General features: G+C 64.2%; 227 protein-coding genes, 4 tRNA genes and 2 riboswitches (2 of these 233 running past the window's edge). Of the genes, 118 read left to right on the plus strand and 113 right to left on the minus strand.

Annotation, left to right across the window (positions count from 1 at the left end; translation table 11 throughout):
- The 13 genes from rimM to ACEWPL_RS06565 form a co-directional block, all read left to right on the plus strand.
- Positions 1 to 455 carry the 3' portion of a ribosome maturation factor RimM gene (gene rimM, locus ACEWPL_RS06505; protein ID WP_393932677.1) on the plus strand. 67 nt of this gene lie to the left of the window's left edge, so only the last 455 of its 522 coding nucleotides appear in the window; the start codon falls outside the window, past its left edge; the stop codon is at positions 453 to 455.
- An 83-nt stretch (positions 456 to 538) separates the two neighbouring features.
- Positions 539 to 700: a DUF1328 family protein gene (locus ACEWPL_RS06510; RefSeq protein WP_393932679.1), complete on the plus strand. Its 162-nt coding sequence runs from the start codon at positions 539 to 541 to the stop codon at positions 698 to 700.
- Positions 701 to 802: 102 nt separating this feature from the next.
- Entirely contained in the window at positions 803 to 1,600 is a 798-nt protein-coding gene (trmD, locus tag ACEWPL_RS06515) for a tRNA (guanosine(37)-N1)-methyltransferase TrmD (protein WP_393932681.1), read from the plus strand.
- Positions 1,601 to 1,882: 282 nt separating this feature from the next.
- Positions 1,883 to 2,257: a 50S ribosomal protein L19 gene (gene rplS, locus ACEWPL_RS06520; RefSeq protein ID WP_393932683.1), complete on the plus strand. Its 375-nt coding sequence runs from the start codon at positions 1,883 to 1,885 to the stop codon at positions 2,255 to 2,257.
- A gap of 11 nt (positions 2,258 to 2,268) precedes the next feature.
- The gene (rpmE, locus tag ACEWPL_RS06525) at positions 2,269 to 2,490 is read left to right on the plus strand and encodes a 50S ribosomal protein L31 (protein WP_393932685.1); all 222 of its coding nucleotides are present in this window, start codon (positions 2,269 to 2,271) and stop codon (positions 2,488 to 2,490) included.
- A gap of 175 nt (positions 2,491 to 2,665) precedes the next feature.
- Complete coding sequence (locus ACEWPL_RS06530) at positions 2,666 to 3,550, plus strand: fatty acid desaturase (protein WP_393932687.1); 885 nt, start codon at positions 2,666 to 2,668, stop codon at positions 3,548 to 3,550.
- A gap of 60 nt (positions 3,551 to 3,610) precedes the next feature.
- Positions 3,611 to 4,684, plus strand: a complete 1,074-nt coding sequence (pheS, locus tag ACEWPL_RS06535; protein WP_393933341.1) for a phenylalanine--tRNA ligase subunit alpha — start codon at positions 3,611 to 3,613, stop codon at positions 4,682 to 4,684.
- On the plus strand, positions 4,681 to 5,400 hold the full coding sequence (locus ACEWPL_RS06540) for a hypothetical protein (RefSeq protein WP_393932689.1): 720 nt from the start codon (positions 4,681 to 4,683) through the stop codon (positions 5,398 to 5,400). The genes pheS and ACEWPL_RS06540 overlap by 4 nt, the downstream gene beginning before the upstream one ends.
- A 276-nt stretch (positions 5,401 to 5,676) precedes the next feature.
- On the plus strand, positions 5,677 to 5,958 hold the full coding sequence (locus ACEWPL_RS06545) for a YrhK family protein (protein ID WP_393932691.1): 282 nt from the start codon (positions 5,677 to 5,679) through the stop codon (positions 5,956 to 5,958).
- Between the two features lie 71 nt (positions 5,959 to 6,029).
- A complete protein-coding gene (pheT, locus tag ACEWPL_RS06550; RefSeq protein WP_393932693.1) occupies positions 6,030 to 8,429 on the plus strand; it encodes a phenylalanine--tRNA ligase subunit beta in 2,400 nt (799 codons plus the stop codon).
- A 16-nt stretch (positions 8,430 to 8,445) separates the two neighbouring features.
- On the plus strand, positions 8,446 to 8,892 hold the full coding sequence (locus tag ACEWPL_RS06555) for a YtoQ family protein (RefSeq protein WP_393932695.1): 447 nt from the start codon (positions 8,446 to 8,448) through the stop codon (positions 8,890 to 8,892).
- Positions 8,893 to 8,984: 92 nt separating this feature from the next.
- Positions 8,985 to 9,416 carry a large conductance mechanosensitive channel protein MscL gene (mscL, locus tag ACEWPL_RS06560; protein WP_393932697.1) on the plus strand — a complete coding sequence of 144 codons (432 nt, stop codon included), beginning with the start codon at positions 8,985 to 8,987 and terminating at the stop codon, positions 9,414 to 9,416.
- Between the two features lie 117 nt (positions 9,417 to 9,533).
- The gene (locus ACEWPL_RS06565) at positions 9,534 to 10,343 is read left to right on the plus strand and encodes a mechanosensitive ion channel family protein (protein WP_393932699.1); all 810 of its coding nucleotides are present in this window, start codon (positions 9,534 to 9,536) and stop codon (positions 10,341 to 10,343) included.
- A gap of 67 nt (positions 10,344 to 10,410) precedes the next feature.
- Here ACEWPL_RS06565 and ACEWPL_RS06570 read toward each other — a convergent pair whose 3' ends face one another.
- Positions 10,411 to 11,013, minus strand: a complete 603-nt coding sequence (locus ACEWPL_RS06570) for an alpha-ketoglutarate-dependent dioxygenase AlkB family protein (protein WP_393932701.1) — start codon at positions 11,011 to 11,013, stop codon at positions 10,411 to 10,413.
- A 199-nt stretch (positions 11,014 to 11,212) separates the two neighbouring features.
- Here ACEWPL_RS06570 and dnaK point away from each other — a divergent pair, with 199 nt between their 5' ends.
- From dnaK to ACEWPL_RS06585, 3 genes are all read left to right on the plus strand, one after another.
- On the plus strand, positions 11,213 to 13,126 hold the full coding sequence (dnaK, locus tag ACEWPL_RS06575; RefSeq protein ID WP_393932703.1) for a molecular chaperone DnaK: 1,914 nt from the start codon (positions 11,213 to 11,215) through the stop codon (positions 13,124 to 13,126).
- 72 nt (positions 13,127 to 13,198) lie between these two features.
- A complete protein-coding gene (gene dnaJ / locus ACEWPL_RS06580) occupies positions 13,199 to 14,347 on the plus strand; it encodes a molecular chaperone DnaJ (RefSeq protein ID WP_393932705.1) in 1,149 nt (382 codons plus the stop codon).
- A gap of 244 nt (positions 14,348 to 14,591) precedes the next feature.
- Positions 14,592 to 15,401 carry a division plane positioning ATPase MipZ gene (locus tag ACEWPL_RS06585; RefSeq protein WP_393932707.1) on the plus strand — a complete coding sequence of 270 codons (810 nt, stop codon included), beginning with the start codon at positions 14,592 to 14,594 and terminating at the stop codon, positions 15,399 to 15,401.
- On the opposite strand, the gene ACEWPL_RS06590 is transcribed toward ACEWPL_RS06585, so the two are convergent.
- Positions 15,361 to 16,257, minus strand: a complete 897-nt coding sequence (locus tag ACEWPL_RS06590) for a DMT family transporter (protein WP_393932709.1) — start codon at positions 16,255 to 16,257, stop codon at positions 15,361 to 15,363. The two genes, ACEWPL_RS06585 and ACEWPL_RS06590, sit on opposite strands and share 41 nt — an antisense overlap.
- 115 nt (positions 16,258 to 16,372) lie before the next feature.
- Here ACEWPL_RS06590 and ACEWPL_RS06595 point away from each other — a divergent pair, with 115 nt between their 5' ends.
- From ACEWPL_RS06595 to pdeM, 4 genes are all read left to right on the plus strand, one after another.
- Complete coding sequence (locus ACEWPL_RS06595) at positions 16,373 to 16,624, plus strand: hypothetical protein (RefSeq protein ID WP_393932711.1); 252 nt, start codon at positions 16,373 to 16,375, stop codon at positions 16,622 to 16,624.
- A gap of 84 nt (positions 16,625 to 16,708) precedes the next feature.
- A complete protein-coding gene (locus ACEWPL_RS06600) occupies positions 16,709 to 18,664 on the plus strand; it encodes a DNA gyrase/topoisomerase IV subunit B (protein WP_393932713.1) in 1,956 nt (651 codons plus the stop codon).
- 21 nt (positions 18,665 to 18,685) lie between these two features.
- A complete protein-coding gene (locus ACEWPL_RS06605) occupies positions 18,686 to 19,606 on the plus strand; it encodes a restriction endonuclease (protein ID WP_393932715.1) in 921 nt (306 codons plus the stop codon).
- Between the two features lie 16 nt (positions 19,607 to 19,622).
- Positions 19,623 to 20,288: a ligase-associated DNA damage response endonuclease PdeM gene (gene pdeM / locus ACEWPL_RS06610; protein WP_393932717.1), complete on the plus strand. Its 666-nt coding sequence runs from the start codon at positions 19,623 to 19,625 to the stop codon at positions 20,286 to 20,288.
- 59 nt (positions 20,289 to 20,347) lie between these two features.
- Here the strand turns inward: pdeM and folD are convergent, their stop codons facing one another.
- From folD to ACEWPL_RS06680, 14 genes are all read right to left on the minus strand, one after another.
- Complete coding sequence (gene folD, locus ACEWPL_RS06615; RefSeq protein WP_393932719.1) at positions 20,348 to 21,241, minus strand: bifunctional methylenetetrahydrofolate dehydrogenase/methenyltetrahydrofolate cyclohydrolase FolD; 894 nt, start codon at positions 21,239 to 21,241, stop codon at positions 20,348 to 20,350.
- 131 nt (positions 21,242 to 21,372) lie between these two features.
- Positions 21,373 to 23,049: a formate--tetrahydrofolate ligase gene (locus ACEWPL_RS06620; RefSeq protein ID WP_393932721.1), complete on the minus strand. Its 1,677-nt coding sequence runs from the start codon at positions 23,047 to 23,049 to the stop codon at positions 21,373 to 21,375.
- 25 nt (positions 23,050 to 23,074) lie between these two features.
- On the minus strand, positions 23,075 to 25,855 hold the full coding sequence (gene fdhF / locus ACEWPL_RS06625) for a formate dehydrogenase subunit alpha (protein WP_393932723.1): 2,781 nt from the start codon (positions 25,853 to 25,855) through the stop codon (positions 23,075 to 23,077).
- Entirely contained in the window at positions 25,855 to 27,540 is a 1,686-nt protein-coding gene (locus tag ACEWPL_RS06630) for an NAD(P)H-dependent oxidoreductase subunit E (protein WP_393932725.1), read from the minus strand. Before ACEWPL_RS06630 ends, fdhF begins: the two co-directional genes overlap by 1 nt.
- Positions 27,541 to 27,689: 149 nt before the next feature.
- Positions 27,690 to 28,469: a succinate dehydrogenase iron-sulfur subunit gene (locus ACEWPL_RS06635; protein ID WP_393932727.1), complete on the minus strand. Its 780-nt coding sequence runs from the start codon at positions 28,467 to 28,469 to the stop codon at positions 27,690 to 27,692.
- A 14-nt stretch (positions 28,470 to 28,483) separates the two neighbouring features.
- Complete coding sequence (locus ACEWPL_RS06640) at positions 28,484 to 28,804, minus strand: succinate dehydrogenase (protein ID WP_393932729.1); 321 nt, start codon at positions 28,802 to 28,804, stop codon at positions 28,484 to 28,486.
- On the minus strand, positions 28,804 to 30,609 hold the full coding sequence (gene sdhA / locus ACEWPL_RS06645; protein ID WP_393932731.1) for a succinate dehydrogenase flavoprotein subunit: 1,806 nt from the start codon (positions 30,607 to 30,609) through the stop codon (positions 28,804 to 28,806). The genes ACEWPL_RS06640 and sdhA overlap by 1 nt, the downstream gene beginning before the upstream one ends.
- Before the next feature lie 12 nt (positions 30,610 to 30,621).
- Positions 30,622 to 30,993, minus strand: coding sequence for a succinate dehydrogenase, hydrophobic membrane anchor protein (sdhD, locus tag ACEWPL_RS06650; RefSeq protein ID WP_393932733.1), 372 nt, complete (start codon positions 30,991 to 30,993; stop codon positions 30,622 to 30,624).
- 12 nt (positions 30,994 to 31,005) lie between these two features.
- Positions 31,006 to 31,389 carry a succinate dehydrogenase, cytochrome b556 subunit gene (gene sdhC, locus ACEWPL_RS06655; RefSeq protein WP_393932735.1) on the minus strand — a complete coding sequence of 128 codons (384 nt, stop codon included), beginning with the start codon at positions 31,387 to 31,389 and terminating at the stop codon, positions 31,006 to 31,008.
- A 244-nt stretch (positions 31,390 to 31,633) separates the two neighbouring features.
- On the minus strand, positions 31,634 to 31,867 hold the full coding sequence (locus ACEWPL_RS06660) for a TM2 domain-containing protein (RefSeq protein WP_393932737.1): 234 nt from the start codon (positions 31,865 to 31,867) through the stop codon (positions 31,634 to 31,636).
- A gap of 37 nt (positions 31,868 to 31,904) precedes the next feature.
- Positions 31,905 to 32,198: a hypothetical protein gene (locus tag ACEWPL_RS06665; RefSeq protein ID WP_393932739.1), complete on the minus strand. Its 294-nt coding sequence runs from the start codon at positions 32,196 to 32,198 to the stop codon at positions 31,905 to 31,907.
- A 77-nt stretch (positions 32,199 to 32,275) separates the two neighbouring features.
- A complete protein-coding gene (gene coaBC / locus ACEWPL_RS06670) occupies positions 32,276 to 33,472 on the minus strand; it encodes a bifunctional phosphopantothenoylcysteine decarboxylase/phosphopantothenate--cysteine ligase CoaBC (protein ID WP_393932741.1) in 1,197 nt (398 codons plus the stop codon).
- A gap of 57 nt (positions 33,473 to 33,529) precedes the next feature.
- Positions 33,530 to 34,288, minus strand: coding sequence for a ChaN family lipoprotein (locus ACEWPL_RS06675; protein ID WP_393933343.1), 759 nt, complete (start codon positions 34,286 to 34,288; stop codon positions 33,530 to 33,532).
- A complete protein-coding gene (locus ACEWPL_RS06680) occupies positions 34,288 to 35,166 on the minus strand; it encodes an RNA polymerase factor sigma-32 (protein WP_393932743.1) in 879 nt (292 codons plus the stop codon). The genes ACEWPL_RS06675 and ACEWPL_RS06680 overlap by 1 nt, the downstream gene beginning before the upstream one ends.
- A 108-nt stretch (positions 35,167 to 35,274) precedes the next feature.
- On the opposite strand from ACEWPL_RS06680, the gene cobU reads away from it, so the two are divergent.
- The 4 genes from cobU (at position 35,275) to ACEWPL_RS06700 (ending at position 38,901) form a co-directional block, all read left to right on the plus strand.
- Positions 35,275 to 35,799 carry a bifunctional adenosylcobinamide kinase/adenosylcobinamide-phosphate guanylyltransferase gene (gene cobU / locus ACEWPL_RS06685; RefSeq protein WP_393932745.1) on the plus strand — a complete coding sequence of 175 codons (525 nt, stop codon included), beginning with the start codon at positions 35,275 to 35,277 and terminating at the stop codon, positions 35,797 to 35,799.
- A complete protein-coding gene (locus ACEWPL_RS06690) occupies positions 35,796 to 36,368 on the plus strand; it encodes a histidine phosphatase family protein (RefSeq protein WP_393932747.1) in 573 nt (190 codons plus the stop codon). The genes cobU and ACEWPL_RS06690 overlap by 4 nt, the downstream gene beginning before the upstream one ends.
- A 58-nt stretch (positions 36,369 to 36,426) precedes the next feature.
- Entirely contained in the window at positions 36,427 to 37,293 is an 867-nt protein-coding gene (locus ACEWPL_RS06695; RefSeq protein WP_393932749.1) for a glutathione S-transferase, read from the plus strand.
- Between the two features lie 93 nt (positions 37,294 to 37,386).
- The gene (locus ACEWPL_RS06700) at positions 37,387 to 38,901 is read left to right on the plus strand and encodes a YifB family Mg chelatase-like AAA ATPase (protein WP_393932751.1); all 1,515 of its coding nucleotides are present in this window, start codon (positions 37,387 to 37,389) and stop codon (positions 38,899 to 38,901) included.
- Here ACEWPL_RS06700 and ACEWPL_RS06705 read toward each other — a convergent pair.
- Genes ACEWPL_RS06705 through rsmI form a run of 4 tightly spaced genes read right to left on the minus strand, consistent with a single transcriptional unit; the run spans position 38,879 to position 42,061 of the window.
- Positions 38,879 to 39,817 carry an alpha/beta hydrolase gene (locus ACEWPL_RS06705; RefSeq protein WP_393932753.1) on the minus strand — a complete coding sequence of 313 codons (939 nt, stop codon included), beginning with the start codon at positions 39,815 to 39,817 and terminating at the stop codon, positions 38,879 to 38,881. The two genes, ACEWPL_RS06700 and ACEWPL_RS06705, sit on opposite strands and share 23 nt — an antisense overlap.
- Positions 39,775 to 40,722: a glutathione synthase gene (gene gshB, locus ACEWPL_RS06710; RefSeq protein WP_393932755.1), complete on the minus strand. Its 948-nt coding sequence runs from the start codon at positions 40,720 to 40,722 to the stop codon at positions 39,775 to 39,777. The genes ACEWPL_RS06705 and gshB overlap by 43 nt, the downstream gene beginning before the upstream one ends.
- 59 nt (positions 40,723 to 40,781) lie before the next feature.
- Positions 40,782 to 41,189, minus strand: a complete 408-nt coding sequence (locus ACEWPL_RS06715) for a YraN family protein (protein ID WP_393932757.1) — start codon at positions 41,187 to 41,189, stop codon at positions 40,782 to 40,784.
- Complete coding sequence (rsmI, locus tag ACEWPL_RS06720; protein ID WP_393932759.1) at positions 41,186 to 42,061, minus strand: 16S rRNA (cytidine(1402)-2'-O)-methyltransferase; 876 nt, start codon at positions 42,059 to 42,061, stop codon at positions 41,186 to 41,188. The genes ACEWPL_RS06715 and rsmI overlap by 4 nt, the downstream gene beginning before the upstream one ends.
- Positions 42,062 to 42,141: 80 nt before the next feature.
- Between rsmI and ACEWPL_RS06725 the strand changes: the two genes are divergently transcribed.
- From ACEWPL_RS06725 to murJ, 3 genes are read left to right on the plus strand one after another with little or no spacing between them, the layout of a single operon-like run.
- Positions 42,142 to 43,332: a penicillin-binding protein activator gene (locus ACEWPL_RS06725; RefSeq protein ID WP_393932761.1), complete on the plus strand. Its 1,191-nt coding sequence runs from the start codon at positions 42,142 to 42,144 to the stop codon at positions 43,330 to 43,332.
- Positions 43,333 to 43,352: 20 nt separating this feature from the next.
- Positions 43,353 to 46,139: a [protein-PII] uridylyltransferase gene (locus ACEWPL_RS06730; protein WP_393932763.1), complete on the plus strand. Its 2,787-nt coding sequence runs from the start codon at positions 43,353 to 43,355 to the stop codon at positions 46,137 to 46,139.
- Positions 46,140 to 46,153: 14 nt separating this feature from the next.
- Positions 46,154 to 47,698 (plus strand): murein biosynthesis integral membrane protein MurJ, encoded by a 1,545-nt coding sequence (murJ, locus tag ACEWPL_RS06735; protein ID WP_393933345.1) that lies wholly within the window; start codon positions 46,154 to 46,156, stop codon positions 47,696 to 47,698.
- On the opposite strand, the gene ACEWPL_RS06740 is transcribed toward murJ, so the two are convergent.
- The gene (locus ACEWPL_RS06740; protein ID WP_393932765.1) at positions 47,689 to 48,375 is read right to left on the minus strand and encodes a rhomboid family intramembrane serine protease; all 687 of its coding nucleotides are present in this window, start codon (positions 48,373 to 48,375) and stop codon (positions 47,689 to 47,691) included. The two genes, murJ and ACEWPL_RS06740, sit on opposite strands and share 10 nt — an antisense overlap.
- Before the next feature lie 84 nt (positions 48,376 to 48,459).
- Between ACEWPL_RS06740 and trpS the strand changes: the two genes are divergently transcribed.
- The 8 genes from trpS (at position 48,460) to ACEWPL_RS06780 (ending at position 57,147) form a co-directional block, all read left to right on the plus strand.
- Positions 48,460 to 49,485 carry a tryptophan--tRNA ligase gene (trpS, locus tag ACEWPL_RS06745; protein WP_393932767.1) on the plus strand — a complete coding sequence of 342 codons (1,026 nt, stop codon included), beginning with the start codon at positions 48,460 to 48,462 and terminating at the stop codon, positions 49,483 to 49,485.
- A gap of 104 nt (positions 49,486 to 49,589) precedes the next feature.
- The gene (locus tag ACEWPL_RS06750) at positions 49,590 to 50,675 is read left to right on the plus strand and encodes a CDP-glycerol glycerophosphotransferase family protein (protein WP_393932769.1); all 1,086 of its coding nucleotides are present in this window, start codon (positions 49,590 to 49,592) and stop codon (positions 50,673 to 50,675) included.
- Complete coding sequence (locus ACEWPL_RS06755) at positions 50,645 to 51,190, plus strand: adenylyl-sulfate kinase (RefSeq protein WP_420744333.1); 546 nt, start codon at positions 50,645 to 50,647, stop codon at positions 51,188 to 51,190. Before ACEWPL_RS06750 ends, ACEWPL_RS06755 begins: the two co-directional genes overlap by 31 nt.
- Entirely contained in the window at positions 51,187 to 52,497 is a 1,311-nt protein-coding gene (locus ACEWPL_RS06760) for a formyltransferase family protein (RefSeq protein ID WP_393932773.1), read from the plus strand. The genes ACEWPL_RS06755 and ACEWPL_RS06760 overlap by 4 nt, the downstream gene beginning before the upstream one ends.
- 2 nt (positions 52,498 to 52,499) lie before the next feature.
- Positions 52,500 to 54,890 carry a PEP/pyruvate-binding domain-containing protein gene (locus ACEWPL_RS06765; protein ID WP_393932775.1) on the plus strand — a complete coding sequence of 797 codons (2,391 nt, stop codon included), beginning with the start codon at positions 52,500 to 52,502 and terminating at the stop codon, positions 54,888 to 54,890.
- Positions 54,883 to 55,485, plus strand: coding sequence for a gamma-glutamyl-gamma-aminobutyrate hydrolase family protein (locus ACEWPL_RS06770; RefSeq protein ID WP_393932777.1), 603 nt, complete (start codon positions 54,883 to 54,885; stop codon positions 55,483 to 55,485). The genes ACEWPL_RS06765 and ACEWPL_RS06770 overlap by 8 nt, the downstream gene beginning before the upstream one ends.
- A complete protein-coding gene (locus tag ACEWPL_RS06775) occupies positions 55,482 to 56,195 on the plus strand; it encodes a phosphocholine cytidylyltransferase family protein (RefSeq protein ID WP_393932779.1) in 714 nt (237 codons plus the stop codon). The genes ACEWPL_RS06770 and ACEWPL_RS06775 overlap by 4 nt, the downstream gene beginning before the upstream one ends.
- A gap of 85 nt (positions 56,196 to 56,280) precedes the next feature.
- Positions 56,281 to 57,147: a branched-chain amino acid aminotransferase gene (locus ACEWPL_RS06780; protein ID WP_393932781.1), complete on the plus strand. Its 867-nt coding sequence runs from the start codon at positions 56,281 to 56,283 to the stop codon at positions 57,145 to 57,147.
- Positions 57,148 to 57,207: 60 nt separating this feature from the next.
- Here ACEWPL_RS06780 and ACEWPL_RS06785 read toward each other — a convergent pair whose 3' ends face one another.
- The 5 genes from ACEWPL_RS06785 to ACEWPL_RS06805 form a co-directional block, all read right to left on the minus strand.
- Positions 57,208 to 59,298: a TRAP transporter permease gene (locus ACEWPL_RS06785; protein ID WP_393932783.1), complete on the minus strand. Its 2,091-nt coding sequence runs from the start codon at positions 59,296 to 59,298 to the stop codon at positions 57,208 to 57,210.
- Positions 59,299 to 59,414: 116 nt separating this feature from the next.
- Positions 59,415 to 60,407, minus strand: coding sequence for a TAXI family TRAP transporter solute-binding subunit (locus tag ACEWPL_RS06790; protein ID WP_393933347.1), 993 nt, complete (start codon positions 60,405 to 60,407; stop codon positions 59,415 to 59,417).
- A 285-nt stretch (positions 60,408 to 60,692) separates the two neighbouring features.
- Positions 60,693 to 61,979, minus strand: coding sequence for a crotonyl-CoA carboxylase/reductase (gene ccrA, locus ACEWPL_RS06795; protein ID WP_393932785.1), 1,287 nt, complete (start codon positions 61,977 to 61,979; stop codon positions 60,693 to 60,695).
- A 110-nt stretch (positions 61,980 to 62,089) separates the two neighbouring features.
- Complete coding sequence (locus ACEWPL_RS06800) at positions 62,090 to 63,502, minus strand: 1-acyl-sn-glycerol-3-phosphate acyltransferase (RefSeq protein ID WP_393932787.1); 1,413 nt, start codon at positions 63,500 to 63,502, stop codon at positions 62,090 to 62,092.
- A 57-nt stretch (positions 63,503 to 63,559) separates the two neighbouring features.
- Complete coding sequence (locus tag ACEWPL_RS06805) at positions 63,560 to 64,354, minus strand: bestrophin-like domain (RefSeq protein ID WP_393932789.1); 795 nt, start codon at positions 64,352 to 64,354, stop codon at positions 63,560 to 63,562.
- 246 nt (positions 64,355 to 64,600) lie between these two features.
- Here ACEWPL_RS06805 and ACEWPL_RS06810 point away from each other — a divergent pair, with 246 nt between their 5' ends.
- From ACEWPL_RS06810 to ACEWPL_RS06820, 3 genes are all read left to right on the plus strand, one after another.
- The gene (locus tag ACEWPL_RS06810) at positions 64,601 to 66,568 is read left to right on the plus strand and encodes a methylmalonyl-CoA mutase family protein (RefSeq protein ID WP_393932791.1); all 1,968 of its coding nucleotides are present in this window, start codon (positions 64,601 to 64,603) and stop codon (positions 66,566 to 66,568) included.
- A gap of 78 nt (positions 66,569 to 66,646) precedes the next feature.
- A complete protein-coding gene (locus tag ACEWPL_RS06815; RefSeq protein ID WP_393932793.1) occupies positions 66,647 to 67,093 on the plus strand; it encodes a GNAT family N-acetyltransferase in 447 nt (148 codons plus the stop codon).
- Positions 67,094 to 67,234: 141 nt separating this feature from the next.
- The gene (locus ACEWPL_RS06820) at positions 67,235 to 67,681 is read left to right on the plus strand and encodes a DUF2244 domain-containing protein (RefSeq protein WP_393932795.1); all 447 of its coding nucleotides are present in this window, start codon (positions 67,235 to 67,237) and stop codon (positions 67,679 to 67,681) included.
- Between the two features lie 94 nt (positions 67,682 to 67,775).
- Here ACEWPL_RS06820 and ACEWPL_RS06825 read toward each other — a convergent pair whose 3' ends face one another.
- The gene (locus tag ACEWPL_RS06825) at positions 67,776 to 68,243 is read right to left on the minus strand and encodes a GatB/YqeY domain-containing protein (protein WP_393932797.1); all 468 of its coding nucleotides are present in this window, start codon (positions 68,241 to 68,243) and stop codon (positions 67,776 to 67,778) included.
- Between the two features lie 228 nt (positions 68,244 to 68,471).
- Here ACEWPL_RS06825 and carA point away from each other — a divergent pair, with 228 nt between their 5' ends.
- Both carA and ACEWPL_RS06835 read left to right on the plus strand, forming a co-directional pair.
- Positions 68,472 to 69,635, plus strand: coding sequence for a glutamine-hydrolyzing carbamoyl-phosphate synthase small subunit (carA, locus tag ACEWPL_RS06830; protein WP_393932798.1), 1,164 nt, complete (start codon positions 68,472 to 68,474; stop codon positions 69,633 to 69,635).
- Between the two features lie 81 nt (positions 69,636 to 69,716).
- Positions 69,717 to 71,621 carry a glycosyltransferase gene (locus ACEWPL_RS06835; protein ID WP_393932800.1) on the plus strand — a complete coding sequence of 635 codons (1,905 nt, stop codon included), beginning with the start codon at positions 69,717 to 69,719 and terminating at the stop codon, positions 71,619 to 71,621.
- Positions 71,622 to 71,625: 4 nt separating this feature from the next.
- On the opposite strand, the gene ACEWPL_RS06840 is transcribed toward ACEWPL_RS06835, so the two are convergent.
- A complete protein-coding gene (locus ACEWPL_RS06840; RefSeq protein ID WP_393932802.1) occupies positions 71,626 to 72,276 on the minus strand; it encodes a GntR family transcriptional regulator in 651 nt (216 codons plus the stop codon).
- A 104-nt stretch (positions 72,277 to 72,380) separates the two neighbouring features.
- On the opposite strand from ACEWPL_RS06840, the gene ACEWPL_RS06845 reads away from it, so the two are divergent.
- Both ACEWPL_RS06845 and ACEWPL_RS06850 read left to right on the plus strand, forming a co-directional pair.
- On the plus strand, positions 72,381 to 73,025 hold the full coding sequence (locus tag ACEWPL_RS06845; protein WP_393932805.1) for a pyrimidine 5'-nucleotidase: 645 nt from the start codon (positions 72,381 to 72,383) through the stop codon (positions 73,023 to 73,025).
- Positions 73,026 to 73,101: 76 nt separating this feature from the next.
- Entirely contained in the window at positions 73,102 to 74,298 is a 1,197-nt protein-coding gene (locus ACEWPL_RS06850; RefSeq protein WP_393932807.1) for a UbiH/UbiF family hydroxylase, read from the plus strand.
- On the opposite strand, the gene ACEWPL_RS06855 is transcribed toward ACEWPL_RS06850, so the two are convergent.
- The 3 genes from ACEWPL_RS06855 to ACEWPL_RS06865 form a co-directional block, all read right to left on the minus strand.
- A complete protein-coding gene (locus tag ACEWPL_RS06855; protein WP_393932809.1) occupies positions 74,299 to 75,426 on the minus strand; it encodes an aminotransferase class V-fold PLP-dependent enzyme in 1,128 nt (375 codons plus the stop codon).
- Between the two features lie 72 nt (positions 75,427 to 75,498).
- Entirely contained in the window at positions 75,499 to 75,954 is a 456-nt protein-coding gene (locus ACEWPL_RS06860) for an Lrp/AsnC family transcriptional regulator (protein WP_393932811.1), read from the minus strand.
- The gene (locus tag ACEWPL_RS06865) at positions 75,951 to 76,406 is read right to left on the minus strand and encodes an Lrp/AsnC family transcriptional regulator (protein ID WP_393932813.1); all 456 of its coding nucleotides are present in this window, start codon (positions 76,404 to 76,406) and stop codon (positions 75,951 to 75,953) included. The genes ACEWPL_RS06860 and ACEWPL_RS06865 overlap by 4 nt, the downstream gene beginning before the upstream one ends.
- Before the next feature lie 133 nt (positions 76,407 to 76,539).
- Between ACEWPL_RS06865 and ilvC the strand changes: the two genes are divergently transcribed.
- A complete protein-coding gene (gene ilvC / locus ACEWPL_RS06870; protein WP_393932815.1) occupies positions 76,540 to 77,562 on the plus strand; it encodes a ketol-acid reductoisomerase in 1,023 nt (340 codons plus the stop codon).
- An 86-nt stretch (positions 77,563 to 77,648) separates the two neighbouring features.
- Positions 77,649 to 78,599, plus strand: a complete 951-nt coding sequence (locus tag ACEWPL_RS06875; RefSeq protein WP_393932817.1) for a DMT family transporter — start codon at positions 77,649 to 77,651, stop codon at positions 78,597 to 78,599.
- On the opposite strand, the gene folP is transcribed toward ACEWPL_RS06875, so the two are convergent.
- The 8 genes from folP to ACEWPL_RS06915 form a co-directional block, all read right to left on the minus strand.
- A complete protein-coding gene (gene folP, locus ACEWPL_RS06880) occupies positions 78,567 to 79,574 on the minus strand; it encodes a dihydropteroate synthase (RefSeq protein WP_393932819.1) in 1,008 nt (335 codons plus the stop codon). The genes ACEWPL_RS06875 and folP overlap by 33 nt on opposite strands.
- 1 nt (position 79,575) lies before the next feature.
- Positions 79,576 to 80,508: a dihydroneopterin aldolase gene (locus tag ACEWPL_RS06885; RefSeq protein WP_393932821.1), complete on the minus strand. Its 933-nt coding sequence runs from the start codon at positions 80,506 to 80,508 to the stop codon at positions 79,576 to 79,578.
- Between the two features lie 96 nt (positions 80,509 to 80,604).
- Positions 80,605 to 81,231: a cell wall hydrolase gene (locus ACEWPL_RS06890; RefSeq protein ID WP_393932823.1), complete on the minus strand. Its 627-nt coding sequence runs from the start codon at positions 81,229 to 81,231 to the stop codon at positions 80,605 to 80,607.
- 172 nt (positions 81,232 to 81,403) lie between these two features.
- Positions 81,404 to 83,980 carry a putative PEP-binding protein gene (locus tag ACEWPL_RS06895; protein WP_393932825.1) on the minus strand — a complete coding sequence of 859 codons (2,577 nt, stop codon included), beginning with the start codon at positions 83,978 to 83,980 and terminating at the stop codon, positions 81,404 to 81,406.
- A 66-nt stretch (positions 83,981 to 84,046) separates the two neighbouring features.
- Positions 84,047 to 86,191: a glycine--tRNA ligase subunit beta gene (glyS, locus tag ACEWPL_RS06900; protein WP_393932827.1), complete on the minus strand. Its 2,145-nt coding sequence runs from the start codon at positions 86,189 to 86,191 to the stop codon at positions 84,047 to 84,049.
- A 100-nt stretch (positions 86,192 to 86,291) separates the two neighbouring features.
- The gene (locus ACEWPL_RS06905) at positions 86,292 to 87,143 is read right to left on the minus strand and encodes a DUF1206 domain-containing protein (protein ID WP_393932829.1); all 852 of its coding nucleotides are present in this window, start codon (positions 87,141 to 87,143) and stop codon (positions 86,292 to 86,294) included.
- A gap of 74 nt (positions 87,144 to 87,217) precedes the next feature.
- Complete coding sequence (locus tag ACEWPL_RS06910) at positions 87,218 to 87,742, minus strand: DUF6446 family protein (protein ID WP_393932831.1); 525 nt, start codon at positions 87,740 to 87,742, stop codon at positions 87,218 to 87,220.
- Positions 87,743 to 87,744: 2 nt separating this feature from the next.
- The gene (locus ACEWPL_RS06915; protein WP_393932833.1) at positions 87,745 to 88,674 is read right to left on the minus strand and encodes a glycine--tRNA ligase subunit alpha; all 930 of its coding nucleotides are present in this window, start codon (positions 88,672 to 88,674) and stop codon (positions 87,745 to 87,747) included.
- A 225-nt stretch (positions 88,675 to 88,899) separates the two neighbouring features.
- Between ACEWPL_RS06915 and ACEWPL_RS06920 the strand changes: the two genes are divergently transcribed.
- The 6 genes from ACEWPL_RS06920 (at position 88,900) to lpxK (ending at position 95,624) form a co-directional block, all read left to right on the plus strand.
- Complete coding sequence (locus ACEWPL_RS06920; RefSeq protein ID WP_393932835.1) at positions 88,900 to 90,708, plus strand: trypsin-like peptidase domain-containing protein; 1,809 nt, start codon at positions 88,900 to 88,902, stop codon at positions 90,706 to 90,708.
- 93 nt (positions 90,709 to 90,801) lie between these two features.
- Entirely contained in the window at positions 90,802 to 92,574 is a 1,773-nt protein-coding gene (locus ACEWPL_RS06925) for an ABC transporter ATP-binding protein (RefSeq protein ID WP_393932837.1), read from the plus strand.
- A gap of 92 nt (positions 92,575 to 92,666) precedes the next feature.
- A complete protein-coding gene (locus ACEWPL_RS06930) occupies positions 92,667 to 93,011 on the plus strand; it encodes a hypothetical protein (protein ID WP_393932839.1) in 345 nt (114 codons plus the stop codon).
- A gap of 118 nt (positions 93,012 to 93,129) precedes the next feature.
- Positions 93,130 to 93,372 carry a DUF4170 domain-containing protein gene (locus ACEWPL_RS06935; protein WP_393932841.1) on the plus strand — a complete coding sequence of 81 codons (243 nt, stop codon included), beginning with the start codon at positions 93,130 to 93,132 and terminating at the stop codon, positions 93,370 to 93,372.
- A 9-nt stretch (positions 93,373 to 93,381) separates the two neighbouring features.
- Entirely contained in the window at positions 93,382 to 94,632 is a 1,251-nt protein-coding gene (locus ACEWPL_RS06940; RefSeq protein WP_393932843.1) for a 3-deoxy-D-manno-octulosonic acid transferase, read from the plus strand.
- On the plus strand, positions 94,632 to 95,624 hold the full coding sequence (lpxK, locus tag ACEWPL_RS06945; RefSeq protein WP_393932845.1) for a tetraacyldisaccharide 4'-kinase: 993 nt from the start codon (positions 94,632 to 94,634) through the stop codon (positions 95,622 to 95,624). Before ACEWPL_RS06940 ends, lpxK begins: the two co-directional genes overlap by 1 nt.
- 18 nt (positions 95,625 to 95,642) lie before the next feature.
- Here lpxK and ACEWPL_RS06950 read toward each other — a convergent pair whose 3' ends face one another.
- The 3 genes from ACEWPL_RS06950 to ACEWPL_RS06960 are packed head-to-tail and all read right to left on the minus strand — an operon-like array spanning position 95,643 to position 97,948.
- Positions 95,643 to 96,755, minus strand: coding sequence for a CaiB/BaiF CoA transferase family protein (locus ACEWPL_RS06950; RefSeq protein ID WP_393932847.1), 1,113 nt, complete (start codon positions 96,753 to 96,755; stop codon positions 95,643 to 95,645).
- Positions 96,752 to 97,420, minus strand: a complete 669-nt coding sequence (locus ACEWPL_RS06955; protein ID WP_393932849.1) for a DsbA family protein — start codon at positions 97,418 to 97,420, stop codon at positions 96,752 to 96,754. The genes ACEWPL_RS06950 and ACEWPL_RS06955 overlap by 4 nt, the downstream gene beginning before the upstream one ends.
- Before the next feature lie 18 nt (positions 97,421 to 97,438).
- Complete coding sequence (locus tag ACEWPL_RS06960; RefSeq protein ID WP_393932851.1) at positions 97,439 to 97,948, minus strand: DUF721 domain-containing protein; 510 nt, start codon at positions 97,946 to 97,948, stop codon at positions 97,439 to 97,441.
- A 93-nt stretch (positions 97,949 to 98,041) separates the two neighbouring features.
- Here ACEWPL_RS06960 and mutY point away from each other — a divergent pair, with 93 nt between their 5' ends.
- Genes mutY through ACEWPL_RS06975 form a run of 3 tightly spaced genes read left to right on the plus strand, consistent with a single transcriptional unit; the run spans position 98,042 to position 102,300 of the window.
- Complete coding sequence (gene mutY, locus ACEWPL_RS06965) at positions 98,042 to 99,127, plus strand: A/G-specific adenine glycosylase (RefSeq protein WP_393932853.1); 1,086 nt, start codon at positions 98,042 to 98,044, stop codon at positions 99,125 to 99,127.
- 31 nt (positions 99,128 to 99,158) lie between these two features.
- Entirely contained in the window at positions 99,159 to 100,280 is a 1,122-nt protein-coding gene (locus ACEWPL_RS06970) for an alkane 1-monooxygenase (RefSeq protein ID WP_393932855.1), read from the plus strand.
- A 52-nt stretch (positions 100,281 to 100,332) separates the two neighbouring features.
- The gene (locus ACEWPL_RS06975) at positions 100,333 to 102,300 is read left to right on the plus strand and encodes an oxidoreductase (RefSeq protein WP_393932857.1); all 1,968 of its coding nucleotides are present in this window, start codon (positions 100,333 to 100,335) and stop codon (positions 102,298 to 102,300) included.
- Between the two features lie 211 nt (positions 102,301 to 102,511).
- On the opposite strand, the gene ACEWPL_RS06980 is transcribed toward ACEWPL_RS06975, so the two are convergent.
- The 3 genes from ACEWPL_RS06980 to ACEWPL_RS06990 all read right to left on the minus strand — a co-directional run bounded on the left by ACEWPL_RS06980 (position 102,512) and on the right by ACEWPL_RS06990 (position 104,941).
- Positions 102,512 to 103,627 (minus strand): site-specific DNA-methyltransferase, encoded by a 1,116-nt coding sequence (locus tag ACEWPL_RS06980; protein WP_393932859.1) that lies wholly within the window; start codon positions 103,625 to 103,627, stop codon positions 102,512 to 102,514.
- A gap of 103 nt (positions 103,628 to 103,730) precedes the next feature.
- Positions 103,731 to 104,351, minus strand: coding sequence for a ribonuclease HII (locus ACEWPL_RS06985; protein WP_393932861.1), 621 nt, complete (start codon positions 104,349 to 104,351; stop codon positions 103,731 to 103,733).
- Between the two features lie 197 nt (positions 104,352 to 104,548).
- Positions 104,549 to 104,941, minus strand: coding sequence for a hypothetical protein (locus ACEWPL_RS06990; RefSeq protein WP_393932863.1), 393 nt, complete (start codon positions 104,939 to 104,941; stop codon positions 104,549 to 104,551).
- 154 nt (positions 104,942 to 105,095) lie between these two features.
- Between ACEWPL_RS06990 and ACEWPL_RS06995 the strand changes: the two genes are divergently transcribed.
- A complete protein-coding gene (locus tag ACEWPL_RS06995) occupies positions 105,096 to 105,326 on the plus strand; it encodes a hypothetical protein (RefSeq protein WP_393932865.1) in 231 nt (76 codons plus the stop codon).
- Positions 105,323 to 106,027 (plus strand): hypothetical protein, encoded by a 705-nt coding sequence (locus ACEWPL_RS07000; RefSeq protein WP_393932866.1) that lies wholly within the window; start codon positions 105,323 to 105,325, stop codon positions 106,025 to 106,027. Before ACEWPL_RS06995 ends, ACEWPL_RS07000 begins: the two co-directional genes overlap by 4 nt.
- Positions 106,028 to 106,078: 51 nt before the next feature.
- On the opposite strand, the gene ACEWPL_RS07005 is transcribed toward ACEWPL_RS07000, so the two are convergent.
- The gene (locus ACEWPL_RS07005) at positions 106,079 to 107,005 is read right to left on the minus strand and encodes a LysR family transcriptional regulator (protein WP_393932868.1); all 927 of its coding nucleotides are present in this window, start codon (positions 107,003 to 107,005) and stop codon (positions 106,079 to 106,081) included.
- A 100-nt stretch (positions 107,006 to 107,105) separates the two neighbouring features.
- Here ACEWPL_RS07005 and ACEWPL_RS07010 point away from each other — a divergent pair, with 100 nt between their 5' ends.
- Genes ACEWPL_RS07010 through ACEWPL_RS07035 form a run of 6 tightly spaced genes read left to right on the plus strand, consistent with a single transcriptional unit; the run spans position 107,106 to position 112,756 of the window.
- The gene (locus ACEWPL_RS07010; protein WP_393932870.1) at positions 107,106 to 107,576 is read left to right on the plus strand and encodes a TRAP transporter small permease; all 471 of its coding nucleotides are present in this window, start codon (positions 107,106 to 107,108) and stop codon (positions 107,574 to 107,576) included.
- A complete protein-coding gene (locus tag ACEWPL_RS07015; RefSeq protein ID WP_393932872.1) occupies positions 107,573 to 108,871 on the plus strand; it encodes a TRAP transporter large permease in 1,299 nt (432 codons plus the stop codon). Before ACEWPL_RS07010 ends, ACEWPL_RS07015 begins: the two co-directional genes overlap by 4 nt.
- A gap of 44 nt (positions 108,872 to 108,915) precedes the next feature.
- Positions 108,916 to 109,911, plus strand: coding sequence for a TRAP transporter substrate-binding protein DctP (gene dctP, locus ACEWPL_RS07020; RefSeq protein ID WP_393932874.1), 996 nt, complete (start codon positions 108,916 to 108,918; stop codon positions 109,909 to 109,911).
- Between the two features lie 59 nt (positions 109,912 to 109,970).
- Positions 109,971 to 111,071 (plus strand): NAD(P)/FAD-dependent oxidoreductase, encoded by a 1,101-nt coding sequence (locus ACEWPL_RS07025; protein ID WP_393932876.1) that lies wholly within the window; start codon positions 109,971 to 109,973, stop codon positions 111,069 to 111,071.
- Positions 111,046 to 111,351: a (2Fe-2S)-binding protein gene (locus tag ACEWPL_RS07030; RefSeq protein ID WP_393932878.1), complete on the plus strand. Its 306-nt coding sequence runs from the start codon at positions 111,046 to 111,048 to the stop codon at positions 111,349 to 111,351. Before ACEWPL_RS07025 ends, ACEWPL_RS07030 begins: the two co-directional genes overlap by 26 nt.
- Positions 111,344 to 112,756, plus strand: coding sequence for an FAD/NAD(P)-dependent oxidoreductase (locus ACEWPL_RS07035; RefSeq protein WP_393932880.1), 1,413 nt, complete (start codon positions 111,344 to 111,346; stop codon positions 112,754 to 112,756). Before ACEWPL_RS07030 ends, ACEWPL_RS07035 begins: the two co-directional genes overlap by 8 nt.
- 35 nt (positions 112,757 to 112,791) lie before the next feature.
- On the opposite strand, the gene ACEWPL_RS07040 is transcribed toward ACEWPL_RS07035, so the two are convergent.
- On the minus strand, positions 112,792 to 113,169 hold the full coding sequence (locus ACEWPL_RS07040) for a SnoaL-like domain-containing protein (RefSeq protein WP_393932882.1): 378 nt from the start codon (positions 113,167 to 113,169) through the stop codon (positions 112,792 to 112,794).
- Between the two features lie 126 nt (positions 113,170 to 113,295).
- Complete coding sequence (locus ACEWPL_RS07045) at positions 113,296 to 114,426, minus strand: pyridoxal phosphate-dependent aminotransferase (RefSeq protein WP_393932884.1); 1,131 nt, start codon at positions 114,424 to 114,426, stop codon at positions 113,296 to 113,298.
- A gap of 108 nt (positions 114,427 to 114,534) precedes the next feature.
- Here ACEWPL_RS07045 and ACEWPL_RS07050 point away from each other — a divergent pair, with 108 nt between their 5' ends.
- Positions 114,535 to 114,897 carry a dihydrodipicolinate reductase gene (locus tag ACEWPL_RS07050; RefSeq protein WP_393932886.1) on the plus strand — a complete coding sequence of 121 codons (363 nt, stop codon included), beginning with the start codon at positions 114,535 to 114,537 and terminating at the stop codon, positions 114,895 to 114,897.
- A 3-nt stretch (positions 114,898 to 114,900) separates the two neighbouring features.
- On the opposite strand, the gene thiD is transcribed toward ACEWPL_RS07050, so the two are convergent.
- The 4 genes from thiD to ACEWPL_RS07070 all read right to left on the minus strand — a co-directional run bounded on the left by thiD (position 114,901) and on the right by ACEWPL_RS07070 (position 117,486).
- Positions 114,901 to 115,698 (minus strand): bifunctional hydroxymethylpyrimidine kinase/phosphomethylpyrimidine kinase, encoded by a 798-nt coding sequence (thiD, locus tag ACEWPL_RS07055; RefSeq protein ID WP_393932888.1) that lies wholly within the window; start codon positions 115,696 to 115,698, stop codon positions 114,901 to 114,903.
- Positions 115,695 to 116,327 (minus strand): thiamine phosphate synthase, encoded by a 633-nt coding sequence (thiE, locus tag ACEWPL_RS07060; RefSeq protein ID WP_393932890.1) that lies wholly within the window; start codon positions 116,325 to 116,327, stop codon positions 115,695 to 115,697. Before thiE ends, thiD begins: the two co-directional genes overlap by 4 nt.
- Positions 116,324 to 117,112 (minus strand): hydroxyethylthiazole kinase, encoded by a 789-nt coding sequence (gene thiM, locus ACEWPL_RS07065; RefSeq protein ID WP_393932892.1) that lies wholly within the window; start codon positions 117,110 to 117,112, stop codon positions 116,324 to 116,326. Before thiM ends, thiE begins: the two co-directional genes overlap by 4 nt.
- A 54-nt stretch (positions 117,113 to 117,166) precedes the next feature.
- Positions 117,167 to 117,262: riboswitch (TPP riboswitch) on the minus strand.
- 35 nt (positions 117,263 to 117,297) lie between these two features.
- Positions 117,298 to 117,486, minus strand: coding sequence for a DUF1674 domain-containing protein (locus ACEWPL_RS07070; RefSeq protein WP_393932894.1), 189 nt, complete (start codon positions 117,484 to 117,486; stop codon positions 117,298 to 117,300).
- A gap of 66 nt (positions 117,487 to 117,552) precedes the next feature.
- Here ACEWPL_RS07070 and ACEWPL_RS07075 point away from each other — a divergent pair, with 66 nt between their 5' ends.
- The 7 genes from ACEWPL_RS07075 to ACEWPL_RS07105 all read left to right on the plus strand — a co-directional run bounded on the left by ACEWPL_RS07075 (position 117,553) and on the right by ACEWPL_RS07105 (position 126,306).
- A complete protein-coding gene (locus ACEWPL_RS07075; RefSeq protein ID WP_393932896.1) occupies positions 117,553 to 118,824 on the plus strand; it encodes an RsmB/NOP family class I SAM-dependent RNA methyltransferase in 1,272 nt (423 codons plus the stop codon).
- Positions 118,825 to 118,930: 106 nt separating this feature from the next.
- The gene (locus ACEWPL_RS07080) at positions 118,931 to 120,685 is read left to right on the plus strand and encodes a heparinase II/III family protein (RefSeq protein ID WP_393932898.1); all 1,755 of its coding nucleotides are present in this window, start codon (positions 118,931 to 118,933) and stop codon (positions 120,683 to 120,685) included.
- A 24-nt stretch (positions 120,686 to 120,709) separates the two neighbouring features.
- Positions 120,710 to 122,299 (plus strand): bifunctional phosphoribosylaminoimidazolecarboxamide formyltransferase/IMP cyclohydrolase, encoded by a 1,590-nt coding sequence (purH, locus tag ACEWPL_RS07085; protein ID WP_393932900.1) that lies wholly within the window; start codon positions 120,710 to 120,712, stop codon positions 122,297 to 122,299.
- A gap of 30 nt (positions 122,300 to 122,329) precedes the next feature.
- Positions 122,330 to 122,800, plus strand: coding sequence for a signal peptidase II (gene lspA / locus ACEWPL_RS07090; protein WP_393932902.1), 471 nt, complete (start codon positions 122,330 to 122,332; stop codon positions 122,798 to 122,800).
- 59 nt (positions 122,801 to 122,859) lie between these two features.
- A complete protein-coding gene (locus ACEWPL_RS07095) occupies positions 122,860 to 123,378 on the plus strand; it encodes a DUF3035 domain-containing protein (RefSeq protein ID WP_393932904.1) in 519 nt (172 codons plus the stop codon).
- Positions 123,379 to 123,547: 169 nt separating this feature from the next.
- Positions 123,548 to 124,969: a M16 family metallopeptidase gene (locus tag ACEWPL_RS07100; RefSeq protein ID WP_393932906.1), complete on the plus strand. Its 1,422-nt coding sequence runs from the start codon at positions 123,548 to 123,550 to the stop codon at positions 124,967 to 124,969.
- Complete coding sequence (locus ACEWPL_RS07105; protein WP_393932908.1) at positions 124,966 to 126,306, plus strand: M16 family metallopeptidase; 1,341 nt, start codon at positions 124,966 to 124,968, stop codon at positions 126,304 to 126,306. The genes ACEWPL_RS07100 and ACEWPL_RS07105 overlap by 4 nt, the downstream gene beginning before the upstream one ends.
- 59 nt (positions 126,307 to 126,365) lie before the next feature.
- Here ACEWPL_RS07105 and ACEWPL_RS07110 read toward each other — a convergent pair whose 3' ends face one another.
- The 11 genes from ACEWPL_RS07110 to ACEWPL_RS07160 form a co-directional block, all read right to left on the minus strand.
- Positions 126,366 to 127,061 carry an ABC transporter ATP-binding protein gene (locus tag ACEWPL_RS07110; protein ID WP_393933349.1) on the minus strand — a complete coding sequence of 232 codons (696 nt, stop codon included), beginning with the start codon at positions 127,059 to 127,061 and terminating at the stop codon, positions 126,366 to 126,368.
- The gene (locus ACEWPL_RS07115; RefSeq protein WP_393932910.1) at positions 127,061 to 127,768 is read right to left on the minus strand and encodes an ABC transporter ATP-binding protein; all 708 of its coding nucleotides are present in this window, start codon (positions 127,766 to 127,768) and stop codon (positions 127,061 to 127,063) included. The genes ACEWPL_RS07110 and ACEWPL_RS07115 overlap by 1 nt, the downstream gene beginning before the upstream one ends.
- Complete coding sequence (locus ACEWPL_RS07120; protein WP_393932912.1) at positions 127,765 to 128,709, minus strand: branched-chain amino acid ABC transporter permease; 945 nt, start codon at positions 128,707 to 128,709, stop codon at positions 127,765 to 127,767. Before ACEWPL_RS07120 ends, ACEWPL_RS07115 begins: the two co-directional genes overlap by 4 nt.
- Positions 128,706 to 129,632, minus strand: a complete 927-nt coding sequence (locus ACEWPL_RS07125) for a branched-chain amino acid ABC transporter permease (protein WP_393932914.1) — start codon at positions 129,630 to 129,632, stop codon at positions 128,706 to 128,708. Before ACEWPL_RS07125 ends, ACEWPL_RS07120 begins: the two co-directional genes overlap by 4 nt.
- A 6-nt stretch (positions 129,633 to 129,638) precedes the next feature.
- On the minus strand, positions 129,639 to 130,355 hold the full coding sequence (locus tag ACEWPL_RS07130) for a haloacid dehalogenase type II (RefSeq protein WP_393932916.1): 717 nt from the start codon (positions 130,353 to 130,355) through the stop codon (positions 129,639 to 129,641).
- Between the two features lie 80 nt (positions 130,356 to 130,435).
- Entirely contained in the window at positions 130,436 to 131,713 is a 1,278-nt protein-coding gene (locus tag ACEWPL_RS07135) for an ABC transporter substrate-binding protein (protein ID WP_393932918.1), read from the minus strand.
- 168 nt (positions 131,714 to 131,881) lie between these two features.
- On the minus strand, positions 131,882 to 132,619 hold the full coding sequence (locus ACEWPL_RS07140; protein ID WP_393932920.1) for an SDR family NAD(P)-dependent oxidoreductase: 738 nt from the start codon (positions 132,617 to 132,619) through the stop codon (positions 131,882 to 131,884).
- Entirely contained in the window at positions 132,616 to 133,179 is a 564-nt protein-coding gene (locus ACEWPL_RS07145; protein ID WP_393932922.1) for a DUF3833 family protein, read from the minus strand. The genes ACEWPL_RS07140 and ACEWPL_RS07145 overlap by 4 nt, the downstream gene beginning before the upstream one ends.
- A complete protein-coding gene (locus tag ACEWPL_RS07150; protein WP_393932924.1) occupies positions 133,176 to 134,396 on the minus strand; it encodes an MFS transporter in 1,221 nt (406 codons plus the stop codon). The genes ACEWPL_RS07145 and ACEWPL_RS07150 overlap by 4 nt, the downstream gene beginning before the upstream one ends.
- On the minus strand, positions 134,393 to 135,148 hold the full coding sequence (locus ACEWPL_RS07155) for a DUF1365 domain-containing protein (RefSeq protein WP_393932926.1): 756 nt from the start codon (positions 135,146 to 135,148) through the stop codon (positions 134,393 to 134,395). The genes ACEWPL_RS07150 and ACEWPL_RS07155 overlap by 4 nt, the downstream gene beginning before the upstream one ends.
- Positions 135,145 to 136,434, minus strand: coding sequence for an NAD(P)/FAD-dependent oxidoreductase (locus ACEWPL_RS07160; RefSeq protein ID WP_393932928.1), 1,290 nt, complete (start codon positions 136,432 to 136,434; stop codon positions 135,145 to 135,147). The genes ACEWPL_RS07155 and ACEWPL_RS07160 overlap by 4 nt, the downstream gene beginning before the upstream one ends.
- A gap of 295 nt (positions 136,435 to 136,729) precedes the next feature.
- Between ACEWPL_RS07160 and ACEWPL_RS07165 the strand changes: the two genes are divergently transcribed.
- Positions 136,730 to 137,263: a sigma-70 family RNA polymerase sigma factor gene (locus ACEWPL_RS07165; protein ID WP_393933351.1), complete on the plus strand. Its 534-nt coding sequence runs from the start codon at positions 136,730 to 136,732 to the stop codon at positions 137,261 to 137,263.
- Between the two features lie 8 nt (positions 137,264 to 137,271).
- A complete protein-coding gene (locus ACEWPL_RS07170) occupies positions 137,272 to 137,919 on the plus strand; it encodes a ChrR family anti-sigma-E factor (protein WP_393932930.1) in 648 nt (215 codons plus the stop codon).
- Positions 137,920 to 137,931: 12 nt separating this feature from the next.
- Here ACEWPL_RS07170 and ACEWPL_RS07175 read toward each other — a convergent pair whose 3' ends face one another.
- The gene (locus tag ACEWPL_RS07175) at positions 137,932 to 138,324 is read right to left on the minus strand and encodes a hypothetical protein (protein WP_393932932.1); all 393 of its coding nucleotides are present in this window, start codon (positions 138,322 to 138,324) and stop codon (positions 137,932 to 137,934) included.
- Positions 138,325 to 138,331: 7 nt separating this feature from the next.
- Complete coding sequence (locus tag ACEWPL_RS07180) at positions 138,332 to 139,423, minus strand: alkane 1-monooxygenase (protein WP_393932934.1); 1,092 nt, start codon at positions 139,421 to 139,423, stop codon at positions 138,332 to 138,334.
- Positions 139,424 to 139,580: 157 nt separating this feature from the next.
- On the opposite strand from ACEWPL_RS07180, the gene ftsY reads away from it, so the two are divergent.
- Positions 139,581 to 140,768 carry a signal recognition particle-docking protein FtsY gene (gene ftsY, locus ACEWPL_RS07185; RefSeq protein WP_393932936.1) on the plus strand — a complete coding sequence of 396 codons (1,188 nt, stop codon included), beginning with the start codon at positions 139,581 to 139,583 and terminating at the stop codon, positions 140,766 to 140,768.
- Here ftsY and ACEWPL_RS07190 read toward each other — a convergent pair whose 3' ends face one another.
- A complete protein-coding gene (locus tag ACEWPL_RS07190; protein ID WP_393932938.1) occupies positions 140,769 to 141,257 on the minus strand; it encodes an MgtC/SapB family protein in 489 nt (162 codons plus the stop codon). It abuts the gene before it with no gap.
- 63 nt (positions 141,258 to 141,320) lie between these two features.
- Here ACEWPL_RS07190 and ACEWPL_RS07195 point away from each other — a divergent pair, with 63 nt between their 5' ends.
- From ACEWPL_RS07195 to ACEWPL_RS07210, 4 genes are all read left to right on the plus strand, one after another.
- Positions 141,321 to 142,223 carry an EamA family transporter gene (locus tag ACEWPL_RS07195; protein WP_393932940.1) on the plus strand — a complete coding sequence of 301 codons (903 nt, stop codon included), beginning with the start codon at positions 141,321 to 141,323 and terminating at the stop codon, positions 142,221 to 142,223.
- 16 nt (positions 142,224 to 142,239) lie between these two features.
- Positions 142,240 to 142,839: an inner membrane-spanning protein YciB gene (locus ACEWPL_RS07200; RefSeq protein WP_393932942.1), complete on the plus strand. Its 600-nt coding sequence runs from the start codon at positions 142,240 to 142,242 to the stop codon at positions 142,837 to 142,839.
- Positions 142,840 to 142,911: 72 nt separating this feature from the next.
- Positions 142,912 to 142,988: riboswitch (SAM riboswitch) on the plus strand.
- Between the two features lie 56 nt (positions 142,989 to 143,044).
- The gene (gene metZ, locus ACEWPL_RS07205) at positions 143,045 to 144,223 is read left to right on the plus strand and encodes an O-succinylhomoserine sulfhydrylase (protein ID WP_393932944.1); all 1,179 of its coding nucleotides are present in this window, start codon (positions 143,045 to 143,047) and stop codon (positions 144,221 to 144,223) included.
- A 20-nt stretch (positions 144,224 to 144,243) separates the two neighbouring features.
- Positions 144,244 to 145,155, plus strand: coding sequence for a dihydrodipicolinate synthase family protein (locus tag ACEWPL_RS07210; RefSeq protein WP_393932946.1), 912 nt, complete (start codon positions 144,244 to 144,246; stop codon positions 145,153 to 145,155).
- 6 nt (positions 145,156 to 145,161) lie between these two features.
- Here the strand turns inward: ACEWPL_RS07210 and ACEWPL_RS07215 are convergent, their stop codons facing one another.
- The 5 genes from ACEWPL_RS07215 to ahcY form a co-directional block, all read right to left on the minus strand.
- On the minus strand, positions 145,162 to 145,401 hold the full coding sequence (locus ACEWPL_RS07215) for a hypothetical protein (protein WP_393932947.1): 240 nt from the start codon (positions 145,399 to 145,401) through the stop codon (positions 145,162 to 145,164).
- Between the two features lie 140 nt (positions 145,402 to 145,541).
- The gene (gene folE2, locus ACEWPL_RS07220; RefSeq protein WP_393932949.1) at positions 145,542 to 146,642 is read right to left on the minus strand and encodes a GTP cyclohydrolase FolE2; all 1,101 of its coding nucleotides are present in this window, start codon (positions 146,640 to 146,642) and stop codon (positions 145,542 to 145,544) included.
- 164 nt (positions 146,643 to 146,806) lie between these two features.
- On the minus strand, positions 146,807 to 147,148 hold the full coding sequence (locus ACEWPL_RS07225; protein WP_393932951.1) for a DUF2853 family protein: 342 nt from the start codon (positions 147,146 to 147,148) through the stop codon (positions 146,807 to 146,809).
- A 192-nt stretch (positions 147,149 to 147,340) separates the two neighbouring features.
- On the minus strand, positions 147,341 to 148,195 hold the full coding sequence (locus ACEWPL_RS07230) for a hypothetical protein (RefSeq protein ID WP_393932953.1): 855 nt from the start codon (positions 148,193 to 148,195) through the stop codon (positions 147,341 to 147,343).
- 161 nt (positions 148,196 to 148,356) lie between these two features.
- Positions 148,357 to 149,748, minus strand: coding sequence for an adenosylhomocysteinase (ahcY, locus tag ACEWPL_RS07235; RefSeq protein ID WP_393932955.1), 1,392 nt, complete (start codon positions 149,746 to 149,748; stop codon positions 148,357 to 148,359).
- 124 nt (positions 149,749 to 149,872) lie between these two features.
- Between ahcY and ACEWPL_RS07240 the strand changes: the two genes are divergently transcribed.
- From ACEWPL_RS07240 to msrA, 3 genes are all read left to right on the plus strand, one after another.
- On the plus strand, positions 149,873 to 150,496 hold the full coding sequence (locus ACEWPL_RS07240) for an HD domain-containing protein (protein ID WP_420744334.1): 624 nt from the start codon (positions 149,873 to 149,875) through the stop codon (positions 150,494 to 150,496).
- Complete coding sequence (locus ACEWPL_RS07245; protein ID WP_393932959.1) at positions 150,493 to 150,978, plus strand: GNAT family N-acetyltransferase; 486 nt, start codon at positions 150,493 to 150,495, stop codon at positions 150,976 to 150,978. The genes ACEWPL_RS07240 and ACEWPL_RS07245 overlap by 4 nt, the downstream gene beginning before the upstream one ends.
- Positions 150,979 to 151,084: 106 nt before the next feature.
- Complete coding sequence (gene msrA, locus ACEWPL_RS07250; protein ID WP_393932961.1) at positions 151,085 to 151,747, plus strand: peptide-methionine (S)-S-oxide reductase MsrA; 663 nt, start codon at positions 151,085 to 151,087, stop codon at positions 151,745 to 151,747.
- A 112-nt stretch (positions 151,748 to 151,859) separates the two neighbouring features.
- Here the strand turns inward: msrA and ACEWPL_RS07255 are convergent, their stop codons facing one another.
- Together ACEWPL_RS07255 and ACEWPL_RS07260 are read right to left on the minus strand one after the other, a co-directional pair.
- Positions 151,860 to 152,582, minus strand: a complete 723-nt coding sequence (locus tag ACEWPL_RS07255; RefSeq protein WP_393932963.1) for a 2-dehydro-3-deoxygalactonokinase — start codon at positions 152,580 to 152,582, stop codon at positions 151,860 to 151,862.
- On the minus strand, positions 152,582 to 153,001 hold the full coding sequence (locus ACEWPL_RS07260; protein WP_393932965.1) for a protein tyrosine phosphatase family protein: 420 nt from the start codon (positions 152,999 to 153,001) through the stop codon (positions 152,582 to 152,584). The genes ACEWPL_RS07255 and ACEWPL_RS07260 overlap by 1 nt, the downstream gene beginning before the upstream one ends.
- A 148-nt stretch (positions 153,002 to 153,149) precedes the next feature.
- Here ACEWPL_RS07260 and radC point away from each other — a divergent pair, with 148 nt between their 5' ends.
- Complete coding sequence (gene radC, locus ACEWPL_RS07265; RefSeq protein ID WP_393932967.1) at positions 153,150 to 153,914, plus strand: RadC family protein; 765 nt, start codon at positions 153,150 to 153,152, stop codon at positions 153,912 to 153,914.
- 5 nt (positions 153,915 to 153,919) lie between these two features.
- Here radC and ACEWPL_RS07270 read toward each other — a convergent pair.
- Positions 153,920 to 153,996 (minus strand) — tRNA-Arg (locus ACEWPL_RS07270).
- 132 nt (positions 153,997 to 154,128) lie between these two features.
- Between ACEWPL_RS07270 and ACEWPL_RS07275 the strand changes: the two genes are divergently transcribed.
- Positions 154,129 to 155,154: a LacI family DNA-binding transcriptional regulator gene (locus ACEWPL_RS07275; RefSeq protein WP_393932969.1), complete on the plus strand. Its 1,026-nt coding sequence runs from the start codon at positions 154,129 to 154,131 to the stop codon at positions 155,152 to 155,154.
- A 96-nt stretch (positions 155,155 to 155,250) separates the two neighbouring features.
- Here ACEWPL_RS07275 and ACEWPL_RS07280 read toward each other — a convergent pair whose 3' ends face one another.
- The 3 genes from ACEWPL_RS07280 to petA are packed head-to-tail and all read right to left on the minus strand — an operon-like array spanning position 155,251 to position 158,061.
- Complete coding sequence (locus tag ACEWPL_RS07280; protein ID WP_393932971.1) at positions 155,251 to 156,102, minus strand: cytochrome c1; 852 nt, start codon at positions 156,100 to 156,102, stop codon at positions 155,251 to 155,253.
- 20 nt (positions 156,103 to 156,122) lie between these two features.
- Positions 156,123 to 157,466 (minus strand): cytochrome b, encoded by a 1,344-nt coding sequence (gene petB, locus ACEWPL_RS07285; RefSeq protein ID WP_393932973.1) that lies wholly within the window; start codon positions 157,464 to 157,466, stop codon positions 156,123 to 156,125.
- 10 nt (positions 157,467 to 157,476) lie between these two features.
- On the minus strand, positions 157,477 to 158,061 hold the full coding sequence (gene petA, locus ACEWPL_RS07290) for a ubiquinol-cytochrome c reductase iron-sulfur subunit (protein WP_393933353.1): 585 nt from the start codon (positions 158,059 to 158,061) through the stop codon (positions 157,477 to 157,479).
- A gap of 225 nt (positions 158,062 to 158,286) precedes the next feature.
- Between petA and ACEWPL_RS07295 the strand changes: the two genes are divergently transcribed.
- Positions 158,287 to 158,979, plus strand: coding sequence for an outer membrane protein (locus tag ACEWPL_RS07295; protein WP_393932975.1), 693 nt, complete (start codon positions 158,287 to 158,289; stop codon positions 158,977 to 158,979).
- Positions 158,980 to 159,041: 62 nt separating this feature from the next.
- Here the strand turns inward: ACEWPL_RS07295 and ACEWPL_RS07300 are convergent, their stop codons facing one another.
- From ACEWPL_RS07300 to dapF, 4 genes are read right to left on the minus strand one after another with little or no spacing between them, the layout of a single operon-like run.
- Positions 159,042 to 159,644 (minus strand): glutathione S-transferase, encoded by a 603-nt coding sequence (locus ACEWPL_RS07300; RefSeq protein WP_393932977.1) that lies wholly within the window; start codon positions 159,642 to 159,644, stop codon positions 159,042 to 159,044.
- A 53-nt stretch (positions 159,645 to 159,697) separates the two neighbouring features.
- A complete protein-coding gene (locus ACEWPL_RS07305) occupies positions 159,698 to 160,309 on the minus strand; it encodes an FMN-binding negative transcriptional regulator (RefSeq protein WP_393932979.1) in 612 nt (203 codons plus the stop codon).
- 1 nt (position 160,310) lies between these two features.
- Positions 160,311 to 161,561 (minus strand): tRNA (N(6)-L-threonylcarbamoyladenosine(37)-C(2))-methylthiotransferase MtaB, encoded by a 1,251-nt coding sequence (gene mtaB / locus ACEWPL_RS07310; protein WP_393932981.1) that lies wholly within the window; start codon positions 161,559 to 161,561, stop codon positions 160,311 to 160,313.
- Positions 161,558 to 162,391, minus strand: coding sequence for a diaminopimelate epimerase (gene dapF, locus ACEWPL_RS07315; RefSeq protein WP_393932983.1), 834 nt, complete (start codon positions 162,389 to 162,391; stop codon positions 161,558 to 161,560). The genes mtaB and dapF overlap by 4 nt, the downstream gene beginning before the upstream one ends.
- Positions 162,392 to 162,498: 107 nt before the next feature.
- Between dapF and ACEWPL_RS07320 the strand changes: the two genes are divergently transcribed.
- Positions 162,499 to 162,574: transfer RNA gene (locus ACEWPL_RS07320), tRNA-Lys, on the plus strand.
- 42 nt (positions 162,575 to 162,616) lie between these two features.
- Here ACEWPL_RS07320 and ACEWPL_RS07325 read toward each other — a convergent pair.
- Together ACEWPL_RS07325 and ACEWPL_RS07330 are read right to left on the minus strand one after the other, a co-directional pair.
- Entirely contained in the window at positions 162,617 to 163,462 is an 846-nt protein-coding gene (locus ACEWPL_RS07325) for an EamA family transporter (RefSeq protein WP_393932985.1), read from the minus strand.
- Positions 163,463 to 163,504: 42 nt separating this feature from the next.
- Entirely contained in the window at positions 163,505 to 165,043 is a 1,539-nt protein-coding gene (locus ACEWPL_RS07330) for a trimethylamine methyltransferase family protein (protein WP_393932987.1), read from the minus strand.
- A 351-nt stretch (positions 165,044 to 165,394) separates the two neighbouring features.
- Here ACEWPL_RS07330 and cysS point away from each other — a divergent pair, with 351 nt between their 5' ends.
- The 5 genes from cysS (at position 165,395) to ACEWPL_RS07355 (ending at position 171,771) form a co-directional block, all read left to right on the plus strand.
- Positions 165,395 to 166,834 (plus strand): cysteine--tRNA ligase, encoded by a 1,440-nt coding sequence (gene cysS / locus ACEWPL_RS07335; protein WP_393932989.1) that lies wholly within the window; start codon positions 165,395 to 165,397, stop codon positions 166,832 to 166,834.
- Between the two features lie 223 nt (positions 166,835 to 167,057).
- Positions 167,058 to 168,665: a citramalate synthase gene (cimA, locus tag ACEWPL_RS07340; RefSeq protein ID WP_393932991.1), complete on the plus strand. Its 1,608-nt coding sequence runs from the start codon at positions 167,058 to 167,060 to the stop codon at positions 168,663 to 168,665.
- On the plus strand, positions 168,658 to 169,437 hold the full coding sequence (locus ACEWPL_RS07345) for a squalene/phytoene synthase family protein (protein ID WP_393932993.1): 780 nt from the start codon (positions 168,658 to 168,660) through the stop codon (positions 169,435 to 169,437). Before cimA ends, ACEWPL_RS07345 begins: the two co-directional genes overlap by 8 nt.
- 214 nt (positions 169,438 to 169,651) lie before the next feature.
- Complete coding sequence (gene cobA / locus ACEWPL_RS07350; RefSeq protein ID WP_393932995.1) at positions 169,652 to 170,503, plus strand: uroporphyrinogen-III C-methyltransferase; 852 nt, start codon at positions 169,652 to 169,654, stop codon at positions 170,501 to 170,503.
- A 44-nt stretch (positions 170,504 to 170,547) separates the two neighbouring features.
- Positions 170,548 to 171,771 carry an MFS transporter gene (locus ACEWPL_RS07355; protein WP_393932997.1) on the plus strand — a complete coding sequence of 408 codons (1,224 nt, stop codon included), beginning with the start codon at positions 170,548 to 170,550 and terminating at the stop codon, positions 171,769 to 171,771.
- Here the strand turns inward: ACEWPL_RS07355 and ACEWPL_RS07360 are convergent.
- From ACEWPL_RS07360 to ACEWPL_RS07370, 3 genes are read right to left on the minus strand one after another with little or no spacing between them, the layout of a single operon-like run.
- Positions 171,768 to 172,436: an alpha/beta hydrolase gene (locus tag ACEWPL_RS07360; RefSeq protein WP_393932999.1), complete on the minus strand. Its 669-nt coding sequence runs from the start codon at positions 172,434 to 172,436 to the stop codon at positions 171,768 to 171,770. The two genes, ACEWPL_RS07355 and ACEWPL_RS07360, sit on opposite strands and share 4 nt — an antisense overlap.
- Entirely contained in the window at positions 172,433 to 173,077 is a 645-nt protein-coding gene (locus ACEWPL_RS07365) for a DNA-3-methyladenine glycosylase family protein (protein ID WP_393933001.1), read from the minus strand. Before ACEWPL_RS07365 ends, ACEWPL_RS07360 begins: the two co-directional genes overlap by 4 nt.
- Positions 173,059 to 173,772 (minus strand): precorrin-6A/cobalt-precorrin-6A reductase, encoded by a 714-nt coding sequence (locus ACEWPL_RS07370; protein WP_393933003.1) that lies wholly within the window; start codon positions 173,770 to 173,772, stop codon positions 173,059 to 173,061. The genes ACEWPL_RS07365 and ACEWPL_RS07370 overlap by 19 nt, the downstream gene beginning before the upstream one ends.
- Positions 173,773 to 173,960: 188 nt before the next feature.
- On the opposite strand from ACEWPL_RS07370, the gene ACEWPL_RS07375 reads away from it, so the two are divergent.
- The gene (locus ACEWPL_RS07375) at positions 173,961 to 174,221 is read left to right on the plus strand and encodes a TFIIB-type zinc ribbon-containing protein (RefSeq protein WP_393933005.1); all 261 of its coding nucleotides are present in this window, start codon (positions 173,961 to 173,963) and stop codon (positions 174,219 to 174,221) included.
- A gap of 75 nt (positions 174,222 to 174,296) precedes the next feature.
- Here ACEWPL_RS07375 and ACEWPL_RS07380 read toward each other — a convergent pair whose 3' ends face one another.
- Together ACEWPL_RS07380 and uvrB are read right to left on the minus strand one after the other, a co-directional pair.
- Complete coding sequence (locus tag ACEWPL_RS07380) at positions 174,297 to 174,482, minus strand: PLDc N-terminal domain-containing protein (RefSeq protein ID WP_393933007.1); 186 nt, start codon at positions 174,480 to 174,482, stop codon at positions 174,297 to 174,299.
- 70 nt (positions 174,483 to 174,552) lie between these two features.
- Positions 174,553 to 176,751, minus strand: coding sequence for an excinuclease ABC subunit UvrB (gene uvrB / locus ACEWPL_RS07385; RefSeq protein ID WP_393933009.1), 2,199 nt, complete (start codon positions 176,749 to 176,751; stop codon positions 174,553 to 174,555).
- A 166-nt stretch (positions 176,752 to 176,917) separates the two neighbouring features.
- Between uvrB and ACEWPL_RS07390 the strand changes: the two genes are divergently transcribed.
- Entirely contained in the window at positions 176,918 to 177,793 is an 876-nt protein-coding gene (locus ACEWPL_RS07390) for a hypothetical protein (protein WP_393933011.1), read from the plus strand.
- A gap of 56 nt (positions 177,794 to 177,849) precedes the next feature.
- A tRNA-Thr gene (locus ACEWPL_RS07395) sits at positions 177,850 to 177,925 on the plus strand.
- Between the two features lie 52 nt (positions 177,926 to 177,977).
- Here ACEWPL_RS07395 and ACEWPL_RS07400 read toward each other — a convergent pair.
- From ACEWPL_RS07400 to ACEWPL_RS07410, 3 genes are all read right to left on the minus strand, one after another.
- On the minus strand, positions 177,978 to 178,721 hold the full coding sequence (locus tag ACEWPL_RS07400) for a formylglycine-generating enzyme family protein (RefSeq protein ID WP_393933013.1): 744 nt from the start codon (positions 178,719 to 178,721) through the stop codon (positions 177,978 to 177,980).
- 28 nt (positions 178,722 to 178,749) lie between these two features.
- Positions 178,750 to 179,967, minus strand: a complete 1,218-nt coding sequence (gene nirK / locus ACEWPL_RS07405; RefSeq protein ID WP_393933015.1) for a copper-containing nitrite reductase — start codon at positions 179,965 to 179,967, stop codon at positions 178,750 to 178,752.
- A gap of 74 nt (positions 179,968 to 180,041) precedes the next feature.
- Positions 180,042 to 180,473 (minus strand): pseudoazurin, encoded by a 432-nt coding sequence (locus ACEWPL_RS07410; RefSeq protein ID WP_393933017.1) that lies wholly within the window; start codon positions 180,471 to 180,473, stop codon positions 180,042 to 180,044.
- 169 nt (positions 180,474 to 180,642) lie between these two features.
- Here ACEWPL_RS07410 and ACEWPL_RS07415 point away from each other — a divergent pair, with 169 nt between their 5' ends.
- Positions 180,643 to 181,335 carry a Crp/Fnr family transcriptional regulator gene (locus ACEWPL_RS07415; RefSeq protein WP_393933355.1) on the plus strand — a complete coding sequence of 231 codons (693 nt, stop codon included), beginning with the start codon at positions 180,643 to 180,645 and terminating at the stop codon, positions 181,333 to 181,335.
- A gap of 13 nt (positions 181,336 to 181,348) precedes the next feature.
- Here the strand turns inward: ACEWPL_RS07415 and ACEWPL_RS07420 are convergent, their stop codons facing one another.
- Positions 181,349 to 181,555, minus strand: a complete 207-nt coding sequence (locus ACEWPL_RS07420; protein ID WP_393933019.1) for a DUF1858 domain-containing protein — start codon at positions 181,553 to 181,555, stop codon at positions 181,349 to 181,351.
- Positions 181,556 to 181,676: 121 nt separating this feature from the next.
- Here ACEWPL_RS07420 and ACEWPL_RS07425 point away from each other — a divergent pair, with 121 nt between their 5' ends.
- The 9 genes from ACEWPL_RS07425 to ACEWPL_RS07465 are packed head-to-tail and all read left to right on the plus strand — an operon-like array spanning position 181,677 to position 188,696.
- Positions 181,677 to 182,129 (plus strand): c-type cytochrome, encoded by a 453-nt coding sequence (locus ACEWPL_RS07425; protein WP_393933021.1) that lies wholly within the window; start codon positions 181,677 to 181,679, stop codon positions 182,127 to 182,129.
- Positions 182,130 to 182,141: 12 nt separating this feature from the next.
- Complete coding sequence (locus ACEWPL_RS07430) at positions 182,142 to 183,491, plus strand: cbb3-type cytochrome c oxidase subunit I (RefSeq protein ID WP_393933023.1); 1,350 nt, start codon at positions 182,142 to 182,144, stop codon at positions 183,489 to 183,491.
- Positions 183,492 to 183,494: 3 nt separating this feature from the next.
- Positions 183,495 to 184,289 carry a CbbQ/NirQ/NorQ/GpvN family protein gene (locus tag ACEWPL_RS07435; protein ID WP_393933025.1) on the plus strand — a complete coding sequence of 265 codons (795 nt, stop codon included), beginning with the start codon at positions 183,495 to 183,497 and terminating at the stop codon, positions 184,287 to 184,289.
- Positions 184,290 to 184,294: 5 nt separating this feature from the next.
- On the plus strand, positions 184,295 to 186,181 hold the full coding sequence (locus tag ACEWPL_RS07440) for a nitric oxide reductase activation protein NorD (protein ID WP_393933027.1): 1,887 nt from the start codon (positions 184,295 to 184,297) through the stop codon (positions 186,179 to 186,181).
- A gap of 1 nt (position 186,182) precedes the next feature.
- Positions 186,183 to 186,359: a protein NnrT gene (locus ACEWPL_RS07445; protein WP_393933029.1), complete on the plus strand. Its 177-nt coding sequence runs from the start codon at positions 186,183 to 186,185 to the stop codon at positions 186,357 to 186,359.
- A complete protein-coding gene (locus ACEWPL_RS07450) occupies positions 186,356 to 186,583 on the plus strand; it encodes an NnrT protein (RefSeq protein WP_393933031.1) in 228 nt (75 codons plus the stop codon). Before ACEWPL_RS07445 ends, ACEWPL_RS07450 begins: the two co-directional genes overlap by 4 nt.
- Positions 186,580 to 186,837 (plus strand): DUF6522 family protein, encoded by a 258-nt coding sequence (locus tag ACEWPL_RS07455; protein ID WP_393933033.1) that lies wholly within the window; start codon positions 186,580 to 186,582, stop codon positions 186,835 to 186,837. The genes ACEWPL_RS07450 and ACEWPL_RS07455 overlap by 4 nt, the downstream gene beginning before the upstream one ends.
- Positions 186,834 to 188,024, plus strand: a complete 1,191-nt coding sequence (locus ACEWPL_RS07460; protein ID WP_393933035.1) for an NnrS family protein — start codon at positions 186,834 to 186,836, stop codon at positions 188,022 to 188,024. The genes ACEWPL_RS07455 and ACEWPL_RS07460 overlap by 4 nt, the downstream gene beginning before the upstream one ends.
- Before the next feature lie 3 nt (positions 188,025 to 188,027).
- Complete coding sequence (locus ACEWPL_RS07465; protein ID WP_393933037.1) at positions 188,028 to 188,696, plus strand: NnrU family protein; 669 nt, start codon at positions 188,028 to 188,030, stop codon at positions 188,694 to 188,696.
- An 18-nt stretch (positions 188,697 to 188,714) separates the two neighbouring features.
- On the opposite strand, the gene ACEWPL_RS07470 is transcribed toward ACEWPL_RS07465, so the two are convergent.
- The gene (locus ACEWPL_RS07470; RefSeq protein ID WP_393933039.1) at positions 188,715 to 189,440 is read right to left on the minus strand and encodes an anti-sigma factor; all 726 of its coding nucleotides are present in this window, start codon (positions 189,438 to 189,440) and stop codon (positions 188,715 to 188,717) included.
- Entirely contained in the window at positions 189,437 to 190,006 is a 570-nt protein-coding gene (locus tag ACEWPL_RS07475; RefSeq protein WP_393933041.1) for a sigma-70 family RNA polymerase sigma factor, read from the minus strand. Before ACEWPL_RS07475 ends, ACEWPL_RS07470 begins: the two co-directional genes overlap by 4 nt.
- Positions 190,007 to 190,265: 259 nt before the next feature.
- On the opposite strand from ACEWPL_RS07475, the gene ACEWPL_RS07480 reads away from it, so the two are divergent.
- The 3 genes from ACEWPL_RS07480 (at position 190,266) to ACEWPL_RS07490 (ending at position 192,354) form a co-directional block, all read left to right on the plus strand.
- Positions 190,266 to 191,048, plus strand: a complete 783-nt coding sequence (locus ACEWPL_RS07480) for a DUF4394 domain-containing protein (protein WP_393933043.1) — start codon at positions 190,266 to 190,268, stop codon at positions 191,046 to 191,048.
- A gap of 128 nt (positions 191,049 to 191,176) precedes the next feature.
- On the plus strand, positions 191,177 to 191,542 hold the full coding sequence (locus ACEWPL_RS07485) for a DoxX family protein (protein WP_393933045.1): 366 nt from the start codon (positions 191,177 to 191,179) through the stop codon (positions 191,540 to 191,542).
- A 113-nt stretch (positions 191,543 to 191,655) separates the two neighbouring features.
- A complete protein-coding gene (locus ACEWPL_RS07490; RefSeq protein WP_393933047.1) occupies positions 191,656 to 192,354 on the plus strand; it encodes a DUF1045 domain-containing protein in 699 nt (232 codons plus the stop codon).
- 35 nt (positions 192,355 to 192,389) lie between these two features.
- Here ACEWPL_RS07490 and ACEWPL_RS07495 read toward each other — a convergent pair whose 3' ends face one another.
- The 9 genes from ACEWPL_RS07495 to ACEWPL_RS07535 all read right to left on the minus strand — a co-directional run bounded on the left by ACEWPL_RS07495 (position 192,390) and on the right by ACEWPL_RS07535 (position 200,890).
- Positions 192,390 to 193,046, minus strand: a complete 657-nt coding sequence (locus ACEWPL_RS07495) for a CDP-alcohol phosphatidyltransferase family protein (protein ID WP_393933049.1) — start codon at positions 193,044 to 193,046, stop codon at positions 192,390 to 192,392.
- Positions 193,039 to 193,434, minus strand: coding sequence for a hypothetical protein (locus ACEWPL_RS07500; protein ID WP_393933051.1), 396 nt, complete (start codon positions 193,432 to 193,434; stop codon positions 193,039 to 193,041). Before ACEWPL_RS07500 ends, ACEWPL_RS07495 begins: the two co-directional genes overlap by 8 nt.
- Complete coding sequence (locus tag ACEWPL_RS07505) at positions 193,431 to 194,366, minus strand: phosphatidate cytidylyltransferase (RefSeq protein WP_393933053.1); 936 nt, start codon at positions 194,364 to 194,366, stop codon at positions 193,431 to 193,433. Before ACEWPL_RS07505 ends, ACEWPL_RS07500 begins: the two co-directional genes overlap by 4 nt.
- 1 nt (position 194,367) lies before the next feature.
- A complete protein-coding gene (locus ACEWPL_RS07510; protein WP_476454018.1) occupies positions 194,368 to 195,000 on the minus strand; it encodes a 1-acyl-sn-glycerol-3-phosphate acyltransferase in 633 nt (210 codons plus the stop codon).
- A gap of 66 nt (positions 195,001 to 195,066) precedes the next feature.
- Positions 195,067 to 196,689 (minus strand): ABC transporter ATP-binding protein, encoded by a 1,623-nt coding sequence (locus ACEWPL_RS07515; protein ID WP_393933055.1) that lies wholly within the window; start codon positions 196,687 to 196,689, stop codon positions 195,067 to 195,069.
- The gene (locus ACEWPL_RS07520; protein WP_393933057.1) at positions 196,686 to 197,525 is read right to left on the minus strand and encodes an ABC transporter permease; all 840 of its coding nucleotides are present in this window, start codon (positions 197,523 to 197,525) and stop codon (positions 196,686 to 196,688) included. The genes ACEWPL_RS07515 and ACEWPL_RS07520 overlap by 4 nt, the downstream gene beginning before the upstream one ends.
- Complete coding sequence (locus ACEWPL_RS07525) at positions 197,522 to 198,493, minus strand: ABC transporter permease (protein WP_393933059.1); 972 nt, start codon at positions 198,491 to 198,493, stop codon at positions 197,522 to 197,524. Before ACEWPL_RS07525 ends, ACEWPL_RS07520 begins: the two co-directional genes overlap by 4 nt.
- 78 nt (positions 198,494 to 198,571) lie before the next feature.
- Positions 198,572 to 200,137, minus strand: coding sequence for an ABC transporter substrate-binding protein (locus ACEWPL_RS07530; protein ID WP_393933061.1), 1,566 nt, complete (start codon positions 200,135 to 200,137; stop codon positions 198,572 to 198,574).
- A 69-nt stretch (positions 200,138 to 200,206) separates the two neighbouring features.
- A complete protein-coding gene (locus tag ACEWPL_RS07535; protein WP_393933063.1) occupies positions 200,207 to 200,890 on the minus strand; it encodes a GntR family transcriptional regulator in 684 nt (227 codons plus the stop codon).
- 62 nt (positions 200,891 to 200,952) lie between these two features.
- On the opposite strand from ACEWPL_RS07535, the gene ACEWPL_RS07540 reads away from it, so the two are divergent.
- From ACEWPL_RS07540 to ACEWPL_RS07560, 5 genes are read left to right on the plus strand one after another with little or no spacing between them, the layout of a single operon-like run.
- The gene (locus ACEWPL_RS07540; protein ID WP_393933065.1) at positions 200,953 to 202,077 is read left to right on the plus strand and encodes a histone deacetylase family protein; all 1,125 of its coding nucleotides are present in this window, start codon (positions 200,953 to 200,955) and stop codon (positions 202,075 to 202,077) included.
- Positions 202,074 to 203,636, plus strand: a complete 1,563-nt coding sequence (locus ACEWPL_RS07545; protein WP_393933067.1) for an acetolactate synthase large subunit — start codon at positions 202,074 to 202,076, stop codon at positions 203,634 to 203,636. Before ACEWPL_RS07540 ends, ACEWPL_RS07545 begins: the two co-directional genes overlap by 4 nt.
- 18 nt (positions 203,637 to 203,654) lie before the next feature.
- Complete coding sequence (locus ACEWPL_RS07550; protein WP_393933069.1) at positions 203,655 to 204,944, plus strand: ArgE/DapE family deacylase; 1,290 nt, start codon at positions 203,655 to 203,657, stop codon at positions 204,942 to 204,944.
- Positions 204,944 to 206,044, plus strand: coding sequence for a phosphotransferase (locus ACEWPL_RS07555; protein WP_393933071.1), 1,101 nt, complete (start codon positions 204,944 to 204,946; stop codon positions 206,042 to 206,044). Before ACEWPL_RS07550 ends, ACEWPL_RS07555 begins: the two co-directional genes overlap by 1 nt.
- Positions 206,041 to 207,357 carry an aspartate aminotransferase family protein gene (locus ACEWPL_RS07560; protein ID WP_393933073.1) on the plus strand — a complete coding sequence of 439 codons (1,317 nt, stop codon included), beginning with the start codon at positions 206,041 to 206,043 and terminating at the stop codon, positions 207,355 to 207,357. The genes ACEWPL_RS07555 and ACEWPL_RS07560 overlap by 4 nt, the downstream gene beginning before the upstream one ends.
- Before the next feature lie 50 nt (positions 207,358 to 207,407).
- Here the strand turns inward: ACEWPL_RS07560 and ACEWPL_RS07565 are convergent, their stop codons facing one another.
- From ACEWPL_RS07565 to ACEWPL_RS07575, 3 genes are all read right to left on the minus strand, one after another.
- Positions 207,408 to 207,956, minus strand: coding sequence for a GNAT family N-acetyltransferase (locus ACEWPL_RS07565; RefSeq protein WP_393933075.1), 549 nt, complete (start codon positions 207,954 to 207,956; stop codon positions 207,408 to 207,410).
- Positions 207,957 to 208,298: 342 nt separating this feature from the next.
- Positions 208,299 to 208,374, minus strand: a tRNA-Ala gene (locus ACEWPL_RS07570).
- 86 nt (positions 208,375 to 208,460) lie between these two features.
- Complete coding sequence (locus tag ACEWPL_RS07575; RefSeq protein ID WP_393933077.1) at positions 208,461 to 208,784, minus strand: TIGR02300 family protein; 324 nt, start codon at positions 208,782 to 208,784, stop codon at positions 208,461 to 208,463.
- A 110-nt stretch (positions 208,785 to 208,894) separates the two neighbouring features.
- Here ACEWPL_RS07575 and ACEWPL_RS07580 point away from each other — a divergent pair, with 110 nt between their 5' ends.
- Both ACEWPL_RS07580 and ACEWPL_RS07585 read left to right on the plus strand, forming a co-directional pair.
- The gene (locus ACEWPL_RS07580; protein ID WP_393933079.1) at positions 208,895 to 209,575 is read left to right on the plus strand and encodes a M48 family metallopeptidase; all 681 of its coding nucleotides are present in this window, start codon (positions 208,895 to 208,897) and stop codon (positions 209,573 to 209,575) included.
- A 31-nt stretch (positions 209,576 to 209,606) separates the two neighbouring features.
- Complete coding sequence (locus ACEWPL_RS07585) at positions 209,607 to 210,254, plus strand: GntR family transcriptional regulator (RefSeq protein WP_393933081.1); 648 nt, start codon at positions 209,607 to 209,609, stop codon at positions 210,252 to 210,254.
- Here the strand turns inward: ACEWPL_RS07585 and ACEWPL_RS07590 are convergent.
- The 3 genes from ACEWPL_RS07590 to ACEWPL_RS07600 are packed head-to-tail and all read right to left on the minus strand — an operon-like array spanning position 210,251 to position 212,515.
- A complete protein-coding gene (locus tag ACEWPL_RS07590) occupies positions 210,251 to 211,213 on the minus strand; it encodes an acetyl-CoA carboxylase carboxyltransferase subunit alpha (RefSeq protein ID WP_393933083.1) in 963 nt (320 codons plus the stop codon). The genes ACEWPL_RS07585 and ACEWPL_RS07590 overlap by 4 nt on opposite strands.
- Positions 211,214 to 211,268: 55 nt before the next feature.
- A complete protein-coding gene (locus ACEWPL_RS07595; protein ID WP_393933085.1) occupies positions 211,269 to 211,901 on the minus strand; it encodes a hypothetical protein in 633 nt (210 codons plus the stop codon).
- An 11-nt stretch (positions 211,902 to 211,912) separates the two neighbouring features.
- Positions 211,913 to 212,515 carry a LysE family translocator gene (locus ACEWPL_RS07600; protein ID WP_393933087.1) on the minus strand — a complete coding sequence of 201 codons (603 nt, stop codon included), beginning with the start codon at positions 212,513 to 212,515 and terminating at the stop codon, positions 211,913 to 211,915.
- An 82-nt stretch (positions 212,516 to 212,597) separates the two neighbouring features.
- Here ACEWPL_RS07600 and ACEWPL_RS07605 point away from each other — a divergent pair, with 82 nt between their 5' ends.
- The 6 genes from ACEWPL_RS07605 (at position 212,598) to hemF (ending at position 217,354) form a co-directional block, all read left to right on the plus strand.
- Positions 212,598 to 213,041 carry an Lrp/AsnC family transcriptional regulator gene (locus tag ACEWPL_RS07605; protein WP_393933089.1) on the plus strand — a complete coding sequence of 148 codons (444 nt, stop codon included), beginning with the start codon at positions 212,598 to 212,600 and terminating at the stop codon, positions 213,039 to 213,041.
- A gap of 40 nt (positions 213,042 to 213,081) precedes the next feature.
- The gene (gene zapE, locus ACEWPL_RS07610; protein ID WP_393933091.1) at positions 213,082 to 214,140 is read left to right on the plus strand and encodes a cell division protein ZapE; all 1,059 of its coding nucleotides are present in this window, start codon (positions 213,082 to 213,084) and stop codon (positions 214,138 to 214,140) included.
- A gap of 136 nt (positions 214,141 to 214,276) precedes the next feature.
- On the plus strand, positions 214,277 to 214,612 hold the full coding sequence (clpS, locus tag ACEWPL_RS07615; RefSeq protein ID WP_393933359.1) for an ATP-dependent Clp protease adapter ClpS: 336 nt from the start codon (positions 214,277 to 214,279) through the stop codon (positions 214,610 to 214,612).
- A 5-nt stretch (positions 214,613 to 214,617) separates the two neighbouring features.
- A complete protein-coding gene (locus ACEWPL_RS07620; RefSeq protein ID WP_393933093.1) occupies positions 214,618 to 215,613 on the plus strand; it encodes a class I SAM-dependent methyltransferase in 996 nt (331 codons plus the stop codon).
- Between the two features lie 30 nt (positions 215,614 to 215,643).
- Positions 215,644 to 216,444, plus strand: coding sequence for an SDR family NAD(P)-dependent oxidoreductase (locus ACEWPL_RS07625; protein ID WP_393933095.1), 801 nt, complete (start codon positions 215,644 to 215,646; stop codon positions 216,442 to 216,444).
- Between the two features lie 19 nt (positions 216,445 to 216,463).
- The gene (gene hemF / locus ACEWPL_RS07630; protein WP_393933097.1) at positions 216,464 to 217,354 is read left to right on the plus strand and encodes an oxygen-dependent coproporphyrinogen oxidase; all 891 of its coding nucleotides are present in this window, start codon (positions 216,464 to 216,466) and stop codon (positions 217,352 to 217,354) included.
- On the opposite strand, the gene ACEWPL_RS07635 is transcribed toward hemF, so the two are convergent.
- The 3 genes from ACEWPL_RS07635 to leuD all read right to left on the minus strand — a co-directional run bounded on the left by ACEWPL_RS07635 (position 217,351) and on the right by leuD (position 220,144).
- Positions 217,351 to 218,328 carry an endonuclease/exonuclease/phosphatase family protein gene (locus tag ACEWPL_RS07635; protein WP_393933099.1) on the minus strand — a complete coding sequence of 326 codons (978 nt, stop codon included), beginning with the start codon at positions 218,326 to 218,328 and terminating at the stop codon, positions 217,351 to 217,353. The genes hemF and ACEWPL_RS07635 overlap by 4 nt on opposite strands.
- A 59-nt stretch (positions 218,329 to 218,387) precedes the next feature.
- Positions 218,388 to 219,224, minus strand: a complete 837-nt coding sequence (locus ACEWPL_RS07640; RefSeq protein WP_393933101.1) for a hypothetical protein — start codon at positions 219,222 to 219,224, stop codon at positions 218,388 to 218,390.
- Positions 219,225 to 219,538: 314 nt separating this feature from the next.
- Complete coding sequence (gene leuD, locus ACEWPL_RS07645) at positions 219,539 to 220,144, minus strand: 3-isopropylmalate dehydratase small subunit (protein ID WP_393933103.1); 606 nt, start codon at positions 220,142 to 220,144, stop codon at positions 219,539 to 219,541.
- An 87-nt stretch (positions 220,145 to 220,231) separates the two neighbouring features.
- On the opposite strand from leuD, the gene ACEWPL_RS07650 reads away from it, so the two are divergent.
- A complete protein-coding gene (locus ACEWPL_RS07650) occupies positions 220,232 to 220,444 on the plus strand; it encodes a hypervirulence associated TUDOR domain-containing protein (protein ID WP_393933105.1) in 213 nt (70 codons plus the stop codon).
- A 17-nt stretch (positions 220,445 to 220,461) separates the two neighbouring features.
- Here ACEWPL_RS07650 and leuC read toward each other — a convergent pair whose 3' ends face one another.
- A protein-coding gene (gene leuC / locus ACEWPL_RS07655; protein ID WP_393933107.1) for a 3-isopropylmalate dehydratase large subunit crosses the window boundary here: on the minus strand, positions 220,462 to 221,021 show its 3' portion. It continues 844 nt past the right edge of the window; 560 of the gene's 1,404 nt are visible here — the last part of the coding sequence; the start codon falls outside the window, past its right edge; it ends in the stop codon at positions 220,462 to 220,464.

Below are 221,021 nucleotides of genomic sequence, written 5' to 3' on the forward strand. Positions count from 1 at the left end.
TGCGCTTGAAAAGCTTCGCGGCGGTCCCCGATGATATCGCCGCCTATGGCCCGCTGACGCCCGAAGGCGGCGGCGCGGCGCACACGGTCACCCTGACCGGGCAGACCAAGGGCGGCTTTACCGCACGCCTGTCGGGCATCACCACCAAAGAGGCCGCCGATGCGCTGCGCGGCGTGCGCCTGATGGTCGCCAGATCGAAACTGCCCAGCCTTCCTGATGACGAGTATTATCACGCCGATCTGGTCGGCCTTGCGGTGCACGACACCGGCGGCACGCTCTTGGGCGAGGTCAAGACGGTGCTGAACCATGGCGCGTCCGACCTTCTGGAGATCGCCCTGCCCGGCACGCCCGAGACGGTGCTGCTACCCTTCACGCAGGCCTCCGTCCCAACCGTCGACTTGGCCGGCCGCCGCATCGTGGCCGATCCGCCCGAGGGGCTTTTCCCGGACGCGTGACGCGCGCGGAACCTTGCGCCGGCCTGGCGGGTTAGCGCGCTACGGGCCTGAAAGTAATGGCCCCCAAGCGAAAGGTATTTCCAATGCTCGAATGGATTCTCATACTGCTGGCCATCGCGGCCATCGCCGCGCTTCTGGGCTTCAACAGCCTGTCGGGACTTGCGCTGTCGGGCGCCAAGCTCTTGATCATCGTGGCACTGGTGCTGTTCCTTCTGGTGCTCTTCGGGGTCATCGCACTGGCCTAGCGTCCATCGCCCGGCACGTGTGATCGCGCACAAAAGGCAGCGCTGTGCCACGGCTGGGCATGGCGCTTGCCAAGGCTGCGCGCGACGCGTTATGGCCAGCGCATGTCGAACCCATCTTCGCCTCCCGAGCGGTCCTATGGCCGCAAATCCGTGACGCTCAGCGCCGCGCCACGCGATCTGTTGGACGGCCCTCAGCGGCTGGCGCGGGCGTGGCGCGTGCAGGTGATCACCCTGATGCCGCAGGCATTTCCGGGTATCCTGGGCGAGAGCCTGACTGGCCGCGCGCTCAAGGACGGTTTATGGGAGCTGGAGGCGCATGATCTGCGCCAATATGGCGTCGGCAAGCACCGCAATGTCGACGATACCCCCGCCGGGGGCGGCGCCGGCATGGTGCTGCGCGCCGATGTGATGGGCGCCGCGATCGAGGCGGCTCAGGCCAGCGCCGCAGCGGGCAGTCCGCTGATCTATCTCAGCCCGCGAGGCCGACGGTTTGACCAGCAGATGGCGCGCGATCTGGCCGCTGGGCCGGGCATGACCCTGATCTGCGGACGGTTCGAGGGCTTGGATGAGCGGGTGATCGAACATTACAGCGCCCTCGAGGTGTCGCTGGGAGATTTCGTGCTGACCGGCGGCGATATCGCGGCGCAAGCGATGATCGACGCGGCCCTTCGCCTGCGCCCCGGCATACTGGGCAACGAGGCCAGCGCCGTGGAGGAAAGCCATTCCAGCGGCCTTCTGGAGCATCCGCACTACACCCGCCCGGCCGAATGGCAGGGCCGCACGATCCCCGAGGTCCTAACCTCGGGCAATCATGGGGCCATCGCCAAGTGGCGACAGGACGAGGCCGAGCGCATCACGCAGCAAAGGCGGCCCGATATGTGGGATCGCTACGCAAAATAGCCCCCGAAATACCCCCTCTCGGCTTGCATCGCACGCCCATCTGTCCTAAAGCCCGCGCACCCTGTCTCGGCTCTGCCCGAGTCGGGTGCCGCGTGGCGTGCATCTTTGCCGGATGATCTTTGCATCCGGGCCGGGCATGCCGGGGGCGATAGGTAGATAATGACGATCCGATCTGGGGCGGACTTCTGACATCGGTCAGGGGGATCCGGACAAGGGCCACCAGCTCTCGGGGCGCGAAACACTTTGCGGATGTTAACCGCAAGCAAACCCAGGAGTTCAGCGATGAACATTATCGCTCAGATCGAAGCGGAACAGATTGCCGAGCTTGGCAAGACCATTCCCGATTTCAAGGCCGGCGACACCGTTCGCGTCGGTTACAAGGTGACCGAAGGCACGCGCACCCGCGTTCAGGCATTCGAGGGCGTCTGCATCAGCCGCAAGAACGGCGAAGGCATTGCCGGCTCGTTCACCGTGCGCAAGATTTCGTTCGGCGAAGGCGTGGAGCGTATGTTCCCCCTCTATGCGACGAATATCGACAGCATCGAGGTGGTGCGCCGTGGCCGCGTCCGCCGCGCCAAGCTGTACTACCTGCGCTCGCGCCGCGGTAAATCCGCGCGTATCGCAGAAGACACCACCTACAAGCCCAAGAAAGCGTAAGGACCGGTACGATGAAAAAAGACATCCACCCCGATTACCACGAGATCGACGTCAAGATGACCGACGGCACGATCCTGAAAATGCGCTCGACCTATGGCAAGGAAGGCGACCAGCTGTCGCTGGACATCGACCCCACCGTGCACCCTGCATGGACCGGCGGCTCGTCCCGCCTCATGGACGCTGGCGGCCGCGTGTCGAAGTTCAAGAAGAAATACGAAGGCCTCGGCTTCTGAGCCATTCGCCTTCTTGGTATGTGAAACGCCGCTCCTCTCGGGGCGGCGTTTTTCGTTGGAGCTGCCCCTCCGGAGTCAAGCCGAAGGCGCCGGAGGAGCGCCATCCCACGGGCAGGCGCTCCTCCGGCTACTGCCGCACTGGATCAAAGCGGGCTAGAACGCTACATCCGCGCCCATGGACCACAAAGCCTTCATCGCCCAGCTGCCGCCCGAGACGCTGGCCACGCTCAACACCCCGGAAAACGCCGCTGGCTTGCGCCATCTGGCGGGCCATGCCGCGCTGATCGCCGCCCTCGCGCTCTGGATCGCGCAGGGCTGGCCGCTCTGGCAGGTGGCCCTCGTGCTGCAGGGCATCGCGATCTGTTTCCTCTTCACGCTCGAACATGAGGCGACGCACAAGACGCCCTTCGCCTCGCTCAGCCTCAACGAATGGGTGGGCCGTATCTGCGGCGTGCTCATGCTGCTCCCGTTCGAGTGGTTTCGCTACTTCCACCTCGCCCATCACCGCCACACCAACATTCCCGGCAAGGATCCCGAACTGGAGGGCGGCAAGCCGGAGACGCGCTGGCACTACATCCGCCATGTCTCGGGCCTGCCCTACTGGGCCGCCATGGCGCGCATCACGCTCAACTGCGCGCGGGGCCGCATGGACGCGGCCTACATCCCCACCCGCGCCCGCCCCCGCATCATCCGCGAGGCGCGCGTGATGCTGGCGATCTATGCGGGCGCCCTGCTCAGCCTCGTCTTCACGCCCCTCCTCTTCTGGATCTGGCTTCTGCCCGTCCTCTTCGGCCAACCCTTCCTGCGGCTCTACCTTCTGGCCGAGCATGGGCGCTGCCCGATGGTGGCCGACATGCTGCAGAACACGCGCACGACGCATACGAACCGCATCATCCGCTTCCTCGCGTGGAACATGCCCTACCATACCGAGCATCACGCCCTGCCGAACGTGCCCTTCCACAAGCTGCCCGTGCTCCACGCCCATATGCAGGGCCATCACGGCACGCTGCAAAGCGGCTATGCCGCCTTCACGGCGGACTACGCCCGCAATCTGCAGTGAGGCTTGCACGCAAGGGGGATGCGCGGTAACTCGCCACGAGGACTGACCGAGGATACCCCGATGGACGATCTGCGCGACAAATATATCAGCCTAATTGCGAATGCCCCCGATGAGGCCGCGCTGGAGGATCTGCGCGTGCAGGCCGTTGGCAAGAAAGGCGAGATCAGCCTTGCCATGCGAAGCCTCGGCAAGATGAGCGCCGAAGAGCGCCAGACCGCCGGGCCCAAGCTGAACGCGCTGAAAGACGAGATCACCTCGGCCCTCGCCGCCAAGAAAGAGGCGCTGGGCGATGCGGCGCTGGACGAGCGTCTGCGCGGCGAGTGGCTGGACGTCACGCTGCCCGCGCGCACGCGGCGCCAAGGCACGATCCATCCGATCAGCCAGGTGACCGAGGAAGTGACCGCGATCTTCGCCGATATGGGCTTTGCCGTGGCCGAAGGCCCGCAGATCGAGAGCGATTGGTATAATTTCGACGCTTTGAACATTCCGGGCCACCACCCCGCGCGGGCCGAGATGGACACGTTCTACACCCATCGCGGCGAGGGGGACGCGCGCCCGCCCCATGTGCTGCGCACGCATACCTCGCCCGTGCAGATCCGCACGATGCAGGCGCAGGGCGCGCCGCTGCGCGTGATCGCCCCCGGCCGGGTTTACCGCGCCGATTACGACATGACGCACACGCCCATGTTCCACCAGATCGAGGGGCTGGCCATCGACAAGGACATCTCGATGGCGAACCTGAAATGGGTGCTGGAGGAGTTCGTGAAGGCGTTCTTCGAGGTGGACGATGTCGAGCTGCGCTTCCGCGCGTCGCATTTCCCCTTCACCGAGCCCTCGGCCGAGGTCGACATCCGCTGCTCATGGGAGGGCGGCACTTTGAAAGTGGGCGAGGGCGACGACTGGCTCGAGATCCTCGGGAGCGGCATGGTGCATCCGAAAGTGCTGGAGGCCGGGAATATCGACCCGAACGAATGGCAGGGCTTTGCCTTCGGCATGGGAATCGACCGGATCGCGATGCTGAAATATGGCATCCCGGATCTGCGGGCGTTCTTTGATTCAGATCTGCGGTGGCTGCGGCATTATGGGTTCGCGGCGCTGGATGTGCCGACGTTGCGAGGTGGGTTGAGTAGGTGACTAGCCTAGAAATCCCGTCACTGGTAGCTGGAGGATTGTTAGCAGCAGTTGCTGCAATAATTGGCAGACTCATTTGGCGAGGCGTAGAGCGACACCTAAATGGCACGGCTGACATTATCTGGACCATCACTCATGATGTGCGCTATACGCCTGTTAAGGAGATTGAAGAACAATTTTTTGATCTATGGAGCAACGCCTCCAAACAAAATCCTTCTTGGGACAATTTTGATCGGTTCACTCAATTAAAGAATGACATTGAGAGGTCATATGAAACGCTTGCGATTGCCATCATTAATGTGGGGAATGCAAAATCAGATACGATTAGAATTCTATTGAATAAAGAGCCGCTAAAAATTGCAGTTCGCCCAGATGTGTCAGTTCATAAGAAAACCACTGCGGATGAAAAAGTTGAGCTGCAACTTGATGGCATAGAGCCTAGCGAGCAGTTCCGATTGATATTTTTTGGCCTCAGCAGCTTCGATGTAATGCGCGTTGTTCATGCTCAATCTAAATCCAAACAATATACTTCTGATGAGGTATTGCCTCTTGATTATATCGACGAAAACAAACGAAAAGCGAAAAGTAGATTTATCAGCGTATTTCTTCTCCTTGCTGCTCTTGCCTCTATTTCTCTGGCAGCCTACGGTGCACTTACCCAGATCCAAGAAGACAATCCGTCAGGCGGCGTTGCTAGTGATGGCCTAAGGCCGAACTAGCTTTTACCTCACTCATTCGCAACAAACTGGCTGCGGCTACAACAGGGCAGAGAAGACGCCTGCCCAAGCCGGGCGCGCGCCTGCCCGTGGGGTGGCGCTGCACTCTCTAATCGGCGCGCTTTATGCCTGCCACGTCCTTCCACCATCCGAACGACAGCACGACTTTGCAAAAGCGCCAGCCCGCCGGGACGGGCAGGCGCTCGTCCGGCGCCTTCGGCTTGATTCCGGACGAAAGGGGCGCTTTGAATTAAGATCAAAGCCACAAGGAGCCTGCCCATGCGCCTCTTCCAGCATCGCAACCGCCAGAACACAGCCGAAAGCAGGCGCCTCTATGCAATGTTCGAGCTGGCCTACACCATTGTCGATTTCGCCGCCGCCATCTCTTTCCTCATCGGCTCGATCCTCTTCTTCTGGGCCGAGTATGAGACGCAGGCGATCTGGCTTTTCGTCATCGGCTCGGTCTGCTTCTGCCTCAAGCCCACGATCCGCCTTATCCGCGAGATCAAGCTCCTGGAGATTGGCGATACCGAGGATCTGGCCGAGCGCTACGAGCGTTGAGTGGCCTTTCCCCGCCGCCCCTTCTGCGCTATGCGAGGCGCGACAGATAACGACCCGATGGATGACGGCACATGAAATTCACGATCTCCTGGCTCAAGGACCATCTCGACACATCGGCCACGGTCGATGAGATCGCCTATGCGCTGACCGATCTGGGCCTCGAGGTGGAGGGCATCACGAACCCCGCCGCGCGGCTCGCGGATTTCACGCTGGGCCACGTCACCCATGCCGAGCCGCACCCCGATGCCGACCGCCTGCGCGTCTGCAAGGTGGCGACCGGCGAGGGCGAATTGCAGATCATCTGCGGCGCACCCAATGCGCGGCAGGGCATCACCGTGGTCGTCGCCAAACCGGGCGTCTATGTGCCCGGCATCGACACCACCATTGGCGTGGGCAAGATCCGCGGCATCGAGAGCTACGGCATGATGTGTTCCGAGCGCGAGATGGAGCTCTCGGAGGAACATGACGGCATCATCGAGTTGCCCTCGGGCGAGGTGGGCGAGCGCTATATCGACTGGCTGGCGCAGCACGATCCGGCCAAGGTCGACCCGGTGATCGAGATCGCCATCACCCCCAACCGCCCCGACGCGCTGGGCGTGCGCGGCATCGCCCGCGATCTGGCGGCGCGCGGTCTGGGCAAGCTCAAGGACGCGCCGACGGCGCATGTCGAGGGCGAATTCCCCTGCCCGATCAACGTGACCATCGACGAGGATACGGCGACGAACGGCTGCGAGGTCTTTGCTGGCCGCCTCATTCGCGGCGTCACCAACGGCCCCAGCCCCCAGTGGCTGCAGGACCGGCTTCGCGCCATCGGGCTACGCCCCCGCTCGGCGCTTGTCGATATCACCAACTTCTTCACCTTCGACCGCAACCGGCCCTTGCATGTCTTTGACGCAGGCAAGGTCACCGGCGATCTGCGCGTGCACCGTGCAAAGGGCGGCGAGACGCTGATCGGCCTTGACGAGAAGGAATACACGTTCTCGGAGGGCCAGGTCGTGATTTCCGACGACAACGGCATCGAGAGCATCGGCGGCATCATGGGCGGGCTGGCAACGGGCTGCACCAGCGAGACGACCGACGTCTTCCTCGAAGCCGCCGTCTGGGACAACGTCCAGATCGCCAGCACGGGCCGCGCGCTGAAAATCAACTCGGACGCGCGCTATCGCAACGAGCGTGGGATCGATCCGGCCTTCAACATGGAGGCAGTCGATCTGGCCGCGCAGATGATCATGGATCTCTGCGGCGGCACGCCCTCGAACCTCGTCAAGGCGGGCCGTGTTCCGGACGTGCGCCGCGCCTTTAAACTGGTGCCTGCGCGCGTGCAATCGCTGGTCGGGATGGAGATCCCGGAATCCGAGCAGCGCCAGACGCTGACGGCGCTCGGCTTCCGCCTCGATGGCGATCTGGCAAGCGTTCCCAGCTGGCGCCCCGATGTGCTGGGCGAGGCCGATCTGGTCGAGGAGGTCGCGCGCGTGGCGTCCCTGACCAAGCTTAAGGGCCGCCCCCTGCCCCGCGCGCAGGCAGGCGTGCCCGCGCCGATCCTGTCGCCCGCGCAAAAGCGCGAGCAGATCGCGCGGCGCACGGCGGCGAGCCTCGGCTATAACGAATGCGTGACATACAGCTTCATCGACCACGCGAGCGCGACGCTTTTCGGCGGCGGCGATGATGCGACGATGCTCGCAAACCCGATCAGCAGCGAGATGAGCCATATGCGCCCAGCGTTGCTGCCCGGCCTCTTGCAGGCTGCGGCGCGCAACCAGTCGCGCGGCATTTCCGACATGAGCCTCTTCGAGGTCGGCCACGCTTTTCAAGGCGGCGAGCCGGGCGAGCAGCATCTGCAGGTCGCTGGTATTTTGCTCGGCCGCACCGGACCCAAGGATGTGCATGGCAGTAGCCGCGCGCTTGACCTCTATGACGTGAAGGCAGACGCCGAGGCGATCCTGTCGGCCATCGGTGCGCCGGCCAAGGTACAGATCCTGCGCGGCGCGGATGCCTGGTGGCATCCCGGCCGTCACGGCATGATCTGCCTTGGGCCCAAGAAGGTGCTGGGCGTATTTGGCGAGCTGCACCCCAAGACGCTGCGCGCGATGGGCATCAAAGGCAGCGCCATGGCCTTCACCCTCTGGCCCGCCGAGATCCCCCTGCCGCGCAATGCCACCGCCAACCGGGGCGCGGCGCAAATGCACGGGCTGCAGGCGGTCGAGCGCGACTTTGCCTTCGTCGTCGATGCCGAAGTCGAGGCGCTGACTCTGGTCAACGCGGCGGCAGGCGCCGACAAGGCGCTGATCGAGGATGTGCGTGTCTTTGACGAATTCATCGGTGGCGCGCTGGGTGAGGGCAAGAAATCCCTCGCCGTCACGGTGCGCCTGCAACCCACCGAGGCCACGCTGAAGGATGCCGATATCGAGGCCGTCTCGGCCAAGATCGTCGAAAAGGTCGCCAAGGCGACCGGCGGCACCCTGCGCGGCTGATCCTAGGAGAATGACCATGCTGAACGTTTATCTCAGTGGCGAAATTCACACCGACTGGCGCGACCAGATCGAAACGGGCGCAGAGGGTCTGAACGTCCATTTCAGCGCCCCTGTGACCGATCATGGCGCCAGCGACGATTGCGGTGTGGCGATCCTCGGGGTCGAGGATGACAAGTTCTGGCATGATCACAAGGGTGCCAAGCTAAACGCGATCCGCACCCGCATGGGGATTGAGGAGGCGGATATCGTCGTCGTGCGCTTCGGCGACAAGTACAAGCAGTGGAACGCGGCCTTTGACGCGGGCTATGCGGCCGCGCTTGGCAAGTCGCTGATCATCCTGCAGCCCGAAGAGCATGACCACGCCCTGAAAGAGGTCGATGCCGCCGCGCTGGCCGTTGCGCGCACACCTCAGCAGGTCGTCCAGATACTGCGCTATGTCCTCGATGGCACGCTGTCTGCGTAACAGCAATTCTTGGGGCCGCCCGACCGGAATTGTGCTAGGCTCTTTGCGCAGGCGCGCAAACGTGCCGCATCATCTGGGATAGTGGGACATTTATGCTTAATGAATTTAAGGACTTCATTGCCAAGGGCAATGTCATGGACATGGCCGTCGGCATCATCATTGGCGCCGCATTCACAGCCATCGTTACGTCGATGGTGGGCGATCTGATCAACCCGATCATCGGCCTCTTCACCGGCGGCGTCGATTTCACCAATAATTACGCCGTTCTGGCAGGCGACGTGCCCGCGGGCGCCTCGCTTGAGGCCGCGCGCGAGACGGGGGCGTCCATCTTTGCCTATGGTGCCTTCCTGATGGCCGTCATCAACTTCCTGATCATCGCGTTTGTCGTCTTCATGCTGGTCAAATATGTGAACAAGGTGAAGTCGCTGGCCGACAAGCCCGACGAGGTTGCGCCCGAAGTGCCGACCGCCCCTTCGGAAAAGGACATCCTGATCGAGATCCGTGACGCGCTGAAAACGCGCTGAACTCTCGGTGACGCCTGACCAAGGCCCCGGAACCTCCGGGGCCTTTCGTCGTTGGGCCGGGAACGTTATAGCGGCATTCAATCAATTATTTACGGTTTGAAGGGGATTATCAGTCTTATGGAAGGTTTCTCGGATCAATTGGGCGGCTACGCGCCGCTAATCATCAACGCGGTCAAGGCGCTGGTCGTCCTGATCGTCGGCTGGATCGTGGCGGGCCTCGTTGGCAGTTTCGTGCGCCGGCAAGTGCGCAAGCATCAGCGCATCGACCAGACGCTGGGCAATTTCGCTGCCACCGTCGCCACCTGGGCCATCCGTATCATGGTGCTGCTGGCGGTTCTGAACCTGTTCGGCATCGAGGCGACCAGCGTCGTCGCGGTCCTCGGTGCGGCCACCTTGGCCATCGGCCTTGCTCTGCAGGGTACACTGGCCGATCTGGCCGCAGGCATCATGCTGGTCATCTTCCGCCCCTACAAGCTGGGCCAGTATGTCGATATCGGCGGCACCAGCGGCACAGTCTCGGAAATTGCGCTATTTTTCACCGAGCTGACGACGCCGCAGAACGTGCAGATCATCGTGCCAAACGGGCAGGCATGGGGCTCGATCATCACCAACTACTCGGCCCATGACACGCGACGCCTCGATCTGACATTCGGCATCGATTATGCTGACAGCGCCGATACGGCCATGCAGATCATCCTTGAAAACGCCCGCACGGACGAGCGCGTGATGCAGGACCCCGAGCCCTGGGCGCGGGTAACGAACCTCGGCGACAGCTCGGTCGACATCACCGCGCGGCTCTGGACCTCCACCGCCGATTTCTGGAACGTCAAGTTCGAGCTGACCAAGGCGATCAAGGAGGATTTCGACGCCAAGGGCATCTCGATCCCCTTCCCCCACCAGGTGAATGTCGAGCCGAAAAAGGCATAGCCCCTCGGCTTCATCTTGGTAAAAATACTCAAATTCCGCCGCCAGCAAGGCAATGCAGGCGGCGGGATCAGTTCACCACTCGGCAGGTAAGGTTGATCCTACCACCGCCACTGAGCAGCGAGGACGATCCGAACCTGATCCGGTCGACACCGTGGTATGTCAGCCGCGCATCTCCGCCCATGACCACCACATCGCCCGAGCGCAGCCAATGCGACACCGTACTGCCACCGCGCGCCGTATTGCCGATCCGCAAGAGCCCGTCATCGCCCAGTGAGATCGAGAGCACCGGCCAGCTGAAGTCAGCCTCGTCCCGGTCCTGATGCAGTCCCATGCGCGCGCCCTCGCCGTAGTAATTGATCAAACAGCAATCGGGATCGCGGGTATCGCTGACCAGATCGCGCCAGACCTGCAGAACCGCCGCCGGGATCGGGGGCCATGCCTGCCCGTCCGGATGCGCCGCGGCATAGCGATAGCCCGAGCGGTCAGACACCCAGCCATAGCGCCCGGCCGAGGTCATGCGCACGCTCATCTGGCGGCCCATCGGCGTCATGGGGCGCATCAACGGCGCCGCCGCCACAACATCGCGCAGCGCCGCCACCAGCGCCGCCTGCACCTCGGACCCCAGATACCCCGGTAAAATGCGAAAACCGCGCAGGTCAAGTTCGGTCATATCGCATCCCCGCTGCATCTTTTGCGGGAAAACTGCAAATCGCCTGACGCTCCACCGCTTGCAGGGCCTTCCCGCCCTCCCTATATACGCCCGGAAGCGTTGACCCGCAAACATGGGTCAAGCCTTACCAAACCGGGGCACGGATGCCGTAACGGGTCTGACCCCGCCTATATCGCCTGAAGAGAAAGGGATGAAATCCATGTCCAAAGTTATTGGTATCGACCTCGGAACCACGAATAGCTGCGTTGCCATCATGGATGGCCAAACGCCCCGCGTGATCGAAAACTCGGAAGGGGCGCGCACGACCCCCTCGATCGTCGCCTTCACCGAGAATGAGCGCCTCGTTGGTCAGCCGGCCAAGCGTCAGGCCGTCACCAACCCCGAAAACACCGTCTTTGGCGTCAAGCGCCTGATCGGCCGCCGCGCCGACGATGCCGACTTGGCCAAGGACAAGAAAAACATGCCCTTCACCGTCATCGACGGCGGCAATGGCGACGCATGGGTCGAGGCGCGCGGCGAGAAATACTCGCCCAGCCAGATCAGCGCGTTCATCCTGGGCAAGATGAAAGAAACTGCCGAGAGCTATCTGGGCGAGGAAGTGACGCAGGCCGTCATCACCGTTCCTGCCTATTTCAACGACCAGCAGCGCCAGGCCACCAAGGACGCGGGCAAGATTGCCGGCCTCGAAGTCCTGCGCATCGTGAACGAGCCGACGGCTGCCGCACTGGCCTATGGCCTCGACAAGAAGGACGAGCAGACGATCGCGGTCTATGACCTCGGCGGCGGCACGTTCGACGTGACCATTCTGGAGATGGCCGAAGGCTTCTTCGAGGTGAAGGCCACCAATGGCGACACGTTCCTTGGCGGTGAAGACTTTGACATGCGCATCGTCAATTACCTCGCCGAAGAGTTCAAGAAAGAGCACCAGGTCGACCTGACGCAGGACAAGATGGCCCTGCAGCGCCTGAAAGAGGCCGCCGAGAAGGCCAAGATCGAGCTCTCGAGCTCGAGCCAGACCGAAATCAACCAGCCGTTCATCTCGATGTCCTCGAACGGCCAGCCGCTGCACATGGTCATGAAACTGACCCGTGCCAAGCTGGAGAGCCTGGTCAGCGATCTGATCAAGTCGTCGCTCAAGCCGTGCCAGGCCGCGCTCAAGGATGCGGGCCTCACGGCCAGTGATATCGACGAGGTCGTTCTGGTCGGCGGTATGACCCGCATGCCCAAGGTGATCGAAGAGGTGACCAAGCTCTTTGGCAAGGAGCCGAACAAGGGTGTGAACCCCGATGAGGTTGTCGCGATGGGCGCCGCCATTCAGGCTGCCGTCCTGCAGGGCGATATCAAGGACGTCGTCCTTCTGGACGTCACGCCCCTGTCGCTCGGTATCGAGACGCTGGGCGGTGTCTTCACCCGTCTGATCGACCGCAACACGACGATCCCGACGAACAAGAGCCAAGTCTTCTCGACCGCCGAGGACAACCAGAACGCCGTGACGATCCGGGTGTTCCAAGGCGAGCGTGAGATGGCGGCCGACAACAAGATGCTGGGCCAGTTCAATCTGGAGAATATCCCGCCCGCACCGCGCGGCATGCCCCAGATCGAGGTGACGTTCGACATCGACACCAACGGCATCGTCTCGGTTTCGGCCAAGGACAAGGGCACGAACAAGGAGCACAAGATCACGATCCAGGCTTCGGGCGGTTTGTCCGAGGAAGACATCGAAAAGATGGTCAAGGACGCCGAGGAGAATGCCGAGGCCGACAAGGGCCGCCGCGAGCTGGTCGAGGCCCGCAACCAGGCCGAAAGCCTGATTGACTCGACCGAGAAGTCGATGGAAGAGCATTCGGACAAGGTGGATCCCACCACGATCGAAGCCATCGAACTGGCCATCTCGGCGCTCAAGGAAGACCTCGAGAACGACGACGCAGCCAAGATCAAGTCTGGCATCCAGAATGTCTCGGAGGCCGCGATGAAGCTGGGCGAGGCCATCTACAAGGCCAGCCAGTCGGAAGACGATGGCAGCCCCTCCGCTGCGGATGAGGCTGGCAACGGCGGCGATGACGATATCGTCGATGCCGATTTCGAGGACCTCGACGACAACAAGCGCGCGTGATGCGCCGCTGAGAAACTTTCGGGCCGGTCTGCAAGGCCGGCCCGTTTCGTTTCAGGTTAAGGAGGTCCCAGAATGGCCAAACGCGATTATTACGAGGTTCTGGGCGTCGCGCGCGGGGCTTCGGCAGACGAGGTGAAAAAGGCGTATCGCCAAAAGGCGCGCGCCCTGCACCCCGACAGCAACAAGGACAATCCCAACGCCGAGTCCCAGTTCAAGGAAGTGGGCGAGGCCTATGACGTTCTGAAGGACGCCGAGAAGAAAGCAGCCTATGACCGGTTCGGCCATGCCGCCTTCGAGGGTGGAATGGGCGGCGGTGGTGGACGCCCCGGCGGACCGCAGGGCCACGGCGATTTCGCCAGCGCCTTTTCTGACGTGTTCGACGATCTCTTTGGCGATTTCATGGGCGCGCGCGGTGGCGGCGGGCGGCAACGGGCCGCGCGCGGCTCGGATCTGCGCTACAACATGCGCGTCACACTGGAAGAGGCCTATAAGGGCCTGCAAAAGACGATCAACGTGCCCACCTCTGTCCAGTGCAACTCCTGCGACGGGTCGGGCGCCGAGGGCGGCGCAGAGCCGACGACCTGCCCCACCTGCTCGGGCATGGGCAAGGTGCGCGCGCAGCAAGGCTTTTTCACGGTCGAGCGGACCTGCCCGACCTGTTCGGGTATGGGCCAGATCGTCCAGAACCCATGCAAGGCCTGCGGCGGCCAAGGCCGCGTCGAAAAGGACCGTGCGCTGAGCGTGAACATCCCCGCGGGCGTCGAGACCGGCACGCGCATTCGCCTCTCGGGCGAGGGTGAGGCCGGCATGCGCGGCGGGCCTCCCGGCGATCTCTATATCTTCATTGAGGTCACCAAGCATCCGCTCTTCGAGCGTGAAGAGACGAACCTTTACTGCAACGTGCCCGTCTCGATGATCAGCGCTGCGATCGGCGGCGATATCGAGGTGCCTACCATCGACGGTGGCCGCAGCAAGGTAAAGATCCCTGCCGGCAGCCAGTCTGGTCGCCAGATGCGCCTGCGCGGCAAGGGCATGCCCGCCCTGCGTGGCGGCAGCGCGGGGGACATGTTCATCGAATTGGCGGTCGAGACGCCGGTGAACCTGACGTCCAAGCAAAAGGAACTCCTGCGCGAATTCGAGGCGCTGTCCGAGGACAACAACCCCGAGAGCAAGACGTTCTTCAAGTCCGTCAAGTCGTTCTGGGACAGCATGAAGGGCTGAAGCTCGCGCCCTAATGGTCGCAAGGCCCCACCCTGACAGGCGGGGCCTTTTTCATGTGCCTCCAAAGCCGCATGGACGATTGCTCGCAATTGGCCGCGCGGCACTGTTTCAAACCTGCATCGGTCGCGGAAACAACGGCATTTCACGCGTCAACTTCGGGCCGCTGCCCTTTCCTATTGTCCATGCGCGATATAATGTGCCGCAAACGCCCCAAGCCGAGGGCGTGGGCAAGGGATCTTGGGACATGGCGCATATCATCGTCGTCGGAAACGAAAAGGGCGGCGCAGGAAAATCTACGGTGTCGATGCATGTCGCCACCGCTTTGGCGCGACTGGGCAACACCGTCAGCGCGCTGGATCTGGACCTGCGCCAAAAGACGTTCGGCCGCTACGCCGAGAACCGCAAGGCCTATATGGCCAAGTCGGGCCTGTCTTTGCCCAGCCCTTTCTATCACGACCTGCCCGAGGTCGATCAGGCGGCCCTCGGCCCCGGTGAGAATATGTATGACCGGCGCCTCTCCGAGGCGGTTGCGTCGCTGGAGCCGGACAGCGATTTCATCGTGATCGACTGCCCCGGCTCGCACACGCGCCTCAGCCAAGTGGCTCATAGCCTTGCCGATACGCTGATCACGCCGCTCAATGACAGCTTTGTCGATTTCGATCTGCTGGCCCATGTGGATGCCGACGGGACCAAGATCCTGCGGCCCTCGGTCTATTCCGAGATGGTCTGGAATGCGCGCCAGCTGCGCGCGCAGGCGGGGCTCAAGCCGATCGACTGGATCGTCGTGCGCAACCGCGTGGGCGCTCAGGCGATGGTGAACAAGGAAAAGATGGGCGCCGCGCTGGACAACCTGGCCAAGCGCATCGGGTTTCGCACGGCCCCCGGCTTTAACGAGCGCGTGATTTTCCGCGAGCTTTTTCCACGCGGCCTGACCCTGCTGGACCTCAAGGATGTGGGCGTGAAGCAGCTGAACATCTCGAACATCGCCGCCCGTCAGGAGCTGCGCGATCTCATCACGGCGCTGAAACTTCCGGGGATCGAGGCGAAGTTCTGACCCGCCTGCGCCTGAGCGCGACCGCGTTCGAGACAAGCAGCGCCCCGATGATCAGCGCCCCGCCGGCAAGCGCCCATGGCCCGGGATCTTCACCGATCACCGCCCACACTAGGATCGGCGCCAGCACAGATTCCAGCAAGATCAGCAGCGACACCTCGGCCGAGGCCAGGTAGCGCGGGCCCAGCGTCAAAAGGCATGTCGACAGCGCGATGAATGTGCCATGCGCCGCGACCAGGGGCCATTGCGACGGCACAGCCTGCCCGGGAGTGGCCCAGATCAGCATGATCAGCGCCGAGAGCAGATAGGACACCGGAATCGCCGGGATCATCGATGTGGCGCGCACCTTGCGCACCGTTGTCAGCGCCCCTGCAAAGCTGGCCGAGACCGCCAGCGCAATCACGTCCCCCTGCCAACTGGCGGTCGCGTTCTCGCCGCTGCCATAGGCGATGATACCTAGGCCGGGCAGAACGGCCGCCATGGTCAGAACCATGCGGCGGCTGAAGGGCTCGCCCAGAAAGATGCGGCTGAAAAGGGCGGCAAAGACCGGGATAGAGGCAAAGATGAAGACGACATTCGCCACACTGGTCAACGATATCGCCATGACGAATCCGGGCGCCGTCGTCGACATCAGCAGCGTGTAGAGAAGGCCCGCTCGCCCCGTGCGCAGCACCGCCCGAAACCCGGCAAGCCCTTGAAACAAAAGGCATCCAATCAGGATTAGGCTGCCCGAGACCACCGCCCGCCAGAACGTTGTCGTGGCCGGATCCGCCTGGATCAGGCGCACGAAAAGGGAATCGGGGACCAGCATCATCACCCCCAGCGCGGTGATCAGCAGCCCCTTCAGATGATCGCTCATTAGGAATTTGTTGATGGGAATCGGCGCAATGTAAAGCGATAGCGCGGATCTGCCGTCCGCATCTGACAAGGGGGCTAGTGCCAACATTTTACCGCAGAACCCGGCCGGGCAGACCATGATGCCGCTTGTTCAGGTGATCTGGCTCAGCCTCTCGGCCGGTATCTTTTCCATCTGGGCCTGCATGCTCTGCGCGTTCCTCCCGGCGCTGAGGCGCAGCACGTCCGATGTCGGCGTCCCCAGCGGTCCCCGCCTGCTGAAATTGGCCTGCTCCAGTCCAATGAGCGCGCAGATCCTCGGCAGGCTGGCCGCGCTGACGGCGGTTCTTCTGATGCTGATCGGCCTAGGCCTGCTGATATGGCCTCCGTGACGGGTCAGGACGACGCGGTTCTTCCAACCGGCGCGCGGCTCTGTCATACTCGCACAAACTCAAAATGAGCGAGCAGCGCACCCCATGTCCGACCTTCTGACCGCCGCCACCTCCTCAGGCGACTATGATGCCTCTTCGATCCAGGTCCTTGAGGATATGGAGCATGTGCGCCTGCGCCCCGGCATGTATATCGGCGGCAAGGATGACCGCGCCCTGCACCACATGGTGGCCGAGATCATCGACAACTCGATGGACGAGGCCGTGGCCGGTCACGCCACCTGGATCGAGGTCGAACTGCACGAGAACGGGCATGTCTCGGTGCGTGACAACGGGCGGGGCATCCCCACAGGGCCGCACCCCAAGGACCCGACGAAATCCGCGCTTGAGATCATCTTCTGCACGCTGAATGCTGGAGGCAAATTCTCAGGCGACAGCTATCAGACATCGGGCGGTCTACATGGCGTCGGCTCTTCGGTGGTCAACGCGCTCTCGGATCACCTCCGCGTCGAGGTGGCCCGGAACAAGGAGCTCTTCGCGATGGAGTTCTCGCGCGGCCTGCCCGTCGCGCCATTGGAGAAGATCGGCGCCGCCCCCAACCGGCGCGGCACCGCCGTCACCTTTCATCCCGACGCCGAGATCTTCGGGTCGCTCAAGCTGAAACCGGCACGTCTTTTCAAGATGGCGCGCTCCAAGGCGTATCTTTTCTCGGGCGTCGAGATCCGCTGGAAGACCGGCATCGACGATGGCGAGACGCCGCGCGAAGCCAAGTTTCATTTCCCTGGCGGCCTCTCGGACTACCTGACCGAGGCGATGGGCGGCGCGACCACCTATGCCGACACGCCCTTCGCCGGTTCGGTCAGCTTCGAGAAATTCAAGGTCCCCGGCAAGGTCGAATGGGCGATCAACTGGACGCCCGCACGCGATGGCTTCATCCAGTCCTATTGCAACACGGTCCCCACCCCGGAAGGCGGCACACATGAGGCGGGCTTCTGGGCCGCGATCCTCAAGGGTATCAAGGCGTACGGCGAGCTTGTGAACAACAAGAAGGCCGCCACGATCACCCGCGAGGACCTCATAACCGGCGCGGGCGCGCTGGTCAGCTGTTTCATCCGCGAGCCGGAATTCGTCGGCCAGACAAAGGACCGCCTCGCCACGGTCGATGCACAGCGGATGGTCGAGAACTCGGTGCGCGACCATTTCGACAACTGGCTGGCCGCCGATACGAAATCGGCGGGCGCGATTCTCGATTTCCTTGTTCTGCGCGCCGAGGAACGCCTGCGCCGCCGCCAGGAAAAGGAAACCCAGCGCAAGACCGCGACCAAGAAACTGCGCCTGCCCGGCAAACTGGTCGATTGCTCGTCCAACACCCGCGATGGGACCGAGCTTTTCATCGTCGAGGGGGACTCAGCCGGCGGCTCGGCCAAGATGGCACGTGATCGCAAGACGCAGGCCCTCTTGCCTCTGCGCGGCAAGATCCTGAACGTGCTCGGCGCCGCCAGCTCGAAACTGGGCAGCAACCAAGAAATCAGCGACCTGACACAGGCTCTTGGGGTCGGGCTGGGCTCGAAATTCAACCTCGACGATCTGCGCTATGACAAGATCATCATCATGACCGACGCCGATGTCGATGGCGCCCATATCGCGTCGCTGTTGATGACCTTCTTCTTTACCCAGATGCGCCCGATGATCGACGCGGGTCACCTCTACCTTGCCTGCCCGCCGCTCTACCGCCTTAGCCAGGGCGCGCGCCGCGTCTATTGCCTAGACCAGTCCGAGCGTGATGCGTGGATGGAGAAGGGCCTGGGCGGGAAGGGCAAGATCGACGTCAGCCGCTTCAAGGGTCTGGGCGAGATGGACGCCAAGGACCTCAAGGAAACGACGATGGATGCCAAGTCCCGCAAGTTGATCCGCGTCACCATCGACGAGGACGAACCGGGCGAGACCGGCGATCTGGTCGAGCGCCTGATGGGCAAGAAGCCCGAGTTGCGGTTCCAGTATATTCAGGAAAACGCACGCTTTGTCGAAGAGTTGGATGTTTGAGGGTTGAAAGAATCTAGGGTCATGCCTGTACCGGATTATCAAACGCTGATGCTGCCCGTTCTGAAATTGTTCGGGTCTGGCAAGACGAGTGTCGCTGAATGTATCGAAGATCTGAAAATCGAGTTTGAGATCAGCGATGAGGACGCGGCAGAACTGTTGCCGAGCGGAAAGATGACCCGCCTTTACAACCGTGCTCATTGGGCGCGCACGTATTTGGGCAAGGCCGGTTTGCTCACCTCGCCGAAGCGTGGGCATCACGAGATCACGGCGTTGGGCAAGGCGGTTTTGGCGAAAGACCCGGATCGGATCGGAAACGCAGACTTGAGTCAGTTCGACGGATTTTCCGACTGGAAGGACCAACCGGCAACAAAGGATGGCCTTGGGGAAGACTGCTCAGCGGATCGGAAGGTGATTGATCAGACACCTGAGGATGCCATGATGACTGCCAGTCGCGTCATTGAGGCCGCTTTGAGAGAAGAGTTGATAGGCGCGGTGATGCAGGTGTCACCCACACGTTTCGAAAGACTGATACTGGACCTGCTTTCAGCCATGAATTTCGGGCGGGGTGATCTCGATAACAGCCGGATGACGCCAGGCAGCGGGGATGGTGGCATTGACGGGATCATAAACGAGGACGCGCTGGGCCTCGATGCCGTCTATATTCAGGCCAAGCGATACGCACCAGACAACAAAGTCGGCCGGCCTGATATTCAGCGCTTTGTTGGCTCACTGACAGGCGAAAGTGCCACCAAAGGAGTCTTTGTCACTACCTCCTCGTTTTCAAAAGAAGCACGCGATTACATCAGCCGTGTTCAGCAGCGCATCGTGTTGATTGACGGTGACAAGCTGGCGCAACTCATGATTGCTCATGATGTTGGTGTGCGAAAGCGCTCCACGTATTATGTCAGAAGTCTCGACGAAGACTATTTCTCGGACATCTGATCGCCAATTCGCACCCATGACCACCCACCACTCCTTCACCCTCGCCGGCGCCACGCTCATCGCCCTGCCTTCCGGCGCGCTCTACTGGCCGGATCAAAACCTGCTCTGCGTGTCGGACCTGCATCTTGGCAAGTCCGAGCGGCGGGCAAGGCTGGGCACGGCCTCCCTCCCTCCTTACGAGACGCAGGACACGCTGGCGCGGCTTGACACCGACCTGAACGCCACCAATGCCAAGACGGTCGTCTGTCTCGGCGACAGTTTTGACGACAGTGCGGCGGTGGATGCGTTGCCGGACGCGGCCAAGCTCTGGATCACCACGATGCAATCCGGCCGCCGCTGGGTCTGGATCGAGGGCAACCATGATCCCGGCCCGGTCGATCTGGGCGGCACGCATCTGGCCGAGCTGCCGCTCCCCCCGCTTACCTTCAGGCATATCGCGCGCCCCGGCGCCAGTGGCGAGCTTTCGGGCCATTACCACCCCAAGGCGCTGGTAAGGGCACGCGGGCGCAGCCTTAGCCGCCCCGCTTTCCTGGTCGACACTGACCGCGTGATCCTGCCAGCATATGGAACCTATACCGGCGGTCTGCGCAGCGACAGCGCAGCTCTCTCCGGGCTCATGCGGGCCGAGGCGGTGGCCGTCCTGACGGGCACGGCCGCGCGCGCCATTCCCATGCCGCGCTGAACGCAAAAAGGCCGCGCCCTGTCGCAAGGCGCGGCCCCAAAACTTGGCTCACTTGTAGCTCAGGCCGTCAGCCCCTCAGGCTCCTCCAGCCCGTTGGCCCGGCAGGCCGCCGTCAAGGTGTTGGCCAAGAGGCAGGCGATCGTCATCGGCCCGACGCCGCCCGGCACCGGCGTAATGGCGCCCGCGCGCTCTGCGCAGCTGGCGTAATCCACGTCGCCGACCAGCTTGGTCTTACCATCGCCTTTGTCGATCCGGTTGATGCCCACGTCGATCACGGTGGCGCCTTCCTTGATCCAGTCGCCGGGTACCATTTCGGGGCGGCCCACGGCGGCCACCACAATATCGGCCCGGCGCACCACGTCCGCCAGATCCTTGGTCCGGGAATGCGCAATCGTGACGGTGCAGCTATCGCCCAGCAAAAGCTGCGCCATCGGCTTGCCCACGATATTGCTACGCCCTATCACGACCGCGTCCATACCTGAAAGCGAGCCATGATGATCGCGCAGCATCATCAGGCAGCCCAGCGGCGTGCAGGGCACCATGCTCTTCTGCCCGGTGCCCAACAGGCCCACATTCGAGATATGAAACCCGTCCACATCCTTGGCCGGATCAATGGAATTGATCACCAGATCCTCATTCAGATGCTTGGGCAAAGGCAGCTGCACAAGGATACCGTGGATACTCTCATCCTTGTTCAGCTGATCGATCAGCGCCAGCAGATCGGCCTCCGATGTGTCCGCATCCAGCTTGTGCTCGACGCTCTTCATGCCGACCTCGGTCGTCATCTTGCCCTTCGAGCGGACATAGACCTGACTCGCCGGATCCTCGCCCACAAGCACCACGGCGAGGCCCGGGACCAGATCGTGCTTCTCCTTCAAACGCTTCACATGCTCGGCCACCTTGCCGCGCACTTCGGCCGCAAAGGCCTTGCCGTCAATCACCTGAGCCGTCATCGCGCTCTCCTTGCCACAAGGGCACCGCCCCCGCTTCTTCTTGCTGAAAACATCCCCGCCGGAGGCAGGAGCCGCCCGAAGGGCGGCGACCGGCTTGCAGGAGGCTCGATGCCCCCTGCAAGCCGGGCTCTTTAGAACAAACCTTCGATCTCACCGCTATCGTTGAGACGGATCGACGTCGCCGCAGGCACGCGCGGCAGGCCGGGCATCGTCATGATCTCGCCGCAGACGACGACAACAAAACCGGCACCGGCGCTCAGGCGCACTTCGCGGACCGGCACCGAGTGGCCGGTGGGCGCACCGCGGCGGCTGGGATCGGTGGTAAAGCTGTATTGCGTCTTGGCCATGCAGATCGGCAGATTGCCATAACCCGCCTCTTCCCACTGCTTCAGCTGATCGCGGATCTTGCCATCGGCCACGACACCATCAGCGTGATAGATGTTCTTGGCGATCGTCTCGATCTTTTTGAAGAGGGGCATGTCGTCGGGATAGATCGGCTTGAAATCCGACACGCCGCTTTCCGCGATTTCCGCAACGCGGGTGGCTAGGTCGGCGCTGCCTTCGCTGCCCAGCTCCCAGTGGCGCGACAGGATCGCCTCGCTGCCCTGGCTCTTGACGTATTCCTTGACCGCCTCGACCTCAGCATCGGTGTCGTTGACGAAATGGTTGATGGCAACGACCACCGGCACGCCAAAGCTCTTGAGGTTGCCGATGTGACGCCCAAGGTTGGCGCAGCCGTCCTTGACGGCATCGACATTTTCGTCCCCCAAGTCGGCCTTGGCGACGCCGCCATTCATCTTCATCGCGCGCACAGTGGCGACAAGGACCACGCAGTCAGGCGCGAGGCCCGCCTTGCGGCACTTGATGTTCATGAATTTCTCGGCGCCCAGATCGGCGCCGAAGCCCGCCTCGGTCACGACGAAATCCGCGATTTTCAGCGCCGTGGTCGTCGCGGTGACCGAGTTGCAGCCATGCGCGATGTTGGCAAAGGGGCCGCCATGCACGAAGGCCGGGTTGTTCTCCAGCGTCTGCACCAGGTTCGGCTGCATCGCATCCTTCAGCAGAACGGTCATCGCGCCCTGAGCCTCGATATCGCGGCAATAGACAGGGCTGCGGTCGCGGCGATAGGCCACGATCATGCTGCCCAGACGCTCTTCGAGGTCCTTGAGGTTCTTGGCAAGGCAGAGGATCGCCATGACTTCGGAGGCCACGGTGATGTCAAAGCCGGTCTCGTTGGGGAAACCATTGGCCACACCGCCCAGCGATGCCGTGATCTGGCGCAGCGCGCGATCGTTCATGTCGACGACCCGGCGCCAGACGACGCGGCGGATGTCGATCTCCAGTTCGTTGCCCCAATAGATATGGTTGTCGATCATGGCCGACAGCAGCGAATGCGCGCTGGTGATCGCGTGGAAATCGCCCGTGAAATGCAGGTTCATGTCCTCCATCGGCACGACCTGGGCATAACCGCCGCCCGCAGCGCCACCCTTCATGCCGAAGTTCGGACCCAGCGAGGCCTCGCGGATACAGACCATCGCCTTCTTGCCGATGCGGTTCAGGCCATCACCCAGACCGACGGTGGTGGTCGTCTTGCCTTCGCCCGCCGGGGTGGGGTTGATCGCGGTGACGAGGATCAGTTTGCCGTTCTTGTTGCCCTGCACGCTGTCGATATAGGCCTGAGACACCTTGGCCTTGTCATGCCCGTAGGGCAGCAGGTGCTCGGTCGGGATGCCCAGCTTGTCACCGATCTCCTGGATCGGCTTCTTCTGTGCGGCGCGCGCAATTTCGATATCGCTTTTGTAGGCCATTAGGATCAGTCCCTCGTTGGTTGCGTCACTGTGCAGCGACGGAAGATTGGGTGTCGGCTTCTACCTTGACGGCAGAAAACTTGAATTCCGGGATCTTGCCGTAGGGGTCGATCGCGGGATTTGTCAGGATGTTCGCCGCCGCTTCGACATAGGCGAAGGGCAGGAAGACCATGTCGGGGGCAATGGCGCGGTCGGCCCGTGCCATGATGCTGATGCTGCCACGCTTGGTGGTCAGGCGCACATGCTCCCCCGGCTCCACACCCAGCTTGCGAAGGGTGCTGGGATGAAGCGAGCAGTTCGCCTCTGGCTCGACCGAGTCCAGAACGCGCGAACGGCGCGTCATCGAGCCGGTATGCCAATGTTCCAGCTGGCGGCCTGTGGTCAGGATCATCGGGTATTCCTCGTCCGGCACATCATCGGGCGCGATGACGCTGGCGGGGGTGAACCGCGCACGCCCCTGCGGACGCGGGAAGCCGTCGCCAAAGACGATGGCCTGCCCCGGATCGGTGGGGCTGAGTGACGGATAGGTCACGGCGCCCTCGTTCTCCAGACGCTCCCACGTAATGTTGTTGAGCGAGGCCATGTTCAGCTTCATCTCGGCAAAGATATCGGCGGGGCTGTCATACTCCCAGTTCAGGCCAAGGCGGTTGGCCAGCTGCATGGTAATGCGCCAATCCTCGCGCGCGTCGCCGATGGGCGGCACGGCGGGGCGCGCCAGTTGCACCTGCCGGTTGGTGTTGGTGACCGTCCCGGATTTCTCGGCAAAGGCCGAGGCGGGCAGGATGATATCGGCATAATTCGCGGTTTCGGTCAGGAAGATGTCCTGAACCACCAGCGTGTCCAGCTTGGCCAGCGCGTCGCGGGCGTGGTCTACATCGGGGTCCGACATGGCCGGGTTCTCACCCAGTATATACATCGCCTTGATGTCGCCATCATGGACCGCATCCATGATCTCGGTCACGGTCAGGCCCTTTTCGCCGCTGAAATCCTCGGACTTCCACACATCGGTAAAGGCGTGCCGCACGCGCTCATCCGTGACGCTCTGATAATCGGGCAGGAACATCGGGATGAGACCCGCGTCGCTGGCGCCCTGCACGTTGTTCTGCCCGCGCAGCGGGTGCAGGCCCGCACCGGGGCGCCCGACCTGCCCGCACATCAGCGCAAGGGAAATCAGACAGCGCGAATTATCCGTGCCGTGAATGTGCTGGCTGACGCCCATCCCCCAGAAAATCATGGCCGATTTCGCGCCCGCAAAGGTGCGCGCGACATCGCGCAGCGTTTCGGCAGGAATGCCGCAGATGCCTTCCATCTTTTCGGGGCTGAAGTCGGCCAGATGCGCCTTCTCGGCCTCCCAGTTCTCGGTATAGGCGTCGATATATTGCTGATCGTAGAGCTTTTCCTCGACGATCGTGTGCATGATGGCGTTCAGCATGCTGACATCGGCACCGGGCCGGAATTGCAGCATGTGCGAGGCGAACCGGCGCAGGCCCACGCCGCGCGGGTCCATGACGATCAGCTTGCCACCGCGCTTGGTGAACTGCTTGAAATAGGTGGCGGCGACGGGGTGGTTCTCGACCGGGTTGCAGCCGATGGCGATGGCGACATCCGCGTTCTCGATCTCGTTGAAGGTGGCGGTGACGGCACCGCTGCCCACATTCTCGATCAGGGCCGAGACAGAGGACGCATGGCAAAGCCGCGTGCAGTGATCGACGTTGTTGTGGCGGAAGGCCTGGCGGATCAGCTTCTGAAAGAGATACGCCTCTTCATTGGTGCATTTCGCGCTGCCGAATCCGGCCACCTCGCGGCCACGCCCTTTGAGACGGCTTGCAGCAAGGTCCAGCGCCTCGTCCCATTCCGCCTCGCGGAAATGGGCCTGCCAGTTGCCGGGATCGACGTTCAGCCCCTTGGCGAGGGCATCGTCGCGGCGGATCAGCGGCTTGGTCAGGCGATGCTCGTGGTGGATATAGTCAAAGCCGAACCGCCCCTTGACGCAGAGCCGCCCCTCGTTGGCGGGACCGTTGATGCCCTCGACATACTTGATCTTGCCGTCCTTGACCTTGAGGTTGATCTGGCAGCCGACACCGCAGAAGGGGCAGATGCTCTTGGTCTCGCTGTCGTAATCTGCGCGGTCGCCGACCTGGTTTTCATCGACAACGGTCGAGGGCATCAGCGCGCCGGTGGGGCAAGCCTGGACACATTCGCCGCAAGCAACGCATGTGCTCTCGCCCATGGGATCGTCGAAATCGAAGACCGGGTAGGCATTGTGGCCGCGCCCGGCCATGCCGATCACATCGTTCACTTGAACTTCGCGGCAGGCGCGCACGCAGAGGCCACACTGGATGCACGCATCCAGATTGACGCTCATCGCGACGTGGCTGTCATCCAGCAGCGGAATGCGCCCCTCTTCCAGCTTGGGAAAGCGGCTTTCCTCGACGCCCTGCAATGCGGCCATGTCCCAGAGGTGGCTGGACTTGTCGTGGGCGACCTCGGGTTTTGGCTGATCGGCGACCAGCATCTCGATCACCATCTTGCGGGCCTGCTTGGCGCGATTGGTGTCGGTCTTGACGACCATGCCGTCGACGGGCTCGCGGATGCAGGAGGCGACGAGGACACGCTCGCCCTCGACCTCGACCATGCAGGCGCGGCAGTTGCCATCGGGGCGATAGCCGGGCGCAGGCTTGTGGCAGAGGTTGGGGATGATCAGGCCACGGCCATGGCTGATTTCCCAGATCGTCTGACCCTTGGGCGCGGTGACCTCGGCGCCGTCCAGCGTGAAGGTGACGGTTTCCACATTGGTATCGGGCATCAGATTTCCTCCGGGAAATGCTTCATGGCGGAGCGTATCGGATTCGGTGCCGCCTGTCCCAAACCGCAGATCGACGCGTCGGCCATCGCGGTGCAGAGCTCTTCCAGCAGCGGCTGGTTCCAGTGGTCCTGCTCCATCAGCTTGACCGCCTTTTCACAGCCAACCCGGCAGGGCGTGCATTGTCCGCAGCTTTCATCCTCGAAGAACCGCAGCATGTTCAATGCCGCGCCCCGGGCGCTGTCCTTGTCGCTGAGCACGACGACAGCGGCCGAGCCGATGAAGGTGCCATGCGGCTGCAGCGTGTCGAAATCGAGCGGGATGTCATGCATCGACGCCGGCAGCAGCCCCGAGGACGGGCCGCCCGGCTGATAAGCCTTGAACGTATGGCCCTCCATCATGCCGCCCGCGGCGTTGATGATGTCGGTGATCGTCGAGCCAGCATAGAGAAGGTAGACGCCGGGGTTCCTGACCCGGCCCGAGACGGAATAGCTGCGCAGGCCCTTGCGGTCGTTATGCTCGTGATCCGACAAGATCTCGCCGCCTTCGCGCAGCACGCGCGCGACCCAGTGCAGCGTCTCGATGTTGTTGACCAGCGTGGGACGGCCAAAGACGCCCACCTGCGCCACGAAGGGCGGGCGGTGGCGCGGAATGCCGCGCTTGCCCTCGATGCTCTCGATCATCGCGCTTTCTTCGCCGCAGATATAGGCGCCCGCGCCGCGGCGCAGCTCGATATAGCCCTTTGCCACGATGCCCGCGGCCTCCAGCGCCGCGATCTCGCGCGCGAGGATTTCCAGCACGGCGGGGTATTCGTCGCGCATGTAGATAAAGCAGGTTTCCGCCTCGATCGCCCAAGCGGCGATCAGCATGCCCTCAAGGAAAAGATGCGGCACCCGTTCGAGGTAGTAGCGGTCCTTGAACGTGCCTGGCTCACCCTCGTCGCCATTGACGGCCAAGTAGCGCGGGCCCGCCTCCGAGCGCACGAAACCCCATTTCTTGCCCGAGGGGAAACCCGCGCCGCCAAGGCCGCGCAGACCCGCATCCAGCAGCTGTTGCTGAACCGCCTCAAAATTTCCGTTCTTTCGCAGATCGGCCAGCACGCCGTAACCGCCATCGGCGCGGTACGCGTCCAGCGTCTGATAATCGGGGATGGTGGGATGGGTGTGCCCTTCCGCAATCGCCGCATGAACCTTTTCCGGCGTCGCATGGTCGATATGGGCGTGGCCCAGCTCAAGCACGGGGGCGGTATCGCAGCGGCCCATGCAGGGCGCGCGCACAACGCGCACCTCGGACGGGTTCAGCCCGTCCTCCAGCGCGGATTTCAGCGCCTGCGCGCCCGCCAATTCGCAGCTGAGCGAGTCGCAAACCCGGATCGTCAGCGCGGGCGGGGGCGTCTCGCCCTCTTTCACGACATCGAAATGGGCGTAGAACGTGGCGACCTCGTAGATCTCGGCCATGGCGAGGCGCATTTCCTCGGCCAGTGCGCGCAGATGGGCCGCCGAAAGGTGTCCAAACTTGTCCTGAATAAGGTGCAGATACTCGATCAGGTGATCCCGGCGAATCGTGCGGCCCTCAAGCAAGTCGCGCACATCGGCCCATGCCGCGTCATCCAGCTGACGGCCCTTGGGCGTCACGCGACCCTTGCCGCGCCCGGATTTCCATACACCGCTACCTTGATCCGCGCCCATGACGACTCCTCACGTTAATTTCCCACTGTTTAATTTATTTTCCCGCCAGTCAACAGATGGCTGTCAGAATCTGACGGGACACAGGGGGTCTCGCGCACAAAAAAGCAGGCCGCGCGGCGGCCTGCTGATCTGCATGCGTCACTTTGGGATCAAACTGCGCGCTCGACCATCATCTTCTTGATATTTGCGATGGCCTTGGCGGGGTTCAGACCCTTCGGGCAGGTCTTGGTGCAGTTCATGATCGTGTGACACCGGTAGAGTTTGAACGGATCTTCCAGGTCATCCAGCCGCTCGCCGGTATTCTCATCACGCGAATCAACGATCCAGCGATAGGCGTGCAAGAGTGCGGCCGGCCCCAGATACTTGTCGCCGTTCCACCAGTAGCTGGGGCAAGCGGTCGAGCAGCAGGCGCACATGACGCACTCGTATAGTCCGTCCAGCTTCTCGCGATCCTCGATCGATTGCTTCCACTCCTTGGAGGGCGCGACCGTCTCGGTCTCGAGCCAAGGCTGGATGCTGGCGTGCTGGGCGTAGAAATGCGTGAGGTCGGTGATCAAATCGCGCACCACGGGCATGTGGGGCAGCGGGTAGATCTTCACGTCGCCCCTCACCTCATCCATGCCATAGATGCAGGCCAGCGTGTTGATACCGCCAATATTCATCGAGCACGACCCGCAAATCCCCTCGCGGCAGGACCGGCGGAAGGAGAGCGTCGGATCGATATCGGTCTTGATCTTGATCAGCGCGTCCAGGACCATCGGGCCGCAATCGTCCATATCGACGAAATAGGTGTCGACGCGGGGATTTTCGCCATCATCGGGCGACCAGCGATAGATGCTGAACTTGCGCAGATTGGTGGCACCTTCGGGCTTGGGCCATGTCTTGCCCGTCACCATGCGGCTGTTCTTGGGCAGGGTCAGTTGAACCATCGTCGTACTCCTTATCAGCCGATCAGGGTCAGGCTGTTCTGGGCAATGCATTGCAGGGCCTCGGGGCGGCGGGCGATCTGGCCGATCTGTTCGGCCAGCGCGGCATCCACCCCGGTGACCGCGCCGCTGGCGATCTGCAGGATCTCGCGCGCGTCGGCGGCGTCGATGATGCAATCGGTGATCGGCGCGGCGTTGAGGCCGGGATAGCGGCTTTCGACATACGTATTCACCACGGCCTTGGCCCGGCCCCTCGCCAGATCGTCGGCCATGTCGTTCGCTGTGGCGCAGGCCGATAGCGCCGTGGCGCAGACCGCCAATATCCCAAGCGCCCTCATCAGAACGTACGTTCCTTCGGCGCGATCTTCTTGAGGCTGATGCCGCCTTCCTTTTCGGTGGTCAGGGGCGCCTCGACGATGGGCCGGTAGCTGAGATCGACTTTCGGACCGTCGACACGCGCGATGGTGTGCACGCGCCACTTCTCGTCGTCACGCTTCTCGAAATCCTCGTGCGCGTGGGCGCCGCGGCTCTCATGCCGGGCCTCGGCCCCGGCGATGGTGGCCATCGCGTTGGGCATGAGATTCGTCAGCTCCAGCGTTTCCATCAGGTCGGTGTTCCAGACAAGACTGCGGTCGGTGACATGGAGGTCATCCAGCTTGGCCGCGATGCCTTTCATCTTCTCTAGACCCTCGGCCAGCGTCTTGGAAGTGCGGAAGACGGCGGCGTCGGCCTGCATCGTTTTCTGCATGTCCATGCGTAGCTCGGCCGTCGGCGTGCCGCCATTGGCGTTACGGAGGCCGTCAAACCGGTCGAATGCCTTGTCGACACCGGCCTTGTTGGTGGCAGGCACGGCGCCCTCTTTGTCCACGACCTTGCCGGCGCGGATCGCGGCGGCGCGGCCGAAGACGACAAGGTCGATTAGCGAGTTCGAGCCAAGGCGGTTGGCCCCGTGTACCGAGGCGCAGCCTGCCTCGCCCACAGCCATGAGGCCGGGCACGATGGCCTGCGCATCATCCTTGGTCGGGTTCAGCACCTCGCCCCAGTAGTTCGTCGGAATGCCGCCCATGTTGTAATGCACGGTCGGCAGAACCGGGATCGGCTCCTTGGTGACGTCGACGCCGGCAAAGATCTTGGCCGATTCCGAAATACCGGGCAGGCGCAGGTTCAGCGCCTCGGGGGGCAGGTGGCTGAGGTTCAGGTGGATGTGATCGCCGTCCTTGCCCACGCCGCGGCCCTCGCGGATCTCCATGGTCATTGAGCGGCTGACATAGTCGCGCGGCGCGAGGTCCTTATACTGAGGCGCATAGCGCTCCATGAACCGCTCGCCCTCGGAGTTGGTCAGATACCCGCCTTCGCCGCGCGCGCCCTCGGTGATCAGGCAGCCGGCGCCGTAGATCCCGGTGGGGTGAAACTGGACGAATTCCATGTCCTGCAAGGGCAGGCCCGCACGCGCCACCATACCGCCGCCATCGCCGGTGCACGTATGCGCCGAAGTGGCGGAGAAATAGGCACGCCCATAACCGCCCGTCGCCAGAACGACCGTCTTGGCGTTGAAGACATGCATCGTGCCGTCGTCCAGCTTCCAGCAGACGACGCCGGTGCAGGCGCCATCATCGCTCATCAAGAGGTCGATGGCGAAATACTCGATATAGAACTCCGCCTTCTGCTTCAGGCTCTGACCATAAAGCGTATGAAGGATCGCGTGACCGGTCCGGTCGGCGGCGGCGCAGGTGCGCTGCACGGCGGGGCCTTCGCCGAATTCGGTGGTGTGGCCACCAAACGGGCGCTGATAGATCTTGCCCTCTTCGGTGCGGCTGAACGGGACGCCATAATGCTCGAGCTCATAGACCGCCTTGGGCGCCTCGCGCGCGAGGTATTCCATCGCGTCGGTATCGCCCAGCCAGTCACTGCCCTTGACGGTGTCATACATATGCCACTGCCAATGATCCGGCCCCATGTTGCTGAGCGATGCCGCGATGCCGCCCTGCGCCGCCACGGTGTGCGAGCGGGTCGGAAACACCTTGGTCACGCAGGCGGTGCGCAGCCCCTGCTCGGCCATGCCAAGCGTGGCGCGCAGGCCCGCGCCGCCGGCGCCGACGACCACTACGTCGTAATCATGCGTCTCGTATTCGTATTCGGCCATTGGGTCAGGTCCTCAAATCGCGATTTTTGCCAGGGCAAGCAGGCAGGTCGCCGTCACCCCGTACGACAGCACCGCCACGCTGATGATCAGGATCTTGCGTGTACTGCCTTGGGAGTAGTCCTCGATCATCGTCTGCGCGCCCTTGCGGAAATGTTCGAGCCCCACAAAAATGACGAGCGCCGAGAGGACCGCGATAGCCGGATGCGCAAAGGTGGCCAGCACCTCCTCGCGCGTGCCGCCCAGCGTGCTGCCGACGATGTAGAGAAAGGTGGGCACGATCAGGGCAAGGCCGACAGAGCTGACGGTCATGTACCAGTGATGCTCGGTGCCGGAATGTGCCGCGCCCTTGCCCTCGGCGCGCTTGCGGGCGGTCAGATAACGCATCGCTCGCCTCCCTTAGATGATGATGAGGGTCAGGACGGTCAGAACGACCGATCCGACTACGCAAATCCAGCCAAGCGTCTCGGCCGACTTGATATCCAGCCACTTGCCCGTGTCCCAGATCAGATGGCGCAGCCCCGCAAGGTAGTGATACCAGATCGCCCAGAGCGACAGGGCCATTACCAGATCGCCGAACCACGAGGTCACGACGGCATTGGCCGTATCGAAATATTCGGGGCCGGTTGCAGCGGCCAAGAGCCACCAGACGATCAGCAGGACCGCGACGATCAGCGCGTTGCCGGTGATGCGCGTCAGGATGGACGTGATCGAAGTCAGCTGCGGGCGGTAGATTGAAATATGCGGTGAAAGCGGGCGCTCGCCCCGGTTCACGTCGGCCATATCCTAGGATCCTTTGCTTGGCTCTCGCGGCGGGCGATGGGCCTGCGCGATGACTTGGCTCTTGTTTTAGTTGTCTTGACGCTGTTGCCCAGCAAAAATCCAGTAAAATTCGCAACTGGCCGCATGAGATGCGCTTTTGTGATCACAGCGGAATATCATGTGATCACAAAAATGATCGGCGGCGCAATGCACCGCCGACCACCTTCATACCAGCAAGGAATCAGGTGCCCCTGCCGCCCTGCGATCAGTGCTGCAACGGCAGGCCGTGCTTGTCCTTCATCGAGCCGATGATCAGGCGCACGAAATCGATGATGGTCCAGATGCCAAAGCCACCCAGCGTGATCAGCATCAGGATACCTGTGCCGATCTTGCCCAGGTAAAAGCGGTGGATGCCAAGGCTGCCCAGGAAAAAGCAAAGCAGCACCGCAGGCACGAATTTCTTTTCGCTGACGGGGCCGACAGTTGTGGTTTGTGTCATGGTTTGGTGTCCCTCATGTATAGTAGCGCTTTGCGCCTTATGGATTGGCCTGCATCACGATGGGCCGACCCTTGCCGTCGCGCCATTTCTCGATGATGAGGTAGTAAAAGATGATCAGGGTATGCAGCCCGTCCAGCACGAAAACCAACAGTGCCAGCCCGACCATCCCCTGCGCGGCAAACCCGATGGCAAGGATCAGCAGGCCGACATCGGCCAGCCCGTGGAGCCAATCCTCGAGGTAGAAATGGTGGATGCCCATGACACCGAAAATGCCGCAAAGCATGACGGCGACGCCGTAGGATTTCGGAGATGTCTCGTTCGAAAGTTGCATAGTCGCGATCCTGACGGGGTATTGTGGCTTTTTTCGTGCAATACCCTGTCCTGCGCAAGATCAATTGCAGGCCCTATTCAGACCAGCGCATCCGCGATCCGGCGCGCCAGACGGGCGGCAACCTCGGATTTGGACATGCGCGGCCACGGCTCGGCGCCCGCATCAGTGATCAACGTCACCTCGTTGTCGCTACCGCCCATGATGCCGGTATGCGGGCTCACGTCATTCGCGACGATCCAGTCACAACCTTTGCGCTGCCGCTTGTCAGTGGCGTTCCGCGCCACGTCCTCCGTCTCGGCGGCGAACCCGACGACCAGCGCGGGGCGCTGATCGGTCAGCTGAGACAGGGTGGCAAGGATATCGGGGTTCTCGGCCAGTTCCAGCTGCGGCAGGCCGCCCTTGCCCTTCTTCATCTTGGAGGCGCTGGCGCTGGCGACGCGCCAGTCGGCCACGGCGGCGGCGCAGATGGCTGCATCCACCGGCAGGGCCGCGCAGCAGGCCTCCAGCATCTGATCCGCCGTCTCGACGCGGTGCAGATCCACCCCCTCGGGCGGGGGCATATCCGCCGGGCCTGTGACAAAGACCACCTTGGCGCCCATGGCCACCAAGGCGCGGGCGATGGCGCTGCCCTGCGCGCCCGAGGACCGGTTGGCGATGTAGCGCACCGGATCGATCGGCTCGTGCGTAGGGCCGGACGTGACAAGGATGCGGCGCCCCTTCAACGGGCCGTCCGACAGCGCCGCCTCGATGGCGGCGACGATCTCCAAGGGTTCGGACATGCGGCCCGGCCCATGTTCGCCGCAGGCCATATCGCCATCCTCGGGCCCCACGACGGAGATGCCATCCCCGCGCAGGACGGCCAGATTGCGCTGCGTCGCTGCGTGCTGCCACATGCGCACATTCATCGCGGGCGCGATCATCACGGACGTGTCGGTGGCCAGAAGCAGCGTCGTCGCCAGATCATTCGCGTGCCCCTGCGCCATCTTGGCCATCAAATCGGCAGTGGCGGGCGCGACGACGACCAGGTCGGCGCTGCGGCTCAGCTGGATATGGCCCATCTCGGCCTCATCCGTCAGATCGAAAAGATCGGTGAAAACCTTGGCCCCAGCCAGCGCGGAGACGGACAAGGGCGTGACGAACTCGGCCCCAGCAGCGGTCAGAACCGGGGTCACGCTCGCGCCCCTCTCGCGCAGGCGGCGGATCAGGTCCAGCGTCTTGAAGGCCGCGATACCGCCGCCGATGATGAGCAGAATTCGTTTTCCATCCAGCGTCATAAGCCACCCCCAAGCGCCGCGACAGTATGGCGGGCGCGGTTGCAAGACAAGGCCGGGCTAGCGGAACGCCTCGCAAGGATCCGCGCGCTCAGGTGCTGGGCTGTCGACAACTTCGTCGAATATGCCCTCGGGCGGCGCGCCATCCTCACCCTGCCCCAGGCTGTGCAGCGCCACATCGGGCGCGGCCAGGGCGACCAACGCGGGCATACCCCAGTCGGTGCGGGTGTGCCCGTTGCCCGTGATCACGGCAACGGGGCCACCTGTCTCGCGCAACGCCTCCAACGCCGCGCGGGCCAAGGCCGCATCGCGCAGACGCTGAATTTCCACCATCATGGGCAAGATCGCCTCGGGCAACGCGCCGCAATGGGCATCGGCCTGGAGCGCCTCGCGCACGGCCCGCTGATCACCCGGCAAGGGCCGATCGAGGCCGAACTCACCGGCCCCACTCCCAAAAGCGGCCTCCAGCCCATCCTCGCCGACGGCGCGCGTATCGGCGCGCTGCACGCCCGCGCCGTAGATGCGTGCGCCCGGCGCCGCCTCGATAATGGGGAAGTAATAGGAAAAATCAGGCCAACCGCTGACGTGCCACTCCAGCGCATCGGCCAGCGCATCCCGATCCTCGCGTAATTCCGGCGTAATTCGTCCCGCTTGCTCGGGCGTCATCATCTCGAATACCAGCGCCGTTGGATTTATTTGCGCGACCCGCTCGGCCTGAACGGCATGATGGGCGGGGTTGTCATGAACCTCGCCCAACACGAAAATATCCTGCGCGAAACTCGGCGTGACCCAAAAGGCGAGCACGGCAGCCCAGCGCATCACGCCAGCAGGCTCTGCACCTCGGTGCCGTTCGCCTCAAGCGACTTGCGCATCTTCTGGAATGCCGCCGCCTCAAGTTGGCGCACGCGCTCCTTGCTGAGGCTCAGCTCCTGCCCAAGGCTCTCGAGGGTCCGTGGCTCGTCGCGCAGCTTGCGCTCACGCACGATGAACCGCTCGCGCTCGTTCAGCTTGCCCATCGCCTCGGTCAACCAGACGCGCAGAGCGCCCAGATCGTGATCGACTTCGACCAACTCGTCACCGCGCGGCGCATCATCCTCCAGCGCATCAATCCACTCGCGGCCCTCATCCTCGGAACTTTGCGTGGCGTTGAGCGAGAAGTCGGAGCCGGACAGCCGCCCCTGCATCATTTCGACATCGCGCAGCGGCACACCCACCTCCTGCGCGATCATCTCGCGCAACTGGTATCCGTCCAGCTCATGGCCCTGGGCCATCGCCTCCCGCTCAAGCCGGGCCTGAACGCGGCGCATGTTGAAGAACAGCGACTTTTGAGACGAGGTGGAGCCCGTGCGCACCATCGACCAGTTGCGCATCACGTAATCCTGCACGCTCGCCTTGATCCACCAGACCGCGTAGGTCGAAAAGCGCACACCCCGATCAGGATCGAACTTCTCGGCGGCCTTCATCAGGCCCAGACCGGCCTCTTGGATCAGGTCGTTCATCGGTGCGCCGTAGCGGCGAAATTTCGACGCCATAGAGATGGCGAGGCGCATGTAAGCCGTGATGAGACGGTGCAGCGCCTCCTCGTCGCGCTGATCGCGCCATGCATAGGCCAACTGCAATTCGGTCTCAGCGTCGAGCAACTCTGCCTTCATAGCCTTGCGCGACAATGAGCTGCTTTGTTGAACGTCGATTACCATGCGACTTCTCCCGAGGGTTGCGAGCGATTTGGACTGCGCTCTTTCTCACTCATTTGCCAAGTGCTACGGGTTGAATAACGTTCCGGATCACAAAAGAGTTCAGATTTAATGTTGCCACCGCTCACATTGGTGCTAGGCGGCACCGCCTCGGGCAAATCGCGCTGGGCCGAGGCGCTGATACGGGGCGCCTGCGCAGATCGCCTCTATATCGCCACCGCCGAGGCCTATGACGACGAGATGCGCGCCAAGATCGCACAGCACAAGGCGGCGCGCGCGGCGGATGGCTGGCACACCATCGAAGAGCCGCTGAACCTGGGCCTCGCGCTGGCCGGGGCGACCGCCGATCAGGTCGTCTTGCTGGATTGCGCGACCCTCTGGCTCAGCAATCATATGCTGGCGGATCATGACCTGGCCGCCGAGGAGGAGGCGCTGATTGCCGCGCTGGCCTCCTGTGCGGCGCCCGTGGTCGTTGTCTCGAACGAGGTCGGGCTGTCCATCGTGCCCGACAACGCGCTGGCGCGCCGGTTTCAGCGGGCGCAGGGCGATCTGAACAAGCGTCTGGCCGCCGAGGCCGGGCTGGTCGTGAACATGATCGCGGGCCTGCCGCAGGTCCTGAAGGGCACCTTGCCGTGAGCCGGATCCACTGGGTCCGCCACGGGCCAACCCACGCCAAGGCGATGGTCGGTTGGACCGATCTGCCCGCCGATCTGAGCGATGCCGCCCGGCTGAGCCGCCTCTCGGGCTACCTGCCGCAGGACGCGCTGGTCATCTCCTCGGACCTCATGCGCGCGCGCGACACGGCCACCGCCATCGCGGCGGGGCGGACGCGCCTGCCCGATGACCCCCACCTGCGCGAAATCAATTTCGGGGCGTGGGAAATGGCCGATTTCGGCAGCGCGGCCCAGCCCGAGCGTCTGCGCGCCTTTTGGGAAACGCCCGGCGATCTGACCGCCCCCGAGGGCGAATCGTGGAACATGATCACTGCCCGCGTCAGCGCCGCCGCCGCCGCGTTGCTGACCGCACATCCAGGCCGGGACATCATCGCCGTCGCGCATATGGGCGCGATCCTGACACAGGTGCAGACGGCGCTGGGCATCACCGGCTACGAGGCGTTCGGCCACCGCATCGACAACCTCTCTGTCACGTCGCTGCGCCATGACGGCGCGCGCTGGCACCCGGATATCATCAATCATTTGCCCTGATGGGGCACCGCACATTTGCTGACTATGCGCCTGCCCTGGCGCCGCGTAACCTCGCGCCATGACATATGATCTCATCATCGGCGATTACGCCTATTCCAGCTGGTCCATGCGCGCATGGCTCTTGTTTGACCGTTTCGGCATCGCGCGCAGGCAGACCGAAATCTGCTTTGACGACGGCGAGGTACCAGACCTCATGCCGGACTGGGCCTCGGCCAAGACCGTGCCGTCGATTCGCACGCCCGAGGGCGCGCTGGTAGGTGAATCTTTGGCCATTGCCGAAGAACTGGCCAGCCGTCATCCGGATCTTGGCCTATGGCCGGACACTCCTTTGGCCCGCGCGACAGCCCGCGCGGCTACGTGCGAAATGCACGCCGGGTTTACCGCACTGCGCGGCGACTGCCCGATGAACCTGCGCAAGGCCTACACCGATTTCATCCCGTCCGACGCCGTCCAGCGCGACCTGCGCCGGTTGGAGACGGTCTGGGACCACGCCCGCGAAACCTGCGCGCCGAATGGCCCATGGCTTTGCGGCGATTATGGCATTGTCGATGCCTTCTACGCTCCCGTCGCCGCGCGCATCGCGGGCTACGGCCTGAAGGTCTCGCCCAGCGCGCAGGCCTATGTGGAAGCGCATCTGGCCGATCCGCCCTTCCGCCGCTGGCGCGCTCTGGGACTGGTCCATGGCCCGGAATTGGCGCGTTACCGGCGCGATTTTGCGGTGGGCACCTGGCCCGCCCCTGTACCTCGCGCCGCGAAGGCGGTCGCTGACGGGACTCCCGAAAACGCGAAATGTCCTTATTCCGGCAAACCCGTCACGCATCTGATGGAGATGGACGGGCGCGTCTTTGGCATGTGCAATGCGCGCTGCCGCGACAAGACCGTGGCCGACCCCGAGGCATGGCCACAATTCATGGCGCTCGTCTGATAATTCGCTCTAGCGTTAACCATTCCTAAATCTCTGCGGCGCTACCGTTAACCAAGGTTTACGCCAGAGAAACTGACGCCGAAGGGGCAGGAAATGGTCGCGCGCGCCTACACGGTCGCCTTCGAGGGGGTTGAGGCCCGCCATGTCGAGGTGCAATGCGCCGTCACGCCGGGCGTGCCCGCGTTCAGCCTTGTCGGCCTGCCAGACAAAGCGGTCAGCGAGGCGCGTGACCGCGTGCGCACCGCGCTGACGTCAATGGCGATCGCCCTGCCGTCGAAGCGCATCACCGTCAATCTCAGCCCCGCCGACCTGCCCAAGGAGGGCAGCCATTTTGATCTGCCCATCGCGCTGGCCCTGCTGGCCGCGCTGGAGATCATCCCCAAGGACGCCATCGAAGGCACCACATCGCTGGGCGAGCTGTCGCTTGACGGAACGCTCATGCCCGTGATCGGCGCCCTGCCCGCCGCCATGGCCGCCGCCGAGGAGAACCGCACGCTACTTTGCCCCAAGGCATCGGGCGCCGAGGCGGCCTGGGTGGGCGCGGCACATGTCATCGGCGCGGCGACCCTGGCCGACGTGGTGCGGCACTATACCGGCCAATCCCCCCTGCCACCGGCCGAGCCGGGCGAGGTGACCGCGCCCCCGCTGGGCCGAGATCTGCGCGACGTCAAGGGACAGGAGCGGGCCAAACGCGCGCTGGAAATCTCTGCCGCCGGACGGCACCACCTGATGATGTTGGGCACGCCCGGCTCGGGCAAGTCGATGCTGGCCGCCCGCCTGCCGGGCATCCTGCCGCAGCTCAGCGCGCGCGAGGCGCTTGAGACGTCGATGATCCACTCGCTCGCGGGCCTGCTAGACGAAGGCGGCATCAGCCGCACCCGTCCCTTTCGCGAGCCGCATCACACCGCCTCAATGGCCGCCATCGTCGGCGGCGGGCGCCGCGCCTCTCCGGGCGAGATCAGCCTCGCGCATAACGGTGTCCTCTTTATGGACGAATTTCCCGAGTTTTCGCGCACCGTGCTGGAAACGCTGCGCCAACCCATCGAGACCGGCGAGGTGATGATCGCCCGCGCGAATGCCCATGTGACCTACCCCTGCCGTTTCATGCTGATCGCAGCCGCCAACCCGTGCAAATGCGGATATCTCAGCGATCCGGCCCGCGCCTGTGCCCGCGCGCCTGCCTGCGGCGACGACTATCTTGGCCGTATCAGCGGGCCGCTGATGGACCGGTTCGATCTGCGGGTCGAAGTCCCGCCGGTCAGTTTTTCGGACCTCGACTTGCCTCCATCCGGCGACAGTTCGGCCGACGTGGCGGCGCGCGTTGGCGCTGCACAGGCCGTGCAGGCCGCGCGCTACGCGGATGCACCGGGGGTGCACTTGAATTCCGACGCCGAGGGCGGACTTTTGGCCGAAGTGGCGACGCCTGATGAGGAAGGCCGCGCACTCCTGACCCGCATGTCCGAACGGTTCGGCCTCTCGGCGCGAGGTTATCACCGGGTCTTGCGGGTGGCCCGGACCATCGCCGATCTTGACGGATCAGAGACCGTACGCCGCCCGCATGTCGCCGAGGCGGCCAGTTATCGCATCACGGGCGCGAAAGAGACCTGATCCAGCTACCCAGCTTGGCTAGCGTCTGATGCGCCTCGGGAATAAGCGCGTGAAACATCGGCCAGACATGCGGCAGATCCTGCTCGATCACGCAGGTGACATCGACCCTCTGATTCAGCAGGCGGTTCGCCATCCGGCGGGCATCGTCCAGCAATATCTCGGTGCTGCCCACCGTCATCCAGACCGGTGCCGCACCGGTAAAATCCCCAAACAGCGGCGAGGCGCGCGTATCGGACGCCGGTGCGCCCTGCAGATACATCTGCGCCATTTCCGCTGCCCGATGCGCCGGCAAGAGCGCGTCAGCCCCCGCGTTGAAGGCGAAACTGGCGCCAGAAAACGTGAGATCCGTCAGGGGCGAGAAACAGAATGTGCCCCTTGGTTGCGGCAACCCCAACGCGAAAATTTGCGCCAGCAGCGCCAGCGCCAATCCTCCTCCGGCGCTGTCCCCGCCCAGGATCACGCCGCCCGGATGATCCATCACCGCGCGATACGCTGCCAGCGCATCCTCGGGCGCGGCGGGAAACGGGTGCTCGGGCGCAAGGCGGTATTGCGGCATAATGACTTGCAGCCCAGTCTCCAGGGCCAGATGCGACGCCAATGCCCGGTACACCCGCGGCGAGCCGAACAGGTAACCGCCCCCGTGCAGATAGAGGATCATCGGCCCTTCGGAGGCGCCGCAGGGCATGATACGCAAGGCGGGGATTTGCTCGGCGCCCAGCGCCGTGGTCGAAATTGCGACGCCGCGCGGGGGGCGCAGAAAGAGACGCGCGCTGTGCTCCATATGGCGGCGCAGTACCTCAGGGCGTTCGGCGCGCGCAAGAATGCGCTTTTCGGTCTGGCGCAGCCAGCCGTTCAGCAATCGCGCGCGCAGGCTCACGCGGCGGTGGCCGCCCGCCTCGCCTCGATGGCGTCCCATATCTTGCCGGCGATATTAACGCCGTCAAAGCGCTCAAGCTCCTGAATGCCGGTGGGGGAGGTCACGTTGATCTCGGTCAGGTAACGTCCGATCACGTCGATCCCGACAAAGACCTGGCCCTTTTCACGCAGCAGCGGGCCGATAGCGGCGCAAATCTCGCGGTCGCGGTCGGTCAGTTCCACCTTTTCGGGCCGCCCGCCCACATGCATGTTCGAGCGTGTCTCACCGTCCGCGGGAACGCGGTTGATCGCACCGACCGGCTCACCATCGACGAGGATCACCCGCTTGTCGCCCTTCGACACGTCGGGCAGGAATTTCTGCACGATCAATGGCTCGCGGCTGAACCCGGTGAACATCTCGTGCAATGAGCTGAGGTTGCTGTCCCCGCCCTTGAGCAGGAAAACGCCCGCGCCGCCATTGCCATAAAGCGGCTTGAGAATGACATCGCCATGCCGGTCGCGAAAGGCGCGGATCGTGGGCAGATCGCGGGCGATTGCCGTGGGCGGCATGAGATCGGGAAAATCGAGGATCAGAAGCTTTTCGGGAAAGTTGCGCACCCAGAAGGGATCATTCACCACCAGGGTGCCGGGCGCGAGCCTGTCCAGCAGATGGGTGGTGGTGATGTAGAACATATCGAACGGGGGGTCCTGCCGCAGCCAGACCACATCAAAATCCGCAAGATCGACAGTCTCCATCTCGCCCAGGATCGCATGATCGCCTTTGACGCGCTGCACTTTCAGCGATTGACCATAGGCCGTGATCCGCCCCTCGTCATAGGCCAGATGCTGAGGGGTGTAGTAAAACAGCTCATGACCGCGTGCCTGCGCCTCTTCGGCAAGGCGAAAGGTGCTGTCGGCGTCGATATTGATCGGGCCGATCGGATCCATTTGAAACGCGATCTTCATGGGTTTCCCCCCTGTCTGGCTACCCCGCCTTCATGCGGCATGGGCGTCAGGGGTGCAATTCAGAAATGCGAAAACAGCCCTTCAAGGATATCGCAGCGCCCGGTGCCATCGACGACCGCCAGATCGAAGCGAACATCGGTCAACTGGCCTTTCGGACACTGCGCAAGGTATTCGGACCCGGCGGCATGGATGCGGCGCATCTGGGCCGGACGCAAGCTGGCAATGGCGGCATCATGGGTGCGGGCCTGCTTGACCTCGGCAAAGACGATCTCGTCGCCATCGGCGAGGATCAGATCGATCTCACCACTCTTGCCGCGCCAACGGGTCTCCAGAAGACGCAGACCTGCCGCTGAGTAGAGCGCGACAGCCCGTTCTTCGGCGGCAAGGCCCGAATTGTAGGCCCGGCGCCCACGGTCACGGCGCGCTGACGCGTGCGGTACATCCCGAAAATCCAGCATCTGCGTCATGTTTGCCCCTTTTCCTTCTCTGCGCCCAATCGCAAGGCGATCTGGTAAACATCGCGCCGCTTGAGACCCAGATCATGCGACACCGCATCCGCGGCATCCCTGACGGACATATCACCCATCACCGCGCTCAGCGCCTGTTCTATATCAGAGAGGTTAACAGACCGTTCCCCCGCACGATCGATCAGCACAACCATCTCGCCCTTGCGCGGCTCGCGCGCCAGTTCCTGTGCCAAGTCGTCCAATGTGCCGCGCAGAACTTCTTCGAATTTCTTGGTCAGCTCTCGGCACACGGCCGCCTGCCTGTCGCCGCCCAGCACCGCGCCGGCATCGCGCAACATCGCCGCCACGCGCTTGGGCGATTCGTAGAAGGTCAGTGTCGCGGGCACGGCCCCAAGGCTGCGCAGCGCGGTTTTCCGCGCGGTCGCGGTATTGGGCAAAAACCCGGCAAAGAGGAACTTGTCCGTCGGCAATCCAGACAGGGTCAACGCCGTGATCACCGCCGAAGGCCCCGGCGCCGAGATGAGGCCATGCCCCTCCCCGATCGCTGCGCGGGCCAGATCAAACCCCGGATCGGCCACCATGGGCGTGCCCGCCTCGGAGGCGTAAACCACTGATTTTCCCGCCTTCAGAGCCTCCATCAGACGGGGCCGGGCCCGCGCGCCGTTGTGATCATGATACGCCACGAGGGGTCGCCCCTCTAGCGCGATGCCATGAATATCCATCAGCTTGCGCAGGCTGCGCGTATCCTCGGCGGCGATCACATCGGCTGAGGCCAGGATATCCAGTGTGCGCAGCGTGATGTCCCGCGCCGCCCCGATCGGAGTCGCCACCAGATACAATCCGGGGGCAAGAGTTTGCCTGACATGATTCATCGCTGGACCCGCCTCATATGACGTCTATTATCGCCCGCAACGCGCCATCCGAATAAAACGTCCGAAACGAGGTATCCCCCATGTTTGCTGTTTTGCCGATCACCCGCAAGGTGTTGACCCGTCTTATCGCGCTCTTGTCGCTGCTTTGGGTCGCCGCGTGCGAACCGGGCGGCATGGCCGGCATGGGCGGCGGCGCCGGGCAGCCGATCGACCCCGACGGGCCGGTGGCTGTGGCCCTTCTGGTGCCGCACGGCTCTTCCGCGCCGGGCGAGGCGGCCTTGGCGCGCGACCTTGAAGCGGCGGCGCGGCTGGCGGTGGCGGACCTCTCAGGCGTGCAGATTGACCTGCGCGTCTATGGCACGGCGGGCCAGCCCGGCCAGGCTCAGCAAGCCGCGCTGAACGCGGTGTCTGACGGGGCCAAGATCATCATCGGGCCGCTCCATGCCGAATCCGCCAATGCGGTCGCCGTGGCCGTGGCCTCGAAGAGCGTCAATGTTCTGGCCTTTTCCAACAACCCCACAATCGCGGGCGGCAATCTGTTCGTCCTTGGCCAGACCTTCGACAACACCGCTGACAGGCTGACACGCTATGCGTCGCAGCAGGGCAAGAAGCGCATCGTGACGGTTTATTCCAACAACCTCGCCGGTCAACTTGGCCAGCAGGCCATCGCCAAGGCGGCGGCGAATGCGGGCGCGCAGATCGTCGGCAATGTGGGCTACGATTTCTCGCAGGACGGCGTCGTCAAGGCCGTGCCGCAGGTGGCCCAGACCGTGCGCAGCACGTCGGCCCAGGCCGTGTTCCTCACGGCCAACTCGGCGGGCGCGCTGCCGCTCTTCGCTCAGATGCTGCCCGAGAACGGGATCGACCCGGCGATGACGCAATATATCGGCCTTGCCCGCTGGGACACCCCCGCGCAGACGCTGGACCTGCCGGGCGTGCAGGGCGGCTGGTTCGCCATGCCGGACCAGGGCAAGGCCCGCGCCTTCCAGTCGCGCTTTGCCCAGCGAAACGGCAATCAGCCGCATCCCATCGCCGGTCTGGCCTATGACGGGATCGCCGCCGTGGGCGCCCTGATCAAGACGGGCAAGCGCGATGCGCTGTCGCGCTCGGGATTGACACAATCGGCGGGCTTCCAGGGTGTGGACGGTGTGTTCCGCCTGCGCCCCGATGGCACCAACCAGCGCGGCTTGGCCGTGGCAACGATACGCGGCGGCAGGGTTGTCATCCTTGACCCGGCGCCGCGGGGCTTCGGCCGTGGCGCGGGCTTCTGATCGGACCTGATCGGCAGCACATGACCCCCTTGACCAAGATAGACCCGGCGCAGGGCGCGGCGCCGGGCGACCTGATCTGCGAGCCGCGCGACATCTTTGACAAACACGCGGTCGAGGCCCGTCTCGCCGCCCATGAGGGCGAGACGGCAGATGACCTGCGGCGCCACGCGGTCGAGATACTCGGCGCCGAGATGCAGCGCGGACGCAGCGCCATCGCCGCCGCATTGGCCGAAACGCCGCTGCGCGCCCGTGCCGCGACGCGCTCCTATAGCTGGCTGACCGATTGCCTCGTCCTCACCGCCTATCGTATCGCGACCGAGTCCATGCATCCGCTGCCCACCCCCACCGAGTCGCAGCGCCTCAGCGTGCTGGCCGTGGGCGGCTATGGACGGGGTGAAATGGCGCCCGAGTCGGATGTCGACCTGCTGTTCCTGACCCCCTACAAGATCACCGGCTGGGCCGAGAGCGTGATCGAATCCATGCTCTATATCCTGTGGGATCTGCGCCTGAAGGTCGGCCATTCCAGTCGCACCATTCGCGATTGCCTGCGCCTCGGGACCGATGACTTCACCATCCGCACCGCCCTGCTGGAGCATCGCTGGCTGACCGGCGACGCCGAGCTAGCGGGCGATCTGCATCACCGGCTCTGGAACGATCTTTTTTCCGGGACCGAGCGCGAGTTCACCGAAGCCAAGCTGGAAGAGCGCGAGACGCGCCACGAAAAGCAGGGTGGCCAGCGCTACATGGTCGAGCCCAACGTCAAGGAGGGCAAGGGCGGTTTGCGCGATCTGCAATCGCTGTTCTGGATCGCCAAATATACCTACCGCGTCACCGACAAGGCCGATCTGATCGGTCAGGGCATGTTCACCGAGGATGAGTTCGACACTTTTGCCGAGGCCGAGAACTTCCTCTGGGCCGTGCGCTGCCAGCTGCACCTGATCACGGGGCGCCCCAATGACAAGCTGACCTTTGATCTGCAGGTCGAGGTCGCCGACCGCATGGGCTACAAGGACAGCGCCGGGCGGCGCGGCGTCGAGATCTTCATGCAGGACTATTTTCGCCACGCCACCGCCGTCGGCGATCTGACCCGCATCTTCCTGACTCAGCTGGAGGCGGCCCACATCAAATCCGAGCCGCTGCTGCAGCGCATCTTTCGCCGCAAGCGCAAGCTGAAAGACGGCTATGCCGAAGTGAACGGCCGTCTCGCCATCGCGGATGACGCCGTCTTTCTGGCCGATCCCCTCAATATCCTGCGCATCTTTGACGAGGCGCTGCGCACCGGCCTGCTGATCCATTCCGATGCGATGCGCCTGATCACCGCCAACCTGGACCTGATCACCGACGAAGTGCGCGGCGACCCGGCGGCGCAAAAGCTGTTCCTTGGCCTCATGCTGCGCCATGGCAATCCCGAGCGCGCCTTGCGGCGGATGAGCGAGCTGGGCGTGCTGCCCGCCTTCATCCCCGAATTCGAGCCGATCGTCGCGATGATGCAGTTCAACATGTATCACCACTACACGGTCGACGAGCATACGATCCAATGCATCAGCCACCTTGCCAAGATCGAGCGGGGCGAGCTGATCGAGGAGCTGCCAGTCGCCTCGTCGATCCTCAAGCATGGGGTAAACCGGCGCGTTCTCTACGTGGCGCTCCTCTTGCATGACATCGGCAAGGGGCGGTCCGAGGACCACTCGATCCTCGGTGCCAAGATCGCGCGCAAGGTCGGGCCCCGCCTGGGCCTGAAGCCCAAGGAGGTCGACACGGTCGAATGGCTGGTGCGCTATCACCTCCTGATGTCGGACATGGCGCAGAAGCGCGACATCGCCGATCCGCGCACCGTCCGCGACTTTGCCAAGGCGGTGCAGGTGCGCGAGCGGCTGGACCTGCTCTGCGTGCTGACGGTTTGCGATATTCGCGGCGTCGGCCCCGGAACGTGGAACAACTGGAAGGCGTCGCTGCTGCGCGCCCTCTATCGCCAGACATTGCACGCGATGGAGAACGGGCTGGAGGATCTGAACCGCGAACAGCGCGGCTCGGATGCCAAGCAGCGTTTGCGCAAGGCGCTGGAGGGCTGGGGGCCCAAGGCGCTCAAGCTTGAGACGGCGCGGCACTACCCGCCCTATTGGCAGGGGCTGCATGTCACCGCCCATGTCGTCTTTGCCAATCTTCTGCGCGACATCGGCGGCGAGGATGGCGAGATCGGGATCGACCTGCACCCCGACGAGGACCGCGACGCGACCCGCGCCTGCTTTGTCATGGCGGACCATCCCGGCATCTTCTCGCGCCTCGCGGGCGCATTGGCGCTGGTTGGCGCCGGCGTGGTGGATGCGCGCACCTATACGTCCAAGGACGGCTACGCGACGGCAGTCTTCTGGATACAGGATGCGGACGGCCATCCCTTTGCAAGCGAGCGCCTGCCGCGCCTGCGCCAGACCATCCTCAAGACGCTGAAGGGCGAAGTCGTGGCGCGTGACGCCATCAAATCACGCGACAAGATCAAGAAGCGCGAGCGCGCCTTCCGCGTGCCCACGCATATCACCTTCGACAACGAGGGATCCGAGATCTATACGATCATCGAGGTCGATACCCGCGACCGTCCCGGCCTGCTCTATGACCTGACCCGCACGCTTGCGGCGGGGAATGTCTATATCGCCAGTGCCGTCATCGCGACCTTCGGCGAGCAGGTCGTCGACACCTTCTACGTCAAGGACATGTTCGGTCTGAAATTCTACTCGGAGGCCAAGCAGAAATCGCTGGAGGCGAAGCTGCGCGTGGCCATTTCCGAAGGCACGCAAAGGGCCATCGAGTGAGCACTTCATCGCAGATACGGCCGACACGCCTGATCACGGGCATCTTTACCGTGGGCGGCTGGACCATGCTCAGCCGCGTCCTGGGCTTCGCGCGCGACGTGATGATCGCCGGCCTGATCGGGCCGGGGCCGGTGATGGATGCCTTCGTCGCCGCCTTCCGCCTGCCCAACATGTTCCGCCGCTTCTTTGCCGAGGGCGCGTTCAACGCGGCCTTCGTGCCGATGTTCTCGAAACGGCTCGAGGGCGGGGACGACGCCGAGGGCTTCGCCCGGCTGGCCTTCAGCGGTCTGGCGTTGGTGCTGCTTTTCTTGGTGGCGCTGGCGATGATCTTCATGCCCGCGCTGGTATGGCTGACGGCCGAGGGCTTTGCCGGGGATCAGCGGTTCGACCTCACCGTCGAATTCGGGCGCGTCGTCTTTCCCTATATTTTCTTCATCTCGCTGGCGGCGCTGCTGTCGGGCGTGCTCAACTCGACCGGGCGGTTCGTAGCCGCTGCTGCGGCGCCCGTGCTGCTGAACATCATGCTCTGCAGCGCGATGGCGCTGGCCGTCTGGACGGGGGGCAGCGTGCCAACCGCGCTGGTCTGGACCATCCCCTTCGCAGGCGTCGCGCAGCTGGCCCTCGTCTGGGTCGCCGTCACCCGCGCAGGGCAAAGCATCAAGCCGGTGCGCCCCCGTTGGACGTCCGAAATGCGCCAGTTGGTGCGCATCGCGGTGCCGGCGGCCCTGGCAGGCGGCGTCATGCAGATCAACCTCCTCGTGGGTCAGCAGGTCGCCTCGAATTTCGAGAGCGCGGTCAGCTGGCTTTATGCCGCCGACCGGCTCTATCAACTGCCCTTGGGCGTCGTCGGCATCGCCGTGGGCATCGTCCTCTTGCCCGATCTCTCGCGCCGCCTGCGCGCGGATGACGGGGACGGCGCGCGCATGGCGCTCAGCCGCGCGGGCGAGGTGTCACTGGCGCTGACCATCCCCGCCGCGGTGGCGCTGGTGGTCATTCCCATCCCGCTGATCACGGTTCTGTTCCAGCGCGGCAATTTCAATGTCGACGATACCGCCGCGACGGCGCTGGCCGTGGCGATCTACGGCCTCGGCCTTCCCGCCTTCGTGCTGCAAAAAGTGCTTCAGCCGATCTATTTCGCGCGCGAGGATACCAAGAGGCCCTTCTACTACGCGGTCGCTTCGATGGTGGTGAACGCGGTTCTGGCCATCGGCCTTGCGCCCTATATCGGCTGGATCGCGGCGGCCATCGGCACGACGCTCGCCGGCTGGGCCATGGTCTGGCTGCTGGCGCGGGGCGTGCGGCCCTTCGGCGATGTCGCGCGCTTCGACGACCGGTTTCGCAGCCGCGTCTGGCGCATCTGCATGGCCTCCGTCCTCATGGGCGCCGCGCTCTGGGCGTTGATGATCGGCCTTTCGCCCATCTTCGGCGTAGCGGGCTGGCGTGCGCTGGCGCTGCTTGTCCTCATCACGCTGGGCATCGTCGTCTACTACTTCGCCGGACGGCTCGTCGGTGCCTTCACCAAGGCCGAGCTGAAGGCCGCCCTGCGCCGTCAGCGCTGAAGCAGCCTTGCGCGCAGTTTCGACCACCCGCCGGGGCGCAGTACGAAGGATGCGGCAAAACCGCTGAGAAATCCGGTCAGATCCGCGATCCAGCGCAATGTGCCGCCGAAAAACAGGCTGAAGAGCAGTTGCGCGCCCATCAGGAATCCGATGAGCACGAAGGCCCGCGACTGGCTGCCGCCCTGCTGGCCGAGCTTGAGCCAAAGCAGATATGTGAAGGCACCAATCAGGCCGTAAATGCCCGGAAACGCGCCGTAGAGCCACGGATTATCGCGCGAGATCAACCCGTAGACCAGCGCGCCGCAGATGGCCGGGATGAAGAACGCGGCCAGCGTGGCCATGGGACGAAACACCTCGCCCACGAATTTGCCCATCGCCAGCAATAGCGCGGCGGCAAAGAGCATCTGGCTGAACCCGCCATGCAGGAACGGGTAGGTCACAAGACGCAAGAGCTGCTCGGGCGGATAGGTCCCGTTGGTGATCATCCAGCGCAGGATATCCCCGCTGAAACCGTAATCCTGGATCATCGCCTGCCGCCAGCCCACCGCCTGCGGGCCGCCGATCAGCCCCTTGGAGCCAAGGAAAAACGCGATCTCGGGGATGACCACGGCCAGGAAAAGCACCACCACGACGGGCGGCAGCGGATTGAACGGGCTGGAATCGTCGGGATGGCGCATGGGTTGGCTCGGGCCTTTGCTTGACGGGGCATGGGCGCATGGGTAGTTGAGGACGGCACGGAAATCCAGACGGAGACGCAAGAGATGAGCGATGCAGCCTTCACCCCACGGGTGTTTTCGGGCATCCAGCCCTCCGGCGATCTGCACCTTGGCAACTACCTCGGGGCGCTGAAACGCTTTGCCGATGCGCAGGACCGGGGTGTGCAATCGCTCTATTGCATGGTCGATCTGCACGCGATCACCGTCTGGCAGGAACCCGAAAAGCTGCGCCACGCCACGCGCGAGCTGACGGCGGGCTTCATCGCCTCGGGACTGGACCCTGAAAAGTCGATCCTGTTCAACCAGAGCCAAGTGCCCGAGCACACGCAGCTTGCCTGGATCTTCAACTGCGTCGCGCGCATGGGCTGGATGGGCCGCATGACCCAGTGGAAGGACAAGGCAGGCAAGAATGCCGAGAATGCATCCTTGGGCCTCTTCGGCTATCCGGCGCTGATGGCGGCCGACATCCTCGTCTACCACGCCACCCATGTGCCCGTGGGCGAGGACCAGAAACAGCATCTGGAGCTGACACGCGACATCGCCGCGAAGTTCAATCACGATTACGGCGTAGAATTCTTTCCCCTCGCCGAGCCGGTGATCGAGGGCGCGGCCACGCGCGTGATGAGCCTGCGCGACGGGTCCAAGAAGATGTCGAAATCGGACCCCTCGGACATGAGCCGCATCAACATGACCGACGACGCCAACACGATCTCCAAGAAGATCCGCAAGGCCAAGACCGATCCCGAGCCGCTGCCGACGGATCTGGACGGGCTGGAGGGTCGCCCCGAGGCGCGCAACCTCGTCAACATCTATGCGGGCCTTGCGGGCATCAGCGCCGAAGAGGTCATGCGCGATATGGGCGGTCGCCCGTTCTCCGAGTTCAAGCCGATGCTGGCCGATCTGGCGGTCGAACGCTTGGCGCCCATTTCCGAAGAAATGGGCCGCCTCATGCAGGACGTGGCCGAGATCGACGCCATCCTTGGCCGCGGCGCGGACCGCGCCCGCGAGATTGCCGCGCCGATCCTTGCGCAGACCTATGATATCGTCGGCATGGTCGGACGCGGAAGGTAGGCGTTAAAGTAACACTCACTTATCCGAAACATGCCTTCGGGCCGGGTGAGGTCCGACACAGACGTAGCTAGATTGGCTTTCCCCATTTTCGAGGTTTACGGATTTTGTTTAGACTATTCGGCAGAAAGCTTATCGAGAAACCGGCATTTCTGGTTCACACGCCCGAAATCGCCAACCATTTCGCGCCCATTTGGGATGCCTTGGGCACGCAGCCCTTTGATGTTCTCATGTACGGCAGTGCCACTCTTCCAACTGACATGTCAGCGGATCGTTGGCCGATGCGGATCCGCCATGTGTCAGAGGTGATCTCCACGCGGCAGAGGTACGACGTTCTGATTTCAAATCACATTATCGAATTGGCATTCGGAAAGGGTCGCAGGAAAAAACCGCTGATAAACCGGTTAGGGCGCACGAACCTTCGAATGATGTATGCTGCCGGAAAGACGGGCTGGAACCTCTCGGACTGGAATAGTTTGTACGATGGTGTGCTCTGCTTTGGCCCCTACCACGCAGAGGCCTTCACCAAGAAATTTGACGTGTCGGTCTTTCAGATGGGCTATCCACGCTTTGACCGATATTTTGACGATCCCCCCGCCATGGATGCGCTGCGGAGGCAGATGGGGTGCGATCCGGCAAAGCCGACAATCGTGTGGCTCCCGACTTGGCGTCACTTGTCATCCGTCGGACATTTCAATGCCGAAATCTCCGCATTGAAGGACGAATTCAACGTCGTGGTGAAAGTTCATCCGCTCATGCCCAAGGACGAGCCCGAACGGGTCGCCGCGTTGTCAGGCCTTGGGTTCAATGCGGTCATTGTCGATTCCTCCGATAACCTACCCCTTTACCAACTGGCGGACTACATGCTGTTTGACTACGGCGGTCCGCCGTTTGCAGGCATCTATACCAACAAGCGCTTTGTACTGCTGAACGTTCCCGATGCGGACAAGGATGAGCTTACCGGCCCTGACTCACCTGATTTGATGCTACGCAATGAATTTGCGAATGTGGACGCCGGTGCCGATGGGATTCGGCCATTGCTACGCGAAGGGGCGCACTGGGAAGATCACCAGATCGCCAGCGATCGGCTGCGGGCTCAGTATTTTGCCCCGAGGTTCGGCACATCTGCAAAGGCGGCTGCGGAGGCCATTATGGACCGAAAGTGGATACAGCCGAAGAGAAAGCAACAATGATTATCTGGATGGTGGGCCTGTCGGGGTCAGGCAAGACGACATTGGGACGCGCGATCGCGAACGAATGGCGCGGCATTGCGCCAAATACTGTTTTTCTGGACGGCGACGAGCTCCGCGAGGTCTTTAGCTACGATCAGGGTGATGCACCCTACACGGTCGAAGGACGGCGGCGAAACGCGTGCCGCATGGTGGCATTGTGCGAAATGCTGGACAGGCAGGGCATCAATGTCGTCTGCTGCATCCTGTCGATTTTCCCCGACATGCGCGCCGAAAACCGGCAACGGTTTTCTGAATATTTCGAAGTTTTCATGGATGCGCCGATGGACGCTCTACGCCGGCGGGATGTCAAAGGGCTGTACGCGATGGCGGAACGTGGCGAAATGAATAACGTCATAGGGGTGGATATTCCGTTCGAAAAGCCGACCACCGCCGACATGATCGTCGACTCGTCAATGGACGACCCGGATATTCCGTCGCTATCGCAGAGCGTTTTGCAACGGGCCGGGGTCCTATGAAGACCGACGCTATCTATCCCTATGCCTCTGGCGATCTGCTGTGTGATCGCAATACCTACTTTTACTCTCAGTATCACGGTGCCGCTTTTCTCGACGCTTGGGCGCGGCAACGCGCCAGCGCCTTGAGAAACACCGGGGCCAAATCCGATCTGCATGAGGCCGCGACCCCTACCGTGGAATTGATCCGCAAGGTGCGGGCAGAGTTGACCGCCGACGCAGAGAACAAACGCGCCTGGAAGGACATGGATCGTCTGGTGCAACGCTTCGAAGTGACGAAGCGGGTGCATGACGCCTATGGCGAAAACTGGCGGGCAGTGGACCCGGCACGGTTTCACGCCGCCAACGCGTATATCGAGCTTTCGGAGGCATTCGCGCAGGCCTATCGGCAAACCGGCGCTCTCACCTACCTCAACGCGCTTCTGAAGATCCTTGATACGCAGACGTCTTTTTCAGGAGGATTGTCGAAACATCTACAGGATCGGCTCGCCGACCTGATGAAGCAGGAGGCGGATTTCGTCGCCTCCCTGCGCGCGAAGGTCGCTGCCCGGAGAATACCGCCGCCACCGCCGGCGCCGGAGATCGACGTCGCCACCGGCGCCCTGCAGGAAACCGTCCTGCTGGCATGCGATTCCGCCCGGTCCCGCGCCTACATTCAGGCAATGTGCCGCCTTGGTATGCCGCCATCCCATGTCTATCTGATGGGGGCTGAACTGGACCGCGCGCCCGATGGCGGCGGCCCGGCGTCCGGGCAGGGAATTTTCGCTCTCGACCTGGCGGAGCGGATAACAACGACCTGCGCCCGTGCGGGGCTTGCCCTGACGCAGTTGCCGGACCGCGATGTGAACAGCGATGCGACCATTCGGGCCCTGACGCATATCACCGCCGATCTCGTGGTTTATTCAGGGGTTGGCGGACAGATCGTGTCGGAACGCGCGCTGTCGGCGGGCCCGCGGTTTTTGCATATGCACTCCGGCTGGTTGCCCGATTATCGCGGGAGCACGACCCTCTATTACGCAATCCTGAACGGCGAACATCCGGGCGTGACATCGATCATTCTGGACCCCGGTATCGATACCGGCCCGGTCGTGTTGCGCCAAAAATACTCGATGCCCGATAAACACATGGACGTGGATCAGCTCTACGATGCCGCCATTCGCGCCGACACGATGTGCCGGACGCTGGCGCATTTCGCGCAGCAGCGCGCGGTCAGTGCGCAACTTGAGCAATGTGCAGATCAGGGCAGAACCTACTTCGTCATTCATCCGATATTAAAGCATATTGCCCTGCTATCCTTAGGAGAAGACTGATCGTGTCAGCCAATGAATCCTTCGTTTTCCGCACCAAAGCCGAAACACTGGCCGACCTGAAACCACTGGTCAAAACGGCGCATGTGCCGGAACTGATGTATTTTTCGCTGGCCGAGTGGAACAGCGCCGCTCCCGATTTGCTGGACCGCATTTCAAAGCAATTCGGCAATCGCTTGGTTGTCATCCGCTCCAGTGCGCTGTCCGAAGATGCCGAAGATACCTCGATGGCAGGCCAGTTCGATTCCGTTCTGTCAGTACCGGCGCAGGATACCGACCAGCTGGCTCAGGCAATCTCGACCGTGGCCGACTCCCTGCCCGGAGATCCGGGTGACAAGGTGCTGGTTCAGGAAATGGCGCAGGACATTCAGGCCAGTGGCGTCATCATGACCTTCGACGTATCTCGCGGCGCGCCTTACTACTGCATTGAATTCGATGATGAAACCGGCCGCACCGACATGGTGACAAGCGGGGGCGGATCGCACAAAAGCCTCTACGTCTATCGCAACGCTCCACGTGAATACATCAAGTCCGGCAGGATCAGTGCCTTTCTGGATCTGGCGCAAGAGTTGGAAAACCTATGCGATTGCGCGGCGCTTGATATCGAATTCGGACTGGATCGGAACGGCCAGCTTCATCTGTTTCAGACGCGCCGCATCGTTCTGGCGCGCAACTGGCACCCGGTGATAGAACGGCGGGTCGAGCGCCAGCTTGTCCATCTTGAGGCGTTTCTGGAAGAGCGCTCCAGCCCGCGCGACGGATTGCTGGGCGAACGCACCATTCTGGCCGTTATGCCCGATTGGAATCCCGCCGAGATCATCGGCACCACTCCGAGACCGTTGGCAGCGTCGCTGTATCGCACGCTGATCACCGACGCCGTCTGGGCCCGCGCCCGCGCGGCGATGGGGTATCGCGATCTGGGCGACACGGACCTGATGGTCCTGCTGGGTCACCAGCCGTATATAGACGTGCGCAACAGCTTTAATTCCTTTCTGCCTGCGGGAATAGACGAAGACGTCGGCGCAAGGCTGGTGAATGCGTGGATGGACCGGCTGGAGGCCAATCCCGAGCTGCACGACAAGGTAGAGTTCGGGATCGTTCCGACATGCTACGATTTCACGTTCGAAGCCGACTTCTCAGAGCGGTATCCAGACGTCTTGTCCAAGGCCGAAACCGACGCCTATGCAGCCCAGTTGGTGGACCTGACCCGGCGTGCATTGTCTCCGGGGCCGGACAACACACTCCAGATCGCACTGGATACAATCGAACGGATGACGGCACTGGAGTGGTCCGACGTCGATCGGGACGCTCCTTATGCCAATCTCGATCGTGCGCATAAACTGCTTCAGGTTTGCAGCGATCTGGGAACGTTCTCTTTCTCCGTGGCGGCACGCCACGCCTTTATCGCCGAGGCATTGCTGCGCTCGGCCGTGCGGCGCGGCGCCTTGGAGGGCGCGCGATTTGACGCGTTCAAACGCACGATTCGCACCGTCAGCGGCGATATGCTGGAGGATTATTCGGCCGTCGCGGCGGGCCGGATGGAACGCCGTGATTTCTTTCGGAAATATGGTCATTTGCTGCCCGGCACCTATGAGCTGACATCCCTTCGCTATGACGAGCGGGGTGACAACCTCTTCAGTTATGGCATCGATCTTGGAAATCTCGTCCAGAGTGAAAAATTCGAGCTCAGCGAAACCGAGCGCACGGCGCTAGCAGGCCTGCTGAGCGAATCCGGCCTTGACGTGCTTGGGCCGGACGATCTGATCGCCCATGCCGCCCGAGCTATCGCGGCACGGGAAAACATCAAGTTCAAATTCACGCGCGTCTTGTCTGACGCAATGACGCACATCCTTCGCTGGGGTCACCTGCACGGGTTGTCGCGTGAGGATCTGTCCTATCTCAACTGGTCAGACATCTCCGAAGGGAGAAGCGCACCGCGCCTCGACGATCTGGACCGGCATTTTCTGGATTTGTCGCATCAGCGTCGCAGGGACCTTGCAACGGCGCAGACCCTCAAATTCGCTCACATCATCTTCCGTCCGCGTGACATCTACGTGGCGACGCTGAATAGAAGTGTCCCGAACTTTATCGGACTGGGCATCGCGTCTGGCAAGGTTCATCAACTCACGGCCAACGCCTCGTCAGGTGTCGACCTAGAGGGGTGCATCGTCTGTATCGAAAACGCGGACCCCGGATTCGACTGGATCTTCACCAAGGGTCTGGCAGGCCTGGTGACGCGGTTCGGCGGCGCCAACTCTCACATGGCGGTGCGTAGCGCCGAACTTGGCATTCCCGCAGCGATCGGTTGCGGTGACCAGATTTTTGAGCGCATTGCCAAAGCCACGCAGGCGGAATTGAACTGCACGGAAAGATTTCTGAGGCCCCTGCATGGATAAGAGTGAGCGCAGGATCGGCCTGACCATGCGGACCCAGCAGGCCGAAGGGTATCACGAGCCGCGCGATGCGCTTGCGCAGGCATGGGCGAGCTATCTCGAGGCGGCCCTGCCCGAGGCTTGCTGGATGTATCTGCCCAGTCTCGGAGCGGGAAAGATGGAGACGTATTGTGAGGGTTGGGGCTTGGACGGCCTGATCCTGACCGGGGGCGAGGATCTGGACAGCTCGGCCCTGCGCGATGAATCGGAGCGCGCTTTGCTGAAATGGGCCGCCTCGCGGGGGGTGCCCGTTCTGGGTATCTGCCGCGGATTGCAGATGATGACCCATGCGGCCGGTGGGCAGCTGACGACGGTTGGCGGGCATGTCCGCGCGCGCCATGTGTTGACCGGGCGCTATTCGCACGAGGTGAACAGCTTTCACACCACGGGGGTCACGGACTGCCCCGAGGGCTATCACGTTTTGGCGCAGGCGCCAGATGGCAGCATTGAGGCAATCGGTCACGATACGCTACCTTGGGAAGGCTGGATGTGGCATCCCGAGCGTGAAGCCAGCTATTCCGCTGATGACATCAACGCAACTCGCAGGATCTTTTCATGAAAGCCATCATACTCGCCGCCGGTCGCGGCAGCCGAATGAAATCCATGACGGATGACAATCCGAAATGCATGGTCAAATTGCATGGCGAGCCGTTGATCGAACACCAGCTTCGCAGCCTGCGACAGGCCGGGATCACGGAGGTAGCTGTCGTTACGGGCTATCTCAGCAATATGTTGCAAGGGTATGGTGATCACAAGTTTCACAATCCGCGATGGGCTGACACGAACATGGTTTCGTCCCTGGCCACTGCATCTGAATGGTTGAACGCCGAGCCATGCATCGTCAGCTATTCCGACATTTGCTACGACGCCAGCGCGGTCACGTCCCTGATGGACTCGGATGCGGATCTTGCAATCACCTACGACCCCGATTGGGAGCGGCAGTGGACCGCCCGTTTCGGAGATCCGTTGCTGGACGCAGAAACATTCAAGCTGGGCGCGGGCGGAGAACTGACCGAAATCGGCGGCAAACCGGACACGATAAGCGAGATCGAAGGGCAATATATGGGGCTGTTGCGATTTACCCCCCCTGCATGGACAGATCTCGAGTCCATGCGGCACGCTCTTTCCGATGCGCGCCGCGATGCGCTGGACATGACCAGCGCACTGCAAAATATAATCGACCGGCGCAATATTCGCGTAATGCCAATTGCATATCGCGGAGCTTGGGGGGAAATCGATTCCTCGGAAGACATCAGTGTCTTTGAGTAAGATGCAGTTTTGCAGACGCAAATTGCACCGGTTTCCATAGCCCTCCGGCGGGCATATTTTCGGACAAGTGAAGGAGGGGCGCGGCATGGGGACCGGCACAAATATTCGGACATGGTTTGAGGGTGCCTGGCATGACGGCGACGTGCCCGTCATGCGGGCGGCCGATCATGGCATGTGGCTCGGGAGTGCCGTCTTTGACGGGGCGCGGTTGGCGCATGGGGTGGTGCCCGATCTTGACCTGCATTGCGCGCGCGTGAATGCCTCGGCGCGGGCACTGATGCTGGAGCCGACCGTGGATGCGGGCGAGATGGTGGAGATCATCCGCGAGGGTCTGCGCGCCTATGCGCCGGGCGCTGCCGTCTATATCCGGCCGATGTATTGGGGGCAGGACACGGGCTATATGGCGCTGGTGCCGGATGCCAAATCGGTCGGCTTTGCCATCTGCCTCGAAGAGGTGCCGATGCCGCCCGAGGGCGCGTCGACCACCCTGACGCGGACGCGGTTTCGCCGGCCCGTGATGGAGGATGCGGTGGTCAACGCCAAGGCCGCCTGCCTTTATCCCAACAACGCCCGCATGCTGGTCGAGGCGCAGGCCAAGGGCTTTGGCAACGTGCTCTGCGCAGATGCGATAGGCAACGTGGCCGAGAGTGCCACCGCCAACGCCTTCATGGTCAAGGATGGCGAGGTGTTCACGCCGGCGGCCAATGGTACCTTCCTTGCCGGGATCACGCGGGCGCGTCATATCGCGAACCTGCGCGCCGATGGCGTGACGGTGAATGAGACGGTGCTGAGCTTCGACGATTTCCACAGCGCGGACGAGGTGTTCCTGACCGGCAACATGGCCAAGGTTACGCCAGTGACCGCCTTCGATGACACGTCCTACCAGATCGGGCCGGTGACGCGGCGGGCTCGTGAATTGTATTGGGATTGGGCCGCAGGCAGTCCGCTGTAAACCGATCGGATTCAAGCGAACAGTAAACGCCGGGCGGCTCTCCGCCCGGCGTTTTGTTGTTCAGAGCGCTGCCCGCTCGGCCGTCGTCATCCGCAGCATCGGCAACTGGCGGATGACCACCGGCGCGATCAGTGCAAGGCCGACCAGCGTGGCGTAGAGATTTGGCGCGACCAGAAGGATCGCGGCCACCGCCAGCAAGGCCCGCTCATAAGCCCGCATCGGGCCGATCAGCCAGTCGGCGAACGCCGCCGACAGCATCCAGATACCTGCCATCGCACCGGTCACGCCGATGATGAACTGCGTCCATGTGAACCCGTCCACGACCAGCAGGAGCGACGGGGAGAAGACGAAGACGAACGGCACCAACGCCTTGCCCATGCCGAGGCGGAAGGCCGTGTTACCCGTCTTGAACGCATTCGAATCCGCGATGCCCGCCGCCGCGTAGGCGGCCAGCGCCACAGGCGGCGTGATGTCCGCCATGACCCCGTAATAGAAGACAAAGAAGTGGGCGACGAGCGGCTGCACCCCCAGCATACCAAGGATGGGCGCCGCCACCGCGATCATGATCAGGTAGTTGGCCGTCGTCGGGATGCCGCACCCCATCAGGATGCAGACGATGGCCGTCATGATCAGCGTGAACATCAATGTCAGCGCCGGAACGGTCATCACCTCGAAGGGGATGAAGGCGAGGAAGTCATGCACGCTTGTCGCCCAGCCCGCAGCCACGGATGTGACCATGTAGGCGATCTTGAAGCCGACGCCGGTCAGGGTGACGACGCCGATGATGACACCCACCAGCGCCGCCGCCGCCGTCACCGACAGCGAGAACTTCGCGCCGGTGACGAAGCTGTCCCAGAGCTCGGAGGCCGAGGCACGGGCCGCGCCCATGATATCGCTGCCATGGCGCACGAGGTTCTGGATGATCAGCACGAGGATGCACGACAGGATCCCGTAGAAGGCGGCAAGGTAGGGCGTTTTGCCCGACAGCAGTGTCGCCACCAGCACGAAGAGCGGCAGCGTCGTCAGCCAGCCCGCCTTGAAGACCGCCCAAGCGACGGGCAGCTCATCCTTGGAAAGGCCGCGCAGGCCGCGGCGGCGCGCCTCAAGGTGCACCTGCACCAGCACGCCAAAGAAGTGCATGAACGCCGGAACCAGCGCTGCGGTAAGGATCGTGGTCAGAGGCACGCCCAGATATTCGATCATCAGGAAGGCGACCGCGCCCATGACCGGGGGCGTGATCTGTCCGCCGGTCGAGCTTGCCGCCTCGACCGCCGCCGCGAAATGGCGCGGATAGCCGATGCGGATCATCGCCGGGATGGTCAACGAGCCGGTGGTCACGGTATTGGCGATGGACGAACCCGAGATCGAGCCGAGCATCGCCGAGGAAACGACCGACACTTTGGCCGGGCCGCCCGCGTACCGGCCCGCCAGGGACGATGCGAGGTCGATGAAAAGCTGCCCGAGGCCGATCCGCGTGGCCATCACGCCGAAGAGGACGAAGTGGAACACATAGGTCGCGATGACGCCCAGCGCGGTGCCGTAGATGCCCTGGGATGTCAGGTAGAGATGGTTGACGATATTCGTCCAGCTGGCGCCTGGATGAGTCAGCACGCCGGGCATCGACTGGCCGAAATAGGCGTAGGCCATGAAGAGGATGGCAATCACCGGCAGCGGCCAGCCCATCGCGCGACGCGTCGCCTCCATCAGCACCACGATCAGGATGGTGCCCATCACCACGTCGATCATCAGCGGATTGCCCACGCGGAACGCCAGATCGTTGAACACCCACGGCACATAAAGCGCCGAGACGATGCCCGCGATGGCGAGGATCCAGTCGGCCAATGACACTCCCATGGGCGTCAGCAGCGTATTGCGCGGCTCGGGGCGCGCGCCAAACACGGTGAATGAGAAAAAGATCAGGCCCAGCGTAAAGGCCAGATGCGTGCCACGATGCAGGGTGGCCTGCGGGATTCCGTAGCCGGACGTATAGAAGTGATAGCACGAGAGGACAAACAGGACGCCGCCCACGATCCACGACATGGTGGGCAGTAGGGGCCGAAACCGAACCTCGGGATCATATTTTTCCTCGATGGCTTTCATTTCCGCTTCGGTCATCTGGCGGGTGTCGTCAGTCTCGGATTTGTCGGCCATGGGCGCCTCACTGCGATATCGGGAAAGGGACGCTATGGGTCGGACGTCCCGAGGGCGGGCATCCCGCCAGGGGCCCGGCCCGCGCTACGCGGGCCGGGCCGGTCACTATGGACCGATTACTCGACCAGGCCCTGCTCGCGATAGAACTTCTCGGCGCCCGGGTGCAGCGGAATACCGACACCGTCGAGCGCTGTCTCGGCAGTGATTTCCTTGCCCTTCTGGTGACCGGAATCCAGCAGCTTGCGGGTGTTCTCGTTCCAAAGGGCGGCGGTGATGCCATAGATCAGGTCTTCGGGCTGATCCGCGCTGGTGACCCACTGTGCGCCGACCGACAGGGTGGTGACATCATCAGCCACGCCCTCATAGGTGCCGCCGGGCACGACGTTCTCGGCAAAGAAAGTGTATTCGCCGGTGACGGCCTCAGCCTCGGCGCCCGAGATCGGCACCAGAACGATATCTTCCTGGCTGGCCAGCTCGGCGATGGCACCCGCCGGGAAGCCGCCGACGAAGAAGAACGCATCCATCGCGCCGTCGCGCATGCGCTCGGCTGCCTGATCGGGCTTGAGGAAGGCGGCATCAACGTCTTCTTCCTTGAGGCCATAGGCGCCGAGGATGATGCGCGCATCGACCAGCGTGCCCGAGCCCGGCTCGTCCAGCGAGACGGTTTTTCCGGCCAGATCGGCGACCGAGGTAATGCCCGAGTCGGCGGATGCGACCAGGTGGATCGTCTCGGGGTAGAGGTTGGCGATGGCGCGCAGGTTATCGACCGCGTCACGGCCTTCCCAGATGCCGGTGCCGGTCTGCGCCCAGGTGGCGACGTCCGATTGCGAGAAACCCGATTCCAGCGTGCCGCCAGCAATGGCGTTGATGTTGGCGACCGAGCCGTTGGCCGAGAGCGCCGAGGCGATCAGGCCGGGATACCCGCAGGAGCCGCCCTCTTCGCAGGGGCGCGAGCCGGGCGGGTTCGAGATCGCGTTCGCGATCAGGCCACCGATGGGATAATAAGTGCCGGACGTGCCGCCGGTGCCGATGCGGAAAAACTGCGGCTCTTGCGCGGATGCGACAGTGCCGACGGCCATCATCGCGGCGCCGACCGTGGCAGCGCGCATGAGGCGTGTGAAACCGATTTTCATGAGGGTTCCTCCTTGAACTCTATGAGACATGAGGCCCAACTAAACTACACGGTTTCGGGGTTTGCAACGCGATTGCTATGCTGCCCTGCAGCGTAGAGACTGCATTTGTATCGCTTTGCACGGACGGCGCGGGGGCAGAGCCACGAGTTTCATCACACAAGCTTACCGCAGCAGGCGCAGCGCGCCATAAAGGTTTGCGCGCCAAAGAAAAACACGCCCTGACATGAGCGGGGCGTGTTCGGTGAAACAAATCCGCGATGTCTATCCGCGCGCGTCGAGCGCATCCTCGACCGTGCGCAGGCCGGTGCGGGGCGATTGCACCAGCACGGCCATGTTGCCGGGCTTGTGCTCGTTGCGCAGCATTTTCAGATGCGCGGCGGGGATGTCGGCCCACGGGAACACTTCGGACATGCACGGATCAAGGCGGCGCTCGACCATCAGGTTGTTCGCCGCGCTCGCCTGTTTCAGGTGCGCGAAATGCGAGCCCTGCAACCGTTTTTGGTGCATCCACATATAGCGCACGTCGAAGGTGCAGTTGAAGCCTGTGGTGCCCGCGCAGATCACGACCATGCCGCCCTTCTTGCAGACGAGGCTCGAGACCGGGAAGGTCGCTTCGCCCGGATGTTCGAACACCATGTCGACATTCACACCCTTGCCGGTGATCTCCCAGATCGCCTTGCCAAAGCGGCGCGCCTCCTTGAGCCATGCGTTGTATTCATCCGTATTGACCTTGGGAAGCTGACCCCAGCAGTTGAAATCCTTGCGGTTGATGGCGCCCTTGGCGCCCAGATCCATCACGAACTGGCGCTTGTCCTCTTCGGAAATGACCGCAATCGCGTTGGCGCCCGCCGTATTGATCAGCTGGATCGCGTAAGAGCCAAGGCCACCTGACGCGCCCCAGACCAGCACGTTCTGGCCGGGCTTCAGATCATGCGGCTCGTGCCCGAAAAGCATGCGATAGGCGGTGGCCAGCGTCAGGGTATAGCAGGCGCTTTCTTCCCATGTCAGATGCTTGGGACGCGGCATCAGTTGCTGCGCCTGCACGTTGGTGAACTGCGCGAATGAGCCATCCGGCGTCTCGTAGCCCCAGATGCGTTGCGAGGGCGAAAACATTGGATCGCCGCCGTTGCATTCCTCATCGTCGCCATCGTCCTGATTGCAGTGGATGACCACCTCGTCGCCCACTTTCCAGCGGCGCACCTTGTCGCCCACGGCCCAGACGACACCGGCGGCGTCCGAGCCTGCGATGTGATACTCGGCCTTGTGCACGTCGAAAGGGCTGATCGGCTGGCCGAGGCCCGCCCAGACGCCGTTATAATTGACGCCCGCCGCCATCACGAGCACCAGCACCTCATTGCTGTCCAATGTGGGGACATCGACCACTTCCTGCTTGAAGGACTTGTCGGGCTCGCCATGCCGCTCGCGGCGGATGGTCCAAGCATACATCTGTTTGGGCACATAGCCCATCGGGGGCATTTCGCCGACCTCGTACAGATCCTTTTCGGGTGCGTCGTAGCGCGCGATGCCGGTATCGGTGTCCAGTGCCATGCGGGCCTCCTGTATCGGTGTCTTGCCGCAATGCAGAATCGCGACGGTCTGTCTTGGGAATACCGGCCGCTGCGCAACAATGCAATGCCGTGGTGCGGATTTTGGTAACTTTATGACCCCGCAGGCGCAGAAATATCCGCTGCATGCGCAGCATCCGAAGGCCTGTTGCTGCCCGGCATAGCTGGCAGCAAATGCGCAATCGACGCCGCGTAATAGGTCAGGAGGGGCGCGCCGCCCTCGGTGACGGCCCATACGCCTGCATCCTTGCGGATCGCGCCGCGCGCGGCCAGTGCGGCACAGGCGCGCGCAACCTCGGCCTCTATGTCGCCCACCAGCGGCATCTCGGCCCCGCCGATCCGCAGCATCTCGCGCGCTGCATCGGCCAGCGTCGCCGCATCCAACGGCGCACGTTGCTCCAGCAGGGCGCGCGACACCATCGGCACGCATAGCAGCGGCATCGCCGCCTCGATCCGAGCCATCAGGTCGCGGCCCAGATCCTCCAGCTGCGGCGTCGCGCCATATTCGCTCAGCCGCACGGGCGGGGCAAAGACCACTGCCGCCGTGCCGTAGCGCGTGAAGCGGCCCCGCAACCGCTGCCAAAGGATACGCGCGGCCGAGCGAATGACCGCGCGCTTGCGGGCCGCAAACCTGCGATCACCGCGCGTTCCGGCGTCAATCAGGATACGGTCCTCCAGCACCCGGTCGTAGTTGATGGCAACGGGCACGAAGACCACGTCGCGCCCGCCGGGCTTCCACCCCTCGACCACGTAGGACAGCAGTCCCAGCTTGGCCGGCTTGACCCGCCCGTCCAGCGTCAGCCCACCTTCGGGGAAGATCGCCTGCGTCACGCCGCCGGTGGTCGCCATCTGCACATAGCGCGCCAGCACCGTGCGGTAGAGCCCCCCGCGCGACCGGCGGCGGATGAAATAGGCGCCCATCGCCTTGATCAGACGGCTCAGCGGCCAGACGCGCGCCCATTCACCCACAGCATATGACAGCGCCGAGGCCTGCGCGGCCAATGTCGTGACCAGCACGTAATCCATGTTGCTGCGGTGGTTCATGATAAAGATCAGCGTCGCGTCATGCTCGATCCCGTGGATGATCTCGCTGTTATGCGGGCCGGTTTTCACGTCATAGAGAAGGTTGGCCAGCCAGTTCGCCACCCGTGTGCCAAAGCTGAAATAGGCAAAGGCGCTGAAGCTGGGGACGATCTCGCGCGCATAACGGCGGGCCTGCTCAAAGGCCACGTCCTCGCGCACGTTGTTGCGCGCGGCATAGTCGACGATGGCCTGCGTCACGTCCGGATCATAGATCAGGCGCAGGATCATGTCGTGGCGCCGGGCCAGTTTGAAGGGCTCGATCGGGCGGGCGAGGCGGGTGTTCAGCTTGGACACCGCACGTTCCAGCCTGCGGCGAAAGAACCAGCGTACGGAGGGAAAGAGAAAATGCGAGGCGAACGTGACAGCCGCGAAAGCGATCAGCAGCAAGAGCGCCCATAGGGGCATATCCACCGTCGATGTCACGCGCCCGATCCCCCGATACTGCGCACCCCGCCTATCTGAGAGCGGGGCGCTGCACGTCTATTTCTGCTGCATCCCCGCCAGCACGGCGGCCAATGGACGCTGATCCACTTCGATCAGGCCGCGCCGGGGGCGGTCAAGATCAATGATCATAAACACAAGTAGCACGATCAGCGCCAACATCAGATAGACAGGTGTCGCAGGCGCCGTCCCCGACAGCCCCGAGGAAAAGCCCAGCATCGCCCCCGACAAGATGAAGGTACCGAACAGCATGAAGAGGACGATCTCGGGCACGTGCCGTTCGATCGCGGCATCGCGCGCGCCCAGCGCGTCGATCATGTCATTGAGCGACGCGGCATAGCTGAGCGCCGCCGGCCCGCCCCCGCTGGCAGCATGGGCCGAGGCCTGCTCCCACAGCTCGGCAAAGGCGCCCTCGGCATTGGCAACAAGGCGTTTGCGCCGCTGGGTCTGGTCCGCGGGCACTTCGGCGGCATCAAGGCGCAGGCGGGTATAGCGGCGCAGATCGTCCTTCGCCTCGGCGCGCAGGTCCGCGGGCAGGAAATCACTTCGCAGCCATGCGGTGCCGATGGCGTTCGCCTCGTCCACCACGGCGGACGAGCGTGTGTCATGCCGCGACAGGCCCAGCGAGAAGGTGAAACCCAGAAGCAGCGCCAAAAGGCCCAGCATCGAGCCCTGAACGGCGGTCGTCTGGCTGCGTCCTTCTTCGGACTGGCTGCGGTGGCTGCGCCGCCCGATCATCCAGGCAAGACCCATGGCGACCAGCATCAGCGCCAAAAGGCCAAGTGCGATCAGACTGGACGGAATATCATAAAGCACTTCGCGTGGTCCTATCATGGGGATCCCTCGTGGCGCGGATGCCACTGGCATCGCCGGTGTCGTGATGTGCGCGGCTTGTAGGGCAAGAGGGCGCGCCAGACCAGACGCATGACGCCCGGCACCTGTAATCAGATCGGCACCGCGGCGGGAATGCATCGCATGCGCGGCATCGAAATTGCCGCATTGCGGCGAATTGACATCAGCTCAATCTTTCGCATAGTTAGCCCCAAGCGCAATATTGTTACCAGACCGCGAGGCAAGATCATGTCCAAGCCCACCGCAGACCGTCCGTGGCTGATCCGCACCTATGCAGGTCATTCGACCGCCACCGCGTCAAACGCGCTCTATCGCGCGAATCTGGCCAAGGGACAGACCGGGCTCAGCGTCGCCTTCGATCTGCCCACTCAGACGGGCTATGACAGCGATCATGTTCTATCGCGCGGCGAGGTTGGCAAGGTGGGCGTGCCGGTCTGCCATCTGGGCGACATGCGGCAGCTTTTCGCGGACATCCCGCTGGAGCAGATGAACACCTCGATGACGATCAACGCCACCGCGCCCTGGCTTCTGGCGCTTTATATTGCCGTGGCCGAGGAGCAGGGGGTGGACCCTTCGACCCTTCAAGGCACAGTGCAGAACGATCTGATCAAGGAATATCTGAGCCGCGGCACCTATATCTGCCCGCCCAAGCCGTCGCTGAAGATGATCGGGGACGTGGCCGAGTATTGCTACAAGAACGTGCCGAAATGGAACCCGATGAACGTGTGTTCCTACCACCTGCAAGAGGCCGGCGCGACGCCCGAGCAGGAGCTGTCCTTCGCCCTCGCCACCGCCATTGCCGTGCTGGACGAGCTGCGCCCCCGCGTGCCCGATGAGGATTTCCCGGTGCTGGCGGGTCGCATCAGCTTTTTCGTCAATGCAGGCATCCGCTTCGTCACCGAGATGTGCAAGATGCGCGCCTTCGTCGATCTTTGGGACGAGATCTTGCAGGAGCGATACGGCGTCGAGGACCCGAAATTCCGTCGCTTCCGCTATGGCGTGCAGGTCAACTCATTGGGTCTGACCGAGCAGCAACCCGAGAACAACGTCTATCGCATCCTGATCGAGATGCTGGCCGTGACCCTCAGCAAAAAGGCGCGCGCCCGCGCCGTGCAGCTGCCCGCCTGGAACGAGGCGCTGGGCCTGCCGCGCCCCTGGGATCAGCAATGGTCGATGCGCATGCAACAGATCCTGGCCTATGAGACGGACCTGCTGGAATTCGACGACCTCTTCGACGGCAACCCGGCGGTGGACGCACGCGTCGAGGCGCTAAAGGATGGCGCGCGGCGCGAGCTGGCCAGCCTGGACAGCATGGGCGGCGCCATTGGTGCGATCGACTACATGAAGGCACAGCTGGTGGGCAGCAATGCCGCACGGCTTGGCCGGATCGAAGCGGGAGAGACCACCGTGGTCGGCGTCAACAAGTTCACCACCGGCGAGCCGTCGCCCCTGCAGACTGAGGATGGCGGCATCATGACCGTCGATCCCGCCGTCGAGGCCGAGCAGATAGGCCGCCTGAACGAGTGGCGCGCCGCACGTGACGCAGATGCCGTTACCGCCGCACTGGCCGAATTGCGCAGCGCCGCCAGCGAGGGGCGCAACATCATGCCCGCCTCGATCAAGGCCGCCCGCGTGGGCGTGACCACCGGCGAATGGGCGCAGGAAATGCGCGCCGTGCATGGCGAATATCGCGGCCCCACCGGGGTCAGTTCCAGCCCGTCAAACATGACCGAAGGCCTTGATGACATCCGCGAGGCGGTCGCCGCCGCCTCGACCAAGCTGGGCCGCCGGCTCAAGTTCCTGGTCGGCAAGCCGGGCCTTGACGGGCATTCCAACGGGGCCGAGCAGATCGCCTTCCGCGCGCGCGATTGCGGCATGGATATCGACTATCGCGGCATCCGCCTGACGCCTGAGGAGCTTGTGCGCACCGCAAAGGAGGACGGCGCGCATGTGGTGGGCCTGTCGATCCTGTCGGGCAGTCACATTCCGCTGGTCGAGGACATGATGCAGCGGATGCGCGATGCCGGACTGGGCGACGTGCCGGTGATCGTCGGCGGCATCATCCCCGAGGAGGACGCGGCCCGCCTGCGCGCCATGGGCGTCGCACGGGTCTACACGCCCAAGGATTTCGAACTGAACACGATCATGCGCGATATCGTGGCGCTGGTCGATCCGGGTGCCGTCGCCGCCGAGTGACGGCGGCGATTAAGGGCTGGCGGCGCGGCGGGCATCGGCTAGGCTGTCGGCACACACCGGGAATCAACGAGGCTGCCCATGTCAGATACGCTTACCATCCGCCCCCTCCAGGCCTCGGACGAGGCCGAGTGGCGCCGCCTCTGGACCGGGTATCTGCAATATTACGAAACCTCTGTGCCCGAAGAGGTGTACGAGACGACGTTCCGGCGCCTCCTGTCGGAGGATCATCCCAACCAGAACGGCCTTCTGGCGCTGAAGGGCGATCATCCCGTCGGCCTCGTGCATTACATCTATCACCCGCATAACTGGAAAATCGAGGATGTCTGTTACCTGCAGGATCTCTACGCCGATCCCGCCGTGCGCGGCACCGGGGTGGGCCGCAAGCTGATCGAGGCGGTCTATGAGGCAGCGGATCGCGACGGACGCCCATCGGTTTACTGGATGACGCAGGATTTCAACGCCACGGCCCGGCAGCTCTATGACCGGATCGGGGTGCTGACGCCCTTCATCAAATACGCGCGCTAGGCGTGCAGGCCTTGCCGATGGGCAGGGCGGCAAAAGATCGCACGAAGCGCACTTTTAAAACCGCAGCTTTGGGTTATTTTTAGTCCTATGCCTTACGAATGGTCCCCACCCGCGATTGGATCGGATACCCGCCGTCTGGACATGTGGCCGCATCGGTCCCTGCCCCGACGCGGCTTTGCCGGGTTCATGCTGGCGACCTGCCTGATGTTCTCCATCCCGCTTTTTGCGCTGGTGGGTACCGTGGTGCTCTGGGGGCTGTTGCCATTCCTGGCCCTCGCCGTTGTGCTGATGTGGTGGGCGCTGGAGCGCAGCTATGCCTCCGGGCGGATGCATGAGGCGTTGATTATCGACGCGCAGGAGGTGCTGCTGACCCGCACCAATCCGCGCGGCGACGTGCAGAAATGGGATTGTAATGCCTATTGGGCACAAGCCCAGATCTATCCCACGGGCGGGCCGGTGGCCAATTACATCACACTGCGCGGATCGGGCCGTGAGGTGGAAGTGGGCGCCTTCCTGTCCGAGGACGAGCGCAAGGCGCTCTTTGCCGAACTGACCGGCGCGCTGAGCCTCGCGCGGGCGAACGCATAGGCGCAGAGCAGGCCCAGAGGGCCGCGACCTTTGGCAGGCTCGGCTATTGAGTATTTTCGGAACAATGAAAGATGGCGGTCAGGGTGGTGCCACTTTACTGCGTCATGCGGTCCTTGATGCGCGAGCCGACTGCGCCGAAATCCATCTGGCCGGTATACTTGGCCTTGAGCACGCCCATGATCTTGCCCATGTCGCGGATCGAGCTTGCGTCCGTCTCGTCAATGGCGGCCTCGATTGCGGCGGAGATTTCCTCGTCCGAAAGCTGGCGGGGCAGAAATTCGGCGATGATGGCCGCCTCCTGCTGCTCGCGCTCGGCGAGGTCTATGCGGCCCGCCTCTTCGTAGGCGCGCACCGATTCCTGACGCTGCTTGGTCATCTTGCCTAGGATGGCGAGCACGTCATCGTCGCTGAGCTGCGTATCGCCACCATTGGCACGAGCTGCGATTTCCTGATCCTTGATCGCCGCATTGATCAGGCGCAGCGTGGCAAGGCGGGGGGCATCCTTGTCACGCATCGCCTGCTTGAGGGCGTCGTTGACGCGGTCGCGCAAAGTGTTCTGCATGGCTCAATCCTCTGGCCGCGGTGGCGGAGCAATCGTCCGGCGCGGGGTCACAAGGCACGCTATCTATCCAATCATGCCCTTCAAAGCAACCGGGCAGCGGCCTGCCGCAACGTCATGCAGCGCCCCTTGGCCCTTGACCCTTTGCGGCCGCACCCTTAGTTTCGCGCAGATTTTGCGCCTGCCAGCCTTAGTCGCCCTGCCCCAACAGCCCCAGACCGGAGAGCCGCCATGCCCGATGCGCCCCAGCCCCGCCCCACCGCCTGCCTCGCGCTGGCCGATGGCAGCGTGTTCTACGGGCGCGGCTTTGGCGCCACCGGCGAGGTCGTGGCCGAGCTGTGCTTCAACACCGCGATGACCGGCTATCAGGAGATCATGACCGACCCCAGCTATGCGGGCCAGGTCGTCACTTTCACCTTTCCGCATATCGGCAATACCGGCACCAATGCGGAGGACGACGAGACCGCCGATCCGGTGGCCGCAGGCATGGTCGTCAAGTGGGACCCGACCGAACCCAGCAGCTGGCGCAGCACGCAGACGCTGCAGCATTGGCTGGCCCAGCGTGGGCGCATCGCCATGGGCGGCGTCGACACCCGCCGCCTGACCCGCGCCATCCGGCAGCAGGGCGCGCCGCATGTCGCGCTGGCGCATGACCCGGATGGCAATTTCGACATCGGCGCACTGGTCGAAAAGGCCCGCGCCTTTGCCGGGCTCGAGGGGCTGGACCTGGCCAAGGACGTGACCTGCGCGCAATCCTATCGCTGGAACGAGATGCGATGGGCCTGGCCCGATGGTTACCCGGTGCAGGAGAAAGCGCCGCACAAGGTGGTCGCAATCGATTATGGCGCCAAGCGCAATATCCTGCGCTGCCTCGCCAGCGCGGGATGCGACGTGACCGTCCTGCCTGCCACCGCCACCGCCGAGGAGGTGCTGGCACATGAGCCCGATGGCGTGTTCCTGTCGAACGGCCCGGGCGATCCAGCGGCGACGGGCGTTTATGCCGTGCCAGTGATCCAGGAACTGCTGAACGCGGACCTGCCGATCTTTGGCATCTGCCTGGGCCACCAGATGCTGGCGCTGGCGCTGGGCGGCAAGACCGTCAAGATGAGCCACGGCCATCACGGCGCAAACCATCCGGTCAAGGATTACACGACCGGCAAGGTCGAGATCACGTCAATGAACCATGGCTTCGCCGTCGATGGCCAAAGCCTGCCCAAGGGTGTGTCCGAGACGCATGTATCGCTCTTCGATGGGTCGAATTGCGGGATCGCGCTGGAGAATCGCCCCGTCTTTTCGGTCCAACACCACCCCGAGGCAAGCCCCGGCCCGCAGGACAGTTTTTACCTTTTTGAACGTTTTGCGGCCTCGATGGCCGCCAGAGCCCCCGTTTCCTAAGGGTTTTTTCCGCGGCTGTTTACCTTCCGTTAACCAGAATGAACGAAACTCTTCGCTGCAAGCCAGGGCGAGGGGCATCCTATGGGTATTTCAGAACTGCGAGAGCTGGACACGCAGTCCTGGACTTCTGCCAGCCTGCCGCCAGATGCCGCGCGGCCCGTTCCGCTCTGTGCGCTGGGGCGCCATCTGGTGCAGGTTGGCACGATATCGCAATCGGATGCCGACCTGGCGCAGATCGTGCAGGGCCAGTGCGACGCGCCCATCGATCACGTGCTGCGCGCCGAGGGGCTGCTGGATGAAGCCGACATTCTCCAGGCGCAAGCCACACGCGCAGGCCTGCGACATGCAACCGCGGCCGAGTTGCACCATGGGGCCGAGCTGCTGGGCGGCATCGACGCGCGCAGTCTGATCCGGCGCGGCGCTGCGCCGCTGCGGGGCAAGGACGGCGTGCTGCGCCTTGCCGTCGACCGCCCCGAAACAGCTGACGCTCTCGGAGATCTTCCGGATGGGCTCCGCCGCCGCGCGCCCCTCATCGCGCCCCGCCGCGCCATTCAAGGGGCCATGGCCGACGCCGCGCGCACCGCGCTGACCGCCGCCGCCGAAGCGCGCCCCCCGGCGAGCGAGAGCTGCCGGACATGGTCTGCGTCACCTGCCCGGCGGGGCGCCATGGCGCTGGCGCTCATCGGCATCTGCATTGCGGCCAGTATTCTTTATCCCACGCTTGTCTTTGGCGCCTTCATGGGCTGGGCCGTTCTGACGCTCGTCGTTTCGGCAACGCTCAAGTTGAGCGCCGCATACGCGCGTGTCATCGCCGGGCCGCCCGAGACGATCCAGCCGCCCTTGCCCGCCGGGGCCAAGCTGCCCAAGGTATCGATCCTTGTGCCGCTCTACCGCGAGACGCGGATTGCGGAGGCGCTGATCAAGCGGCTGAGCCGGCTGACATACCCCAAATGTCTGCTGGACGTCATCCTCGTGCTGGAAGAGAGTGATGATACGACGCGCCGCACGGTCGACGCCATCGACCTGCCGCCTTGGATGCGTCCCATCATCGTGCCCGATGGCCAGCCCCGGACCAAGCCGCGCGCAATGAACTACGCGCTGGATTTCTGCGATGGCGATATCGTCGGGATCTTTGACGCCGAGGATGCCCCGGACCCTGACCAGATCACCCAGATCGCGCGCCGCTTTGCCGCCGCGCCGCCTGATGTGGTCTGCCTGCAGGGCGTTCTCGATTATTACAACCCGCGCCAGAACTGGCTGGCGCGCTGTTTCACCATTGAATACGCGACATGGTTTCGCGTGATGCTACCCGGCATGGCGCGGCTGGGATTTGCCATCCCGTTAGGGGGCACGACCCTTTATTTTCGGCGCGACGTGCTGGAGGAGCTTGGCGGATGGGACGCCCATAACGTGACCGAGGATGCCGATCTAGGCTTTCGCCTCGCGCGGCATGGCTACCGCACCGAACTTATCGGTACGGTCACCGGGGAGGAGGCGAATTGCCACCCCTGGCCCTGGATCAAGCAACGCTCGCGCTGGCTCAAGGGCTATATGACGACCTACCTTGTCCACATGCGGCGGCCCCTGCTGCTGCACCGGCAATTGGGCGCTTGGAAATTCTGGGGCTTTCAGGCGCATTTCCTTGCCGCGCTGTCGCAATTCCTGCTGGCGCCCTTCCTGTGGTCCTTCTGGCTGGTGCTCTTTGGCCTGCCCCACCCGCTGGACCCGGTGTTGCCGCGCGAGGGAATGCTGATGTTCGGCAAGCTGTTCCTGGCGGTCGAGATCCTGAATATCGGGATTTACATGCTGGGCGTCTCGAGCAGAAAGCATCGTCATCTGCTCCCTTGGACGCCGACCATGCATCTCTACACGCCGCTTGGCACCATCGCCGCAATCAAGGCAGTTTACGAGATGATCACCGCCCCGTTCTACTGGGACAAGACCAGCCACGGTCATTCGCTGCAAAGCACACAGGCGGATATCTGACGCCTCAGAGCGTCGACTTGACCTCGCCCGATTCCAGCTTGAGGCGTGTCACGAACGCCTTCGAGATATGCGCTTTGAGCGCATCATGTGCCGTTTTCGCATCGCCTGCCTCGATCGCCGATACGATCGCGTCATGCTCGGCAATCGCATCCTCGCCGCGGCCCTCGGCCGCCAGCGACGTGGTGGCCATCAGCGCCATCGAACGATGCACGAGGCCCAGTTGCTGCACCAGAAACCGGTTATGCGAAGCCAGGTGGATCTGCTTGTGAAAGCGCCGGTTGGCACGGGCCATCTTGGCCGGATCGCCGATCAGCGCCCGGTCCTGCTCGACCATGTCGCGCAGCACGGCGACCTCCTCGGGCGTGGCGTGACGCGCGGCAAGACTGGCCGCCAGCCCCTCCAGCTCGGCGCGCACGACGTAAAGTTCGGCGCGCTGGTTGTGATCCAGTGAGGCGACGATCAGGCTGCGCCCGTCCCGCGTCAGCAGCGACTGCGTCTCGAGCCGTTGCAGCGCCTCGCGGATAGGCGTGCGCGACACACCGAAGCGCTCGGCCAGATCGCTCTCGACCAGGCGGTCGCCGGGGCGGAAATCTCCCATGTCGATCGCCCCCAGGATCAGCGAATAGGCGTCTGTCTGGGGCGGTTTCATGGGCATGGTTCCGGTTCTGGCTGTCATCCGCGCGACGGTAGGCCCCTGCGCCCTCGCGATCAAGCCTCGCATCCATTGACAGCCCTGCCCGCGCCTTTAGTTTGCCTGCCATGCCGAAACAGAATTTCAGCCATGTCGACGCCTGGGTATTCGACCTGGACAACACGCTATACTCGCCGCATCTGCGCCTTTTCGACCAGATCGAAGTGCGGATGACGCAATTCGTGATGGACACGCTGGGCGTGGACCATGCCGAGGCCGATCGCCTGCGCGTGACCTATTGGCGCGAGCATGGCACGACCCTGGCCGGGCTGATGAACGTCCATGGCATGGCGCCCGAGCAGTACCTGATCGACGTGCATGACATCGACATGAGCGTGCTCAGCCCCGACCCCGACCTGCGCGCACGCATCACCGCGCTGCCGGGCCGCAAGATCATCTTTACCAACGGCAGCGCCCCCTATGCCGAGCGCGTGGCCGAGGCGCGCGGCCTAGGTGGCATTTTCGACGCCATCTACGGGGTCGAACATGCGGGCTACACTCCCAAGCCTCAGCGCAGCGCCTTCGAGGCGGTCTTTGCCACCGACGGCCTTACCGCCGCTTCTGCGGCAATGTTTGAGGATGATCCGCGCAACCTGGCGCAGCCGCATGCGATGGGCCTGCGCTGCGTCCTTGTCGCGCCCGACCCTCACGAGGCGCCGCATATCCACCACCATACCGATGATCTGGGCGGCTTTCTGGCGCGGCTGGTCTGACTTCGGCCTCTTGCCGGCTGGCCCCCGCCGGCCTGCGGATCTATGTAGGGTGCAAGAGCATCAAGAGGATACGCGCATGAACAAGGTCGACATCCTGATTTCGGGCGGCGGCATCGCGGGTCTGACGGCGGCCGCCGCCTTTGGCGCGGCCGGGTTCAGCGTGCTCTGCGTCGATCCCGCCGCCCCGGTGACCGAGCGCAGCGCCAAGGGCGCCGACATGCGCAGCACGGCCTTCCTGCAACCCGCGCAGCGCCTGCTGGAGGAATGCGGCCTCTGGGATCGCCTTGCCTCGCATGCCATGCCGCTCCAGACCATGCGCATCATCGACGCTGGCGGGGCCGAGGCGACACCGCGCCTCACCCGGTCCTTCGATGCCAGCGAAATTTCGGATCAGCCCTTTGGCTGGAACCTTCCCAACTGGCTTCTGCGGCGCGAGATGCTGGCTCATGTCGAGGCGGCAGACAACATCACCTTTCGGCCCGGTATCGGCACCGATGGCCTTCTGACCCGCGATGCCGAGGCGCGTGTGCGCCTGACCGATACCAGCCACGTCATCGCCCGGTTGGTGGTCGCCGCCGACGGGCGCGCATCGCCCATCCGGCAGGCAGCGGGCATCGATGTGCATACCACGCGCTACGGGCAAAAGGCGCTGGCCTTCGCCGTCACGCACCCGATCCCGCATGGCAATGTCTCGACCGAGATCCACCGCAGCGGCGGCCCCTTCACGCTGGTCCCCCTGCCCGATTACGAGGGCATGCCCTCCTCCGCCGTCGTCTGGATGGAGCGCGGGGCCGAAGTGCAGCGCCTCGCCGCGCTGGATGAGGCCGCCTTCAACGAGGCGCTGAACGCGCGCAGCTGCCACATCCTCGGCCCACTCACGCTGGCCTCGCAGCGCAGCACATGGCCCATCATCAGCCAGATCGCCGATCGCTACAGTGCCCAGCGCGTGGCGCTGATTGCCGAGGCCGCGCATGTCATGCCGCCCATCGGCGCACAGGGGCTGAACACCTCGCTCGCGGATCTGTGCGCCCTGCTGGATCTCGCGCGCAAATCGCCCGCCACGCTGGGCGATACCGCCATGCTGGACGCCTATCACCGGGCCCGCCATACTGAGGTGGCGTTCCGCATGAACGGGATCGACATGCTGAACCGCGCGTCGATGATGGACGCCCAGCCGCTGCGCGACGCACGGGCGATGGGGCTCAACGCGCTCTACGCGCTCGCCCCGGTGCGGCGCACCCTGATGCGGCTGGGCCTTGGCGCCAAGGGCTGATCAGAGCACCTTGTCCAGCACCGTCTCCAGCCGCTTCAGCGCGCCATCGACATCATAGAGCTTGTCGAGACCGAACAGGCCAAGGCGGAAGGTGCGGAACTCCTCGCCCTCGCCCACCTGCAGCGGCACGCCCGCGGCGATCTGCATGCCCGCGGCGGCGAATTTCTTGCCATTCTGAATATCGGGATCGTCCGTGTAGCTGACCACGACACCCGGCGCGCCGAACCCCTCGGCGGCGACCGATTGCACGCCCCGCGCCTTTAGCATCGCGCGCACGCCGTCGCCCAGCGCCCATTGCGCATCGCGCAGCCGGTCAAAGCCATATTCCTTCGTCTCCAGCGTCGTGTCGCGGAAGGCGCGCAGCGCGTCGGTGGGCATCGTGGCATGATAAGCATGGCCGCCATTTTCATAGGCCTGCATGATCTGGTGCCACTTCTTCAGATCCATCGCGAAGCTGTTCGAGCTTGTCGCCTCGAGCCGCTCCACCGCGCGCGCCGACATCATCACCAACCCGGCAGAGGGCGAGGCCGACCAGCCCTTTTGCGGCGCCGAGATCAGCACATCCACGCCGGTCTTCTCCATGTCGATCCAGGCACAGCCCGACGCGATGCAGTCCAGCACCAGAAGCGCGCCCACCTCATGCGCGGCCTCGGCCAGCGCGGTCACGTAATCATCGGGCAGGATGATCCCCGCCGAGGTCTCCACATGCGGCGCAAAGACGACATCGGGCTTCGCCTCGCGGATCTTCGCGGTGACTTCCTCGATCGGCGCGGGGGCATAGGGCGCGGTCGCGCCATTGCCCGCCTGCCGGGCCATGCAGACTGTCTGCTCACCCGCGAACTTGCCCGCGTCAAAGATCTGGCTCCAGCGATAGGAGAACCAGCCGTTGCGCACGATCAGCACATGCGCATCCGTCCCGAACTGACGCGCGACCGCCTCCATCCCGTAGCTGCCACCACCGGGGATCAGCGCCACGGCGTCCGCCTTGTAGACATCTTTCAGCATTCCCGAGATGTCGCGCATCACCTGCTGAAAGCTGGCGGACATGTGGTTCAGCGAGCGGTCGGTGAAAACCACCGAGTATTCCAGCAGGCCATCGGGATCGACTGTATCGAGAAGGGCGGTCATGGGGCATCTCCTGTAAAGCTGCCCAATTGCTAGCGCGCGCCGCAGCGAAAGGCCAGTGCCCTCGGGCGCATCTCAGATCGGCCCCGGCCGGCGCTCCTCGCTCAAAAGCACGTTCGCCTCGACATCGCCCACACCCGGCAGGGTCATGATCCGGCGGCGCAAGACACGTTCGAAATCGCTGATGTCGCGCGCGACCACCCTCAGGCGGTAGTCGTAGACGCCAAGGATATGCTCGACGCTCTGCACCTCGGGGATGGCGCTGACGGCCCGCTCGAAATCCTCGAGGCTGACGCGCCCCTTGGTGGCCAGCTTGACCCCCAGAAAGACGCTGACACCAAAGCCCAGCTTCTCTCGGTCCAGATCCAGCCGCTGGCCCTTGATGACGCCGGTCTCGTGCAGCCGTTTCACCCGCCGCCAGACCGCGGGTTGCGACAGACCGAGGCTCCGCCCCAGAGCCGAGGCGCTTTGCGTGGCATCGCGCACCAGCGCGCGCAGGATGCGCCGGTCGGTCTCGTCGAGCTGGATCATAGCGGCAGCGCCTCGTCCGACTTGATCCGCGCCATGTGCATCAACGCCTCGATATCGGTGATATGCGGCAGCGGCAGGATCGCGCTGCGGTAGATGTGCTGATAATGCGCCATGTCGCGCGCGATCACGCAGAGTCTCAGATCGACCCGGCCCAGAAATGTCTGGATCTCGATCACTTCGGGCACCAGTCGCGCCGCCGCCGTGAATTCGTCAAAGGCTTCGGGCCGCGTCTTGTCGAGCTGCGCACGCAGGCTCACCTCCACCTCATAGCCCAGCGCACGCCAGTCGATCACGGCGCGATTGCCCAGGATCACGCCGCTCTGGTGCATCCGTTCCAGCCGTCGCGCGCAGGTGTTGGCTGTCACGCCGGCCCGATCGGCCAGCTCCGACAGCGCCGCCTGCGGCGCATGCTGATACTGCCGCAATATGCGCCGATCCGTATCGTCCAGCATGAATTTACCGCATAATCTTCATCTTGGTTATAAATACTCAAAATCACCGACCTATCAACGGGTTTTTGAGAATCTTCTAGGGCACCCCGCCGGTATCTTCTCCATCAATCCACCAACCGAAAGGGACAAAATCATGCGCGTTTATTATGACCGCGATTGCGACATCAACCTGATCAAAGACAAGAAAGTGGCCATCCTCGGCTACGGCAGCCAGGGCCACGCCCATGCGCTGAACCTGCGCGACAGTGGCGCCAAGAACCTCGTCGTCGCGCTGCGCGAAGGCTCGAAATCGGCCAAGAAGGCCGAGGGCGAAGGCCTCAAGGTCATGGGCATCGCCGAGGCAGCGGCCTGGGCCGATCTGATCATGTTCACCATGCCCGACGAATTGCAGGCCGAGACGTACAGGAAATACGTGCATGACAATATCCGCGAGGGCGCGGCCATCGCCTTCGCACACGGCCTCAATGTGCATTTCGGCCTGATCGAACCGAAAGAAGGCATCGATGTCATCATGATGGCGCCCAAGGGCCCCGGCCACACGGTGCGCGGCGAATACGTCAAGGGCGGCGGCGTGCCCTGCCTCGTGGCTGTCGACACCGACGCATCCGGCAAGGCGCTGGAAATCGGCCTCAGCTATTGCTCCGCCATCGGCGGCGGCCGCTCGGGCATCATCGAGACGAACTTCCGCGAAGAGTGCGAGACCGACCTCTTTGGCGAGCAGGCCGTGCTCTGCGGTGGCCTTGTCGAGCTGATCCGCATGGGCTTCGAGACGCTGGTCGAGGCGGGCTACGCCCCCGAGATGGCCTATTTCGAGTGCCTGCACGAGGTGAAGCTGATCGTCGATTTGATCTATGAGGGCGGCATCGCCAACATGAACTACTCGATCTCGAACACGGCCGAATATGGCGAGTATGTCTCCGGACCGCGCGTTCTGCCTTACGAGCAGACCAAGAAAGAGATGAAGGCGATCCTGCACGACATCCAGTCGGGCAAGTTCGTGCGCGACTTCATGCAGGAAAACTTGGTGGGCCAGCCGTTCTTCAAGGGCACACGCCGCATGAATGACGAGCACCAGATCGAGGAAGTCGGCAAGAAGCTGCGCGGCATGATGCCGTGGATCTCGGCCGGCAAGCTGGTCGATCAGGACAAGAACTGATCGCAGCCCGCGCCTGAAGATCAGGGGCATCCGGCCTGCCGGGTGCCCCTTTTCAATCCCGCCCCTAGCGTTTCGGAGTGCGCCCAATGCCCGCTATCACCCCCGTCAACTGGCTGCGCCTTGCGACGCTTGGCGTGATCTGGGGCGCGTCCTTCATGTTCATCAGCATTGCACTGGAAGGGGTGCCGCCGCGTCTGGTGGTTGCGGCGCGGCTGGGCCTTGGGGCAATCCTTCTGCTCATCATAGCGCATCTGCGCGGGGTCGGCCTGCCCTCGCTGCGCGGCCCCCATGCCGGTCTGATCTGGCTCAGCGCTTTTGGCATGGGATTCTTTTCGAACGCACTGCCGTTCTTTTTGCTCACATGGGGGCAGCAATATGTCGCCTCCGGCTTTGCCGGGGTCTGTATGTCGGTCGTGCCGCTGCTGATCCTCCCGCTGGCGCATCTTTTGGTGCCGGGCGAGCAGATGAACCTGCGCCGCCTCGTCGGTTTCGTGATCGGGACCGCGGGCGTCATGGTGCTGATCGGGCCTGCCGCCTTCGCGGCAACGGGGGCCGAGTTTGAGCTGACCGCGCGCATCGCCTGCGTCAGCGCCGCCGGCTGCTATGCCATCGGGTCGATCATCACGCGGCTTTGCCCCGAGGTCGACATGATGTCGCTCTCTGCCGCCGCGCTGACCATCGCCTCCGCCCTTTTCGTTCCCTACGCGCTGGCGGTCGAGGATATTCCCGCCAGCATCCCCGCCTCCAGCGCGCTGGCGCTGCTATATCTGGGCGTGCTGCCGACGGCGGCGGCGCAGATACTGCTGGTGCGCATCATCCGCAGCGCCGGGCCGGTCTTCATGAGCCTCGTCAACTACCAAGTGCCGATCTGGTCGGTGGCCCTGGGTATTGTCTTTCTGGGGGAAGAGCTTCCGCCCAATATCTACTGGGCGCTGCTTCTGATCCTCTCGGGCCTCGCACTCAGCCAGCTTGGCGCTCTCCGGCGCCTCTTCGCGGGGCGCGCGTCACGCGACGCCGGTGGTCGCGGCGCGCCATAGCGCCATCGCGGCACGCGTCTCGGCCACGTCATGCGCGCGGATGATCTGCACCCCCTGCGCGACCCCCGCCAGCGCGACGGCGACCGAGCCGGGCATGCGATCCCCCGCCTCGGGCGTGCCGCCAATCGTGCCGATAAATTTCTTGCGCGACGCACCCAGAAGGATCGGGCAGCCCAGCCCGTGAAAAATGCTGAGACGACTCAGCAGCGTCAGGTTATGCGCCTGCGTCTTGCCAAAGCCGATGCCCGGATCGACGATGATGCGCTCGCGCGGGATACCTTGTGCCTCCAGCGCGTCGAGGCGCCCCTCCAGAAAGTCATAAACGTCGAGCGTCACATCCTCGTACTGCGGTGCGTCCTGCATGGTCTGCGGATCACCCTGCGCATGCATCACGCAGACCGGTAGGCCCGCGTCAGCGCAATAGGGCGCGAGCGCGGTGTCATAGGTAAAACCCGAAACGTCGTTGACGACGCTCGCGCCTGCCCCGATCGCCGCCTGCGCGACGGCGGCCTTGCGCGTGTCTATAGAGATTGGCGTCCCGACCGCCTGACGGATGGCGGCAATCACGGGTGCAGTCCGGGCAATCTCCTCCTCTTCGGCGACGGGAATTGATCCGGGCCGGGTCGATTCGCCGCCGACGTCAATGATATGCGCGCCCGCGCCCGCCATGGCGCGTGCCTGCGCCAGCGCGGCCTCGGGCGCGTCGAACTTGCCCCCGTCGGAAAAACTGTCAGGCGTCACGTTTAGGATACCCATGAGGCGCGGCGCATCGAACCGCAGTCCGGCGATGGGGGCGCGGGGTGCGGTCAGACGCTCCAGAACACCGGCGGGAATATCGCTGATCTCGACCAACTCGCTGCCCCCGCGGGTGATCCTCTCGGCCCGGTCGAACCATGTCCAGCCGCCGGCAACGGACTGCGCGTCCGCCGGGCGGCAGGGATCGGTCTGCACAATGGGACGATAACAGCTGCGCATGTCAGAGGCCCGATTCGGCGATGTCCTGAACCAGCACGGGAACGCGCGCGCCGCCTTCGGGCGGCTTCTCGCCGATCAAGAGGAGATCCGACGCGTCCATATGCCCCGCGAACCATGCGGCCAGTGCCACCGGTTTGTCCGGTCCAACCGTGGGGCCGTCAACGGCATCCAGCACGATCTTGGACGGCGCCCAGACGCTGATGCGGCCATTGCGCATGGCCCAGTCCAGCTCGGTTCGCGTATCGACGACGACGCAGCGGTCGTCGCGGCCTGCCAGCACCCACGCATTCTGCTCGATCGCCAGCAGATCGACACGGCGCTGGGTCATCCGGTGCCCGGTCTGGGGCGGTATCGCATCGGCGCGGCCCACGCAGAGAATGACCGGCTCGGCCCGTTGCTCAAGCTGGTCGAGCCAGCGTTTGAGGTTGGGCGACGTCACGGCGGCATTCGTGAGGTACACGACATGCGGGCGCGGCGCGTGAGCGGCAAGGGCGCTGGCCGGCTTGGTCGCCAGATCATCGACCGAGCGGACGATCTCGACCCCCAGCGCACCGGGGCCGCGATCCAGCTTTTCGATGCGCACGAAAGTGCGCACGGCCTGCGGCTCGGCCAGGATACGCTCGGCCACGTTCTCGGCCAGGGTTTCCAGAAGATTCAGACGCTCCTCGGCCAGCTCGGCGGCGATGGCCTCGGTCACGCGGTCATAGCTGAGGATGCGGTCCACATCATCGTCCAGATCGTCGCCTACGGGGCGCACCTCAACCACGACGTTGAAGCAGATGCGCTGGGTGATCCCGCGCTCAAGCTGAAAGGCGCCAATCTCGACCTCGACGATATGATCGCGCAGCGAAATACGGTCCAGAGGGCCATCCGGCGCGGTCGCCACGGCGCGGGCATCGGGATGCCCGAAGGCCAGAGTGGTGTCGTTGGTCATGCCGGATCCCCGATCGTCACACCGGACTGGCGCCGGCACCCGCGCGCCTTAGCACGGCGGCCCCCCGCGCACAAATCGGCAAAGCGGCGCGGCGGGTCAGTTCTGCGACAGGCGCGTGGGCTGCTTGTAGAAATAATGATCGCCGATCTCTGCCACGCGCGGGAATACACGCGCCCAGCGCGGATTGACGGCATTCGTGTGGTAATGCGTCGCGCCCTTGGTCAGCGGCCGCTGCGCACCATTCGTCATGATGCTGGCAACCTTGCCGACACGCTCAAACGCGCGCGGCTCAGCGATCACTTCGGCATGGCCGTCGCAGGTATAGGTGAACTGGCAGGCGTATTTCGCGCCGGTGCCCTGATTGATGACCCCGCAGATCGTATTGGGATAGCGCGGGCTGTCGACCCGGTTCAGGATCACTTCGGCCACGGCGAACTGGCCTTTGACTGTCTCGCCGCGCGCCTCGAAGTAGAGTGCCTCGGACAGGCATTGCCATTCGGCATCGCCCTTGGCCGGCTTTTGCGCATCCAGCCATTCGCGAGTATAACCGGCGGTGGCGACGGGCTTCTTGAGATAGCTGGCAACACGGGTTTGCGACATGGCCGAAAGGCCGCGGCGCTCCTGGCCCAGCAGTTTGTTGATGGCGGTATCGGCCCCGGCGGGGACAGCCCCGACCATGCTGAGAACGAGGCCAGTGGCAACAAGACGTAGACTGCGCGACATAAACACACCTGCAAGCAGCGAGGGACCAAGCCCCCCAAGATCGCGGTGATGTATAATTTCTGGGCGCAATCGTCCAGCCCATGCCGATTTTCGACAAATTTACGCCGTTTTCAGACTCCGAGGCGACAACTCCGGCCCCCTTGAAAAACGCTGCATATGGTAGGGATCGGCGTCAGGCAGTGCCGATCTTGTCCCTCACGGCCAGCTGTGCGGCAGCCAGTCTCGCCACCGGTACGCGGAAGGGTGAGCAGGACACATAATCGAATCCGGCGGCCCGGCAGAAGGCAATCGATTCGGGGTTACCGCCATGTTCGCCGCAGATCGACAGGGTCAGATCCGGGTTCGCCGCGCGCGCCCGCTCGGCCCCGATGCTGAGCAGCTCGGCCACCCCGTCAAGGTCGAGCGTATGGAACGGATCCTCTGGATAAACTCCCAGCTGCACGTACTCGGACATGAATCGCCCGGCATCGTCGCGGCTGAGGCCATAGGTCATCTGCGTCAGATCATTCGTGCCAAAGCTGAGAAACGAGACCTGCGGCGCGATGTCGCCCGCGCGCAGCGCCGCGCGGGGCGTCTCCACCATCACGCCCAGCCGATAGTCGAACCGCTTGCCCGTCTCGCTGCGCACGGCGGCAGCGACGGCATCGACGCGCGTCTTGACCAGCTCGACCTCGCGGCTGGCCGAAACCAGCGGGATCATGATCTCGGGCACGATCTCCACGCCCTCGCCCGCCACCTTCAGCGTCGCCTCGAAGATGGCGCGCACCTGCATCTCGTAAATCTCGGGCACCGTAATGCCCAGACGCACACCCCGCATCCCCAGCATGGGGTTGTATTCGGCCAGCGCCTCGACGCGCCGTGTGACCTTGGAAAGGGGCAGATCCAGCGCCTCGGCCAGTTCCCGGTGCCCCGCCCGGTCGCTGGGCAGGAATTCGTGCAAGGGCGGGTCGAAAAGACGGATGCAGACTGGCTGGCCCTGCATGATGCGGAAAAGATCGGCGAAATCGTCACGCTGCATGGGCAGAAGGCGCTCCAACGCGGCGGCGCGGTCGGCGCTGGTGCTGGCAAAGATCATCTCGCGCATGACACGCAGGCGCGCCTCTTCAAAGAACATATGCTCGGTCCGGCAGAGGCCGATACCCTGAGCATTGAAGTTATGCGCCATCTTGGCGTCCATGGGCGTATCGGCATTGGCACGCACGGCGATGTCTCGCACATCGTCGGCCCAGTCCATCAGGACCTGGAAGCTGTCGTCATGCCCCGCATCCAGCAGGGGCGCGCGGCCAAACAGGACCTCGCCATTGGTGCCGTCGATGGTCACCTCGTCGCCTTCTTTCAGCACCCGGCCATCGGGCGCTGTCAGCTTGCGGCCCGCCGTCTGAAACCGGATCGACGACGCGCCCACGACACAAGGCAGGCCGATGCCGCGCCCGATCACGGCGGCGTGGCTGGTCATCCCGCCCCGCTCGGTCAGGACGGCGACGGCGGCATGCATGCCGCGGATATCCTCGGAGGTCGTCTCACGCCGGACCAGCACCGTGGCCTCGCCACGCGCAGCAGCGGCCTGCGACGCCTCGGCGGTAAAGACGATCCTGCCCGTCGCCGCCCCGGGACTGGCGGCAACGCCGCGCGCCAGAACATCGCGCTTGGCCTCGGGATCGACCTGCCGGTGCAAAAGCTCGTTCAGCGCGCGCGGCTCGATCCGCATCAACGCCTCTTCGCGCGAAATAATGCCCTCTTCGGCCATCGTCACGGCGATGCTGACCGCCGCGCGGGCGTTGCGCGCCACGCGCACACCGTCCAGAAGGTGCAGCGCGCCGTTTTCGATGGTGAACTCGGCCTGCATCTCCTCGCGCAGTTTTTCGCGCATGACGGACAGGTGCGATTTCAGCTGAGCAAAGGCCTCGGGCGCCAATTCCTCCAGCGATGGCCCTCGCGGGTCGCGCTCCAGATAAAGCGCGCCCTTGCCGCCGCTCAGCGCGTCGCGCCCCTGGCTCTGGCTGAGGTAGCGGCCCGTGATCTGGCGTGCGCCCGTCGCGGAGTTGACCAGCTGCATGACGCCGCTGCCGCACTCGCCACGGCCCAGGCCGATGGCCATTTCCTGCACGACAAGGCCCAGCCCCGCATCGGCAGGCGCGCCCTTGGCTTGCCGCAGCAGGCGCGCGGTGGTCCCGTCCCAGGCCCGCGCCATCGAGCGCAGCACCTCGGCCAGTTGCACGGCGGGATCCTGCGGAAACGCCTCTTCGACCTCTTCCTCGTAGACGCGCAGCGCAAAGGCCAGCGCGTCATCAGGGTTCTCTGGCATGTCGTCCAGCATGTCAGGGTCCAGCCGCGCGACATGGATCGCGTAGCTTTCGACAAAGCGCAGGTAGAGCCGGGTGGCCGCCTCGGGCCCGATCCGCTTGGCCAGACAGCTCTGCATGGCGCCCGACATGCCGATATTCAACACCGCACGCGGCCCGCCCCAATCGCTATCTTCCGAAGAAGGCCGCACGCATAGCAGCGCCTCCTGGCTCAGATGGGACAGAAGCGCACGCATATCCGGCATGTCCCCGAGCGCGATCCGCCGCACCGCGTCAAAGGACAGCGCAACCGTCGGCGGCACCGGCAGATCCAGCCGTGCAAGGCGTTGCAGACACTTGGCCCGCCCGCCATGCGTATCCGCTCTGATGGGCGCATCGGGCGTGATCAGCGTGATGTCGGTATCGGCTTGCTGCACTGCGGCGTCCTTGCTGTGTCGGTGCAGCATAGGCAGGATCACGCGCAAGGCAAGGGAAACTCTGGCCCGCGCGCCCGTAGCACAAGCCGGGTTGCGTTAGCCTTCGATCTTGGTCAAATCCGCCGCCGACAGCCCGATCTTGCGGATCTGGCCCAGCATGTTCAGCCGGTTGCGCCGCACCACCTGGTTCTCCGCATTCACTTGCACCGCCTCGAAGAACGCGTCGATCGGCGCGCGCAAATCCGCGAGCGCGGACATGACGGCGGCGAAGTCTTCGGATTTGAGCGCAGAGTCGATCTGCGGCGCCGCCTCCTTGAGCGCGTTGAAAAGCGCGCGCTCCTCGTCCGTCTCGGCGAATTTCACATCCGCGCCGAAGGAATATTCGACCCCGTCCTTCTCCTCGGCCTGAGACAGGATGTTGTTCGCCCGCTTGAAGCCTTGGAGGAGGTTTTCCCCGTCCTCGGTCTTGAGAAAGTCGCTAAGCGCCGTGGCGCGCTTGACCAGAAGCGCGAGGTCGTCATTGGCCTCCATCGCGATGCACGCGTCGATCACGTCATGGCGGACGCCTTGATCCCGGAGATAGACCTTGAGGCGGTCGTGGAAGAAAGTCTCCAAATCGTTTGTGAGTTCTACAACATTCTCAAGCTCTGACGGCTTGAAGATCCTACCTTGACGTTGATCCAAATATTCTTGGGCAACCCTATCAGGAAATTTCTCTGCCGCTTTGTCGAAAAAGGTTGAGATATTCACCCGAAGGCCATTCTCCAGCACTAAACGGATAACCCCCAGTGCAGCACGCCGCAGCGCGTAGGGATCTTTCGACCCCGTAGGCTTCTCATCAATCGCCCAGAACCCGGTCAGCGTGTCGATCTTGTCCGCTAGCGCCACGGCGACTGAGACCGGCGCGGAGGGCACGGCGTCGCCCGGCCCGAGCGGCTTGTAATGCTCTTCGCAAGCCTGCGGGACGCCATCGTCATGGCCTGCCGCTTCGGCGTAATAGCGGCCCATCAGGCCCTGCAATTCGGGGAACTCGCCTACCATTTCGGACTGCAAATCCGCCTTGGCGACGCGCGCGGCCTCGGCGGCCAGGTCGGGTTTGGCGCCGACCATGGGCGCGATTTCCCGCGCCAGCGCCTCGATGCGGGCAATGCGGTCTGCTTGCGATCCCAGCTTGTTATGGAAGGTCACGTCGCTCAATCCGGCGGCCATGCCTTCCAGCCCGCGCTCCTGCACCAGCCGCAGATCATTCTCCCAAAAGAACTTCGCATCCGAGAGACGGGCGAACAGCACCTTTTGATTGCCGGCAAGGATCGTCTTGCCATGATCGGACGTCTCCCGGTTGGCGACGGTGACAAACCGCTCGATCCGACCCGTCTTGGAGTTGCGGACCGAGAAGAATTTCTGGTGTTCCTTCATCGAGGTTTGCAGCACTTCAGGTGGCAGGCCGAAGAATGTCTCGTCGATGGTGCCCATCAGCACCACGGGCCATTCGACCAACCCCGTCACCTCGGCCAGCAGGCCCCGATCCTCGACCACGTCCAGACCGGCGGCGAAAGCCTGATTGGTGGCGTCCTGCCAGATGGCATCCGCCCGCTCAGCCGTATCCAGAACGACGAAGCGCTTCTTCAGCTTGGCCGCGTAATCGTCAAAACTGCTGACGGCAAACCGCCCCGGCGCCATGAAACGGTGGCCCTCGGTGGTATTGCCAGCCTTGGTGCCGTCCATGTCCATATCGACCACCTGCGCCTCGCCCGCATCATCAGTGAGGATGCACAGGATCGAATGCAGCGGGCGCACCCAGCGCAGGTTGCCACTTCCCCAGCGCATGGATTTGGGCCAAGGGAAATTACGAATGACATGCTCCAGCACCTCAGCGACGATGACATCGGCGTTGCGGCCCGGACGGGTGATGGTGGCGTAATAGACCTGCCCCTTCTTCTCGTCGCGCACCTCCAGATCGTCGCGGGTGACGCCTGCACCCCGCAGGAAGCCCTCGATCGCCTTTTCAGGCGCGTCGGTGCGGGGGCCCTTGCGCTCTTCGCGCAGGGTGGGGGAGGCGGCGGTCAGGCCCTCGACGGCCAGTGCCAGGCGGCGCGGCGTCGAAAAGGCGGCGGCGCCTGCATAGGTCAGTCCGGCCTCGACGAGGCCATCGGTGACTCGCGCCTTCAGGTCCTCGGCGGCGCGGCTCTGCATCCGCGCCGGAATTTCTTCGGAGAAAAGTTCGATCAAAAGATCCGGCATGGCCTCACCATCGTCATGGACGTCACGGGCCGCAAAAACGTGCGGCAATTCGGTGAGGGGGATACCCGCGCACCGACCCGAGGTCCAGCGAATAGCGGGCCTAGCCGGGCGCGTGCGCCTTGGCTTTTGCCTTGGCCTTGGTGGCAAGGGTTTGCACATCCGAGCCTGCATGGCGCGGCACGATGCGATAGATCGCCTCAACCGCGTTTTCCAGTGCGAAGCACAGAAGGCCTATGGCCATCGCGGCAAAGAGCACCGCGCCGTAGCTCATCGAGCGGATGTAGCCCAGCGCCTGGCCCACGCCACCCGCCTGCCCGGGGTCCGAGGTGAGGCCCGCATAGAGCAAAAAGCCCCCCACGATGCCGACGATGACACCTTCGGCCACGAAACCGGCCTTCATCAGCGGGTCCAACCGCTCGGTCGTGCTGGTGACGCGGATGTCTTCCTTGTATTTCCCGCGCAGGCCCTTCTGAATGTAATAAATGCCCGCGCCGATCACCACGGCGCCGACAATGGCGACGAGGGTGGGGCCGTAGGGCAGCGCCATAAGCTTGGCGGTCCAGTTCTCGGCACCCCCGCCACCGCCGCTGTTCTGGCCAGTGGCAAGGCCGATGATCGACACGCCAAGAACGCCGTGAATGAGGCCCGTGACCATCTGGGCGAGGCGCGCAAATATACCCTTGGCATCATCGCCGTAATTCTCAAGGTCCATAGCCGCATCAATGAGTCGCCAGACCATATAGGCCATCAGGCCGAGGCCGATGATCCACAAAAGGAGGTCGCCGAAACTGACCTGCCTGAGATCCGCGAGCGCGTTCTGCGTGCCTTGCGCCGCACCGCCCCAGAAGACCGCCGACAGGGCAAGCCCGCCCACGACCAGATACACCAATGCCCGCGCTCCGTAGCCTGCGCGCATGACCGGTACGACCCATCCGGGTGCCTTGTTATCCATTGGCTCTCTCCCTCTGATCTGGGGAGGAAAGCATCTCGCGCGGCAGTTTGTTCCGTGCGGATATGCCGCGGCGGTCAGTAGCCTTCGGGCGGGGTGGGGCAATCCTCGGGCGCCGGGTTGCCGTCAAACACAATCTCGCCGCAGCGATTGAGTTGATCCCAGACCCAGCCGCGCCCGTCCTCGTGGATGGCGACGACACGGTCGATGCCGTACTCGATATTCTCAGTACCCATGAAGGCAAGCGCCGCGCCGGATTCAATCGCCGCGCCGATTTCCTCCGCGTCAAAGCAGTCGAACCAGCCGGGCGCGGTCAGCGGCACGGCCTCGTCGTCCAGCATGTAGGTTTCGGTCAGCATCGCGTGGCTCATGGACGTGTCAAAGCACGCGCGGTAGCGGATGGGTGAGCTTGTGGCGTCGATGCCCCGGAAGGCGTCATAGGCCACAGGCTCGGGCGCGCCGGTGATCAGCGAGGTGATCTGCACGTCCGTCTCGCCATTCGGCACGACATCCTCGTAGTAGGCGTAGACCTGTTGGTAATACATCAGGAAGCCGCCGCCGATCGCGCAGACAAGCAAGAGCACTGTCAGGAACTTTCCCATTCTCAGGCGGCCCAGCCGCCAGCGCTGGTCTGCACGAAGGCATCCGCGCATTGCTTGGCCAGCGCGCGGACCCGGCCGATATAGGCCTGCCGCTCGGTCACCGAGATGACGCCGCGCGCATCCAGAAGGTTGAAGATGTGGCTGGCCTTGATGCACTGGTCATAGGCCGGATGCGCCATGACGATACGCTTTCCGGTCTTTGGGTCCGTGTCCGGCGCGTCCAGAATGGCGCGGCACTCGGCCTCGGCCTCAATGAAATGGCGCAGGAGGGTGTCGGTATTGGCCACGTCGAAATTCCACCGTGAATACTCCTCTTCGGTCTGACGGAACACGTCGCCATAGCTGAGCGGGATGGGCGCGGAGGGGTCGTTGAAGGGCATGTCCATCACGTGATCCACGCCCAGCACATACATCGCCAGACGCTCAAGCCCGTAGGTCAGCTCGCCCGAGACGGGCGTGCAGTCATGCCCGCCGACCTGCTGGAAATAGGTGAACTGGCTGACTTCCATGCCGTCGCACCAGACTTCCCAACCAAGGCCCCAGGCGCCCAGCGTGGGGCTTTCCCAGTCATCCTCGACAAAGCGGATGTCGTGAAGCCCCATATCGATGCCGATCGCCTCGAGCGATCCAAGGTAGAGCGCCTGCAGATCGGGCGGGCTGGGTTTGATCAGCACCTGGTACTGGTAATAATGCTGCAACCGGTTCGGGTTTTCGCCATAGCGCCCATCCGTGGGCCGGCGCGAGGGTTGCACATACGCCGCGGCCCAAGGGCGCGTACCGAGGCTGCGCAGCGTGGTCGCGGGATGGAACGTGCCCGCCCCGACCTCCATGTCATAAGGCTGCATGACGGCGCAGCCCTTGGTGGCCCAATAGCTTTGCAGGCGCAGGATGATTTCCTGAAAACTGCGCGGTTTGGCTGGCTTGTCGCTCATGAGGGCCCCTCTGGACGTCGGCGGGGCAGATGGCCCCTGAAATAGCGCCCTCTACCTACGGCGCGCCGCCCAAGGGGTCAATCAGGACGAATTGGGTAATTTGTCACCCCAAGGGCAGTAAAGCCCGCCCGCAGGATGCATATTTTAGATGCACGCAGGCGGAATTTTGGTAGAACCCGTGAAAATACGGTGAATTCCGCGATGGCTCAGGGGTTAGACTTTAGAATGATACGGGTTTTTCTGACGGCTGTCGCCGTCATGATCGCGGGCGCCAACGGCGTGGGCGCGCAGCAATCAGGCGCAGAGGATCGGATGGTTTGGGTCCAGATCGAGGCACAGCCCAACCTCGCCGCCATCAACGAGGCGCTGCGCCGCCGCAGCTCGGAGCTTCAGGACGTCAATGGCTTCGATCTGGACGGATCGGGATGGTATGTCGTCTCGCTTGGGCCGTATCGCCCTGAAAATGCAGCCGAAATTCTCACCCGCCTGCGCCGCGACGGGCGCATTCCGCGCGATAGCTACATCGCCGAGAGCAGCGACTACGCGCGCCAGATCTGGCCGGTCGGGGCAAACCTTCTGGCCGAAAGCTCCGCCGCGCCGCAGCCCGCGGCCGAACCGGAGGGGGCGGATGAAACCGCGCTTGCCGCGCCTCAGGCACCGCAGGCCCCCGCGCCTGACACCCAGCCCGAAATCGCGCCCGCGCCGGAATTTCAGGACGAAACCCCGCGCGAGGCCCGCGCCAGCGAGGCCACTCTGACCCGTGAGGAGCGCGCTGACCTTCAAGTTGCCCTGCAATGGGCGGGCTTCTACGACGGGCGCATCGACGCGGCCTTCGGGCCGGGCACGCGAAACTCAATGGCCAGCTGGCAGCGCGCCAATGATGTCGACGCGACCGGCATCCTCACCACACTGCAGCGCGCCGAGCTGCTGCGCAGCTACAACGCTGTGCTGGAGGGCATGGACATGCAGCGGGTCAGGGAGGCCAAGGCCGGGATCGAGATGCAGCTGCCTCTGGGCGTAGTCGAATTTGCCCGCTACGAACCGCCCTTCGTGCAGTTCGACGCCAGTGGAGATCTGCCTGCGCGCGTTCTGATGATCAGCCAGGAGGGCACTCAGGACACGCTCTTTGGCCTTTACGACATCATGCAGACGCTGGAGATCGTGCCCCAGGACGGCCCGCGCGAGCGTCGCGGCGACAGCTTTACCCTCGTGGGGGAAAACGCGCGCATGATCTCGCATACCGAGGCCAGCCTGCAAGACGGGCAGATCAAGGGATTTACCCTGATCTGGCCGGCAGGCGACGAGGACCGCCGCGCCCGTGTTCTGGGTCTGATGCAGGATAGCTTCGAGCGCACCCAAGGCGTGCTGGACCCCGCCGCCGGGGCCAATGACGCACAGAGCATCGACCTCGTCTCGGGGTTGGAGATCCGCAAGCCGCTCTTTACCCGCTCGGGCTTTTACGTCGACGGGCGCGGGACGGTCGTGACCACCTCCGAGATCGTGGGCGCCTGCGGGCACATCACAATCGAGGACGGGCAAGAGGCCGAGATCACGGCCTCGGACTCCGAGCTGGGCGTGGCGGTACTGCGCCCGGACGGCGCCATTGCCCCCATCGGCGTCGCCGCCCTGTCGCAAAGCGCGCCGCGCCTGCAATCCGAAGTGACGGTGGCAGGCTATTCTTATGGCGGCGTTCTGGGCGCGCCCTCCCTGACCTTCGGCACCGTGTCCGACATTCGCGGGCTCAACGGCGAAGATAACGTCGCGCGCCTTGCGCTGAACACCCTGGAGGGCGATGTGGGCGGTCCGGTGCTGGATGCGGGCGGCGCCGTTCTGGGCATGCTGCTGCCGCGCCAGCAGGGCGGCCGCATGCTGCCCGAGGATGTCGCCTTTGCCGCCGATGCCGAGGCGCTGGCCGGCCTGCTGAGCGCCGCCGGCACCGCGCCCGCGACGGCCCAACCGGGCGCCGCCCTGGCACCGGCGCAGATGTCGGACCGCGCCGCCGGCATGACCGTCCTGGTCAGCTGCTGGGAGTGACCGTGGCGGAAAAGCCATGCGGGGGCAGGTGACCTTGCCCCCGAAACGCGGTAGGAGCGGGCCAACCGCCAGAATCCAAAGGCCCGCCCCCTGATGAGCCAGCCCAAAAAGCCCAAGCGCGCGCCCGTCTATTCCGAGCGGGACAAGCAGAATCTACGTTGGCTGTGGTCGCGGTATCTGCGGCAGAAGACCCCTTGGCTTTTCGTCGTGCTTGGCATGATTTTGGTGCAGGGCGTCGTCTATCAGCAATTCCTGTCGATGACCGAAAGCGGCCTGCGCGTGATCTTCGAGAGCGGCAGCGCGGCCGACCTGGCAAGGGTCTCTGCTGTGGTCTTTTTCCTCTTTGCAGTGCGCGGCCTGATGTCCTACCTCGTCCCGCGCGTGACGATCTGGATCAGCAATGACGCGATCTTCCAGATGCGGCGCGATCTGATCGACCACATGATGAAGCTGGACCTCGCCTATTTCGAGCGCACCAAGTCGGGCGAGCTTATCCAACGGCTGGTGACGCACACACAATCGCTAGGCGTCTTCGTGGGCCAGGCCACGGCCAATGCGGTGCGCGACGCGGTGACCGTCGTCATCGTTTCGGGTTACCTGATCTGGAAGAACCCGATCCTCTTTGCGACCGCCGTCGTCGTGCTTCCGTTCATCATCTGGGTGATGAACTATGTCTCGAACCGGGTAAAGGTCGTGCAGGGCGAGGCCGAGACGGCGATGGCCGAGTACATGAACGGCATCGAGGAGACGACCGCAGGGATGCGCACCGTCAAGATCGCCAGCCAAGAGGGGGTCGAGACCGACCGTTTGATGAAAGGCACCACCTCCATCCGCGATCTCGTGACCCGCGTCCAGATCACGCAAGCGCTGACGATGCCGTCCATCGATCTCAGCTCGGCCTTTGTCTATGTGCTGGTGATCGGCGGCGGCGGCTACATGGTCCTCTCGCCCAATTTCGACATGGATGGCGCGGGCATCATCACCTTCCTTCTGGGCATGGTCATGGTGTTTGATCCTGCCCGGCTTCTGGCGATGTTCTTTGGCAGCTTGCCCTCCAACCTGGTGATTTTGGAACGGGTGCGCCGCCTTTATGACGAGCGTCCCACCATCACCGACAAGGAGGGCGCGGTTTCCGAATTCGACACCCATGGCGATATCAGGCTGGAGAATGTGCGCTTCTCCTATTCGGAGGACCAGCCGCTCTTCCACGGCCTCGACATGATGTTCAAAGGCGGCGAAGTGTCGGCCATCGTCGGCTCGACCGGGTCGGGCAAGACGACGGTCCTGTCACTGCTCACCCGGCTCTACGATACCAAGGGCGGGCGCATCACCATTGGCGGACAGCCCATCGATGAGCTGAAAGTCAGCGCATTACGCGCGGCCTTTTCGGTGGTCGCGCAGGACATCGTCATCTTCAACAACTCGATCTGGGAGAACATCCGCTATGTCCGCCCCGATGCCACCGACGAGGAGGTCTGGCAGGCGGCGGAGAATGCCGAGATCGCGGACCTGATCCGCGCCCGTGGCGGCGCGTCGGTGGGCCCCAAGGGCGCGCAACTGTCAGGCGGGCAGAAGCAGCGCATTGCCATCGCGCGCGCCTTTCTCAGCGACGCGCCGATCCTTCTGCTGGACGAGGCGACCAGCGCACTCGACCAGGCGACCGAGGCACGTATCAAGAGCGCGCTGGACCGCCTGACACGGGGGCGCACGACGATCGTCGTCGCGCACCGGCTGTCCTCTATCGCGGGTGCCGACCGGATATTCGTGATGGAGGCCGGCCAGCTGGTCGAAGAAGGGCAGCACGAGCAACTGCTCAAGCAGAACCGGCTTTATGCACAGCTCTACAAGTCGCAAAAACGGGCATAGCAATGGCGGAGTGGGCGCCTGCCCGCTATCCGGACCGCGCCTGATATTGTATCATGCGTGCGCAAATGAACATTGCACCAAGGAGACACGCCATGCGGCCAATCCTGATTTCACTTCTTCTTTTTGCCCTCTATGGCGGGGCCGCCTCCGCTGACGGGATGGCCATGTGCCTCGACAAAAGCGGCACGACCCAAGCGCAATGCGCCTGTGCAGAGAGCGCGCTGACCCAAGAGATCGGTGCCGAGGAAGCCGAGGTCTATGACCGCGTCGGCACGCGCTATCTCGAAAGCAGGGCGGCCGGCCAGTCGATGGGGGATGCCTGGGACGCGGCCATCGCCGCCAACGCCGCCGAGATCGGCACGGGCCGCATCGCGCTTTTGATCCGCATGAATGCTGCGGGCAAGGCGCATCGGGATGCAATCAAGGCCTGCGAGTAAAGCGTTCAGCGGACCGCTTTGAGGGCACAGGCGCGGCGGCGCCCCTTGCCCCCGTCTGCGCCAGCCCATAGTTTCGCGGCCAAGCCGAGAAACAAAAGCCATCCTACAGGAGCCAGCCATGACCCAACGCCTTCACCTCGTCTTTGGCGGCGAATTGACCGACCCGTCCAAGAACGTCTTCAAGAATGTGGACGATCTGCACATCGTCGGCATCTTTCCCGATTACGAGAGCGCGCATCGCGCCTGGAAAGGCGAGGCGCAGCGTACCGTCGACAACGCGCATATGCGCTACTTCATCGCCCATCTGCACCGCCTGCGCGACGAAGAAGCGCCCGCATCGCCGACCGAAGAGCTGGGCTAAGCATAAATAATGGCCCGCTCGCTCAGCCTTGCGGCCTATATGGCCCTGGCCCGGCGTAGCGCAGCCGGAAGCGGCGCGGGCTTTACCCCCAGCGCCAAGCGCCCCGAGGGCGCGGTGATCTGGGGCCACGCCACCAGCCTTGAGCATGCCAACGCACTGGTGCAACTGATCCAGCGGCTGGCGGCGCAGCGCGGCAGCGCATCGGGGATCGCGGGGGGCGGCCTGCACCTGCTGCTGACCACCGCGCCCGGGGTGCATATGACCAGCCACGCACGCGCGCTGACCTGCCGCCAGAGCCTGCAGGCCGACAACCCCGCCGAGGCAGAGGCGTTTCTGGCCCATTGGCGGCCCGACATCTGCCTCTGGACGGGCGGCGATCTGATGCCCGCGCTGCTGATATCAGCGGACGAGGCGGGCGTGCCCCTGATCCTTGTCGATGCCGAGACCTCTATGCTCGAGCGGCCCGGCTGGCGCTGGCTGCCCGACATGACCCCGGCCCTTCTGACTCGCTTTCACCGCATCATGGCCCGCTCGGACGGGGCCGCGCGCCATCTGCGCCGCCTTGGCGTACCCGAAGAAAAACTCAGCGTCACTGGCCTTTTCCAGGAGGGCGCCATCGCCCTGCCCTATGACGAGCCCTTACGCGATGAAATGGCGACCTCGTTGCGCGGGCGGCCCATCTGGCTGGCCGCGATGGCGCGCCATGCCGAGCTTGAGATGATCCTGGCCGCGCACCGGCAGGCCAGCCGGTTGGCGCACCGCCTCTTCCTGATCCTCGTGCCTGAAGACCTGGAAGAGACCGAGAAGTTTCGCGCGACCCTGCGCAAAGGCAACTGGCGACACGCCATCTGGTCGCAGGGCGGGATGCCCGGAGAGGCGACGCAGGTCCTCTTGGCAGATACGCGGGGCGAGATGGGGCTGTGGTATCGCCTTGCAACCATCTCTTTCATGGGCAACTCCCTGCTGCCGGGCATGCGCGGCAGCGACCCGAACGAGCCTGCGGCCCATGGCTCGGCCATTGTCTACGGGCCGAACGTGGCGCGCTACCTGCCCAGCTACAAACGCTACGCGGGCGCCGGGGGTGCGCGCATCGTCCGTGACGCGGGCACGCTGGCGGCCGCGCTGGCCCATCTGATTGCCGCCGACCGCAGCGCGACCATGGCCCATGCCGCGTGGGAGGTGGCGACGGCGGGCGCCGAGGTGACGGACCACATCCTCGACATATTGCAGGACATGCTCGACGATCTGGAGGTTGCCTGATGCGCGCCCCCGCCTTCTGGCTGCGCCCGCGTCATGCGCCGGGCCTCCGCGCGCGCCTTCTGGCGCCGCTCGGGGCGCTCTATGCGCGGGTCACGGCGCGGCGACTGGCTGCGGGCGAGCCGGTGCACGCGCCGGTGCCGGTGATCTGCGTCGGTAACCTGAATGCCGGTGGCACGGGCAAGACGCCCACGGTCATCGCCCTAGTCCAGCATCTGACCGCACGCGGCCGCGCCGTGCATGTGGTCAGCCGCGGTCATGGCGGGCGGCTGGAAGGCCCCGTGCAGGTCGACCCCGCGACGCATGACGCTGCCGATGTCGGAGACGAGCCTCTGCTGATCGCCGCCTTCGCGCCCGCCTGGGTCGCGCGCGAGCGAGCCTTGGGCGCTCTGGCCGCCGCAGCAGCGGGGGCCGAGGTGATCGTGATGGATGACGGGTTTCAGAACCCGTCCCTGCACAAAGACCTGTCGCTGATCGTGGTCGATGCCGTGGCGGGTTTCGGCAATGGCCGCTGCCTGCCCGCCGGCCCGCTGCGCGAGCCGGTGGAGGTGGGCCTTGCCCGCGCCGATCTGCTGCTGTCGATCGGGGGCACGGCGGCGCAGAAGGCGTTTCAGACCGCCTGGGGCGATTCGATCACCCTGCCGCATCTGCGCGGGGCGCTCGCGCCCTTGCAGACCGGGATGGACTGGAACGGCACCCGCTGCCTTGCCTTCGCCGGCATCGGGCATCCCGAGAAATTCTTTGCCACCTTGCGCAGCATGGGCGCCGATCTGGCCGGCACCGAGGCGCTGGACGACCATCAGCCCTTCACGCCCGCCCTGCTGACCCGGCTGGAGGCCGAGGCGTCCAAGCTGGGCGCGCAGCTGGTAACGACCGAGAAGGACGCGGTGCGTCTGCCTGCGAACTTTCGCGCCAAGGTGCTGACACTTCCCGTCAGGCTGGAGATCGAGGACTGGACCGAGATGGATACCCAGCTTGCGGCGCTCGGCCTCTGAGCCGAGCGCGCTCCGGCTTCAGCCCTTCGGCAGTTTCGGCGACGGTTTATCCAGCGACAGATCAGCATCTGAAAAGCGGATCGGCGTGCGCACACCCGGCACGCCATCCGGCGCGATCTGCATGCCGCGCGCGATGATCTGCGGGTCGGCATAAACCTCGTCCAGCGTGTTGATCGGCCCGGCGGGCACGCCCGCCGCCTCGCAGGTGGCCAGCAAGCCGTCCTTGGTGAAGGTCACCGTGCGCGCGGTCAAAAGCCCGCTCAACTGATCGCGCAGGGCAACCCGGTCCGCGTTGGTGGCATATTCAGGAGCCGTCGCCAGTTCCGGTGCGCCCAGCGCGGCGCAAAGCCGCTGGTATTGCGCATCATTGCCCACCGCGATGATGATATACCCGTCCGAGCAGTCGAACACCTGATAGGGCGCAAGGTTGGGATGGAAATTCCCGATCCGCCCCGGCGCCTCACCAGTTGTCAGGTAGTTCATCGATTGGTTCGCCGTGACGGCCACCGCCACGTCGAGCAAGGCCATGTCGATCTGCTGACCCTTGCCCGTCTGCCCGCGCTGATGCAGCGCCGCGAGGATCGCGGTGGTGGCATAGACGCCGGTGAAGATATCGGTGATCGCCACGCCCACGCGCTGCGGCTGACCATCGGGCGCACCGGTGATGGACATGAGGCCCGACATGCCCTGAATGATGTAATCATAGCCCGCCCGATGCGCGTAAGGCCCGTCCTGGCCAAAGCCGGTGACCGAGCAATAGATGAGGCGCGGGTTCAGCTCGGACAGGCTGGCATAGTCCAGCCCGTATTTCGCCAGCCCGCCGACCTTGAAATTCTCGATCGCGATATCGGCGTCCGAGACCAGATCGCGCACCTCCGCCTGCCCCTCGGGCGTGCGGAAATCGATGGCAACGCTGCTTTTGCCGCGGTTGGTGCCGTGGAAATAGGCAGCGCTGCGGTCGCCCTCGCGCTCGACGAAGGGGGGGCCCCAGCGGCGGGTATCGTCGCCCTCGGGGCTTTCCACCTTGATCACTTCGGCGCCCAGATCGGCCAGCGTCTGACCGGCCCAGGGCCCGGCCAGGATGCGCGCCAGTTCGACAACCTTGAGGCCGGTCAGGGGCGCGGCGCTCATTCTGCCAGCTTCTCGTCGATGATCTCCTGCAGGTCGGCATAGGCCATGTTGCCGTATTGCTGACCGTTGATCATCAAGGTGGGGGTCGAGGTGATGTCGTCCGCATCCTTGTTCTGGTTGAACCAGGCCAGCAGCGTCTCGGCCTTGTCCGCGTCCTCGAGGCAGGCGTTGATCTGGTCCTCCTCAAGTCCGGCAACCTTGCCGATGCGGCGCAGGTTATTCGAGATGGTGACCGGGTCATCCGCATTCAGCCAATCCTGCTGCTGCTCATAGAGCATGCCGGAAATGCCGAAGAACCGGACCGGCCCACCGCAGCGCGCCAGCATCGACGCCCAGAGTCCGACCCGATCGAAATAGACGTCGCGATAGATGAAATGCACCTTGCCGGTATCGATATAGTCGCGCTTGAGGTCCTGAAAGGTCGTCTGGTGGAAGGTCGCGCAATGCGGGCAGGTGAAGGACGCGTATTCGGTAACGGTCACCTTGGCGTCCTCGGGGCCCATCGTCATCTCGGCGATCGAGGAGGTGTCGACATCGGCATAGTCGGCCGTGCCCGCCGCGTCAGGTTCTGCGACTTCGGCCTCCTCGTGACCGCCCAGTTGCCACCAGAGGACACCGCCGACAATGGCCAGAAGGGCCGCCCCGATGAGTAGTTTGCGGTTCATTGCGATATTCCTTTTGGATCAGCGTTTTGACTTGGATAATACGTTTTGCGCCAAGGCTTCAAGCGCGGCGCGCAGCCCGGCATCGGCCACGGGCGCGGCGATGCGGCGCGCCTCCTCGATGGCGGCGGGATCCGGCTGGCGCGGGGCGGGCTTGGGCGCGCGATGCTGAAAGCTGACCTGCCCCTCGGCAAAGCCGGTCGGCGCGGTCTGGGTGATGGTGATGCGGCTGATCGCATTATAGCCGTAGACGGCGTTGACGCGGGCGCGCAGCCCTTCCTTCTGCATCTCCAGCATTGGCGCCTGCGCGCCGGTGGTCAGCAGGGTCAGCGTCGCGCCCATGCCGCCGCGCCCATGGCCCACCTTGACGGGCCGCGCGATGGCGGCGATGTCCTCGCCGACAATCTCGGCCCATTGGGTCAGCAAACGCGATTCGGCAAAGCCGCGGCTTTCCGACGCCTTGCGAATGCGCTCTTGCAGCAGCGTGCTGGAGCGGGCGAAACCCTTGGTCGTGGGGCGGCGGGGCGACATGCGTTGACCTCCTGTCGATGCGCGCCATTCTAGGGCATGGTGCCGGTCATGCCAGCAGATAACCCGCAGAAACGACAAAGGGCGACATAAAACATGCGTGAGATATCGCCAGAGTTAATGCCCCCGCCCCGCGCCGCCGACCTGCTGGACTGGTATGACCACCACGCCCGCGCCATGCCCTGGCGCACGCCCCCCGCCGCGCGGAAGGCCGGCGCGCGCCCCGATCCCTACCGCATCTGGCTGTCCGAGGTGATGCTGCAGCAGACAACCGTCGCTGCGGTGACGCAGTATTTCAACCGCTTCACCGCGCGCTGGCCCACGGTGGCCGATCTGGCCGCAGCCGAGGATGGCGACGTCATGGGCGAATGGGCGGGACTTGGATACTACGCCCGCGCCCGCAACCTGCTGAAATGCGCGCGCGCCGTGGTGGCCGAGCATGGTGGGGGGTTCCCCGCCGATCACGCCGCGCTCATGAGCCTGCCCGGCATCGGCCCCTACACTGCGGGCGCCATCTCGGCCATCGCCTTCGATCTGCCCGAGGTGGTGGTGGACGGCAATGTCGAGCGGGTGATGGCGCGCCTCCATGACATCCACACCCCCCTGCCCGCCGCCAAGCCCCGGCTGATCGCCGCCGCAACCGCGCTGACCCCGGCAGAACGCCCCGGCGATTACGCGCAGGCGGTGATGGATCTGGGCGCGACGATCTGCACGCCGCGCAACCCCGCCTGCGGCATCTGCCCCTGGCGCGCCCCCTGCGCCGCGCGGGCCAATGGCACCGCCGCCGAGTTGCCCAGGAAGACGCCGAAAAAGGCCAAGCCGACCCGCCTTGGCATCGCCTATGTCGTGCAGCGCGCGGATGGCGCGATCCTGTTGGAGCGACGCGAGGATCGCGGCCTTCTGGGCGGGATGCTGGGCTGGCCCGGCAGTGATTGGTCCGAGGAGGCCCCCGAACCCGCACCGCCCCTTGAGGCCGACTGGAAGATGCTGGGCGAGGAGGCACGCCACACTTTCACCCATTTTCACCTGCGGCTAGCGGTGCATGTGGCGCAGGCGCCGATGGGTGCCAATCCCATGCGCGGCGCCTTCATCGCGCCGGCCGATTTCCAGCCCGCGCAGCTGCCAACGGTGATGCGCAAGGTGTATGATCTGTCGCGTGGCGTTCTGCGGGAAATGGGGTAGATTGCCCGCAAATCAACGCGGAGCCGTCCCGATGTCCACCCTCGCCCAGATCCGCCGCGCCATCCCGTTCTGGATGTCGCTGCTTCTGATCCCCATTGCGATCCTCGGCGCGTTTCAAGGCGGCTGGACAGTGATCTTGCTGCCGCTCTTCACCTGGTATTTCTTTTCGCTGCTGGACGCGTTTCTGGGCCTCAACCTCGACAATCTGGACCCCGATGGCGGCGACGACATGACATGGTATCGCGCCATCACCCTGATCTGGGCGCCGGTGCAATTCGTCCTGCTCTTCTGGATGATCTGGTACGTGCCGCAGGCCACGCATCTGGGCACGCTGGAAAAGATCGTGCTCTTCTTCGGCGTTGGCGTCATCACCGGCACGGTCGGCATCACCTACGCGCATGAACTGATGCACCAAAAGCCCAAATCCGAGCGCATGCTGGCCGATATTCTTCTGGCGATGGTCCTTTATTCGCATTTCCGCACCGAGCATATGCTGGTCCATCATCGCCACGTCGCGACCCCGCGCGACACGGTGACGGCGCGCTATAATGAGGGTTTCCACCGCTTTTTCGCCCGCGTGCTGCCCGGCTCCTACACCTCCGCCTTCCGCGCCGAGGCGGCGATGCAGGCACGCAAGGGGCGTCGCTGGACGCATCCCTCCAACCCCTTCTGGCGCTACTGGGCCTTGCAGGCCGGTATGCTGGCGCTGGCGCTGATCCTTGGGGGCTGGGTCGGCCTCACCCTCTTTCTGTGGCAGGCGCTGGTCGCGATCTGGCAGCTGGAACTGGTCAACTATGTCGAGCATTACGGCCTCACGCGCGAGCATCTGGGGGAGGGCAAATACGAGCATGTCAAACCGCGCCACAGTTGGAACGCGTCGCAAAAGGCGACCAACTGGCTCTTGATCAACCTGCAGCGCCATTCGGACCACCACTACAAGCCAGACCGCCGCTTCCCGCTCTTGCAGAACTACACAGAGGATGAGGCGCCGCAGCTGCCCTATGGCTATCCCATCATGACCACGGCCGCGATGGTCCCGCCCCTCTGGCGCCGCGCGATGAACCCGCGCGTCCGCGCATGGCGCAAGGCCTATTACCCGGGCATCACCGACTGGAAGCCCTATAACAAGGGTGCCAACCCACCCCCCGCTTGAAGCCGCCGGAGCGCGGGTCTAGCGTGACCGCGAATTCAGCCGGAGACACGCCATGCCCGACACCGCCAAGCCCTTTGCGCATCTCTTTGCACCGCTGAAAATTGGCGGCGTAGAGGTGAAAAACCGGATCCTGTCGACCGGGCATGACACCTCCATGGCCCATGAAGGCCACGTAACGGACGCCATGATCGCCTATCACGAGGCGCGCGCCCGTGGAGGTGCGGGGCTGATCGTCAGCCAAGTTGTCGGCGTGCACGAAACCGCGCGCTATACCTCGCATGTGCTGATGGGCACTGATGATGATTGTCTGCCGGGTTTCACCCGCTTGGCCGAGACGGTCCATGCGTACGGCACGCGCATCTTTGCCCAGCTGTTCCATCCGGGGCGCGAGATCATGGAAGTGGCGGACGGCACCGCGCCGGTGGCCTATTCGGCCTCGGCCACGCCGTCGGACCGGTTTCACGTCATCCCCCGCGCGATGTCGGCCGCGATGATCAAAGAGGTCGTGGAGGGCTACGGGGCCGCAGCGCGGCGGATGCAGGTGGCCGGGATGGACGGGGTCGAGATCGTCGCCAGCCACGGATACCTGCCCGCGCAATTCCTCAGCCCGCAGGTGAACCGGCGTGAGGATGCGTATGGCGGCAGTCTCGAGAACCGCATGCGCTTTGTCCGCGAGGCGATCGAGGGGGTGCGCACGGCGACGGGCGCGGGTTTCGTGATCGGCCTGCGCATCTCGGGCGACGAACATGTCGAGGGAGGGATGCGCGATGCCGACAGCCTCGAGGTGATCCGCGCGCTGGCGCCGTCGCTGGACTACGTGAACGTGATCGCCGGCACCTCGGCCAGCCTGGGCGGCGCCATTCATATCGTGCCGCCGATGTTTGAGGAAACGGGCTATCTCGCCCCCTTCGCCCATGCGGTAAAGCAGGCCACGTCCATCCCCGTGATGGTCGCGGGCCGCATCAACCAGCCGCAGGAGGCCGAGGGCATCATCGCCTCCGGGCAGGCCGACATGTGCGGCATGACCCGCGCGCTGATTTGTGATCCAGCCATGCCAGGCAAGGCCGAGGCGGGCCGCGCGGACGAGATCCGCGCCTGCATCGGCTGCAATCAGGCCTGCATCGGACATTTTCACAAAGGCGTGCCCATCTCCTGCATCCAGTATCCCGAAACGGGGCGCGAATTGCGCTATGGCATGCTGCGCCGGACTGACGCCCCGCAAACCGTGATGGTCGTGGGCGGCGGCCCCGCCGGCATGAAGGCCGCTGCGATGGCGGCGGCGCTGGGCCATGACGTGACCCTGTACGAGGCAACGGCCCAACTGGGCGGTCAGGCCCTGCTGGCGCAGATGCTCCCCGGCCGGTCCGAGTTCGGCGGCATCGTCACCAATCTCAGCCGCGAGATGGAGCGCGCGGGCGTGCGCGTGCATCTGAATAGCGATGTGACCGAGGCAACTGTCGCCAGCGCCGCACCGGGTGCGGTGATCGTCGCCACCGGCGGCACGGCGCGCTGGCCCGAGGGAATGGAATTTGGCGAGGACGCGCATATCGTCACTGCCTGGGACGTGCTGCGCGGAAAGGCGAATGCCGGCGGCAGCGTGACCATCGCCGACTGGCGCGCCGATTGGGTGGGCCTCGGCGTGGCCGAGATGCTGGCCGCCGCTGGCCGCCGCGTGCGGCTCTGCGTCAGCGGAACCCATGCGGGCGAAATGCTGCAAAGCTATGTGCGCGATAGCATGGTGGGCCGCGTGCAAAAGCTGGGGGTCGAGATCATCCCCTATGCGCAACTTTACGGCGCCGATGACGATACCGCCTATTTCATCCATTCAGCCAACGGCGAGGCCATGCTGGTGGAACAGACCGAAACGCTAGTTCTGGCGCAGGGGACCACCAGCAATGATGCGCTGCTCAGCGCGCTCGACGGCTATGACGGCACGGTGATCGGCATCGGCGACTGCATGGCACCGCGCACGGCCGAGGAGGCGGTGCTGGACGGGCTGAAAGCGGCTTGGTCGCTCTGACGGCGATCCATGTGGTCTGAGTATTTTTGCCAAGATGAAGCCAGGGGACAGCCCTGCTTCATCTTGGCAAAAATACTCAAATCCGTTCATAGCCACGCCCGCAGCGCCCGCATGAAAAAACGCCCCACCGAAATATCGGCAGGGCGCAGTTGAGGTGGTGCCTAGCGTCAGACCACAGGCACCGGCGGTGTTCTTGTGAAACCTTGGAAACTCAGTTCGGGCGGTCGGCCATCTCGGCGCGGATCTGCTGACGCAGAAGGTCGATGGGCACGCGCTTGCCGTCCTTCTTGAAGTGCCAGTAGGTCCAGCCATTGCAGCTGGGCGCACCCTCCAGATGGGCGCCGACCTGGTGGATCGAGCCTTTGATGTCATCGCCGATCAGTGTGCCGTCGGCGCGCACCTTTGCCTTGTGGCGCTGGTTCAGCGAATAAAGCTCTTCGCCCGGGCGCAACATGCCGCGCTCGACCAGCTGGCCGAAGGGCACGCGCGGCTCGGCGCGTTTGGAGGTGCTGACCTGCAGCGCCTCGCGGTCGAATTTGCGGGTAGCCTTGAGGCGCTTTTCGGCGACCTTGCGGTAGCCCTCGTCCCGCTCGATGCCGATATAGTCCCGGCCCAGCATCTTGGCGACAGCGCCGGTGGTGCCGGTGCCGAAGAAGGGGTCGAGCACGACATCCCCGGGATTGGTGCTGCCCACGATCACGCGGTGCAGCAGGCTTTGCGGCTTTTGCGTCGGATGGGCCTTGTCGCCCGCCTCGTCCTTGAGCCGTTCATGCCCGGTGCAGATCGGCAGAACCCAGTCACTACGCATCTGCACGCCGTCATTGAGCGCCTTCAGCGCTTCGTAGTTGAACGTGTATTTCGCGCCTTCGGATTTCGAAGCCCAGATCATCGTCTCATGCGCGTTGGTCAGGCGCTTGCCGCGGAAATTGGGCATCGGGTTGGACTTGCGCCACACCACGTCGTTGAGAATCCAGTAGCCGGCATCCTGCAACGCCGCGCCGACGCGGAAGATGTTGTGATAGGAACCAATCACCCAGATCGCGCCATTCGGCTTGAGCAAGCGGCGCGCGGCCTTGAGCCACTCGCGCGTGAACTGGTCATAAACGGCAAAGCTGTCGAACTGGTCCCAGGCATCATCCACCGCGTCCACCTGGCTGTTATCGGGACGGTGCAGATCGCCGCGCAGCTGCAGATTATAGGGCGGATCGGCAAAGATCAGGTCGACCGAATTCTCCGGCAGCGCGTTCATCACTTCGATGCAATCGCCCGGCATAATGGTGTTGAGAGGAAGCGCGGGTGCGCCCTCGATCTTGGTCATCTTTGTCATGTCTTGCCTCTGTCCCGGCGCGATTTTGCGCTCTGTCTGCTTGTGGACAAAGATGAGTCATCGGCGATTCGTGGTCAATTTCTTTTTTGAATCAGCGGGTTAGTTATTTATCTTGATACAAGATATTGTGCACTGGCTTGAAGGTTCGTCTATGGTGTGGGGTCACCCCCAGATTTCGGAGCGCCTCTTTGTGTTGCGGTGATGGATATCCCGCATTCGTTTCCCAACCGTACCCGGGATAGTGTTGCGCCAAATCCCGCATGACATAATCTCGACATATTTTGGCCATGATTGAGGCCGCTGAAATCGAAACCGAGAGGGCGTCGCCCCTGATGACTGCCCGCGCTGGGATGGTCAGGCCGCGCGGAACCATGTTGCCGTCGATCAGGGCCAGACACGGGCGGCGCGGCAATCCGGCCAGCGCGCGTTCCATCGCCAGATGCGAGGCGCGCAGGATATTGAGTTCTTCAATCTCCTCGACGCTGGCATGGGCGATGCTGACGTCGGCGCTGGCGGCTATGGCGTCGTAAAGCGCGATGCGGCGTGCGGCGCCCAGCGTCTTGGAATCGTTGAGACCTTCGGGAACACTCGTGGCGTCCAGCACGACGGCGGCCGCCGTGACCGGCCCGGCCAGGGGCCCGCGCCCCACCTCGTCGACACCGGCGATGATACGCGCGCCCGCAGCCTGCGCGTGCGCCTCCAGAGAATAATCGGGTCCCGTCATGCGACGCCAGAAAGCATGCGGCGCGCCGAAAGGCCAGAGATGTCTGCAAAGCTGCACCATCCAGCTATGCTAAAGGACGTGAAACGCGTCCCTTGTGTCTTGGCATCTATCCGGGGCCATCTTCCAAGGCCCAGGTCTCCCCGCGTGAAAAGGGCCCCCGGAAAGGCCCTTTTCAAACGTGATCGGCGCAGGCTGGATCAGTGAGCGCGGCGGTAGGGCCGTGCGCTGTAGCGCTGCTGTTGACGGTGGTCATAGGCGCGGCGCTCGGCCCGACGGTCGCGCACGGCGTTGCGGTGATCGTTGTAGCCCTTGCGATAGGCGCGCTGGACAGCGCGTTGGCGGGGTTTCTGATACCGGGGCTGCTGATACCGGGGCTGGTACACATGCTTGCGCTGTGGCTGATAGTAACGCGGCGCGGCACGGCGCTTGTCCTTTTGCGCGTCATGGATGACGGCGCCGACGATGGCAACGCCCGCGATGGCCGCAAGGGCGCGGGCAAGGTCCCGGTCGCCTGCCTGGGCGGGGGCGGCGGTGAGGCCGGTGACGGCGATCGAGGCCGCGATGATCATTGATACGAATTTGCGTGACATGGAAGCGATCCTTTCAATGGATGGTGTTCAGTACTCCACCAAGCTCACCCGGCCCGGCCACGCATCGCAATATCGCCCTACTGCTATCCGATAACATCCCCATGGCAGGCGGTGGGATATTGTATAGCCGCACGGGCTTCGCCATGGTTGGGCCATGATGAAAACCCTGATCCCCCTGGCCCTCGCGGCCCTTATTGCGGCACCCGCCAGCGCGGCCTGTATCGCTGAATACAAGGCCAAGCGGGACAATCCGCTTGAGCTGTTCTACGGCACCCTGCGCTTTGACGGGCCCTGCACCCGGTCCGCGGCGCAGGCGCAGCTGCGCGGTCAACTGGCGTCGCAGGGCATGACCCTGCTCAAGGTGCTGTCGGTGCGCCATCAATGAGCGGCGATACCATCCTTGCCTCGGATGCACGCCGCTCGGGCAATCGGGTGGTTCTTTTTGGCGTGGTGGCGATTGTCGCCATCCTGACTCTGGCGGCGGTTCTTCTCTTCATTTCGTTGCCAGATGCCGGGGCCTTCAACGCGCGGGTCGAGCGGATCTTTGTCGAGAATGATGCCCTGACCAGCGATGCCGAGATAAAATTGCTGGAGATCCTCGCGCTGTCCGGCACGGCGTTCAGCGAGATTCTGGTCAGCTACCGCATGGTGATCTTCGTGCTTCTGGTCTTCAGCGCCGCGCTCCTGATCGCCGCGCTGACCTTTCTGGTGATGCTGACCCTGCTCAACCGCCGCATGGCCCAGATCGAAAGGTCGGGCATCCAAGTCAGTTCCCTGCTGATCAGCCGCGCGGAAAAGTCGGTCTATCTGAACAACATGGGGTTCAAGCTGACCGATGCCGCGATGGAGACCTTGTCGGTTCTGGCCGAGGCGCGGCTTGACGGCGATATCCTGACCGGGGCCGAGATCGAGGGCATCGTCTCGGGCCGGCCCGCCTCGGATTGCGAGGAGGCGGCAGGCGCCACCCGCATCAAGCGCCTGCGCGACACGCTGGGCAACCAGATGGTCAGCGAACTTCTGGTACGCAACATCGCGCGGCAGGGCTATGTTCTGGCCATCGACAAGGATGTCATCCGCGTCATCTGAGGGGTCGACAGAGCGGGTTGTCGGCCCCGGCCTGCGGAGTGCCCGCCATCCTCACTGTTCGTCTTTAACGGACGCCACGTTCCGCTCGATCTGCGTCAAACGTTCGCGGACAAGCGCATTGAAAGCCGTCGTCAGGACAGATTGGGGCCGGTGCGCCGGCACCAGAAGAGCGACGCTGCTGGTGATCCGCGGCTCGAAGGCGCGGAAGACGACGCCGCTGGCCGGGCTGCCTGTGGCCGTGATCCGGTCGACGACCGCGCAGCACAAACCTGCGCCAACCAATTGCAGCGAGGGCAGGAACGTCCGCAAGACGAACCGGCGGTTCAGAGAGGCGCCGCACCGCGCGAAGGCCGCCTGGGTGGCGGCGGCGACAGGGTGGTCGTCAAAGAGCGTCGCCATCGGGTGCCGGTCCAGATCGCGCGGCGTCAGCGTGGCGAGGTCTGCCAGCGGGCTGGCCTCCGGCACGGCGATGACACAGGCCAAATCGAAGGATTCGATCTTGATCGAGCCGCGCGGCTCGGGCGTTTCGGCCAATCCAATGTCGTATTCCTGCGACGCGATCAGATCTTCGACGACCTGCGAGGTGCGCATCATCAGGTCCGCCTTGACACCGGGCCGGTCCTTGACGAACTCGGCGATCAGCTGCGGAAGGAAAAACCCCGACGAGGCGGGATGGCACGCGATGCGCAGATGCCCCCGATCTAGGGTACCAAACTCGGCCATCGTGCGCACGGTGCGGTCCATCCGCTCCAGTACCGCCTCGGCCTCCTCCAGGAAATAATGCGCCTCGGGCGACGGCACCAGCCTCCCATGCTCGCGGATGAAAAGGGAAAACCCCAGCTCTTTCTCGATATTCGAGATCATCGTGCTGACGGCGGGCTGCGTGCGCAGAAGCGTGCGGCTGGCCTCGGAAATCGAGCCGCTGCGCATGACTTCGCGGAATGTCTCAAGTTGCTTGAGCGTCAGATTGGGCAGCATGACTTAAATCTACTTTATGGATTCAATCATATTTTAAATTTGAATTTATAACCGGCGTCAAACGATACTGCCCCAACGTCACTCACTCCAGCGAGGCCTGATGGACCGTTTTGTCGCCATATTACTGACCAGCCTCATCTGCCTCGTGGCACTGGGCCAGTTCTTTCAGGTCATCACGCGCTACGTGCTGCAGATACCCGTGATGGGCCTTGAAGAGACGATGCTCTACCCGACCATCTGGCTCTATATCTTTGGCGCCATCAATGCCTCCCGCGAGAATACGCACATCCGGGCCAATGTGCTCGAGATCTTCATCACATCGCGCCGGGCACACACGATCCTGGCCATCGTCGGCGAGGTCATCAGCCTGATCGTCGGCCTCTGGATCCTGAGCTGGGCCTGGGATTACACGCGCTATGCTTGGCGGGTCTGGCGCGAGAGCCCGACCCTCTACATTCCGACCTTCTATTCCGACGTGGCCCTCGTGATCGGCGTGGCGCTGATGATGATCTACACCGCATGGCACCTTTCGCGGCATGTCATTGATTTGAAAAATGGATATTCCGCATGATCGAGATCGCCCTTCTGGCCATTGCCGTGCTGGTCATCACTCTGACCCTCGGCGTGCCGCTCCCCTACTGCTTTGGCGCGGCGCTGATGGTGATGTATTTCATCGGCGATGTGACCATGAAGGGCATGATGCTGTGGGGTGTCCAGCAGCTGGGCAACCCGATCTTGCTGGCAATCCCCCTCTTTGTGCTGGCGGGCACGATCATGTCCGAAAGCGGGATCGCGGCGTCGCTTTTACGCTTCGTCAATGCCTTCGTCGGCCATCTGCGGGGCGGCCTAGGCGTCGTCGCAGCTGTCAGCTGCGCGGTGATCGGCGCCATTTCCGGCTCGGGCCTGACCGGCATCGCAGCCATCGGCCCGATCCTGATCCCCGAGATGGAAAAGCGCGGCTATCCGCGTGAATATGCCACCGCGCTTATCGCCAATTCGTCGATCCTTGGTCTTCTGATCCCCCCTTCGGTGACGATGATCGTCTATGGCTGGGTCACCGACACGTCGATCCTCGCCTGCTTTCTGGCCACGCTCGGGCCGGGCCTGCTGATCATGTTCATGTTCTCGATCGTGAACCTCTGGATGAGCCGCAAGTTCAACCTGATCCTCGACGACAGGCCCAGCTTCACCGAGCTTTCGGGCGAAGTGGCCAGGCGCGGCATTCACGCCTTTCCGGCGCTCCTCATGCCGATCATCATCCTTGGCGGGATCTATGGCGGGATCATGACCCCGACCGAGGCGGCGGCTGTTGCGGTGATCTATGCCGTCCCCGTCGGCTTTCTGATCTATAAGGGCCTGCGCCTGTCGAACTTCCTCGAGGCAGGCAAGGAAGCGGCAACAGCCGTGGGCGCGATCATGTTCATGATCCTCTTCTCGATGATCCTCAGCCAGATGTTCGTCTATGAAAGCATCCCGCAGCAGATCGTCTCGTCGATCTTTGCCATCACCGAGAACAAGATCCTGCTGCTGATCTTCATCAACATCCTGCTCTTCCTCGTCGGGATGGTGGTCAACGACGTGACCGCGATCATCCTGATCGCGCCGCTTCTTCTGCCGCTGATGAATGCGATCGGGATCAGCCCGGTGCAATTCGCGGCCATCATGGGCGTCAACACGGCCATGGGCGGGGTCACGCCCCCCTATGCGTCGATCCTCTATCTCGGCGCGCGCATCGGCAAGGTGAAGGTCACCAAGGTGATCCCGCCCGCGATGTTCCTGATCGTCACTGGCTATGTGCCGGTGGTCTTCCTGACCTCGTTCTGGCCGGACCTCTCGCTCTATCTGCCGCGTCTTTTCGGCTACTGAACTGTCATCCACCCAACAAGAAACCAACAAGGAGGATTTTCCAAATGAAACATACATATCTTGCCACGGCCCTCGCCGCGCTGATGGTGGCATCTCCCGCCATCGCCGAGGCGCTGAAGATGAGCCATGTGCGTCCGCAGGACGCGACCATCGACGTCGAATTGCGCGCGTTTGCGGCTGACGTGTCCGAAGCGACCGGCGGCGATGTCGAGATCCAGCTGTTCCCGGCCTCGGCCCTTGGCGACTATACCGCCGTGCAGGAGCGCATCAGCGTCGGCGCGCTCGACATGGCGACCCAGCCTGCGGCAGCGGCCGCCGACCGGCGCATGCAGATCTCATCCTTTCCCTATCTGGCCGAAACATGGGATCAGGCCCGCGCGATCTATGGCCCGGGCGGCGTGGTGCGCGACGTGATGACCGGCCTTTATTCCGAGCAGGGCATCACCATGCTGGCGGCCTATCCGGTCTATTTCGGCGGCATCGCCCTCAATGTCGAGAATCCGAACCCCGCGAGCACCGAGCCGAACAGCATCAAGGTGCGCGTGCCGGGCATCAAATCGTTCCAGCTGACCGGCGAGGCGCTTGGCTACATCCCGTCGCCCATTCCCTTTTCCGAGGCGTTCACCGCCGTGCAGACCGGCGTCGTTGACGGCGTGATCGGGTCGGGCGCGGAAGGCTATTATGCCTCGTTCCGCGACGTGACCAAGACCTACATCCCCGCCAATACCCATTTCGAGGTCTGGTACATGATCATCTCGGATGAGAGCATGGCGAGCCTCTCGGACGAGGATCAGGCCGCGCTGCGCGAGCAGGCCGAAGCCTTCGAGGCAACCCGCTGGACCGTGGCCGAAGAAGATCAGGCGCGCAACGAGCAGCGCCTTGTCGACGAGCTGGGCGCGACCGTCGCCGAGCTGTCGGACGAGGACCTTGCCGCCATGTCGGCCAAGGTGCGCGAAACCGTATGGCCCGTCGTGCTCGAAGATGTGGGCGCCGAATGGGGGCAGGATATCCTCGATCAGGTTTCTGCCCCATCCAACTGAAACGGTGATCGGGGCAGCGCATCCGCGCGGCCCCGGCCCATACACCCCGAGGCGGGCTCATGACGTCTGACTATGTGATCATCGGCGGCGGCATCGTGGGCCTCTCGACTGCGTGGGGCCTGCTGAAGCGGGGCCTGCGCGTCACTGTCCTTGACGGCGGCGACGGCGATTTCCGGGCGAGCCGAGGCAATTTCGGCCTTGTCTGGGTGCAGTCCAAGGGCATGAACCAGCCACGCTATGCCCAATGGTCGCAGGCCTCCGCCGCCGCCTGGGCGGATTTCGCCGCCGAACTGGCCGATGCCACCGGGCAGGGCGTGGGCCTCGAGCAACGCGGCGGGTATGACCTGCATTTCTCCGAAGAGACACTGGAGGCGACCGTCGCGAAATACGAGGGCCTCAAGGAAAAGCTGGGTGGCGATTACCCTTTCGAGGTGCTGGGCCATAACGCGCTGCGCCGCGAAGAACCCGAGATCGGCCCCAAGGTGGTCGGTGCGATCCTGCATCATCAGGACGGCCACGCGAACCCGCTCAAGCTCTTGCGGGCGCTTGCCGATGATGTGCGCCGCCGTGGTGGCCGGGTGCTCAATGGCAAGCAGGTCACCGATATCGCCAAGCCGGACCTCTTTCGCATCACCTGCGCCGACGGCACCATCACGGAGGCGCGCAAGCTGGTCCTCTCGGCGGGTCTCGGCGCGATGACCCTCGGGCCGAAGCTGGGCTTCAAGGCGCCGATCCGTCCCCAGAGGGGGCAGGTGATGATCACCGAAAAGCTGCCCAAGCTGATCAACCGCCCGTCCCTGATCGCGCGGCAGGTCGACGAGGGCGGCATCCAGATCGGCGCGACGAACGAAGAGGTCGGCCTTGACGACCGCGTGACGCAGCCGGGCCTCGCCCAGTTGGCGTCAGATGCAATCGCAGCCTACCCGGTGCTGGCCCGTGCGCAGCTGGTGCGCAGCTGGGGCGCGCTGCGGATCCTGTCGCCCGATGGCCTGCCGATCTACCAGCAAAGCGAGACAATGCCGGGCGCCTATCTGGTGACCTGCCATAGCGGCGTCACATTGGCCGCCGCACATGCGAAATTCCTGCCGGACTGGCTGGAGCAGGCCGAGACGGCCCCCGATCTGGAGGTATTCAGTGAAAACCGCTTCGCCCTATCGTGAATTGATCCCGTCCGGCGCAACGGTGCCCGTGCGCTTTGACGGAACCGCGCTGATGCTGCCCGAGGGCGAGAACCTGGCCGCCGCGCTGCTGGTGGCCGGCATCCTGCCCTTTCGCCATACGCCCGTGTCGGGAGCGCCGCGGGGTCCATTTTGCATGATGGGCGCATGCTATGACTGCCTTGTCCAGCTGGACGGCAGGGCACAACAGGCCTGCATGCTGCGCGTTGTGCCGGATATGGAGATCGCCATGCCGCCCGCCGGGGAGGCTCGCAATGCATGAGGCGGACCTGATCGTCATCGGCGCCGGCCCCGCCGGAATGGCCGCCGCCGGGCGCGCCGCAGATTGCGGGCTGTCGGTTCTGCTTCTGGACGAGCAACCCAGCGCGGGCGGACAGATCTACCGGGACGTCGAGCGGGCCAGCGGCAGCCGCGGCCATATCCTGGGCCGCGATTTCAGCGAAGGGCTGGCGCTGACCCAAGATCTTGCGCGCGATGGCATCACCCATCTGCCGGGCGCGGTCCTGTGGCAGATCGAGGAGGGCAATCGCGTCGTGTTCAGCCAGAATGGCAAGGGAGGAATCGCCACTGCGCGGCGCATCCTGCTGGCAACCGGCGCGCTCGAGCGGCCAATGCCGGTGCCGGGCTGGACCCTGCCGGGGGTGATGACGGCAGGCGCAGCTCAGATCCTGCTCAAGCAATCGGGCGTCGTCTGCAGCGATGCCGTCCTCGTTGGATCGGGTCCGCTGCTGTATCTGCTGGCGGCGCAGATGGTGCGCGCCGGAACCTCGCCAAGGGCGCTGGTCGAGACGCAGACCCCGCGCGATCTGGCAGGTGCGATGCGGCATCTTGGCGGCGCCCTGCGCGGCTGGCGCTATCTGGCCAAGGGCGCCGGCCTGCTATGGGAGCTACGCCGCGCAGGCGTTACCCGCCACACCGGCGCGACAGAGATTGCCATCGAAGGCGATAGCGCCGCCAAGGCCATCACCTTTCGCACGGGCGCCCGGCACCACCGCCTCGCCTGCCGCACGGTGCTGATGCATCACGGCGTCGTGCCCAACACGCAGGCCGCGCGCTCGGTCGGCATCCCCCATCTCTGGGATGCGGCGCAGCACTGCTTTGCGCCCGATATCGACGATTGGGGCCGCACCGTGCATGGGGATATCTTCATCGCCGGCGACGGGGCCGGGATCGGCGGAGCCAAGGCGGCGATTCTCGCGGGCTGGCTGGCCGCGCTCGGCATCGCGCAGGATCTGGGCAGGCTGACCGAGGCGGCCCGCGACACCGCCGCAGAGCCGATCCGCAAGCAGATGAAAGCCGAACGGGCCGCAAGGCCCTTTATCGACCGGGCCTACCCACCCTACGCCGCGGCCATCGCCCCGGCCGACGGCACCATCATCTGTCGCTGCGAGGAAGTGACGGCTGGCGACATCCGGCAGATGGCGCAGTTGGGCTGCCGCGGACCGAACCAGACCAAGGCATTCGGGCGGCCCGGCATGGGCCCGTGCCAAGGCCGCTACTGCGGCCTGTCCGTGACGCAGATTCTGGCAGACACGCACGCGATGACACCCGATGACGTTGGATATTACCGCATCCGCGCGCCACTCAAACCCGTCACCTTGGGGGAAATCGCCGATACAGCATCCAAGGACGAAACGGACGTTCCAATTGGCCCGCTGGCAGGCTGACCAACGGTGACTGACAGTCTGACGGAGCGCGACGCCTATTTCGGCAACATGTAGAATTCCTCGCGGGCGATCTTGCCGTCCTCGACGGTATACACTGCGATTTCACGCAGTTTCATCTGCTTGCCGGTTTCCTTTTGCGTCACCTCGGCGTCGAAGCGCACTGCAAACCGGTTGGGCGGATGCACATAGGGCCCATCAGCCTCGATCTTGTGGATCTCATGCGTTCTCGACCAATCTTCCCGTTTCGCCTTGATCGCGCCACGGCCCTTGGCAATCCGAACATCGCGGTCCGGCGGTATGACCGCCTCGACCGATTCCGCGTTTTCGGCATAGACCTCGTCGACATGCTCAATGCCGCGCCCATCCCGCATCGCCGCGACGAAGTCACGTCCGAGTTTAACCAGATTATCCATGCGAAGCCTCCTTTTCACTACCATAGAGCGTGGCACGGTTCGACGACGCACACTTTGACGGGGATCAAGCTACGCGCGGAAATCCGCCTTGTGGGGCGCCTAGCTCAGAGCGGTCAAAGCCGGGTTTCAACGTTTCTGCAGCCAGCCCTCCAGCGCCGCCAGCCCCTCATCCAGCCCCGTCCGGCCAAATCCGATTCGGAAACGATCCCGCGGCGTCTCGCCCAGATCCGAGCGATAGATCGTCGAGGGCAGAACCAGAACGCCCGCTTCCTCGACCAGCCGCCGGGCGAAATTATCGACCCCGTCAGATCCCAGATAGCGCGGATAGCCCATGCAGGAGCCCTCAGGCCGGCGCCATTCGAAAAGCTCCGGATGCCTGGCAAAGAACGCATCCCATTTAGGCACGTTTTCGTCCACGATGGCATTGTTGCGGGCCAACAGCCGATCCCGCGCCTTGAGCGCGATGCGCGCCAGATGTTCGGATGGGCCGGAATTGCAGATCGAAAGGTAGTGCTTCATCCGCTCCATCCGGCTCAGCACGTCGCGGTCCTGACACGCGATCCAGCCGATGCGCAGCCCCGGCAGCCCGTAGGATTTGGACATCACGCCAAGGCTCAGCCCCCGCTCATACTCATCCGCGACAAAGGGCAGATGCTGCGCACCCGAGGGGCCCAGCCCGTGGAAAATCTCATCATGCAGGATCCAGATCCCGTGGTGGCGGCAGAGATCGATCAGCGCGTGGTAACGGTCTAACGCCAAGATCGCGCCGGTGGGATTATGCGGAAAGTTGATGGTCAGCAGCTTGGTATTGGGACGGATCGCGGCCCGGATCCGGTCGATATCCAGCGACCAGTTGTCATCCGGGTCCAGCGGCACGCCCGTCGCCTCGCAAATCAGCAAGGGCAGCGTTTCATGCGATTGGTAATTCGGTGTGATGACAATGGCGTGATCGCCCTTGGATAGCAGCACGTTGTTCGCGGCAAAGATGCCCTCGCTCGCCCCGGCAAAGCACAGAATATCATCCGCCGTCTGCCGCGCATAAGTCTGCGCAATGGTGTCCCTCAACGCGGGCATGCCCCATGTCTCGGTATAGCCCAGCCACATCGTCTCAAAGGCTGCGCGATCCTCATCGCTGGCCATCGCCAGCAGGTCGGGCAGCGCCACGCTTTCGGCGTCTGATGCCGTCAGATGATACCGCGCGCTGAACTCCCACTTGGCAAAATGCGTCTCGAGGCGAAAATCGGGCAAACTGGTCATGAAGCCTCCTCTGCTGGCGATGATCCGCTGATGCGGGGGCCCGGTATGTGATCCGGATGTCGGCAAACTGCGTATCCAGTGGTGTAGTCATAACAAGGGAGTGTTGTCATGCGTTCTGTCACATCCGCCGCCTGCATATTGTCCTTCGGGCTGATCACAGCGCCCGTGGCCGCGCAGGCGTTCGAGCAGATCACCACGCGCGACGCCTTTGTCGCCGCCACCTCCGGGCGCGATCTGACGCGGCTGGGCATTTCGGTCGCCGTCTCGCCCACGGGCGAGATCAAGGGCCGCGCCTTTGGCTATTCCGTCACCGGCGCCTGGAACTGGCAGAACGGCTATTTCTGCCGTGACCTTTATTGGGGCGGCGACCGCCTCGATCCCAATTGTCAGGCGGTGCGGATCAAAGGGGACACGATCCGCTTCATCTCGGATCAGGGGACGGGGCAGAGCGCGGATCTGACGCTCAGATAGGCTCTAATCCGCCATTTTATGGAAATGATGGGTCGGGCCGTGACCCTGTCCCACGTCCAGCTTTGTCGCCCCTGCGATTGCGTCGGTGATGTAGGTCTTGCTCCGCGTAACGGCGGATTTCAGATCATGCCCGGCCCCCAGATGGGCCGCGATGGCCGAGGATAGGGTGCAACCCGTCCCGTGGGTGCTGTGGCTGTCGATGCGCGCGCCGTCCAGCCATTCTGCGCCGCCGGAATGCAGGAGCAGATCGGGGCTTTCCACGCCGCCCAGATGACCGCCTTTCATCAGGACCGCCTGCGCGTCCAGACCCATGAGGCGCAAGGCGTGCTCTAGCATCATGTCCTTGTCCCGTGCCTCGCCGATTTGCAGCAGGTCCGCCGCCTCTGGCAGATTCGGCGTGATTACCGCCGCCATCGGCATCAAGAGTCGTCGCAGTGCATCGACGGCTTCCGCCGCCAGCAGGCGGTCGCCCCCCTTTGCCACCATCACGGGGTCCAGCACGATCGGCGCATCCAGACCGCTCAGCGCATCCGCTACCGCGCGGATGATCGCGGCATTCCCCAGCATTCCGATCTTGACCGCGTCGATGCGGATATCGCTGCGAATGGAAGCAATCTGCGCGGTGATGATGCCCGGCTCCATCAGCTGCACCGCCTGAACCCCGCGCGTGTTCTGTGCCGTCAGCGCGGTGATCGCGGCCATGGCATAGCCGCCATTGGCGGAAATCGACTTGATATCCGCCTGAATACCCGCGCCGCCCGACGGGTCGGACCCCGCGATGGAAAGGATGTTGGGGATCATGGCTGTCTCCACGCCTCGATCAGGGCGCGCGCCGCGCCCTCCATGTCATCCGCCCGTGAGATGGCCGAGACTACGGCAATCCCCGCCGCGCCGATTGCGCGCAACGCCGCTGCATCTGCCTGTTTGATTCCCCCAATGGCAACGCAAGGCAGGGGCGCCGCCGCGATCAGCCGGGCCATGCCGTCCATCCCGAGGGGCTGCGCCGCATCCGGTTTGGTCGCCGTGGCACGCAGCGGGCCGGTGCCCAGATAATCGACCTTATCCACCGGAATAGAGCCGAGTTGTGCCTCCGTCTCGACCGAAAGGCCGAGGATCATGTCCGTCCTGATCGCGGCGCGGATGGCGCTGATATCGCCGTCACCCTGCCCCACATGCAGCCCATCGGCCCCGATGCGCCGGGCAATCTCGACCCGGTCATTGATGATCAGACGTGCACCCGCCGCGCGGGTGATCTTCAGAAGAGCGCGTGCCTCATTTTCGAAGGCAGCGTCGCTGGCGTCCTTGTCACGTAGCTGGATCATCCGCACCCCGGCGGCGAGCGCCGCGCGCACCTGATCGGCAACAGGGGCCAAAGCCCCTGCATCCGTGACGAAATAGACCGGCCCCAGATCGCTTGGCGTCACCCTCATACCGCCTCGATCCGCGCGCGGGCGGTCACATCCTCGGGCGACAGCACATAAAGCGCGTCGATGAACGCGGTCTGAAAGCTGGCCGGCCCAGCGGCTTTTTCGCCCGCGATGTCGCCCGCGACCGCGTAATAGGCCAGCGCGGCGACGGTGGCAGGCAGCGCGGGCTGATCCACGGCAAAGGCCGCAACGATCCCGGTCAGTGAGCAGCCCATGACGGTGATGCGCGGCATCAGCGCATGGCCGCCCGCAACGCGCCAGGCGGCCTCGCCATCGGTGACGAAATCCACCTCACCGGTCACCGCCACGACACCGCCCGTCTGCCGGGCCAGCGCGCGCGCCGCATCCTCGGCATCGCTGACCGCATCGGCGCTGTCGGCGCCCTTGCCCGCCGCCGCAGATCCGGCCAATGCGATGATCTCGGACGCGTTGCCGCGAATGATGCTGGGCTTCAGCGCCAAGAGGCGCGCCCCCGCATCGCGGCGCAGCGCGGTTGCGCCCACGGCGACGGGGTCCAGCACCCATGGCTTGCCCGCCGCACCCATCACGCCGGCAGCGGCCTCCATCGAGCGGACCCAAGCCGGATCGAGCGTGCCGATATTGATGCTGAGCGCGTCGGCGAGGCCCGCGAACTCCGCTGCCTCGCCCTCGTCATGCGCCATGGCGGGGCTACAGCCTGCCGCCAGCATGATATTGGCCATGACGTTCATCGCGACATAATTGGTGATGTTCTGCACCAGCGGCGCGCGGGCGCGCATCTGGGCCAGGTAGTCTCCGGCGTTCTTCATCGGGATCCCCCTTTGTTGCGGGCGGGGGCGGGCCACGGGCCGGGCGCGGATTTGCCCGGTCTCAGCGCAACTTCCTCCGCCGGCATGATCCGGTTCAGGTTCGAAGGGTGCATCTCAGCCCGGCTTTCGCGGGCGCCCCTGTTACGTGGGTCACGTTGATCGCCGGGCGCGGCGCCGTCAAGCCATCAGAAGTCGATGGCGATGCCCTTCTTTTCCCAATCGCCATAGCGAACGGCCTCCAACCCTTCCTTGCGACCGCCCAGCTCTTTGGGCAGTTCGGTTTTCTCGGCCTTGAGACGGCGCTCTTCGGCCTCGGCCAGCGCACGTTGCGCGGCCGGAGGAAGATCGGGGCGGGGATGGGTGCTGTCGGTCATGGCATGGGTTCCTTTGAAGCCGTGCCCCTGATATACGCCGCCGTCGCCATTCAGCAAGGATTTGCCATGACCGCCTCGTCCAAGCCCGCGTCGCCGCGCGCCGCCGCCGCCCAACTGCTGGACCAGATCCTGGGCGAGCATCGCCAGATGGCGGACCTGCTGGCCACCGGCGCGCTGGACCGGCTGGAGGCACCTGACCGGGCCCGCGCCCAGCGCCTTGCCACGCAGACCCTGCGCAGCATTGAGCGCGCGGACAAGATACTGGCCAAACACCTGCGCAAGCCGCCCCCGCTGACGGTGCGCAACATCCTGCGCCTCGGCACGGTCGAGCTGTGCCAAGGGGGTGACGCGCACGGTGTCGTGAATGAATGCGTCCAGATGGCCGCCAGCAACAAACGCTTTGCCAAGCTGAAGGGGCTGGTCAATGCCGTGCTGCGCAAGGTCGCCGCCGATGGGCCTGCCGAATGGGCGATCCTGCGGGTGCCACACCTGCCCAAATGGCTGCGCAGTCCCTTGTCAGACGCATATGGCGCCAAGTCCGTCGCAGCCTTCGAGGCCGCGCATCTTGCCGGTGCCCCGCTCGATCTGACGCCCAAGGGCGATGCCGCCGCGCTGGCCGAGGCGACGGGCGGCATGCTTATGCCCACCGGATCGGTGCGGATTGAGAACGCAGGCCAGGTCAGTGCGCTGCCCGGTTACACCTCGGGCGATTGGTGGGTGCAGGACGCCGCCGCAGCAATCCCGGCGCGTGTGCTGGGCGCGACCACCGGCGAGGCGGTGCTGGACATGTGCGCGGCACCCGGCGGCAAGACGCTGCAACTGGCGGCGACGGGCGCGGATGTCACCGCGCTTGATATCTCGGATGCGCGGATGGCCCGCGTGCGCGAGAACCTTGGCCGCACGGGCCTCGGCGCCGCGCTCGTCACCGGCGACGCGCTGACCCATGAGGGGCAATATGACGCCATCCTTCTGGATGCGCCCTGCTCGGCCACCGGCACGATCCGGCGGCATCCGGACCTGCCCCATGCGCGGGACGGCTCGGAGATCGGCGATCTGATCGCGCTGCAATCGGCCATGCTGGACCACGCGCTGAGCCTGCTGAAACCGGGCGGGCGGCTGGTCTATTGCACCTGCTCACTGCTGCCGGATGAGGGCGAATGCCAGGTCGAGGACGCGCTGGCCCGCCATCCGGGCCTGACCGTGGACGCCGGCGCGCTGGACCTGCCGGGCATTGACCCCGCCTGGCTGACCGAAGAAGGCGGGCTGCGCCTGCGCCCCGATTACTGGGCCGAGATCGGCGGCATGGACGGGTTTTACATCGCCCTGCTGCGCCGCTGACGCGATTTTCGCAATCCTTCGGTGACTTGGGCACAGGCCCGCGATAAGCTGCGCGCGAAAAGGCGCCGGTGAAGAGCGCCCTAAAGCGAGGCGAGCATCGACGCATATGGCACCTGCGGGCACATTCCGCGCGAAATGGACGAGGCTGCAGAACCGCATTGCCGCGCGGCGTGCGGCATGGGCGCAGCCCGCCACGGCCTTTGTCTCATCGCCTGAACCGCGCACGATTGGAAGCTTTGCAAGGGGTCGCCAGCTCTCGGCGGGGAACTTCATGTTCGCGGGGCATCTGGTGCAGAAGCCGGATGTATGCATCTGGTACATCACCGCGCCCGATGCGGCCTTCGAGGCGGAGATGCACGGCTTCGGCTGGCTCGACGATCTGGCCGCGGCGGGCGATGCGGCGGCGCGCAGGGCCGCACAGGACTGGACCCAGGGCTGGATCGCCCGCTATGGGGCGGGGCGCGGCCCCGGCTGGACGCCCGACCTGACCGGGCGGCGCGTGATCCGCTGGATCAACCACGCCCTGTTCCTGCTGGCCGGGCAGGACCGCGGGGCCTCGGACGCTTTCTATCGCTCGCTGGGCCAACAGACGCTCTTTCTTGGCAAACGCTGGCACGGGGCCTCGCCTGGTCTGCCGCGCTTCGAGGCGCTGACGGGCCTCATCTATGCCGGGATCGCGCTGGAGGGAATGGGCAGCTATGCCCCCACCGCCGCAAGGGCCTTGGAGCGCGAATGCGATGCGCATATCGGCGCCGAGGGCCATCTGGTCACCCGCAACCCCGAGGAATTGCTGGATGTCTTTACCCTGCTGACATGGGCCGCCGAGGCGCTGGCCGAGGCCGGGATCGACGCGCCATCGCTGACCGCGGCCACGGCGCGCATCGCGCCCACCTTGCGCACGCTGCGGCATGCCGATGGGGGCCTTGCGCGGTTCCACGGCGGCGGGCGCGGGCTTGAGGGGCGGCTGGACACCGCGCTGGCCGCCAGCGGCGTCAAGACGCGGCGCGAAGGCGGGCTGGCGATGGGATATGCGCGGCTGAGCGCCGGGCGCACCTCGGTCATCATTGACGCCGCGCCGCCGCCCACGGGCGCGGCCTCGGCGGGCGCCCATGCCTCGACCATGGCGTTCGAACTGACCTCGGGCCGCCGTCCGGTCATCGTGAATTGCGGCTCGGGCGCCAGTTTCGGCGCCGATTGGCGGCGGGCAGGCCGTGCCACACCCTCGCACAGCACTCTTGTCGTCGACGGCGCATCCAGCGCGCGGTTGGGCCCCCCAGGCGCCGAGGCGGAATGGCTGAGCCAGGCGCCGCGCCATGTGCCGGTGCAAACAAGCCACGCCTCGGATGGGGTGCGATTCGAGGGCGGGCATGACGGCTATGTCCGCCGCTATGGCCTGACCCATGCGCGCACCATCGAAATGACCTTCGACGGGCGCGGCGTCGCGGGCGAGGATATGCTGCTGTCCATAAGCCCCGAGGACAAGCGGCAGTTCGATGCCGCGATGGACCGCACGCGCATGCAGGGCGTGCCCTACCAGATCCATTTCCACCTTCACCCCGAGGTGGACGCGAATGTCGATATGGGCGGCTCGGCGGTCTCAGTGGCCCTGCGCAGCGGCGAGATCTGGGTTTTTCGCACCGATGCGCGTGCGAAAATCACGCTGGAGCCATCGGTTTATCTGGAAAAATCGCGGATCAAACCGCGTGCGGCCAAACAGATAGTTTTATCCGGGCGCGCGCTGGAGTATGCGGGCCGCATCAGATGGTCGCTGGCCAAGGCACAGGACACCCCGATCAGTATTCGCGATCTGGCGCAGGACGCGCCCTATCCCGAGCTGGACGGTGACCAGGATGATGACTGACACGCCACAACGCAGGATCGCCCCATGACCGATATCGCCCCCATCCGCCGCGCCCTTCTGTCCGTCTCGGACAAGACCGGGCTGATCGACCTCGGGCGCGCGCTGTCCGAGCGTGGGGTAGAATTGCTCAGCACCGGCGGCAGCGCCAAGGCATTGCGCGATGCGGGGCTGGAGGTGCGCGATGTGGCTGACGTGACCGGCTTTCCCGAGATGATGGACGGGCGGGTGAAAACGCTGCACCCCGCCGTGCATGGCGGCCTTCTGGCGCTGCGCGACAACCCCGATCATGTGAAAGCGATGGACGAGCACGGCATCTGCGCGATCGATCTGCTGGTCGTCAACCTCTACCCGTTCGAGAGCACCGTCGCCGGCGGCGCGGACTACGACACCTGCATCGAGAATATCGATATCGGCGGCCCCGCGATGATTCGCGCGGCGGCCAAGAACCACGGCTTCGTCAATGTCGTCGTGGATGTCGAGGATTACGCCCCCCTGCTGGAGCAGATGGAGGCAAATGACGGTGGCACCACGCTGGCCTTCCGCCAGAAACTGGCGATGACCGCCTATTCGCGCACCGCCGCCTACGATTCCGCCGTCAGCACCTGGATGGCCGCACAGCAGGGCGACGCCTCGCCGCGCCGCCGGACCGTCGCAGGCTCGCTGGCGCAGGTCCTGCGCTATGGCGAAAACCCGCACCAGTCGGCCAGCTTCTACCTCGATGGCAGCGCGCGGCCCGGTGTCGCGACCGCCAAGAAGCTTCAGGGTAAGGAGCTGAGCTACAACAATATCAACGACACCGACGCGGCGTTTGAGCTGGCCAGCGAATTTGCGCAAGCCGATGGCCCCGCCTGCGCCATCATCAAGCACGCCAATCCCTGCGGCGTGGCCCGCGCGGCCACGCTGAAAGAGGCCTATAGCCGCGCCTTTGATTGCGACCGCACCTCAGCATTCGGCGGGATCATCGCCCTCAATCAGCCGCTGGATGGCGCCACCGCCGAGGAAATCGCGCAGATCTTTACCGAGGTCGTGATCGCCCCCGGCGCGGACGCCGACGCGCGCCGCATCTTCGAGGCGAAAAAAAACCTGCGCCTTCTGATCACCGAAGGCATGGCCGACCCGCGCGAGGCCGCGCAGACGATCCGGCAGGTGTCGGGCGGCTACCTGATGCAGGACAAGGATAACGGGCATATCGGGCCGGATGATCTGAAGGTCGTGACCAAGCGCCAGCCGACCGAGGCCGAGATGGCAGACATGCTGTTTGCCTGGAAAGTCGCCAAGCACGTCAAGTCGAACGCCATCGTCTACGTCAAGGATGGCGCCACCGTCGGCGTCGGCGCGGGCCAGATGAGCCGGGTCGACAGCTGCCGCATCGCCGCGCGCAAAGCCCAGGACATGGCCGATGCGCTGGGCCTGCCCGAGCCGCTGACCAAGGGCAGCGTCGTGGCCTCCGACGCGTTCTTTCCTTTCGCCGATGGCCTGCTGACAGCGGCCGAGGCAGGCGCGACCGCCGTGATCCATCCCGGCGGCTCGATGCGCGACGACGAGGTGATCGCCGCCGCCGATGAGGCCGGCCTGGCGATGGTGCTGACCGGTATGCGCCACTTCCGCCACTGATGCCGCTCCATCCTCGAAAGGGCGCATGACATGAAGACAGTTTTCTGGTCGGCCTTCTGGATCTTCCTGCTCGATCAGGCCACGAAATACCTGGTGGTCCATTGGATGAACCTGCGCGTGCTGGGCGCAATCGACGTCTGGCCGCCCTTCCTCAACCTGCGCATGGCGTGGAATTACGGCATCAATTTCGGCCTTCTGGCTGGCGACGCGCCCTATACGCGCTGGATCCTGATCGCCGTCGCAGTGATCATCTCGGGCGCGGTCCTGTGGTGGATCCGCCACGAGCCCGGCGGAAAATGGCAGAAAATCGCCGCGGGTTTCCTGATTGGCGGCGCTCTGGGCAATGTGATCGACCGGCTGCTTTACGGTGCGGTGGCGGACTTTCTCAACATGTCCTGCTGCGGCTTTTCCAACCCTTACGCCTTCAACGTGGCCGATATCGCCATCTTTGTCGGGGCCTTCGGAATGATCATTCTGAGCCCCGGCAAAAAGCCTGCGTGACCTCCCCGCGCGATTGCGTTAAACATCGCGCGACACTTTGTGAAAGAAGGGCCGATCCCATGCGCCGCAGCATCCTGGCACTTACCCTGATGACCCTCGCCATCGCCGCCTGCGGGCGCAGCGACGGCGCCCTGTCGCGCATCAAGAATGACGGCAACGGCCCGGACGAGTTTGCCGTTCTGCCGACAGCTCCGCTGCAAACACCCGAAAGCTACAACAACCTGCCACCGCCCACGCCGGGCGCGGCCAACCTCGTCGATCCCAACCCGCGTGCGGCAGGTGTCGCGGCGCTCGGCGGCAATCCAGCCGCTACGGTTCCGAGCGGCCAGATCTCGGGCGCGGATGGCGGGCTGGTGAACCACACCAGCCGTTTTGGCGTTACGCAGGGCGTGCGCCGGGAGTTGGCAGTCGAGGATGCTGAAGTGCGCCGCCGCCATGGCCGGGTCAACATCTTCAACCTTGGCCCCAATGACGACTATACCGCAGCCTACAAGAAACAGTGGCTCGACGGCCAGGCAGAACAGCAGCGCCTAATGCAGCGCGGCATCGTCACCCCGTCCGCGCCGCCGGCCCAGTAATCTAGGCCCACGCATCAGCGCCCCGGCCACATGGCACGGGGCGCTTGTCATTTGAGGCCCGCGCGATCACGGATCTGGCATCGCGGGTTGCACAGGGGGCAGCACAGCGTATCTATTTCCTGACACCAGCCGACACCATCCGGCATCCAGCCATAACCGGAGACCGCATATGCGCGCCTTGATGATCGCCCTGATGACCCTGTTGCCCGTTGCCTCAGTCGCGCAGGACACTGCTGCGGCCGGCACCGATGATGTGACCAGCTACACGCTGGACAATGGCCTGCAACTGGTCGTGATCGAAGATCACCGCGCGCCCGTCGTCACCCATATGGTCTGGTATCGCGCCGGATCGGCGGACGAGCCTCCGGGCAGCTCGGGCGTTGCGCATTTCTTGGAACACCTGCTTTTCAAGGGCACCGACACACTGGCACCGGGCGAGTTTTCGGCCACGGTTGCGCAGCAGGGCGGCAATGACAACGCCTTCACCAGCTACGATTTCACCGCCTATTACCAGCGCATCGCGGCCGACCGGCTGGAGCTGATGATGCAGATGGAGGCGGACCGGATGGTCAACCTCAAGCTGGACGAAGAGAATGTCGCGACCGAGCGGAACGTCATCATCGAAGAGCGCAACATGCGCGTCGAGAACAATCCCGGATCGCTCTTTCGCGAGCAGATGAGAGCGGCGCAATACCTGAACCACCGCTACGGCACGCCGATCATCGGCTGGCAGCACGAGCAGCCCGAATTGACGCTGCAGGACGCAGTGGATTTCTACACCACCTACTATGCGCCCAATGATGCCATCGTCGTGGTCGCAGGCGATGTCGTCCCCGAGGATGTGCTGGCCATGGCCAAGGAGCATTACGGCGCCATCCCGGCCAACCTCGACCTCCCCGAGCGGATACGCCCGGAAGAGCCGCGCCAGATGGCCGAACGCCGCCTGACGATGGAAGACCCGCGCGTCCCGCAGCCCTACCTCACACGCACCTATCTTGCGCCCGAGCGGGACAGCGGCGATCAGGACAAGGCCGCCGCGCTGACCGTGCTGGCCGAGATCCTTGGCGGCGGCACCACGTCACTCATGGCCGAAAAGCTGCAATTCGACGCGCAGATCGCGGTGCAGTCGGCGGCTTGGTATGACGGCGTCTCGCTGGACGAGACCACCTTCACCCTTCTGGTCGTGCCCGTGCCCGGCGTCACCCTGCCCGAGGCAGAGGCGGCGATGGATGAGGTGGTGCAAGGCTTCATGCAGAATGGCGTCGATGCCGATCAACTGGAGCGTATCAAGATGCAGATGCGCGCTGCGCAGATCTATGCGCGAGACGACGTCAACGGGCTGGCCAACCGCTATGGCGGGGCGCTCGCCTCGGGCCTGATGATCGAGGATGTGCAGGACTGGCCGAACGTGCTGCAAAACGTCACCGCCGAGGATGTGATGCAGGCCGCGCGCGATGTCTTCCAGCCCCGCAACTCGGTCACCGGCTATCTCAGCGCCCCCGAGGCCGAAACCGCCGCGGTAGGTGCCTCAAGCGCCGCTGACGGCGACCCCGCCATTGCCGACACTGCCACGACGGAGACCACTCAATGATCCGCAGCACCATCGCCCGCTTTATCCTGCCTTGCCTGACGGCGCTTGCCTTTGTCCTGCCCGCCATCACCCTGCCGGCCCATGCCGAGATCGAGGTGCAGGATCTGGGCACGCCCGGCGGCGTCGATCTGTGGCTGGTCGAGGATCACACCATCCCCTTCGTTGCGCTGGAAATGCGGTTTCGCGGCGGCGCGTCGCTGGATCAGCCCGGCAAGCGCGGCGCGACCAACCTGATGACCGGCCTTCTGGAGGAGGGCGCGGGCGACATGGACAGCCGCGAATTCGCCCGCCAGGCCGAGGCGCTGGCCGCCTCCTTCTCCTACGGGACGGGCGATGACGCGATCAGCGTCTCCGCGCGGTTCCTTAGTGAAAACCGCGATGCGGCGGTCGAGCTGCTCCGCCAGAGCCTTGTCGAGCCTGCCTTCAACCAGAAATCCATCGACCGCGTGCGCGGCCAAGTCCGCGCGAACATCGAAGGCGACGAGAAGGATCCGCGCTCCATCGCGGGCCGCACGTTCGACGCGCAGACCTTCGGCGATCACCCCTATGCCACCTTCAAGGACGGCACGCTCGAAAGCATTGCGGGCCTCACCCGCGACGATATCGTGGCCGCCCACCGTGCCGCGCTGGTGCGCGACCGTCTCTATGTCGCCGCCGTCGGCGATATCACAGCGGAGGAGTTGACCCAGCTGGTCGAAACCCTGACCGAGGGGTTGCCGCAATCGTCCGATATCCCGCTGCCCGGCCCCGCCGACGTCACCCTGCCCGGTGGCACCAACGTGGTCGAATACGATACGCCCCAATCCGTGGTAACCTTCGCGCAGCCCGGTATCGACCGCGACGATCCCGATTTCTTCGCCGCCTACCTGCTGAACCAGATCCTGGGCGGCGGCGGTTTTGAGAGCCGCCTGATGAACGAAGTGCGCGAAAAGCGCGGTCTGACCTACGGCGTCTACTCCTACCTCGTGGACCGCGACGGCGCGCAGCTCTGGCTGGGGCAGGTCGCCTCTGCCAATGACCGCGTAGCGACGGCCATCGACGTGATCCGCGATGAATGGGCCAAGATGCGCGATACCGGCGTCACCGAGAAAGAGCTGGAGGATGCCAAGACCTACATGACCGGCGCCTACCCGCTGCGCTTTGACGGCAATGCACCGATCGCCAATATCGCCGTCGACATGCAGACCGAGGGCCTGCCGACCGATTACATCGCCAATCGCAACGATAAGGTGAACGCGGTCACACTGGACCAGATCAACCGCGTCGCGCGCGAATTGCTGGACCCCGAAAAGCTGAGCTTCGTCGTCGTCGGCAAACCCGAAGGCCTGTCCGAATAGGGCGGCCCTTCAGGCTTTTTTTGGGAAAAATACCCAAAGACCAGCAGGTGATGCTGGGTCTAGACGCCCAGATAGTGCGCCGCTACCGACCTGTCGGCGCGCAATTCCGTGGCCGAAAGGACTGCGCCGCCGCGCCCGTTCTCGATAAACGCCACGCGGTCGGCCACCTCCAGCACCGCCTCCATGCGCTGCTCGACCAACAGGACGGCGACGCCCTCGGCCCGCATCCGCACCACGACCTCCTGAATTGCGCCTACCATCGAGGGCTGAAGCCCCTCGGTCGGCTCGTCGAGAAGCAGCGCCTTGGGCCGCAGACAAAGCGCGCGGGCGGTGGCCAGCATCTGCTGCTCGCCCCCCGAGAGTGTCTGCGCAGGCTGGCGATACCGCTCTCGCAGGCGCGGAAACAGCTCCAGCACTTCCTCCAGAACCTCCGGCGGGCTTTGCCGCGCACGCATCCCGATCTCAAGGTTCTGCGCCACGGTCAGCCCGGCAAAGAGCCGGCGCCCCTGCGGCACATAGCCGATCCCGGCGCGAGGCACATGATGCGCGGGCAGTGCGCTGACCTCGGTGCCATCCAGCATCACGCGCCCGCCCATAAGCGGGATCAACCCCATGATGGCGCGCATCGCCGTTGTCTTGCCCGCGCCATTGCGGCCCATCAGGCACAGGATCTCGCCCGCAGCAACGGCCAGCGACAGCTCGCGCAGCACCTGCGCCGCGCCATATCCGGCACTGATCCGCTCCACCCCCAGCATCATGGACCCCCCAGATAGGCGGCCTGCACGGTCAGATCGCCGCGCACCTCGTCCGGCGTGCCCTCGAACAGCAGCGCGCCAGCCGACAGCACACTGACCCGGTCCGCCAGCGCCATGACGACATCCATGTTGTGCTCGATCAGAAGGATCGTGGTTCCCCCGGCCAGTTTGCGCACCAGATCCTTGAAGGCCGCGATTTCGGGCTCGGACAGGCCCTGCGTCGGCTCGTCCAGGATCAGGAGGCGCGGCGCACCGACCAGCCCCATCGCGATCTCGAGCAGCCGCTGGTGGCCATAGCTCAGATCGCCGGCCAAGGCATCGCGGTACTGCGCCAGACCTACCTGCTCCAAAGTGGCCTGCACGGCCCCCGGCACCTTGCCGGCCGCCATATGCGGGCGCGCGGCCAGCGCGATGTTTTCGGCCACCGGCAGGCGCGCGTAGATCGACGTGATCTGAAACGTATAGGCCATGCCCAGCCGCGTGCGCCGATGCGCGGGCAGCGCGGTGATGTCCTGCCCGTCGAAGATGACGCGCCCCGCGTCCGTCCCGATCCGCCCGCAGATCATGCCCACAAGCGTCGTCTTGCCCGCCCCGTTCGGCCCGATCAGCGCGCGGACCTCTCCGGCCGCGACCTCAAAGCTCACGTCATCCACGGCACGTACGCCGTCAAAACTTTTGGTCAGGCCCCGAAGCGACAGAAGGCTCATGGCAGCCATCCCCAGAGGCGGCGGCGCAGCTCGCCCATGATGCCCTGCGGCGCAAAGAGCGTCAGCAGAACCAGCGCCACCCCCGCGATCAGCATGTAGGCGGTCGTCACGCCCGAGCTGAGATCGATCAGGTAGAACATGAAGAGCGTGCCGATGAACGGGCCCAGCACCGTCCCGGCCCCGCCCAGCAGCACCCACAGAAGCGGCAGGATGGAATATTCGACCCCGGCAAAGCTGGCCCCGACATAGCCGAAGAGCAGGCCGTAAGCCGCGCCCGCAGCGCCCGAAATGGCACCCGATATGATGACGGCCACCAGCTTGATCCGGAACGTGTCATAGCCCAGCATCCTCGTGCGTGCCTCGTTCTCGCGGATCGCCACCAGCGTCCGGCCGAATGGCGCACGCACCAGAGCAAGGCAGATCGCCAGCACCGTAGCAAAGAGCGTCAGCGCCGCGAGGTAGCGGTTGCCCTCATCGCTAAGGTCGATGCCCCACAGCACCCGCGCGCCGCGCGCGATCACGATCCCCTCGTCGCCCCGCGTCCATTCGCCGAAGTAAAGCACCGTCAGATATCCCGCCTGGGCGAACATCAGCGTCACAATCATGAACGCGACCCCCGCCGTGCGCAGGGCCAGGGCGCCCAGCGCCGCGGCAACCAATGCACCGGCGGCAACGCCCAGCAGCATCGCGGGCGCCGCCCCCATGCCCAGATGCTGCACCGCCATCCCCATGCCATACATGCCCGCACCGAAAAGCAGCGCATGCCCAAGGCTGAGAAGGCCGGTATAGCCAAAGACGATGTTATACCCCATCGCGTAGCTGGCCAGCACCATGATCCGCGCGAGGTTGCCGTGATGATAGGCCGGCAGCACGAAATGCCCAAGCAGCAGCAGCGCTATCAGCCCGCCATGCAGCAGGGTGATCCGCGCACCCACACTCATACGCTGCGCGTGCCGAAAAGGCCCTGAGGCCGGAACACCAGCACCAGCGCCACCAGAAGCGTCGCGATGATCTTGGCCAGCGTGGGCGAGAAGAATACCGAGATGATCCCGTCGCTCAGCCCGATCAGGATGGCCGCGACCACCGTGCCCGGCAGACTGCCAAGGCCGCCGATGATGACCACGGTAAAGGCCAGCAGCAGCGGATCGGCTCCCATCAGGTAATGCGCCTGGCTGATCGGCACGACGAGCACGGCGGCCAGGGCTGCCAGCGCCGCGCCGATGCCGAAGACCATCGCATAGACCCTCTCGACCGGGATGCCGAAAGCGGTCGCCATGTCGCGATCCGCCTGCACCGCGCGCATGACGAGGCCGATGCGCGTGTGCGCCATCATCGTCCAGACGCCCAGCAGCACCGCCGCGCCCGCGCCGATCACCGCCAGCTTGTAACTGGTCGTCGCCAGCCCCCAGGGCCAGTAGAGCGCCAGCGCGCCGTCCTTCAGCTCGACCCACGGAATTGCCAGCCGTGTATTGAACGGCGCCTCCACGGGCCGCGCCTCGGGTCCGTAGCCCATCAGGGTCAGCTGCTGGATGATGTAGAGCAGTCCGATGGTGGCGACAATCGTGCGCTCGGGGTCATACTCCACACGCTTGAGAATGGTCATGTCGGCGGCCACGGCAATGGCGCCCACGATCAGCGGCGCCCCGACAAGGGCCATGGCAAAACCCAACGCCGGCGGCCCGCCCACTATCTGCGCGATCACCCATGCAAGAACCGCGCCCAGCATGAAGAACTCGCCATGCGCGATATTGACCACGCGCATGACACCAAAAACGAGGCTAAGCCCCACCGCCGTGAGCGCCAGCACCGAGGCCATGACAAGCCCCTCCAGCGTGGCCAGCATCAGGTAGGGGCCCAGCTCCACCTTAGGTTAGCCCGCCAGCTCGGCGCGGTGTGCCGCCACCAGATCGGCCACCGAGTGGAACATCATGTCATAGCTGGGCATATTGCCGGGGTTCATCGTGGCGCCGAACCCGTCCTTGTCATGTCGCCGATAGATCCAGCAATTGGCAAAGCCATGGCGGTTGGCTGGGCCGTGATCGTGAAACATGCTCTCGGCAGTATGGAGGATATCGCCCTTAGTCAGGCCCAGCCGCGCCATCTGCTCGATCATATAGTCGAAATTGCGCGGATCGGGTTTGTAGCTGCCCACATCCTCGGCCACGTAAGTGGCGGTAAAGGGGTGCCCCAGCTTGGCGTTGCTATGGGCGAAACTGGCATTGTCGACATTCGACAGCACGATCAGCTTGAAGTGATTTTTGAGATAGGCCAGCGCCTCGGCACTGTCGGGAAAGGCCGGCCAATGCTCGACCGAGCGGCCATAGACCTGCGCCTCTTCCCAGGATGCACTCAGCCCCCACTCCTCGGCCAGCCGCTTGTAAACGGTGGCCAGCACGTCGCGGTAATTCTTGGCCGGCGTCACGCGCTGGCACGTGCTCTCGTGAAAGGCATGCGCCTCGAGGATCGCATCGCGGCTGAGGTCCAGCTGATCGGTCAGCGGCGCCAGCCCGGCGATCATGCCGCTCTCCCAGTCGATCAGCGTGCCGTAGACGTCAAAGGTCAGCGCCTTGTAATCGCTCAGCTTCATGGTGACCCCCTCTGCCGGACGTCCGGCGCCCGTGTGCTACCTGCCAAAGATGCCCCGCAAACGGGCGGCACTGCCCCTGCCTAGAATGGCTGCTGCGTGTAGTCCACCTCGTCAGGATAGAGACCGGCATCGATACCCGCGGTATGAACCCGCACCAGCCGCCCGTTCTCGACGCGGCTGACATGCTGCTCGCTGAACACCTGGTGCGTGCGCCCGTTGAAGCGCATCGGCCCCTGCGGCCATTCGCGGCTATGGGGGATATCGGTCATCGCCTCGACCGCCTCGATCAGCGCGGCACGGTCCTGCGGTCCGCGATAACCGGCAGACTCCATCCCCATCTTGATCGCACTCAGCGTGGTCCAGCAGCCGAACATGTGGCCATAGGCCGACACGTCGCGCGGATCGTCAATCGCCGCGCCCTCGTCATTGACGCCGACGGCCGCGCGGTAGAACGCCTGCGCTTCGGTCTGGTCGGGCTGCGCATATCGGCACATGCCTTCCCAGAAATGCGACCCTTCAAGGAAATCGAGACCCGGACTGCCGATATCGATCGCCTCCAGACTGTCGACAAAACCAAAAAGCTCGGGGCCGGAGCCGCCAAAGAACTCGCCCATCTCCTTGACGAAGGTCAGAACCGACGGGCCGACCATGACGTGATAAACCACCTCGGTCTCACGCGGGATCTTTGGGAAATGGCGGGTAAAGGACGTCTCGGTTGGAGGAATGGCGATCTGCGCCAGGATTTCACCGCCCTGCTCCTCGATCGCCTGGCTAAAGTAGTCGCGGTGATCATGCCCGAAGGCGTAGTCGGGATAGATCATCGTGACCTTCTTGCCCAAATTCTCGGCGACAAAAGGCGCTACCGAAAGAACCTGGCTCTTCACATCCGTAATGCCGGGCTGGATCGTGTAGCGGTTCAGCATCCCGCTCGCCACGTGATGCCCCTCGGAGACCAAGAAATACGGCATCTTGAGCTCGCCCGCACGCGGAGCCGAGCCGATGACGACATGGCTGAACAGGGGACCATAGACGATATCGCATTTATGTTGATTTGCGAATTTCTCGATCAGCTCGGCACCCCGCTTGGGGTTGGTGCCGTCATCTTCGGGCACCAGCTCGACCATGCGGCCATTGATGCCGCCATTGTCGTTGATGAACTTGGCCGCCGCATTGCCGGTGCGCTCGTACCAGCGGCCATAGGCAGCGCCCACGCCAGTGCGGTGGATCTGAAATCCGATCTTGATCGGCTCGGCCGTCTGCGCATGGGTATAGCGCGCCCAGAGCGGCAGCGCGGCAGCCCCGCCCGCCAATGTCGTCAGCGCCTTGCGCCGGGTCAGGTTGCGTCCGGTCGTGGTCATGGCCATGCCCTCATCTAGCGGCGGGGGTCCCCGCCGATCCGGCGCGATCCTGCGAATATGAGGCCCGGTTGTCCAGCGATTTGCGCCGCCAAGGTAGAGTTCACCGCGCTATAACCTGATTTTTGCTGGTGAAAACGCCCAAATGCTCAACAGCGGGCCAAGATGCGCTTACTTGCCGAAAAAGCGGTTATAGAGCCAGTCGGGCCAGATCCGGCTGAACCGGAACAGGTAGCTGAAGAGGCGCGGGAAGTGGCGCACCGTCGCGCCGTCGTCATTCATCATCTCGAACATCTCCTGCGCCGCCTCGTCGGGGCTCATCAGGAAGGGCATGTTGAAGTCGTTCTTGTCGGTCAGCCGCGTCTTGATGAAACCGGGATTGGCGATCTGCACACGCACGCCCGTCTTGTAGAGATCGCATTGCATACTTTCGCCCAGCGCCATCACGCCCGCCTTGGAGGCCGAATAACCAATCGCCCCCGGCAGCCCGCGAAACCCCGAGAGCGATCCGGTCAACACGATATGGCCTGCATCCTTTGCGACCATCTTGGGCACGACCACCCCGCAGGCCCGCAGCGCGCCGACAAAGTTGATGTCGCCCATCGCCTCGGCTTGCTCGGCATCCCAATCCTGGGCGGGAAAGGGCCAGTAGACGCCAGCGGTGTAGACCATGCCGTCAATCTCGCCGACCTGCTCGGCGGCGTCCCGCACGCTTTGCAGATCCGAGACATCTACAGTGACCACATGGGCGCGGCCCGGCAGCGCCTCGGCCACCTCTTTCAGCTTGTCCTCGCTGCGGGACGACAGGATCAGTTCGGCCCCTGCGCGGCTCAGCTTGTGCGCCAGCGCCTCGCCCAGACCTTCGCTGGCCCCGATCATCCAATAGCGTTTTCCGGTCCAGTCGGTCATTCAGCGTCCATCCTTTTCATCGTGGCGACAAGCTCGGCCACCTTGATCCCGTATTTACGAAACTGGCTGCGATTGACGATGGTTCCGCCGGGGGCGAGGTACATCCAGTCCGTCACGGCCAGCACATGCCCCCCGGCCTCGTCCGGCAGACGGATGCGGTAGCGCAGCATCAGGGACGCGCCGCTCAGCTGGCCATGCCCTCTGCCGACCAGATCATCGGCCTCAGCCGTCAGCGCGCCGTCCGGCCCGAGGGAGAGGCGCCACTCGCGATCTTGCGTTGTGCCGCTGTCATAGACGAAATGCTCGCGCAGCGTGCCCGTCTCGCCCGACCATGCACCGACGAACTCCGCGTCAAAGCGCGAGGCGACCCGCCCCAGCGGGCCGTAGATCACGCCATGACAAACAATCCTTCCCGACAGGTGGTGCCGCAGGTCCAGCGCTGGCAGCGTGCTCGCATAGTCGCGCGGTGCCTGCGCGGCAAAGCTGGCCAGGCGCTGCCGCAGCCACAGCGCAACGCCGCAGATCAGCGCGCCCAGCAGCATCCAGCCAAACGCGGTCATGCGGCCTCCTCTTGCGGCACCGGCGTGCGCGCCAAAAGGGCGATGGCAATCAGCTTCAGCCCGCAGGGCACCGCGCAGTAAAGCAGCGTCAGCAGCAGCAGCGCTGCCTCGTCATTCTGCAAGCCTGCCTCAAACCCCCCCGCCTCAAGCGCTGGCAGCAGGGCCACGGCAGCCAATGCCAGCGTCAGTTTCGACACGAAGGACCAGAGGCCGAACCCCTCACTCGCCCCCGGCGCGATCTCGGCCATGCGCCGGGCAAAGATGGCGGGCAGCAGCGTCAGATCGGCCCCGACCGCCGCGCCCGACACCACGCAGACAACCGCAAAGGCCCAGACATCCCCCGTGCCCAGCAACGCGGCCCATCCGAAGGCGGCGATGGCCAGCACCATCGCGGCCAGAAGTGCGCGCTTGGGCCCCCATCGCTCGGCTGCGCGGCTCCAGACCGGCGCGGCCAGAGCGGCCGACAGGAAGAAGACCAGCAGCAAAGGCCCCTCCCACCCAGGCGCGCCAAGGCGGCTTTCGACAAAAAACAGAAAGAGGGTCGAGCTGACGGCAACCGGCGCCGCATTGACCAGCGCGATCAGCAGAAGGCGGCGGGAAATGGCGTCGCGCAGGATCGGGCCAAAGCCATCGGACGGGATGGATGCGCGGCCCCACTCCCCCCACATCGCCGCCAATGCCGCCGCCCCAAGCAGCGCAAAGGCCAGCGCAAAGCCGTCATAACCGCCGATCAGCACCGGCGCGACCGAGGCCGCGCAAATGCCCAAGAGCGCGCCGGTCTCGCGCCAGCGCGCCAAGGTCAGATGGCCCGATTGCGGCAAGGCCGCCGCGCTGGACACGCCCTGAGCGTAGAAACAGATGGTCAGGTAGCTGAAGCCGGAAAAGACAACCGTCAGCGTCAGCGCGAACCACCAGACCGGCGCAATGGGCGGTGTCACCGCGAAAAGGCCGATCATCGCCAGCGCCATCGCCGCGCCCGCGACAGAGGCGCTGACCGCGCGCCACCTTTGGGTGCGCGCCGCCAGCCGGCCCAGCAGCGGGTCCTGCACCACGTCAATAAGGCGTAGCGCGAAAAGGACACTGCCCAGCAGGGTCAGCGACACGCCATATTCATCGACGTAGAATTTCGGTGCATGGATGTAGATCGGCAGACCCGCCGCCGCAAGGAACGCCGCGAAGAGCGAGAAGGCAGGCAGGCAGGGCGCGCCTGTGCTCACCGCGAGACCTCGCTCTCGGGCGGCTCGGGGCGGGAGCGATATTTCGCGCCCTTCCACCACAGTTTCAGCGCCTGCCAGTGGATCAGTGCCAGCACCCGGCGCGAGCCGAAGGGCCGCCGCAGCATCGCGCTGAGAAGGCCCCGATTGGTCAGCGCCCGGCGGGGCCCGGTCAGCGTGGCGACAAGCCCGCCATCGCCGCCGGTCAAATCGATCCAGATCCCGATCCGATCCGCGCGCAGATCGAAGCGGAATTCATACCCGCCATCGACCTTCTGAAAGGGCGAGACGTGGAAAATCTTGTCCGATCTCAGCCGGTCCTGCGCCGCGATTACCGAGCCGTCCGGCTTGTGGCACAGATAGCTGTGCCGGTCCCCGAACGTGTTGGTGACCTCTGCGATCACCTGCCGCAGGCCGCCGCCCTCATCGCGGCAAAGCCAGAAGGACACCGGGTTAAAAACGTGACCCAGCATGCGCGGCTGTGCCAGAAGCTCGACCGTCACCGGCTGCGGCAACTGGTAGCTCTTCAGCACCTCGCGCACCCACGGCGCGCCGATCCCCTGATGCGGCGGGCCGCCGTGATCGGCATCATGCAGGCTCGCCAGCCCGCCCCGGTTGCGCCCGAAAAGACGGGGGGCATCAACCTCGGCCTCGGCATCCAGCAGAACGTAGTCGATGGAATAGCGGAACGCGTTACGCACCGCCCCCTTGCGCCCGTGCCAGGTGTGGCCCGCGATATGATCGACGCGGCTCATGCCGCCTCCAGCGCTCCACGTGCCGAGATTGCCTCGGCCACCGCGACGGCGCTGCCCAGCCCGTCCTCGTGAAAGCCGTTCTTCATCCATGCGCCACAATACCACGTATTCTGCGCACCATTCATCGCGGCGATACGCGCCTGCGCGGCCAGCGCGGCCTGGTCATAGACCGGATGGCGCAGCGTCACGCGGTCATGGATCAGCTCATCGCGGATAAGGCGCGTGGTGTTCAGCGTCACGAAATGCGGATCATCCATCGGGATCGGCTGCAACTTGTTCATCCAGTAGGTCAAGTCAATGCGGCTGTCGGTCTTGGCCCGGTCCTCGGTATAGTTCCAGGACGACCAGACGGCGCGGCGGCGCGGCATCATGGACGGGTCCGAATGCAGCACGATATCGTTCGGCTGATAGGCGATGGCCCCCAGATTGCGCCGCTCCTCGGCGCTGGGGTCCCCCAGAAGGCGCAGGGAATCGTCGGAATGGGTGGCCATGACAACCTCGTCAAAATGCTCCCAGTCGCCCATCGCCTTGATCTGAACCCCTGTGGGCGTGCGCCGCACCGCCTGAACCGGGCAACCGGGACGCAAGCTGGCACCGACGCGGCGCAGATAGGCCTCCAGCCGGGTGACATATTGCACCGAGCCGCCCTTGACCGTGTACCACTGGTGCTGGCCCTCGTAGTTCAGCAAGGCGTGGTTCTCGAAAAAGCGCATCATCGCATCGGCGGGGAAATCGAGGATCTTGTCCTTGGGCGTCGACCAGATCGCGCCCGACAGCGGCGACAGATAATAATCGCGAAACCACGTGCCCGTGCGCAGATGCAGCAGCAGATCTCCGATGCTCATGTCGCTGTCGCGGGCGGCGCTCAGTGCGTTGGCATTGAAGTGAAAAATGTCGCGCAACATCCGCAGGAACGCCGGATGCGCCGCATTGCGCCACTGGGCAAAGGTCGCGCCGATGCGCTCGGTCCCGTATTCGATCCGGCCGCCGTCGATCGACGCGCCAAAGCTCATGTTGCTTTTGACCACCGGCACGTCCAACTCGGCAAAGAGATCTGCCAGATGCGGATAATTGGCGTAATTGAACACGATGAACCCGGTATCGACGGGCTGGTCGCCCCGCTTGCCCGCCATGACGGTCCGCGCGTGACCGCCCAGCCGCGGCTCGGCCTCATAGAGGGTGACATCGTGTTCGGCGCTCAGACGGTGGGCCGCGCCCATACCGGAAATGCCGGCTCCGATAATCGCGATCTTGCGCCTCGGGGCGGGCTGCAATTCAAATGGCATATGGGCAAGTGTCCGTTTTGGTCATCAACATACAGATCAATACGCCGCAAGGGCGGGATCGGATGCATATTCTTTTGGCACGTGCACAATATGCGCACTATTTTCAGGCCGAGGTGATCCGGCGCGGCACGAGTTCCGTAATAGGCATATGTTTTGTGCGATTGACACCTCCTGCGATAGCTTGGCATCTTTCCGCGGCACGGCTGCTGCGATTGCAGCACAGCCGCGCGCGCTGAAAAAACAGACGTCAGGACTTCGCGCATTGCCCCCAGACCGGCCCGACACCGACCGGACCATCGAAAACGGCCGCTGGACCGACCTCATCGCGCGCATTCGCGATGACGCGGACGAAACTGCCTTTGCCGAGTTGTTCGACCATTTCGCGCCTCGCGTGAAAGGGTTCTTGATGAAATCCGGTGCCAGCGCGACCTTGGCCGAGGAATGCGCGCAGGACGTCATGGCGACGCTGTGGCAAAAGGCGCATCTGTTCGATCCCTCGCGCGCCAGTGCCGCGACCTGGATCTTTACCATCGCGCGCAACCGCCGCATCGACGCGCTGCGCAAGGACCGCAGGCCCGAGCCCGAGGATATCACCTGGGGCCCTGAGGATGCGCCGGACCAGACCGATATCCTTGCGCTGGAGCAGGAAAGCGCGCAGCTCTCGCAAGCCATCGCCGGTCTGCCGCCGAAACAGAAGACCCTGATCGAGGCCGCGTATTTCGGCGACCTCACCCATACGGAAATCGCCGAGAAAACGGGCCTGCCCCTCGGCACGATCAAATCACGCATCCGGCTGGCGCTGGACCGCCTGCGTCACACGATGAAATGAAGATGACAATGACCGACCATATCGCACATCACCTGACCGACGCCCTCCTGATGGCCTATTCTTCGGGCAGCCTGCCCGAAGCGTTCAGCCTGACGGTGGCGGCGCATGTATCGCTCTGCGACGAGTGCCGGGCGCGGCTGGGCGCGTTCGACAGCGTGGGCGGCGCATTGCTGGAACAGGGCGAGTTGCCGCAAATGGCCGAAGGCAGCATGGCGGCGGCGCTGGCCGCGGCCAAGGGAATGCCCGCCGCCCCTGCCGCGCCCAAACGCGCGCCGGGCATCCTGCCCGCGCCGCTGCAGGAGTATGTCGGCGGCGATCTGGACGCGGTGAAGTGGCGCCCCGTCGGCATGGGCGTGCGCCAGGCGATCCTGCCCACCAGCGGCGGTGCCACAGCGCGGCTTTTGCACATTCGCGCCGGGGCCGCCGTGCCGGATCATGGCCATCGCGGGACCGAGTTGACGCTGGTTCTGCAGGGCGCCTTCATGGACGAAAGCGAGCGTTTCGCGCGGGGAGATATCGAGATCGCGACCGAGGACATGCAACATACGCCCATCGCGGATATCGGCGACGATTGCATCTGTCTTGCCGCCACCGACGCGCCGCTCAAATTCCAGAACTGGATCGCGCGCGCCGCGCAGCCTTTTCTGCGGATCTGACGGCGCACGCCGTCAGACACCCACATCCGGGCCGGGGCAGATCAGGGGCGTCGGACTGCGCCCGACCTCGTATAGCTCCAGCGCACTTGGATCATTCTCGAACTTCGCGATAAGACCGCCCGATCCCTTGCGAAAGCTCCAGCATTGGGGCTCGGGCTCGGTCTCGTAGACAAAGCAGATCAGGCCGCCCTCTTCGAACCATTCGCCTTCCTGGCAGGTGCCTTCCTCGAAGGACCAGCGCACACGGCGATTATCCAGATACTGCTCGATCCCGTAGGGCGCACCGCCATAGCCGTAAGTGAAGGTCTTGCCCTTGGTATAGGCATCGAATTCATCGGCGGTCATCAGATCCGCGGCCAGCGACGGCGCGGCGACAAGGGTCAGGATCAGGGCAAGGATACGCATGGCACGACTATGCCACGGTCCGCTGCGTGCGGCCACAGGTTTCAGGCTGCGAAATGGGGGCTTTGGCGGTGTCGGCAAGCCGCTGCTCCCACCGGTCGAGGCGCCGGTCCATGACCCTGCGCCACAGCGTGGGCGACAGCGACAATGTCGCCATCGCGGGCAAGGGATAGGGCAGCATCGGCATGTCCTGCCGGCTAAGGCAAAGCGCGGGGAACTCGGTGCCGGGCGACACGTGATGATGCGAATGGCGCGGCGCATTCAACGTCAGCGCGGACGAGAACCGGTGCGGCGCGTTCCACGAATGGCCCGGCCCCACAGGCTCGAGCGTGCCATTCGGACGGCGCTGCCGCCGCAGGCCATAATGCTGCACATAATCCGACATCAGGATCTGCATCTGCGCATGAAGGCACATGGCGACATAGGCCATCACGCCCCCGATACCGCCCAGCATAGCGGCGAGCGCCAGACAGCCAAAGCCGACCACAACATAGAGGCCATAGGGGTGCCGCCAGAGCGGCCGCCCCGAGCGCCGGAGCATCGCAGCCTCGGCCCGCCAGCCTGACTTCAGCCCGCCCAGACCCGCACGCAAGGCGAAGCGGTAAAACCCCTCGCCGCGCCGCGCGCTGTTCGGGTCGGCGTCGCTGGCCACATGAACATGATGCACCAACAGATGCGCGCTGGCGTGATGTCCGACCAGCAGGCTGCTATAGACCAGCCGCCCCAGAAGGCGCAGCGCACGCGGCCGCTTGTGGATCAGCTCATGCGCGGCGGGATGCCCGATTTGACCAAAGACCAGCCCCGCCGAAATCCCGAGGCTGATGCGCGCAGGCCAGTTAAGCCCCGCCTGCCCCGCCACGGCCCAGACCGCGGCTCCGAGCACGATGAAATGCAGCATGCCCAGCAGCGCCAGCAGCCAGGGCGCGCCGGGAAACTCGGCCCCCTCCTCGGGTCGGTCCGGCGCAGCGGCAATTAGGCGGTCCATCACAAAGGACAGACCGGTCATATAGGCCAGCGCCGCATAGGGCCACGCGCTGCCCCAAACGGCCCCGGCGAGGATCATCGCCATCGGCGCCAGCGTCGCGCAAGCAAAGAAGATCATTTCGTCTCCAGTAGAGTCCTGCCAAGCATCAGCGGCCAGACGTTAACACTTCGCTCCCCGCATTGAAAAACCATAACGTGCCCGCGCAGCCCGCGTCCCTTCCATCTTTGCGCCAAGGCGATTAGATGGATGTGACCGGCACACAGGCGGAGGCATCATGGCCTTTTTCAAGAAACTCAAGGACAGGCTTTTCAACTCGTCGTCAAAACTGGACGAAGGGCTGGACGCCATCGTCGAGGATGGCGGCGAGGCAGACACGCCGCCCCCCGCGCCCGAGCCGTCCCGCCCCGAACCCGTTGCCCAACCCACGCCCCGCCCCGAGGAGATCCCGCCCCCGGTCAGTGAAACGCCCGCGCCCGCACCGCAGGAAATCCCCACAGAACCTGAGCGTCCGGCACCCAGCCCGACGCCCATCGAGATCCCCGTCGAGGAGACGCCGCCCAGCGTTGAAGCCGGTAAGTCCGGCCTTCTGGGGCGCCTTTTCGGCCGCGAACCCGACCGCGCCCCCCGCCGCGTTCTGGATGACGACATGCTGGAACAGCTCGAAGAGCTGCTGATCACCGCAGATATGGGCGTCGACACCGCCCTGCGCGTGACCGCCAACATGGCCGAGGGCCGCATGGGCAAGCGCCTGTCGGCCCGCGAGATCAAGGAGCTGCTGGCGCAGGAGATCGCCCGCATCATGGAGCCGGTGGCGACCCCCATGCCGCTCTACCCGAAAAAGCCGCAGGTGGTGCTGGTCGTGGGCGTCAACGGCTCGGGCAAGACGACGACGATCGGCAAGCTGGCCAGCCAGTTCAAGGCAGCGGGCAAGACGGTGGTGATCGCCGCGGGCGATACGTTCCGCGCGGCGGCGGTCGAACAGCTTCAGATCTGGGGCGAGCGCGCGGGCGTGCCGGTGATGACCGCGCCCGAGGGCAGCGATCCGGCGAGCCTCGCCTGGGACGCAATGGCGCAGGCCGAGCGCGACGGCGTGGACCTTCTGATGATCGACACGGCGGGGCGCCTGCAAAACCGAGCCGACCTGATGGAGGAACTCTCCAAGATCGTCCGTGTCATCCGCAAGAAGGATGAAACCGCACCGCACAACACCCTTCTGGTGCTGGACGCGACCACGGGCCAGAACGCCCTCAGCCAGGTCGAGACATTCCAGAAGCTCGCCGACGTGTCGGGCCTTGTGATGACCAAGCTGGACGGCACGGCGCGCGGCGGTGTGCTGGTGGCGCTCGCCGACAAGTTCGGCCTGCCGATCCACGCCATCGGGGTGGGCGAGCAGATCGACGATCTATCCCCCTTCGATCCCGAGGAATTCGCGGCGGCCCTCACCGGGCTGGAGGCGAAATGATCACTCTCCCTTGTGCCCGATGCCGCGCTCCAACATGCCGATCAGGCCCAGCACGGTGACGACGATGCCCGTCGCCATCGCGGCGAGGGGCATCTGTCCAGACCCGCAGGCAAGGCCGATCGCGCCGGCGAGCCACATCGAGGCACCGGTCGTCGTGTTGCGCACCTTGCCACCCGAGGTAAAGATGATGCCCGCGGCCAGAAATGCGACACCGGCGGTCACCGCCTCGATCAGACGCAAGGGATCAACGCGCAATGCGTCGGCGGCGCCGAAGGGCATGCTGGCCAATTGCTGGCTCACGATGATGAAAAGGCAGGCCGCCATCGAGACCAGCATATGCGTGCGCAGACCCGCAGGCTTGTGCCGCCACTCACGTTCGATCCCGATAAGCCCACCTAGAAGCAGCGCCGCCGCCAGGCGGATCCCCGCAATCAAGGGCGGCACGGCGGCAAAAGTGCCGTTCAGCTCATTCAGTATCGTCTCCATCATCACGCGCGCCCTCCTTCTGCGGTGCAAACCCGGCGGTTCCGTACCCGGTTCCCGCACCTGCGGATGAGCGATTGGCTCATCTCCCTCGAGGGCACGGCGGCGGGTCATCACCTGGCCCTTGCCCTCGCCATCATGGCCGCCATACTGCATGCCGCTTTCGGCGCGATCCAGAAGGGCCGCCACGATCCATGGCTGACACGCGGCGCAGTCGATATCAGCTATGCCGCGATGGCCGCGCCCTTTGCCTTGTTCATCGTCCCGTGGCCCGAACCGCATATGTGGGTCATCTTTGTCGGAGCCTGGGCCATCCATACCGGCTACAAGATCCTGCAGGCAATGGCCTACTCGCGCGGCGCCTTCACGGTGGTCTATCCGGTGGTGCGCGGCACCGGGCCCCTTTTTGCCGTGATCGGCGCCTACCTGATCTTTGACGAAACGTTCAACCTCGTGCAATGGGCGGGCGTTGCGGTGCTCCTCTCGGGCATCTTCGGCCTTGCCATCTATAACCTGATATTCCTTGACACCGCGAGAGACACGCTGCCCGCCGCACTGACGCTGGCGGTAATGACGGGTCTACTGGTGGCCGCCTATACCACCTATGACGCCTACGGCATCCGCGCGACCGCCGATCCCTTTACCTTCCTCGCGTGGTTCTTTCTGATCGACGGGCTGACCATGCCGGTGATCGCCGCCATCCGCTGGCGGCGCATGGAGGCGCCCCCTGCCCCTGCGGGCCTGATGCTGCGCGGCGTCATAGGCGGCGCTGTTGCGCTCATGTCCTTTGGCGCGATCATGCTCGCCACCCGCCTCGACAGCGTGGGCGAGGCGGCGGTCCTGCGCGAGACATCGGCCGTCTTCGCCGCCCTTATCGGCTGGCTTTTCCTGGGTGAGACGGTAGGACCACGCCGCACGGCCCTGATGGCATTGATTGCGGCGGGCGCCGTGATAGTTGAGATGGGCGGATAAGCCCCAAGGAGGATACATGAGCGAAAAACAAATCAGCAGCGGGCTGAAAACCGCGCTCGAACTGGGGCCGATTATCGCCTTTTTCGTTGCCTATATCTGGCTCAAGGATCGGATATTCACCATCGGCGGCACCGAATATGACGGCTTCATCATCGTCACCGCAGGCTTCATTCCGGTGTTCCTCATCTCGATCGGCATCCTCTGGGCGCTGACCGGGCACCTGTCGAAGATGCAAGTGATGACGGCGATTCTCATCACCGTTTTCGGCGGGCTCAGCATCTGGTTCAACGATCCGAAGTTCTTCAAGATGAAGCCGACGATCATCTACCTTCTCTTCGGCGGCATCCTCGGCGCGGGCCTGCTGCAGGGCAGATCCTACCTGCAGACGATGATGGACACGGTCATGCCCCTGACGCGGCAGGGCTGGATGATCCTCACCCGCCGCCTCATGCTCTTCTTCTTCGGCCTCGCCCTCCTCAACGAGATCATCTGGCGCACGCAAACCGAGGAGATCTGGGTTTATTTCAAGACTTTCGGCCTGACCGCGGCCATCTTCGTCTTCTTCATCACCCAGTCCAAACTCTTCGAAGAGTACAAGTCCGCTCCCGAAGACTGACTGCCCATTCTTCTTGCCGCAAATATCCCCGCCGGAGGCTCCACCAGTTGACGCAGGCATGGCGCAGGAGTATCTGCGCAGCGTGGTGATTTGTTACCGGATTGCGGGCCACGTTAAACAATTCGCTAAAAGGTCACGGGAAAGGCCCCCCTTTTCGCATGACCGGCTCGGGGGTTTTAGGGGCGATGGCCCGGAGGTCAAAGACATGACAGACGATTGGAAAACACGCACGGCGCTCGTGCATGGCGGCACCGCGCGCAGCCAGTGGGGCGAGGTCAGCGAGGCGATCTTCCTCACCCAGGGCTTCGTTTACGACAGCGCCGAGGCCGCCGAGGCGCGGTTCATCCAGACGGGGCCGGATGAGTACATCTATGCCCGTTACGGCAACCCGACCGTGGCCATGTTCGAAAAGCGCGTCGCGATGATCGAAGGCGCCGAGGATGCGTTTGCCACCGCCAGCGGCATGGCCGCCGTCTCGGGCGCGCTGACATCCATGCTCAAGGCGGGCGATCATGTCGTTGCCGCGCGCGCCCTTTTCGGCTCGTGCCTCTATGTGCTGAGCGAAGTGCTCACCCGCTACGGCGTCGAGGTGACCTTCGTTGACGGCACCGATCTGGAGCAGTGGGAAAAGGCGATCCGCCCGGACACCACCGCCGTCTTTTTCGAAACCATCGCCAATCCCACGCTGGAGGTCGTCGATATCGAGGCGGTGGCGACACTGGCCCATGCCCATGGCGCAACGGTCGTCGTCGACAACGTATTCGCCACGCCCGTCTTCTCGCGCGCCATCGAACAGGGCGCCGATGTGGTCGTCTATTCCGCAACCAAACATATCGACGGTCAGGGCCGCGCCTTGGGTGGCGTGATCCTTGGCACGCGGGAGTTCATTCGCGGCACGGTCGAGCCTTACATGAAGCATACCGGCGGCTCGATGTCGCCCTTCACGGCCTGGGTCATGCTCAAGGGGCTCGAGACGATTGATCTGCGTGTGCGCGCACAGGCCGCGACAGCGCTGGCGCTGACCGAGGCGCTGCAAGATCACCCAAAGGTCAAGCGTGCCATCTATCCCGGCCATGCCAGCCATCCGCAGCATGACCTGACCATGCGCCTCATGGGCAAGGGCGGCACCGTCGTCGCCCTGGATCTGGGCGGTCAGCCCGAGGCGTTCCGCTTTCTCAACGCGCTCAAGATCGTGCTGATCTCGAACAATCTGGGCGATACGAAATCCATCATTACCCACCCCGCGACCACCACGCATCAGCGCCTTCCCGAGGATCAGCGGATGAGCTTTGGCATCACGCCGGGCCTTGTGCGTCTGTCGCTGGGGATAGAAGATACCGACGATCTGATCGCGGATATCCGGCAGGCGCTGGACGCGGTCTAACCCCAGTTGGAGAGCCTTTTATGACCACCAGAAAGACCGACCGTCTGACAGGCATCGTCACGCCCCTGCTGACGCCCTTCAACGATGATTTCAGCGTCGCGGAGGACCTCTACCTCGATCACGCGCGCCACTGCCTTGCCCAGGGCTCGCATTACCTGTCGCCTTTCGGGACGACCAGCGAGGCGCTCAGTCATTCGGTGGCCGAACGGATGCACCTGGTCGAGCTGCTGGTCGAGAGCGGCGCCGCGCGACCCGATCAGCTGATGCCGGGCACCGGCCTGTGCAACCTCGAAGAAACGGCCGCGCTTTGCAGCCATGCCGTTGATTTGGGCTGCCGTGCGGTGATGACGCTGCCGCCCTTCTTTTTCGTCACCGCCAGCGACGAAGGGCTCTACCGATATTCCAGCCTGCTGATCGAAAAGGTCGGCAGCGATGCGCTGACCATCTGCCTTTATCACATCCCGCAATATGCCGGGATCGGGTTCACCCCCGCCCTTGCCGCACGCTTGAACGAGGCATTTCCGGAGGTCGTGACCGCGCTCAAGGACAGCTCCGGCAATTGGGAGAATACCCGCGCCGTGATCGAGGCCGCGCCCGGCATTTCCGTCTTTCCCGGTAGCGAGGGTGCGATGCTGGAGGCGATGGCGCTGGGGGGCGGCGGCTGCATCTCGGCCAGTTGCAATTCGAACGCGGCCGGGATTCGCAAGCTCTACGATCTGGCGCGCGCAGGCGATATCGATGGCGCAGAGGCGCTGCGCCCGCAGATCGACGCCCATCGTGCTGCGGTTTTCGCAGGCGGGCTGATCCCCGGCCTCAAGGCGCTGAAGGCGCAGGAAACCGACGACGCGCGCTGGCTGAACCTGCGCCCGCCGCTGATGAACGCGGCGCCCGATCTGGCCGCGCCGCTGGCTGAAACCGTTTGGCGCGGTTGAGTCTGATCAGACAGGAAGGGAATGGGTGCGCTTGACCGTCTTGGCGGATTGCGTCGAGGATTTGGCGATGTCTCGCGCCGAAACCTGATCACCCGCTCTGTCTTTCGGTGCGCTAAACAAGGCGGCATTGCTGGCCAGTGCGGCCGCGCCAAATAATTGGGCGATACGCATCTGTTGCTCGAACATCTGGCCCATCATCTGAATGCCGACGGCAGAATAGTGAGGCGGAAGGTTCTTGTGAGTCATTCTCGTCTCCCTTGGCAGAGGGTTACACTGTGCAGACTATCGCATAGCGTGTGGCTTTACGCCAAGGGTCATCTTGGCGCGCCCCCATAGTGCACGGGAATCCGCCGATGCCCGCCTAACTCTATATGTCGCCCTGAATTTTAGCCCCCGTGAACAAGGGTTGAAAACAGTTTGGGATCCAGACTTTGTGCGGCAAAGGTGTCGCCTTCGGTCAGGACGCTGACGGCATCATGACTGTGCAGGCTTTCCTGATGGCTGGCGACGACGCGGAAATCACCGATTCGCCCATCGGCCAGCAGGCGCTCGCAAAAGAGGCGGGCGGCATCCTCAACAAAGATCGGATTCGCGGCGTTCAGCTCGGCAAAGGCCTGTTCGTCCTCGCGCTTGACCATGACCTGCGTCTCGGTCGGAACGGCGGCACGTGCCAGCTCGATCAGGTCCTCGAACCACAGGCAATCCTGGCAGGTCACCTCGACCGAAATGCGCGCGACAGAGCGCTGCGAATGCGGCGTGGCAAGCTGCCCGCGCGCCTGGCGCGCGTGTTCGCTCAGCTCCAGCGAGCAGGGGCAGGTCGAGGAATAGACGTAGTCGAGATGCATGAACTTGCGCCGTGCCCCATCCGTCTCGACCAGCTCAAGCGCGATGTCGTAATACTGGTAGCCCTCCAGCCCGGACCGCAGCGAGCGGACCTTGACCGGATAGGAGAACCGCATCTGGATGCGCGCGTCGACCGACCCGAGATCGGCGATGTAATCGTCCAGTGCCGCCTCGATCACTTCGAAACTGAAGGTCTTTTCGGCATGTTTGTAAAAGCTGCGCATGATCCGGGACATGTTTATGCCCTTCTTGTTCGCCTCGAGACTGACGGTGCCCGTGACGGAGGTCTCAAGCGTCAGGTCGCCATTGTCGGGCGTGTGAAATCGGATCGGCAGCCGGAAGTTGGAAATGCCAACATGCTGCAACTGCTGACGCGCGCCTCGGATCAGCGAGGCCGGGCCGTTCTGCAGATCGGGCATGGTCGCGCGATAGCTGGAATCGGCTTTGAAATCATCAGGATAGCTGCGCGACAGGGCAGGATAGTTCGACACCTCGCCGCGCGGCAGAAGGCGCGCGATCGCCGGGTCGAGGTCCGCAACCTCCTCGGGGGTGGCCGTTGCCGCCCAGCGCCGCAGAACCGCCAGCGCGCCCGAGGCGTCAGCGCGGTCCGGAACCGCCTGCATGTCGGCTGTATGATGTGTCATTCCACGGCTCCTTGCCTGAGGGACTGGGACGGATCGCGCGCCGCATGACTGCGTGTGTCCCGGCCCGCCTGTGATCCATATCTAGGACGGGCCGCCACGATTGCCATACCAACGGAAACGCCCGCCATGGTGATGACGGGCGCAGCTTGCCGGTGCAAGGGCGATCAGCCGTAGACGGCTTCCTTGCCGAAATGCTTGGTCAGCATGTAATAGACGACCGCGCGATACTTGTTCCGCTCGGAGTGACCATAGATCCGGAGCACCTCCTGGATGCCGCCCATCAGTTCAGGCCCATCGACGAGGCCCAGTTTCTTGATCAGGAAATTGTTCTTCACCGTCTCCAGCTCTCCGGTCTGGCTGGAGGCGACGGTGGACGCATCCGCATCGTAGATGGAGGGACCGCAGCCGATGGTGACCTTGGTCAGCAGGTCCATGTCCGGTGTCATCCCGCATTTATTCTTGAGGTCGTCTGCGTAGCGCGCGATCAAATCGTCACGTTTGCCCATCTGAAATCTCCTTTTGTCGCGGTTTTCCCGCCAATCAATGTCCCAAACCGCCAAGCGGCTGGCCAAAGACTATCGGCTGCAGACCATTTCACAATGAAAAAATCCCGCGGGCCGTTTGCACGCGCCAAAACGCAAAGACCCCCGGCCGGTGTGGCCGGGGGTCCGCTTGCCTCTGAAAGAGGTAGGACCAGATTATTCGGTCTTCGGCTCTTCGGTGGTGGCAGCGTCGTCCGTGGCGCCTTCTGTGGTGCCTTCGGTCGACATCTCGGTTTCCACCTCGCCTTCGGTCGTCAGCTCGGCATCGGCCGCGCCTTCGGTCGTGGCTTCGGTATCCGACGTGCCTTCGGTCGTGGCCTCGGTGTCGGCACCCTCAGTGGTGGTGGCGCCCGACGCGTCCGTGTCCGTGGACATGGAGCTGTCGCTGCCTTCGTTGGCGGTATCCGTCGCCGCGTCGCCCGATGCCGCGCCTTCGGTGGAGGTGGCGGCGTCGCCCGACATGCTGTCCGAGGACGTGCTATCCGACGACATGCTGTCGCTGGAAGTGGCTGCGTCACCCGTCGTCGCCGCCGGATCAGCGCTGTCGCTGCTTGCCATCAGATCGGCCAGGGGCGTCTCGTCCGGCAGGCTTTCGGCATTGGACTCGTCGAACTCGGGCAGCTCCTTGAGCGCGTCCTTGGTCGTGTCCAGTTTGACCATCTGCTGATCGGCGTCATAGGTGAAGTCGCTCAGCGGCAGGGCAACGGTGTATTCGCCCAGGCCCAGGAAGCCGCCAATACCGATCACCGCATCGGCGCTGCTGCCAGCGCTGACGACATAGTCGATGTCACCGATGGTATCTCCATTCGGCTCGTAGACGCTTTGGCCCACGATATCACCCACGGTCATTTCCTCGATCGAGGTGAAAGCGGGTGTCGCGGCCGGCGCATCTGCCGACATTTCAGTGCCCACAGTGGTGTCTGTATCCGTCGTCGCGGTATCCTGTGCGATTGCTCCGCCTGCGATCAGTGCGGAAGCTGCGGCTGTCATCATGAGTGTCTTGAGTGTCATTTTGGATCTCCTCCTTGGCTGCAAGTTACGGCCAGTCAATTCCCGATGAGGTGCATTGGTTCCGGTGCGCTCAGCCCCAAAACGCAAAGCAGGCAGAAACCCGCCAAGGGCCCTGCCTGCATCGGCGGAAACCTGTCGGTTCCCTTTGTTTTCAAGAAAAATCAGTAGCGATAATGCTCGGGTTTAAAGGGACCCTCGGGTGTGACACCAATGTAATCGGCCTGCTCCTTGCTCAGCGAAGTCAGCTTGACCCCGATGCGATCCAGGTGCAGCCGCGCGACTTTCTCGTCCAGGTGCTTGGGCAGGATATAGACCTCGTTCTTGTACTGATCGCCGTTCTTCCACAGCTCGATCTGCGCCAGAACCTGATTGGTAAAGCTGGCCGACATCACAAAGCTGGGATGCCCGGTGGCGTTGCCAAGGTTCAAAAGGCGCCCTTCGGACAGAAGGATCAGACGATTGCCCGAGGGCATCTCGATCATGTCCACCTGTTCCTTGATGTTGGTCCATTTGTGGTTCTTGAGGCTGGCCACCTGAATCTCGTTGTCGAAATGGCCGATATTGCCAACGATCGCCATGTCCTTCATCTCGCGCATATGCTCGATGCGGATGACGTCCTTGTTGCCCGTCGTGGTGATGAAGATGTCGGCGGTCTTCAGCACATCCTCGAGAAGAACCACCTCGAACCCGTCCATCGCAGCCTGAAGTGCGCAAATGGGGTCCACCTCTGTCACCTTCACGCGCGCGCCCGCGCCGCGCAGGGACGCGGCCGAGCCCTTGCCCACATCGCCATAGCCCAGCACAACGGCGACCTTGCCGGCCATCATCGTGTCGGTGGCGCGGCGGATGCCGTCGACAAGGCTTTCCTTGCAGCCATACTTGTTGTCGAATTTTGATTTGGTGACTGAATCGTTCACATTGATCGCCGGGAAAGGCAGCAGGCCCTTCTTGTGCAGATCGTAAAGGCGGTGAACGCCGGTCGTCGTCTCCTCGCTGACACCCTTGATCGCGTCGCGTGTCTTGGTGAACCAGCCGGGGCTTTCCTTCATCCGCTTCTTGATCTGGGCGAATACGGCCTCCTCCTCTTCCGAGGTGGGCACTTCGATCAGGTCCGTCTCGCCCGCTTCGACACGCGCGCCCAGCAGCACGTAAAGCGTCGCATCCCCGCCGTCGTCGAGGATCATGTTCGCGCCTTCGGCAAACTGGAAGGACCGGTCAAGGTAGTCCCAATGCTCCACCAGTGTCTGGCCCTTCACCGCAAAGACGGGCGTGCCGCCCTCGGCAATCGCCGCCGCCGCGTGGTCCTGCGTGGAAAAGATGTTGCACGATGCCCAGCGCACATCGGCGCCCAGCGCATTCAGCGTCTCGATCAGCACTGCCGTCTGAATCGTCATGTGAAGCGAGCCGACGATGCGCGCGCCCTTGAGCGGCTGCGCCTCGCCGAATTCCTCGCGCAAGGCCATCAGGCCCGGCATCTCGGTCTCGGCGATGTCCAGCTCCTTGCGGCCATAGGCGGCCAAGTTGATGTCCTTGACGATATAGTCCTGTGCCATAATGTTGGCTCCTTCGGAATTGAGGCGTTGCAGGGCAGATAGCACCGGGCGGCCAGTGCGGCAATGCTGGAACACCCTCCCACCGGGCGCTATGCAGGGCAGTAGCCAAACACCGGAGGCGATGATGCCCAATACCCCCGCACCGAAACCGCGTAGCGCCGCCGCAAGAGCCTGGCAGAAAATGCTCTCGGGCCGCAGGCTGGACCTGCTGGACCCGACCCCGATGGATATCGAGATTACCGACATCGCCCACGGGCTCGCCTTCGTTGCCCGCTGGAATGGCCAGACCCTGGGAGACTACGCCTATTCGGTGGCCGAGCATTCCCTGCTGGTCGAAGAGATATTTCGCCGCCTCTCGCCCCGCGCGCCGGCCAGGTGGCAACTGGCCGCGCTGCTGCATGATGCGCCCGAATACGTGATCGGCGACATGATCTCGCCGGTCAAGAATGCGGTCGGCCCTGGCTATGACGAGATGGACAAGCGTCTGGCCGCCGCGATCCATATCCGGTTTGGACTGCCAGCCGCGATCCCCGCCGCGGTCAAGAAGCAGATCAAGAAGGCGGACAAGGTCAGCGCATGGATGGAGGCAACACAGATTGCCGGGTTTGACGTGTCCGAGGCCGACCGCTTCTTTGGCCGCCCCGATCAGGCCCTGCTGGACGGGCTGGCAATCCGCCTGCGCCCCCCGCTGGAGACCCGCAGCGAGTTCACCGCGCGCACCGATGCGCTGCTGGGCCAGATGACATGATCACCGTGCGCCGCGCCACGCCGCTGGATGCGCCGCCCATGGCCGAGCTCTTGAACCAGATTGTGGCCAAGGTCAGCACCACCACCCGCACACAGCCCGTGACCAGCCGCGACATGATGGGCATGATGGACAGCGCGCCCGACCGCTCGGTCTGGCATGTTGCGCTGAATCGCGAGGGCGAGTTGCGCGGCTTTCAGTATATCGAGCCATCAAGCCACTTGCCCCCCGAGGCCTGCGACATCGCCACGTTCGTGCAGGTCGGGCGCACCGGCCTTGGCATCGGCTCGGCCCTCTTCGCGGCGACGGCCAAGGCCGCCAAGGCGCTGGGATATGTCTGGATCAACGCCAACACCCGCGCCGACAATGAAGGCGGGCTGATCTACTATCAAAGCCGGGGTTTTCGCAACTACGCAAGGCGCGCCGATGTGCCGCTGGCCTCGGGTCAGCGAGTCGACAAGATCCTGAAACGCTATGACATCTGACAGCCGCTCATCACCGCTTCTCACCCTTGCGTGAGCCTGTGTTGCGACGGGTTGGCGGGCGTGCACCCTTGGGCCATGCTGCATCCAACCTTAGGGAGGATCCTGCGTGACCCAGCTTGTGACCAATCTGAAGACTCTGCTTCTGGGCGGCCTGATCGCCGTCGGATTTGCGGCCCAGGGCGACCGCGCCCATGCCGCCGAGACGCAGACACTGACCGTGGCCGGCGGCTGCTTCTGGTGCGTCGAGGCCGATTTCGAGAAGGTCAAAGGAGTCAGCGGGGTTGTCTCGGGCTATACCGGCGGCACGACGCAGAACCCCACCTACAAGGATGTCACCCGCGGCGGCACCGGCCATTACGAGGCGGTCCAGATCATGTATGATCCCGCGCAGGTCACGCGCCCCCAGCTTCTGCACATGTTCCTGCGCTCGGTTGACCCGACGGATGCGGGCGGCCAGTTCTGCGACCGCGGCGAAAGCTATCGCACGGCGATCTTCGCGGATGGCCCGGCAGCGCAGGACGCACAGCAGGCCATCACCAGCGCCCAAAAGGATTTGGGCCAAAAGATCGTGACCCCCGTCCTGCCCGAGCAGACCTTCTACGAGGCCGAGGATTACCACCAGGACTACTACAAGAGCGACTCGCTGAAAGTGACCCGCTTTGGCATCAAGAGCTATGCCGAGTCCTACAAGCTCTACCGCGACGCCTGCGGGCGTGATTCCCGCGTGCGCGCGCTATGGGGCGACGCGGCCCCCTTCGCCCAGAAATGACCCACTTGGGGCCGCGTCGCGCGGCCTCATCCAGCCCAAGTGCCTTGCACGCACGGGCATGGTTTTTTCTTGGTTCCAAATACCCATTCCAACGCCTGCCAAGGGCCGCACGTCAGTCGCCTAAACCCGCAGACCGGCCCAGCGCCCTCAACCCGGCATGCCACGCCTCACTGCGCGGCACCGCCTCGGCGATCACGCCCTGTAGCGCCAGGGCCGGCGCATAAGGCGCAGCCGGGCCGATGATCCGCACCTCCTGGCCCAGCCAATAGGGCCGCATCGCGGCCAGCTCGGCCCCCAAAAGATGACCCAGTATCGCCGGGACATCTTGGGTCAGTGCCGCCGCATTCAACTGCGCGGCCAGCCGTTCGGGACGGGACATCGTATCGCCCAATGCGCCCTCGTCGAATTCCGCTCCACTCGCGCCCAGCGCGGCGGCCAGACGCCCCGTCGCGGCACCTTGAAAGCTGACGACCTCTCGCGCGCTGACATGCACCCAATGCGTCACCTCCACCTCGGGCAAGAGCATGATCCCGTCCCAATCCGGCTGCGCCGTCAAAGCACCTGCGATCAGGATCCGCACCTCGGGCGGCAAGACCGCCGCAGGCGCGGCCTGCTGAAGCGCGCCCAACGCGCTAAGCTCCGCCGGCAAGATCGCGGTAGGGGGCGCGGACCGCTGCGCAGGATCGAGCGTGATCAGCCGCCCCGGCGCGATTCCACAGCTGCCCGCCGCGTCTTCGGACGAGGCGAAATCATGCATCTGGATGGCATCGTCCTGCAGGGCATAGAGCGTCACGCGCCCGCCCTCAGGCAACAGCGCACCCCAAGCCTCGCCCATCAGCGGCGCGCCGATATCTGCGCCACGATGCCGCGCATGTCATAGCCCGCCCCTGCGGCGGCCGAGACGATCTGCTCGTCCGGCATCTGGCCGACCTGCACGATGCTCCAGAGGGTGGTGCAGCGCGTGCCGCTGCGGCAATAGGCCAGCACGGGTTGGGGCAGGTCGTCCAACGCCGCACTGAAATCTGCCACGTCGCCCTCGGTCAGCTGGCCGGAGATGATCGGCACCGCGCGAAAAGCCAGCCCCGCCTCCTCGGCCGCCGCCTGCACTGCGGCGATATCAGGCTGGCCTGCATCCTCGCCATCGGGACGGTTGCACATGATCGCGCGAAAGCCGGCCTCCTTGATGGCGGGCACATCGCCCGGGGCGATCTGGGGTGAGACGCTGAAACTGTCGGAAATCTTGCGCAGGTCCATGAGGCCGCTCCTATGTAAACTCACTCGCAATATGGCCGCAAAGGGTGGTCGATTTCAATGCTGCCCCGGCCTGGCAAGCCGCGCTCCGTCTGCAAAGCCCCATCATCCTTAACCAGCTGTTAAGCATTTCTGCGCAATCATCACCCGCATGAGCGGTTATTCCCATTTCAGCGAGGCGGCCCTGCCCCTCTTCGGCGGTGACGAGGCACCGTCGGCGGCGCTTGTCTCCGGCGGTGCGCAGCCCTCCTATATCCGTGACCACCGCGCCCGCCTGCGCGCGCGGTTCATGCAGGGCGGTGCCGGGCCGATGCCGGATTATGAGCTGCTCGAGCTGGTTCTTTTTCGCGCCATCCCCCGGCGAGACGTCAAACCGCTCGCCCGCGCCCTTCTTGACCAGTTCGGAGATTTCAACGGCGTTATTTCCGCACCGACCGCGCGGCTCGAGGCGGTGAGCGGCGTGGGCGAGGCTGTCATCGTGGAGCTCAAGATCATCGAGGCCGCCAGCCGGCGCCTGTCGCGCGCACGCGTGATGCAGCGCCCTGTCATCTCATCATGGGACGCGCTCCTCGACTACTGCCACACCACCATGGCCCACCGCGATACCGAGCAGTTCCGCCTGTTTTTCCTCGATACAAAAAACGTCCTGATCGCGGATGAGGCGCAGGCCAGCGGCACAGTCGATCATGTCCCCGTCTATCCGCGCGAGGTGGTCAAACGCGCGCTCGAACTGAATGCCTCCGCGCTGATCCTGGTCCATAACCATCCCTCGGGCGATCCCACCCCCAGCGAGGCGGACATCGTCATGACGCAAAAGATCAGATCGGCGGTCGAGGTCATGGGCATCACGCTGCACGACCACCTCATCATCGGAAAATCCTGCGAGCTCAGCTTTCGCAGCGAAGGCTATCTTTGATGTGCTGGTGACCCCGGCAGGATTCGAACCTGCAACCTGCCCCTTAGGAGGGGGCTGCTCTATCCAGTTGAGCCACGGGGCCAGCGCCGCCTGAATAACGCGGTGCGGCGCGGTTGTCATGGGGGAATGATGCGGCGACGGTGCGGCGGGCAAGGCGCTTGATCCGCCGCGCATGTTCGCGGTAACGTCTCGGCAAATTGACAGGAAATCCGCGTTGACCAAGCCCCCAAATCGCCCGCTGACACTTCGCGACGTCTCGGAGGCGTCCGGCGTGTCCGAGATGACGGTTAGCCGGGTTCTGCGCAATCGGGGCGACGTGTCCCAGACCACGCGGCAGCGCGTGCTGGAGAGCGCGAAGGCGCTGGGGTATGTGCCCAACAAGATCGCCGGCGCCCTGGCGTCGAGCCGGGTCAACCTGGTCGCGGTCATCATCCCCTCGATGTCCAACATGGTCTTCCCCGAGGTGATGACTGGCATCAACGAGGTGCTGGAGGAAACCGATCTGCAGCCCGTCATGGGCCTCACCGACTATACCCGCGAGAAAGAGGAGAAGGTGCTCTATGAAATGCTTTCCTGGCGCCCGTCTGGCGTCATCATAGCAGGGCTTGAGCATTCCGAGGCGTCGCGTGCGATGCTCCGCGCCTCCGGCATTCCCGTGGTCGAGATCATGGATGTCGACGGCACGCCGGTCGATTCAGTCGTTGGTATCTCGCATCGCCGCGCGGGCGAACAGATGGGGCGGGCGATCCTCAAGGGCGGTTATCGGCGCATCGGCTTCATGGGCACGACCATGCCGCGCGATCACCGTGCGCGCAAACGGTTCGAGGGGCTGACGGATGTGCTGGGCAAGGCCGGCGTCGAGATTGCCGAGCGGGAATTCTACTCGGGCGGCTCCGCCCTGCTGAAAGGGCGTGAGATGACGCAGGCCATGCTGGCCCGCGATCCCGAGCTGGATTTTCTCTACTACTCCAACGACATGATCGGCGCCGGCGGCCTTCTGTGGCTGCTGGAGCAGGGTTATGACATCCCCGGCAAGATCGGTCTTGCCGGGTTCAACGGGCTCAACCTACTCAAGGGCTTGCCGCGCGAATTGGCGACGATGGATGCTTGCCGGCACGAGATCGGGCGCCGCGCCGCGCAGATCATCGCGGACCGTGCGCAGCCCGATGCCGATCAGTCGCCCCAGCGCATCGCGCTGGAGCCCAAGATCAGCTATGGTGACACGCTGCGCCGGCCCTAGCCCGGCCCCCGGAAAAATCAAAGCTGACGCGAAACGAAAAAGCCCCGCTCGGGATGTCGAGCGGGGCTTTCTCTGTCTAGTTCCAAAAGGGCCGGATCAGTCTTTCATCTTGCGCTTGATCGGCGCCCAGATGCGCTTGTTGGTCAGGTACAGCAGCACCGCGAGCAGGGTCAGGAAAATGACGCCTGTCAGGCCTGCGAACTTGCGGGCCATCAGCTTGGGCTCGGCGGTCCAGGTCAGGAACGCCGCGACGTCCTTGGCCTGAGCTTCCAGAGTGGCGGGATGGCCATCGTCGAACTCCACGGAATCCTCGTAGAGAGGCTGCGCCATGGCGATCCAGCTGCCCGGAACCGTCGGGTGGCCTTCCTCGTCTTTGCATTCTTCGGGAAAGCCGCCAGCGCCAAAGGCCGAATTGTAGCTGCCCGGGAAATCCTCGGGCGCGCATTCGGGTGCCTCATGATAGCTGGTCAGGAGCGTATAGATATACTCCGGTCCACCCATCCCCTTGAGGAACTGGTTGATGCCGGTCCCGTAGGGTCCGTGGAAACCAGCACGCTTCTTGGCCATCAGCGACAGGTCAGGAGCTGTATCCAGCGCCGATTCGGGGAAGTGATCCGACGGCTTCGCTTCGCGGAAGTCATCCAGTTCGGAGTCGAAGACTTCGAAGCGCGATGCGTAGGCACGGACCTGATCCTCGGGCAGTTGCGGGCCGCCCTCGTCATGCAGGGTGCGGATCGGCACGTATTTCAGACCATGGCAGGCCGAGCAGACCTCGGTATAGACCTTGAGACCGCGCTGAAGCTGCAGTGGATCAAAGCTGCCGAAAGGCCCCTCGAAGGAGAAATCCACATCCTCGACGTGGACCTCGCCGCCCGCCGCCAGCGCCGCGCCGCCCGTGAGGGTCAGCGACAGCGCCACGGCGACAGGTGCACCAAATTTACGGAACATTGCGTTCATCATTCTGCCCCTCACTCGGCCGGTTTGACGATGGTATGCGTGCCACCGGTCTTGGCGTCGTAATGCGCCTTGAAGTCTTCTTCGATCGTCGCAGGCTGCGGCAGCGGTTTCTCGATCACGCCCAGAAGGGGCAGGATGATCAGGAAATACGCAAACCAGTAGGCCGAAGCGATCAGCGAGATGACACCATAGATGCCCTCGGCCGGCATGGCCCCTGCCCACATCAGGACGAAGAAGTCGAGAACCAGCAACGCGAACCACCATTTGAACATCGGGCGATACCGGCCCGAACGCACGCTGGACGTGTCCAGCCAGGGCGCCAGTGCCATTACCGCGATCGCACCGAACATAGCCAGCACGCCAAAGAACTTGGCGTCGACGATGCCGCCGGTGATCCAGCTGGCCGCCATCACGACCCAGACGTCGGACGTGAAGGCACGCAGGATCGCGTAGAAGGGCAGGAAGTACCATTCGGGAACGATATGCGCAGGCGTCGCGAGGGCATTTGCCTCGATATAGTTATCGGGGTGACCCAGGTAGTTGGGCATGAAGCCGACGATGGCGAAGAACACGATCAGGATGACCGCCAGGGCGAAGAGATCCTTGATCACGAAATAGGGCCAGAACGGCACGGTGTCCTTTTCCGCTTCGGCCTTGGACGTGCGGCGCACTTCGACACCGGTGGGGTTGTTGTTGCCCGTGGTGTGGAAGGCCCAGATATGCAGGGCCACCAGCGCCGCGATGACGAAGGGCAGCAGGTAGTGCAGGCTGAAAAAGCGGTTCAGCGTCGCATTATCCACCGCCGGTCCGCCCAGCAGCCATGTCTGGATCGGCTCGCCGATGAACGGGATCGCACCGAAGAGGCCGGTAATCACGGTCGCACCCCAGAAGGACATCTGGCCCCAAGGCAGAACGTAGCCCATGAACGCCGTGCCCATCATCATCAGGTAGATGAGCATGCCGATGATCCACGTGATCTCGCGCGGGGCCTTGTAGGAGCCGTAATAGAGACCGCGGAAGATATGCGCGTAGACCGCGACAAAGAACAGCGACGCGCCGTTCATGTGCAGGTATCGGATGAAGTGACCACCGTTCACGTTGCGCATGATGTGCTCGATTGACGCGAAGGCGTAATCGACATGCGGCGTGTAATGCATCACAAGAACGATGCCCGTGATGATCTGCAGCGCGAGGCAGAAGGTCAGGACGATGCCCCAGATCCACATCCAGTTGAGGTTCTTGGGCGTCGGGATCATCAATGTGTCATAGAGCAGGCCCACGATGGGCAGGCGCTTGTGCAGCCACTTTTCGCCCCGCGAATTGGGCTCATAATGATCGTGCGGAATACCAGCCATGTTTATGTCCTTATCCCAGAATGAGCGTTGATTCGTCGGCGAATTGTGCGACGGGGATCCACAGGTTTTCGGGCGCAGGCCCTTTGCGGATACGTCCCGCGGTGTCGTAGTGCGAGCCGTGGCAGGGGCAGAACCAGCCACCGAAATCACCGGCGCCATCGCCGATGGGAACGCAGCCGAGATGCGTGCACACCCCGATCATCACCAGCCATTCCTCGGCGGCATCGCCCTCGGCGCCCGGCATCGCGATCGTGCGATTTGCGTCGGTCGCGGGCTGAACACCATCAAGGTTGGGGTTCTGCGAGGTCGGATCGATCAGGTCGCTCATTTCGACTGCGCGTGCCGCTTCGATCTCGTTCTGGGTCCGGCGACGAATGAAAACCGGCTTGCCCAGGAACTTGACGGTAAGTTGCGTGCCGGGCTCCATCCCGCCCACATCCACCCGGATCGAGCTGAGCGCTTGAACGTCGGCCGAGGGGTTCATCTGATTGACCAGCGGCCAAATGGCGGCACCGGCCGCGACGGTGCCTGCACCGGCGGTCGCGTAATAGAGGAAGTCCCTCCGGGTGCCTTCGTGATCGTCTGCGTGGGACACGAGGTTTACTCCAATCTCAGGGGCCATCCATCGGGCCCCATACGGGTTTCAGGCCGCAGGATGCCTGCAACCATTCCGCCTCGCGTTTTAGCGAGGCTTTCCCAGCCCGTCCAGTGGGCAATGCGCCACATTCGAGATGGGTGCCGATGTGTCGCGCTTGAGGCGCGGACGCGGGGGGTGTAAGACATCCGCAGACAGCCGCACATTGTGAAAGCGCCCATGCACATGCCCCATCTCATGCCCAACGTCCTGAAATCCGCCGCCGCCATCGCCGCGATCGCCCTGGCCTCGCCTGCCGCCGCCGAGCTGGAGCTCAGCTTTTATCTCGGCACTCAGACGGCCAGCGACAGCGATGCCTCTGGCTACCGGCCGGATGGCACCCCGTTTGACCGCAATGTCAGCTGGGACGGCAAGTCCTTTGACGCGCCGATCTACTATGGTGGCCGCGCCATGTGGTGGACGCCCGGCAATCTGGGTTTCGGCATCGAGGGCACGCATACCAAGGCGTACGCCGGTTCGGCCGACAAGGCTGCCATGGGCTTTGAGCGACTGGAATTCACTGACGGGCACAACATCATCACCGCCAACGTGATGAAGCGCTTTCCCGGCGTGTTCGGCGGTAGCAAATTCACTCCCTATGGCGGTGCAGGTATCGGTGTGGCCCTTCCGCATGTCGACATTCTGGCGACCGGCGCGACAAACCGCACTTATGACTACGAGATGACCGGCCTCGCACTGCGCGGGATCGCGGGCATGAAATACGAGCTGACCGAGGATTGGGCGCTCTTTGGCGAGTACCAGATCACCTGGTCGGACAATGACGTCACCATTGATGGCGATTTCGGCCAGCCCGATGGCAAGCTGCGCACCGAACTAGTGACCCATGCCGTCAATATCGGTATCAGCTACAGCTTCTGATCGCGCGGCGATACCGGGACAAGGAATAAGGCCCGAGGTGCGCTGCGCCTCGGGCCTTTCTGTTAATTCGGCCGGGTGGCCTGCATCGACGTGCGCTGATCGAACTTGCCATGCCATGCCGCCAGCATCGGGCGGGCTTCGCGCCATTCGCGGTCCGGTTGGCGGAAGTCGAGATAGCTGAGCGCGCAGGCGACCGAGATCACGCCCATGTCGAGCGGCCCGGTCAGATGGCTGATCCAGCGGTTTTCAAGCGCATCCATCGCCTTCTCGATCTTGCCCCACTGGGCATCGATCCAGCCGTCCCATTGTTTTTCTTCAGGACGCATCCGGACCTCGTAGATCATGGCGATACCCGCATCCATGATGGCATCCCCCGTCGCCTCCAGCGTCAACGTCTCCCACTGGTGCGCCTCGGGATAGAGCGTGCCGCCCCCCTTGGCATTCAGGAACCGGCAAATCACCCGGCTGTCATAGAGCGCGCTGCCCTCCTCGCGGATCAGCGCCGGGATCTTGCCCAATGGGTTGGCGGCCGCGACCTCGGGATCGGTCTTGATCGGCGTCGTCGTGATGACCTGCATCTCGACCTCACCTGTCATATTGAGTTCGTGCAGGACCACGGTGACCTTGCGGGCAAAGGGGGATGTGGGGCCGGTCAGCAGTTTCATCAGGGCGCTCCTCTGGCATTTTGCCGGAGCCTAGGCGCGTAAATGAGGGCTGTCTATACCGCCCCGCGCATCAGTGCGGCGATCAGCCCGGTCTCCTGCCCCATGCCAAAGGCATCGACATGATCCGCCGCGCTGAGGCGGGCGGCCTCGGGCTTGTTCTGGCCCAGCTTCCAGGTGCCATGCACCTCGGCGACCTGCATCCGGAAGGGCACGATCTGGCGCATCATCCGCTCCATCACGCCTTCGCTCATCTTGTCCGCCGTCCATGGAGTCTTGGGGGCAAGCCGCGCCTCATAAGCCTCCGACTGACGGTCCAGAAGCGCGCGCAGCTCGGCGTCGGAGCGTTGCTCGATCACGCCGACAAGGTGCACGGCGACATAATTCCATGTCGGCACCTGATCCTCGGCGCCGTACCAGTCGGGCGAGATGTAGCTATGCGGGCCCTGCACGGCGAGCCGCGCAGGCGCGCCGCCCAGCCGGGCAATCGGGTTCGAGCGGACAAGATGAAACTCGGCCATGTCGCCCGCCGCGTTCAACACGAAGGGGATATGACTGATCAGCGGCGCGCCATCCGACGCGGCCGCCAACATGCCAAAGCCCTGCTGGCGCGCGAAATCGAGGTTGAAGCCTGTCGTCGCGCCGCGAAAGACCGGGTTGGGATGCATCTCAGGCCGCGATCAGTTGGGCACCGCGCGCGCCGGTGATCTGCGCGGGCACGATCTGTCCCTCGGGGCGGGGGGCGTCAAACGTCACTTCCGTGAATTGTTCGGTCCGGCCCATATGCGGGTTCTCCATCAACACCGCATGGGCGCGGCCCACTTGCGCGGCCAGATGCCGCGCCACCTGCGCGTCGCCCGCCGCGCGCAACCGAGCGGCCCGCTCCTTGATCTTTGAGCCATTCACTTGCGGCATGCGCGCAGCCGGGGTTCCGGGACGGGGCGAGTAGGGAAAAACATGCAGCCATGTCAGATCGCATTCGCGCACCAGCGCGAGGGAGTTCTCGAAATGCGCCTCGGTCTCGGTCGGGAAGCCGGCGATGATATCCGCGCCGAAGGTCATGTCGGGGCGCAGGCGGCGGGCCTCCTCGGCAAAGGCGATTGCGTCTTCGCGCAAATGCCGCCGCTTCATCCGCTTGAGGATCAGGTCATCGCCGTGCTGAAGGCTCAGATGCAGATGCGGCATCAGGCGCGGCTCGGTCGCGATGGCCTGCATGAGGTTCTCATCCACCTCGATCGAATCGATCGAGGAGATGCGCAGGCGCGGCAAATCCGGCACCAGCTTGAGGATACGCATCACCAGATCACCCAGACGCGGGCCGCTGGGAAGGTCTGCACCCCAAGAGGTCAGATCGACGCCGGTTAAAACGACCTCATTATAGCCCTTCTGCACCAGCCGCTTGATCTGGTCCACAACCACACCGGCGGGAACGCTGCGCGAATTGCCTCGGCCGTAGGGGATGATGCAAAAGGTGCAGCGATGATCACAGCCGTTCTGGACCTGCACATAGGCGCGGCTGCGCGTGCCGAACCCGTCGATCAGATGGCCGGCGGTTTCGGTCACCGACATGATGTCATCGACCTGCACCGGCTCGGTCCCGAAATCACCGGCCAGGTCCGCCCAGGTGCTGGCCTGCATCTTCTCGGTGTTGCCGATCACGGCGTCGACCTCGGGCATGGCCGAGAACGTCGCAGGCTCGGTCTGGGCGGCGCAGCCAGTCACGATGATGCGCGCAGTCGGGTTGTCGCGGCGCAGGCGGCGGATGTCCTGCCGCGCCTTGCGCACCGCTTCGCTGGTTACCGCGCAGGTGTTGACCACGACGGCGCCTTCAAGACCTGCCTCGGCGGCAAGCTCCTTCATCGCCTCGGTCTCGTAAGCGTTGAGACGGCAGCCGTGGTTGGAGAAGATCGGCGCGCTCATCGGGCGCTCTCCAGAAACTGGCGCGTCAGCGTGCCGCTGGCGACATGCATCGTTGGGCCGGTCATCCAGACGCCATCGCCGCGCCAGTCGACATCCAGCGTGCCGCCGTCCAGCTCGATGCGCACACTGCGCCCGGTCAGCCCGCGCCGCGCGGCAGCCACCGCAACAGCGCAGGAGGAGGAGCCGGAGGCCAGCGTCAGGCCAGCGCCCCTTTCCCACACGCGCATGCGGATATGATCGGGGCCGATGACGGTGGCCACCTGCACATTGGTGCGCTGCGGGAAAAGCGGATGATGCTCGTACCGGGGCCCGAACTGCTCCAACGGGATGGCGCCCGCATCGGCGACAAAGAAGGTGCAATGCGGATTGCCCATACCGGTGGCGACGGGACTGCCCTCGATCGGCAGCTCCAGCGTGTCCATCTCCTCGGCCAGCGGGATTTCCTGCCATTCCAGCTGCGGCGCGCCCATGTTGACCGAGGTCATGCCGCCCCCCGCATCGCGCGCCATCAGATCGCCCCGCTCGGTCGTCAGGTGCAACGCATCCTTGCCGGTTTCGTCCATCAGGTAGCGTGCGATGCAGCGCGTGGCATTCCCGCAAGCGCCCGCCATGCTGCCATCCGCGTTCCAGAAGGTCAGATGCGCGTCCCCGGCGCCCGCGCCGATCACCGCCAGCTGATCGAATCCGATGCCGCGATGGCGGTCCGCAATGGCCATCGCCAGCGGCGCCGTCATGCCGACATCCCGCGCGCGCGCATCGAGGACGACAAAGTCGTTGCCCAGCCCGTGCATCTTCATGAAGGGCAAACCGGTATCCATGCGCGTATCCATGCGGCGGCATATAAACCCCCGCCGGAAATGAATCCAGAGATTGCGCGGCCTTGTCGGCGGAATTGGGGTTGACCGCCGGCCACGCTCTTTCTAGATACGCCCGCAGTGGGCCCTTAGCTCAGTTGGTAGAGCAACTGACTTTTAATCAGTGGGTCGCAGGTTCGAATCCTGCAGGGCTCACCACTTCTCCCTTTCTCGCAACGTGTCCGTCGGGCGCGCCGGCGATCAGCGCGCGATGCGCAAGAGCACGGCTCCGGCCAGCATCCCTGCGGTGGCGAGCACCTTGGCCAGGTCCAGCCGCTCTTTCAGAAAAAACACCCCGATCAGCAGCGCGAAGACCACGCTCGTTTCGCGCAGGGCTGTGACCAGCGCGATAGGTGCCTGCGTGAACGCCCATGTCACCAGCGCATAGGCGACAAAGGACGCGCCGCCGCCCAGCACGAAGATGACCCGCCCCGGCCCCGCCATGCGGCGCAGCGTGCCTGGGTAGCGCGCCCCGAGGTAGAGCGCCATGAGCAGCGAGTTGACCAAGGCCGTCCAAGCATAGAAGCCCAGCGATGTGCCCGCGATTCGCGCGCCATACCCATCGACCAGCGAATAGGAGGCGATGAACATCCCGGTGATCAGCGCCATCCCCGCCGCCCGCCCGTTTCGCAGCCCGTCAGCCCGCCGCACGGCGGCAAGGCTGATGATGCCAAGGGCGATGATGGCGACGGCCAGCAGCTCGGCACCGCTCAGATGCACGCCCAGCGCCGTCACAGACACCACGGCGACAATCAGCGGGGCCGAGCCGCGGGCGATGGGATAGACTTGGCTGAGATCGCCCATCTCATAGGCGCGCATAAGGAAAAGCTGGTATCCCATATGAAGCGCGAGGGCCGCCGTCATCCAGGGCAGCGCCTCCGCGTTGGGCAGTGGCGCATAGGCGATGGCGGCCAGGGCAAACGGCGTGTGGCCGACCACGACGGCCCCCATCGCCAATTTCTTGTCCGTGCCGCCCTTGACCGCCGCGTTCCAGACGGCGTGCAGAAGGGCGGCGCCTATCACGGCGAGAAAGACGGTCAGGCTCATGCGGGGCTCCTCGTACAAGGCGCCACGCTAGGGGGTTTGCGATCAGGTGGGAAGGTGTATCCGATACGCCGCCCGGATCGCGGCGTCCACATCGGGTGCAAAACGCGCAGCTGATCTCTGGGACAGGATCGCCTCCTTGCGGGCCGTCGCCGTGGCGTTCAGATCGGGGCTGCCGACCTCGGCCCATTGCTTGGGGCTCATCCGGTTGCCGGTCCTTGGATACTGGTAATCGCTCTCCATCCGGGCCAGCGTCTGCGCGGTGCCAAGGTAATGGCCCGGACCGCCGATGCAAACCTGCCGGATCTGCTCCAGCGCGAGGGTTTCGTCATCCACCTCGATCCCGCGCACGCAGCGCTGCGCGTGGCCGATCAGGTCATCGCCAAGGATCAGCGATTCGAGACAGAAGCCCAGCAAGGATGCGTGCATCCCCGCCGCCTCATAGACCATGTTCAGCCCCGACAGCCCCGCCATCACGTTCGAGCACATCTGCTCCCACCCGGCCTGCATGTCCGGCAGCTTGGCATCGGTGATGCCCGCTGCGGCGCCGCCCGGCAAATCGTAGAAGCGGTGCATCTGCGCGCAGCCCGCCGTCAGCAGCGCCTGCTCGCCGGAGCCGCCCGTCATCGCGCCCGTGCGCAGATCGAGGCCGAAGGGCCATGTGCCGAAGATCGCCGGATGCCCCGGCTTGACCGCATTCACATAGACGAGGCCGGCCAGGCATTCCGCCGTTGCCTGCACGATGGCGCCCGCAATGGTCGAGGGCGCGGTCGCGCCCGCCATCCCGGCACTCAGCAGCAGCACCGGCATTCCGCCCAAGATGCACTCCTCCATCACCTCACAGGATTCGGTGGCAAATTTCATCGGCGGGACGACAAAGCAGTTCGAGTTCGACACGAAGGGCCGCTCGCGCCATGCGGCTTCGGAGCCGGCCATCAGGTGCAGCATCTCGATCCCCTTGCGGGCAAAAGCACGCTCGGTGAAAGACACGCCCACATGTTTAGTCGTGCCCGCGCAGCAGGCGTAGAGCGTGTTGAGGTCCATCTCCATGTTGTCCGAAATATCGCGGCAGACCATGGGGCGCTGCACGAAATGGATATTGTCCAGCACGTCGCAGATCCGCGCGGCATCATGCAGGTCCTGCACGGTGCATTCGCGGTAATTGCGCCCGTCCACATCCACCATATGCACTGCGGCGCCCGCTGTGCCGTAATGCACCCGCGTGCCGCTCAGCTGCATGTCGTGCACCGGATCGCGGCCCATCAGGGTCACGCTGCGATTGGCCCGCGCGATCGTGTCCTCGATCAGCGCGCGGGGGAAGCGGATGCGCCCGTCCTCGCCCAAAATGGCGCCCGCGCCGGTCAGGTAGGCCACCCCGCTGGGCGGCGCATCGGCCAGCCCGATCTGCTCCAGCGCGTCGAGCGCGGTCTCGTGGATACGCTGCACATCGGCCGGGCTGAGCGGGCTGTATCGCCCGCCTTCCATACCGGGCCGAATGGCGCGCATTGCGTAAGGGACGGGGGCAGAGCGCACGGCACGGCGCGCGGCACGTCCACCTGTACGGCGGGGGGCAATCTGGTTCATCTTCGGGGCCTCGTTCATGAGGAGGAAATTGTATCAGGGGATCAGGTCGGGGGCGTCAGAGGTCCGCCGGCCCGCCTCGCGCGGCACGTCCCCGCGCCGCACCGATGGTACGGATCACGAGGGCGATCTTGCTGAGTGGCGACATGGCCATCTCTCCGCTGTTGACCCGTCAATTCGTGCACGTGCGCGGACTGCTGTCTGTCCTGATTGCGACCCATGTCGTTTTTGCACCACCCGGGGGGGCGCTTGCCGGTGCAAGCACCGGACCCGGCGCGCCCATCTGCGCTATTCCAAAGCAGGGCCGGACTTGCTAAGCCCGCACCACCCCGAGCCAACCCCGCGAGGCCCGCCATGACCGAGATCAAGCTGCACAACACCCGCACCCGGCGCAAAGAGACCTTTGTGCCGCTGGATGAGAAAAACGTGCGGATGTATGTCTGCGGGCCCACGGTCTATGACCGCGCCCATCTGGGCAACGCGCGCCCCGTGGTGGTGTTCGACGTGCTCTACCGGCTCTTGCGGCACGTCTACGGCGCGGATCATGTGACCTATGTGCGCAACTTCACCGACGTCGATGACAAGATCAACGCGCGCGCCGCCGAGTCCGGCCGCAAGATCGGCGATATTACCGAAGAGACGATCCAGTGGTTTCAGGATGACATGGGGGAACTGGGCGCGCTGCAGCCCGATCAGATGCCCCGCGCCACGCAGTTCATCCCGCAGATGGTGGCGATGATCGAGGATCTGATCGCCAAGGGCCACGCCTACGCCGCCGAGGGCCACGTCCTTTTTGCCGTCGAAAGCTACACTGAATATGGCAAGCTATCAGGCCGCAGCATCGACGACATGATCGCCGGCGCCCGCGTCGAAGTGGCCCCCTACAAGCGCAATCCAATGGATTTTGTCCTGTGGAAGCCGTCCTCGGGCGACCAGCCCGGTTGGGACAGCCCCTGGGGCTATGGCCGCCCCGGCTGGCATATCGAGTGCTCGGCCATGGCCTATGACCTCTTGGGTGAAAGCTTCGACATCCACGGCGGCGGCAATGACCTGATGTTCCCCCACCACGAGAACGAAATCGCCCAAAGCTGCTGCGCCCACCCCGAGGGCGGCTTTGCGCAGGTCTGGATGCATAACGAGATGCTACAGGTCGAGGGCAAGAAGATGTCCAAGTCGCTGGGCAATTTCTTCACGGTGCGGGATTTGCTGGATCAGGGCGTGCCGGGTGAAGTGATCCGGTTCGTGTTTTTGAGCACGCATTACCGGAAGCCGATGGATTGGACGGCGGAGAAGGCGAAGGAGGCGGCGCGTACTCTTGAAGACTGGACCTTCAAGTTACTTCAAGCGGGTTATACCTCTGATATGGTCAAACTCTTGAAGAAAGAAGGGCGATGGTCGCCTTCACCGGATATCTTAAACTGCGTTGCTAACGATCTCAACACTGCAGGAGCCATCGCTGATCTGCACAAGCTCGCAAAAGATGGAAGCGCAGTCCATATCTCTGAATTTGCCGCGTCGCTAGATTTCTTAGGCTTGATCGAAGATTGGAACTCCTTGCATCTCATCAGCAGATTAGGCGTCTCAAGCGTTGGAGAAAGCGAGTATCACGACTTCATTGCAAAGCTATTGCTCGACAGAGATGAGGCGAAACTTCGGAAAAACTGGGTGGTTGCTGATAAAATTCGCAGTGCGTTAACTGACGCCGGCGTCGTTGTAGAAGATCGAAAAGGTCTGCCGTCTAGCTTTCGGATTGGTACTAATTTCGACCCCTCTAAACTGGACGCCTTAAAATGACCGGGGCGAAACACACAACCAGCACCGTCAATGCTCAAGCCGTGCAGCGCCCGACCGCGGGGGGGCGCTCCTGCACTCTAAAGGGTGCGCTTTATCGTGCGAGTGCATCCAACGGCACAGAGCGGGTCGAACGTCGCAAAAGCGCCCGCCCAGGGGGCGGTCGGGCGCTGCGCGGCGGCGCGCTGACGCACGCCTTGATTCCGCGCGGAGGGGGCTTGGCCCCATGAAACAACGTCTCTCGATCTACGACACCACTCTCCGCGATGGCCAGCAGACCCAGGGCGTCAGCTTCTCGACCGCCGAGAAGCAGCGCATCGCGGAAATGCTTGATCAACTCGGCGTCGACTATATCGAGGGCGGCTGGCCCGGCGCGAACCCGACCGACAGCGCCTTTTTCGATGCCGCCCCCAAGACCCGCGCGAAAATGACCGCCTTCGGCATGACCAAGCGCGCGGGCCGCAGCGCCGCCAATGACGATGTGCTGGCCGCCGTGATGAACGCCGGAACGCAAACTGTCTGCCTCGTCGGCAAGGCGCATGATTTCCATGTCGAGCGCGCCCTTGGCATCACTCTCGAGGAAAACATCCAGAATGTCGCGCAATCGATCGCGCATCTGGTGGCCGAGGGCCGCGAGGCACTGCTGGATGCCGAGCATTTCTTTGACGGCTACAAGGCGAACCCGGCCTATGCGCTTGAGGTGTGCCGCGCAGCATATGATGCAGGCGCGCGCTGGATCGTGCTGTGTGACACCAATGGCGGCACCCTGCCCAGCGAGATCGGGCACATCACCTCCGAGGTGATCGCTGCGGGCATCCCCGGCGATCATATCGGCATCCACACCCATAACGACACCGAGAACGCCATCGCCGGATCGCTGGCCGCCATCGACGCGGGCGCGCGGCAGGTGCAGGGGACGCTCAATGGCCTCGGCGAGCGCTGCGGCAATGCCAACCTCACCACGCTGATCCCGACGCTGCTGCTGAAAGAGCCCTATGCCAACACCTATGAGACCGGCGTCAGCCTTGACGCCCTGAAAGGGCTCAGCCGGATCAGCCGCAAGCTGGACGATATCCTGAACCGCGTCCCGATGCGGCAGGCCGCCTATGTCGGCGCCTCGGCCTTCGCGCACAAGGCGGGGCTGCATGCCAGCGCGATCCTCAAGGATCCCTCGACCTACGAGCATATCGAGCCGGCCCTTGTCGGCAATGCGCGCATCATCCCGATGTCCAATCAGGCGGGCCAGTCCAACCTGCGCCAGCGCCTGATGGAGGCCGGGATCGAGGTTGCGCCCGGTGATCCGGCCCTTGCCCTCATCCTCGACCAGATCAAGGAACGTGAGGCGATCGGCTATACCTATGACAGCGCGCAGGCCAGTTTCGAGCTGCTGGCGCGCCGCGCCCTCGGCACCCTGCCCGACTTCTTCGAGGTCAAGCGCTACAAGGTCACGGTCGAGCGGCGCAAGAACAAGTATGACCAGATGGTCAGCCTCTCGGAGGCGGTCGTCGTCGTGAAGGTCGATGGCGAAAAAAAGCTGTCGGTCAGCGAATCGATGGACGAGCTGGGCTGCGACCGCGGCCCAGTCAACGCGCTCAGCAAGGCCCTGGCCAAGGATCTGGGCCGCTATCAGGGCCTGATCGAGGATATGCGCCTGGTCGATTTCAAGGTGCGCATCACCCAGGGCGGGACCGAGGCCGTGACCCGCGTGATCATCGACAGCGAGGACGATCAGGGCCGCCGCTGGTCCACCGTCGGCGTCAGCGCGAACATCGTCGATGCGTCCTTCGACGCGCTGCTGGACGCGATCAACTGGAAGCTGCTGCAAGGTGCCTGAGCTGGGCCAGGATCTGACCGGCTGCGCCGACCTAGTGCGTCGGGGCGATCCCGACCGCTTTCGCGCGGCAATGGCGGCGCCGGTGGCAGCGCGGCGGGTGCTTTTCCCGGTCTATGCCTTCAATGTCGAGGTCTCACGCGCCCCTTGGATGACGCAGGAATCCATGATCGCCGAGATGCGGCTGCAATGGTGGCGTGACGCACTGGAGGAGATCGCGGAGGGCGGCAAGGTGCGGCGTCACGAGGTGGTGACACCCTTGGCCGATGTGCTGGACGCGCAAGGCGCCAAGCTGCTCGACGATCTGATTGTCGCGCGTCAGTGGGACATCTACCGCGAGCCTTTCGAGGACGACGCGCACCTGACCCGCTATATCGAGCACACCAGCGGCAACCTGATGCTGGCCGCCGCGCGCGCCCTTGGGCAGGTGGACGCGCAGGTTGTGATGGCTGCGGGCTATGCAACCGGCGTCGCCGGGTGGCTTCGCGCCATCCCCGCCCTGGAGGAGGCCGGGCGGATCCCCCTTCTGGACGGTCGCTCCGAGGGCATTCGCGCGCTGGCCGAGGACGGGCTGCGCCGTCTGGCAAGCGCCCGCGCCCAGCGCGCCAAGATCAGCCCCGAGGCGCGCCCCGCGCTGATGGCCGCATGGCAGGCCGGCGGCGTTCTGCGCCGCGCGGCGGTGCATCCGGCGCTGGTGGTGAATGGCGGGCTGGAACCTGCGCCGATTCGCTCTTCGCTCGGGCTGATGGCGCGATCCATGACCGGGCGGTGGTAGGGACTGCGTTCCACGCACCAGACATGCAACTGCGCAAATTAAAATTCCGTTCTATCAAATGGCACAATCGGAAAACGAAACACCCGAACCGCAGCCCGGCGCGAACAAACACTCCACGGCACCCGCATTGCCCTGAACGGCGTTTCGCAGCCCAAGGCCTGCGCAGGAGCCGCCCCTCTTCCCACACCGAGAATCTCGCGTCATATCCTTGTCCATGTTTGACGCGCTCCCCCTCCCTGCCCATCAGTGGCCCACGATCCAGCCCGGCTGGGTCTGGCTCTGCGGGGCTGGCCCCGGCGATCCGGGCCTGCTGACCATCCACGCGCTCAACGCGCTGCGTCAGGCGGATGTGGTGGTTTATGACGCGCTGGTGCAGGAATGCATCCTCGACTGGGCGTCTCAGGCCGAGAAGATCTACGCGGGCAAGCGCGGCGGCAAGCCGTCCGCCCAGCAGCGCGACATCTCGCTACGCCTCGTGGATCTGGCGCGCGCCGGGAAACGCGTCCTGCGCCTCAAGGGCGGCGATCCTTTTGTTTTTGGCCGCGGCGGCGAAGAGGCGCAGACGCTGGTGCAACATGGCATCCCTGTGCGCATCATCCCCGGCATCAGCGCGGGCATCGGGGGGCTGGCCTATGCCGGCATCCCCGTGACGCACCGCGACGTCAACCAGTCCGTCACCTTCGTCACCGGCCACGACCAGACCGGCAATGCGCCCGCCTCTCTCAACTGGAAGGCGCTGGCCGAGGGCAGTCAGGTGCTGGTGATTTACATGGGCATGAAACACGCCGATCAGATCAGCGCATCGCTGATGAAACATGGCCGCGACCCGGACGAGCCTTGCGCCGTGGTCTGCAATGCCACCACACCCCAGCAGCAGGTGATCGAGACAACGCTCAGCCGCATGGCCGCCGATATCATTGCCAGCGGGCTGGAGCCCCCGGCACTTCTGTGCATCGGTCGCTCGGTCCTGATGCGCCAGGTGCTTGACTGGCAGGGCCAGATGGCCGGCGAGCCGGTGCGCGACATGGATCCTCTGGGCCGTGGCATGGCTGCCGAGGTCGCCTAGCGGGCTCTTGCTAAGCCCCCAAGACCGGTCTAGCACTCTGCGGCATGACATATGCCGCCTCCCTCACCGACGACAATCGCGCCCGGCGTAACGTAACCGTTCTCGTGCTGGCGCAGGCCATCCTTGGCGCGCAGATGCCGATGATCTTCGTCGTCGCGGGCCTTGCCGGGACTGGACTTGCGTCCAACCCGTGCTTTGCGACGCTGCCGATTTCGATGATCGTCATCGGCTCGATGCTGTCGGCGACGCCGGTCTCGGCCATCATGCAGAAATACGGGCGGCGCACAGGGTTCTTCCTCGGCACAGCGGGCGGCGCGATCGGCGGCGCGGTCGGCGCCTACGGCCTCTACACCGCCTCCTTCCCGCTCTTCCTGTTGGGCAGCCTTCTGACTGGCCTCTACATGAGCGCGCAAGGTTTCTACCGCTTTGCCGCCGCCGACACCGCAAGCGATGAATTCCGCCCCAAGGCGATCTCCTACGTCCTTGCAGGCGGGCTGATGAGCGCCATCATCGGCCCGCAGCTGGTCAAGGTGACGGCGCAGGCAATGGTCGTGCCGTTTCTGGGCACCTACCTTGCGGTGATCGTGCTGAACCTCGTCGGCTCGGTCCTCTTCCTCTTCCTGAACATCCCCAAGCCGCCCGTCCCCGATCAGGACGCCCCGCGCGGGCGTAGCCGGATCGAGCTGTTGAAGACGCCGCGCATTGCGGTGGCGGTGATCTGCGCCATGGTTTCCTACGCGCTGATGAACCTCGTGATGACCTCCACGCCGCTGGCGGTGGTCGGCTGCGGCTTTGACGCAGGTACGGCGGCAGATGTGGTGACAGCGCATGTTCTGGCGATGTATATCCCGTCCTTCTTCACCGGCCACCTGATCGCGCGCTTCGGCGTCGAGAAGATCCTGGGCGCGGGCATCGCCATCCTTGCCGCTGCGGGCGTGGTCGCCATTCAGGGCGTCAACCTTGAGAACTTCTTTGTCGCGCTGGTCCTGCTGGGGGTCGGCTGGAATTTCGGCTTTATCGGGGCCACCTCTATGCTGGCCGGCGCGCACGAGCCGCATGAGCGCGGCCGCATGCAAGGCCTCAATGACCTGCTGGTCTTTGGCGGCGTCACGGTAGCCTCGCTGGCCTCGGGCGGGCTGATGAACTGCTCGGGCGGCGATGCGCAGACCGGCTGGATGTCCGTTAACCTCGCGATGGCGCCATTTCTGGCTCTGGCGGGCGGCGCGCTAATCTGGCTGGTCACGCGCGGGCGCGAGGGCGCCTCTTAACCCAGACCCAGCTTGTCCGCCATGAAGGCCAGCGCCACCTCAAGCCCGTCAGGCGCGATGCCGTGGCCGGTGCCCTTCATTACGTGGGCATAGACGTCCTTCCAGCCCGCGGACTGCAGCGCCTCGGCAGCCTCGGGCAGGGATTGAGGCGGCACGACCTCATCCGAGTCGCCATGCACCAAAAGGATCGGAGGGCGACTGACGACCTCGTCGGCCAAGAGTTCGGGGCGCAGGAGGCGGCCCGAGAAGGCGACGATACCCGCGACCTCGTCCTCGCGGCGCGGCGCCACATGCAGGGCCATCATCGTGCCTTGGGAAAAGCCGAAAAGGACGACCTGCTCGGGCAGCACGTCCTCGTCTACCATCAGCGCATCCAGAAACGCGTTCAGATCATCGGCGGCGGCCAAGAGGCCGCGCTCGGCCTCTTCCTCACTGCTGCCGTCGATCCACGGGATGGGAAACCACTGGAACCCATTCGGCATGCCCGGCACGTTCTCGGGTGCGTCGGGTGCCACGAACAGGGTATCGGGCAGATGCTCGCCCAGCGGATCGGCAAGGCCCAGAAGGTCCGGTCCATTTGCGCCGTAGCCATGCAGAAAGACCACGATGGATCTCGTCTCGCCTGAAATCGGCTCGCGGCGGCCAGCGTTCAAAACTCGCGTCATCTGATGCCTTCCCTTTGTTTTGCCACCCGGTAGTAGGCCCAAAGCAGGCGGGCGGCAACCGACCTGTAGGGGCTCCAATCCGCCGCCATGGTGCGCATTGCACGCTCGTTCGGGCGCTCGGGCAGATCGTATAGGAGGCGCGCCGCCTCTTGCAGCGCCAGATCGCCATGGGCAAACACATCCGCGCGGCCAAGGCTGAACATCGCGTAGATTTCCGCCGTCCATGTGCCGATACCCGGCACCGTGGTCAGCGTTTTCAGCACCTCATCCGTGGGGGCGCTGCGCAGCGCGCCGTAGTCGATGCCCGCATGGGCCAGTTCCTGCGCATAGCGGATCTTCTGCCGGCTGAGGCCCGCGGCGCGCAGCCCCTCCTCCCCCGCGATCAGGATCGGCGCGGGCGCGGTCAGGCCCGCCTCCTGCATCCGCGTCCAGATAGCATTGGCCGAGGCGACGCTGACCTGCTGGCTGATGATGGCGCTGAGCAGTTCGGCAAAACCATCGGGCCTGCGCCGCAGCGGCAGCGTGCCGGTCTGGGCATAGGCCTCGGCCATGCACGGGCACATCGCGCAAAGCGCGTCGGCATCCGCCGCCACATCGGCATCGGTTTCGATGATCCGCAGGCTCACAAGTCGCGTACCCATGCCAGCGCCTCGGCCTCCGTCTCGACGCTTGGCGCATCGGGCGGGGCGGGCCGTGCGATCATCGCCACATGGATGCCAAGGATGCGGGCGGCGCTCAGCTTGGTCTCCGCGCGGGCGCTACCGGCATTGCGCAAGACCAGCCAGTCGATGCCAAGCCGGCGGAACAGCGCCACCTCCTCCTCCACTGGAAAGGGCGGCTGCTGGACCAGCCATTCGCCATTTAGTAGCGGAAAGGGCACATCTGGCGCACCGATCTGCCGGCAATAAATATATCCGGCTGGCAACGCCGCATAGGCCGCCAGCCCCTCGCGCCCCGAGGCGACAAGGACAGTGCTGCCCGGCGCGATATGCTGGACCGCCTCGGCATCGCTGGCCACATGGGTCCAGCGGTCGCCGTCCTGCGCGCGCCATTCGGGACGCCGCAGCAGCAGGTAGGGCAGGCCATGATCTGCACAGTAACGCGCCGCTTCCTGCGAGATGTCACCGGCGAAAGGATGGCTGGCATCCAGCACCGCATCGGGCGCGATGTCGCTCAGACACGACGCCAGCGTCCCGCGATGACAGGGCACAGGCCACTCCTGCAGCGAGAGGCGCTGACCCTCCGGGAGCCAGACGGCACAAGGCCGACCCTCCTGCGCCATGCGCGCGGCAAGGCGCTGCGCCTCGCCGGTGCCGGCAAGGATCAGCAGGGTCACGATATCCCCCGAGGGGCGGTATCACGGCAACGGCGCATCATGGATCGACCATAGCGGCGGCACGGTGCTGTGCAATCGTCAAACAGCTTCGGCAAAAGGACGCCGTGCCGCAGGCTGGCCCGTTGCAACAAGCGGAGGGTGCGCCCACATCGAACGTGCAAAACAAAGCAAAACGAAAGGGAGTAGCGATGAAATGTCCGATTGACGGAACCCAGCTGGTAATGACGGACCGATCCGGGGTCGAGATTGATTACTGCCCGGAATGCCGGGGTGTCTGGCTGGATCGGGGGGAGCTGGACAAGATCATCGAGCGCTCGGACGTGGCGCCGCCGCCACCGCCACCCAGCGCCGACCGCGGCCGCGGCGATTACTACGATGATCGGTATGACGACCGCTCGCGCAAGAAGAAAAAGCGCGGCAGCCTCTTGGGTGAGATCTTCGACTTTTAGGGATTGCTATTATCCACGACGAAAAAAGAGCGGGCAATCGGCCCGCTCTTTGCCTTTCCATGTCATCCGAGACGCTTATACGTGCGCCTTGTTGCCACGCGGACCTGCGATCAGCCAGATGATGAAGCCGATGATCGGCAGGATCAGGATGAGCAGCGTCCACAGCACCTTTTTGCCCGTCGACGTGCCCGACGTGAGCACCTGATAGATCGCATAGATATCCGCGATCAGAACGATAATTCCGAAAAGACCATATTCCATGATACATCTCCTATTCTTCGATTGGGGATGTAACGTGATCGTGAGCCTTTCGGTTCCGCCGCCCCTGCGCCTACCTCTTGCGCCGCTTGACGTTTCCGCCCCGCTGCCCCGGCTTGCCCGCGGTCGAGCGCCCGCGCGTTTTGGAGCCTGCTGCGACGGCTTCCTCCACCGCCGATTGCCGCGCCAGCGGATCGTCCGCGATGGCCAGGTCGACGGCCTCCAGGCGCTTGACCTCGTCGCGCAGGCGCGCGGCCTCCTCGAATTCGAGGTTCTCGGCAGCCTTGCGCATATCTGTGCGAAGCGCATCGAGATGCGCCTGGAGGTTCCCGCCATGCAGCTTCTTGTCGACCTTGGCGGTGACGCGCGCCATGTCCACGTCGCCCTTGTAGAGACCGGCAAGAATATCCTCGACGTTCTTCTTGACCGTCGCCGGCGTGATGCCATGCTCTTCGTTATAGGCGATCTGCTTGGCGCGGCGGCGATCCGTCTCGCCCATCGCGCGCTCCATGCTGCCGGTGATGCGGTCCGCATACATGATGACGCGGCCCTTCTCGTTCCGCGCGGCGCGGCCGATCGTCTGGATCAGCGAGGTCTCCGAGCGCAGGAAGCCCTCCTTGTCCGCGTCCAGAATGGCGACCAGCCCGCATTCGGGGATATCCAGACCCTCGCGCAAGAGGTTGATGCCGATCAGCACGTCGAACGCGCCAAGGCGCAGATCGCGCAGGATCTCGATCCGCTCGATCGTGTCGATGTCGGAATGCATGTAGCGCACCTTGATGCCCTGTTCATGCATGTATTCGGTCAGATCCTCGGCCATCCGCTTGGTCAGGGTGGTGACCAGCGTGCGATAGCCGTCTGCGGCCACGCGGCGCACCTCGTCCAGCAGGTCGTCGACCTGCGTCTCAACGGGCCTGATCTCGACCATCGGGTCCAGAAGGCCGGTGGGGCGGATGACCTGCTCGGTAAACACACCGCCGGTCTGTTCGATTTCCCACTTGGCGGGGGTCGCGGACACGAACACCGACTGGGGCCTCATCGCGTCCCATTCCTCAAACTTGAGGGGGCGGTTATCCATGCAACTGGGCAGGCGAAAGCCGTGCTCAGCCAGGGTGAACTTGCGGCGATAGTCGCCTTTATACATCGCGCCGATCTGCGGAACGCTGACGTGGGACTCATCCGCAAAGACGATGGCATTGTCGGGGATGAACTCAAAGAGCGTCGGCGGCGGCTCGCCCGGCGCGCGGCCCGTCAGGTAGCGCGAGTAATTCTCGATCCCGTTGCAGACGCCGGTCGCCTCCAGCATTTCCAGATCGAAATTCGTGCGCTGCTCCAGCCGCTGCGCCTCCAGCAGCTTGCCCTCGCCCACCAGCTGGTCGAGCCGCGTGCGCAACTCTTTCTTGATACCGATGATGGCCTGCTGCATCGTTGGCTTGGGCGTGACGTAGTGGCTGTTGGCATAGACGCGGATCTGCTCGAAACTGCCGGTCTTCTCCCCGGTCAGCGGATCGAATTCGGTAATCGCCTCCAGTTCGTTCCCGAAGAAGCTAAGCCGCCACGCGCGGTCCTCCAGGTGGGCGGGAAAAATCTCCAGGCTGTCACCCCGCACGCGGAAACTGCCCCGCTGGAACGCGGCATCGTTGCGCTTGTATTGCTGCGCGACCAGATCGGCCATCACCTGCCGTTGGTCGTAATCCGTGCCGACCTTCAGGTCCTGCGTCATCGCGCCATAGGTCTCGACCGAGCCGATGCCGTAGATGCACGAGACCGAAGCGACAATGATGACATCGTCCCGCTCGAGCAAAGCCCGCGTGGCCGAGTGGCGCATACGGTCGATCTGCTCGTTGATCTGGCTCTCCTTCTCGATGAAGGTATCGCTGCGCGCGACATAAGCCTCCGGCTGGTAATAGTCGTAATAGCTGACGAAATACTCGACTGCGTTGTTCGGAAAGAACCCCTTGAACTCGCCATATAGCTGCGCGGCCAGAGTCTTGTTCGGGGCCAGGATGATGGCGGGGCGCTGCGTTTTCTCGATGACCTTGGCCATCGTATAGGTCTTGCCCGTGCCGGTCGCACCCAAGAGCACCTGGTCACGGTCGCCGTCCTTCACGCCCTGAGACAACTCGACGATGGCCGTGGGCTGATCACCTGCGGGCGAGAACTCGCTGACCATCTCGAACCGCTTGCCACCTTCCAGCTTGAGCCGGTCGCGCACATCGGGCGCGGGATTGGCCAAGACGGGGGGCTGGCTGTCGGAATGAGCGTAGGGCATGGGAGCGGTATCCTTGGAGCGGCGCAAGGCACACATTTGATACTTTTTTCGCGCCATTCAACCCGCGCCGCCCGCCGCGCCCCTACGTGAAACCGGTTTATCTGCGGCCCGATGCGCCATATACAGAGCACGGCCCCATCAATTTGCACTTCGGACAACCCCCACCATGCAGCTCGTTCTTCACGCAGGCGCCCATATTACCGACGAGGACCGCCTGCTGAAATGCCTCACCGCCAATCAGCCGATGCTGGCCGAGCGCGGCACGCAAGTGCCCTATCCCAAGGAATATCGCCGCCTCTTGCGCGACGTGCTGCATGCGGGCGCCGACGGCAGCCTGGCCGAGGATACGCGCGAAGTTCTGATGGACGCGCTCGGCTTTGACGAGGTGCCCGAGCGGCTGATCCTGTCCAACCCCGGCTTTTTCGGCACGCCCAAGATGGCGGCCTCTGGCGGGGATTTCTATACTGCCGCCGCTGGCCGCACGCAGACCTTCCGCGAGATCTTTGCGCGCGACGAGATCGAGATGTTCTTTGCCATCTGCAATCCCGCCACCTTCCTGCCCGCCATCATGGCCCAGACCAAGTTCGACAGCCTTACCGCCTATCTGGCCGGCACCGACCCGCGCGAGATGCGCTGGTCCGGCATGATACAGCGCGTGCGCGCCGCGATCCCCGATATCCCGATCACGATCTGGTGCAACGAGGACACGCCCCTGATCTGGGGCCAGATCCTGCGCGAAATGGCCGGGGTCGAACCCGGCGTGCCCCTGACCGGAGAGCATGCGCTCTTGCGCGAAATCATGAGCCCGACAGGCATGACACGGTTCGAGAGCTATCTGGAGCAGCATCCCGGCATGACCGAGATGCAGAAACGCCGCGTCATCTCGGCCTTTCTCGACAAGTTCGCGAATGACGACGCCATCGAGGAAGAGCTGGACCTGCCCGGCTGGACCGACGAAATGGTCGACGAGCTGAGCGATCTATATGACGAGGACGTCTACGATATCGGCCGCATGCCCGGCATCACGCTGATCACGCCCTAAGCACCGCTCAACCGCGCTTGCCAACCCCGCGGCACCCTGCTAAACGCCGCCTCGGCGCCCCTATAGCTCAGCTGGTAGAGCAACTGATTTGTAATCAGTAGGTCCGCGGTTCGAGTCCGTGTGGGGGCACCATTTTAATCGCGATTTCCAGATCACATGCCGCCTTTCCGTTGTCGCGGCGCGCCTAAACCGGCTTGTCCGAGACCAGACGCATGCCCAGATGGGCGGGCGGGGCGCCGACGGCGCAGCCGCCTCGGGCGGGGTCGCGGATGAGGAAGGACATTGCCGAGACATGCTCGCCGCCGACGAAATAGGCCGGGCAGCGCTCCGGGTCGATGCCCGCATCCGCACCGGCATAGCATTCTTGCGTCCATTCCCAGACGCTGCCATCCAGATCCGCGATGCCTTCGGGCGAGCTGGCAAAGCTGCCTTGCGGTCGCAGCGCACGGGGCGCGAGGCCTTCGGTCAGGTAGGACGAGGCCCACTGAAGCGATGGGTCGGTAAAGATCGGATCGACGCTGTGAGGCAGGACGGGGCGGGCCATATGTTCCCACTCGGAGGCGGTGGGCAGGCGAAAATCGTGCCCGGTGGCATGGTTGATCCAGCGTAGGTACTCGGCGGCATCCATATAGCTGAGGCCGGTGGCGGGCGTTGTTGCCGGGTCCAGATCGGCGCGGCCGCGCAGGGCAAGGGTGCAGGCACCATCTGCGTGGCAGCGGCCCCATTCAGCCAACGTCACCTCGTAGCGCTGCACATAGAGCGGAGCGCCATCCGGTAGGGTGACCGGCGCGGCGGCCATCTCGGGCAACGGCGCCAGCGAGGGGGTGGGACCGCGCAGGATCTGCGCGGCTCCGAAGGCAATCACCGCCGCCACGACGCCCACTGCCAGAAGCAGGATCGGCTTGCTGCTTAGCGGAAGGGTGCTCATGGCGACGGTCATGTCGGCTACTCCAAACTCAGGTTGCGAAGGCGCGAGGTGCGGCGACCTGCTCCATGAGGTCGTTGTTCCACTCCCCCTCGACCACGAAATGTGCTGTGGCACCTAGAAGCGCCGCCTCGATCAGGTTGTGGTTGACATAGGCGTAAACGCCGGGCTGCTCGAAGGTGTACATTGACGCCATCGCGGTCCCGCCGCGCACGAACCATGTCTCGACTCCGGTCAGCGGCTCGTTGGTGAAAGACGTCTCCCAGACATAGTCGCCATGCCCGCCGATCAGGTGCGGACGCGAGTCGCGGTTGGCCTGGTTGTGAATCATCAGCACCGTCTCGCCCACGTTGAACTTGAGCGCGCCGGTTCCGGTCAGGGCCCCGACCGAGCCGTTGAAGACGCAATGCGTCGGTGTCAGCGTGCGCATCGCATCGAGGCTGTCGGCATAGTCATCGCCTGCCGCCTCGTAGAACTTGAAGTCCCCACTTTCATCCTTGGGCAGGTAGTAATCCTGCTCGCCGATATAGGCGATCTTGTCGTATTTCAGCGGATTGCCGTCCTTGTCCTTGAGCCCGTCGCGCGGCAGCACCATGACCGCGCCGTTCATGCCGTGGGTGACGTGATAGGGGATCATCGCCCCGCCGGGTGCGCAGTGATAGGTAAAGCAGCCGGCCTTGGTCGCCTTCCAGCGCAGCACGCATTCCTCGCCCGGATAGACATGGGTCAGACCACCGCCGCCCAGCGCGCCGGTCGAGGCGTGGAAGTCGATATTGTGCTCCATCATGCTGTCTTCAGGGTTGCGCAGCGTCAGCTCGATCATGTCGCCTTCGTGGCAGATGATCAGCGGGCCGGGGACCGAGCCGTTATAGGTCAGCGCCCAGACCGAGGCGCCCGTATCCTCGTCGACCACCATGAGACGTTCGGTCGTGTCCATCGTGATCTCGATGATCTTCGGGCCGCCGGTCGCCACCTGCTCGTGCTCGGGCGCAAAGGGCGGCGCAACCAGTTCTTGGCGGACGCGGGTATAGCCGGAAAGATCGGCGGGCTTGGCGGTACTGGCGGCGGTCTGCTGAGCCGCGGCCTTGTGGATCTTGGCCGAGGCGGCATTGGCATTTTGCATGGACGGGCGGCGCGGCGCGGACATCGCGCTGGCGCCTGTCATCGCGGCGGCGCCGGCCAGAACGGTGCCGCGCAGAACATTGCGGCGGCTGGTCATCTTGAGGCCGGGGTTGATGAATTTGGTCATTGATCCCTCCATCGGGTCAGTTGTCGTGTCTGTTTGGTTGGCTGCCGGGCCATCATGGCCCGGCTGGCTTTGGGTCACAGATTGCCCAGTTGCGCCTCGAATCGTTCCTTGGCCTTGCGCGGCACGCGCCCTTCCAGGAATTCAGCCGGCGCGTCCACATCGCCCACGGCAATGGTCATCACCATGCCCATGGAGTAATGCGGCTTGCACATGATGCCGTAGACACCCTCGGCATCGAGGGTCACTTCGACCTCCTGGTTGATCTTGCCGACAAAGCCTTCGGCGCCCTCCGGAATCATGTCGTCAATCGTTTCGGCGTTGTGGCTCTTGTCGGTGGGCACAAAGCGGATGGTATCGCCGGGGGCGGCCTGTACGAAGGCAGGCTCGAACACCATCCGGTCGCCGTCTGAACCCTTGTTCAGCATCTGGACTTCGAAAGTTTCAGCAAAGGCGGCGCCGCTCATCAGAGCTCCGAGGGCGAGGCCGGTTGCTAGGGTACGGATCATTTCTTTCTTCCTTCTATCAATGATCGGTTGGCGTCCTTTTAGCTCCGGCGCGCGCGCACAGTTTGCGCTGGCACAACATTTTGCGCGGTCGTCGTTTTTCTGCGATCTGGTATGCAGCGCCGCACTGTGTCAGAGAGGATGGATGACCTCGGATATGACGCCCAAGACAATGCCCCGGCTGGACGAGAGCCTGCTGACGCACCTGCCGCCCTTCTCGCGGCTGGAGCGACGGCAGATCCGTACCATTCTGGATCAGGCCACCTCGCGGCGCGTGGAGAGCGGGACGCATATCTTTGAGGAGGGCGCCGAGGCCGACCGATTCTATATGCTGCTGGACGGCTATGTGCGCGTGGTGCGCATTACACCGGGCGGTGAGCAGGTGACCGCGCTGCATATCCCCGCAGGTCAGCTTTTAGGCATCGCCAAGGCGATCGGGCGCACCACCTACCCCGCAACAGCAATGGCGGCGACCGAGTCGATCGTGCTCAGCTGGCCCACGCGCCTGTGGGAGACGTTCGTGGCGGACTATGACGGCTTTGCCACCGAGACCTACAAGACGCTGGGCCACCGCGTGGGCGAGATGAACACCCGCATCGTTGAGCTGGCGACTCAGCAGGTCGAACAGCGTGTCGCCAACGCGCTGCTGCGGCTGATCAACCAGACGGGCCGCAAGGTCGAGGGCGGGATCGAGATCGACTTTCCCATCACGCGGCAGGATCTTTCGGAATTGACGGCAACCACGCTGCACACGGTCAGCCGCGTTCTGAGCGGATGGGAACGGCGCGGCCTGGTCGAGAGCCGGCGCAAGCGGATCAAGGTGCTGGACGCCCATGCGCTGGTCGTGTTGGCCGAAGGGCACTAGCCCGCTGTGCCATCTAACTGACCGCGCTTTGCAGCTCGGCCAAGAACTCAGCCTCATCCAGCCCGTATTCCGTGCAGGCATCCTGCAATGTGTGAAACGGGCTGATCATGCAGCCCACGCACAGCATCCGGTGCCGAATGAAGACCGGGATCGTCTGGGGCCATGCCTCCATCAGATCGCTCAGGCACAAATCTGGATCATCAAGTCTGGGGCCACGCATCGCCTTTTCCTCCTTGTGATCTGACTACCTTTGAAAACCCCGCCAAACGTTGTGCCAGCACAAACTCTCGCAGGATCAGTCGCGCTAGCTAGGGTCATCCAATTACAACGGAGGCCGCAGCATGGCGGAAATTCTGACCAAATCGCGGGCCCGCAACATTTTCTACGGAGGGTCCATATTCTTCGTCGTGGTGTTCATCGGGCTCAGCGTTCACAGCCACAAATATGTGGTCGAAAAATCAACCGCCGGCATGGAGTTGAGCGAGGCGGTGGTTCTGGGCAAGCATGTCTGGGAACGCCATTCATGCATCAACTGCCACAGCCTGCATGGCGAGGGCGCGTACTTCGCACCCGAGGTCGGCAACGTGATGACCCGCTGGGGCGTCCAGGACGATCCCGAGGGCGCGTATGAAATCCTGGACGGGTGGATGAACGCCCAGCCCAGCGGCATCGAGGGACGCCGCCAGATGCCCCATTTCGAGATCACCGAAGAGGAAATGCGCGGCCTTGCCGAATTCCTTCGCTGGGCCGATCAGACAGACACGCAGGGCTGGCCGCCCAACGACGCCGGCTAAGGAGACGGACACATGAAATATCAATCGCAAAAGGTCGCGCTGGCCTATTTCGTCTGCGCAATGGCCCTCTTTGGCATCCAGGTCATCGGGGGGCTGCTGGCGGGCTGGATCTATGTCTCGCCCAACTTCCTGTCCGAGATCCTGCCCTTCAACATCATCCGCATGATCCACACCAACGCGCTGATCGTCTGGCTGCTGCTGGGCTTCTTCGGGGCTGCCTATTTCCTCGTCCCGGAGGAATCCGAGCGTGAGATCTACTCGGTCAAGCTGGCCTATCTGCAGCTGATCATCCTGATGGTCGGCACGCTTGGCGCCGTCGGCTCCTACCTTGTCGGCATCCATGGCGGGCGCGAGTTCCTCGAGCAGCCGCTCTGGGTCAAGTTCGGCATTCTCGTGGCCGCGCTGATCTTCCTTTTCAACATCTCGATGACCGTTCTGGCGGGCAAGAAGACGGCGATCACCAACGTGCTGCTGATGGGCCTCTGGCTCCTCTCGCTGCTTTGGGTCTTTGCCTTCATCAACCCCGACAACCTTTCGCTCGACAAGATGTACTGGTGGTTCGTCGTCCATCTCTGGGTCGAAGCGACCTGGGAGCTGGTCATGGCCTCGATCCTCGCCTTCCTGCTGCTCAAGCTGACGGGCGTCGACCGGGAGGTGGTGGAAAAATGGCTCTATGTCATCGTCGCCACCGCGCTCTTCTCGGGCATCCTCGGCACCGGGCACCACTTCTACTGGATCGGTCTGCCGGGCTACTGGCAGTGGATCGGCTCGATCTTCTCGACTTTCGAGGTGATCCCGTTCTTCCTGATGATGTCCTTTGCCTTCGTCATGGTCTGGAAGGGCCGCAAGAACCACCCGAACAAGGCCGCGCTGCTGTGGTCTCTCGGCTCGTCCACCGTTGCCTTCTTCGGCGCGGGCGTCTGGGGCTTCCTGCACACGCTGCATGGCGTCAACTTCTACTCGCACGGCACGCAGATCACCGCAGCGCACGGACACCTGTCCTTCTACGGAGCCTATGTGGCGCTGAACCTTGCGGTCTTCACCTACGCGATGCCGATGCTGCTGGGACGCCAGCCCTATAACCAGGTGCTGAACATGGCCTCCTTCTGGCTGATGACTGGCGGCATGGCCTTCATGACCTTCGTGCTGACCTTTGCGGGCACCATCCAGACGCATATGCAGCGCGTCGTGGGCGACTACTACATGGATGTGCAGGACGGTCTGTCGCTCTTCTACATGATGCGCTTCGGCGCGGGAGCGGCTGTGGTGATCGGGGCACTGCTCTTCATCTACTCGATCCTCGTCGTGCGCAAACGCGAGGTCATCGCACCCGGCCCTGCCAATCCTGTTCCAGGAGAATAAGCCATGAATATCGCAACCACTCCCAAACTGCCTTTCTATCAGCCCGCCGCCAGCGAGTGCGAGCTGTTCGAGACGGCCTATGACAACGGTTTGCCCCTTCTTCTGAAGGGGCCGACCGGCTGCGGCAAAACCCGCTTTGTCGAGCATATGGCAGCGCGGCTGGGCAAGCCTCTTTATACCGTGGCCTGCCATGACGATCTGTCGGCGGCGGACCTGATCGGGCGCTACCTTCTCAAGGGCGGCGAGACGGTCTGGGTGGACGGCCCGCTGACCCGCGCGGTGCGCGAGGGCGGCATCTGCTATCTCGACGAGGTGGTCGAGGCGCGCAAGGACGTGACCGTGGTGCTGCACCCGCTGACCGACACGCGCCGCACGCTGATGATCGACCGCACCGGCGAGGAACTGGTCGCGCCTGCAGGCTTCATGCTGGTGGCCAGCTACAACCCCGGCTACCAGAACGTGCTGAAACGGCTTAAGCCGTCGACGCGCCAGCGCTTCCTGTCGATAAGCTTCGACTTCCCCGGCGAAGAGGCCGAGATCGCCGTCGTCGCCCGTGAAAGCCGGCTGGAGCCGGGCCGCGTCGCGCCGCTGGTGCGGCTGGCCGGGCATATCCGCACTCTCTCGGGCATGGATCTGGAGGAAGGTGTTTCAACCCGTTTGCTGATCTATGCCGCCACACTTATGGCTGATGGCATGGGCGTGGCGCAAGCGCTGGAGGCCGCGGTGATCGAGCCGCTGAGCGACGAGCCGGATGTGCAGCAGGCGCTGCGCGATCTGGTCGCGACGATCTACGGATAAACGTCATGCACCTTCTCGACCTCATGGAGCCCGAAGAGACCGTTGGCAACCTCTGGCATGACATGGCCAGCGGGATCGGCGCCGGCGTCACATTCCCCGAGGCTGGTGTCACGCTGGCCTCGGTCCGGCTCAGCCTTGCAGTGCTTTTCCGCGCGCTGGGCGGGGCCGCCGGGGTCGAGTTGGCCGAGGCGCCCGCGACGCTAGCGCGCCATCGCAGACCGCTCCGACGCAAACTAGGGGCCGAGCGCGACCGCGAATGGGTCGCCCGTTTCGACGGCGAGCGCCTGACGCTGCCGCCCGTGATCGAGGCGTTTCCGCAGGCGCGACTGAACCGCGCCGCCTATTTCTGGCTGACGGCGCTGACCGCCGTCAGCGATATCAGCGCGCTGGATCTGGACTGCGACGGCCCCGCATTCGACGGCGTCCAGATCCGCGCCAATGCCGCCGCCGCCGACCGCGCCTATGCGCTTTGCCCCGGCCTGCGCGCCGCCTATGCCGAGGCCGCAGAGCTCTGCGTGCAGGCGCGGCCCGACGTCATCCTGCCCCCGCAGGAGGCGATACTGGAAACCGCGATCCGCGAACAGCTGGGCGGCCACACATGCGCACCCAGCACCGTCGCGGCCCCGCGCGGCTACATGCCGCCCGCGCCCGTGCCCATCTGGCTGCAGTTCATGGCCCCTGGCACCGGCGGCGCGGCCACCCATGACCAGGCCGAGCCTGCAGCCCCGCCGCCTGCCGCCGCGCAGACCAGCCGCAAGATGGGTCTGCGCAAGGATCAGGAGCAACAGAACCGCAAGGACAGCTTCATCATCCACCGCTTCGAATCGATCCTGTCCTGGGTCGAATCGATGAACATCAATCGCAGCATCGATGATGACGATGACGAAAACGCCCAGAAGGCGGCGGATGATCAGGACGAGATCGTCCTGTCGAAACAGGACCGTAAATCCGCGACGCGGCTGCGGCTGCATCTGGACCTGTCGCCCGCCGATGCCGACCACGAGGCGCTGGCCGGCGCGCATACCTACCCCGAATGGAACCACCGCGCCCGCAGTTACATGGAGGGCCACTGCCGCGTTCTGGACGCCCCGGTGGCGCGCGACGAGGCCCACCCCTACCGCCCGGATGCGCGCCGCATCCGCGAGGTGCGCCGTCAGTTCGACGCCCTGCGCCCGCGCCGTATCCTGCAACCCAGGCAGATCGACGGGCCCGAGCTGGATCTCGACGCCCTGCTGACCACCCGCGCCGATTTGGCGGCGACCGGCAATGGCAGCGACCGCATCTGGCAATCGGCCCGCCAGATCGAGCGCGATCTCTCCGTTGCCTTCCTGATCGATACCTCCCGCTCGACCGAGGCCGCGATCGGCGACACCTCGGTGATCGAGGTCGCGCGCGAGGCGATGTCAGCGCTCGCCGCGGGGATCGACGCGGCGGGCGACCGGTTGGGCATCTGGGGCTTTTCGTCGCTGCGGCGCGACCGGGTGTTCCTCAGCCGGTGCAAGGATTTCGATGCGCCGATGAGCGACGAGATCACCGCCAATATCGGCGCGCTGAAACCCGGCCATTACACCCGCCTCGGCGCGGCCATCCGCCACGTCTCGGCCCAGCTGGCCGAAGAGCCCAGCGCGCGCAAGCTGCTGATCGTGCTGACGGACGGCAAGCCGAACGATCTAGACCATTATGAGGGCCAATACGGCATCGAGGACAGCCACATGGCGGTGCGAGAGGCGCGCCGCGCGGGTCTCACCCTGCACGGCGTCATCATCGATGAGGATGGGCAGGACTGGTTCGCACGCATCTTCGGGCGCGGCGGATTTTCCCTTCTGCCCAGCCCCGCACGGTTGACCCGCGCCCTGCCCGACATTTATCGCCAACTCACACAGGAGACATGACATGACTCGAATCTTGATCGCCCTTTTCGCCATGCTGCCTGCGCCGCTTCTGGCCAGCAGCTTTGACCGGCCGATCCCGCAGGCGCAATCGGCCACGGCCGAACTGTGGTTCGCCGTCGCCTCGCTTGCCCTGATCGCCGCGCTGGCGCTGGTTGCGCGGCTGGTCGCCCGGCGATGAGCGGCGGCGGCTGGTCCGCGCGGCGCATCGCAATCGCCCTCTTTCCGCTGGGGGCGGGGGCGATGGCGACCAACGTGTTCTTCGCGTCGCTCATCGGCAGTTGGGTGGGGCTGCCCGTGCTGTCCGCAGGCTGGTCCATCGCGCTTGGGGCCTTGATCGGCGCGCCCGCCACTTGGGCCTTCGCCCGCCATATACGCACTCTCATGGACAAGGCCGCATCGTGAAAATCGACTTTTCCACAGACACCCCCACCGTCGACGCCGCCGATCTGGCCCGCGCGCTGGAGATGACACCCGACGAGGTCGCGCAGCTGATGCGCGCGGGGGCCATCGTGACCCAGTTCGAGACCGGCGTCGGCGAGGATGCCGGCCTCTTCCGCTTGCGGTTTCGGCATGGCGGCCTCAGCGTCCGGTTCACCTGCAATGACAAGGGCGACGTGCTCAAGACATCACGCGTCCGCGTGAAGGAGCGGCAATGACATCATCGGAACAAATGCGCCGCTGGAGCGGCCCGGCCCTTTTCACCTACGGCTTTCGGCCGTTCTTCCTCTTTGGCGCGCTCTGGGCGGCGCTGGCGATGAGCCTGTGGATTCCGATGCTCTCGGGTCTCATGCAGTTGCCGACGCATCTGGATGCCGTGTCCTGGCACGCGCATGAATTTCTCTTTGGTTATCTGGGCGCGATCCTTGCCGGCTTTCTTCTGACCGCCGTGCCCAACTGGACAGGCCGCCTGCCCGTCGTCGGCTGGCAACTGGCCGCGCTTTTTGGCCTCTGGGCGGCGGGCCGCGTGGCCATCGCCGCCTCTGCCCTGATGCCTGCCGGGATACCGGCCGCCATTGACCTGGCTTTTCCCCTCGTCCTTGGCGCGGTCATCCTGCGCGAGATCATCGCGGGCAAGAACTGGCGCAACCTGATCGTTCTCGGGCTGCTGGCTGTCTTTACGCTGGCCAACCTCGTTTTCCATATCGAGGCGGAGCGTGGCGGCTATGCTGCGCAGGGTGCCGGGCTGCGACTGGGGCTGGCAACGGCGGTGATGATGATCGGCGTGATCGGCGGGCGCATCGTGCCCTCCTTCACGCGCAACTGGCTGGTCAAACAGGGGATCGAGGCGCGCCCCGCCGCGCCGATGCAGCGGCTGGACAAGCTGGTCCTTGTCGCCAGCGTTGCCGCGCTGCTCACTTGGGTGCTGCTGCCCGAACGGATAGAGGCGGGGCTGGCCCTGATCCTCATCGGCGCGCTTCATGCCGTGCGGCTGGCGCGTTGGCAGGGCCACCGCACGCTGCGCGAGCCGCTGCTCTGGGTGCTGCACGCCACTTACGCGCTGATCCCGCTGGGCGCCGTGATGCTGGGTCTTGGTATAGTGGCAAACGTGGCCTGGACCGCCGCTGCCCAGCATATCTGGATGGCCGGTGCGATCGGGGGCATGACTCTGGCCGTGATGACGCGCGCAACACTGGGCCATACCGGTCAGCCGCTGGTCGCGGGCAAGGGCACCGTGATGATCTACGTCGCCCTGCTGGCGTCGGTCGCGGCACGGCTGGCGGTCGGCGCTTTGCCGGATCTGCCGGGGCTCACCACGCTCTCGGGCGCCTTGTGGCTGATGGCTTTCGGCGGTTTTGCCGTGGTCTATGGTCCCTGCCTGCTGAGCCACAAAAAGAAGGGCTAGGCCATGAGTTGGACCGCCTTCGCCGCCATATTCGCCGCGTTCTTCCTGACCCATTCGATCCCGGTGCGCCCCGCGGTCAAGGCCGGAATCACCCGGCAGATCGGCGCGCGCGGCTTTGGCCTGGCCTATTCGGCCCTGTCGACGGGGATGCTGGTGCTGCTGATCTGGGCGGCAGGTCAGGCGCCCTATATCCAGCTCTGGCCGCAGGCCGAGTGGCAGCGCCACGCAGTGCATCTGGGGATGCTGGCCGTCTGCCTGATCCTTGCCCTGTCGCTGGGGCGGCCCAATCCGTTTTCCTTTGGCGGGGTGCGGAATGACAGCTTTGATCCCGCGCGTCCCGGCATCGTGCGCTGGATGCGGCACCCGGTGCTGGTGGCGCTCGCGCTGTGGGCGGGGCTGCACCTGCTGCCGAATGGCGATCTGGCGCATGTCATCCTCTTTGGCGTGCTGGCCACCTTTGCCGTGGCCGGGCGCGCACTGATCGACAGGCGCAAGCGGCGGGTGATGGGCGCCGGGCGCTGGCAGGCATTGCACGACCGGGTCATGGAAGCGCCGCGCGTCCAGCCACCCCACTCCTGGCGCGGCCTCGCCCTGCGCATTGCCGCCGGGCTGGCCACCTTCGCCGCGCTGATCGCGGCGCATCCCGTCGTGATCGGCGTGCCCGCCCTCTAAGCGCCTTGGCGCCGCGCGCTATATCTGCGGCGTCGCCAGCCCTTTGCCGATAATCGGCCCGGTTGGCCGCCCGGTCGGCGAGCCGCCCAAGGGTTCAAGCGTGACCTCGTAGAGCTGCTGCGCATTCGGGTCCGGCAGATCGTCAAAGCGAAGCCGCGCGGCACCCGTCCGGTCCAGCGTGCCCAAGGACACCGGCCCCATTTCGGCCGATGGCAAGGTCCAGACCTGCAGGCTGCGATCCGCCGGCACGTCGACATCGGCCACGAAACGGACAGTCGCGGTATCATTGCCGTAATCGTCGATCACGGCCTGCGGAACGCCATCCTCATCCACCAGAACGGCGACGACGACCGGATCGGGCAGCGGGCGCAGCGCGCTGGCCCCAAGGCCTAGCGCAAGCCCACCCACCATCGCCGCGACCAGCGCGGCGGCCCGTAATCCGGGGCGCGAGGGGCTGTTGGCGGGTACCGGCGACGCTGCCGATCCTGGGCGCTCATCCATCAAGGCACTGCTCTCCTGTTCCGCCAACCTGGCGCGAACCTCATCAGTAAACCCTTCAGGCAAGCCCTGCGGCTCGGCGCTCAAATCCAGCGGCAAGAGCTGATCGCGCAGCGCGCCCACGCGGCGGGCCAGCACCGGGTCGCGCGCGATCAGCGCCTCCATTAGCGTGCCTTGCGTCTCGGTCAGCAAACCAAGGACATGTTCATCCGACAGCCCGAGGATCTCGTCCGTAAGATCGGTCATGTCAGACACTCCTTCAATGCGGTGAGGCCCCGCCGGATCAGCGACTTGATCGTGCCCAGCGGCATCTCCTGACGCGCCGCGATTTCGGCATGGCTACACCCGCCGACATGCGCCAGCAGGATGGCATGGCGGCTGGCCCCGTCGAGGCCGTGCAGGCAGTCGCGGATGCGGCTTGGACCGGCCAGGATCTCCCAATCCTCTACCGGCACCACGTTTTGCCGGGCCTCTTGAAGCGTGGCCAGATCGGCCGGTGGCAGGATGCTGAGCCGTTTGCCATCGCGCAGGATGTTGAGGCAGCGGTTGCGCAGGATCGCATAGATCCAGCCGCGGGCCGAGCCTGCCTCGGCATTGAACTGCGCGGCCTTGCGCCAGACCTGCACCATCGCATCCTGCAGCGCCTCTTCGGCCAGATCCGGGCGGCGCAGGATGCGGCGCGCCACCCCCAGAAGCTGCGCGCCCTCACTGCCCAGTATCGCGTCCACGCCGGATTGGCGGCCCGCCGCACACTCCGCCAGCGCATCTTTCAGCTGATCGGCCCGCGCCGCAGTGCTGTCATCCGTGGTCAATGCGCGCTCCTTCCATGCTGCGTGCGGCGGGCGCCGCAAGGGCGGGCGCACCAAGGCGCCCAGTCCGGCGAATGCGGTGCGTGCCTATGTCAAACGATGCATCAATCCCGCCCCTTTCAAAAGGAAAGACACACCCCGCAGCGCAGTGGATGCAAAAATTTTGATTTTTCCTGCATCCGTTTTTCCGCCCCCGGTGTCCTCAAAGGCATGGACGGCGATGAGCGCCGTGCAGTGACTGACCCTGACAAAGGAATTCATCATGCTTCGTATCGCAACCTTTTCGACCGCAGCCCTTGCCCTGACCGTATCCGCCGCCTCGGCCGCACCTGCAATTGGCCTTGTCGGGGACAAGACCCTAGTGATGTTTGACACCGAAACGCTGGAGGTATCGGGCACGGTGGATGTCTCGGGCGTGGACAGCCTTCTGGGCCTCGACCTGCGCCCGTCGAACAACACGCTGGTTGGCGTCACCCCCGACATGGCCGTGGTCAGCATCGACCCCGCCACAGGCGAGGCCACACAGATGTCCATGATGGACACGCCCCTGCCCGTTGAAGATCAGCCCGTGATTGTCGATTTCAACCCGATGGCGGACAAGCTGCGCTTCATGACCGGGACAACCAACCACCGCGTCGATGTCGATAGCGGCGCCGTCACGGTCGATGGCAGCCTCGACTGGCAGGAGGGCGACATGCATGTCGGCGAGATGCCCACCATTGCCGCCGCCGCCTATATCAACAGCTATGGAAAGCCTGAAAAGACGGCGATGTTCGACATCGACTCCACCATCGTCGCGGTGATCCAGCAGGTGTCGCCCAATGACGGCACACTCAGCGCCATCGGCAAGCTGGGCATCGACGCGCCCGAGGCAAACTACGCCTTCGACATCCAGACCAGTGCCGACATGGAAAACACCGGCTGGCTGTTGAATGGCAGCACGCTCTATACCGTCGATCTGGAAAGTGGCGCCGCCACCGAGGTCGGCATGATCAAGGGCGCGGACGGCGCAATCCGCGACATCACGATCCTGCCCGCGATGTAATCGTCACGCTTGGGCGCGGCGCACCCTTTCACGGGTTGCGCCGCGCCCTTTCGCGGTTGATCTAGCCGCACGGGCGCGATCTGATGCGCCTGCGTGAGCCATCGGCGCAACGATGCAGGAGCCCCTTGATGCGTGACCTCTTGAACCTCGTCGGGCGCATCCTGATCGCGTTTCTCTTTCTGGCCGGCGCAGTCCAGAAGGTCTCGGACCCCGCTGAGGTGCAGGCGATGATCGCGTCGATCAGCCTTCCCACTGCCCTGGTCTGGCCCACTGCGCTCTTCAATCTGGTCGCTGCGATCTGCCTTGTGACCGGGCCGCGCATTCGCCTCTGGGCCGTAGCCTTGGCGGGCTATTGCCTCTTTACCAGCTGGTTCCATTGGCAGCTGCGCGCCGATCCGTGGCAGATGACCATCATGGTCAAGAACTGGTCCATCGGCGGGGGTCTGCTCATCCTGGCCGCGCAGGGGCCGGGACGACTTCGCCTCTTTCGCTAGGTGCAAAGGGCGCACGCGTTACCTCGCCCAGATGGACAAGATCGGCATTTGCAAGAATGGTCTCATCTGTCATGTCAGGCGCGTCCCGTTTCCATTGCCGAAAGGCCGAATTCATGCCGTCCGGCCCCTATCTGCGATACGCCATTTACTGGACGCCTGCCCCCGGCCCGCTTGCCGGCTTTGGCGCCGACTGGCTGGGCTGGGACCCGGTCACCGGGTCGGAGCGCCCGCACATCGCCACGGCCGATCTGCCGATCGCGCAGATCACCGCCCGGCCCCGGAAATACGGGCTTCACGCGACGCTGAAGGCGCCCTTCCGGCTCGCAACGGATCGGACCTTCGACGGGCTGCGCAGCGCGCTTGACCGCTTTGCAGGCAGATGCGCGCCGGTGCAGCTTGAGGGGCTGAGCCTCGCCCGGCTGGGCAAATTCCTCTGCCTGCGACCCGAGGGCGACAGCTCGGCGCTGACCGCGCTGGCCGCCGATACGGTGCAGCAACTGGACAGCTTTCGCGCGCCGTTGACTGAGACCGAAATCGCGCGGCGCAGGCATGCGCACCTCTCGCCCGAGGCGGACGCGCTGATGCTGCGCTGGGGCTATCCGCATGTGATGGCGCGGTTCCGGTTTCACGTCACGCTCACCGGGCCACTGGATGACGATATGGCCGCCCGCACCAAGCGCGCGCTGGCCCCGCTGCTGGATCCCTTGTTGCCTCGCCCATTTGCGATCGACGCTCTGACCCTGATGGGTGAGAACGAAAATGGCTGGTTTCACGCGCTTCACCGCGCGCGTTTCGCAGACGCCGCCGGGTAAAACGCGACAGGCATCGCCCGGACCAATCGGGCGCTTCAGGACTGCCCGCCGCGTAGCATCAGCGCCGCCCGGATACGGGTCGCCCGGCGCAGCACGGTGGCACCCGCGCCTACCAGAACGAGCCAGAGCGCGATGGTCAGTGTGGTTCCCGACGGCACCAGTATCGTCTCGAAAATGGCCAGTATCGCGGCGCCGGTGATCAGCGCCATGCGGTGCGGTTTGGCCATCGGGCCGCCGAAATCGGGCGGGAGCCCGATCGAGGCGCCCAGCTCGCGCGTGTAGGCCGTCAGCACCGCCATGCAGGCGGCGCCCAGCCCCAGTGCAGGCTGGCCCATGCCCAGCCCCACGCCGAAGAGGATCAGGATGTCCGACACGCGATCCGGGAACTCGTTCCAGAGCGCTCCGTCCGGCGCGGCCTTGCCCGCCTCGACCGCGACCATCCCGTCGAAGAGGTTGCAGAGCAGCCGGATCTGGCAGCCAAGCGCCCCGATGATCAGCAAGATCACCGCGCCCGCCCCCACCGGCACAGCCGCCAGCGCCCAGAACGCCAGCGCCGCCACCGCCGCGGCGACCATGCTGGCCTGCGATATGCCATTGGGCGTCGCGCCCCGCGCCGCCAGCATCCGGGTGATGCGCGCGGCCCATTTCGTGTCACGGCTGCTGAGGGGGCGGCGGTTGCCGAGGTCAGGCATGTGGCGTCCTTTCGGCTGCGCGCTGGCGCAGGATATTATATGCAAAGATATAGCTGAGCGACACGGTCAACGGCACGGCAATCGTCACCCAGATCTCGGGCGTGCCGGCCAGCCCGTGCGCGGTGATCAGGATCAGCGCCGAGCATATCCCTGCGATCAGCGGCGGCGCGACATAGGCCAGAGGCCCGCGCATCCGGGGCCGCATCCAGTCGACCGACTGTTTCAGCCCCAGCGTCAGCGCGCCGGAGATGCCCCCCTGCACCAGTCCCGCCAGCAGGGCGGGTCCCGCCCCATGCGCCGCGTTGGCCCAGATCGCCCAGCCGCCCATCGCGGCAAAACCGATGGCAACATGCACCGGCGTGCTGGCGGCAAGGCGGCGCAGGCTCAATGCAGATCCCACCAAAAGCGCACGATGTGGAAAAAGATCGGCGCCGAGAAGATTACCGAATCCAGCCGGTCGATGAACCCGCCATGTCCTGCAATCAGGTGGCCCCAATCCTTGACGCCCCGGTCCCGCTTGATCGCCGACATGACCAGCCCGCCGAAAAAGCCCATCAGCGTGATGACCAGCGAAATGGCAAAGGCCTGCAGCGGCGTGAAGGGCGTGATCCAGAACAGCGCCGCGCCCAGCAGGCTGGCGCTCAGCACACCGCCCACCAACCCCTCCAAAGTCTTGGAGGGCGACAGGCGCGGCGCGATCTTGCGCCGGCCCACGAGCTTGCCCCAGACATATTGCATCACGTCGCTGAACTGCACGACGACGATCAGAAAGAAGATCAGGAAGAGGCCGCGGCCCTCATGGCCGAGGATATTGAGGCTGAGCAGTGCGGGGACGTGACTGACGCAAAAGACGGCGATCATCAACGCCCATTGCGCCTCGGAGACGCGGATCAGGAAATTGTCGGTCTGCCCGCGCAGCGCCGAGAGGATCGGCATGAATAGGAACGCGTAGACGGGAATGAAGATCGAGTAGAAGCCATACCATCCCATCCCGACCGACACATATTGCAGCGGCAAGACGACAAAGACGGCCGCCGCCAGCGCCCAGTGATCCGCCGCCTTGGTGTTGGTCAGCGTCAGGAATTCGCGCAGCGCTGCGAAGGAGCAGAGCGCAAAGAGGACGACGACCCCCGTCCGCCCCAGCGTAAAAGCCAGCGCGATTACCCCCGCCATCACCCACCACGCATTGATGCGTGCATTGAGGTTCTGAACGGTCAAATCGTCCGGCCCCACCTTGCGCTTGAGCAACTGGCCAGCGACGCTGGCCGTAATCAGGACGGCCAGCACGCAGATCAGCAGGATCAGGAAATGGGTATCCATGTCAGGCGTCCTCCTGCGGAGATAGGGCCAGCAGCGCCTCACGAGCGCGGACCAGGAACGCGCCCTTCTCCTCGCCCTCCTCCAGCCGCAATGGCGCGCCGAAGGTGACCGTGCAGATCAGCGGAATGGGCACCAGCGCACCCTTAGGCATCACGCGGTTCAAATTGGCGATCCAGACCGGGACCATATCGACCTCGGGGTTGGCCGCGGCCAGATGGTATAGCCCCGATTTGAACGGCAATAGCGGATCCTCGCCCGTGTTCCGCGTGCCCTCGGGGAAAATGATCAGGCTCTCACCGGCCTTCAGCGCATCGCCCATCTGCGCTACCGGATCGCCCTGTCGTGTCTCGGGGTTGCGGTCAATCAGCACGGCGCGAAACACCTCGCGCCCGATGAAGGCGCGCAGGCGCGAGGCGAGCCAATAGTCCGATCCGGCAACGGGCCGGGTGCGGGCGCGCATCGCGCGGGGCAGCACCGTCCAGATCAGGACGAAATCGCCGTGGCTGGCGTGGTTGGCGTAGTAGATCCGCTGCACCGGCGCGGGATCGCTGCCCGCCCAGATGCCGCGCACGGCGGTAATGGCACGGGCAAAGCCGACGATGACCACCGCGCAGATCTGGGCAAGGATGGGCATGGCGCGGCTCTCTCTGGATGGCATCGCGTTAGCCTATTCTGGCCGCAATGCAGCCGGAAAGACCGCTCACGCGGTGCCTTCCAGCGCGCGCTCGTATTCCTGGCCCGGAATCGCATCCAGCAGGGACTGCGTATACTCCGTGTCGGGATTATGCAGGACCTTGCCCGCCGGCCCCGCCTCGACGATGCGGCCCTTTTGCATGACGATGATCCGGTCGCAGATACGGGCCGCGACGCGCAGATCATGCGTGATGAATAGCATCGACAGGTCCAGCCGCGTCTTAAGATCGGCCAGAAGGTCCAGCACTTGCGCCTGGATCGACACGTCGAGCGCCGAGACAGCCTCGTCCGCGATGATGATCTTGGGGTCCAGCGCCAGCGCGCGGGCGATGCCGATCCGCTGACGCTGGCCACCCGAAAACTCGTGCGGGAAGCGGTTCATCGCCGAGGCATCGAGGCCCACAACCTCCAAGAGTTCTCGCGCGCGAGCCATCGCCTGGGCTTTGGGCGTCCCGTAGGCGATCAACCCCTCGGTCAGGATGCGGCTGACGCGGGCGCGGGGGTTGAGCGACGAGAACGGGTCCTGAAAGATCATCTGCAGCTTGCGCCGCTGATCCCGCAACTCGGCGCCCGACATATGGGCGATATCGCCACCATCCACCATCACGCGGCCGCTATCGGGATCCAGAAGGCGCACAAGGCAGCGCCCCACGGTCGATTTGCCCGAGCCGCTCTCGCCCACGATGCCGATCGTCTCGCCCGCATACAGCTGAAAGCTGACATCCTGCACGGCTTTGACGACGCGCCGCTTGCCAAAGAGCGTGCCCGATCCGGTGGAAAACGTCTTGTTCAACCCCTCGACGGTCAGGATCGGGTCGCGCGTCTGCTCCTCGGCTTCAGCCCGCTGGGTCAGGCGCGGGATCGCGTCGATCAGGGCGCGGGTATAGGGATGCTGCGGCTTGAGCAAAACCTCATCGGCGGTGCCCGCCTCGACGATCTTGCCGGTCTGCATGACGATCACCCGGTCGGCGATGTCGGCGACGACGCCGAAATCATGGGTAATGAATATCACCGCCATGCCGCGCGATTTACGCAGATCCTCGATCAGTTGCAGGATCTGCGCCTGCGTCGTCACGTCAAGGGCCGTGGTAGGCTCGTCCGCGATCAGGATATCGGGCTCCAGAGCCAAGGCCATCGCGATCATCACGCGCTGGCGTTGCCCCCCCGATAGCTGGAATGGATAGGCGCGGATGGCGGCCTCGGGGTCGGGGATGCCGACCTCGCCCAGCAGCTCCAGCGCGCGGGCCTTGCGCTCGGGGCCGGTCAGCGCGCCATGCGCCTCGAACACCTCGGCAATCTGCGCACCGACTCGCATCAGCGGATTGAGTGCACTCAACGGCTCCTGAAAGATCATCGAGATGCGGCCGCCGCGCAGCTTCAGCATTTCCTTCTCGGAAAGGCCCAGGATCTCGCGCCCGTCAAAGGTGATCGTGCCGCCCGCAGGCTCGACCCCTTGGGGCAGAAGGCCCATGACGGCATTGGCCGACATGGACTTGCCCGAGCCCGACTCGCCCACGATGCAGAGAATCTCGCCCGGGGCGAGGTCGAAATTGATGTCCTGCGCCGCATACATCCGGTCGGCCCCGACGGGCAGCGCGATGGCAAGGTCTCGGATCTGCAAAAGGCTCATTCGGATTTCCTCGTCAGGCGCGGGTTGAGCGCGTCATTCAGGCCTTCGCCGATCAGGTTCAGCGCCAGTACGGTCAGAAGGATCGCCATGCCCGGCAGGAAGGACAGCCACCAAGCGGTGCGGATGACGGTGCGCGCGGCCCCGATCATATAGCCCCAGGACATGATGTTGGGATCGCCAAGGCCAAGAAAGGACAGCGAGCTCTCCAGCAGGATCGCCTGCGCCACCATCAGCGAGGCCAGCACGATGATGGGCGGCAGTGCGTTGGGCAGCACATGGCGCAGGATGATCTGCGTATTGCCCAGCCCCGAGAGCGTCGCCGCCTCGACGAATTCGCGCGTGCGAAGGCTTAGGACTTCGCCGCGCACAAGGCGCGCCACCGGCGGCCAGGAAACGATCGCGATGGCGATGATCACGAAAGTCAGGCTGGGCTGAAAGATCGCCAGCAGGACGATGGCCAGAGCAAAGCTGGGGATCGTCTGAAAGAACTCGGTAAAGCGCATCAGCGCATCATCCGTGCGTCCGGCAAAATACCCGGCCAGCGCGCCCACCGGCACGCCGATGGCCAGCGCCACGATGGTCGACACAAGGCCCACCAGCAAGCTGACATAAGCGCCATGCGCGAGACCAGACAGGACGTCGCGCCCCAGCGCGTCCGTGCCCAGCAACAGGCCGTCCTGCGTAAAGGGCGGCAGGAACGGGCGCTGCACCATTTTCCACGGGCTTTGCGGGAAAAGGATGGGCGCAAGGATGGCTGCCAGAATAACAAGAGCCAGAATGACAAGGCCGATCACGGCCCCGCGGTTATAGCAGAAGCGTTTCCAGAAATCCCTCATGACGTCAGCCTTATGCGCGGGTCGATGATCACGTAGACGACGTCGGTGATCAGGTTGAACAGCAGCACCATCGCGGCCGAGATGTAAAAGACGCCGAGGATCACGTTGTAATCGCGCTGGTTGATCGCCTCGAACATCAGCCGCCCGATACCGGGCCAGGCAAAGACCGTCTCGGTCAGGATCGCCCCGCCGAAGATCTGCCCCGCCTGCAAGCCTGCCAGAGTAATGACCGGCAGAAGGGCATTGCGCAGGATATGGCGGCGCTGGATCACGCTGCGCTTCAGGCCCTTGGCGCGGGCGGTTTTCACGAAATCGAGCCGGCTGACCTCAAGCATCGAGGCGCGCGTCATCCGCATGTAGATCGCCATGAAGAAAAGACCGAGCGTCGAGGCGGGCAGCACCAGATGCTTGGCCACGTCCAGAACATGCGCCATGCCCGTATAGCCCGCACCGATGGTCGAATAGCCAAAGCCGGGCAGCCAGCCCAGCCAAACGGAAAAAACGAGCGCGGCCATCAGCGCCACCCAGAAAAGCGGCGTCGCGTAAAAGAGCAGCGCGAGCGTCGAGATCACCGTATCACCCCAGCTGCCCTGACGGGCCGAGGCGGCCACACCGGCGATGACGCCGAGCACCAGCGACAGCACAAAGGCCACGCCGGTCAAAAGAAGAGTCGCAGGCAGGCGGTCGCCGATCAGTTCGGCCACTGGCATCTGCTGGCGGAAGGAATAGCCAAGGTCCAGCTGGACCGCGCCCTTGAGGTAGATCCAGAGCTGAACATAAAGCGGCTGATCGAGGCCAAAGCGCGTGCGCAGATCGGCGAGGAATTTCTCGTCGGCAGCGCCCGCCTCACCGGCCATGACGGCGGCGGGATCGCCCGGCGCGGCATGGATCAGGAAGAAGTTGAAGATCAGGATGGCCAGCAGGATGAACACCGCCTTGACCAACCTGCCCAGAATGAAACGTGTCACGCTGTCCGCCCTGTTGTTTGTCGTGTTTTTGGGTGGGTCCGGGACGCATCGGCGCCCCGGACCATAAGGCAGATGCCCTTACTCTTTGGCGATCCAGGTATCGCGGAAGCCATCATTTACGCCCAGCGCGGTGCTGACCGGATTCTTGATGTTGCAGCGATAGATGGTCGGAAAGCCCAGTTCGAGCAGCCAGATGTTCGGCACCTCTGAGACGATCTGATCCTGAATCTTCTTGTACGCGGCTTTGCGGTCCTCGGGATTGGCCATCAGGGCCGCCTCGTTGAACATCTTGTCCGTTTCGGGATTCTGGTAGTTCGAAACGTTGTTCCAGGGGGAGCCAGGCTCGGCATTGTTGCCAAGATAGCTCCGCGACACGCCCAGGGCCGGATCGCCGTACTGGTAGAGATAGGTGAAGGCCAGATCGAAGTCGCGATCGCTGATCTTCTGGTTCCAGCCCGCCACGTCCGCAGGGACCAGCTCGGCATTCATGCCGATCTCGGCCAGGTTCTGCTTGACCGCTTCGGCCCAGCGCGTCCAGGTCTCGCCATAAGGCAGGCCGAGGATGCGGATGGTCTCACCGTCATAGCTCGAGTCGGCCAAGAGTTGCTTGGCCTTTTCGGGATCGTAGGTGATGTCCGGCGTGTCACCGTCATAAAAGCGTGTCGACGAGGACAGCGGGCCGGTGGCAACCTTGCCCAGATCGTTCCACAGCGCCGATTTGGCGAATTCACGGTCGACAGCATGCATGATCGCCTTGCGGACATTCAGATCGTCCAGCGGGGCGTTGTTCATGTTGACCCACATCCACGCCAGCGGACCGAAGAATTCCCAGCCCTTGTCGGTGATGCAGGTGTTTTCCATATCGCGGATGCGCGGCACTTCGAAATTCTCGATCGAGCCGCCGGGCAGAACGTCAACCTTGCCGGTTTCATAGGCCACGGCGCGCGAGGCTGCATCGGGGATCACATGGTAATAGACCTCGTCGAGATAGGGCTTGCCCTCCATGTAATAGTCTTCGTTCTTGACCAGGTGGATGTAGCTGCCCTTGACCCATTCGTCGAACTTGAAAGGGCCGGTGCCGATGGGCGTGTTGTTCGCCTCGTTGGTGGCGAAATCGGTGCCTTCATAGATATGCTTGGGGATCATCGGCGTCGTGCCCGGCTCGAAAAGGCCGATGAAGGGGCCGAAGGGGTTCTTCAGCTTGAAGACGACGGTGTGATCGTCGGGCGTCTCGATGCTGTCCACATGGACCAGTGACGAGCGCAGGCGCGCATGCGTCTCGCGCAGGAAGACGTCGATCGAGAATTTCACATCCTCGGAGGTGAAGGGCTCGCCATCGTGGAAAACAACGCCCTGACGCAGGTTGAACGTATAGGTCAGTCCGTCATCCGAGATATCCCACGACTCGGCCAGCTGGCCTTCGGGCTGCAACTCGTGATCGTAGCGCAGCAGGCTCTCATAGATGTCACCCGCCACCATCTGGGTGGGACCGTTCTGAATGAGGCCAATCATCAGTCCGGGCGGTTCGGGCTGGATCACCACGTTCAGCGTGCCGCCCGGCTGCGGCTCGCCATCCTGCGCGGCCAGCGGGCCGGCCAGCGCCAGCGCCACTGCGGCAGCAGCGAATTTCAAAGATCTTAGCATGTCGTTCCCCGTTGATTGTTATCGTTTCTATGACATCAGATTAACCAAATGAGCAGGTATTTCCACCCGTCATCTGGAAGGCTCCGATCCTGGCCCGAACTCTTCGCCGAAAGAGGCGATGTAACGTGTGATGCCCTCGCGCCCCTCGGCGATGTCGGCGCGAATCTCTGCCCGCGCCGTATCCGAATCGCCTGCCTCGAAGGCCGCGATGACGCCGTGGTGACGCTGGACCATGTCCTGCTTGGCCCCGTCGTAATAGCCGGCGATCAGCGGCCCCATGCGCAGCCATAGCCGCGTCAGGATATCCAGCAACATGGGCATGCGCGCCACCTCGGCCAGCGCGAAGTGGAACTGCTGGTTCAACTCGGCGGCGCGTGTCCAGCGGGCCGCGGCGATGGCCTCCTCGTTGCGGGCGATGATGCGGCGCAGACTGGCGATATCCTGGGAGGTGGCAACGCGCGCGGCCTCGGCGGCGGCCATCCCTTCCAACTCGGTGCGCAGGGCCGCAATCTCCTGATACTGGGCCATCGTCGGCACCGGCACGCGCACATCGCGCAGCGATCGCTGCTCCAGCGCCTTGTCCTGCAAAAGGCGCTGCACCGCGTCGCGCACAGGGGTCGAGCTGGTCCCCAGCGCCGCGGCCAGACCGCGAATCGTGACCTTTTGATTCGGCCGCAGCTTGCCACGAACAAGGTCCTGACTGACCCTGTCATAGATGGCGCTGCCAAGCGATTCTTTGCTGAGTTCTTTCATCCGCACCCCTGATTTTGATGCATCATGCATCAAGTGCATTGATCCGGCAAACGAAACTTGCAATGCTCCGCCGCGTATTGACGATGCGCCGCGCCCGGCCCACTACTGTCGGCAAAGCCGGCGCAACCAGCCTGCGTGACCAACATGAGGACATCCCGATGAAAGCCTTCTTCGACGAGCGCCAGCTGCGCCACGCGCCCAAGATCTATTTCCGCCGCGGCGCGGCCATGCCCCATCAGGAACAGCCCCAACGCGCCGAGATCCTGCGCGAAATGCTGCTCGGCGAAGGCTTTGAAATCAGCAAGCCGCGCGATCACGGGCTGGACCCGGTCAAGGCGGTGCACAATCCAGATTACGTCGATTTCCTGCCCACCGCCCATGCCCGTTTCGTCGAAAGCGCGGGTCCCGACGCACTGGCCATCCCCACGATGCATCCCGGCCTTCGCCGCGGGAAAGAGCCCAAGGATATCCACGGCCAGCTGGGCTGGTGGATGACCGACACCTCGACCCCCCTCACAGAGGGAACGTGGGAGGCCGTCTATTGGTCCGCCCAGACCGCCATTTCCGCCGCCGAGGATGTGCTGGCAGGCGCGCGCAGTTCCTATGCGCTGTGCCGTCCGCCGGGGCACCATGCGATGCGCGACTGCTCGAACGGGTTCTGCTTTTTCAACAACGCTTGCGTCGTCGCCAACCATCTGACTTCCAAATATAAAAAGGTCGCCCTGATCGACGTCGACGTGCATACTGGCAACGGCTCGCTCGATATCTTGTACGAGCGCGGCGATATCTTCTTTTGCTCGCTGCATCCCGACCCCACGACATACCCCACCTTCTTCCTCGGCCATGCGGACGAGACCGGCGAGGGCGACGGCGAGGGCACGTCCCTCAACCTCCTGCTGGAGCAGGGGGCCAGCGAGGACGATGTGCTGGCGGCGCTCGACAAGGGCATCAAGGCGATCACCGATTTCGGCGCCGAGGCGCTGGTCGTCTCGCTGGGTTTCGACATGGCTGCGGATGATCCGCTGGCCGCCGTGCAGGTTTATCCCAAGGGCTTTGCCGAAATGGCCCGCCGCCTCGCCGCGCTGAACGTGCCGACCGTGCTGGTGCAGGAAGGCGGATATCTGGGCCCGTCGCTGGCTGACAACGCCAAGGCCTTCATCACCACATTCCGCGAGGCAACGGCATGAGCGATGCACCCAAGGAGATGAACGGCGCCGAAAGCGTCGTGCGCAGCCTGCATGCGGCGGGCGTCGACACCTGTTTTGCCAATCCTGGCACGTCAGAGATGCAATTCGTCGATGCGCTGGACCGCACCAAGCTGATGCATTGCGTGCTGGGCCTCTTCGAGGGGGTCGTGACCGGCGCCGCGGATGGCTATGCCCGCATGGCGCGCAAGCCTGCCGTGACGCTGCTGCATCTGGCGCCGGGCTTTGCCAATGCGGCGGCCAATTTGCACAACGCCAGGAAGGCGCGTGTGCCGATGGTCAACCTCGTTGGCGATCACGCGCTGCGGCACCGCCAGTATGACGCGCCTTTGTCTGCCGATGTCGAAGGGGCCTGCGCGCCCTTCAGCGACTGGGTGAAATCAGGCGAGGATGCGGGCAGCTTCGCACGCGACGCGATGGAGGCGCTGCGCGTCGCCAAGGGCAAGCCCGGGCGCATCGCCTCGCTGGTCGCGCCCGCCGATATCGGCTGGGATGAGGGCGGTAAGATGGCGCCCGAACTAACGCCCGATGGCCCTGCGCCCCTAGACGAGGCGCGGCTGGACGAGGCGGTCCAGATGCTGGCACCCGGCGGCAAGACCGTCCTCCTCGTGGGCAATTCAGTGCTGGAGGATCCCGCCACGCTCAAACTGCTGCAAGGCATTGGCGAAAAGACCGGCGCGACCATCCTTGCCCCCACCTCCTCCCGCCGGATCGAGCGGGGACAAGGCCGCGCGCCGCTGCCTAAAATCCCCTACCCGATCGACGAGGCGATCGCCTGCCTCGCCCCCTACGACCGCGCGATCCTGATCGAGACGCTGCCCCCCGTCGCCTTCTTTGCCTATCCGGGCAAGCCGAGCCTTCTGCTGCCTGAAAACTGCGCGCAGGTGACTCTGGCAGGTGTCGATGGCGATGGGCAGGCCGCCGTGTCGGCACTGGCAGACCGCGTCGGGGCAAAGCCCGGCACGGGCAGCAGCCCGGCTCTTGCTGCGCGGCCTCAATCCGGCGCGATCACGCTCGATAATCTCGGCGCCGCACTGGCCAACGCCCTGCCCGAAGATGCGATCATCATCGACGAGGCCGTCTCCTCCGGCGGCGCGACCTTCCCGGCTGGCGACATGGCGCGCCCGAACTCCTGGCTTGCGCTCACCGGCGGCTCCATCGGCATCGGCATTCCCCTTTCGGCGGGCGCGGCCATCGCGTGTCCCGACCGGCCGGTCATCACGCTGCAGGCCGACGGCTCGGCCATGTATACCATCCAGGGCCTCTGGACGCAGGCGCGCGAAGGGTCGAACGTCACGACGATCATCCTCGCCAATCAAAGCTACGCCATCCTCAAGAATGAGCTGCACAATGTGGGTGCCCAGCCCGGCGAGGACGCGCTGAACATGCTGAACCTCGACCGCCCTCATCTGGACTTTGTTGCGATGGCCAAGGGCATGGGCGTGCCCGGCCGCCGGGTCGAGGATGTTGCCGAGCTGATGCGCGCCATCGAGGACGCCGCCAAGGAACCCAGCCCCTACCTGATCGAAGCGATGCTCTAACCCGAAAAGGACACGGAAATGACACTGGATGCAGACCTGCGGAAACGCATCATCAAGGCGGTCGAGGATGGCTTTGACGCCCAGACCGCTTTCACCCAGAAACTGGTGCAGAACCCGTCGGTCCGCGGGCACGAGCACAGCATTCAGGACCTGCTCTACCGCGAGCTTCAGACACGCGGCTATGTCATGGACCGTTTCGACATGGACCGCACTGCAATCGAGGCGCATCCCGGCGGCTCGAAATTCTCGGACGAGCATTCGGATGCGCCCATCGTCGTCGGCATCCACCGCCCGCGCGAGGAAAAGGGGCGCTCTCTGATCCTGCAATCGCATCTCGACGTGGTGCCCGAAGGGCTGCACGACATGTGGTCCGATGCGCCCTTTTCCGGCAAGATCGAGGGCGACTGGATGTATGGCCGCGGCTCGGGCGATATGAAGGCCGGCGCCGCCGCCAACCTCTTTGCGCTCGACGCGCTGCGCAGCCTCGGGCTTCAGCCCGCGGCGACGGTCTATGTGCAATCGGTCGTCGAGGAGGAATCTACAGGGAACGGCGCGCTTCAGACCTTCCTGCAAGGCTACACCGCCGACGCCGCTTTCATCCCCGAGCCGGAAGAGGAAATGCTGGTGCGCGCCAATCTGGGCGTGCTGTGGTTCCAGGTGCAGGTGCGCGGCGTGCCCGTCCATGTGCGCGAAATGGGCGAGGGCGCCAACGCCATCGACGCCGCCTACCGCATTGTCGCCGCCCTGCGCGAGATCGAAGAAGAGTGGAACGCGGACAAGAAAGGCCGCCCCCATTTCGAGGATGAGGCGCATCCTATCAACCTCAATATCGGCAAGATCGAGGGCGGCGACTGGGCCTCCTCGGTGCCGTCATGGTGCAACGTCGATTGCCGCATCGGCATCTATCCGGGCGTCAGCGCCGAGGACGCGGCGCGCGAGATCAACGAGCGCGTCAAGGCCTTCTCGGATGCCGACAGCTTCCTCGCCAACAACCCGCCCAAGGTCGTCTTCAACGGCTTCTACGCCGAGGGCTATGTGCTGGACGAGGGCAGCGAGGCCGAAGCCGTGCTGGGCCGCGCGCATGAGGCCGCCATCGGCGCGCCGATGCAGTCCTTCATGACGGCGGGCTATCTCGATAACCGCGTCTATGCGCTCTACAACCAGATCCCGTCGCTCTGCTACGGTCCAAAATCGCGCAACATTCACGGCATCGACGAATGCGTCAGCCTTTCCTCGGTCAAGAAGATCACCACCACCATGGCGCTCTTCATTGCGGAATGGTGCGGCGTCGAGGCGATCGAGGGTTGATGACGCGCGCGACGGGCCTCCCCAGCTTCAGCACCCCGCCCGAGGCGCCACCCGCCTTGGCGGACCTGCTGGCCCATGATGCGCCCGAGATATCGCTGGAGATGGCCGCAGATCTGGCGCGTGATCTTTACGGCATATCAGGCTCTATACGGCCGCTCAGTGCCGAAAAGGATGCAAATTTCCACATCCGCCTCGACACTGGCGAGGAGGCGCTGCTGAAGGTCACGAACGCGGTCGAGGATCGCGGCGTGACCGAGATGCAGACCGCCGCGCTGATGCATTTGGCTGCGGTCGACCCGACCCTTCCGGTGCAACGCATCTGCCAGACGCTCACCGGCGCGCCGTCGGCCCTCATCACCGGGCCGAGTGGCGATGCGCATGTCGTGCGCCTGATGAGCTTTCTGAGCGGTACGGTCCTCAGCAGTGCAACGCCCGCGCCGGAACTCTACCCGGCTTTGGGCGCGCTGCTGGCGCGACTGACGCTGGGCCTGCGCGGATTATTTCATCCGGCGGCGGGCCATGTCTTGCAATGGGATATCAAGCAAGCGCACCGCCTGCGCCCGATGCTGGACGCGGTCGAGGATGGCGCCCTGCACGCGCGCCTGACGGCGACCATCGACCATTTCGACGCCGAGATTGCGCCGAGCCTGACAACGCTCCGCGCCCAGGTGGTGCATAACGACTTCAACCCGCATAACCTTTTGGTCGACGGCCCTCAGGCCACACGCGCCACCGGCATCATCGATTTCGGCGACATGGTGCACACGCCCGTTGCCTGCGATCTGGCGGTCGCCTGCTCTTACCAGGTGGCGGAAGGCGCGCAGCCGATGGAGCGGATTGCCCAGATGATCACCGGCTACACCTCCCTCATGCCGCTGGAGCGCAAAGAGCTGGAGTTGCTGCCCCACCTCATGCGCCTGCGCCACGCGACGACGCTGACCATCGGCGCATGGCGCGCGCGGCGGTATCCCGCCAATGCCGAATACATCCTGCGCAACACCGCCGCCTCGCTGCGCGGTCTCGACACGATCGACCGCATTGGCATACCCGCCGCACGTGCCGCCATCCTGGACGCTGCTACCGAAAAGGCCGCCCCATGAGCATGGTCAACGCATTCGACGCCTCGGCCTCCGACCATCTTGACCCCGAGGACCGCGCCCTGATTGAACGGCGCGCACGCGTGCTCGGCCCCGCCTATCGCCTCTTCTACGAAGAGCCGCTGCATCTGGTGCGCGGCGAGGGCGCGTGGGTCTGGGACAAGACCGGAAACAAGTATCTGGATGCCTATAACAACGTGGCCTCGCTGGGCCATTGCCACCCGCATGTGGTGCAGGCGATCAGCGCTCAGCTGGGCGTGCTGAACACCCATACCCGCTACCTGCACGAGGGCGTGGTCAGCTATGCCGAGAGGCTGTTGGCGACCATGCCCGATGCGCTAGGCCATGTGATGTTCACTTGCACCGGCTCGGAGGCCAATGATCTGGCCCTGCGCATCGCGCGCAGCTACACGCGGCGGCAAGGCGTGATTGTCACGCGGCTGGCCTATCACGGCCTCAGCGAATCGGTGTCCGAGCTGTCGCCATCGCTGGGGGATTTCGTCACGCGCGGCCCGCGGGTTCGCCTGATCGATGCGCCCAACGCGCTGACCGTCCCGCCCGCGCAGCAAGGCGCAAGGTTGGCCGCCGATCTGGGCCGCGCCATCACCGAGATGCGCGCTGACGGGATCGAGCCTGCGGCCTTCATCGTCGATACGGTTTTCTCCAGCGACGGCCTCTACCCCGATCCGGCGGGATTTCTGAAACCGGCCGTCGATCTCATACGCGCCGAGGGCGGCCTCTTCATCGCGGACGAGGTGCAGCCGGGATTTGCGCGCACCGGCGATGCCTTCTGGGGTTTCCAGCGCCATGGGCTGATCCCGGACATGGTGACGATGGGCAAACCGATGGGCAACGGGTTTCCCGTCTCGGGGACGGCGATGCAGCCGCATCTGGTGGCCGAGTTCGGTGAAAAGGCGCGCTACTTCAACACATTCGGCGGTAACCCGGTGGCCGCGGCCGCAGGGATGGCCGTGCTGGACGTGATCGAAAGCGAAGGCCTTCAGGAAAACGCCCGCCATGTTGGCGCGCATCTGAAAGAAGGGCTGCGCGACATCGCCGCCGCGCGCAACGATATCGGCGATGTTCGCGGCGCTGGCCTCTTTCTGGCGGTCGAATGCGTCACCGATACGGACAGCAACGCAGCGGACGCCGGGCGCGCGCAGTTTGTCGTCAATCATCTGCGCCGGAACGGTGTGCTGATCAGCGCAACGGGGCCGGGCGCGAATATTCTCAAGATCCGCCCGCCGCTGATCCTGTCGCAGCAGGAGGCGGATCACTTCATTGGCGCCGTCAGGGCCGCATTCGCCGCGATCTGAGCCTCCGCGCCAGCTCGGAAACGTCGGCTCCCCGCTAGTGAGGCGCCACCCTATTTGGGCCGCGCAAAGGCAGCGTGGGTATAGCCGACGAATTCCTCGAACATCGACATCGGCGTGGGCCAGGGCGGGGTCAGCTCGGCCTCGACGCTGCCGATATCCAATTTCAGATCCGCGCCATGCTTGCGGACCAGGGTGCGCATCCGCATGTTTTCGCGCAGACACTGCATGTTGATCGTCTTGATCCCGCGATTCCGAGCGGCGGTGATCAAACACTGCAGCAGACCGTCGCCGATCCCGCCATCCTGCCACGCCAGCTCGACCGATAGGGCCGCCTCGGCACTACGTGGCCAGCGGCCCAGCGTACCGCGCAACTCCGCTATCCCGCGCAACTCATCGTCTGGGAAGGCCCCGAATACGACAGAATCGCCAGAGAATATCTTGTCGACATACTCCCTCAGATACGCGTCGCCCACGATACCGCCAAACCGAAGTCTGCGCGTCTCGGGATCAAGCCTTTGGAAATGCTGAATAAGTTTTGCCTGATCAGATTTCCAGAGCCGCCGTGTCGCGGCCCGGAAACGGGTGGGTGTATCACTCATAGTCTCGGACCTCATGTTCTGACCGGACCTGCCGGCAGCGCTGATGTCCTCCCCGAGCGCATATCTAATGCTGCGATGCAGCGTCGTCCAGTGTCCGAGGGTGAAGAGGTGCAAGGCGAATTTGAAATATTCGGCCGAGTTGTCCCGCACAGAGCAGATGCCGAGCGCTTTGAAACTCGGTCTGTTCAGGGGAATTCTGCGGTTCGGTAAGGGCGAGCCCTGCGAGCGCAGGAACACAGGGGCAGTATAGTCAAAAGATCGTGACGACCGCTTAAGGTTGCGCAATCACGAAGGCTGGGCAAGCCTGCAAGGCTATCGAAATCGACTACTAAAAAGGAAGTTTGGTGGAGCCTAGGGGGATCGAACCCCTGACCTCCTGCATGCCATGCAGGCGCTCTCCCAGCTGAGCTAAGGCCCCGATGCGACCCAACCGGGCCGCTTGGCGCTGATTAAGCAAAGCGCCGGGCGGGATCAAGCGAAAAAATCCGGCCCGGCGTTGCGGTATCAGCTGTCGTCGTCATCCGATGCGACATCGGCGATCTCGTCCAGCGAGACATCCTCGTCTTCATCGTCCTCGAGCACATCGTCGCCCAGATCGACGTCGACGTCGTCATCATCGTCCAGCACCGCGTCGTCGTCGGTGTTGGCCTCTTTCATCTTCTTCGTCTCGGCATCCTCTGCGTCAGCCTTGATCGACCGGCTCTTGCCGGTGTTCAGTTCGACGACTTCGCCCGTGTAGGGGCTGACGATCGGATCCTTGTTCAGGTCGTAAAAGCGCTGGCCCGTCGTCGGGCACAGGCGCTTGACGCCCCATTCTTCCTTGGGCATGGGTCATCCCTTTCAAATATGGTGCCTTGCATGCGGTCTGCGCCACCTGCCATAACGGTGCAAAGGTGTCAAAGCCTTTAAGACAGGCACCCGCAGCGATATTCAGGCATATGGGCGAGCATATCCTTCCCGGCAACCCCCCGATCGCAGTAACGCTGCGCCGGTCGTCGCGCGCGCGGCGCATCTCCTTGCGTGTCTCGGGCGTGGATGGGCGCGTCACGCTGACCCTGCCCCGGGGCCTATCCGAACGCGAGGCGCTGGACTTCGCGCGCTCAAAGCAGGATTGGCTGCAAGGCCATTTGGAGAGCCGCGCCCCCGAGGTTCCGGCCCTGCCCGGTGCGCTAATCCCCGTCGAAGGGCAGATCTTTCAGATCGAGGCCGGAGGGGGGCGGCGCGTAGTCATAGAGGGCGATCGGCTGATCGTTCCGGGCGGTCAGCCGGCGCGCTTGCAGGCGTGGCTGAAAACGCTGGCACGGGACAGGCTGGCGGCAGCATCGGACCGGTATTCCGCCGCCTTGGGGCGCCCCTATGGCAAGCTGACCCTGCGCGACACACGCTCGCGCTGGGGGTCATGCTCGTCCTCGGCGGGGCTCAGCTATTCCTGGCGGCTGATCATGGCGCCGCCCGAGGTGCTGGATTATGTCGCCGCGCATGAGGTCGCGCATCTTGAGCAGATGAACCACTCCGCCGCCTTCTGGGATGCGGTTGCGCGCCTGATGCCGGATTACGCCGCGCATCGCCAATGGCTGCGCCGGCATGGGACGGACCTGCATCGCTATCGCTTCGATTGACGGCGGCTGAATTTGTGATCACAAGTGATTCATGTTTATGAATCCTCGTCCCGATCCCGTTCCCGCCGCCCATGACCGCGTCTATCGCGGGCTGCGCACGCGCATCATGCACGGGCAGATCCCACCGGGGCAGGCGCTGACATTACGCGGCATCGGCAAGGAGTTCGATGTCTCGATGACCCCCGCCCGCGAAGCGCTGCGCCGTCTTGTCGCCGAAGGCGCGCTGACGCTCAGCCAATCGGGCCGCGTGTCGACCCCCGAACTCAGCAATGACCGAATCGAGGAGTTGGCAGCGCTCCGCTCGCTTCTGGAGGTCGAGCTGGCGAGCCGCGCCCTGCCTCGCGCGCATATTGCTCTGATCGACCGCCTGACCACGATCAACGGCGCGATTGCCGAGGATATCGCCCGTCACGATGCCGTCGCCTATATCCGCCGCAATCTGGAATTTCACCGCACGCTATACCTGCGCGCACAGGCGCCCGCGATGCTGGCAATGGCCGAGACGGTCTGGCTGCAACTGGGGCCGACCATGCGCAAACTCTACGGTAAACTGCGCCAGAAGGAACCGCCCCCCTATCACCGCCTCATTATCGGCGCGCTGAAGGCGGGGGACGAGCCTGCGCTGCGCCTTGCCGTGCGCTCGGACGTGACGCAAGGGCTGAGAATGCTGGCGGGTTAGGCCGCCAGCCCCTTGCTTCCCATGTTCAGGTATTTCTGGCGGCGGTCCTGCACCAGCGCTTTCGGGCTCTTGCCGTCCAGCTCTTTCAGCATCTCGCCTAGCGCGGCGCGGACATTTTCCATCGCCTGCTTGGGATTGCGATGCGCGCCGCCCATCGGCTCGTCGATCAGGCGGTCGGCGACGCCCAGCTTGATGAGGTCCTGCGCGGTCAGGCGCAGCGCCTCGGCGGCCTCGCGCATCTTCTCGGCATCCTTCCACAGGATCGACGCGCAGCCCTCGGGCGAAATGACCGAGTAGACGGAATGCTCCAACATCGCGACGCGATTGGCGCTGGCAAAGGCGACGGCCCCGCCCGATCCGCCCTCGCCGATGACGACGCTGACCAGCGGCACACCGATTTGCAGGCATTTCTCGGTCGCGCGGGCGATCGCCTCGGACTGGCCGCGCTCTTCGGCGCCCTTGCCGGGATAGGCGCCTGGCGTGTCGACCAGCGTGATAACCGGCAGGTCGAACTTGTGCGCCATCTCCATCAGGCGGATCGCCTTGCGATACCCCTCAGGGCGGGCCATGCCGAAATTCCGCTCGATCCGGGATTTGGTGTCATTGCCCTTCTCGTGGCCGATCACCATGACGGGGCGGTCATCCAGCCGCGCGAGGCCGCCCATGACGGCATGGTCATCGGCAAAATTGCGATCCCCGGCCAAGGGCGTGTATTCGGTAAACAGCGCCTTGATGTAGTCCGTGCAATGAGGCCGCTCGGGGTGGCGCGCGACCTGGCATTTGCGCCAGGGCGTCAGATCCTTGTAGAGGTCGCGCAGCATGTTGGCGGCCTTCTTGTCCAGCGCGGCGGCCTCTTCCTCGACATCGACGCCCTCACCGGCGCGGGCCATCGCCCTGAGCTCTTCGGCCTTGCCTTCGATTTCGGCGAGGGGTTTTTCAAAGTCGAGATACTGGGTCATTGCGCGGCTCCGCTTGGTGCCTGCGTTATATGGCTGGCCACTGTGCGAAATGCAATCAGCTTGCCATGTCCAGCGCCGCGCGCAGCGCCGTCTCGGGCGAGGTCAGCACCGGAAGGCCGAGGCCGGGCAGCAGCGGCGCGGCCCCGGCCATCGACGCCTGCGCCAGCACCACGCAGGCCGCCCTCGGCGCAGATGCCATGTTTTCGCGAATGCCCGAGGCGATGACGGCGTGAAACGGCGCGATCTGACCCGCCTCGAACAGCGGCCAGAACTGGGCAAGCGACAGCGCATGCACCTTCGCCCTGTGCCCGCGCGCCTCCAGCGCCGCGTCCAGAAGGGCCGCCGACGGGGTCAGCGTGCTCTGCAGACAATAGGCCATAACGATATCTCCACCCGTCTCCTCGGCAATGCGCGCGGCCTCGTCCATCATCGGCGCGTCGATGCGGATCGCGCCCAGCGCGCCCGCAACCGGGCCAAGCGTGGTGCAACTGCACAGGACGGGCCCATGGGCGGCACTAAGCGCCTCGGCAATTTCAGCCTCAAGAGGCGCCTCGATCCCGCCCTGCGCCCGCGCCAGCCAATCGGGCCGGACGACGTGGTGCAACAAGACACCTGGCGCGATCCGCGCCGCGATGGCGTCGAACGTGGCGCGGTGCACCTCGGCGGTGTGCAGCAAGGTCAGCGGCATACGGGCTCTCTCTACTGAGGCATCAGCACGGGTATCAACGTCGCCACCAGAAGCGCGGCCATCGTCCAGTTGAACGCGCGCAGCCGCCCCGGCGTGCCGAGAAACCGGCGCATCTGCTGGCCCAGCGCGGTCCAGCTGGTCGTGCTGATGGACGAAACCGCGCAATAGGCCCCCGCGACCCACAGGATCGCCGAAGGCTCGCGACCGCCCGCATAGAGCGTGATGGCCGACAGCGCCATGAACCATGCCTTGGGGTTGACCCACTGAAAGGCGGCGGCCTGCAGGAAGGTCAGCGGCTTGCCCGCCTCCTCCGCGCCGGCCTGCCGGGGCGGGGCGGCATTGGCGATCTTCCACGCCAGAAACAGCAGATAGGCGACACTGATCACCGTCAGCACGGTCTGCACGATGGGAAACGCCTCGAACACGCGAATGATGCCGACGCCTACCAGCAGGGTCAGCACCGGCATGCCGACCCCGATACCGACCATATGCGGGACCGTCCGGCGAAAACCGAAATTGGCCCCCGAGGCCATCAGCATCAGGTTGTTCGGGCCGGGGGTGATCACCCCGACAAAGCAAAAGGCGACCAGCGCCATGAGAATATCCAATGTCATGCGCGCAACTTTATGCAGGAACGAGTGCAATGTAATTGCGTTTGTTTGCACAAAGCCGAAACTTCTGCAACTATCCAGCGTCATGGACAAGATCAACGAGCGCATATTGCAAGAATTGGAACGAGATGGCCGGATCAGCAACATTCAGCTGGCCGAGCGCTGCGGCCTGTCGCCCAGCGCCTGCCTGCGCCGCGTACAGGATCTGGAGCGGCGCGGCGTCATCGCGGGCTATCGCGCGGTGCTGAACCGCAGCGCGATGGGCGTCGGCTTCGTCGCCTATGCCACGGTCGGTCTCAACAGTCACACCAAGGCCAGCCAGGAGGCGTTCGAGCGTGCCATGTCCGCCGCGCCCGAAGTGGTCGAATGCCACAACATCACCGGCTCGGTCGAATATCTGTTGCGGATCGAGGTGGCCGACCTGCCCAGCTACAAGACCTTTCACACCGACGTCATCGGCGTACTGCCGCAGGTCAATGCCATCACCTCCTATGTCGTGATGGGCTCGCCCAAGGATGCGCGCGCCTGATGGCTTCCCAATGCGCTGGCCGCGGGGTATGTCCCTGCCCATGAAAACAATGCCCGACATCTACGCCGACAAGGTCAATTCCGGCGCGCTGACTGCCGATCCGGCGCAGGAGCGCGTCCTGCCCGAGTTCGAGCGCATCCGCGCCGCCTTGGCCGAGCCGCAGTCCAAGGGCTGGTTTCGCAAGGCGCCCGAGCCACCCAAGGGCCTCTATATGTGGGGCGGCGTCGGGCGCGGCAAATCCATGCTGATGGACATGTTCGCCAGCTCATTGGAGGTGCCGAACCGCCGGGTGCATTTTCACGCCTTCATGCAGGAAATCCACGCTGGCATCCATGCGGCGCGGCAGGAAGGCAAGGAGGACGCGGTGGCCCCGGTGGCGGAAAAGGTGGCGCAGGATGTCCGCCTTCTGGCCTTCGACGAGATGCAGATCACCGACATCACCGATGCGATGATCGTGGGGCGGCTCTTTCAGGCGCTTTTCGATGCGGGCGTCGTGGTGGTGACCACATCCAACCGCGTGCCCGATGATCTCTACAAGAACGGGCTGAACCGCCAACTCTTTTTGCCCTTTATCGGCCTGATCAAGGAGCGCATGGTGGTGCATGAGCTGACATCGCCCAATGATTACCGGCAGGACCGCATCGCCGGCAGCCCCACCTACTTCACTCCCAACAACGCCGAGGCGCGCGCCAAGATCGAGGAGGTCTGGCAGAACCTGACTGAAGGCAAGGCGCAGCCGCATACCCTGACCGTGCAGAAACGCGAGCTGGACATCCCCGCCTTTCACAACGGCGTCGCGCGGGCCACGTTCTATCACCTTTGCGGGCGCGCGCTGGGCGCGGCCGACTACCTTGCGCTGGCCGAGGCCGCCCGCGTTCTGGTGCTGGAGGATATCCCCCTGCTCAGCCGCCAGAACTTCAACGAGGCAAAACGCTTTGTCACGCTGATCGACGCGCTTTACGAGGCGAAGGTGCGCCTGATCTGCTCGGCCGCGGCAACGCCCGAATATCTCTATGTCGAAGGCGAGGGCAGTTTCGAGTTCGAGCGCACCGCCAGCCGCCTGCGCGAGATGCAGTCCGAGGGCTGGGGCGCGGCCTGAGGCGGGGCCGAACCATGGCAACCGCCAGTCGCCGCCACCCCCTTTCAAAATTTGCGCCAAAGGCTATATAGACGGCCTGAGTTACACGACCCGCCCTATCGATGAGCGCAGCAGACACATGGACCGTATGGACCTCATGACATCGCAGCAATGGACAATGGCCGACGACGATGACAGCACCGACAGCTCGGTCGTGGTCGCCACGCGGCCCAAGACCAAGCGCCCGCCGCTCTACAAGGTGTTGCTGCTGAATGATGACTACACGCCGATGGAATTCGTGGTTGCGGTGCTTGAGCGTTTCTTTGGCCTCAGCAGCGCGCAGTCCTTTGAGATCATGCTGACCGTTCACAAGAAGGGTGTGGCCGTTGTCGGCGTCTACAGCCACGAGATTGCGGAAACCAAGGTGGCGCAGGTCATGGATTTCGCGCGCAAGCACCAGCATCCCCTGCAATGCACGATGGAACGGGAATAAACATCATGACAGGCATCCGATTGTCACTGGCGCTGCAGGGCGGCGGCCTGTCCCTGCCAGACGGCGCGCGCATCGCGGTCTTCGCGCCCACCCCCGATAGCGATCTGTCGGACCTGCCGCAGGGCCTCTGTCACGTTATCACCGGCACCAAGCCTGACAGCGATCACTTTGCCGCGCTGGGCTATACCTGCAATACCGCGCCCGAGGGACGTTATGGCGCCTCGCTGGTCTGCCTGCCCCGCGCCAAGGACCGCGCCCGCGCCCTGATCGCGCAGGCCGCAGATGTGACCGATGGTCCGGTGATCGTCGATGGCATGAAGACCGATGGAATCGAATCGGCCATGAAGGCGTGCCGCAAACAGGCCGATGGCGTGTCCGGCCCGATCAACAAGGCGCATGGCAAGCTCTTCTGGATGGACCCCGCGCCCGAACTGGCCGGCTGGCGGGCGGGCGAGCCAAGCGAGATCGAAGAGGGCTATGTCACCGCGCCAGGCGTCTTTTCCGCCGACGGGATCGATCCGGCTTCCCGTGCGCTGGCTGACGCGTTGCCTGACACGCTGGGCGCACATGTGATCGATTTGGGCGCAGGCTGGGGATACCTTACCCACCGCGCGCTGGAGCGCGAGAGCATCAAGCTGATCGACGTCGTCGAAGCCGACCACGCCGCATTGGGCTGCGCCCGTATCAACGTGGCCGATCCCCGCGCGCGCTTTCACTGGGAGGATGCGCTGCGCTGGCGCCCCGAAACGGGCGCCGATACGGTTTTGATGAACCCCCCCTTTCACACCGCGCGCAAGGCCGATCCCGCCTTGGGACGTGGCTTTATCGCCGCGGCGGCCGAAATGCTGAAACCCTCTGGCCAGCTGTGGATGGTCGCCAATCGCCATCTGCCCTATGAACAGACCCTCGCAGGCCTCTTTGCCGATGTCTCCGAAGCGCCGGGAGGCGACACACGGTTCAAGCTGCTGCACGCCCGCCGCCCCATGCGCAAGAAGCGCTAGCCGCACACCCCTCACAAGGACAGTTTCACAATGTCATTTTCGATCTCCGGAAAGACGGCCATCGTCACGGGCGGGGCCAACGGCATCGGCCTCGCTATTGGCCGGCACTTGGCCGACAAGGGCGCGAATGTCATGTTCGCAGATATGGACGAAGAGGCCCTGATCGAACAGTTGGGCAATCTCGAGGATGACGGCCCCATCCGCTATTTCGCGGGCGATCTGCGCGAGAAGCTGACCCTTGCCAATCTGCTCTCGGCCACGATCGACGCGTTCGACTCGGTCGATATTCTGGTCAACGCCTCGCGGCAGGTGGTCACGTCCGATCCGCTGAACCCCGACGACGACGCCGTCGAGCTGCTGCTGGAGCAGAACCTCATCACCGCGCTGCGCCTTAGTCAGCTCGTGGCCAAACGCATGATCAAGCAGTCCGAGGGCGAGGAAGACCCTGCTGGCGGCGTGATCATCAACCTGTCATCCATCGCGACCTGCCGCGCGCATCCCGATCTGCTGGCCTATGGCATATCCTCGGCCGCCATCGATCAGATGACGCGCTCGATGGCCATAACGCTGGCGCCGCACAGGATTCGCGTCAACGCGCTTGCCTTCGGGTCGGTGATGAGCCGGTCCTTGCAGGAAACGCTCAAGGATCACGGCGATTACCGCAGCGATATCGAAGAACACACGCCGCTGGGCCGGATCGCCGCCTGCAGCGAGTTGGTCGAGGCGGTGCAGTTCCTTGCCAGTGATGGCGCGGGCTTCATGACCGGCCAGATCGTCACGCTGGACGGGGGCCGGTCGCTGGTCGATCCGGTCTCGGCACCTGCCCACTGACCATCCGAGAGGGACACCCATGACCGACGATTTCACCAGTAAAAAGCGCCGCGCCGCCGAATGGTTTCGCAGCTTGCGGGACGAGATCGTCGAAGCCTTCGAGGGGCTGGAGGACAGCCACGCTCTGGGCCCCCTGAGCGGCGCCGCGCCCGGCCGGTTTGAGGTCAGCGAAACGAAGCGCAGCGCCGAGGATGGCAGCGACGCGGGCGGCGGGCTGATGAGCGTGATGCGCGGGGGCCGCGTCTTCGAGAAGGTGGGCGTGAACGTCTCGGAGGTTTACGGCCAATTGGGCGAGGGCGCACAAAAGGCGATGGCCGCGCGCGGTGTGCCGGGAATGGAGAGAGATCCCAGCTTCTGGGCCAGCGGGATCAGCCTTGTCGCCCATATGCAGAACCCGCATTGCCCGGCGGTTCACATGAATACCCGGATGTTCTGGACCCCGCACGCCTGGTGGTTCGGCGGCGGCTCCGATCTGAACCCCTGCATCGAATATCCCGAGGATACCGACCATTTCCACAACCAACAGCGCGCGCATCTGGACCCGCATGGATCGGACCTCTATCCGCGGCTCAAGGCGTGGGCGGATGAATATTTCTACATCCCGCACCGGGGCCGCGCGCGCGGCGTCGGCGGCATCTTTATGGATGATCAGAACTCGGGCGATTGGGAGGCGGATTTCGCGCTGACGCAGGATATCGGGCGCGCCTTTCTGCCCGCCTTCCTCCCCCTAATCGAAAAGCGCCGCGTGCAGGACTGGAGCGATGCCGACAAGGACGCGCAGCTGGTGCATCGCGGCCTCTATGCCGAGTACAATCTGGTTTATGACCGAGGGACGAAATTCGGCCTTGCCACGGGCCATGACGCCAATGCGGTGCTGATGTCGCTGCCACCCATGGCCAAGTGGGTCTAGTCGGCGACCAGATCCACCCACACGATGCGGTGACGGCTGGCCAGCGCTGCCCGCTCAGCCTCGGGGCCGGATAGCGGCCAGAGAATGCCGGACCCAGCGACCTGCCAATCGCGTGACGGCAGCACATAACTGACCCGCAGATCCGGCGGGGTCAGGCGCGGCCAGTGCACCGTCGCCTCGGGCGGCGTGCCGTCGGGCCGCAGGGGCCGCACATCCTGAAGACGTGGATCAGCCAGCAAACCTGCGATCCCCTCCTTTATCCCCTCGCTTCGGTCGGGATCTTGATTGGCATGGCCCATCAGGACAAAGCGCCGATCCGGCGCAGGGCCAAACCTGCCGTCCAGATAGTGCCGCCAGAAGCGAAGCTGATCATGGTTGCGCCGCCCATTGCGATCCTCGGGGCCGTCAAAGACCGGGGGGCTGGCGTGAAAGGCAAGGACAGTCACCGGGCCGCCCGGATGCAGGATCGGCACCGCCCAATGCGCCACATCCGCCAGACGCAGCACATCCAGCGCGCCGTCGCTGAAATAGGGCGCGCCGCCGGTTTGCGGCAGCATCGCTTGGGGCATGTCGCGCCACAGAAGCCCGCTCAGGTCCTCTACAGCCGGCCGGTCGATGGGCCAGCGCGACAGAATCGCCATACCGCCCTGCCCCGAAAATTCGCCATGTCCCTGGGCATCCTCGGGCTCACCCAGCCGCCCGTCCCTGTCTAGGTCGAGACCCGTCGGAATCCCAGTATTGGGCCGGAGCGCGAAAACCTCGGAATAGGTCAGCCCAGCCCGTCCGATCAGATCGCGCAGCGCCGTCAGCGCCAGCAGGTCCATGTCATAATCGACATTCTGCAACAGGATGACATCGGCACCGGCCTTGGCGATCATCTCGGCAACGGCCTCCGCCTGATCGTCGCCGCGCAGGATGTCCCGCAAGAGCAGGCCCGGACCGTCCCGGGACAGATCCGTATTATAGCTCGCCACGCGCAGACTGCCGCCCCAGGCCGGGGCCGTCAGCGCCAGCCAGACAATGCAGAGGGCAATCAGACCACCTGCAACGAATCCTCGGCTTGCGCATAAGCGCGACGCCGCTTGGCCGAAATCAGCTCGGCCACGCGGAGCATCGCGATGCCGCGCATCACCAGACTGGCAGGAAGAAAGGCCCATCCAACGATCATCCAGATCAAGGTATGCGGATGCAAAACAGAGCTTGCGGTAAAAAAGCCCTGCATTACCGCCACGATCACTGGGAGCAAGAATGGCAGAACGATGCCTAACGAAAGGTTAATGCCGGCTTCACGCTGAAGCTTTTGCACGACATCTCCGCCGCGCGTGGGATCGAAGAGCGGCAAATTCATCCAGACGTTGAAGGCTCCACGCCGCACCGGCCAGCCAGAGACGCGAACGATCAGCACAAAAAGACCCAGGATCAGCAGCGAGGCGCCATAGCTCAGCCCGGCGGCGATGCGAGCGAAATCCATCACTGCGACAGGTGCATCGGTAGGCACCAAGAGCATTATCTGCCGGACGGGCGAGTAGGGAAAATCGACGGACGTGCCGACGATCCGACCAAATTCCGTGAAAAGCAGAACCAGCGAACCGGCATCGCCCCCAGCCCGCGCGATAGCGGACAGCATGACGATGACGATGGCCAGGGCAATGAACTTGATACGGTTATAGGGTGCCGCGAACCGGAATTCGAGGATGCTGGGCGAATGCGCCGAATACTCGGCAAAGACAAGCAGCCCCGCGACAAGCGCGATGAGCAGTATAATCTGACTCGCCTCTTGTGCGCCCTGATCCACCATCAGCGACGGCAGGGCGATGAGTACAGCCACCAATAAGGCGCGCAGAGCCGCGCCTGCGACATGTGAAACCACTGCCCGATCCCTTCAACTTGGCCTGACGCGATTCGATGCCGCGACGTTATCCCAACTTGATCCGCTTTTTATGGCGGTATGCCTCAATTACGCCTTGATCTTGCCTTGTTTCCGAGTGGCGCTCAAGAAATTGCGCCGTCTTTTCGCACGCTTGGCGCGATGCGTTAATGTAGTGATGCGCGATTGCATCAATCTACAGGGTCAGCACTGGCAGGGAATGAGCATGCCACAACATGTAGGTGGCATGAAAAATCTGGCCACAAGGGCCGGAAAGACGGCCCGCGCAGATCGCGGGCCGTTCATAATTTATCGCGTCAAACCCAAGGGCGCGCCGCGCTTGCCTTGGCCTCGAAACTGTCGATCGAGGCGGCCTTTTCCATGGTCAGGCCGATATCGTCGAGACCCTCGAGAAGGCAATGCTTCTTGAACGCATCGATCTCGAAGGCAATGGCGTCACCTTCAGATGTCGTAACCGTCTGCGCCTCGAGATCCACCTCGATCCGGGCATTGGCGCCCTTCTGCGCCTCGGCCATCAGGACGTCGACCTGTTCTTGCGGCAGGGCGATGGGCAGGATGCCGTTCTTGAAGCAGTTGTTGTAAAAGATGTCGGCGAAACTCGGCGCGATGACGCAGCGGATGCCGAAATCCTTGATCGCCCAGGGCGCATGCTCGCGGGACGAGCCGCAGCCGAAGTTGTCACCTGCGACAAGGATCTCTGCCTCGCGATACGCCGGCTTGTTCAGCACGAAATCGGGGATCTCGTTGCCATCATCGTCATAGCGCATCTCGTCAAAGAGGTTCACGCCCAGGCCCGAGCGCTTGATCGTCTTGAGAAACTGCTTGGGAATGATCATGTCAGTGTCGATGTTGATCATCGGCATGGGTGCGGCGATGCCGCTGATCTTGGTGAACTTTTCCATCGGTTTGTCCTTGTTCAGGGGCCGCCGTGCCGGAACCCGGTCGTGGCGGCGGACGTTCACATGCGGAACGCCAAGAGAGGGAACATCATGTCATATAGCGAAGGCACGAGTGTCGAATGGGATTGGGGCAATGGCACCGGCACCGGCGAAGTCACCAAGGTCTACACGCAAAAGATCACGCTCAAGATCAAGGGCTCCGAGGTGACGCGCGACGCGAGCCAGGATGAGCCTGCCTACCGCATCCAGCAGGATGACGGGGACGAGGTTCTGAAATCGCACAGCGAGCTGCGCAAATCCTGACGGCGCGCCGCGAGCCATCACATCATCTCGCGCACATCGGTCAGCCGGCCCGTGATCGCCGCCGCCGCCGCCATCGCGGGCGACATCAGATGCGTGCGACCGCCGCGTCCCTGACGGCCCTCGAAATTCCGGTTCGACGTGGCAGCGCAGCGCTCGCCCGGTGAGAGCTGATCGGGGTTCATCGCGAGGCACATCGAGCAGCCCGCAAGGCGCCACTCGAAACCGGCCTCCTTGAAGATATCCGCCAGCCCCTCTTCCTCGGCCTGCGCCCGCACGAGGCCCGAGCCGGGCACGATCATGGCGCGCAGACCGTCCTTGATCTTCTTGCCCTTCAGGATGGCCGCGGCAGCGCGCAGATCCTCGATCCGGCCATTGGTGCAGGAGCCGATAAAGACGGTGTCGATCTCGACCTCGCTGAGCGGCGTGCCCGCCTTGAGGCCCATGTATTCCAGCGCCCGCTTGGCCGCATCGACCTTGCCTCCGGCGAAATCGGTCGGGCTGGGCACCTTGGCGGTGATCGGCAGCACGTCCTCGGGGCTGGTGCCCCAGGTCACGACCGGCGCGATGTCCTCGCCCT

It is taken from the genome of Roseovarius roseus (assembly GCF_043355935.2).
GTDB lineage: Bacteria > Pseudomonadota > Alphaproteobacteria > Rhodobacterales > Rhodobacteraceae > Roseovarius > Roseovarius roseus.

Excerpts from the sequence above, each read along its gene's own strand:
- ACEWPL_RS07100 (WP_393932906.1), top strand. The coding sequence starts at position 123,548 with ATGCGCGCCTTGATGATCGCCCTGATGACCCTGTTGCCCGTTGCCTCA.
- ACEWPL_RS06785 (WP_393932783.1), bottom strand. The coding sequence starts at position 59,298 with ATGGCCGACAAATCCGAGACTGACGACACCCGCCAGATGACCGAAGCG.
- ACEWPL_RS06510 (WP_393932679.1), top strand. The coding sequence starts at position 539 with ATGCTCGAATGGATTCTCATACTGCTGGCCATCGCGGCCATCGCCGCG.
- ACEWPL_RS07400 (WP_393933013.1), bottom strand. The coding sequence starts at position 178,721 with ATGAGCACCCTTCCGCTAAGCAGCAAGCCGATCCTGCTTCTGGCAGTG.
- ccrA (WP_393932785.1), bottom strand. The coding sequence starts at position 61,979 with ATGGCACTGGACACCGATACCGGCATCGCGCGCTACGACGCACCCGAA.
- ACEWPL_RS06890 (WP_393932823.1), bottom strand. The coding sequence starts at position 81,231 with ATGTCGCGCAGTCTACGTCTTGTTGCCACTGGCCTCGTTCTCAGCATG.
- ACEWPL_RS06970 (WP_393932855.1), top strand. The coding sequence starts at position 99,159 with ATGTCCACCCTCGCCCAGATCCGCCGCGCCATCCCGTTCTGGATGTCG.
- ACEWPL_RS07035 (WP_393932880.1), top strand. The coding sequence starts at position 111,344 with ATGCATGAGGCGGACCTGATCGTCATCGGCGCCGGCCCCGCCGGAATG.
- ACEWPL_RS06960 (WP_393932851.1), bottom strand. The coding sequence starts at position 97,948 with ATGTCGCCCCGCCGCCCCACGACCAAGGGTTTCGCCCGCTCCAGCACG.
- ACEWPL_RS06530 (WP_393932687.1), top strand. The coding sequence starts at position 2,666 with ATGGACCACAAAGCCTTCATCGCCCAGCTGCCGCCCGAGACGCTGGCC.
- ACEWPL_RS06585 (WP_393932707.1), top strand. The coding sequence starts at position 14,592 with ATGGCGCATATCATCGTCGTCGGAAACGAAAAGGGCGGCGCAGGAAAA.
- ACEWPL_RS06840 (WP_393932802.1), bottom strand. The coding sequence starts at position 72,276 with ATGCCCATGAAACCGCCCCAGACAGACGCCTATTCGCTGATCCTGGGG.
- ACEWPL_RS07230 (WP_393932953.1), bottom strand. The coding sequence starts at position 148,195 with ATGACACTCAAGACACTCATGATGACAGCCGCAGCTTCCGCACTGATC.
- trmD (WP_393932681.1), top strand. The coding sequence starts at position 803 with ATGTCGAACCCATCTTCGCCTCCCGAGCGGTCCTATGGCCGCAAATCC.
- ACEWPL_RS07470 (WP_393933039.1), bottom strand. The coding sequence starts at position 189,440 with ATGACCGATCTTACGGACGAGATCCTCGGGCTGTCGGATGAACATGTC.
- hemF (WP_393933097.1), top strand. The coding sequence starts at position 216,464 with ATGACCGACGATTTCACCAGTAAAAAGCGCCGCGCCGCCGAATGGTTT.
- sdhA (WP_393932731.1), bottom strand. The coding sequence starts at position 30,609 with ATGGCCGAATACGAATACGAGACGCATGATTACGACGTAGTGGTCGTC.
- thiE (WP_393932890.1), bottom strand. The coding sequence starts at position 116,327 with ATGAGGGTGACGCCAAGCGATCTGGGGCCGGTCTATTTCGTCACGGAT.
- ACEWPL_RS07625 (WP_393933095.1), top strand. The coding sequence starts at position 215,644 with ATGTCATTTTCGATCTCCGGAAAGACGGCCATCGTCACGGGCGGGGCC.
- ACEWPL_RS06850 (WP_393932807.1), top strand. The coding sequence starts at position 73,102 with ATGAACAAGGTCGACATCCTGATTTCGGGCGGCGGCATCGCGGGTCTG.
- ACEWPL_RS06895 (WP_393932825.1), bottom strand. The coding sequence starts at position 83,980 with ATGCTGCACCGACACAGCAAGGACGCCGCAGTGCAGCAAGCCGATACC.
- pheS (WP_393933341.1), top strand. The coding sequence starts at position 3,611 with ATGGACGATCTGCGCGACAAATATATCAGCCTAATTGCGAATGCCCCC.
- thiD (WP_393932888.1), bottom strand. The coding sequence starts at position 115,698 with ATGATCCCCAACATCCTTTCCATCGCGGGGTCCGACCCGTCGGGCGGC.
- ACEWPL_RS06990 (WP_393932863.1), bottom strand. The coding sequence starts at position 104,941 with ATGTCACGCAAATTCGTATCAATGATCATCGCGGCCTCGATCGCCGTC.
- ACEWPL_RS07380 (WP_393933007.1), bottom strand. The coding sequence starts at position 174,482 with ATGGAATATGGTCTTTTCGGAATTATCGTTCTGATCGCGGATATCTAT.
- thiM (WP_393932892.1), bottom strand. The coding sequence starts at position 117,112 with ATGAAGAACGCCGGAGACTACCTGGCCCAGATGCGCGCCCGCGCGCCG.
- ACEWPL_RS07160 (WP_393932928.1), bottom strand. The coding sequence starts at position 136,434 with ATGCCATTTGAATTGCAGCCCGCCCCGAGGCGCAAGATCGCGATTATC.
- lpxK (WP_393932845.1), top strand. The coding sequence starts at position 94,632 with ATGCGCGCCCCCGCCTTCTGGCTGCGCCCGCGTCATGCGCCGGGCCTC.
- ACEWPL_RS06915 (WP_393932833.1), bottom strand. The coding sequence starts at position 88,674 with ATGAGCGACAAGCCAGCCAAACCGCGCAGTTTTCAGGAAATCATCCTG.
- ACEWPL_RS06620 (WP_393932721.1), bottom strand. The coding sequence starts at position 23,049 with ATGGCCTACAAAAGCGATATCGAAATTGCGCGCGCCGCACAGAAGAAG.
- ACEWPL_RS07175 (WP_393932932.1), bottom strand. The coding sequence starts at position 138,324 with ATGCGTATCCTTGCCCTGATCCTGACCCTTGTCGCCGCGCCGTCGCTG.
- trpS (WP_393932767.1), top strand. The coding sequence starts at position 48,460 with ATGAGCGATGCAGCCTTCACCCCACGGGTGTTTTCGGGCATCCAGCCC.
- fdhF (WP_393932723.1), bottom strand. The coding sequence starts at position 25,855 with ATGCCCGATACCAATGTGGAAACCGTCACCTTCACGCTGGACGGCGCC.
- ACEWPL_RS07555 (WP_393933071.1), top strand. The coding sequence starts at position 204,944 with ATGACGCGCGCGACGGGCCTCCCCAGCTTCAGCACCCCGCCCGAGGCG.
- leuD (WP_393933103.1), bottom strand. The coding sequence starts at position 220,144 with ATGGAAAAGTTCACCAAGATCAGCGGCATCGCCGCACCCATGCCGATG.
- ACEWPL_RS06940 (WP_393932843.1), top strand. The coding sequence starts at position 93,382 with ATGGCCCGCTCGCTCAGCCTTGCGGCCTATATGGCCCTGGCCCGGCGT.
- ACEWPL_RS07155 (WP_393932926.1), bottom strand. The coding sequence starts at position 135,148 with ATGAGCCGCGTCGATCATATCGCGGGCCACACCTGGCACGGGCGCAAG.
- ACEWPL_RS07110 (WP_393933349.1), bottom strand. The coding sequence starts at position 127,061 with ATGCTGGGGGTGGAGCGGATCAGTGCCGGATATGGCGCGGCGCAGGTG.
- ACEWPL_RS06730 (WP_393932763.1), top strand. The coding sequence starts at position 43,353 with ATGACCCCCTTGACCAAGATAGACCCGGCGCAGGGCGCGGCGCCGGGC.
- ACEWPL_RS06790 (WP_393933347.1), bottom strand. The coding sequence starts at position 60,407 with ATGCGCGCTGCCACGGTCGGCGCCGCGATGATGGCCGTCGGCACTGTC.
- ACEWPL_RS07460 (WP_393933035.1), top strand. The coding sequence starts at position 186,834 with ATGACATCATCGGAACAAATGCGCCGCTGGAGCGGCCCGGCCCTTTTC.
- ACEWPL_RS07360 (WP_393932999.1), bottom strand. The coding sequence starts at position 172,436 with ATGACGCGAGTTTTGAACGCTGGCCGCCGCGAGCCGATTTCAGGCGAG.
- pdeM (WP_393932717.1), top strand. The coding sequence starts at position 19,623 with ATGACCACCCACCACTCCTTCACCCTCGCCGGCGCCACGCTCATCGCC.
- ACEWPL_RS07260 (WP_393932965.1), bottom strand. The coding sequence starts at position 153,001 with ATGGACCTGCGCAAGATTTCCGACAGTTTCAGCGTCTCACCCCAGATC.
- ACEWPL_RS07025 (WP_393932876.1), top strand. The coding sequence starts at position 109,971 with ATGACGTCTGACTATGTGATCATCGGCGGCGGCATCGTGGGCCTCTCG.
- ACEWPL_RS07515 (WP_393933055.1), bottom strand. The coding sequence starts at position 196,689 with ATGAGCCTTTTGCAGATCCGAGACCTTGCCATCGCGCTGCCCGTCGGG.
- ACEWPL_RS06905 (WP_393932829.1), bottom strand. The coding sequence starts at position 87,143 with ATGGATAACAAGGCACCCGGATGGGTCGTACCGGTCATGCGCGCAGGC.
- ACEWPL_RS07245 (WP_393932959.1), top strand. The coding sequence starts at position 150,493 with ATGATCACCGTGCGCCGCGCCACGCCGCTGGATGCGCCGCCCATGGCC.
- ACEWPL_RS07170 (WP_393932930.1), top strand. The coding sequence starts at position 137,272 with ATGACCGACCATATCGCACATCACCTGACCGACGCCCTCCTGATGGCC.
- ACEWPL_RS07530 (WP_393933061.1), bottom strand. The coding sequence starts at position 200,137 with ATGCTAAGATCTTTGAAATTCGCTGCTGCCGCAGTGGCGCTGGCGCTG.
- ACEWPL_RS07410 (WP_393933017.1), bottom strand. The coding sequence starts at position 180,473 with ATGATCCGTACCCTAGCAACCGGCCTCGCCCTCGGAGCTCTGATGAGC.
- ACEWPL_RS06725 (WP_393932761.1), top strand. The coding sequence starts at position 42,142 with ATGTTTGCTGTTTTGCCGATCACCCGCAAGGTGTTGACCCGTCTTATC.
- ACEWPL_RS06885 (WP_393932821.1), bottom strand. The coding sequence starts at position 80,508 with ATGACCAACGACACCACTCTGGCCTTCGGGCATCCCGATGCCCGCGCC.
- clpS (WP_393933359.1), top strand. The coding sequence starts at position 214,277 with ATGACATCGCAGCAATGGACAATGGCCGACGACGATGACAGCACCGAC.
- ACEWPL_RS06570 (WP_393932701.1), bottom strand. The coding sequence starts at position 11,013 with ATGACCGAACTTGACCTGCGCGGTTTTCGCATTTTACCGGGGTATCTG.
- ACEWPL_RS07010 (WP_393932870.1), top strand. The coding sequence starts at position 107,106 with ATGGACCGTTTTGTCGCCATATTACTGACCAGCCTCATCTGCCTCGTG.
- ACEWPL_RS06805 (WP_393932789.1), bottom strand. The coding sequence starts at position 64,354 with ATGATAGGACCACGCGAAGTGCTTTATGATATTCCGTCCAGTCTGATC.
- dnaK (WP_393932703.1), top strand. The coding sequence starts at position 11,213 with ATGTCCAAAGTTATTGGTATCGACCTCGGAACCACGAATAGCTGCGTT.
- ACEWPL_RS06640 (WP_393932729.1), bottom strand. The coding sequence starts at position 28,804 with ATGAGGGCGCTTGGGATATTGGCGGTCTGCGCCACGGCGCTATCGGCC.
- ACEWPL_RS07115 (WP_393932910.1), bottom strand. The coding sequence starts at position 127,768 with ATGAGCCTTCTGTCGCTTCGGGGCCTGACCAAAAGTTTTGACGGCGTA.
- ACEWPL_RS06660 (WP_393932737.1), bottom strand. The coding sequence starts at position 31,867 with ATGACACAAACCACAACTGTCGGCCCCGTCAGCGAAAAGAAATTCGTG.
- rpmE (WP_393932685.1), top strand. The coding sequence starts at position 2,269 with ATGAAAAAAGACATCCACCCCGATTACCACGAGATCGACGTCAAGATG.
- ACEWPL_RS07440 (WP_393933027.1), top strand. The coding sequence starts at position 184,295 with ATGCACCTTCTCGACCTCATGGAGCCCGAAGAGACCGTTGGCAACCTC.
- ACEWPL_RS06740 (WP_393932765.1), bottom strand. The coding sequence starts at position 48,375 with ATGCGCCATCCCGACGATTCCAGCCCGTTCAATCCGCTGCCGCCCGTC.
- ACEWPL_RS07050 (WP_393932886.1), top strand. The coding sequence starts at position 114,535 with ATGCGTTCTGTCACATCCGCCGCCTGCATATTGTCCTTCGGGCTGATC.
- ACEWPL_RS07620 (WP_393933093.1), top strand. The coding sequence starts at position 214,618 with ATGACAGGCATCCGATTGTCACTGGCGCTGCAGGGCGGCGGCCTGTCC.
- ACEWPL_RS07490 (WP_393933047.1), top strand. The coding sequence starts at position 191,656 with ATGCCGTCCGGCCCCTATCTGCGATACGCCATTTACTGGACGCCTGCC.
- ACEWPL_RS06590 (WP_393932709.1), bottom strand. The coding sequence starts at position 16,257 with ATGAGCGATCATCTGAAGGGGCTGCTGATCACCGCGCTGGGGGTGATG.
- rsmI (WP_393932759.1), bottom strand. The coding sequence starts at position 42,061 with ATGAATCATGTCAGGCAAACTCTTGCCCCCGGATTGTATCTGGTGGCG.
- ACEWPL_RS07375 (WP_393933005.1), top strand. The coding sequence starts at position 173,961 with ATGAAATGTCCGATTGACGGAACCCAGCTGGTAATGACGGACCGATCC.
- ACEWPL_RS06925 (WP_393932837.1), top strand. The coding sequence starts at position 90,802 with ATGAGCCAGCCCAAAAAGCCCAAGCGCGCGCCCGTCTATTCCGAGCGG.
- ACEWPL_RS07650 (WP_393933105.1), top strand. The coding sequence starts at position 220,232 with ATGTCATATAGCGAAGGCACGAGTGTCGAATGGGATTGGGGCAATGGC.
- ACEWPL_RS07000 (WP_393932866.1), top strand. The coding sequence starts at position 105,323 with ATGAGCGGCGATACCATCCTTGCCTCGGATGCACGCCGCTCGGGCAAT.
- purH (WP_393932900.1), top strand. The coding sequence starts at position 120,710 with ATGACCGATATCGCCCCCATCCGCCGCGCCCTTCTGTCCGTCTCGGAC.
- ACEWPL_RS06865 (WP_393932813.1), bottom strand. The coding sequence starts at position 76,406 with ATGCTGGACGATACGGATCGGCGCATATTGCGGCAGTATCAGCATGCG.
- ACEWPL_RS07605 (WP_393933089.1), top strand. The coding sequence starts at position 212,598 with ATGGACAAGATCAACGAGCGCATATTGCAAGAATTGGAACGAGATGGC.
- ACEWPL_RS06635 (WP_393932727.1), bottom strand. The coding sequence starts at position 28,469 with ATGGTTCAACTGACCCTGCCCAAGAACAGCCGCATGGTGACGGGCAAG.
- folP (WP_393932819.1), bottom strand. The coding sequence starts at position 79,574 with ATGCGCAGCTGTTATCGTCCCATTGTGCAGACCGATCCCTGCCGCCCG.
- ACEWPL_RS07305 (WP_393932979.1), bottom strand. The coding sequence starts at position 160,309 with ATGCATCCCAACCCGGTCTTTCGCGGCGCGACGACAGGCTTCAACCTC.
- ACEWPL_RS07535 (WP_393933063.1), bottom strand. The coding sequence starts at position 200,890 with ATGAAAGAACTCAGCAAAGAATCGCTTGGCAGCGCCATCTATGACAGG.
- ACEWPL_RS07545 (WP_393933067.1), top strand. The coding sequence starts at position 202,074 with ATGAGCGATGCACCCAAGGAGATGAACGGCGCCGAAAGCGTCGTGCGC.
- ACEWPL_RS07105 (WP_393932908.1), top strand. The coding sequence starts at position 124,966 with ATGATCCGCAGCACCATCGCCCGCTTTATCCTGCCTTGCCTGACGGCG.
- ACEWPL_RS07590 (WP_393933083.1), bottom strand. The coding sequence starts at position 211,213 with ATGACCCAGTATCTCGACTTTGAAAAACCCCTCGCCGAAATCGAAGGC.
- ACEWPL_RS07575 (WP_393933077.1), bottom strand. The coding sequence starts at position 208,784 with ATGCCCAAGGAAGAATGGGGCGTCAAGCGCCTGTGCCCGACGACGGGC.
- ACEWPL_RS06760 (WP_393932773.1), top strand. The coding sequence starts at position 51,187 with ATGAAGACCGACGCTATCTATCCCTATGCCTCTGGCGATCTGCTGTGT.
- ACEWPL_RS07495 (WP_393933049.1), bottom strand. The coding sequence starts at position 193,046 with ATGCCTGACCTCGGCAACCGCCGCCCCCTCAGCAGCCGTGACACGAAA.
- ACEWPL_RS06695 (WP_393932749.1), top strand. The coding sequence starts at position 36,427 with ATGACATATGATCTCATCATCGGCGATTACGCCTATTCCAGCTGGTCC.
- dnaJ (WP_393932705.1), top strand. The coding sequence starts at position 13,199 with ATGGCCAAACGCGATTATTACGAGGTTCTGGGCGTCGCGCGCGGGGCT.
- ACEWPL_RS06715 (WP_393932757.1), bottom strand. The coding sequence starts at position 41,189 with ATGACGCAGATGCTGGATTTTCGGGATGTACCGCACGCGTCAGCGCGC.
- ACEWPL_RS06605 (WP_393932715.1), top strand. The coding sequence starts at position 18,686 with ATGCCTGTACCGGATTATCAAACGCTGATGCTGCCCGTTCTGAAATTG.
- ACEWPL_RS06920 (WP_393932835.1), top strand. The coding sequence starts at position 88,900 with ATGATACGGGTTTTTCTGACGGCTGTCGCCGTCATGATCGCGGGCGCC.
- ACEWPL_RS06545 (WP_393932691.1), top strand. The coding sequence starts at position 5,677 with ATGCGCCTCTTCCAGCATCGCAACCGCCAGAACACAGCCGAAAGCAGG.
- ACEWPL_RS06820 (WP_393932795.1), top strand. The coding sequence starts at position 67,235 with ATGTGGCCGCATCGGTCCCTGCCCCGACGCGGCTTTGCCGGGTTCATG.
- ACEWPL_RS07215 (WP_393932947.1), bottom strand. The coding sequence starts at position 145,401 with ATGACTCACAAGAACCTTCCGCCTCACTATTCTGCCGTCGGCATTCAG.
- ACEWPL_RS06630 (WP_393932725.1), bottom strand. The coding sequence starts at position 27,540 with ATGGGCGCGGATCAAGGTAGCGGTGTATGGAAATCCGGGCGCGGCAAG.
- dctP (WP_393932874.1), top strand. The coding sequence starts at position 108,916 with ATGAAACATACATATCTTGCCACGGCCCTCGCCGCGCTGATGGTGGCA.
- ACEWPL_RS06975 (WP_393932857.1), top strand. The coding sequence starts at position 100,333 with ATGCCCGACACCGCCAAGCCCTTTGCGCATCTCTTTGCACCGCTGAAA.
- ACEWPL_RS07585 (WP_393933081.1), top strand. The coding sequence starts at position 209,607 with ATGTTTATGAATCCTCGTCCCGATCCCGTTCCCGCCGCCCATGACCGC.
- ACEWPL_RS07180 (WP_393932934.1), bottom strand. The coding sequence starts at position 139,423 with ATGATCTTCTTTGCTTGCGCGACGCTGGCGCCGATGGCGATGATCCTC.
- ACEWPL_RS07225 (WP_393932951.1), bottom strand. The coding sequence starts at position 147,148 with ATGGGCAAACGTGACGATTTGATCGCGCGCTACGCAGACGACCTCAAG.
- cobU (WP_393932745.1), top strand. The coding sequence starts at position 35,275 with ATGTTGCCACCGCTCACATTGGTGCTAGGCGGCACCGCCTCGGGCAAA.
- ACEWPL_RS06700 (WP_393932751.1), top strand. The coding sequence starts at position 37,387 with ATGGTCGCGCGCGCCTACACGGTCGCCTTCGAGGGGGTTGAGGCCCGC.
- ACEWPL_RS07075 (WP_393932896.1), top strand. The coding sequence starts at position 117,553 with ATGACCGCCTCGTCCAAGCCCGCGTCGCCGCGCGCCGCCGCCGCCCAA.
- radC (WP_393932967.1), top strand. The coding sequence starts at position 153,150 with ATGAGCGGTTATTCCCATTTCAGCGAGGCGGCCCTGCCCCTCTTCGGC.
- ACEWPL_RS06595 (WP_393932711.1), top strand. The coding sequence starts at position 16,373 with ATGATGCCGCTTGTTCAGGTGATCTGGCTCAGCCTCTCGGCCGGTATC.
- lspA (WP_393932902.1), top strand. The coding sequence starts at position 122,330 with ATGAAGACAGTTTTCTGGTCGGCCTTCTGGATCTTCCTGCTCGATCAG.
- ACEWPL_RS07505 (WP_393933053.1), bottom strand. The coding sequence starts at position 194,366 with ATGGATACCCATTTCCTGATCCTGCTGATCTGCGTGCTGGCCGTCCTG.
- ACEWPL_RS07510 (WP_476454018.1), bottom strand. The coding sequence starts at position 195,000 with ATGCCCATCCTTGCCCAGATCTGCGCGGTGGTCATCGTCGGCTTTGCC.
- ACEWPL_RS06955 (WP_393932849.1), bottom strand. The coding sequence starts at position 97,420 with ATGAACCGCAAACTACTCATCGGGGCGGCCCTTCTGGCCATTGTCGGC.
- ACEWPL_RS07255 (WP_393932963.1), bottom strand. The coding sequence starts at position 152,582 with ATGGGCGAGGCTTGGGGTGCGCTGTTGCCTGAGGGCGGGCGCGTGACG.
- ACEWPL_RS07300 (WP_393932977.1), bottom strand. The coding sequence starts at position 159,644 with ATGAAACTGCTGACCGGCCCCACATCCCCCTTTGCCCGCAAGGTCACC.
- folD (WP_393932719.1), bottom strand. The coding sequence starts at position 21,241 with ATGACGGCTCAGGTGATTGACGGCAAGGCCTTTGCGGCCGAAGTGCGC.
- ACEWPL_RS07390 (WP_393933011.1), top strand. The coding sequence starts at position 176,918 with ATGCAGCTCGTTCTTCACGCAGGCGCCCATATTACCGACGAGGACCGC.
- ACEWPL_RS07425 (WP_393933021.1), top strand. The coding sequence starts at position 181,677 with ATGGCGGAAATTCTGACCAAATCGCGGGCCCGCAACATTTTCTACGGA.
- ACEWPL_RS07045 (WP_393932884.1), bottom strand. The coding sequence starts at position 114,426 with ATGACCAGTTTGCCCGATTTTCGCCTCGAGACGCATTTTGCCAAGTGG.
- petB (WP_393932973.1), bottom strand. The coding sequence starts at position 157,466 with ATGGCTGGTATTCCGCACGATCATTATGAGCCCAATTCGCGGGGCGAA.
- ACEWPL_RS07450 (WP_393933031.1), top strand. The coding sequence starts at position 186,356 with ATGAGCGGCGGCGGCTGGTCCGCGCGGCGCATCGCAATCGCCCTCTTT.
- ACEWPL_RS07145 (WP_393932922.1), bottom strand. The coding sequence starts at position 133,179 with ATGACCGCGTTTGGCTGGATGCTGCTGGGCGCGCTGATCTGCGGCGTT.
- ACEWPL_RS07040 (WP_393932882.1), bottom strand. The coding sequence starts at position 113,169 with ATGGATAATCTGGTTAAACTCGGACGTGACTTCGTCGCGGCGATGCGG.
- ACEWPL_RS07445 (WP_393933029.1), top strand. The coding sequence starts at position 186,183 with ATGACTCGAATCTTGATCGCCCTTTTCGCCATGCTGCCTGCGCCGCTT.
- ACEWPL_RS06565 (WP_393932699.1), top strand. The coding sequence starts at position 9,534 with ATGGAAGGTTTCTCGGATCAATTGGGCGGCTACGCGCCGCTAATCATC.
- folE2 (WP_393932949.1), bottom strand. The coding sequence starts at position 146,642 with ATGACACATCATACAGCCGACATGCAGGCGGTTCCGGACCGCGCTGAC.
- ACEWPL_RS07485 (WP_393933045.1), top strand. The coding sequence starts at position 191,177 with ATGCGTGACCTCTTGAACCTCGTCGGGCGCATCCTGATCGCGTTTCTC.
- ACEWPL_RS06985 (WP_393932861.1), bottom strand. The coding sequence starts at position 104,351 with ATGACGGGACCCGATTATTCTCTGGAGGCGCACGCGCAGGCTGCGGGC.
- ACEWPL_RS06665 (WP_393932739.1), bottom strand. The coding sequence starts at position 32,198 with ATGCAACTTTCGAACGAGACATCTCCGAAATCCTACGGCGTCGCCGTC.
- ACEWPL_RS07280 (WP_393932971.1), bottom strand. The coding sequence starts at position 156,102 with ATGTTCCGTAAATTTGGTGCACCTGTCGCCGTGGCGCTGTCGCTGACC.
- ACEWPL_RS06910 (WP_393932831.1), bottom strand. The coding sequence starts at position 87,742 with ATGGGAAAGTTCCTGACAGTGCTCTTGCTTGTCTGCGCGATCGGCGGC.
- ACEWPL_RS07130 (WP_393932916.1), bottom strand. The coding sequence starts at position 130,355 with ATGAAGCTGAGCGATTACAAGGCGCTGACCTTTGACGTCTACGGCACG.
- ahcY (WP_393932955.1), bottom strand. The coding sequence starts at position 149,748 with ATGGCACAGGACTATATCGTCAAGGACATCAACTTGGCCGCCTATGGC.
- ACEWPL_RS06770 (WP_393932777.1), top strand. The coding sequence starts at position 54,883 with ATGGATAAGAGTGAGCGCAGGATCGGCCTGACCATGCGGACCCAGCAG.
- cimA (WP_393932991.1), top strand. The coding sequence starts at position 167,058 with ATGAAACAACGTCTCTCGATCTACGACACCACTCTCCGCGATGGCCAG.
- ACEWPL_RS06815 (WP_393932793.1), top strand. The coding sequence starts at position 66,647 with ATGTCAGATACGCTTACCATCCGCCCCCTCCAGGCCTCGGACGAGGCC.
- ACEWPL_RS07420 (WP_393933019.1), bottom strand. The coding sequence starts at position 181,555 with ATGCGTGGCCCCAGACTTGATGATCCAGATTTGTGCCTGAGCGATCTG.
- ACEWPL_RS06980 (WP_393932859.1), bottom strand. The coding sequence starts at position 103,627 with ATGACAAAGATGACCAAGATCGAGGGCGCACCCGCGCTTCCTCTCAAC.
- ACEWPL_RS07095 (WP_393932904.1), top strand. The coding sequence starts at position 122,860 with ATGCGCCGCAGCATCCTGGCACTTACCCTGATGACCCTCGCCATCGCC.
- ACEWPL_RS06600 (WP_393932713.1), top strand. The coding sequence starts at position 16,709 with ATGTCCGACCTTCTGACCGCCGCCACCTCCTCAGGCGACTATGATGCC.
- ACEWPL_RS06835 (WP_393932800.1), top strand. The coding sequence starts at position 69,717 with ATGGGTATTTCAGAACTGCGAGAGCTGGACACGCAGTCCTGGACTTCT.
- ACEWPL_RS07435 (WP_393933025.1), top strand. The coding sequence starts at position 183,495 with ATGAATATCGCAACCACTCCCAAACTGCCTTTCTATCAGCCCGCCGCC.
- ACEWPL_RS07595 (WP_393933085.1), bottom strand. The coding sequence starts at position 211,901 with ATGCCGCTGACCTTGCTGCACACCGCCGAGGTGCACCGCGCCACGTTC.
- ACEWPL_RS07190 (WP_393932938.1), bottom strand. The coding sequence starts at position 141,257 with ATGATGGAGACGATACTGAATGAGCTGAACGGCACTTTTGCCGCCGTG.
- sdhD (WP_393932733.1), bottom strand. The coding sequence starts at position 30,993 with ATGCGTTATCTGACCGCCCGCAAGCGCGCCGAGGGCAAGGGCGCGGCA.
- ACEWPL_RS07295 (WP_393932975.1), top strand. The coding sequence starts at position 158,287 with ATGCCCCATCTCATGCCCAACGTCCTGAAATCCGCCGCCGCCATCGCC.
- ACEWPL_RS07560 (WP_393933073.1), top strand. The coding sequence starts at position 206,041 with ATGAGCATGGTCAACGCATTCGACGCCTCGGCCTCCGACCATCTTGAC.
- ACEWPL_RS06810 (WP_393932791.1), top strand. The coding sequence starts at position 64,601 with ATGTCCAAGCCCACCGCAGACCGTCCGTGGCTGATCCGCACCTATGCA.
- ACEWPL_RS07015 (WP_393932872.1), top strand. The coding sequence starts at position 107,573 with ATGATCGAGATCGCCCTTCTGGCCATTGCCGTGCTGGTCATCACTCTG.
- ACEWPL_RS06855 (WP_393932809.1), bottom strand. The coding sequence starts at position 75,426 with ATGACCGCCCTTCTCGATACAGTCGATCCCGATGGCCTGCTGGAATAC.
- ACEWPL_RS07200 (WP_393932942.1), top strand. The coding sequence starts at position 142,240 with ATGAGCGAAAAACAAATCAGCAGCGGGCTGAAAACCGCGCTCGAACTG.
- ACEWPL_RS07330 (WP_393932987.1), bottom strand. The coding sequence starts at position 165,043 with ATGAACCAGATTGCCCCCCGCCGTACAGGTGGACGTGCCGCGCGCCGT.
- ACEWPL_RS06845 (WP_393932805.1), top strand. The coding sequence starts at position 72,381 with ATGCCGAAACAGAATTTCAGCCATGTCGACGCCTGGGTATTCGACCTG.
- ACEWPL_RS06950 (WP_393932847.1), bottom strand. The coding sequence starts at position 96,755 with ATGAGCGCCGCGCCCCTGACCGGCCTCAAGGTTGTCGAACTGGCGCGC.
- nirK (WP_393933015.1), bottom strand. The coding sequence starts at position 179,967 with ATGACCAAATTCATCAACCCCGGCCTCAAGATGACCAGCCGCCGCAAT.
- ilvC (WP_393932815.1), top strand. The coding sequence starts at position 76,540 with ATGCGCGTTTATTATGACCGCGATTGCGACATCAACCTGATCAAAGAC.
- cobA (WP_393932995.1), top strand. The coding sequence starts at position 169,652 with ATGTTTGACGCGCTCCCCCTCCCTGCCCATCAGTGGCCCACGATCCAG.
- ACEWPL_RS06555 (WP_393932695.1), top strand. The coding sequence starts at position 8,446 with ATGCTGAACGTTTATCTCAGTGGCGAAATTCACACCGACTGGCGCGAC.
- ACEWPL_RS06680 (WP_393932743.1), bottom strand. The coding sequence starts at position 35,166 with ATGGTAATCGACGTTCAACAAAGCAGCTCATTGTCGCGCAAGGCTATG.
- ACEWPL_RS07135 (WP_393932918.1), bottom strand. The coding sequence starts at position 131,713 with ATGACCACGACCGGACGCAACCTGACCCGGCGCAAGGCGCTGACGACA.
- ACEWPL_RS07195 (WP_393932940.1), top strand. The coding sequence starts at position 141,321 with ATGAGCGATTGGCTCATCTCCCTCGAGGGCACGGCGGCGGGTCATCAC.
- ACEWPL_RS07430 (WP_393933023.1), top strand. The coding sequence starts at position 182,142 with ATGAAATATCAATCGCAAAAGGTCGCGCTGGCCTATTTCGTCTGCGCA.
- uvrB (WP_393933009.1), bottom strand. The coding sequence starts at position 176,751 with ATGCCCTACGCTCATTCCGACAGCCAGCCCCCCGTCTTGGCCAATCCC.
- ACEWPL_RS07415 (WP_393933355.1), top strand. The coding sequence starts at position 180,643 with ATGCCCCGGCTGGACGAGAGCCTGCTGACGCACCTGCCGCCCTTCTCG.
- carA (WP_393932798.1), top strand. The coding sequence starts at position 68,472 with ATGCCCGATGCGCCCCAGCCCCGCCCCACCGCCTGCCTCGCGCTGGCC.
- ACEWPL_RS07550 (WP_393933069.1), top strand. The coding sequence starts at position 203,655 with ATGACACTGGATGCAGACCTGCGGAAACGCATCATCAAGGCGGTCGAG.
- ACEWPL_RS06935 (WP_393932841.1), top strand. The coding sequence starts at position 93,130 with ATGACCCAACGCCTTCACCTCGTCTTTGGCGGCGAATTGACCGACCCG.
- mtaB (WP_393932981.1), bottom strand. The coding sequence starts at position 161,561 with ATGAGCGCGCCGATCTTCTCCAACCACGGCTGCCGTCTCAACGCTTAC.
- ACEWPL_RS07005 (WP_393932868.1), bottom strand. The coding sequence starts at position 107,005 with ATGCTGCCCAATCTGACGCTCAAGCAACTTGAGACATTCCGCGAAGTC.
- ACEWPL_RS06875 (WP_393932817.1), top strand. The coding sequence starts at position 77,649 with ATGCCCGCTATCACCCCCGTCAACTGGCTGCGCCTTGCGACGCTTGGC.
- ACEWPL_RS06675 (WP_393933343.1), bottom strand. The coding sequence starts at position 34,288 with ATGCGCTGGGCTGCCGTGCTCGCCTTTTGGGTCACGCCGAGTTTCGCG.
- ACEWPL_RS07120 (WP_393932912.1), bottom strand. The coding sequence starts at position 128,709 with ATGAGTGTGGGTGCGCGGATCACCCTGCTGCATGGCGGGCTGATAGCG.
- pheT (WP_393932693.1), top strand. The coding sequence starts at position 6,030 with ATGAAATTCACGATCTCCTGGCTCAAGGACCATCTCGACACATCGGCC.
- ftsY (WP_393932936.1), top strand. The coding sequence starts at position 139,581 with ATGGCCTTTTTCAAGAAACTCAAGGACAGGCTTTTCAACTCGTCGTCA.
- ACEWPL_RS07080 (WP_393932898.1), top strand. The coding sequence starts at position 118,931 with ATGGCACCTGCGGGCACATTCCGCGCGAAATGGACGAGGCTGCAGAAC.
- ACEWPL_RS07365 (WP_393933001.1), bottom strand. The coding sequence starts at position 173,077 with ATGGGTACGCGACTTGTGAGCCTGCGGATCATCGAAACCGATGCCGAT.
- ACEWPL_RS07210 (WP_393932946.1), top strand. The coding sequence starts at position 144,244 with ATGACCACCAGAAAGACCGACCGTCTGACAGGCATCGTCACGCCCCTG.
- ACEWPL_RS06775 (WP_393932779.1), top strand. The coding sequence starts at position 55,482 with ATGAAAGCCATCATACTCGCCGCCGGTCGCGGCAGCCGAATGAAATCC.
- coaBC (WP_393932741.1), bottom strand. The coding sequence starts at position 33,472 with ATGACGCTGGATGGAAAACGAATTCTGCTCATCATCGGCGGCGGTATC.
- ACEWPL_RS07580 (WP_393933079.1), top strand. The coding sequence starts at position 208,895 with ATGGGCGAGCATATCCTTCCCGGCAACCCCCCGATCGCAGTAACGCTG.
- ACEWPL_RS06780 (WP_393932781.1), top strand. The coding sequence starts at position 56,281 with ATGGGGACCGGCACAAATATTCGGACATGGTTTGAGGGTGCCTGGCAT.
- ACEWPL_RS06930 (WP_393932839.1), top strand. The coding sequence starts at position 92,667 with ATGCGGCCAATCCTGATTTCACTTCTTCTTTTTGCCCTCTATGGCGGG.
- ACEWPL_RS07325 (WP_393932985.1), bottom strand. The coding sequence starts at position 163,462 with ATGAGCCTGACCGTCTTTCTCGCCGTGATAGGCGCCGCCCTTCTGCAC.
- ACEWPL_RS07140 (WP_393932920.1), bottom strand. The coding sequence starts at position 132,619 with ATGACCGACTGGACCGGAAAACGCTATTGGATGATCGGGGCCAGCGAA.
- ACEWPL_RS07465 (WP_393933037.1), top strand. The coding sequence starts at position 188,028 with ATGAGTTGGACCGCCTTCGCCGCCATATTCGCCGCGTTCTTCCTGACC.
- ACEWPL_RS07600 (WP_393933087.1), bottom strand. The coding sequence starts at position 212,515 with ATGACATTGGATATTCTCATGGCGCTGGTCGCCTTTTGCTTTGTCGGG.
- ACEWPL_RS07070 (WP_393932894.1), bottom strand. The coding sequence starts at position 117,486 with ATGACCGACAGCACCCATCCCCGCCCCGATCTTCCTCCGGCCGCGCAA.
- mscL (WP_393932697.1), top strand. The coding sequence starts at position 8,985 with ATGCTTAATGAATTTAAGGACTTCATTGCCAAGGGCAATGTCATGGAC.
- ACEWPL_RS07355 (WP_393932997.1), top strand. The coding sequence starts at position 170,548 with ATGACATATGCCGCCTCCCTCACCGACGACAATCGCGCCCGGCGTAAC.
- cysS (WP_393932989.1), top strand. The coding sequence starts at position 165,395 with ATGACCGAGATCAAGCTGCACAACACCCGCACCCGGCGCAAAGAGACC.
- dapF (WP_393932983.1), bottom strand. The coding sequence starts at position 162,391 with ATGGATACGCGCATGGATACCGGTTTGCCCTTCATGAAGATGCACGGG.
- sdhC (WP_393932735.1), bottom strand. The coding sequence starts at position 31,389 with ATGGCCGACGTGAACCGGGGCGAGCGCCCGCTTTCACCGCATATTTCA.
- metZ (WP_393932944.1), top strand. The coding sequence starts at position 143,045 with ATGACAGACGATTGGAAAACACGCACGGCGCTCGTGCATGGCGGCACC.
- ACEWPL_RS06705 (WP_393932753.1), bottom strand. The coding sequence starts at position 39,817 with ATGGGACGCCATCGAGGCGAGGCGGGCGGCCACCGCCGCGTGAGCCTG.
- rplS (WP_393932683.1), top strand. The coding sequence starts at position 1,883 with ATGAACATTATCGCTCAGATCGAAGCGGAACAGATTGCCGAGCTTGGC.
- glyS (WP_393932827.1), bottom strand. The coding sequence starts at position 86,191 with ATGCCGGATCTTTTGATCGAACTTTTCTCCGAAGAAATTCCGGCGCGG.
- ACEWPL_RS07520 (WP_393933057.1), bottom strand. The coding sequence starts at position 197,525 with ATGAGGGATTTCTGGAAACGCTTCTGCTATAACCGCGGGGCCGTGATC.
- ACEWPL_RS07565 (WP_393933075.1), bottom strand. The coding sequence starts at position 207,956 with ATGAGTGATACACCCACCCGTTTCCGGGCCGCGACACGGCGGCTCTGG.
- ACEWPL_RS07540 (WP_393933065.1), top strand. The coding sequence starts at position 200,953 with ATGCTCCGCCGCGTATTGACGATGCGCCGCGCCCGGCCCACTACTGTC.
- zapE (WP_393933091.1), top strand. The coding sequence starts at position 213,082 with ATGAAAACAATGCCCGACATCTACGCCGACAAGGTCAATTCCGGCGCG.
- ACEWPL_RS06860 (WP_393932811.1), bottom strand. The coding sequence starts at position 75,954 with ATGATCCAGCTCGACGAGACCGACCGGCGCATCCTGCGCGCGCTGGTG.
- gshB (WP_393932755.1), bottom strand. The coding sequence starts at position 40,722 with ATGAAGATCGCGTTTCAAATGGATCCGATCGGCCCGATCAATATCGAC.
- ACEWPL_RS07240 (WP_420744334.1), top strand. The coding sequence starts at position 149,873 with ATGCCCAATACCCCCGCACCGAAACCGCGTAGCGCCGCCGCAAGAGCC.
- mutY (WP_393932853.1), top strand. The coding sequence starts at position 98,042 with ATGCGTGAGATATCGCCAGAGTTAATGCCCCCGCCCCGCGCCGCCGAC.
- ACEWPL_RS06995 (WP_393932865.1), top strand. The coding sequence starts at position 105,096 with ATGATGAAAACCCTGATCCCCCTGGCCCTCGCGGCCCTTATTGCGGCA.
- ACEWPL_RS07480 (WP_393933043.1), top strand. The coding sequence starts at position 190,266 with ATGCTTCGTATCGCAACCTTTTCGACCGCAGCCCTTGCCCTGACCGTA.
- ACEWPL_RS06825 (WP_393932797.1), bottom strand. The coding sequence starts at position 68,243 with ATGCAGAACACTTTGCGCGACCGCGTCAACGACGCCCTCAAGCAGGCG.